Here is a 230,686-nt window from a genome sequence, read left to right on the forward strand (position 1 = left end):
GTTATTAAAAACTGATGCTAGTCCATCTAAATCTGCAATTGTTGCCTCATATATTCTCATTTTACTCCATTCCCCTTCCAATACTGTCTCATTATATCCGTTGCCCATTTAGGCTGTACAATTTCTTCTCTCGGCATAAACTCTTTCATTATTGGCTTTATATCCAATATAGGGGTGCCATCAATAGCATCTAACCCCTCAACAATAATTGATTTACCTTCTCTTTTCATTACCTTTACAATTGTTGCTCCTATACGATTCGGACGATTTTTCCCACGCTGTGCAAAAATCCCTACTTTAGGATAATCATGATTATTTCTAGGATGTCTAGCAACATATTGAATTTGTTCATCAGTTACTTTGTGAAAATAAAAAACTACTTCAATATGAGAAAAATCTTCAATCCCTTGTATACTGTTTTCTGTATACATTTCCGTTAAAGTAATATAGGATTTTACTTCTCCCCACTCATCGTCTTTTATTTCCTTTCTTTCATTATGTACAAATGCGATTGGTTGAACTGAAAACATACGCATTCCCCCTTACATGTAACCACTTACATTATAAAATATTTTCTGAATGTTTTCCACATATACATATTAGGTTACATAATATAATTATAATCTATTTCCTACGGCGAAATTAACTGCTTCAACTGCATGTATATAAGTCGTATCGAATATTGGAATGGATACGTCTTCCTGCTTTATTAATAATCCTATTTCTGTACATCCTAAAATGATACCCTGTGCGCCTTTTTGCACTAAATCTTCTATAACTGTTTTATAATACTCTTTGGATTGAGATATGATTTTTCCTAAACATAATTCTGTATATATGACTTCGTTTATTTTTTCTCTATTTTTTTCTAATGGCACTATGACTTTTATATCATTCTCTTTAATACGTGATTTATAGAAATCTTGTTCCATTGTATATTTTGTTCCAAGTAAACCAACAGTTTGAATACCTTTTCTTTTCATTTCTTTCGCAGTTGCATCTGCGATATGTAAAACTGGAATATGAATATTCTCCTTTATTTTCTCAATTACTTTATGCATTGTATTTGTGCAAATAATAATAAAGTCTGCGCCTCCCATTTGTAATGAATATGCTGCATTCCCTAGAATTTCTCCTGCACTATCCCAATCGCCGCTAGACTGGAATCCTTCAATCTCTTCAAAGTCTACACTATTAATTAAACATTTAGCTGAATGTAAACCACCTAATCTACTTTTTATTTCTTCATTTATGATTCGATAATATTCAGCAGTTGATTCCCAACTCATACCACCAATAAGACCTATCGTTTTCATTAAACCCCACACCCACCTCATACTATTTATTCAAGATAATCACGACATTTTATTATGTATATTATACATAATAAAACAAGACTTTACGTTTGAAATATAAAGTCTTGCTTTAACTATTTCCAAGTAAATTTTATAAGAATATTCTGAAATTAATCACCTAATGTTTTTATAGAATCTTCATATCGATAATGAAAACATTCTCGATACAACTGTTTAATTTCATCATATGATGGCACACGTGGGTTATTTGCTGGACTTCCACTTTCAATTGCATCTGACGCCATTTTAGAAATAGCTTTTTCAAATTCAACTTCACCAATTCCGTATTCTTTTAAATTTGGAATACGAAGATCAAAACAAAGTTTTTTTATTTCCATCAGCGTGTAGTCGGCTACTTCTTCATCACAATAAGAATACATATCTTTATTTAAACAGCGGCCAATTTCCGCTAATCTTTTTACCGCACTACCTTTTGTATATTCTAAAACTGTAGGTAATAGTATTGCATTTGATATACCATGTGGTACATGAAATAACGCTCCTACTGGTCTTGACATTCCATGAACTAATGTAACAGATGCGTTTGAAAATGCAATTCCAGCTTGTAAGGAAGCAATCATCATCGCTTCTCTTGCCTCCATATTCTCTCCATCTTCATATGCAATACGTAAATATTTCATAATACTTTCAATAGCGGAAAGAGCGAGTACATCTGTAAGTGATTGTGAAACTTTAGAAATATATGCTTCGACTGCATGACATAATGCATCTATCCCTGTTGCTGCTGTAATATGAGGTGGTACAGAACGTGTTAAAATCGGATCAATAATCGCTACTTGCGGGGTAAAACTCGGATGCTTCATCATCATTTTTACATCTGTTCGTTTATTCGTAATTACTGCTACACTTGTTACTTCTGACCCAGTACCCGAAGTTGTTGGAATTGCAATGAGCGGTAGCGGATTATTGTCTATTTCCATATCCTTTTGGACATAATCTTCTACTTCTCCACCATTTGTATATAACACCGCAACTGCTTTTGCTGCATCAATACAACTTCCACCACCAAGACCAATAATAAAATCACACTTTTCTTCTTTACAAATAGTTAACGCCTCTAACACGTGTATATTTGTAGGCTCAGCATTTACTTTATTATATGTAATAACGGTAATACCTTTTGTATTTAATTGTTGTATACAACTCTCAACATATCCTAAATTCTCCATAATTGTATCAGTTACTATAAAAGCTCTTTTTCCAAACTTCTTGGATTGTTCCCCCAGTTTTTCAAGCGAATTTCTTCCATATAATACAGACTTCGGCATACGAAATTCAGCAACTTCTTGCAAGTACTCCACCTCTTCTTTCCCTAATTAATATTTTCGTCTATAAAATATCTATTTAATAAATTCCTGTTAAAGTATAGAACGCGATAACTAAAAATACAGCAAGCGTTTTCAAAACTGTAATAGCAAATATATCTTTATAAGATTGTTTATGTGTTAACCCAGTGACTGTAAGAATAGTAATGATAGCTCCGTTATGTGGTAATGTATCCATTCCTCCTGATGCCATTGATACGATACGATGCATTACTTCTAACGGAATATCAAATTGATTAGCTGTTGCAATAAACTTATCACCCATTGCACTTAAAACGATTCCCATTCCCCCTGATGCAGAACCTGTAATGCCAGCTAAAATATTCGTCGTGACTGCTCCGTTCACTAGCGGATTTGTAAACGTGGCAGAAATGCCATCTCTCATAATCGCAAAACCTGGAAGTGCTGCGATAACACCACCGAATCCAAACTCAGCTCCTGTATTCATTGTTGCAAGTAGCGCTCCACCAATACTTGTATTCAATCCAGCTTGGAATCCTGTTACTACTCGTTTCCAATATAATAATAACGTTGTTACTATACCTATGATAAGTGCTAATTCTACTGACCAGATTCCAACTACTGCACTTAATTCTACTTTTCCAAATGCTTTCATACCAATTGCAGAAAAATCAAAACCATTCGGATACCACTTCGGTATCATAATAGTAAAAACTTTATTCATTACACCTACTAAAATAAGTGGTATAAAAGCAATTACTTGCTGCGCTCTTGTAATTTCAATATTTTTAACCAGCTGCATATCTTTTTGTTCTGCTTGTAAAGAAGCTGCCATTTCCGTATTCCCATCGTTAAAACCAAAATATCCCTCTCCAGCTGCTTTCGCCTTCTTACGTCTACTCTCTAAATATAGTAAACCTAACGTAAGTACAAAAATTGCCCCTACAATACCAAGTATCGGCGCAGCATAAATGTCTGTTTTAAAAAACGTTGTAGGTATTACGTTTTGAATTTGTGGTGATCCAGGTAGCGCATCCATCGTAAACGTGACCGCTCCAAGAACAATCGTTCCAGGAATTAAACGTTTTGGAATATTCGCTTGTCGAAACAACTTAGCTGCGAACGGATATACAGCAAACACTACTACATACACACTAACACCACTATACGTTAAAATAGCACCCATTAATACAATTGCTAATATTGTACGTTTTTCACCAACTAACTCTATAATTGTCTTTGCAATTGAGTCCGCAATCCCTGACATTTCTACTACTTTCCCAAATATTGCCCCGAGTAAAAATACAGGAAAATATAGTTTAATAAAACCTACCATTTTCTCCATAAAAATATTCGAAAAGAAAGGTAATACAAAACTAGGCTCTGTCAAAAATACCGCAAATAATGCAAATATCGGTGCAAATAAAATAACAGAAAATCCTTTATACGCTACAAACATAAGTAAACTAAGTGCTAATAATATAATAACTAGCTCCAATTATACCCCTCCTTTAAACTGAAAATTCTAACTTTTATTGATAAATTTCTATTAACCCTTTAATTCTGACATCACTCCTCTTATTCATACAAATTTTTCATGCTAAAAATGTCTAATTATACATATTCGATTACATATAAAAAATCCCTTTAAACAAAAACGATTTCATCATCATACGTTATAAAGGGATTATTAGTCTCTATATTTACTTCTTTATCAAACTATTTTCTAAACAAAAATGATGTAATTCTTTTACATCATTTATGATATGAGTCGCACCAACTTCAGTCAATTCTGTTTCACTACCATAACCGTATAAAACACCAATTGAAGCAATCTCATTATAATTCGCACCGATTATATCATGCTTTCTATCTCCAATCATGACAATTCCTTCTTTATTAAGTTCTTCATTTGTTTGTAAAATATGAGCAATGATCTCTTCTTTCTTTATTCTTGTACCATCTAAATTACTTCCAACGATATCTTCAAAATAATCCGTTAGTTGAAAATGATCTAGTACTTGTTTTGCAAATACAGTAGGTTTTGAAGTAGCTATAAACAAACGATTGCCTGTATCTTTTAATTGTTGTAAAAGATTTGGAATACCCTCGTAAACATTATTCTCCAACAATCCTCGTTGCTTTACATACTCTCTGAAATAAAAAACAGCTCGTTCAACTTCTCCTTCATTCATATTATATCTCTCTACGAATGATTGCTGTATGGGTGGACCAATAAATGAATCTAACTCGCTTATATGTAATTCTTCAATGCCAACCTTTTTTTATGCATACAATACTGAATTTACAATACCTTCTTTCGGATCCGTCAAGGTTCCATCTAAATCAAATACATATGTTGTGTACATGTTTCAATCCCCCACTCGCTTTACTTTATAAGTAATCTATAACAGATTTCCCCTCTTTCCCTTCTATTATAATACTATCACTATCTTTTTTCTGAAGAATTACTTTTCCTATGTCACATACTTTCAGTTACAAAATGTAATAGATATGATAAAGTAAAAAAGTTACAATTATTTTAATAGAAACTGGTGAAACAAATGGCAATTACATTAATTTTTATAATGGCTTTCACGATTGTAATCCACGCAGTTGAAACAAGCTCTTATAGTATTCGATTAGCAGGCGTTCGTTTAAAGAAGATTGCTGTTGCATTATCTGTCGTAGGAATCGTATTACTCATTTCAAGAACGTCAAACTTACTACAAGCCTTTTTACTGGGCGGGATTGTCGATGAAGCAAAACTAGATTCTTCTATTGATTTAGAGAATATTATGCGACTCGTTCTATTATCGGCTTCTGTTGGTACGTTGCTTGCGATTATACTATATCCAACTTTGACAAAACTATTTGGATACGTCATTCAAAACTTTGAAACAGACGGTTCTTTCATTCGAATGATGAAAACAAATAACATTCAAAAATTAAAGTACACAAAAAAATATGTACGGTTTCCAAAGTTCGAAATGATTCATAGGCTGCGTATCGGTGGTATTCCAAAACGTATTATGCTTATTAACATGTTTTCTACTGCTATTTATACAGCGGGGGTTCTTTCCGCATTATATGCTTCTTATTTAATTCCAGCTTTCGCAACAAAAGCCACTACAGCTTCTGGTCTTATTAATGGTTTTGCTACTATTTTATTAACAGTGCTATTAGATCCACGTATTGCTCTTTTAACAGAGCGCGCTCTTCAATCAGAAGAAGGTGCTGAAGCAATGAGTAAAATGTATGCTTGGCTAATGATTTCTAGACTTTTTGGTACATTACTAGCTCAACTGTTATTCATACCAGGTGCTTACTGGATTACATGGATTATAAAGCTTATGAATTAATGCACTCTCTAAAAAAGAAGGTGAGATAACAAATGAAAATACAAACAGAGCAAGATATAGTCCGCTTAATAGAAAACGACGAATGGATGATAAACGTATTACAATTAGCAAAATCACTAGAACTACCTGATTGGTGGATTTGCGCCGGCTTTGTTCGTTCTAAAATTTGGGATACTTTACATAACTACGAAATAAGAACAACTACACCAGACGTTGATGTCATTTATTTTGATCCTTTTCGTAAAGATGAGATATACGAACAATTATTAGAAAAGAAACTGATAAATTTGGATGCCTCTATCCCTTGGTCAGTAAAAAATCAAGCCCGTATGCATGTAGTAAATAATATGCTACCATACTCTTCTTCTGTTGATGCTATTTCTAAATTTCCTGAAACAGCAACGGCGTTAGGAGTTACATTAGACGAAAAAAACAAAGTTATATTAACAGCTCCGTGTGGTATTGAAGATGTTCTTTCCTTACAAGTGAGACCAACAGCTCATTTTCTGGAATCGAAAGAGCGTATACATATGTACAAAAATAGAGTTATTAAAAAGAATTGGCAAAGTAATTGGCCCAACATTACAATCACATATCCATAAATAAAAAAAGGGTGCTTCTCATTTATAGAAGCACCCTTTTCTTCATTTCAAAAAATGTATGACTGTTTCTGCAAACCTATCTGCTTCCTCATAATGAGGTGAATGACCGCTCTCTTCAAATACGATATACTTGCCGTTTCGGGCATCTTTATTAAATATTTCAATTTGTTTTTCACACGTTACAACATCATGTTTTCCTACAATTAATAACATTGGATTTTGTACATCTTTTATTTTTCGTAATAATGAAGTATGAAATGCTCCTTCTAATTTTAATCTATCAAAGTGGATCTTGGAGCGATTTGAAAATACTTCCCACTCTTCATCACTATATAAACTCTCGTCTGTCACATCTTCCTTGTAATTGTAAATCTCCATTCTATTTTCTTCTAGTTCGTCACTTAGTCTTATATAAGCGTCTAACAACTCTTCTGAACTAGCATTGCTAGATGAATAAGCAAGAGACTCTTCTGCTACTTCTACTTTTTCATACTTTTTTAATAAATGCCCTGTCTTTTGTAACAAGGCCTTACTTGTTAACGCGAAATCGAAAGTTGGTCCTTCAAATATTATTTTCTCTATTGAACTTGGATATATCGATGCATATAACAATGCTACATATCCACCGAAGGAATGTCCAATTATAGACCACTTTTCAATTTGTAATGATTTTCTTAATTCCTCACAGTCTTCAATCAAATCATTTAATCCAAAAGCTTCGTCTTCAGTAATTTCTTCTGAGCGACAAACACCCCTTTGATCTATCATAATTACATATAAAGAATTTTTTAAACGTTCTGCTTGATGAAATGAAAAATCATAACAACTTTCTCCTGGTCCACCATGCAAGTATAGAACTGGTTTATTTTTAGGATTCCCATGCGTTTCAACGTATAGCTTTTTCCCTCTAATATTTATATATTCCCCCGTTTCTATCAAATTCGCCATAAACATCATCACCTTCTTTTTTACTGAATATTATAACATTTATTATTAAATAATCCCTATTACATTTAAAAAGACGATGATGATTGCAAGTGGCGCTACAAATCGAAGTAAAAATGCCCAACAAGTAAATACTTTATTTCCATAATTTCCACCTACAAAAAATTCTGCTTCTAGCACCTTCTTCTCCATTTTGAATGAAACGAAAATACTAATAAATAGTGCTCCAAGCGGCATTAATATATTACTAGATAAAAAGTCTACTGCATCAAAAATATTCTTTCCAAAAATCGTAATATCACTCCATATTCCAAATGATAACGCTGATGGTATACCTACTAAGAAAATGCCGAAACCGATCATCCATGATAATTTCGTTCTCTTTTCTTGTTCCCCATTTGCTAATGCTGAAACAACTGTCTCTAGTAAAGAAAATGCCGATGTTAATGTCGCAAATGTAAATAGTGCAAGGAATACTGTTAAGAAAAACCCACCGAACGGAATTTGACTAAATACAGATGGTAATACGATAAATAGTAATCCAGGCCCTTCTGTTGGCTCCATTCCTAATGAAAATACGGCCGGAAAAATTGCAAGTCCTGCAAATAATGAAACAAATAAATTCAATCCAACAATTGTTATTGCTGATTTTGGTAAACTTTCTTTTTTATTTAAATAGGAACTATACGTGACCATAATCGAAATCCCGATACTAATCGCAAAGAATGATTGGCCCATTGCGAACAAAATACTTTCTGAAGTAATCTTTGAAAAATCTGGTTGTAAGAAAAACTTCACACCTTTCATTGCATTATCAAGTGTTAATGAACGAATAATAAGAGCGACAAATAAAACGAACAACGCTGGCAACATATATTTACTTGCTTTTTCAATTCCGTTTTGTACACCTTTTGATACGACCCAAATCGTAATGAACATAAAAGCGAAATGTCCCATAATTGCCCAAGCCGGATTTCCAATTGTTTCAGTAAATAATGCACCGTAATTTTGTCCTGGAGTAATAAGTTGTCCCGTTACTCCTCTGAATAAATAAATTAACACCCATCCACCTACAACACTATAAAACGAAAGTAATATAAAACACGTTCCAACACCAAGGCGTCCAATCCAGTGCCATCCTGTATTTGGTGCAATACTTTTAAATGCGCCAACTGCTTGTTTCTGCGTACTGCGTCCAATCATAAATTCAGCTATAAGTAGCGGTAACCCTATTAATACAGTGAATAATATAAAGATTAAAAAGAATGCTCCTCCCCCGCTTTTCCCAGCGATATAAGGAAACTTCCATATTGCGCCAAGTCCAATTGCCGATCCTGCTGCTGCCATTATAAAACCTAATTTCGAAGTCCATTGCTCCGTTTGTTTCATTTCATTTTCCTCCTAATTAAATCTTTTTATATAAATAAACAAATTTTATAGACCAATTCAAATAAACCCTCCATTTCTATTTCTATAAAATAAAAAATGGCCCAACGTCTCTATATAAAGAGACGCTAAGCCATTTGCTTAACGCGGTACCACTCTTATTGATTCCATTATGAATCCACCTTAGTAGTAATCGTTTGATTACAAACCTAATATCGAAGGTTAACCGTTAAGATTTACTAAGAATGTGATTCCGTTCCACCTTACTGCTCCTAGGCGAGTTCAGGATGTCATTTGACTATGTCACACCAACCCATAGCTCTCTGTACAAATACACGACCTTACTACTCCTATTCAACACATTTAAATATTTAGAATATATTTTCTTTTGAAATTAATATGAAGTATATCGGTTATATTTGTAACTGTCAAGGGATATATTAAAATTTGTTGAGAAACCTTTTTATTATTCTTCGTCATCACCACCACTATCAGCAGTACCTTCTTCTGGATCATCGTTATCTTGTTGTTGCGATGACTCTTTTTGTTGAATAGTATTATTTACCGCTGTAGTAGACGACTCCACCTGTTATTGGATGTACTCTTACATCATCCGTTAAAACGTACTTTACGATGATTTCAAAAAATAACACAAGCTTTTATTTTCCCCTCTACTATCGTCATACACTGTTCACAGCCATTACAATCTATAAAATTTTAACACTTAGCGCACTTATAAAATTATAATGTGTCTACTCATTTCTATCCTAAAACGCAAAAAAGCACTTGTTGCCTTTCATAGACAATCAAGTGCTTTAAGTTCATATGTTTTTAAATAGCATAAATTTGTAAGTTTTGTAGTAACAGTATGACACCTTTTGTATATCATGACAACTACTACGTTAAAACTTACGAGTTTGTACGAGTTCGTTAGTTTAATGTCCAGTTTATATTTATCGCCCGGTAAAATGTCATCTCGCCTAAGCTCGTACTTTGTTTTCTATTCTATCATTGCACATTGTACTCCATGATGGTACTACCTTCATGGGCTCTGAATTTCAGCATATCATCATTCATGTTGTCCAAAGCATAAATATCTCATAAAAAGCACCTGATGCCCTAAAAGGAAATCAAGTGCTTTTTAGTTAATTACATCATCAATTCATAATTTAAAAATATTCTTGTTCAATTTCGCAAATAACTACTCGGAATAAGGGTTATAATCTATCTCAACCTTACTAAGACCATCTAATACTTTCTCTATCCTATTAGTCAAGTCTACTATTTCTTCATGTGTCAGTTCGTTTGTAACATCTAAATCTTTAAACATACTTAATCTCTTTGTTATCCCTTCAACATATCCAATAAAGACCTTATTTTTGGATAACAATATTTCACCTACAGCAGTATCAACAATAAAGTCTTCTACCTTTCCAAGATTTATATATTCATTAACAGTTCTTGCTATTGCATATTCATGTCCCCTATTTAATTTTAAATAATCATTATAGTCTTCGTTAATCGCCTCAAATATTTCATTATATTCCCAGTCTTCCATGATATCACTCCTCTTTTATGGTTTAAGTCTTTCACCGTTATTGTGAATAACTTCCAATTCAATATTCTTATATTTATTAGCAAATTCAGCTATTACTTTGCTACAACTATCACACGTATCTAGTTCTGTGAATAACTTAATTTTACCAGTAGCATTTACATCATCACCCAGTTTTAAAGCAATTTCATTCAAAATCTTATACTCAGTGTCAGAATCTCGCATATAAGGTTTTCCATCTTTACCAGGTGCTAGAGATGCCTCAAAAATTGGCTCATTTGGTTTTAATGAAATTTCAGGAACTTTTTCTTCTAAATTCCCTTTAAATTCATCTATTTTACTTGAAGCATAAAACTCCTTTTTGTTTAAACTATTAACATCCACCTCTGCAAGGGCAAAATTACCAGCTTTTTTATATTTACTTGATAAATTCCCTCTTAGCTCTTTCACTCTATCAATTATATGTGCTTCCGCTACTAAATCTATTTGTCTCGTTGGATACACTTTTCCCGTACCCTATGTTGTAATCTTAAACCCTCACAATAAAAAAGCAAACCATGTAAACCTTATTAAACTACTTCTTTTTCTTCCACTACCGGCAATTCATAAGCTGTTTTATATTTCATCATGCCATATACAATGTTTACAAGCCTTCTCATAATACATACCAATGCTTGTCCTTTTGTTTTTCCTTCTTTTAGTTTCTTTTGATAGTATGCATGAAACACTGGGTTTCTAGGTAACTTACTTCCTTTTGCTACTTGCACTTGCTGTACTGCTAAATTATAAAATAAAGCGTGTAGCGCCCTGTTTCCTTGTTTGCTTTTATGTACTTTACCTTTCCCACCAGAACCAAAGTAAACAGGCGCAATCCCCGCAAATCGTGCTAATTTGTTGGCATTTGGAAATCGCCTTACATCCCCAATTTCTGCAATTAACGCTGATGCCGTCACAAGTTCTATTCCCGGCATCGTCTCTAATTGATAATCTAGTAGATTTACTAGCTGTTTTAATTCTCTTTCGATGTATTTCATTTCCTTCTTTTTAAACTCAATCTCCCGTACAATACTTCTTACTAAAAAGTTTCGCATTTCTTGATACTCTTTCATTGTTTGTCCATCTTCTTTTACAAGTTTTAATATGTCGCTTGCTTTCTTTACTGAACATGTATTGTTGCTAACATCTAATAAAAAAGCTGTTAATTGCTTTATATTCGCCCCCTCTAAACAAGAGGGTGACGGATATTGCTGCCAAAATGCTAATGCTGTTTTTCCATCTAACTCTGAGAAAAACTTTTTATAACTTGGATAATGGTGGTTTAATTGAATATGTAATTGGTTCTTTAACGCACTTTGTGCTTTTACTAATGCATTCCTTCTTGAAACTAGTTGTTGTATCGACCAAAATAAATCGTTTGGCTTTGCATCTGGTAATTGATTTAACTTATTTATTAGTATACGGGCTACGCATTCCGCATCCCAACTATCACTTTTTTGTGTCGTCACATGGTTTTTTCGCTCTAAAAATGATAAAGCTGGATTTACTTCTTTCACTACTTGTTCATGATCTACTAAATATTTCGCTAACGCTCTTCCATAACCACCAACATCCTCTAAACCAAATACAACTGATACCCCAGCACTCACATATGTCTCTACTTCTAATAAAAACTTCGAAAATGCAGATGGTTTATTCTCAAATTGTATTTCTCCTAGTTTCTCTTGCCAACAATTAATAATAACAGCCGTATGATGCTCCTTATGTAAATCTACTCCTACATACAAATAGTTCTGTCTATTATGCATAACTCATCCCTCTATTCAATGATTTAGTCATATATAAAAATGTCGGCAACCTTAGTTCGAGCGTTCATCTTCCGATGCGCATAGGTACGCAAGCCTATCCATTTTTCATAACTCTAGTAGTATATATAGTAAAATGAGCTAATTTTTTAAGGGAGTTTATAAAATAATTGCTGCATGTTGTCCTTTTGTTTGTATTTTCCCGTATTTATACATGCCACGATAAAAATTCTCTCTATCTAACATGCGTTTTACTTGTACTTTCGTAAATTGTTTACCTTTCGCTGTGCAGTAGCCTTCTACATTCAATTGTTCTGCTAATTGGTTAAGTGACCAATGTTTAAAAATTTGTCTTAACTCAAATAGTCTACGTACAACTACTGCTTTCCTAGCATCTACTTCTAACACCTTTTGTCCTTTTTTGGCCTTGTAGCCAAAAAGTACGCCACCACCTGCATATCCACCTCGTTCAGCCTTCATCTTTCTACCTCTACTTAACTTCAATGCAATTTCAAGTCGTTGATATTGATCTAATAGTTCTAACATGCCATTCACCAAAAAGTCATTTGGATCATGTGTGTAAATACTATAGCTTGATTGTTCAATTGCCTTCACATCTACTTTATGTTTCTTTAGTTCTCGTTGTATTAATACTTTCGCCATATCAGAGCGCCACAATCGTGATGTATTCAAAACAACAACATAGCTTACTTGTTTATACGCCATATCGGACAATAGCTCTTGTAGTCCATCACGTTCAACTGTTAATCCCTCTTCATCAACAGTCGCTCCGCTTAACCCTCTATCTTCATACATACGAAGTAATTCTAAATTATTTTCGTTACAGTAACGTTCAATCTCTTCTACTTGATACGCTAAACTATACCCATCACGTACTTGTCCTTCCGTTGAAACTCGTACGTAACCAACTACTTTCTTTCCCATCATAAATTCCCTCCCGTTACAGTAACTTGAGTCCCTGTAACGTTTACTCGTTTTTTGCGGATAACGTGTTCGTAACGTAAATCCGTTAAAACGTACTTTACGATGACTTCAAAACATAATACAACCCTTAATTTTTCACAATAGTTTTTTCTCTAGTAATGTCGTACACTGTACAAAGCCACTACAATCTATAAAATTTAACACTTAATACACTTATAAAATTATACGTTTACCAACTTATTTCTACGCTAAAATGCAAAAAAGCACTTGTTGCCATAATTGACAATCAAGTGCTTTAAGTTCATATGTTTTTAAGTAGCATTAATTTTGTAAGTTTTGTAGCACAAGTATGACACCTTTTACATATCGCGACAAGTGTTACGTTAAAATTTACGAGTTTGTACGAGTTCGTTAGTTTAATGTACATTCCATGTGTTTATATTCATCGCCATGTAAAATGTCATCTCGCCTAAGCTCGTACTTCGTTTTCTATTCTATCATTGCACACAGTACTCCATGATGGTACAACCATCATGGAGTATCTATTTTCAAACACCCTATTATTTTTTCTATCCACTTCACATAAACTTTATTTTTCATTCATCATTATATTTTTTAATCGTGTAATTTACTTAAAAAATCAGTAAATGTATCTGCAATGTAAAATACATTCTCTCTTGCTAGTTCTTCTACTTGTGCTTCTGTTAAACTTTCTTGAAGCATTAACATTTCTTTTTCGCCAGCATTCTCATGTTCCCAAAATACCACAACAGGGTTATTTTTTTCATTTTTATAGTCAAAACATATTAAATTTCCTGCTGAGTCAAAAGCAAAAGGAACTAACTCTTTAGGTATAGTAGGGGCATAAGTACGATATACTTTAACAATATATTCGCTACTATCCGTATCATAAGAGAGCAATGTCCCAAACACTCTTGTTACTCCATCCACCTCAAACTTATATGGTAATACCGCTGAACCATTATTAGTAGTAGCACACTCTACATAATCACTTGGAAATATAAAATCCATTTGCTTCCCCACTTCATATATATATTCTGCTGAAACAGGCTCATCTGGTACTGGCCATGTTAAATCCTTTCGCATCTAATTACGGCCTCCCCATACGATTAAAAAAGCACTCGTTGCCTTTAGTAAACAATCAAGTGCTTTAAGTTCATATGTTTTTTAAGTAACATAAATTTTGTAGGTCTTAGCTTAATTTTATATTACATCTTTCTATAAAAAACTGCAGTCCAATTGCATCTAACACTTGGGCTACACTTCATATCAGGCATTTTTTCATATAAATGTTCTTAGTATATTATTTTTGTAATTTTAAACTAGCAATTAACTCATCTAAACTATCCGAAATCTCTTCAAACGAACCACGTTCAAAATCCTCTAATTCAACCTTACCACTTACATTATCTAAAACAACTATCAAACCGTTCCCCTCTATACCTATTGGAGTCTTATCAACCTTATTATGATTGTTTTTATACCCTTCTAAATTACTTTCGAAGGAATCCAATTCAATATTTGGTAATACAGGCTCTAGCCTAATATAATGATTACCAATAAATCCATCTAAATCAGCAAACCAATAAGAATTAAAATAATCATCAATTGAAGTGTGCAGTTTAATTTCAAATCTTTCCTCAATCGTCGTTAAATCATCCTTATTATTTTTTTCAATAGGTTTCCATGAAATTTCTTCTTCATCATCCATTTCACCCTGATATATAAATGAATCAACTTCTTCGTTATATGGCGTTTTAAATAAAAAATCTAACCCTTTATCAAAATATTCTTTTCTTAAATTAAAATATTTGCTCATAGCATCCTTCATTACCAAAATAATCACCCTTACTTTTCTAAGAATTTTTCTAATAGTTCAGCATATTTTTGGTCATTTCCCCAAACTCCTGCGCTTTTCTCAGCATTATGAATCCCTCCTAAACCTGGATGTAGCTTTGAGGGTACAGCCACAGCTTGACCTCCACCACCAATGTGATGATGTATTAAAGTGTCATTATATAATTCTTTTAAAGAATATTGGGGAAAGTGTTTTCTAAACGTTGGATTGTTTATAGGTGCGAATCCTAATTCTATTTTTTGTCTATTTGACCTATTAAACGCTTCTGGGTACTTCTCTAACATCTCTTTCCAATAAAAATCTTTATCGCGTAACCAGCCCTCTGCATTGGTGTTTTTTTCCCCTTTACCAACATAGGGCATCTCAACAGTTAACCGAGGATCCGCAGTATATTTAGCCTCTAGCTTACCTAAATCAGCACCACGATATGTTCTAATAGGATCATTAATATCACCTATCTTCTTAACCGTTTCACCCGTACCCTTAACAACCTTACTCTCCATATACTGATAAGCCTCTTTCAGAGAATACTGTCCTCCCTCTGAGACCCTTCCTACTCCAGGCATGACATAGGCTTTCCCTACACCTGGGATCCATTTGTACTCCATTAATGTTTTTACTGCGTGCTGGATCTTTTCATTCCCTTGCAAGAAGGTTGTTTTTACGGTTGTGGCACCTTTGTTCCATAGACTTCCGATTTTATCGGCAAATCCTTTTGCTGTGGAGGCTACAAAGTTTACACCTTCTGTTACTTTGTGGCTGGCTGTTTTTATGCCATCGACAGCTGCTTTTCCAGCTTTTCCGGCTACCATTGTTACGCCTTCACCTAGTCTTTTTCCTGCTTTTACAATTGTCTTCCCAAAGCTAGAAGCGACATACTTTATTCCTTTTCCAGCAAGACTTGCCACTTTTCCAACAGGAACAAAGTTTAGGAGTGTCCAACCTGCGGCGATGAGTCTTTCTTTTGTTGATAATTCTTTTCCTGTAATAGGGTCTTTACCGGTAACTGCACGAATTGCATCATTTACTCCAATGAATTCAGCTGCTCCTTCTATTCCCTTTTCCCACCATGATTTTTCATTTTTCTTTTCTTTTTTATGGGCTTCTTTCAATTTTTCATTTTGTTTCTTTTGATATTCTTCATCAGCTTGACGAAACTTTTGAGCGATACGCCGTAATTCTTTTTCTGTAACTTGTAAGTTACGTATGTAAGATTCCATGAGTCTCATTGATCTCATATATTCCCCATAAAAATGCTGACTCGTTGCTCCTTGCCATTGCATTTGAATACTAAACATAGATTGATTGAGATTTTGTTGTATGTTCTGGCTGTGTGTTTGCATCTCTGATATGTTTTTGGCAATTTGTTCGAGTTGTTCAGGTTTGACCTTAATTTCCAAACCTTCTCCCACCTTCCTCTATTTTATACCAAAAAGAAATAGAACTGCATCAATTTTTACTTATTCCCTTTAGAAAAAATATCAAAGATACTGTTATCACAAATCGCTTCAATTTCTTCCTTTACAAATAATTTTTGAAATTTTGTTCCTGGGTTTAATATTACATTTGCCTCTAAATCTATCGTCTTTAATAATTCAACTGCATTCATAGAGACATACGGACATTCTTCTGGAATAACCATTTCTAAATGTTTCAAATCAGAATATAGTGGTAACATTAATCCTTCTTCCATTTCAAAATAATGAATTTGCAATTGTGTATTTTCAGTTGAAATCAAATTCCCTTCTTCATCTACAGTTGTATCTCCCTCTACAGAAGCAACAACGTACAAATTTGATTTCTGTAATATCTCATAAAAACGAACTCTTTTTTCTTCATTCTGTAAAGCCTCCACTAACGCCTCATCTAATGGACAAATTTCTAGTAAACTCATTGAACTTCACTCCTTATGTGAAATAAATTCGCCATCTTACTCAAGGTAAGATGGCGAATGTTATAGCAAATTATTTTTTAACGTTCATAGATTTAATTGTATCTACATTCTCTTTTGCTTGTTTCGTTATTTCTCCATTAATAGCATTTGCATATTTATCACGACTTAAAAATTCAAAACATTTATATGCATTATTCGTGTCAGTTGCGGACATATATCCTGCACCTTTATTCAACATTTTTAGAGCTACCGTATTCATCCATTCTTTTGCATCTGCTTCTGGATATCCTAGTTTCATAGAGTGGTAAGTTAATTCAATTGCTGAAGCTAAATCTTCAATCGTATCTTTATTTCCACTTACCTTTGCAGCTTCAAATGTACTCAAATACTCAATTGCCGCTTTTACCCCATCTTTAATTCCTAATTCTTCGATACCTGGTGTTTTATATAAAATTTGATAGTTGTTTAACGCTGATTTATATTGCGTTTTTTCTAACTGTTTTGCTTCTTTAATTACAAGACTAGCAACATTAGAAAATCCTGTTTTGTCAACAACACCGCGTGAAGCTGCTTGACCATAATAATGTAAAGCATTATAAAGGCTCGTTTGTCCTTCTTTATTTGCTTCATCACCTGCTAATTGCACAAGCTGAATTCCCTCCATTTTTTTGGATGCATTATCAATCATATTCATACCACTAATTTGACCAATCGTTTTATCAATATCTTTTAACTGTGCAAGTAATGTGTATGATGGTAATAATGTTTTACCTACTTCACTTTGCCATCCTGTCGTTCCATTTATTTTATTCCATTCATTTTCTGTATCTATCCATAATTTATTCGCATAATTAACCATTTCTTCTCTTGAACGTTCCAATGGGTGCTTTGTACGAATTGCATTTGCAATATTTAATACCGCTGTATAATATTCTCCATTATTTGCAGCATCGTTTGCTTTTCTTTCAAACATTAGCGGCATTAATAATTTATGAGATTCATCTTGAACAGATTTTTCTACTCTTGCCGTATTTGCTAATAAATTCGCTTTATTTATAGCATCTTCGACTTTGAAATTAGAATCTTTAATTTGTCCACGAAGTCCCTCTACAGCCGCACTAAATTGCTGTTCTAATTTTTCTTTTTGTTCTCCTGTTGCACCGTCAATATACTTATTTGCTAATAGTAAAGCATTTTCATATTGTGGATTCGCTGGATTTAAATAGGTTTCTATTTGCTCGATTTCTTGACTAAATGGTTCAGATTTCACTTGTGCTTTTTGAGTACTTGAATCGATATTACTTGTTTTCTCGTTATTTTTGGCACCTTCAGTCTTTGCATCTTTTTGGTTTTTCTCAGCTAGTGTACTTGTTGCCTCATTTTCTTCTGTAACTACTTTTTCTTCATTACTACTAGTATTTTCTTTTACCGGTCTTGCATTTTCTTTTGTTTCAGTTGTAGACTGCACTACTGAGGTTTGGATATTAAGTTTCTGTAATTCTTCTTGTAATAGCTTGTTGAAAATCTCTTCTACATCTTGATTCGCTTTTTCTACTAATGCAGGATCTACACTTTCAAATACTGATGTAACTAAATAAAATTTACTTAATGCTTGTTCTAAAGATGCTACATCCCCTGTATTTGACCACTCTCTTTTTTCTTCTATTGCTGTTTGATAAACTTTTTCTGCTACAGATTTAATATAATCCTTCTTATTTTCACTTAAATATCTTTGTAGCTCTTCTTGAGTGGTAACCGATTCATTTAGTACGTTCATTTGATTACGTAAATAGAATAGCGCTCTCTCATTTGAATATTCACCACTTGTAAGAATTTGTTCTACATTATCTAATGCTAACTTATGTTCAGCTATTGATTTTGATTTTGATGGTGTATTCAATTGGCTAACGAGCGTCCAGTCTTCTTTTTTGCTATAGTAGTTTGTTAAATTATTTAATGCATTTTCATCCAGTTCTTTTTGACTCGTATAAAAATCATTAAAGAAAACAGATGAGTAGTATTTTCCATTTCCAGCGTACCACTCAACTAAAATATCTCCCGTTTTTGGTGATATTGTAATTGTTGGGTGTGTTGGTTTTGGTTCTGGATCTGGCTTTGGTTTTGTATCTGGTTTTGTGTCTGTATCTGGTTTTGTACCTGTGTCTGGTTTTGTACCTGTATCCGGTTTTGTACCTGTATCTGGTTTTGTACCTATGTCTGGTTTTGTGTCTGTATCTGGTTTTGTACCTGTGTCTGGTTTTGTGTCTGTATCTGGTTTTGTACCTGCGTCTGGTTTTGTGTCTGTATCTGGTTTTATACCTGCGTCTGGTTTTGTACCTGTATCTGGTTTTTGTCCGTCTCCTTCTTGTACAGTTGGTTGCGGTTTATTATCATTCGCTTTTCCCGGCTCTGCCACAGGTCCAACCACATTAGTTGGTAAATCTAGTTTTTGTGGAGTTGGTGCATCCGATAATTTGATTTGTGGATCTTTCTTTTCCACCGATACTTCATCTGGTTTATACGTTACCGGTGTAATTGGTGATTTATTATTTCCAATTAAGTCCGCTAAATTAATAGTTGGTTTTTCTCCCGGTTTTTCATCTTTTTTTGCAGGATCAGCGACTAAATTTGGGAACATAGACTGTAAATCGCCCCCTGTAATACGATCATCTTTTTTCTCTTCTGTATTACTTGCTAGTTTTACTGGTTCTTTTCCTGCTGTTTTAAAGCCTTTGTCATACACAAGATATCCTGATGTTCCTAGTAATGCTACCGACATTACTGATATAGCGACTTTTTTCCCTAAGTTATTATTGTTTTCCTCCATGTCCTTTTCCCCTTTTCCTATCTTTATTGAATCCAACCGTTTGTTTTCATTTCTGTTAGCTTTTCTTGCGCGGCTTTTACTTCAGATTCATTTTCATTTGCTTGCACTGTTTTTCTTAAGAAACGACTTGCTTCCTCGTATTTTTTCTGTTTAATTTTAAACATCCCGAATGCAAAATTCACATGCGGATTTTCATCGTTTTGTGCGTATGCTTCTGTGAAAAGCTTCTCTGCTTCATTCCCTTGTCCCACTTTATCGTATAAAATCCCTATATTTACAAGCGTATTTATGTCGCGTGTTCCACTGCTGACAACTCTATTGTAAGCTTCTAACGCTTGCTTATATGCAGCAGTACTCTTTGCACCATCTCGCGTTTCATAAAATTGACCCGCTTCGTAATACACAATTCCAAGTTGATTTAACAACTCAATATTTTTCATATCTTTTTGAATTGCTACTTGTAAAATGTGAGATGCTTGTTGATAATTCATTTCTTTCTTCGCACTATCAATTAAGTTTGTTTTATTCCAAAGCACATATAAATTTGAAAGTTCAATTGTATATATGGCATTCTTTGAATCTTGCATAATCGCTTCTTTAAAGAAAGATTCTGCTTTGTCTAACTGTACTGTTGCAGTTGATAGTTGACCTTTTAAATACGAAACAATTGCCTTATCCTCATTTGTTTTTGTACTCATTTTGACAATAACATCTTCCGCTTTTTCAAATTCTTTCATTTTCATATGACTTACAGCTAAATCTCGCATTGCATCTTTTTTGTATGGTTCAATTCCCTTTGCATTATTCGCTAACGCTTGTTCAAAATTTTGCACTGCTTCTTGATATTTCCCAATTCGGAAATTCGCTGAGGCTAATAAATAAGCAGCTTCATTATTTTCTTTATCTATTTCTCTATCTTTTATTAGCTTTGTAATATAATCGATTGCAATTTTATTTTTTCCTTCAGCAACGTAAATCGTTGCTAATTGGAGATAAGCCTCGTCTTTACCCTTCACAGCAATTGCCTGTCCAACAGCTTCTTCTGCTTTTGTATATTTTTTATCATCATAAGCTTGTCGTGCTTGTTCCATAAACTTTTGATATTTCGCGTTTGTTGTGTAGAAATAAAACAACGTCGAACCACCTATTACAACAACTACAGTTGAGCTAATAATCAAAATCCGTTTTTTATTCTTTTTCCACCATGTAGAAAAAGCCGATGGTTCACTTTGTTCATGCGCTATTGTAAGTGGTTGATTTGATGCTTTTGCATTTAAAATCTCATCATCTATATCATATTCCACTTGTTTTTTCGTTTGTTTCCGGCTCTGTAGAATGCTATTTGGAACTGTAATTGTAGCTGCCACTTCTTGCTGCGACTCTGTTCCTTCGCCTTCTTTTATCTCTTCAATAATGCTTTCAATTTCCTGTTTTAACGCCTGATCAATGTTTGGAAATTGTACGATTCGTGAATAGACGAAACAAGCAAATGCTGCATTGTTTTCTCGTTCCAATTCAGTAGCTAATTCCAAATAATGTTGTAGGACCATTTTATTATTTATTTCAGGCTCTTGACTCTCCATAGTTTGAATGATATATGCGAGTTCTTTTTGCAGAGCTGTTGATGGATTGAGTGAATTGAAAATTATTTTATATTCATATAATGCCGCTTGTTTAAATCCTCTCTCTTCTAATAATCTTGCAATTTCCAAACATTTTGATACAAAAAGAGAGTGTTCTTCTGCTGACTGCCTTTCCGCATCAATTTTTATTCTTTCTCTCACGCTATTAAATACATCGTACCACTGTGCAAAGCTTGGGCATTCTGCGAAAGAATTACTACTCCATGCCTGCTTAAATAATTTTGCAATTTCCCCGTTCCATTGATTATGTAATACTTGCTGAAGTAACGTATATCTTTCACATTCTGTCTGCATTTCTTCCGTTTTAAAGTAACTTGCATCCGTCCATTTTTTATTTCGAACCTCTTCACTACACCAACTTAATATTTCTCCTAATAAAATAGCCCCAGCAAATCGATCGGCTTCTTTTTGCCATACTCCACTTGTCAAATACTTTGGTGCGTAACCCGCTGAACCTGCTGGCAATAATGAAGGTCTTTTCGTTTCTGGGCCATACATTTGCTCAACATCAACAAGTTCTATATTGTGTTGGCCTTCAATTGCATTTTCACTTAAGAAAGGTACAAGTACGTTGCTAGACGATAAATCATTATGAGCAACTTCATTTTCTTCCATCATTTTAAGTGTTGTAAGAAATGCTTCTGCAATAAAGAAACATTGTTCTTTTGATAACATTCGTTGTTCTTGTAAAATATCAGCCCAAGTTGGACCTTCAATCCAAGGCATTACAATACTATTAGCAAGATCTTCTGATTTTTCGATAGCAGATGTATGTTCTTCTTTAGTAACGATATAGCGTGAACATACTTTCAGACCCACTAAGGAAGAAAGTGGTTTCAAAAATGCTAGTTGATGTTTTTCCTCACGATAGCGTTCCTTAAAAACTTTTAATGCAATTCGTTCTACACCATTTTCCTGTTGTAATTGATAAACTGTTCCTTGTCTTCCCTCTTGACCATAGGGCATCTCAATACCAATTACAGCTGGGTGTTTCTCAAAACGATAAACATCTTTATTAAGATTAATTTTTTCTCCTACTTCTGGTCGGAATCCCATTTTATCCCCTTACTCTCGTATAACAATTTTTCAAAAAAAGACCAGGAACAATAGCTCCTGGTCTTTTGCAATTGTTCTATTCTTAGTATGTGTTATCTGTACTACGGAATTTCTCAGCAATACGTTTTAGGTCTCTCGAAATTCCTTCTAAAATAGGAATGTATTGTTGCATTTTTTGTTTAGAATTTTCAAATTCCCCTCTGAATTTCGCTTGTGTTGACCCAGCCCATTGACCATCTAAACTTTTAATATCGCCTTCAAGTCTATTAACTTGACTTTGCGCTTCCGCAGCTGCGTTATTAAAGTTATTAGCAATTCTTTCAAGGTCTTCTGGTCTAATTTTAATTTCTGTCATTGTATTAATTTCCCCTTTCAAATCATAAATGATACAACAATTAGATTATAAACTATATTCATACAATTTTAAAAGAGTTAAATTGCAAAAAAATTCTATTTTATAGTAATTTAACCCTATTTTAATATTATTTCACTTTTAATTCAGACCATTTCACACTAATTTTGTCTGTCATCGTGCGAAGTAAATGTAACGGTGTATATGCACATTTTATTTTTATTGGCTTTCTACGTATGCAATATCCATCCCCACTTAATAATTCTTGATCCATTTCAGCATGTGGAAGTTTCATATTAAAGAAATACACATCGTTATTGTGAGTCGTTCCTAATAAATAACCAATACTTCTCTTTCTAATTTCCGCAAACCATTTTTCATGTGAAAAGTTATTTACACTAGATGTTGTAGCCGCCGTTAAAAAATGAATCCCTTTATTCTTACAATTTTGAACTATTAGTTCCATTTTATTTTTCGCCTCATAATCAATAGATAATACAGTTAACATTTGATCAATATCATCAATTGCAATGATTATTTTCTTATATGGAAACTCCACTGTTATGTTTGGATCTATAGAAGGTACTACTGCTTCTCTATTATTTATTAGCTCTAACAATTCATCTAACATTTCTTTTAATTGCATATCATTTGTAACTTTCTTCTTCACATGAGGTAAATCTCCAAGAGCTAATATGCCAGTAGGTCTTTCACCAAGGTCTACTAAGTATAGCTCAACCTTTTCTGGAGAGTATTGGTATGTAGTAGTGAAAAGAAGTGTTTGTAATAATGATGTTTTTCCACCTTCTATTCTTCCACCGATAAATATATGATTCATTTCGTCCAATGAAAAATTTTGCAAACGGATATCATCTGTTTCAACTCCTGCAGAAATTTGAGTTGGTTCTAATTGCTCAACTAAATCTTCTACAAATATTTCTTTAGGAACCATTGGAATCTCTTTTGCTTTTTCACCATTCCATTCACTGCCCATTTTTTGAATAATCGTTTTTAATTGCTGTGAGTATTCTAATTCACTTTCACCTATAAACGGTAGTGCTGCTTGGAACAATTCAGGTGGTTGACCTTTCATTAACCCACGGCCAGTAGGAACTTCAATTAACGGGAAATTTGGTCTACCAACTAAACTAGGATATTCAGCTCTATCTTGCAATTCAAATGTAATTGCCATCGGTATATTATTACGAACACGATCAAACATATCAATTGTTTGATTAAGTGAGAAATAGAAGTACACGCCATATGTGCTTGATTCGCGTAATAACATTTCTAATACTTCATTCTCTTTTTCAAATTCATTTTTAAATCTTATATAACCATCTACCATTACAACGATAGCAGGAATTTTCTTTCCAACCATTCGATTATACATAGAGAATGACTTTGCACCTATATTAGAAAAACTCTCTTTTCTATGCGTGATTTCCTTCTTTAAAAATCCGAATAGACGTTTCATTTTTTCATTTTCGTCCTCTTGTACAACCCCGCCTACATGAGGTAAATCTCTAAAATCTAAGAACATACGACCAAAATCAATAATATAAAAATTCACTTCTTCTGGTGTATGAGATACTGCTAAGGACATAATAATTGTTTGTAACATCGTTGTTTTTCCTGTTCCTGGCATACCATAAATATTTAAATGTCCTTCTTGTAAATCTAACTTCAACGGAAATTGCGCTTGATTTGCAACATCATCAATTAATCCTATTGTTACTTGTAAATATTCTTTCGGTTTATTCCACTCACCAATTGTCCAATTTTCCATAGCATAAAATTCTTTTAACAATAATTTTTCCGGTAATGGATCCAGCCACGGTCCTGGTAATGCTTTAATATTTTCTTTTTCTGATACGCTCTGTACATATTGAATAAAAGCTTGTAATTGCTTTGGACTATTTGTCATTGGTTTTGGACGCTTTTTCACTTTTATTCTTTCACCGGAAAGCTTCACTTCTGTAAAGTCAACAATATCAAGAACTTTCTCTTCATCTGGGTTATAAGGTGCTCCGCTCCATGCAGATTGGAATAATTCCAATACTTCATTGCTACCAACTTGGAGATATCCTCGTCCTGGTACATTGATTTTAGATGCATCTGGAATCTTTAACATTTCACGACTATCCGCATCATCTTGGACACGTAAACAAATTCGAAAACGCGAGTTACTCCAAATCTTATCATTTACAACCCCTGAAGGTTTTTGAGTTGCTAATAATAAGTGAACTCCTAATGTCCTTCCTATTGCAGCGACACTAATTAGCTCGTCCATAAATTCTGGTTGTTCCTTTTTCATTTGAGCAAACTCATCAATAACAATAAATAAATGTGGTAAAGGTTCTTTTTCACGCCAGCTTGTTTCATAATATTCATCTAGATGCTGAACATTTCCAGCTTGAATGAATAATTTTTGTCTCCGTTCTAATTCTGCCTTTAATGAGATTCTGGCACGCTCAATTAAGTTCGGGTCCTCTAAGTTCGTAATAGATGCAATAATATGCGGTAATCCCGCAAATGTGTTTGACATCCCACCACCTTTATAATCGATAAGCATAAATGCCATCTCATGAGGGTGATAGGTTGCTGCTAACGCTGCTATTATAGACTGAATTACTTCACTTTTTCCTGATCCTGTTGTACCAGCCATTAGACCGTGTGGACCATGCCCTTTTTTCTCTATTTTATCGTGAATATTTAGAAAAACAGGTTTACTTCCTTCTCTTACACCAATTGGAACCGGTAATGAAGTCGGATATCGATTTTCTTTCCATCTCTCTAGCACTTGTAACTCTTCCATATTTTTAGCTTGAAACAAGTCTAAAAATGTTAATACTTTCGGAATGTTGGCTGCTGTAGAACTTTTCATTCGAATTGGAGCAATGCTTCGCGCTCCTAGTTCACATCGCTCGAATGAAAGTCGATCCACTTTAAAACTAGCACGCGTTGTTCCACTATTTTCAGCTGAGCTTGAAAACGTTTCTACTAACTCACCATTTTCTCCATTTAAGCTTATTACAAGATCACATTCCATCGGTAAACGTTCCTTTTGTTCCGCAAAAATAAATGTAGAAGCTCCTACACTTTCCCCTTCTCTAAGTAACATTGGAGTTAAAGGATCATCTTCTAAAAATTCTCTCGCTGATAAGAAAAATACATACATCGGAATTAAAGGAACTTTTGCATCTGCTTGCGCAGAAGAATTATAGATTCTACGCATATTAAGTGGGGTAAATAGTACTTCAGCTAGTTTCTGTGCATCTTGTTGATTTTCAGATAAAAAGCGCATACTTCTCTGTTCATCCCATACGTGAGGAAGCCACCTCATCCAATCCCACTGCTTTTTCTCCTTCTCATGATAAAATGCTGCTATTTTCACTTCATTTGGTGCATGATGCGTCATAATTTGCGTCGTTACAATTCGAATAAAGTTTAGTCTATCTTCTTTATTTCCTACTACACCAATTACATCATTTTTTTTCAAAGAAATTGAAATATGGCCATTCGGTATCGTATTGAAATCCCTTTTCACATTTTGTGCTTCTGTAACTAATGGGTCTTCTTCATAACCTTTCTGCTCAGGCACCTTCAATTCTACAAGGAATGGTCTTTCTCCAGTTCCAATACGAATATCTAAAAAGTCCGGACTTTCAGGTGTTCTCTCCCATAAATTACTTTCCCGATTTTCAATTCTTTGTACACTTTTTAATGGGCTTGGATTTTGTGTAATTAAATATTTTGCTTGTTCAACCTTTAACGTATCTAATTCCACTCGATGCTTTTGAATTTGCTCTAAATATCTTGTTTGTAATTGTTCAACCATTTGACGATGTTCTTTCTTTTTACGGAAATGCCCCATCGTTGTAATTATATATGATCCCAACATCGGAATACTTGAAACCATCATTAATGGCATATAACTTGCATTCATCTTCATAAATTTCATCATTACAAAATATAATACTAATGTTAAAACCGTCATCATTGCAGGCATTAACATTGTTTCAATTGAAAACTTCGGCTCCTCCGGTATATTCGGTGGATCATGAATAATAACATCCCCTGTTGGTATATCTACTTTCACACGCGGAGAGCGTTGAAAATACGGTGATTTTTGCACAAAACATTTCTCCTTCCCCATCCAAAAACTATTACTCAATGATTTTCCATACATAATCTTCTTCACTAGAAGACATATCTTGTTTAACAGGTTCATTATAAACTTCTTCTGCTGGCATCATTTCAAAAGAAGGGATAATTGCTCCTTTTTTATGTAGCATTACATATTGTCCATCCCACACATCATTATCGCGCAACGTTTCATCATTTCGAATGGAATGCCATTCTTCTTTATCTTTTGTCACTCTAATTTCATACATACCGCTCAATGTTTCATCTATTTTTTCATGATGTAAAATTGCTTCAATAATTTGTACCGCTTTTACGTCATTTGGAATTGCAATATCAATTTCTTCATTTGACTGTTTTATGTATGTCACAATAATCTCTTCCACGTTTATTCACCTTTTTTCCATCGTGTTTATTACCAAGAAACATCTAAAAATGAAATATCATCGCTTGTCGGAGAGTTCTGTGCCCTCTCAATTTCTTTTAACACTTCCTCAACGTTATACTGCTTAAGCAGCGTAAGTCCATCTGAGTGAATAACTATCCGATTCGCTTCTTGTCTAGATAATGTCTTTGAAAAAACCGCCAATTCCCCACCAATAATGCCTCGCCGTGTAGACCATCTTTTCTCTATATTTCTCTCAAACTTCATTACATTCGAACAATTCTCTTTATCTTGAAACAATTGTACAAATGAATCGCCATGTGTAACTATCGTTATTTGTACTTTATCTTCATTTGGAATAAGTTCTATTTTCCCACCAATAAACATAGCTTCACTACCTTGTTTTCGCTTTTCCTCCAAGACATCGCGAAGTAACCACGGTGTTTGTTCTGGCAATCGAAATGCATTCACTTCCTCTGAAGCTTCTTCTATCCAATTATTTAACTGTTCATTTAATAATGTAGTAATATTCAGTCCACTGCCTTGACATGTATCAAACAAGTTTACTAACTTCATACCAAGAAATTCTGCAGCAATTTCACCATGAAAAGACAGCCCTACACCATCACATAACGCAAATATGAAACTAGTTCCATTATCTTGAAATGCTAGGAAGTCTTGTCCACCCTCATTTAAATCCTGCGTTTCCTTTGCTCTTACATAGCTATATCGATATGTAAAATGTTTCATTTTCTTTTCTTGCAATACCGTTTCTTTCTTTTGCGAGAGGATATATTTCAACATACTCCCCCCTCCTATCGAACCGGCGTTGCGGCAGACATTTGAAATCCAAGTGATACTAAGTCCGCATTTGTCCCTGGAAACATCATCACAGCACCATCTGCAATATGAAACCCATGCTCCGTCATCATCTCACGATAGCTTTGAGGTATAGGCGATGAAAGTCTTTGCAACTTTGCACCATATTCATCTGTAATCTCTGTATTTGGCATAATCCCTTCCCACTTCTTTATATTAGAAATTTGCTCTTGCATAATTTCATCTGAAATAAAAATATTTTCAATTAGTACGTTTCCATCAGGTACAGACATATTCATAATTCTTCGTACAATTAATTCTGGATCTTCACCAGTTGAAGCCCCATCTGTCATATGACAAACAACAGGTGCTGGTCCATCTTGTAAATTTGGTAATTCCTTTTGCAATAACTTCTCCACTACAGAGAAAGCTTTTGCTGTATCAGTTAAACGATGCGTTTGAATTTTTTCTAATGGGCGCAGTCTTGCTACCTCATCTATTGTTTTCACACCACCCAATAAATCAAAAACATGATCGCTATAGGCTAAAATAGATAACTTATACCTTGGAAGCAGGCGACTACCTTTTGTTGAACGAAATACCATTTGGCGAATCGCTAAAGAAAGAGCATCCGTTACAATATCAATTCTTCTTTTCTCTTCTCCGCCTGCATCCATCATTTGGTTCATTGATGCGCTTACATCAAGAAGATAAATTATATAAGCTGGTGTTTGTTGTGTTGCTTGAGTTTGATATAACATGTTTCATACCCTTCCATACATTATTATATGAACTTTTTTTATATTCATATTTCATTATAACTTATGAATTTTCTTTTTCTCAATTCATTATAAAATGTTCTTAATATAATTTACATATTTTCACACAAAAAATATTATTATTCTCTTCCACTTTTATTAAAATGCAAAGTACCCTTCTATACTATAGAAGGGTACTCATGTTATGGTATAAGACGCGTACAAACTCTTGGAAAAGCACTCGCTTCTCTCACATTCGATAATTCTAAAAATTTATATACAACTCTCTCTAATCCAATTCCAAAACCACCGTGCGGGGGACAACCGTATCGGAATGTATTTAAATAAGATTGAAATTTATCTGGATGTAATCCTTTTTCTTTAAAAGAAGTTAGTAACATTTCATAATTATGAATTCGCTGTGCCCCTGATGTTATTTCTAATCCTTTATATAGTAAGTCGAACGAATCAGTAATAGATGGATTCTCGTTATTCGGCATCGTATACATCGGTCTCGCTTCTTTCGGATAATGTGTAATGAAAACAAATTCACTCTTATATGTTTCCTTCACATATTTCCCTAGTAACTTCTCACCTTCTGTATCTAAATCCCCAATTGGCGATTCTTTCCGATACTTACTTTTCAAAATTTCTTGTGCTTGTAACAATGTAATTTTCGGTATTTCTGTAATAACAGGTACTTCTATTTGTAATAGTTGTAGTTCTTTCTCACAGTTTTTTGCTACTTGTTGAAACATATATCGTAATACATCCGTTTCTAATTGCATCACTTCATGAAAATCATTTATAAAGCCAATCTCTACGTCTAACGATATATATTCATTTAAATGACGGGAAGAATTGTGATGTTCCGCTCTATATACAGGTGCAATTTCAAACACACGTTCTAATCCTCCCGCTACCATCATTTGCTTATAAAACTGTGGTGATTGAGCTAAATACGCTTCTTTTTGGAAGTATGGCAACTTAAAAACATTTGCTCCTCCTTCTGCCCCTTGCGAAACAATTTTTGGAGTAAATATACGTGTGAAATCGTTCTCTATAAGGAATTCACTAAAGCTCTGGACGAGCGTAGATTTCACTTTAAATATAGCCGCGGTTCGCTCATGTCTTAATGATAATACCCGTTCATTCAGTAGTTGATCTAAGCCAACTTGTAACTTCTTTTTATTTATTTCAAATGGAAGTGGTTCTGCGCCATTTAATATTTTCACTTCGTGAGCAAGCACTTCAATCCCTAATTCTGTTTTCGAAGTCTCTACTATTTGGCCTACGACTTGAACAACACTCTCCACATCTACTTTAAATCCAGTTAGCTCGTTTTCTAATACGCATTGCATAACCCCTGATCGATCCCTTATTAATAAAAAACTAACATTACCTAGATGACGAATCTTTTTTACCCATCCTTGAAGTAATACAACTTTTCCGCTTTGCTTTGTACATTCTTTTGTGAGTGAACGCTTCATTACATTTCCCTCCAGTAAATTTATATTTATTTACGTTATTGTTATCATCGTCATCATCCACGGTCACTCACCTCCCTTCAAAGAATACAAAAATCCGCCCCTATAAATAGGGACGGATTTTTCCGCGGTACCACCCAAATTGTCATAATGACCATCTTAGCCCTGATAACGGTAGGTACCGTTTGCTTTTACTAATTATCACGTTCAAAGCAACACTCACAGGTGTCTTTCCATCATGCGGTGTCGCAATCTTCTCAGCAACCGATTGCTCTCTGTAGACCTTTGCACCATGTACTTTTCCTGATCATCACTTTTTATATTTACAGAGTATTCTATCTCTTCGTTTTATAAATTGCAAGTAATTTTTAAATATATTTTGATTTTTCAAATCCACTTTTGTACAATCTCCTCTAAAGCCATTCCACGTGAGCCTTTTAATAATACAACATCATTTTGCGTTATAATTTTTAATACTTCCTCTGCTATCTCGGCTTTATTATCAAATGATTGTACTTTTCCTGCATGATAGTTCTTTCTTGCTTCTTCCGCTACAATTTTGGCTAACTCTCCATACGTAAATACATATTGAATGCTCTCCTCATTTAACATTTTACCAATTTCTCTATGATATGTTTCACCTTTCTTCCCTAACTCCAACATATCCCCAATCACTATCATTTTTTTCTTATAGGCATTTAACTTCTGTTACGTTTCAATTGCAGCCTTCATGGAGGAAGGACTGGCATTCCATGCATCGTTAATAATTGTAAAACCTGTTTTAGCGGTTAAAAACTGAAAGCGCATTTGTGTAATATTTATTTGTTGCAATGCTTCTTGTATTTTTTCTGTAGAGACTTTGTAAAATTGCCCTACAGCGATTCCGACAATCGTATTTAAAATATTATGTTTTCCATGTAAGGGAACATCGTACTGTATTTTTGTATTATTTAATTTAAAATGAACACCATATTCATCTAATTGTACGTTCGTTGGAAACAAATCATTTGTATACTTTCCACCAAATGACTTACTTTCTATACCTAGCATATTAATATGTTGAGAAAGTAATGGCTCATCACCATTATATAGGAACAGTCCATCGTCATTTAATCCGTCTATAATTTCAAATTTAGCCTTCGCAATCTCTTCTCTTGATCCAAGCGTCTCTAGATGTGACTGTCCAATCATTGTAATGATCGCTACATCTGGCTGTGCGATTCGTGATAAATTTCGAATTTGTCCTTTTTCACTCATTCCCATTTCAAGTATTAAGAACTCTGTATTTCGTTTCATTTCTAAAATTGTTAACGGCAAACCGATTTGACTATTAAAATTACCTTTTGTTTTATGCACTCTATAAGTTGAACTTAAAATGCCTCCTATTATATCTTTTACCGTAGTTTTGCCATTACTACCTGTAATTCCAATTACTTTTACATTTATCTCTCTTCGATAAAATTGTGCCAATTGTTGCAAGGCAAACAAAGTGTCATCTACAAATATAATTGGAAACCCTTTTGGCGGGGTACCGTAAGACTTTTTCCATAAGGAAGCGACAGCTCCATTATCCATTGCTTCTTTCACATAATCATGCCCATCTTTCACCCTAATGATTGGAACAAATAAATTTCCTTCTTTCATGTTTTTGGAATCTATGCAGACACCATGTATTTCTAAATGATGAAACGATTCGTATAACCCTTCTCCATCTATTACCTCTTCAAGTTTTTTCAAATTCATTCGAATCAAAGCACTAATCACCTTCCATTTAATTACATATTTTCCGTTTTATTTACGCATATTAATAAAAATTTTATAATGAGGTGTTAATATGAAAAAAGCGATTAGTTTCTTTCTTCTTTTGTTATGCCTAATTGTAGTGAATGAAACGTACGCATACTCCCCAAAATCTTTACCTATCTCTCAAAACTCTGATCAATGGCAAGTGAATATTGCTGAACCGAAAAAAGTAAACAAAAAAAAGCTTCAAGCTAAAAAAGATGAATTCCAAACTTATCAATTTTCAGTAAAAAATGTTGGAAACAGTGAAGTATATAACGTACAAGTCGAAGTATTCCGCAACGAGCCAAAAACAAAAACGAAATATGAAATCTTTTCCCTAAAGGAAAGTCGTTTAGCAAGTGGAAAAACTGGATTTGAACATGCTAATTTTCCAGTTTCTACAAAAGCGGATGAAGTTGATGTAATGATTACTTGGCAAGAACACCCTTTCCGCTCCATGAGAAATGGTCAAAAAGTAGAGTCTAGAAAATTTAAAGAGCATTTTGTTTTTAAAGACGAAAAAAACAAATGAAATGCGAATAAATTCACATTATCATTCATATAGCTTACTTTACTAGTACCAGTTCTTAAGCAAATTAAAAAGTCGTGGCTTATACATGCCACGACTTTTTATATTAATTCGTACTAATTCCTCTCGCTGCCCAAATCCGATCGATATCCGCAGCATGTTGTCCGCCATATAAAAGAGCATCCGCTTGCTTAATCGCTTTCGCTCCATCACTGAATTTAGAGTTTGGTGTTAACGACCAGTGCGATTGTAAAATAATTTTAGTTGCTACATCACGACCAAATGCTTGCGCCATCTCATATTGTCCTTGAGCCCAAATTTCTCCATCATCATGTACTTCATTCGTAATATCTTTCGGATACACTTTATTATTATCTAATCGGCGTAAGCACGTCGGATCTGAACTAGAATAAGCAGTCGCATCCCATTCTCCAACACATGCTTTTCCGTAGCCTGTTGTCGATACTGCATCTTCATACGTAGCACCTAAGAAATCACCAAACCCTTCTCCCATCGCTCCACCTTCTGCAGAACTACCGAAGCCAGGAACTTGGTTATCTTGAATTGAATGTCCATATTCATGTGCGATAATACCAGCATCTTCTGCATCATCTACTCCACCAGTACCAAATGTTAAAGCTTTCGTTGTCGGAGAATAAAACGAGTTGTCCGCCGTCGTTCCATTTACATTCACTTTAATAGAGCGATTATTAATATTTTTAAAACCTAGACTTTGAATGTAACGTTGTAAAGTATCGATATGATAATACGACATGACATCTTCAAAGCTATCATTTGCACGTGTATAGTTAAATTGTAAGTTTGTAGATTTCGTTTTTGCTTTTGAAGAAATCGTTACATACTCTCCAATTAAAAATCCTGTCCCATCTAAACCTTTTAACGTAACAGTCTTTAATTGGTTCGTTAATGCTGTTGAATCTGCATCATTGTTATCTTTTAAACCTACTTTACTACCGCTAGATACGACTGGGTTAGGTAAAAATACTTTTCCTGATCCTTCTGCTTTACGGTTTATATCAACCTTTTTAATTAACTTTCCATTTTCTGCATCAACAAATGTTTCCCATGCACCAAATGGATTATTAGAATGGACTACAACTTTATATACTGGACGAGCAATTCCTTCTTCAACAATATATCCAAATTCTTTCTCTGTAGGAGCCCATAAGTTTTGTTCACTTACTTCTCCAACATACGCCATTGATTTTTGTATTGCATCTTTTTCACTAATTTTTGTTGTAACTTCCTTCACACCTTTAACAGATTGATAATCAGAAACAGCAAGTACTCCTTTTCCCTCACCGTTAAGAGTAACTGTAATTTGTTTTGAAAATACAGGCGCACCATTCACAACTTGTTGGAACCTAACATATGAAGCTACTGACGTTTCTGTTGTAGAAATATATTGCAAGTCTGAAAGGTCTGCTTTTAATCCATACTGCGCAGCATTTTCTTTTAAATATTCTGTTGCTTTTTTCTGCGGCGAATAAGCTTCTAGCTTTACTTGCTGTTGTTTTTCCAATGCCGAAACTGTAGTAATCGTCCCCATTACTAACGGCACAGTCATTGCCATTGCCACCATTTTTTTATTAAACATAGAACCACTCCCCCTAATAAAGTAGCTCAACCTTATCCCATTACCACTAGGCAATCATTCCCCATAAAATGGGGGGAATAAAAATTGAATCTACGAGTAATTCTCTATGAACAATTCTATTACCTTTCCATTAAGGAGGCGTGAAAATTTCTCAATATTTATGTGTAAAGCGAAAACAATACTTTAGAAAGAAATTTTCTTGAGGTCCTATCGAATCGATTATGAAAAAAATTAGCCGGATAAATATCTATCATACAAAAAAGGAAGTTGGAATGATTCCAACTTCCTTTTCTTTACTTAGTCGCGCTTAATTTAATACGAACTTTCGTCTCACCTAAAGATAGTTCATCATCTTCATTCGTTAAGTGACCAAATGTAAATTGTTTAACGAGTAAGTTTTCTTCCAACAACTCTTTATGATTCGTTAACGTTTGCTGTAGTTCTTCCTCTGTATCAAGAATTACATCTACTCGTAAATTAACAGGTAAATTCAACTGCTTACGATATTCTTGAACGGTGCGAATGAATTCACGTGCTACCCCTTCTTGTAGCAATTCTTCCGTCACATTCGTATCTAACATTACTGTATATTGTCCGTTAGTTGTATTAGAGAATCCAGGTTTCGCAACTTTCTCTACTAATACATCTTCAGTCGTTACAACTATTTCTTCTCCTGATGCTACTTCGTAAACCGCTCTTTCTGTAGAAACAAAGTTTTGTACCTCGGCTTGTGGTAATTGTTTTAGCCAACCATTTACTGCATTTACATTTTTACCGAACTTCGGCCCAGCCGTTTTAAAGTTCAGCTTTAATTGATAGGACATATATTTCGTTTCATCGAGTTCAACATGGAACGCTTTTACATTTAACTCATCCATGACGATATCACGATAAGATTCCCAATCCATATCATTTTCATTATGCTCAAGTAATACAAGTTCCGCTAATGGCTGTTTTACTTTTAAAGAATGTTGATTACGGTTACTTCTTCCAAGTTCAACAACTTGTAAAACTGCATCCATTTCCGCTTCTAATTTCGGCTGAAGTAGTAATTCATTTACAACTGGATAATCCTCTAAATGAACGCTACTTTCAGTTAAATTCAAATGAATATCTTCAGCGACAAACGGTGTAAACGGTGCAATTAATTTACTAATTGTCACAAGCACTTCGTGAAGTGTCTCATACGCAGCTGCTTTTTCAGCATTCATACCAGATTCCCAGAAACGATTACGTGATCGTCTTACGTACCAGTTACTTACTTCATCTACAAGCGCCGCGATTTCACGAGCTGCATTCGTAAATTGATAATCATCAAGTGCAGTTCTCACTTTTTTCGTTGTACTATGCAATCTTGATAATACCCATTCATCCAATTTCGTCCGCTTTACTTCATATGTTTCATGCGGATTATACTCATCTAAATTTGCATATAAAACGTAGAAGCTATACACATTGACTAAAGTATCTACAAATTTAGATTTTGCTTCCAGTACTGTTCTTTCAGAAAAACGTTTCGCATTCCACGGAGCACTGTCAACGAGTAAAGCCCATCTTAAAGCATCTGCACCAAACTGATTTACTAAATCAACTGGATCTAGTGCATTCCCTTTACTTTTAGACATTTTCTGTCCTTCTTCATCTAATACATGCCCTAGTGATAACACTCGTTTATAAGGCACTTTTCCTGTATATAGTGCCGATACTGCTAATAAACTATAAAACCAGCCGCGTGTTTGATCAATGCCTTCTGCAATTACATCTGCTGGAAACTGTTCTTCAAATAACTCTTTATTTTCAAATGGATAATGATATTGCGCAAATGGCATCGAACCACTATCAAACCAAACATCAATTACTTCTGGTGTACGATTCATCGCACTTCCGCATTTTTCGCAGTTAACTTGCACTTCATCTACATACGGCTTATGCAATTCTAAATCTTCAGGTGTTTCTTTCGTACTATGCTTTCTTAAATCAGCAATACTTTTCGGTGCGAATTGATGATCGCAACTTTCACATTCCCATACGTTTAATGGTGTTCCCCAATATCTATTTCGGCTAATATTCCAGTCCACCATATTTTCTAAAAACTTACCAAAGCGTCCATGTTTCATATGGTCTGGATACCAAGTAACAGAATCGTTATTTTGTAAAAATGTATCCTTAATTGCAGTTGTTCGGATTAACCAACTCTCTCCTGCATAATAAAGAAGTGGTGAATCACAGCGCCAGCAATGTGGGTAGCTATGTTCATACTTTTCTTTATGGTATAGTAAGCCTTCCTTTGCTAAATAACGAACGATATCCACGTCACAATCTTTTACAAATTTCCCTTTCAAAAATGGTACTGCTTCTGTATACTCACCTTTCTCATCTACAACATGCAAGAATGACAACCCTGCACTTTGAACGACCCTATAATCGTCCTCCCCATATGCTGGAGCGATATGAACGAGTCCTGTACCACTATCTGCCGTAACAAAATCTGCTGCGATAACGTGGTAGCCATTTGTAACTTCGTTCATTGGAAATGGCGGCATATAAGATGTGCTTACTAATTCTTCACCTTTATGGACAGATAGTACTTCATAGTCTTCTTTTAATACATCTTGTACACGTTCTTTTGCAACAATGTATACATGACCTTCTTGTTTCGCTTTCACGTATTCCATATTTGGATGTACAGCGAGCGCGACATTTGCTGGAAGTGTCCAAGGTGTCGTTGTCCACCCTAGGAAATACTCATTTTCACTATCTGTCACTTTAAACTTAACTGTTGCACTTAAATCTTTTACTGTTTTATACCCTTGCGCAACCTCATGTGAACTTAGTGAAGTTTGACAGCTTGGGCAATATGGTGAAACTCTATGTCCCTTATACAATAAGCCTTTTTCATGAATCGTCCCTAAAATATGCCATACACTTTCGATATATGGATTCTCTAACGTAACGTATGGATCATCCATATCGACCCAATAACCGATGCTTTCAGTGAATTCACGCCACTGCTTCTCATATGTGAATACACTCTCTTTACACCTCTGAATAAAAGGCTCAATTCCATACTCTTCGATTTCATGTTTACCAGAAATACCAAGTTGTTTCTCAACACCTAATTCTACAGGTAAACCGTGTGTATCCCATCCCGCTTTTCTTAACACTTTATAACCAGACATCGTTTTATATCTTGCTACTACATCTTTTATTGTTCGTCCAAGCGCATGACCTACATGCGGTAGTCCGTTCGCCGTTGGTGGTCCTTCATAAAACACAAAAGATTGTGCGCCTTCTCGATTCTGAATTGATTGTTCGAAAATACTTTGCTCGTTCCACTGTTTACGAATACGTGTTTCTCTCCCTACAGCTGACTCTTTTACATCTACTTTCTTCATCTACAATCACTCCTTTTGAATGTTTTAAAGCACACAAAAAACCCATCCCTATAAAATAGGGACGGGTTTACCCGCGATACCACCCTAATTCTATTAGCTCTTCACTAATAGCACTTAGCAACGTACTATCATACGTGTTCTTTGTAACGGTAGACATCCGTCCGAGCTTACTCATTTTCAGCCTCGGCTCCTCGGAGATGATTTTCAAATAACGTCTGCACACCGGCTTTCAGCAACATACCGGCTCTCTGGGGAACAGTACACTATTTTACTCTTTCTCGTCTTCAGATTTGTATACTTTGTTAAAAGCTATTTTATGCCATTTGGTAACCAATTGTCAACTAATTCGAAATATATATTTAATTATGCCCTTTTTTCACTATTCTTATACAATTACTTTTCAAATTCTCGCAGTGCTGCTAAATTTTCATCATCCTCGATAAGTTCAGCGAAAAATCCCGACTCATCCTCACGAAGTACAATTTCAAGCTCTTCCTTCGCCTCTTCATTCCTGTTTAACTGTGCTAAATAACAAGCACGATCATATCTTGCTAACAAATCACTCGCATCCATTGTTAATACTTCATTTGTTATTTTTTCTGCCTTTATCGTTTGGCCAGCACCATGATATGAAGATGCTAAAGAAAGAAGAATTGCTGTTTCATTCGGATGATGGATAGAGGCATTTTCTAATACATGAATTGCCTCTTCAAACCTCTCTTGACTTTGATATATTTCTCCTAAAGCAAGAAATGCTCTACTTACAAATGGTGTTTGCTCCGTTAATTGTAAGGTAATCTTTTCTGCTTTTCTTTCTTCTCCTGCTTTAAAGAATACTTGTGCCTGAAGAAGAAGAGTATCGTAATCATCTGGTAACTCTCGAACCATTTGTTTCGTTAATTCCATAGCATCTCTTAACATACCTTCTTCCTCGCACTCAACGAAAAGATTTACAAGTTGCTTCGCTACTTCATAATCCCATTTATTTTCTAGTGACGTGTGCAGAATCTCTATTGCTTCTCTATTCATCTCTACATTCTCATAAAATAGCGCAAATCGCTGCGCTGCCATACTATTTTTCGGATTTAACTGTAACGAAATTTCATATAAATCAATGATTGTAGTAATAATCGAAATTTCTTTCGCACGGTTTTTCATACGATAAAGAGCTCTCGTAAATATGGATTTCTTCGGCTGTTCATTTTGTTGACGTTCAATCCATCTTTCTGTAACTGCAGATGCAGCATACATAAACGCCATACTTCTTTCTGCCTTTTTTACTTTTAATATGTGAAGAAAATCTCGTATGTTAGACCATTTCTTATGTTGTTCTATCGCTTTTACATATACATCAAATATACGTTCATTATTTACATCTTTTTGTATAACCTTCATTGCAATTTCAATTGCTTTTGCATTTTTATTTTCCAATAATACTTTTGCATAATGATATAAAACTTCTGTATGCTCACTATCTAATTGTAGTGCCTCTTCAATCTGTGCTTGTTCTTTATCTATTTCATCCATTGCTCCATACACATATGCAATCGCATCTAATCGCCATATTTCAGGCACTTCGTCCGCTAATTGTTCTAGTTCAGTCAGCAATTCTTCCTGAAGATTCATTTCTACTGAAAGCTGCGCCAAATATTCCATATTAATATGCAGCGGCTCTTCTTTCATCGCCTGAACCATATGACTTTGTTCTTTAGAACGATTTTCTTCTTTTTCATATATTTCCGCAAGCTGTAAATGTACACCGACGAAATTCCCATCAAGCTCTAAACATGTTTCATATGCCTGTTTTGCTTCCGGCAATTGCCCTAATGCCATAAGTGTTTCACCAATTCGGTAATACGGTAATGCCGTTTCCTTTTGTTCTATCGCCTTATTATATCTTTTCATCGCTTGGCCATACTGTCCGATAGATTCATATAAAATACCTGTATAACAACCGTATTCACTTACTTCATTTCTTTCTTTGTGTAACGTTCTTAAGAATGCTATACCTCGCTGCACAAATACCGTTCCTTTAATTCGATTCACATATTCATCTAACGCGCTTGCTACATTATATTCGCTCTGCTTTATACCACTCTCTAACTTAGACAATGCTACTTTAAACCCTTCTTCACTTCCACCAAGTTCAACTTCAGCATCCCATAAAACCATTCCTGCATTCATAAGAAAATCTTGGCTCTTTTCAATTTGTTTTTCAATACCGAGAATATATTCTTTTGCTTCCTTATATTGTTCTCTTCCCATATAAACTTGCGTAAGTCCGAAGTGAGAGTATACATCATCATGATTTTCTTCCAAAGCACGAGTATACAATGTTTCTGCTTCTTCCAGACTATCCTTTTGAAAATGGTAGTCACCGAGTTTTACGTATAGAGGTGTCTTATCATCACAATTCTCAATACCTTTTAATAAAACTTCTTTCGTACTTTCTTCATCCTTCAAATCAGATTCGTATATTTCTGCAAGTTTCGTATAAATGTATGGTGCATTACTATCCAAATGAATTGCTATTTTAAGCCCTTTTATCGCTAAATATAATTTCCCTAAATGATGCGCACATCTCGCTCGCTCATACCATACATGTGCTTCATTTTTATATTCTTTTAACAAATCATTAAAGATTTCATACGCTTCTTCATATCTTTCTAAATCTATTAATATTAACCCGTGATTCGTTAAAGTAAATCGCTCAGGGCTACGTTCCAAGGCGACTCGAGAAAACTGCAACGCCTTTTCAGATTGATCGATATACATATATGATAAAGCGAGAAAACTCCAAGCAATCGGCTGATCCGCGTCTAATTGTAACGAGGAACGAAAACTTGAAATTGCTTCTAAATAACTTTCCTGCTCAAAAGCATACCTTCCGTTTATGAAATGATATAAGGCACGACTATTTTTCTTCTCAACACTCGCAAGCATGTGCCCAGCTTTTTCTAACTCTTCCAGGCGAATAAAGCACTGTGCACCATGTAATTTAACAAAATCTGAGTTAGGAAATTTCTCCATTAACTTTTCTATACAATATAAAATAAATTCTTTATCTACTTCAACATCTAAATGCTTAACCGTATATAACCACGTATTCGGATTATCACTTGTCTCTTTTAAAAACTGTACTAACTTATGAATCCCCTCTTTATCTTGTTCATCCAAATGATCTGTTAAAGAAAAAATAGATTTAAAATAATGATGTTCTTCTTCATTTAAAAATGATAGTAGTTCCTTCTTTTCTTGCGGAACAAACGTAATTGCTAAACAACCTGTATAACGATATTTTTCTTGTAACTTACTATATTCCACAATAACTGGCTCTATAAAGTTCGGATCTTGAACATAAAAGGCTTGTAACGTATCATCATATCCAGCTAGTACTTGTACATGTGAAGCATGCTCAATATCTATACTTAATAATACGGGAATTCCCTGATCTAGCAGTCTCTTATAATTTTCTACATTCCCTTTAAAATAACGATATTCATAACCTAATTCGTCTAAATAAGAAACAGTATCTGAAAACTTCGAGCCTGTCATATCAAAAATAAACTCTGCTATCTGATCTTGTGTACGTTTGTCTCCCCATAACTGCAACATCATTTCTAAACTTGTCGGTACACAATAATTATCCTTTTGTACAATGGGAACGATCGGCAGGTGAACCTTTTTTCCATCTTGATTTTTTTCTAAATTATGATATAACGACCCTTTTAAACTTTTTTCTTCTTTTAATAACTGTTGTAAATCTACAAGTTTATTCATTTTGTACAGTGCTTCTGCTCGTAAATGTACGAAATAAGCTTTATACGCATGATAAGGAAGCTGTTTATTTATGTTATCTATTACTGATAACATATCTTCATACTTCCCTAAATCTAATACATATTTTATCTTTTCAAAATGAAAATATGGTACTTGTGGGAACTTTACAATTGCATCATCAATTAGCTGCAATGCACGTTTTTGTTCTCCTTTATTCGCATATAACTGTGATAATAAATAGGTAGATAACTCTTCACAATCTTTATGCTGCATACCAGCTATAAATTGTTCTTCTGCTTTCTCCCATTCACCTGTATGCATATAGACGTATCCCCATTTATCAAACACGGCACGTTCACTGTACTCCTCTGCTTTTTGCATATAGATTAGTGCTTCTTCATTTCGTTTCATTTCTAAAAGACATCTTACTAACGTAAAATATGTTTTCGCTAAAAAATCGGCATCTATTTCTTCTTTATTGCTCTCTTCTAAAGCGTCTTTTAGCAACTGTTCTGCTTCAAGAATTTTCCGCTCATCAATTAACTCATCACAATATAAAGAGAGCGTTCTCATATTTGGGAATTTTTTATAAGCGTAGCGAATGAGGAATGAACTGTATTGGTGCATAAGCCCTTCATCAGTAAGGCGAATTAATATATCAAACTCCTTATGTGAAGGAATATTAGCAAGCCAATTCTTCACATAAGATAAAGTATTCTTTTCTTTTATATATGAAATTTCATTATTTATTTCCTGTAATCCCTCTATAAATCTCTTGTCTTTCAAACAAGCATCTAACTGCTTAAAATCTAGCATGTATTCACCTCGAATATTTATTTATACTGCTACTTGCTTAGATTTTACACATCATATTGTATGTATTCAACTAAAATCTCCTATAATGGATAGTATTATTTAATATTATTCAAATTTATAACAAAATATAGTAAAAATGATTGTTTTTCTCTGTATTTTGTTTGATTAAATGGAATAACGTAACATGCGGATCTTATTTTTATATAGCTGTAATCAGTACATGAAATTATATCGGCGATAATTCAAATATATCAGCGATTATATGTCGAATATCGACTTATCGACATTCAGCGACATGTTTCATCGTATTACTACCTATTAACATACTATTTCACCAAATGTAATTTTCATATTCGGAGCGTACACTAATGAAGAATGTATATGAAATGCTTTAAAAAATCGTAGTTCAGCTTCATATTGAGCTAGCGCATCATCATATGTTAATCCTCTGTCTATTAAACGTCCTATAAATTGCTGTTTATCACCTGGATTCCCCGCAATCCCCTCTTCTTTTAATGAATGATACAACTTCGCTTTACCATGATGGTGCATATTAGAATCTAAAAAGTTCACTTTATCACTTACTCTACATTCAATATTTTCCACGCCTAATTCACTTAAATATATCGGTATTTTCATACCAATATTTCCATCTTTTCCGCTTCTCTGTGTGTCACTTTCAAATAACTTCTGCAAAGTGCCTAACCTAATAAATTCCGATTGATTCTCCCCATCTAAAAAGTATGAAGACATATTTGATATCCAATGTGGTTCAAAACAGATTATTTTTCCGCCCTTTTTAACTGAATGTATCATTTTTTGTAGCATTGTTTCTGGAGTAGTCATATGTAATAAGAAAGTATGACAGATTGCTATATCGTATTTATCGTTCAGTTCAATTTCTGTAGCATCTCCTTCAAGAAATTCTGAATCATATGGAAGTAAACGAAACAACTCTCTCGCTTCCGCTATTAATGTTCCCCCGCTATCAATGCCTGTATACTTTGATCCTTTCGGAAGTAATGGCATTAATATTAAGCCTAAATAACCATATCCACAACCGTAATCAACGATATGTACTGGCTTAGTGATTCTCCAAACTGTATTTACTAAAAAGCTTACATAATCGTCATTGTAATATAGATCTCTCGTATTCTTTAAATACGCTAGTTTACTGTTCCAATCGTACGTTTCCAAGTTTAACGCCTCCTTATATACACCTATTACAATTCTCCATTTAATAAACACATTCCTATGCTTTAAACAATCCTTCAAATATAGTTTTGATAATGTGAAAATACTGCTTACACCGTTCCTATACAAAATAAAAAAGGCATACATATCTGTAATGATATATACACCTTTTTATGTTACATCTCCTCAGGAGCCTCCACCCCAAGTAAACGTAACCCTTCTTTTAATACAACCGTCACAGCATACACTAATGCCAGTCTACTGTCTTTTTCGGCGTTTCCATCTAATATACGCACATTTCCATAATATTTATTAAACGATTGTGCCACATCTAATACGTATTTCGAAATAACCGATGGCTCATTTTTGTTACATGCTGCTTCAATTACTTTTGGGAATTTGTTTAGTAATTTTACGATATTCCAACTATGATCATCTTTTAAGGTAAACGTACACGTTTCAAATTCTACATTTTCTTTTCTTAAAATAGAGCAAGCACGTGCATGTGTGTATTGTACATATGGACCTGTTTCCCCTTCAAATTTCAGCATATTTTCTAATGAGAATTCAATATTATGCATACGCTCATTTTTTAAATCGTGGAAGATAACTGCGCCTACACCGACTTGCTTTGCTACTTCTTCTTTTTGTTTTAAGTTTGGATTTTTCTCTTCAATGTTTTGTTTTGCAAGTTCGATTGCTTCCTCAAGTACTTCTTCGAGTAAAATAATTCTTCCTTTACGTGTCGACATTTTCTTACCATCTTTTAAAATGAACCCAAACGGTACATGTTCCATGCCGTCAACCCAAGTGTAGCCCAGCTTTTTTAATACAGTGAAAAATTGATTGAAGTGTAAACTTTGTTCTGGACCAACTACGTATAACGCTTTATCAAAATTAAATGTGTTTTGACGATATAGTGCTGCCGTTAAGTCACGTGTTGCATAAATTGTTGCACCATCTGATTTTCTAATTAAGCAAGGCGGCATGCCCTCTTCTTCTAAATTAACGACTAATGCACCTTCTGACTCTTCAAGTAAATCATGTTCCTCTAAAATCCCAATAAAGTCTTCCATTAAGTTATTATAAAAAGCTTCTCCTTGAAAATTAGTAAATTCCACACCGAGAAGTTCATAAATACGAGAAAATTCTTTTAAAGACTCGTGACGGAACCAATTCCAAAGCTCAACCGCTTCTTCATCACCTTCTTCTAATTTCTTAAACCAAGCGCGTCCATCTTCTTCTAATTCTTCATCATCTTTTACCTCTTCATGGAATTGCACATATAACTTAAATAATTCACGGATTGGATCCTCTTTCACTACTGCTTCATTGCCCCATTTTTTATAAGCGGTAATTAACTTTCCAAACTGTGTTCCCCAGTCTCCAATATAATTAATCCCTACAACTTCATAGCCACATTTTTCAGCGATATGTTTCAGTGAATTTCCAATCATTGTAGAACGTAAATGCCCCATTGAAAAAGGTTTCGCAATATTAGGAGACGAATAATCGATAACTACAGTCTTTTCACATCCAAAATGATTTTGACCGTACTCTTCTTTCTCCGCTAAAATCGTTTTTAATACTTCATCACTTACCGTTTCACGATTAAAAAAGACATTTACGTAAGGACCAACAGCCTCTACTTTCGCAAAAAACGGATCACTTAATTTCTCTGCAACTTCCTTTGCGATAATAGCTGGTGATTTTTTATATTGCTTCGCAAGTGAAAAACATGGAAATGCAGCATCTCCGAATTCATCTTGTTTCGGTGTTTCAATTAAATCTAAAATTTGCTTTTGCGTTAATTCATTCGTGAAAATATTAGATAAACTTTCCGCAAACTGCATTTTATAATCCATAATTTAACCTCCTTATTTTTTAAAACACAAAAAACTCGTCTCTAAAAAAGAGACGAGTTTGAACCCGTGGTACCACCCTTGTTGTTCATTACGAACCACTTTCCCGTTTATAACGAGGACAGGGGGCCTCGGCTTACTCTACTATTTGTTCAAGAAGCATCTCCGAAGTGCGCTTCATCTTTTTCTTCCGCACTAGGCTCACACCATCCCTAGCTCGCTTTCCTTCTAAAAAAGACTACTTTCTTCATCACAGACAATATATTTAATTAATTATTGCTTATTATACATCTTTTCAAACAATTAGCAAGGGTCAATTACACCAAAGTGAAACTTAGCACTTTTTCTTTTGTATACGTGAAAATTGTGTTTTTCAAATCTAGAACTACGAAAATGATCTTTTAAAACGACACGCTTTCTCGCCACTCGTTTTGCCTCCGCAATTGTTTCGTCAGTAATATCATGATACAAAGCAAAGTGTTTTAATCCTTTAATTCCATCTGATTCTATAACAGTTTCTTCAAACATTGGATCAAGATACACAACATCATAGCTATTGTCTCCACATTGTTTTAAAAACGCATAATGCTCTGTTTGCTTCACATCGATTCGTTGCATTGCTTTATCAATTTCAGAAACGGATGAAGACCATGTTTTTAAACCATTTCCCATGATATAGGCCATATATTCATTACCTTCAAGTCCGGTTACTTTTCCACTTTCACCAACAATATAGCTCGCTACAATACTATCTGATGCCATACCGAGCGTACAATCTAATATTGTCATTCCGCTTTCTAATTTAGCAGCTTGTACGAACGGATCGTGTTCTCCGCGCATTAATCTTTTCACACGAAACATCGCTGAGTTTGGATGGAAGAAAAACGACTCCTCTGTTCCTTTTGGATAAATAGCTAATCTGTTTTTGCCTACGACAAGTACATCTTGTTCATACTGCTCATGCAGTTTATGTACTGGTATGTCATTACGTTTAACGAAAGAAGTATTTAATTCTGCTGCTACCCTGTTTGCATAATCTGTCATTTCTTTATTCGTTCTTCCTGCGGTTGTTACTATCATTGTTTCACCTCTATATAAAGAAAAGAGGGAGATTTACTCTCCCCCTTCTTTAGCAATTCTTTTCGAAAGCTTGTTCTAAGTTCGTAATAATTTCGTCCATAGTTGCACCTTCAATTTCATGACGGTGAATGAAGTGAACAACTTCTTTTCCTTTTAACAATGCCATAGATGGTGAAGATGGAGGAATTTCTCCGAAGTATTCACGCATTTTTGCAGTAGCATCTTTATCTTGACCTGCAAATACAGTTACAAGATGATCAGGTTGTTTTTCAGCACGAACAACCGCTTGACCTGCTGATGGACGTGCTAAACCAGCTGCACAACCACAAACAGAGTTTACAACTACTAAAGTTGTACCTGTTACGTTTTCCATAAATTCTGTTACAGCTTCTTCTGTAGTTAACTCTTCAAACCCAGAGCGCACTAATTCTTGACGCATTGGGATTACCATTTGGCGCATGTATTCTTCATAAGCATTTGACATCTTGTAATCTCTCCTTCAACTTTCATTCCAAATTCATCATATCACGCTCTATTAATAGGTGCAAAAGAAAGATAACGATGATTTTATTTTTTTGTAGGGATTTCACAAATCCCTTCGCGGCAATGTCCAACTGGGACAAGTTTTCTATTGTTAGCGATATAATCATATACTTTACTTCCAAATCCAAGTACGATAGATAACTTTATAAAAGGCACCGCAAACCAATAAGATGGAATGGACTTTGCTAATACATGTATGCTATGAATGCCGTCACACCACTTATTATTTTTAAAAATATACAATCTTTGTTCCATCTTACTTTGTAGTTCTTGAGAAAGTTCATACTTCTCAACTACATCTTCATCTCGAAATGAAACAAATTTCACCTTACCCTTTTTATCTAATTTCTTCGTACGTTCTGCAACCGCCGTACACATCGGACACCAACTATCATAGAAAACAATCATACATTATTCCCCTTTACGAGACTCCGTCATTTGTTTCCATACAGAACCTTTTGCTTCCTCTCCGCCTTCAATACGCTCTAACGCTAGACGTGCTTGCATTGCTACTTCAAACTCTGGATCATCTTGCGCTGCTTTTAATGCTGGAATTGCACTTTCATCTCCAAGTTCAAATAAGAACATCGCTGCACGCCAGCGTACTAATTTACTTGGATCTTTCAGAGATTTAATCATAACGAACATCGCCGCCGGATCACCTACATCTGATAAACAATCTCCTGCAGTACGACGAACACTTACAGAGCGATCTAATAAGGCTTTATATAATAACGGTAATACTTCATCACCTTTTACCATACCTAAATATGCTGTTGCTAAACGGCGAATCGAAACTTTTTCATCATCTAACGCCATCTTCAACACTGGAATATCTTCTTCAGTAGGATCCATTTGTTCTAAAGCTGCAAAACGTTTTTTCCAGTCAGCATCTTTCATCATCTCTTCTGTTACTTTATATGGCTCACGCTTTTGAATCGTTACTTCAACAGCACCTGCCTGATTTAATAATTCTTTAACCGTTTCATTTACACGTTCTTCCGGATAAGCAGCAACAATCTCTTCTACTACTTCTTTCCCAATTTCTTCAAAATTACCGTAACGTGTACTTTGTTCCACCCATTTACGTTCTTTTACAACGTTTGGTGCAGACATTTGCACTTTCATAATTGATTCTTTAAAACGGTCAGGTAAACCAACACGTTCTTCCGTCGTTCCATCTGTTAACTTTACTTGCATTGGGATAGTAAAGAACATTTGAACAAATACTTTCACTTCTCCAAAATGAGCAAGTTGTTGTTCTTCACTTTCTTCTACTACTTCTTCGCCAAAAACAGCACGAACTTGCTGTAATAAAACTTTCCAGTCATACTTTGCATTTCGCTCCACTGCTAAAAAGTCAGCTACATGATATACACCTTTAATGCCTTCAATTTTCAAAATTTCTTGCACTTGCATTGGCGCTTGTTCTTTATTTTCATTTGTATAATTATTACGTGCTCCTGATGGTAATACTTCATTCAAAATAACTTTCATTGTATTTGGACTTGGCGTCGGTTCAATTGCTTTAATCTTCACGTAAAAAACTCTCCTTTATTGCGTGTTCTTAGGTGTATTGTAACATGTTATCACTCTATACTCCTACTCGGATGCTTAATTTTACTACTTTCTTCCCGCTACCATACTATTTTATTCTATTTACATTTCAAATTAGGAATTAGGTTTTAAAAGCTTTCGTTTCCGATGATTTTTATTATTTATCCATTAAGTTTATTAAAATACTTTCCACAATTTTTTCCGAAGCTATTACTTAAAATCACCTTTTATTACGAGGCCCCCTCCCGCCTTCTCTCCAAAAAGGTAATACTCTCAATCACAACTTCCGTTCTATATACTCTCTTGCCTTGCTCATCATCGTAGTTACTCGTCTGAATACGCCCTGTAATCCCAACAAGAGAGCCCTTCGTACAATATTCAGTTACATTCTCAGCCGATTTTCGCCAAACGACACAATTAATAAAATCTACTTGCGGCTCACCTAAGCTATTTCGAAAACCTCTATTCACCGCAACACATACTCGTGCATACGCGACGCCTTGCTTTGTGTAGTATAATTCTGGCTCCTTTGTCAATCTACCGATTAATACAACTCGATTCATCATAAGTTATACCACCTCACATATTTTTCTTCATTGTAAATAAAAATGTATGAAGGGTAAAAATTGTAAAATAATATATTTTAAAGTAAAAAAGATTATTTTTTATGCTATAAAAGAAAAAAAGAAACCTTACATGTTTTAAACATGTAAGGTTTCAAAAATTATACTTCACTGCATGAAATGTAATATCCTCCACGGGCCATCTTTATTTCCGCACGATACAATACTTCTTCTAAGTAAAAAGTTATCGGTTTTACTTTACTCTCAAATTTAAGTTGTTCATTACATTCAGCCGCATAACTTTCAATAGCTGAAGTAATAACTTCTCCCGATGGATACGTTAAAGCATCATCTAGTTCTATGAAAAAACTTTTAGAAAATAGTTTTTTCATAATCCCTTTCTTCTCTTTCATCATATTCCATCCCCTTCAATTTAAAGTTACTAACATCCATATTATACCACATCATCAATTTATCTTTGAAAAACAAAAAATCCTGCATGAAAAATGCAGGATTTTTTATTAGTCATTTTTCGTAAAGTAAGAAACGAAACGAAGAATTTCTAAGTATAACCAAACTAATGTAAGCATTAGTCCCATTGCAGTGTACCACTCCATATATTTCGGAGCTTGACTACGTACACCATTTTCGATTAAATCGAAATCTAGTAATAAGTTTAATGCAGCAACTACGATAACAACTGCACTAATAATAATACCGATTGTACCGCCTTGGTGAATGTACGGAACCGTTACACCAAACATGTTTAGTAGAAATACGACTAAGTACATAACCATAATTCCAAGTGTTGCTGCCATCACGCCTGTACGGAATTTATCCGTTACTTTTACTACACGTGTTGCATATAACACTAACATTGCAAATAGAATTGAGATTGTTAGTAAAACAGCATTTAAAACGATAGAATCGCCAAATTTCATTGTATAAACCGCTGAAATACTACCTAATACAATCCCTTCTACTGCTGCATAGATTGGTGCACCAAAAGGTGAAATACGTGGGAAGAACATAGACGCAAATGCGATGATTGCCGCAACGATTAAAGCGCCAATTAATACTGGCATCTTCATCGTACCCTCTATCATCTGTATGTATGAATAGACAGACGTTGCAAGTAGCAAGATAAGCATAATAAACGTTTTGCCTACTGTTCCGCCAATAGTCATCGCAGAAGCACTTGCTCCTTCTTTACGGAATGCCTCTTTTTTCAACATTGGATTAGATGTTCTCATTTTTTCCCTCCTAAAATAGGTTCTACCAATAGTGTAAAGTTTTTCTCTTTACTTTTCAATATATGCAGCTTGTTTTTATTTTAATCCTTCAACAATGTCCGATAGTTCACTCCATCTTTCCATCGTTTTTTCTAGCTCTTCTTCTGTTTTTTGCTGTGCTTCAGACAATTCTTGCGCTTTCGTAAAATCAGAACCAACATTCGCAAGCTCTTCTCCAATTGATTCTAGCTTTTCTTCAAGTTCCGCAATTGTATCTTCAATTGTTTCCCATTCGCGCTGCTCATTATATGAAAGTTTACGCTTACGTTGTTGTTTCGGTGCTTCTTCTACTACTTTTTTCTCTTTCTGCACTTCCGCTTTCTCAATAAGTTCTCTCGTTTTTTCCATTTCTAAGTAATCCGTATAACTACCTAGAAATTCGCGCACTTCTCCTTCACCCGTAAAAATGAACAATTCATCTACTACTTTATCTAAGAAATAACGGTCATGCGACACAGTTAAAACGACACCTGGGAAATCTTCTAAATAATCTTCTAACACCGTTAATGTTTGTGTATCTAAATCATTCGTAGGCTCATCCAGTAATAGTACGTTCGGTTCTCCCATTAATATACGTAATAAATATAAACGTCTTCTTTCACCGCCAGATAATTTGCCAAGCGGTGTACCATGTGAATGTGGTGGGAATAAGAAACGTTCTAACATTTGAGACGCACCAATTACTTTTCCGTCTGTCGTATGAATGACTTCCGCGATTTCTTTAATGTATTCAATCATACGTTGATTTAAATTCATCTCTTCATTTTCTTGCGTATAGTAAGCGATTTTTACTGTTTGCCCAACTTCAATTTCACCACTATCAGGAGATATTTTACCTGCAAGCATATTTAATAGCGAAGATTTCCCGCTTCCATTCGCTCCAATAATTCCGATACGATCGCCTGGTTTCACGATATGATTGAAGTTGTTTAATACTGTTTTATCGTCAAATTTTTTCGTTACATCTTTTAACTCAAGTACTTTTTTTCCAAGGCGACTACCGCTAAGCGCAATATCAACTGACTGTTTTGCAGCTGGACCTTCTTGACCTTTTAACTCTTCAAATCGTTGAATACGTGCCTTTTGCTTTGTCGAACGAGCTTTTGCACCACGGCGAATCCACGCTAGTTCACGGCGATATAAGTTTTGACGTTTTGATTCTTGTGCAAGTTCTTGTTCTTCACGAAGTGCTTTCGCTTCTAAAAACGTACTGTAATTCCCTTCATAACTATACAATTTTCCATTATCTAATTCGAAAATACGATTCGTCACACGATCTAAGAAATAACGATCATGGGTTACAAGTAATACCGCACCTGTGTACCTTGCTAAATATTCCTCTAACCACTCAACTGTCTCATGGTCAAGATGGTTCGTAGGCTCATCTAAAATTAATAGATCCGGTGTTTCAATAAAACACTGCGCCATCGCAATACGTTTTTTCTGCCCACCAGATAAATTTCCAACAGTTGCTGTGAAATCCGTAATTCCTAGTTTCGTTAATAACGATTTTGCATTCGCATTTGCTTCCCACGCACTCATTGCGTCCATACGTTGTTGCACTGCAAATAATTGTTCCTGTACCTTTTCATTACTTGGATCTTTTTCGATATGTAATAGCGCCTTTTCATAATCACGAAGAAGACGAATTAAAGGTGTATCACCATGGAAGACTTGTTCTAATACTGTTAATTGTTCATCAAACTCTGGTTGCTGTGATAAATAACTAATTGTATACCCACGTGAATGAGTCATATCACCTGTGTCAGGAATTTCTGCCCCTGCAATAATTTTTAATAAAGTTGATTTACCAGTACCGTTTACACCGATAATTCCGGCACGTTGTCCTTCTGCAATACTAAATGATAATCCATCAAATAACGGTTTCTCTCCATATGATTTTGATAAGTTTTCCACAGTTAACATTTTCATATTTGTGCATTCCACTCTTTCATAAATTGTTCAATAAACTGTTCCATATAACGATGACGAACTTCAGCCTCTTGTTTTGCTGCATTCGTATTCATTAAGTCTTTTAGTTTTAAAAGTTTTTCATAAAAATGATTTAAAGATGGGTCATTATTTTTTCTATATTCATCTTTCGTCATCACTTCACGAGGAGGAATAGTTGGATCATACATTAGTCTCCCTTTCGCCCCGCCATACGCAAATGTGCGAGCTATTCCAATTGCACCAAGAGCGTCTAAGCGATCTGCATCTTGAACAATCTTCCCTTCAATTGACTCCACTTTACCGCCATGACCACCTTTATAAGACATATTGGCGATAATATGAAGAACATGCTTACTTTCCTCTTCTTCAACATGTAACTCTTCTAACCAATCAGAAACTTTTTTCATTCCTGCTTCTTCACTTTCATTTAACTTCTCATCTGCCACATCGTGAAGTAATGCTGCCATTTCAATTATAAAACGATTTCCTCCTTCTTGCTCGGATAAAGAAATCGCCAGTTTATGTACACGCTCAATATGATACCAATCATGTCCACTGGCATCTTTTTCTAAAATATGTTTTACAAAAGTAATTGTTTTTTCTATCTTTTCTTGTTTTGTCATTTTATCTTCACCCAGTTACTTATTGTAACACGCCCGCATTTTTTCATCACATATTTTCTTGTCCGCCCATACACTAGGTGGTAGGCATCATCATGAAGGAGGAATAGATATGTTCTATAATAATCAACCGCCTTACCCACAACAACCATTTTACCCTCAGCAACAAGAACAAAGATATACAGAACAATATGAAGAACAAGAGTTACAACAGCAAGAGCAACAATATGAACAAAATCCATACGCAACAACGCAATATCAAGCAGCTGATTATCCACAAAATCCATATACAGCGCCGCAAAATCAAGAGCAACAATTTCAACAAAACCCATATGTAACACCACAAACTCAGCCACAACAACCTCAATACCAACAACAAATGTATCAACCAAACTACGACGCACGTGTCTCACCACCTAAACCACCAACATTAGATATTACACAACCACAAATTTTGCCGCCTGGACCAACATTAGATATTACACAGCCACAAATCTTACCACCTGGACCAATTACAGAACCAACGCAACAACAAATTCAACAAGTTGTCGGTACACAGTTCTTACCTTTAAAGAAACCTGTACTAGATTTCGTAAAACCTTGGGTAGATTACGGTTTAAATGAAGCAAAACATACATCATATAAACACGCTTTAACAGAAGTTGCTGCCATTATGTTTTTAGTTGGGAAAGGATTCAACCCGACGATTGCACATTATATTGTGGAATCTTGGGAGAAGAATGAACAGTTTTAGGGTTGTTTATTTTTTATTAAATAAAACTATAAAAGCGTCACAAGTGCCTGTTATACAAGCATTTGTGACGCTTTTTATTTGTTATATTGTATTCTACTTCAAAAGGTTATTTCATATTTTTTCACATGTTTTTAGATGGTAATGGTAAAATTATTTCTGTATTTCCAAGACAAGGTCGATAATTTAATTTTTAAGGGAGAAAATAATATGGATTACAAATTTGAGTTACTTAGTACAGGTAGTTTAGTTATTAGACTACCAAAGGAATTCGATATTTTAGAAGCTTTTTTAAATGTAGAGGTATCTGAATTCGGTGATTGGGTAGCAGAAACTGTAGATAAAATTTTAAATGAAAAAAGTGATTATGAAAAAATAAGTGCGAATATTTTTGGGGCAGATGTTCGAAGAGATAAAACTGTTATATGTAATAAGTATGATGAAGATGAAATCCCTCTTGAAATAGAAACTGTTACATTAAGAAATCTAATAGATATTTGGTTAAATGAATACACAAAATTGAAAACCGAAAAAAATAACAATTAAATGATGTTACATACAACACGAAAAAGGCCGCCTATAATAAGAGGCCCTTTTCGTTAAATTAACGCACATTCACATACGTATCAATAGCCGTAATATAGAAAACTTGCCCATGACTATTATGCACTTTATATTGATACGAATCATTTACACTTATCTTCGCATCAATTATAAATCCTAATCCTGCATCTACAGAACCAGCCACATCTTTATCCTTCCAAGATGGAGTATCGTAGAAACGTAGATTGTTAACTTTTGAAACAACACGTTTTCCAACAATAGAAGAATCTACTGTGCTTTTCTTACTAAACTTCACATAAGATGGATCGTTTTTAATCCATTACTCACCGCCAAGATTTAACCAACCATCCATTTTACCCCACACCATCTGTTACAGCTGTTGGCACTTCTTCTGGTTTAGGTCGCTTTTTAGGAACTGAAACTTCTACATTAGAATTTATTGTATGCATATTGCACATCAACACGAAATTGAGCTTCTGAAACACCTTGACTACGCAAGTAATCAAGTGGATTTTCATGATCTGTTCCATCAAGGTATTTTGTTACATCGTAGTGAGTTCACGTGTTTTAAATGTCATAAAATCACTCCTTTATGCAAAATAAAAAGATCAGCGCTTGCTGCTCCCTCGGCTTTAACTAATTAATTTTTCTAATGCTTCGATACATTTATTCATACTTTACAAACTCGAACTTTAACTTGGTTAGACGCTTTAGTTGTTGGAGCAACTTTCTCAACTAAGTTAAATTGTAAGAGAGTAAACGTAATATCTTGTGGAACGAAATAAGTCTCAGAAACTTTCCAGAAATTAGAGAACTCATTTATTGCGCAAACACTTCGAATGGTGAAGCTATTTACTGTTAGATGCTACGAAGCGATATTCGCAGCTATCTTTACGGTAAGCAACTTTACTAATATCTAAATGGCTCATTCTCATTTGTGGTTTTCCTGTACAAAATGAAATTTTTATAGAAATTTTATTTTAAACCAAAACAATAGAACCTTTCGCCTCTGAATATATATATATTCATTTATAGCTCCTGTCTACTGCTTTAATAAGCTCCCAATCATCTCTCAACCTCTTTTTCTTTGTTTCAATTTCATTCACAGAGTGATTTAGTTCTTTTCGTAAATACTCCAAATCCTCAATCGCTTTCTTTCCAGCTCCATTTTGCGACCAACCTGCTTGTATAAGATTATAAATATCATTTACTCTCTCTTGATTTTTATTTATATCTATAATCAAATTCGTTAAACGCCCTAATGCTGCTTCTATATGTTCCTCATTAAAATACATTTGTCTCATTTTTTTAACCACTCAAATCCTTGAAAATTTTCGTCTGCTGCCTTATATTCATCAGCTTTTCTCTTAATAAAAGCTGATACTTCCCCGGCTTTTGTCGCATATACTCTACTGGTTTGATCTAAGCAATGATATAATTCTTCGATCCTTCTCTCCAGACGTTGACTCTTAGTTGAACTAAGATGCTGCATTACTTCTGAAACTACTCGTGGTATCTGATTTTGAAATTCTTCCGCACTTTGTTGCATTTTTTTTGCCGATTCTTCTAAGTATTCCATTAGTACCCTAACTTCTCCAACACCTCCAATTGAAAATCTAGGTGATCTATATATTTTTTCACCTGTATTAGCATCTACTAGCATAGAATTATCTATATTTCCAAACGCATCAACGTGGTAATTCTTTATCCCATGAAAATCCTTTGCTCCTATTGAATCTAAAAACCTATCAATTTGATGCATCCCATAGTCATTATTTGCTGTTTTAAAATCAGAGTTTACCATATAGGTATCCCCAATATGTGTTTTATCTTCTCTAAGAGCGCCACCAGAAATTGTATCTTTCGGATTAATATAATTAATTATTTGCCCTTTATATTCTCCTGCATCTACTTTTTTCTGTATGTCCTTTGGAAGCATATCATAAACACCAGGAGCACTGTAAGTAACAGCGGGCACATCGCATATTGCACTAGCAAATTGAGCATTGGCGCCACCTAAAGAATGACCTGTAGTTGAAATCTTCTGATTAGGATATTCTTTTTTTACTATTTCTAAAAGTGATACTGATTGCGTAAACTGGTTAGCCGCTATTACTTGACTTTTATCATACGGATCTATTTTCTCTCCATCTTGTATCGGATTCTGCCCCATTAAAATATATCTTGCATCAGTTATAAAATCAGGTACTGATCTATCTAATGATTCTCCCCCTTCCGTTCCTCTATAAGCAACAACAATATCACCAGTCACTGTATTTTGATATACTGTCGCATCAAAACCAGTTTCCTTATCATGGAGTTTTGCTCCTTTAGGGTGTATTGGTTCCCACACTTCGCTTCCTCTTTTATTATTAATTTCTTTCCTTTCGTCACTTTTATATGCTCCATTGGCTAATTCTCGATATGCTTGATCTGAAATCTCATTTGCCATAACATTCCCTCTTTTCCAACTGTTGTTACATCTATTATAATATCAATAGAGGTGATAAGAAATGAAAAAAATCCTTTTAATAACATTATTGGTTGTTTTAGGTTTAGGCTCGTGCACTATATATCAAATTTATAAGGCTACCCACCCTTATAGTGAAAAAGAACAAAATGAAATGAAAGAAAAAGCATCACAATCCGCTATCGAGTATTTTAAAAAGGAGAAAAATTGGGATATTACAGTGACAAAAGTAGAATTTTCTACAGATATCTCTCGTAGTAGGCTTGAGGTATCTGGCTATATATCTGGTGACAAACAGAAGAAGGTTTCTGCAAGTATAGATTACAGTAATGATTATACAGTTGGTAGTATAAGTTATTAACATTACAAATTGACTTTTTTCTCTAATAGCATTTTCACCCTCTATAATATCAAATACATAGACAAAACCCAGATAAAGATTATAGTTAAACTTTGTCTGGGCCTTGTGTTTCATACTATCTCTTTGAATCTTGGAAGAAGAATGAGCCGTTTTAAGGTTATTCATTTCCTTTAAAATAAATAAAGTGTCACAAACGCCTGATTTATAGCATTTGTGACACTTTTTTTATTTTAAATGTCATTTCAATAGTAAATTACTGCAGTTACCTTTTCTTCCTAGGACCTATAATCAATTTAATCGCCGTTCTTTCTTGATCATTAATAGTAACCTCTTGAAATGCTGGAACAAAGGCTAAGTCAATACCACCTGGAGCAACAAATCCTCTTGCGATTGCAATTGCTTTAATCGCTTGGTTTAATGAACCCGCTCCAATCGCTTGAATTTCTACATTTCCACTTGTTCTTAGTACACCTGCTATTGCACCTGCGACCGAATTGGGGCTTGATTTTGAAGATACCTTTAATATATTTTCCATGTAAGTTGCTCCCTCTATTATTTAATTACTCTTTTGTTACCGTATAAAATATTTCAACGTATCTTTAACTACTATTCACACCAAAAGCAAACAATACTACATATGTACATTCATTCGATACTTTTTCTCTTCTTCCTGCCGTGCTACGTAAATAAAGGTCAACGACTCCAAACCTTATATATACAAATATTCAAAAGACATAAATTCACTTAAATAATCACATCATTGTAACTGAAGATACTCGTTTTACTTTTGCAGGTGCAATTACAATATAAAAAGCATTCCTGCTACATTTCAAGAATTCTCTACCAAATACTTAACCTTTGTGCCTTCAAAAATTCCCTTTGTACCTTTTTGTTAATCTAATAAACATGAAAAAGCACCGAACTTTACTACTACAAAAGTTCGGTACTTTTTTTCTCATTCTTTCTTATTTCTCCACATAAACCGACTTAACGATTGTACGATTATATGGTTGTCCTTCTTTATTCATCCCTTTTATATCCATCGTAACGTTATATACTCCTGGTTGCTTTATGTCCTTCAAAGCACCAGTAAATGTATTGTTATTCACATTTTGTAATTCATTATATTCAGAGACTAGTTTCCCTTCTTTATTCACGACTCTTACTGTTATGGAAAGATTTCCTTTCATTTCAGGTGCCACAGGTGATTTTTTCAGTTTATACTCAGATTTATTTGCTTTTACTTTTGTAGGCATTTGAAGAACAAATGGTGCGCCAGTCTTGTAATCGCTTACAACTAAATATGCATCTTTCGACTGCTTCGCCTTCATTTTAACTTTCCATTCTCCTACATCCATTTTATCAAATTTAAATGTTTTAATTGTCGCGCCACCAAAGAAAGATTCATCTTCACCAGTAGTTATAACACTATCTTTATTTGTATACACTTTTCCTTTTGGTGATATCATTTGTACTTCTACATCCGACGAAGCAGTTAATATAGAAACAATTCCTTCTGCCTTTTTATCAACCGCAACAGTTTGCTCTATCCACTGATTTTGTGGCAATTCTCCGCCTAAAATGTTTTGGTTTGAAGTTGTATTTAATGGTTCTATGTTTTCATTTGAACTAGTGCTGGATGCTACTAAAGCTGGTACGGCTACATTTGACGTACGTAAATATGGTTCAATTCGTGAGAACACAGCAGATCCTTTTCGTATATTATCATGATCAAATCTAGAATCTGTAAATAAATGCGTTCCATACGGCAGCTTAGCACTCCACTCATTTACTAGTCCATCATTTGAACCGTATGATGACAAATATAATCCACCCATTGATAACGCCGAAAATACAGGGCCCCAGCTAGTCCCAGTAACTGTATAATAACGGTTTAATTTAGCTGCTGGATTATTATCAATCGTTGAACGAAATTTTGCCATTTCGCCCATTTGTAATGAATACGTACCATCATCTTTTTGACCTAATATAGAAGCAAGCCATCCTGCCCACCAACTATATGATAAATCCGCTAAGTTTGATCCATGATGTGGCGTCGCAAGTGTAATAACATTTCCGACAAATCGATTTGCCCCATATTCTACTAATGCAGCTTGTGTATCGATACCACCTTTACTATGTGCTACAATATTAACTTTTTTACCGAAATGATTATATATTTCTTCTAATTTTTGTGCTAACAATTTTCCGTTATCCCACTGACTAGCTGACCCTTTCCCAGCAGCATCATATAATTGTATAAATACTGTTTGATAGCCTGCTTTCAAAGCATAGTCATACATATCATTCATATCGTGATATACTGTCTTTCCATACCAACTATCAGCATTCCCATTCCTTCCTTGCACAAAGAGAATTGGAGGCTTACTTTCATCATAATTAGCAGGTTTTTGACCTAAAAACCATTCTCCGGGTGTAAAGACTTCTTGATCTGGAAAGCCTGTTTTAAGCTCTTTTACAACTTCTGCTCGCACATTTGTGCTAATCATTGGAACCATGATAAAAAATACAATTAGTAAGGCAACACATCTTCTCATCAATCGCATGTTACTCCCCCCACATTTTTTGAAAGAAGGTGCTCGTTGTAATATTTTTTATCTTCTCTCTTAATACTAGATAATCTTTGTACTTAAACAAGACCCTGTCCCTATTCTTAAGAGATTACTAGTCCCCCTTCTTCCTTAACACACGTTATTCTCTTTGTTTCTATCTCTTCCTTTTGAGTGAATGCTACAAAAAAGTTTCTCAACAATTGTTAACTTTACTGAATCTAATATCCCCCAATTATTATTGTTTATATAAAGCATACAAATCTTGAAAAAACTTTAGTAAAAAAACACTTTATTACCAGCCAATTATAAAAAAAGGTAATGAAGATATGTGCTTTTATTTAATTAAATACAAACTAAACAAAATAGACGCTTATCTTATAAGACTTTCCTACCATTAAATATTAAACTGAAATTTCTGAATATAAAATAACATTTCCAGAAACATATATTATGATAATTTTCGCAGATTTGAATTAAACTTTTAGAAGTACTAACCTATCGGTGAGCAGAAGAAAATTCTGTAAAAAGAAAGGAGAATGCTTTATGATGACCGATTTACAAAAGGAGTTTTTTAAACGATTAAAAATTCCTGCAAAAGAAATAACATTTGATGATTTAGATGAAATTCTCTTAAAAATGGGATTGATTCTCCCCTATGAAAATCTCGATATTATGGCTGGTACTATTAAAAACATCTCAAAAAATAACTTAATAGAAAAGTTACTTATTCAAAAGCGAGGCGGTCTTTGTTATGAATTAAACTCCTTATTGTATTACTTTTTAATGGATTGTGGATTTCAAGTATATAAAGTAGCTGGTACTGTTTATGACCTTTATGATGATAAATGGAAACCCGATGATGGTCATGTCATTATCATATTACATCATAATAATAAAGATTATGTTATAGACGCCGGTTTTGCCTCTCATCTACCTTTACATCCAGTCCCTTTTAACGAAGAAGTCATCTCTTCTCAAACGGGTGAATATCGAATTCGCAAACGAATTACCCGAAAAGGTACACACATTTTAGAAATGAGAAAAGGAGCTAACGGGGAATCTACAAATTTCTTGCAATCTGAACCTTCAGATGAATGGAAAATAGGCTATGCCTTCACTTTAGATCCAATAGATGAGAAAAAGGTGAATAACATTCAGAAAGTCATTGTAGAACATAAAGAATCTCCTTTTAATAAAGGGGCTATCACTTGTAAATTAACTGATTATGGTCACGTATCATTAACAAATAAAAATTATACAGAAACCTTTAAAGGCACCAAAAACAAACGACCAATAGAATCAAAAGATTATGCTCGCATTCTTCGTGAATCTTTTGGAATAACGCAAGTAAAATATGTAGGAAAAACACTCGAAAGAGGATAGTTGATTAGAAGTATTTCATAATAAAGCAGATTCCATATTTAGAATCTGCTTTATTTTATATTTTGTTATAAAGAAATTTGTTTTGCTCTTATCCTTTAAGTTTCAATGATATACTCATCATCATATTTATCGTATTGGAGCCCTGACCCTATTTTTGATTCCGTAACTTGATCTCTTAAAAACGGTGCAGCTTCCATTTTGCTAGTTGCAATTTCAATTCCATATTTCTTCGTTAAATGGGCTAATTCTATTAAAAACCACTCTCTTCGCAATGTAACTGGAATATCAAATGTCCTTCTTTTCATATATAATAGCACCTCTTTAATTTTCATAACTTAAAAATATCACTGCATGCACGTATGAAAACTAGTTTTCATCACTAACAGCCAATGAAACATTATAGTATATGCATGTCCATTTTAAACGTGCTATTAAAAAAAGAATACTTCAGTTTACATAAAATAATTATGTATTAGTAGAAAGAGGCTTGTCCTCCTCTTTCTACTGTAGAGATTTAAATTAAGAACATCTTGGTACACCTAAAGCTAAGAATAAACCTGCTACTCCCGCAGTAATCGGTACTTTTAACGTAATAACATCGTCTACTTTCGTTACTAAAAAGAACGCATTACCTTCTTGTAATATACAAGTCACCAACAATTGGAATTCCATTCAAATCCCCTCCTTTCAATCTATATATTATACTTTATGGATTTTATTTAAAAATGTAATAGGAAATACATCCATTTTCCCCTATATTCAAATAAATGTTTATCAGTCTATTAAAACTACTAATTTTATATAAATCGTGTAATACCCCATAAATTCCTATATAATTAGCAATGAAAATCTTACAAATGGAGGTATAAAAATGGCGATTTTGAGTAATATTGGTGCAGCTTTATTTTTAATTGCTTTTATTCTTTTAATCTTATGTATTATTTCATTTTTCAAGAAAAACGGAAAAGCAACACAGTATGGTCGTCCTACTGTTATTCTTTTTATGATTTCGATTATATTGATGGTAACTGGCTCAACAAATTCAGAACATCCAGTCATCGAATTTTTTACTATTTTAAGTTTCATTTTATTTATTTTCTTCCTTGTTCTAGCAATCTTATCCGTAATTAAAAAGACAGGTGTAGCAAAAAAACAATTTATTATCACAGCTATTTTATTTGTTATTTTTGGTGCGTTATCAAGTATTTCAAATCCTACTTCTGAAAAAACGACAGCAACTAGTAAAAAAGTTGCTTCTAACACTACAGAACAAAAAGATAGCGACAAAAAAGAACTAGAAAAAAAAGAAGCAGACGAAAAAGCTCAAAAGCAAGAAGATGAGAAGCGTCAAGCCGAGGAACAAGCTCGTAAGCAAGAGGATGAAAAACGCCAGGCTGATGAACAAGCTCGTAAACAACAAGAAGAACAAAAACGTCTTGCTGATGAACAAACTCGTAAACAACAAGAGGAACAAAAACGCCAAGCTGATGAACAAGCTCGTAAACAGCAAGAAGAACAAAAGCTCCTCGCTGATGAGCAAGCTCGTAAACAACAAGAGGAGCAAAAACGCCAAGCTGATGAACAAGCTCGTAAACAACAAGAAGAACAAAAACGCCAAGCTGATGAACAAGCTCGCAAACAACAAGAAGAGCAAAAACGCCAGGCTAATGAACAAGCTCGTAAACAACAAGAGGAACAGAAAAAAGCACAGCAAGCTCAAACACAACCTGCTGCTGGAAATACTAGTAATGCATACTACAAAAATTGTGCTGCAGTTAGAGCTGCTGGGAAAGCTCCCCTATATAAAGGACAACCAGGTTATGCCTCACATCTTGATCGTGATGGCGATGGAGTCGCATGTGAAAAATAGCAATAAAAAAGAAGCTTCTAGTAAGCTTCTTTTTTATTATTACGTATAAGATCTAATTACTCTTCCATTCTTTTAAGCCCTATATCAATTCAAAATGACATCTTATTTTTTAAATACTTGTACTATTAACCATTAACTGGAGCAATACTCCAATTAATGATTTCAATATTTTTCACCTCCACTTTCCCTTTGACAAGAACATGTGGAATTAAGTGAAACATCCCAAATCTTCTACCCTTTTCATATTCCTCCCTGTAATATTCTTTTGTGCAGATATTTAATTGCTTTAATTCTCTATATTCATTAAAGTTGATGATTTCTATTTCGCATTCTTTTAATTCGCTATTTGGTCCACCCCAATTATGCTTTATGTACTTGTATATTGCCATACACTGACCCTTCAGTGCGCTAATAGGAATTTTATAAAACAATTTATTTGTATGAATGTTTACTCCTATTTCCAATAATACTTTATAAATCTCATAAGGATGCAGTGGTAAAAAATGCACGACATCATTCCATAAACATTCTAGTTTTGGTATTTTACGTGTTAATAAGTTCTCTCTTTGAGTATGATCTTTATATTTTTGGATATACTCACGATATAAATTTGGATATACCCTTTTCAATTCATTTAATGGGATTAAATATTCTCCTTTTAGTTCTTCTGGTACCATATGATAAACATATTCCATAAAAACCTCCTATAAAAGATATACTTCCTATCCCAAAATTCTTCGCCATCTTTTCTATAATGTCCTCTGTTGAAGAATAATCCTATTATTCTCAAATCAGACACATAATAAGTGATTTCAATCACCATGTTGTTTTTCATTTATCGCTATTCTTAATTTAGATATTACATTTAAACTTTATGGAGGCATTCATATGGAACATACATTTACTGAAACTTCTATTGTCGGTGAGATTGTTACACAGTTTCCGAAAGCTAGTGATCTTTTTAAATCCTATAGAATAGATTTTTGTTGTGGCGGTAATAAGCCACTTATTGATGCAATTCATGAAAGAAATTTATCAGCTACTGAAGTAATTACAGAGTTAAATACGCTTTATCATAATACGAAACGATTAAATGAATCTGAAATTGATTGGAAAAATGCTTCTTATCGTGAATTGATTGATTATGTAATTCATAAGCATCATCGTTATTTAAATGAAGAGTTACCACAGTTAAGTCCTTATGTGACGAAAGTATTACGTGTTCATGGAGCAAATCAGCCGCATTTAGCTAAAATTCATAAGCTATTTCATGAACTTAAAATGGAATTAGAACAGCATTTAATTAAAGAAGAAACCGAAGATTTCCCATTAATTTTAGAATTTGAAAAAAATCCAACTGATGAAAACTATGCAAAGTTACGTAAAGTAGTAGATGAACTAGAAAATGAACATAACCACGCTGGCAACATTATTAAAGAGCTTCGTAAAGTTACACATGACTTTACTCCTCCAGAAGGAGCTTGCGGCACTTATCGACTCGTTTACAATCGCCTTGAAGCGTTAGAGTCTGATTTATTTGAGCACATTCATGTAGAAAATAATATTTTATTTCCACGTGCCATTACGAGAGCGTAAATAAAGTGCAGGACATGAGTATACATACTGATGTCCTGCTTTTTCATTTTGCGAAATCTATCCACATCACCCTCACATAAATCGAATTTTAACAATTTGTGAATCATTATAAAAATGTGATAAATATCACATCTCCCCCTTTCTTGATTTTCTATAATAAAAATATAATCCTTTGTTCAATATTTCACATAAAAAGGGGAAACGAAAATGAAAAAACGTTTAGTTATGATCGGAAATGGTATGGCTGGCATACGTTGTATGGAAGAAATATTAAAACATGATAGTGATTCATATGAGATTACTATTTTTGGAGATGAACCACACCCAAACTATAATCGCATTATGCTCTCTCATGTTTTACAAGGTAAAACAAATATACAAGATATCATTATGAATGAATACAGTTGGTATGAAGAAAACGAAATAACTTTGTATACAAATGAAAAAGTTCAAAGTATTAACCGAGAAGAAAAAATTATTATGACAGAAAAGAATCGTACTCTTACATATGACAAGCTTATTATTGCAACAGGTTCTAGTGCTTTTATTTTACCTGTTGAAGGTTCCACTCTTCCTGGTGTAACAGGATTTCGAACTATTGAAGATACACAGTTTATGATGGATACTGCTAAAGAAAAGAAAAAGGCCGTTGTCATTGGTGGTGGATTACTTGGTTTAGAAGCCGCAAGAGGTCTTATTGACTTAGGAATGGACGTACATGTTGTTCATTTAATGCCTCGCTTAATGGAGCAACAACTAGATACGAAAGCAGCTTCTCTACTGCGTGAAGATTTAGAAGCACAAGGCATGAAGTTTCTAATGGAAAAGAAAACTGTAAAAATTCTTGGTACAAACCATGTTGAGGGCATTCAATTTGAAGATGGTGAAGTTGTAGATTGTGATTTAATCGTAATGGCTGTCGGAATCCGACCAAATACGCAAATAGCAAGAGATGCTGGTTTAATTGTCAATCGCGGCATTGTAGTCAATGACTATATGCTAACAAATGATGAGTCCATTTATGCAGTTGGCGAATGTGCAGAACATGACGGTATCGCATATGGACTTGTTGCCCCTCTTTATGAACAAGGTGCAATATTAGCCAAACATATATCGAATTTACAAACTGATGGATATTTGGGCAGTATCGTCGGTACGCAATTAAAAGTTGCTGGTTGTGATTTATTCTCTGCAGGCCAAATTTATGAAGATGATCAAACGAAAGCAATATCCATCTTTAATGAATGCAAACGTTCCTATAAAAAAGTATTAATTCGTGACAATAAAGTCGTTGGTATCGTTTTATATGGTGACACAGCTGATGGTACACGCCTCTTTAGCATGTTAAAGAAAGAAGAAGATATACAAGAATATACACCAGCGTCCATTCTTCACAAAGCTGGTGAAGAAAGTGAACTTGATGTTGCTACAATGAGTGCGGATGACACAATTTGTGGATGTAATGGTGTTACGAAAGGAACAATCGTTCATGCCATTTTAGAACAAGAGTTAACGACTTTTGAAGAAGTTAAAGGCTGTACGAAAGCCGCAGGGTCTTGTGGTAAATGTCGTCCGCTTGTAGAACAAGTTTTATCTCATACACTCGGAGATGCTTTTGATGCCTCAGCCCAGTCTGCTGGTATGTGCGGATGTACACCTTTATCACGTGATGAAGTCGTAGCGGCAATTCATGAAAAAGGCTTAAAATCACCAAAAGAAGTACGAAATGTTCTTGGTTTTGTACATGAAGATGGCTGTTCGAAATGTCGTCCTGCTTTGAACTACTATTTACGTATGGCGATTCCAGAAGAATATGAAGATGATAAAGCCTCCCGTTTCGTTAATGAAAGAATGAATGGTAACATCCAGCACGATGGTACATTCTCTGTTATTCCACGTATGTACGGAGGCGTTACAACAGCAGATGATTTAATGAAAATTGCTGAAGTTGCGAAAAAGTATAATGTTCCACTTGTGAAAATTACCGGTGCAAGTCGAATTGGCTTATACGGTGTTAAGAAACAAGATTTACCTAACGTATGGGCTGACTTAAATATGACTTCTGGATATGCGTATTCAAAATCTCTTCGTAATGTAAAATCATGTGTTGGCTCTCGTTTCTGCCGTTTCGGTACGAAAGATTCATTAGGACTTGGTATGCTCCTTGAACAATCATTAGAAATGGTAGATACACCTCATAAAATGAAGATGGGTGTAACGGGCTGTCCACGTAACTGTGCGGAAGTACTTACGAAAGATTTTGGCGTTGTTTGTGTCGAAAATGGATACCAACTTTATATTGGTGGAAATGGTGGTACAGAAGTACGTGAAGCTGATTTTGTAATGATTGTCCCTACTGAAGATGATGTTCTTCGCATCGCTACAGCTTACATGCAATATTATCGTGAAACTGGTATTTACGGAGAGCGTACTGCCTACTGGACAGAACGATTAGGCTTCGATCACATAAAGGAAATACTGCAAGATGCAAATATCGTCACTAAGTTAAATGAACGTTTCCAAAAAGCTCGTGGCACATATAAAGAAGCATGGGGACAAGCACTAGAAACGAAATCATTAAAAGCGATGTATGAAGTAGAAACTGTGAAATAAGGAGCTGTGATCTATATGATACAAACGAAAGAAAAAATAAAAGTTATGCGTGCAGAAGACCTTCCTATTCAAATCGGTAAAGAGGTACAAATGAAAGGGATGTCTATCGCCCTATTCCACCTTTCAAATGGTGATATTCGAGCTGTAGAAAATCGTTGTCCTCATAAAAACGGACCGTTAGCAGAAGGAATTGTATCTGGTGAATTCGTCTTTTGTCCACTGCATGATTGGAAGATTTCATTACTAACAGGTGAAGTTCAAAAACCTGATGACGGTTGTATTCAAACGTACGAAGTAGAAGTCATTGATGGTGACATTTATATATATATGTAATTTACAAAAGGAAGCCTCCCCCCTGGCTTCCTTTTAAATAAAACTAGATGAGGTGCAATTATATGAACGGATATGTATATTTAGTTGGTGCAGGACCAGGTGATGAAGGGCTTATTACAAAAAAAGCGATAGAGTGTTTAAAACGTGCAGATATTGTTTTATATGACCGTTTACTAAACCCTTTCTTTCTTAACTATACAAAACAAACATGTGAATTTATGTATTGCGGAAAAATGCCAAAGAATCATATTATGCGACAAGAAATGATTAACGCCCACCTCCTTCAATTTGCGAGAGAAGGAAAAATCGTTGTCCGCTTAAAGGGCGGAGATCCATCTATTTTCGGCCGTGTTGGTGAAGAGGCAGAAACTTTAGCAGCAGCGAACATTCCATATGAAATTGTACCAGGTATTACATCTAGCATCGCCGCTAGTAGCTATGCAGGTATCCCCCTCACCCACCGTAACTACAGTAATAGCGTTACTTTACTAACCGGACATGCAAAAGGTCCTTTAACCGATCATGGAAAATATAATTCATCTCACAATAGCAATACGATTGCCTACTACATGGGTATAAAAAACTTACCTACAATTTGTGAAAACTTACGACAAGCAGGAAAAAAAGAAGATACGCCAGTAGCAGTCATTGAATGGGGTACAACTGGTAAACAGCGCGTTGTTACAGGGACACTATCTACCATTGTTTCTATCGTCAAAAACGTAAATATTTCTAATCCTTCTATGACAATTGTTGGTGATGTCGTTTCCTTACGTAATCAAATCGCTTGGAAAGAACGTAAACCATTACATGGTAAAAAAGTTTTATTTACATCCGCAACAAATAAAACAAGTGTAATGAAGCAAAGGTTACAAAAAGCTGGTGCAGAAATATATCAAATTCCAACTTTCAAAAAGGAAGAATATACATTAACACTTGAACAAATCAATGAAATTTTTAACGTTGATCGCCTTGTTTTTTGTTCAGCTGAAAGTGTAGAAATTTTGATGCAATCATGTAGTAAATACCAGAAAGATATTCGTTCCTTACAGGCAGAGCTGCAACACATGAACGTTGCCACTCAAGAAAAACTTATGCAATATGGCCTACTAAGTAAAGAAGCAAAATTCTCTTCCGATACAACTGTTTATTTAGGCAGAAATATTAATCGGATTGCTTTTATTCAAGAAAAAATTGGTGCTGGCTCCTATATGATGACTCATAAGTATACAATTGATCATCGTTTCGATGAAGTCCATTCTCGTATGCTTTCAGAATTTTTATGGGATAGCATTGTATTTGAAGGACGCGCTTCTATTGATACGTTTCTAGCAGAAGTAAAACGTCTTGGCTTTATCGATATTGTTACTCTCCCATTCTCGTATACCGACGTTCCAACTTTACACTATGCAAATAAAGTCGGGTTTCATAACGTAGATCATCAATTACAAGAAACTCTTATGAAGAAAGACATGGTAAGACAATGAAAGGAATTGTATATGTTGGACACGGGAGCCGGTTACAAGAAGGTAACGAACAATTCATTCACTTTATTCAATCTGTTATGAAAGAACGTAACGAAAGAATTCAAAAAATAGCTTTTCTAGAACTAACGACACCTACCATTTCGGATGCAGTTACAGAAACGATACTAGAGGGAGCAACTGAAATAATGATTGTACCTGTTTTATTATTTGCAGCAGCTCACTATAAATGTGATATTCCTTTTGAGATAGAACAAATGCAAAAGCAATATCCACATATAACATTTTCAGTTGTACCACCTTTTAGTACGCATCCGCATATGGTTGAACTTGTAGTGAAAAGAATACGTGAAACTATGCCAATGCAAAATAGTAGTATTTTACTCGTAGGAAGAGGTAGTAGTGACCCCCAGCCCATACATGAGTTACAGCAAATTGGAGTAGCTGTCGAACAAAAACTCAGTATACCAGTATCGTGCTCCTTTTTAACGAAAGGAACGCCCTCTTTTACTGCTGAGCTAAAGACAATAACATCAACGGCATCCCATGTATATGTCATGCCCTACCTTCTCTTTACCGGATTATTGCTTCAAAAAATTAAGTTGTATACAAAAAAATACGATCACGTGACGACTTGTAATTGCCTACAGTTTGATACATATATGAAATTAACATTGTTAGAACGAATGGAGGAATGCATATATGTATAACATGTACCCCCTTATGTTTAATCTGCAAAATAAAGTGGTCGTTATCATTGGTGGAGGTAAAATTGCATATCGAAAAGCGGCTGGATTAAAAAATACAGGCGCTTTCGTCACCGTTATTAGCCCCGAGATTTGCGAGGAAATGAAAGAACTTCCTTATATCACTTGGAAGCAAAAAACTTTTAGTAATGATGATATTAAAGATGCTCATCTTATTTATGCAGCTACAAATCAACATGCTGTAAATATGATGGTTAAACAGACTGCCCACGATTTCCAGTGGGTTAACGTTGTAAGTGATGGTACAGAATCATCTTTTCACACACCGGGCGTTATAAGAAATGCTGAATATGTTGTCACTATTTCAACTTCTGGTAAAGATCCATCATTTACGAAGCGTTTGAAGCAAGAACTAACATCAATATTGCCTAAACTTATAAAAAAGATTGCTCGTACACATAAATTGTAATCTATTTCTTAGTTAAAATCGTAATTACCTTTGGACAAACGTTTGTTAGGGGACGTTTGTCTTTTTTGTTGTAGTTCCGTTCTTTTATTCCACAGGCAATCTACGAAGAAAATGAATGGTGTTTGCAACTTGTAAGCAAGTAAATTTCATGACAAGTGCAACATTACGAGTAACTCTTTCTATTCAGTTTTTATATTGGATATTCATTCAACCAATTTAGCGCTTGTTCATAATCGTCAAAAAACTCCACGGATTCTTTTGTATTGGATTGTTGCAAATACTTCAGTATCTCTCCTTCTTCAAGAAGAAATGCAATTGCCTTGCTATGATTCAAAATAGTTTCATTGAAGAACTTCTCTTTCCATACTTTTTGAACAGAAAAATGATTTGGCGTGTATCCTTTTCTATCCACCAACAATTTGTATTTCCGCCCCTCAGAAATAAATTGCTGACAAACCTGCTCAAAGCCATTAAACCATTCATACACATCCTCTGTTTTAATCTGGCCAATTAGATGGGTAACAATCAAATCTCCTGAAACTATTGTGCTGATATTCTGTTTACTCAACTTTTAATCATCTCCCTTAGTGGCAATTATGCATAAAATTCTTACTTGACACTCCCACCCCATCGCTATCATCCTAAGCTCATGTAACCTTACTTATAAGCGAGATTGCGTCTTTTTTCGCAAGTCTATATGTAGATGCTTTAAAGATTTCCATACGAAATAAACCCTAATAAGTTTCCTTTTTTTGAATTAAGTCCCTAGATTATGAAACATGGTACCATTGTAAACGACACCCAATATATGAAAGACTGTTTTCTTCTCATATCTATAACCGCTTCAAATCTATTCATTTTTGCACGTATATTCAAAACAAAATATATGACAAATAAATAACGACAGTTACTGTAACAATACTAAAAAGTGTTGAAAATAAAACGATTTGCGCATGTAGTTCAGGCTCTATTTGATACTCCATAGCAATGGTTGCTGTATTTCTTGAAGTAGGAAAAGAACTTGCAATAAATAATGATTGTGCAACAATACCATCAATCTTTAGTAGGTAGATCATGGTAAGTGCTACTAATGGTCCCATCAGTAACCTTCCAATTAAAGCCCATGTTATGACTCGATGGAAAAATTTAAGCTTAATGTTGGATAATTGCGCCCCTAGCAATATGAGTGCTATTGCAACAAAACCATTCGCAAGCTGATTAAGAGGTAGAAAGATAGAATTAGGTATTCGAATTGCAAAAGATTGAAAAAGAATCCCTAATACGAGCGCATGAAATACAGGCAGTCTTAGAAATGATTGGATAATACCTCCGATTGTTTTTGTTGCTGATAGTAAGTTATATATTCCATATGAATACGTTAAAAGATTCTGGAAAATAACAATGAAAATCTGAATGGAAACCCCCACTGGATTGTGACTGAAAATCAATTGACTTACTGGTAATCCATAATTACCGGAATTCATTAACGAAATGCTATTTTTCAGAGCTGCACTTTCTCCTTTTTCTAACTTTAATATTTTTGAAATGAGATGACTTACTATAATCAGACTCAGACTATAAAGCATTAGATAGTATATTATCTGGAGCAACAAATCTATTTCTATACGAATATCATATATATTCACAAATACAGCCGCAGGCATCAAGCAATAAGTAATAAGTGTAGATAGTTGCTTTAAGTCAAATTGAAACTTTCTTTGTAAGATTGCACCAATTAACATCAATATTAATATCGGTAATATTACGTCTAATATAATAAAAACAAACATGTAAAACCTCATTCCCAATATATTATAGTTGGATTAAACGCTTTACTACATATGGATCACATTTAATTCATCGGAAAACACCATTAGTTCTCAATAATCAGAAAAACATGCTTATTTTATTTCCCTCCACTCTCTTTTCTTTAACATAACAAATATGAGCCATAAAGAAAATTATGGATTATTTATAGAAATTTATAATTTTATCTTATCGAACTGAACTGTATTCTTTAGTTTAAGTATACTTTTTCACAATACCCATTAGCCTTATCAAAAAGCTGGTTCTAATAAAATATGAAGTTTTTTCTTGTTATAGATACCGTCATATGTTTTTTAAAATTCCGAGGAATTTCAATTTTTTATATTTATTTATATAGATTTATATATTCTTTAGAAAGGAGTGACTATTAATCGATTCATTAGCGATCAATAGTCATATCGTTTAATTCAAAAGTTATTGTTTTCATTCTCGATATATTCCGAATGTTTTATGAGGATGTTTCGTTTATTCATTTCAGTCTTATAACCATCGTACTGTTTCTTTTACTTTGGAAACTTTCAATAGACAAAAAACTGAGTTCTCGATTGTAGAATTAGATTTAAGGTCATACATTTATCCCTTAATTTCTTTATCTGTAGGCAAAACAATTGCAGCTATTATATAAATTAACACTGTAAATCCGCTAGTAAAAAAGGCTGATAATGCAGTTACTATGCGAAGGATACTAACATCAATTCCATACTTGTCACTTAAGCCACCTAACACACCTGATACTTGTTTATCTTGAGTGGACTTATATAACTTTTTCATCTAAACACCCCAATCCAATTAAATATTTGCTTTCTAAAAATTAGTTTAATCTTTATGCTTGAACTAACCTGCCCTTTAATTGAATAACATCTGATATCTATATTTTAACATAAAATCCCATTACTCTTCTGTTTTTCATTTTAAAACCACATTATTTTAGAAAACAAACGTTCGTTAAGATATCAATAGAAAACATGTTGAAGCCTATTACTAAAAGAACCATCCCAAAATACTTTGGGACGGTTCTTTTTCCTTATTAATGATTCTTTAACATCACTAACAGCTTCTCCTGGCTATACATCCATACTGTAATAATTAAACAAGCAAGTGCGACTTCTGATAACGCCATAAATCCTATTGCATAATGACCTGTTAGTTGGAATAGTAATGTTAAAATTAGGGGCGGGAAGAACCCTCCTAGTCCGCCTAAAGCTGAAACGAGTCCGTTTACAATACCAGCTTGTTCAGAGAAGTACATTGGAACGAGTTTGAAGATTGTACCATTACCAATCCCCGCGCAAAATGCAACTAATAAGCAACCAAATGTATACACATTCATACTAGGCATAAATGATAAAATAATACCTGAAAGTGTTAAACCGATAAATACAAAGATTAATATTTTAAATGGATTAAATTTGTCACCGAGCCATCCGCCAACCGGACGCATAATTGTTGCGAGTACAATAAACCCAGCTGTCCGCATACCTGCATCCACTTTTTCTAATCCGAAGTGAGATACTAAAAAGTTTGGTAAGTACACTGTAAATGCGACGAATGATCCGAAAGTTAAAAAGTAAAAGATACATAAAAACCAAAGTTTCTCATTTTTATATACACCTTTTATTTGTTCCATTAATGGTGTATTCACCTTTTTCTCCTTACGATCGCCTAATAAAAAGTTCATAAGTGCAAACGCTGCAAGTAAAACTAAATAACATTGTACTGTCGTTCTCCAGCCAACTGAAGTTGCGATAACAGGCGCTAAAAATGAAGTAATTGCTGTTCCAGCGTTACCGACACCGTAAATACCATTTACAAAACCGTGACTCTCTTTTGGAAAGTATTTTGGTAAAGAAGTTACTCCTACAGAGAATACAGCACCACCGATTCCTACAAATAATCCACCAATAATTAAATCCATCATAGAATTGGCAACACTAATATAAAAAACAGGAAATAATAATAGAATAAAACTAATAAAGAATAATTTTCTTGCTCCGAAACGATTTGTCCAATAGCCAATTGGAATGCGAAGAACAGAACCTAAAATAACGGGTACTGCTGTTACCATAGAAATTTGTCCCGCAGTTAATGGGATATCCACTTTAATATAGGGCATTAATGATGATAAAATAACCCATACCATAAAACCGATAATTAGATTAGAAGTTTGTAAACTTAATTGAAAATTAGGATTTTTCATCCTGTTCCCTCCTATGTATACGTAGTTATATTCATTCCCTCCATCCTAATCACGTTCTTACATGATTAGGATGAAAAGAATCAACCACCACTTACTGGCGGAATCATTGCTACGACATCGCCAGTTTGAATGATGTCATCCTCATTTGCGTATTCTTCATTTATAGCAACCATAATCTCATTTGAAATCGCTACGTTGTATTCCTTAATAAGTACCTTCTTTAGTTCAGCAACTGTAATATTTTCACAATCGATGTGTAATGTTGGTTTGCTTACTTCTTCTTGTAAATGTGCAAATAATAGTACTTCAATCATATTTTCATCTCCTTTCCAGGTTCGCCATTCTCATATGCTAACTTCTCTAACTGATCACCAATCCAACATTCACCATCTTCCCAAAACTCTTTCTTCCAAATTGGAACGATTTGTTTTATACGCTCCATAATATATTCGTTCGCCTCATAAGCTGCTTTCCGATGTGGTGTAGAAACAGCAACGACAACAGCAAAATCCGAAATTTGTAACGTACCAATGCGATGTGTAATTGCCACATATGTTCCAGGCCATTTCTCCCCTACTTCGGTACCAATTCTCTCAAGCTGTTTCTCCGCCATTGTTTTATAAGCTACATACTCTAAATAAAGCGTACGTCGGCCTTTCGTAAATTCTCTAACAGTGCCAATAAAAGTAGTAACCGCACCACACTCACGACGAATTACTTTGTTTGTAACTTCTTCAATTGAAATAGGTGTATCAATTACTTCATAATACGTATGTGTCATTTCGCACCTCTTATCTTTGTATAAATTAGCAACCTATTTTTCTATTATTTGTATGAACGAAGCAATTCTTTCCATGGCCATTCACTTCCGTTGGTTGATTCTAATAACAGTACCGAAACAGTAATTCCAGCTTTAAATCCTCTCGTTCCCCCTGGCAAAACGATAAATGCATTCGCTTCTGCAAGTGAAGAAATTGCGCTAGATTTATCTAAACCGACTGGTGTAACTTGTAATTGACCATCTACAAATTCCACTCTCCCTCTTACAAATCGAGTAAACGGATTTGCTTTCGGAAAGTCTTTTTGTAAAATTGCCTCTGCACGAAATACGTGCGAATCTTTTCTATGCAAGTATGTTCCAATGACTGGTCTAACATATAATTCACAACCGACATAACAAGCTGAAGGATTACCAGATAAACCAAATAGTAGTTTTCCTTCTACCTCAGCTACAGTTGTCACACTTCCTGGTCGCATCGCTATTTTGTTAAAAAGTACATTAGCTTGTAATCTCTCATAGATGGCAGGTAAATAGTCATAGTCTCCTACCGAAACGCCACCAGTTGTAATTAAAATATCGACTTCTTTTATCGCTTTTTCCACAGTGTTATAACACGTCTCAAAATCGTCAGCGAATTGTCCATAATACCGTACAACTCCGCCTGCTCGTTCAACTTGCGCAGCTATCATATAGGAGTTACTATTTCGAATCTTCCCTGTCTTTAATTGTTCATGTACTTCAAGCAGTTCACTTCCTGTCGTTACAATTCCAATAACCGGCTGTTTTACAACGCGTACGGTACTATAACCAAACGTAGCAAGAAGTGCTGCTACTCCAGGATTAATAACAGTCCCTTTTTTCACCAGAATGCTATTTTGTTTTACATCTTCTCCTTTAAAAGAAATGTTATCCCCAGCAACAAAGGAGCGTTTCAATTTCATATAAGTCTTTTCGTTTTCTTCAAATTCTTCCGTTAGCTCCAACATGACTACTGCATTACACCCCGCAGGAATTGCCGCACCTGTCATAATACGGACAGCTTGAAATGGTTCCACACCTTCTGTAAAAACAAAACCTGCTCCAATTTCGCCAATCACTTCAAACTGAATGGGATTACTGTTACTAGCTTCTTTTGTGTCTTCCGCTCGAATCGCAAATCCGTCGTACGGAGAGCGATCAAAATGCGGAACATCATGACTTGCAATAACATCTTCTCCAAGCGTTCTACCGTAGCTTTCTATAAGAGAAACCTTTTCTATTTCACCTTGGTAGGCATATTTCATTACACGCTTAACCGCTTCTGCTACTGGAATTGATATACGTTTATCTAACATTCTTTTTCACCTCGTTTTAATAAGGAGAAACGCTCTCTGTTCATCCTATATATTTTGCGTATAATCGTTTTGCTATTTTCACATCATTTGTCCCATGAATAAATGCCCTACCGTCTGTAAATAAAACGAAACGATATTCATCAATTTGAAATGATAGTAAGTACGGCGTTTTTTGGACATGTACAATTTTTTGTAATCTTTTTTGGATTTCGTTTAAAATTAGAACTTTCTTTATTCCTGGACGGATTTGAACTGTATTCCGTCCGCATAGCACCTCCGTTTTCACCTGTGATTCAAATGTTAAACTTGGGTACGTACGAGTATTTCCACACGATGGACATGTATTTTTCTTCTGTCTATTTACTTTTAACGAGAGATATTGATTGTTCCAAATATCAAATGATAACATTGTTCCACGTAGCGTCTCGAAATCATCCACCAATATTTTCATCGCTTCTGTCACTTGGTGAGCAACAACCATCTGTACAGTTGGCTGAATAATTCCCGCTGTATCACATGTGGCACCGCCCATCGGATGATCCATTAAGCAGCGAAAACATGGTGTTTTTCCTGGAAGAATTGTGTACGTTACACCGTAACTTCCAATGCATCCACCGTATATCCAAGGTATATTTTCTTTTTGTGAAATATCATTTATAAGTAGACGCGTATCGAAGTTGTCAGTCGCATCTAATATGAGATCCACTTCTTTCGTTAACTCTTCCATTTCTTTCATTGTGACATCCATTACAACTGGTACAATTTCCACCTCTGAATTAATCTTTCTTACATGTTCTGCCGCTGCAATTGCTTTTGGTTTGTATTGTTTTGCATCTTCTTCTGTATATAACTGTTGCCGCTGTAAATTACTCCATTCGACGTAGTCACGATCGGCAATTGTCAATTTCCCAATTCCCATCCTAGCGAGTGCTTCTGCATTCGCAGCCCCTAGTGCACCTGCACCAATTAAGAGCACATGTTTCTTTCTTATTTTCCTTTGTCCCATTTCACCAATTCTAGAAAACAACACTTGCCTTGAATATCGCTCTTGCATAAGGAATCCTCCTTTCACTATCCGCCAATGTATGACATTTCAACTTTTTGACGTTTATTTGTACTTTCCGCCGTTCTTTCATCTGAATATCGATCTGTTCTATATCGCCATGTATGTTGTAAAATTTTTAATAGCGATGCATCAGAAATATTTTCTCGAAGAAGCGTTCGCAAATCCGTTCCTTTCGTTCCAAATAGACACGTAAAAAACTTACCGTCTGCCGAAATACGAGCTCTCGTACAAGAAGAACAAAATGACTCAGATACTGAAGTAATAAATCCAACTTCTGCATCGCTCCCTACATATCGATACAATTTCGCAACTTCTCCAAAATAACGAGGCGTAACAGGTTCAATCGGATATACGCGATTAATCTTCTCTATTAATTGTTCCTTCGTAATCACTTGTTCAAAATTCCATCCGTTCGTACTGCCCACATCCATAAACTCAATGAAACGAAGCTGAATTTCTTGTTCTTTAAAATAACGAGCCATATGAAGAATTTGACTATCATTCATTCCTTTTTTTACAACCATATTTACCTTTACTTCTAATCCAATAGCCTTTGCTGCTTCTATTCCTTTCAGTACAGGTTTTGTACTTACATTTCTTCCGTTAATTGTTTGGAAGACATAATCCTCTATCGCATCTAAACTAATATTTACACGTTTTAATCCTGCGTCTTTTAGCGTCTTAGCTTGTTTTGCTAAATGAATTCCGTTTGTTGTGAGCCCAATGTCTTTTAAGCCTTCTAGTTTTGTAAGCCTTGCGATTAACTGGGATAAGTCTTTACGCAATAACGGTTCACCGCCAGTAAGCCTAATTTTTTCAACTCCCATACTTATAAATAACCTAGCTAGTCTCTCTATTTCATCAAAAGATAATAAAAACTCTTCCTGTAAAAAAGCGTAATCAGGTCCGAACACTTCAGCAGGCATACAGTATGTGCACCTAAAATTACAACGATCAATAACTGAAATGCGTAAATCTTGAAGTGGCCGTTCTAAAGAATCTTTCATTTTCTCGTGCATCTATATCCCTTCTTTTCTGCTGCAATGCTTAGTAAGCTTTCGTTTTTTTATTTGCCTTCATTATAAAAAAGAAGCGACATATTCAATGTGACTTTTCTCACATTACTTTCCCCATTCAAAAATTCTTCACAAATCCGTTCGCATTTTGTTCACATCTTCAGTCCCTACTCCTTACGGTCATTGAAATTTTACATCAATTTTGAAATAGCTCTTGCATTTTCAGCATATTTACACTCAAAATAGGAAATGTATTGCTTATAAGAAGAAAGGTGATTGCTGTGACAAACAGTATGAAATTATCTCAAGATTTAAAGGAATTACTTGCATCTGTTGAATATAAAATGCAGATAAAAAAAGGTAGTTTTATTTTTCAAGAAGGTATGGAGGCAACCGAACTCTATATTATCCATTCAGGAAAAGTACAAATTAGTAAACTTAGTGCTGACGGACAAGAATTAACACTTCGAATTTGTTCGGAATATGACATTATTGGAGAATTAACATTGTTCACGGATAATGCAAAATATTTATTAAACTCAAAATGTCTTGAAGATGTTGAAGTAGGTGTAATAAAGCGTGAAGCGTTAGAAAAAGCATTACTTCAAAAACCCGCTCTTGTATTTGAATTTATGAAATGGATTAGTGAACATTTAAGAAGAATGCAAACGAAGTTCCGAGATTTAGTGTTACACGGCAAAAAAGGTGCCTTATATTCTACTCTCATTCGAATGACAAATAGTTACGGTGTATTAAAAGAAAATGGCATTCTCATCGATTTACCGTTAACGAATCAAGAACTAGCTAATTTCTGTGCAACTTCACGTGAAAGCGTAAATCGAATGTTAAATGAATTAAAAAAGCAAGGTACAATTTCTATTCATAAAGGAAAGATTACCATTCACGATTTACAATTTTTAAAATGTGAAATTGCTTGTGAAGATTGCTCTGCTTCTGTTTGTAGTATTGATTAGCGTCTTATTTAGGTACTTATACTTATAAAGAAAGCCGAGGTCTCCAATTAGATCTCGGCTTTCCTTATAAATTACGAAACATATAAAACTAAATTATTTTTTCAATTCATTTGGAATACGTCTTCTGTAAATTACATAACTACGGCTTATATATTTAATTGGGGCACTAAATACATGTACCAGTCTAGTGAATGGCCATACTGCGAAAAGCCCCATTCCTGAAATTATATGAATTTTAAACCATACTGGCACTTCCGTCATATACTCAACTTTCGGTTGGAAAATAAAGAGACTTCGGAACCAAGGACCGATCGTTGTACGATAATCAAACCCTTTTGAATCGATATTTAAAAATGTTGAAGAAAGTCCTGCTAGCATTACGATCAGTAATAATATAAGCGCGATATAATCTCCCTTCGTACTCGTTGCAATGATACGTTTTACTGTTACGCGGCGATACGTTAATATAATTAAACCGATGATAGAAGCAACACCTGCCGGAAGTCCGAAACTAATTGCCATTACGTGATACGTATGCTCAGAAATACCTATTGAACGGTATACAGCTTCTGGAATTAAAATTCCCATAACATGACCGCCAATTACGAACATGATCCCAAAGTGGAATAATAGACTTCCGATTCGGAGCATTTTCTTTTCCAATAGTTCACTAGATTTTGATGTCCATCCAAATTGATCATAGTTGTATCTAAAAATATGTCCACCGATAAAGATTGCAAAAATGATATAGGGAAACAACACCCATAGAAATTGATCCATCATTTTGACAACTCTCCTTTCTAATTTGTCTGTACACCCCATGTATCAATAGCGAGTAGAACAGCCGCAAGAATTGGTTCATACATACTATCAGCTTCTTTTAACTGAACGTGTAATGCTTGGATGTTCTCTTTGTATTTACTCATAATTGGTTCACTGTCTTGCTCATTTGCATTTGCAAAAAACTCTAGTAATAGCGGTAAATAATCAGGTAGTTCTTTATCTGTTACTTCAAAACCAGATTTTTTATAATGCTGTTTTAACTCTAGTAATTCAATACCTCTTTCCCTTTGTTCACCGGTGTTCATATACGTTAAATACATATTTGTCTTCTTACCGAAATCAAATGTATATACGTAACTATCAATGAGTTGATCGTTCGTTTTATCCAGTGCTTGTTTTATAAATGCTGTAAGTGAAGTTTTAACTTCTTCCTGTTCAATCGCTTCAATCTCTTCTTGCAATTCAGCTAAAGCTTCTCTCCACCCGAGTTCCGGGTAGGAGAGAAGGAATGAAGAACAAGAAAAAGTAATTTGTAGACTTTGTTTCATATTTTTCCGCCCCCATTATTTAAGAAATTGTCATGCAAGAGCCTGGACCACCTGCAAATGATAAACCACAGCTTCCTTGTTCATTGTATAAATCTGCAACTTGTTCGCGGTGGGACGTCGGGATAACAAAACGATCTTTATATTTTGCGATAGCAAGCAGACGATACATGTCTTCTACATCTTGTTTTGTTAAACCGAGTTCTTTTAATACCGCTTCATTTGGTTCTTTATTAATTTGAATTGCTCTCATATGTGTTCGCATAACAGCCATTTTTTTCAATGTAAGACGAATATGTGATTCATCTCCTGCAGTGAGTAGATTCGCTAAATATTGAATTGGAATACGCATATTATCGATAGCAGGGAAAATCTCTTCTGCTTGCCAGTTACTACCTTTCCCTTCCACCATATTCATAATTGGGCTAAGCGGTGGGATATACCAAACCATTGGCATTGTACGATACTCCGGATGAAGAGGTAGAGCAATTTTCCAATCGATAATCATTTTATAGATTGGTGACTGTTGTGCCGCTTTAATCCACTCTTCAGGAATGCCTTGTTTTATCGCTTCAGCTGCTACTTCTGGATCATTTGGATCTAAGAAAACAGTAAGCTGAGATTCATATAAATCTTTTTCATCTTCTACAGATGCCGCTTCTTTTATTTTATCAGCGTCATATAACATTACCCCAATATATCTGATACGTCCTACACATGTTTCCGAACAAATTGTTGGCATACCAGCTTCAATACGCGGGAAACACATTGTACATTTTTCCGCTTTATTCGTTTGCCAGTTAAAATACACTTTTTTATATGGGCAAGATGATACGCAGAATCTCCATGCACGACATGCATTTTGATCTACAAGAACAATCCCATCTTCTTCCCGTTTATACATCGCACCAGATGGACAAGACGATACGCAAGATGGATTCATACAATGTTCGCATATGCGTGGTAAATACATCATAAAGACATTTTCAAAATCGGTTTTAATTTCTTCTTCCATTCTCTTTACGTTCGGATCTTGCAATCCTGTTATATGTCCACCAGCTAAATCATCTTCCCAGTTTGGACCCCATTCAATTTTGTCGATAAATTCGCCTGTAATTGCTGATTTCGGACGAGCAACTGGCTGATGTTTACGCTGCGGACTATTTGTTAACGTTTCATAATCATAGTTCCACGGTTCAAAGTAATCATCAATTGTTGGTTGATCTGGATTGTGGAAAATATTCATAAGACGCTTCATTTTCGAACCGGATTTCAGCTGAATTTCACCATTTTTCAATTCCCAACCGCCTTTATATTTCTCCTGATCTTCCCATTGCTTCGGATAACCAATGCCAGGTTTCGTTTCTACGTTATTGAAATACATATATTCAGCACCTGGACGATTTGTCCAGGTGTTTTTGCACGTTACGCTACAAGTATGGCAGCCGATGCATTTATCTAGGTTCATTACCATTCCGACTTGTGCTTTAATCTTCAAGCCAATCTACCTCCTTCAGTTTGCGAATTACAACGTTTAAATCGCGCTGGTTCCCAGTTGGACCATAATAGTTAAATCCATAACTTAATTGACCGTATCCACCAATCATATGTGTTGGTTTCACGTGAATACGAGTTGGACTATTATGCGTTCCCCCGCGGTTACTTGTTAATTTCGTACCAGGTACGTTAATGTGGCGATCTTGTGCATGGTGCATAAACGCCATTCCTCTCGGTATACGGTGCGTTACAACTGCACGCGCTACAACAACACCGTTACGGTTAAAGCACTCAATCCAATCATTATCTGCAACACCTGCTTCAGCAGCATCTTCTTTATTCATCCAAACGGTTGGACCACCTCTAAATAGCGTTAACATCGGTAATGAATCAAAGTACATACTATGAATGGACCACTTATTATGGGGTGTTAAATAGTTTAGTGTAATCTCTTTCCCTTCTACTTCAGGTCGTGATTTACGGAACGGTTTATGTTGCAGAATTGGTTTAAATGTCGCCATCGTTTCACCAAATTCTTTCATCATGTCATGATCTAAATAGAAAGATTGTCGTCCAGTGATTGTTCTCCAAGGGATGAGACGTTCCACATTTGTTGTAAACGGTGAGTAACGACGTCCACCTTTTTCTGAACCTGTAAAGGCCGGAGAAGTAATTACTGTTTTTGGTTGTGCTGTAATTTGTTCAAATGTGAAGCATTCTTCTTCACGTTCTTCTGCTAAATCACGTAGTTTTAAATCCGTTTGTTTTTCAAGTGCTTCCCATGCTTTTACAGCCATATGACCGTTTGTTGTAGAAGAAAGCGTTAATACCGCTTCAGCAGCATTGATTGCTTCTTTTATGTCTGGACAACCTTTCGCAATAGAATCTGTTTGAACAACTCCTAATCGGCTCTTTAATTGCTCATACTCTTTTTCTGCCGACCAAGAAATTCCTTTCGTACCAATCGGTTGTTTCCCGGCATTTGGTCCAAGTGCCGTCATTTTGTCATAAATCGTTTTATAATCCCTTTCGACAACATGAATTTGCGGCATCGTTTTACCTGGTATTGGTTCACACTCACCTTTGCTCCAATCTTTAATTTTGCCAAGTGGTTGTGCTAATTCTTGCGGTGTATCATGAAGAAGTGGTGTTGCAACAACTTCTTTCATTGGTTCAAGATCAATTTTCTCTGCTAGATCTGACACAGCTTTAGAAAGTGAAGTGAAAATATCCCAGTCAGAACGTGCTTCCCATGGTGAACCGATTGCCGGATTAAATGGATGTACAAATGGATGCATATCTGTACTGCTTAAATCGTGTTTTTCATACCAAGTTGAAGCCGGTAAGACGATATCAGAATAAAGTGCTGTTCCAGCCATACGGAAATCTAAATTAATGAGCAAATCAAGCTTCCCTTCTGGCGCTTCTTCATGCCATTTAATTTCTTCTGGTCGTAATGAATCACTATCATCATTCATTAATCCGTTCGTTGTACCTAATAAATGTTTTAAGAAATATTCGTGTCCTTTACCAGAACTTGAAATTAAGTTTGCACGCCAAACAAATAAGTTGCGCGGGAAGTTATTTTTATTATCTGGATCTTCAATCGCAAATTTTAGTTCTTTTTCTTTTAGTTTTTGTGCAACGTATTTTCCGATTTCTTCTTGCGTTGTTGCACCAGCAGTAACAGCTTCTTTATATAGTTCAATTCCATTTTTCTCAAATGTCGGATACGAAGGTAACCAGCCAAGTCGTGCCGCTAATACGTTGTAATCACCGTGATGTTGATAACGAGAGTTGCCTTCGACTGGTGATGCTAAATGTCCAACTGGTGTATCTTCATAACGCCATTGATCTGTTACGAAATAGAAGAAAGATGTACCGTTTTGTAATTTTGGTGGCCCTTGCCAATCTTTTGCCATTGCGATTGTTTGCCATCCTTCTGCTGGTCGTAATTTTTCTTGCCCAACGTAATGCGCCCAGCCACCGCCGTTTACACCTTGTGCTCCGACGAGAAGTACAAGATTTAAAACGGCACGATAAATCGTATCAGAGTTAAACCAATGGTTAATACCAGCTCCGACAATAATCATTGAGCGACCGTTCGTATCAACAGCATTTTGTGCGAACTCACGAGCGATTTGAATGATTAGATCTCGTTTCACTCCCGTCATTTTCTCTTGCCATGCAGGTGTAAACGGCACATCATCATTGAAGTCTTTCGGCTCTTGTCCACCAAGCCCTCGGTTCACACCGTAATTTGCTAACGTTAAGTCATATACAGTAGTAACGAACACTTCGCCCTCTTCTGTCATAACCTTTTTCACTGGAATTGTACGTTCTAATACTTTGTTTCCATTATCAGAGAAGTACGGGATTTGTACAGTTCCAACATGATCTTCCATTCCAAGTACAGAAAGACGTGGATCAATCTTTTCGCTTGTTTCTTCATCTTCTAAACGTAAATTCCATTTCTTTTCGTTATCCCAACGTGACCCCATTGTGCCATGAGGTGTTGCAAAATCATTCGTGTTCTCGTTCCAAAGTACAGGTTTCCATTCTCCTAACTTTGTTTCGCGTCCAATATCAGAAGCATTTAAGAATCGATCCGCAACGAATTGGTCTCCTTTTTGTTTCAATGTAACGAAGAAAGGAAAATCAGTATATTGCTTCGCATACTTTGTGAAGTACTCCACTTGATTATCTACGTAAAATTCTTGTAAGATTACGTGCCCCATTGCCATCGCAAGTGCACCGTCTGTACCTTGTTTCACACTAATCCAATCATCTGCAAACTTTGTTGACTCAGCGAAATCAGGACTGACAGAAACGACTTTCGTTCCTTTATATCGAACCTCTGCTAAAAAGTGAGCATCTGGTGTTCTTGTCATCGGTACATTTGAACCCCATGTCATAATGTAACCAGAGTTATACCAGTCACTACTTTCTGGTACATCTGTTTGATCACCCCAAATTTGCGGAGAAGCTGGTGGTAAATCTGCGTACCAATCATAGAAACTAAGCATCGGTCCACCCATAAGTTGCATAAAGCGGCTGCCTGCAGCATGACTTAACATCGACATAGCTGGAATTGGTGAAAAACCAACATTTCGGTCTGGACCGTATTTCATTACTGTGTATAATAATGAAGCAGAAACGAGTTGTAACACTTCATCCCAATTTGCACGAACGAATCCCCCTTTACCACGTGCCTGCTTATACTTGCGTGCTTTTTCAGGGTTTTCCACAATACTTTTCCAAGCATCTAATGGTGACTCATTATTTTGTAATTCCTCTTGCCACATACTCCAAAGAACACCACGTACATACGGATATTTCACACGAAGTGGACTATAAATGTACCAAGAAAAACTCGCTCCACGTGGACATCCTCGTGGTTCAAAGTCAGGCATATCTGGACCTGTTGTTGGATAGTTAAGCTCCTGTCCTTCCCAAGTTACAATTCCATCTTTCACATAAATGTTCCAACTACATGAACCAGTACAGTTCACGCCATGTGTAGAACGAATTACTTTATCATGCTGCCAACGCTTTCTGTACACATTTTCCCATTCACGATCTTCATATGTTTCTTGTGTATGATTATCGTTATAACGATCTATTGGTGAAAAATATTTTAAACGTCTCATTAGTGCTGAAGGTTTCTTCTTCATACTGTTCACTCCTTTAATACGTCTCTCTTACATACCCTTACTATAAGAGAGGTTGTAAAATACAGATGTGACATTTCGCACAGTTCAAGAGATTGTCAAAAATTCCGGAAAAAATATAAAAAAGTGAAAATCTAATCATTGTGGAGGGCCCACATCCTTCACTGACTGTTAAATTACTTCCTTGCTTCTATCAAAATTTAAGATGAAGTACAGATAATAATGAGCTTCCAAAAAATTTCTTATATAATAGAGGAAGTAATTTGGGAGTAGTTAAATTTGGTATACCTAAATCGTTAGATGAGGTAATAAATGAAAATACAATACTTTAAATCCACCATATCAAGGGCAACTATCCTGAAAATAGTTGAACAAAAAACGCCAGAAAATCCATATGAATTGTCAGCAACTTAGATTGAATCCATAGAAGAATACACCAAGAATGGCAGGATTTTAAGATAATAATACAAGGAGTATATTATGAAATTAGAACCGCTTTATGCAGAAAACATTATCGTAGCCGTCATATATAAAAATGAGTTTAGATGGTATGTAACAGATAAAGAACTATGGTTTTTAGATTATAATAAATTAGATAATGCATATAAAAATTTAGGTATAAGCATTGAAGATAATGACGAAGCGGAAGAAAGAAATGGAATAAAAGTATTAGATCATGAAAATGTAGAAGTATTTTTAGTAAGGATTAATCAATATAAAACAACTAAAGAAGAATTAAATTATTTACTACTTGAAAATATTAAAAGGAAAAATGCAGGAGAAGATCTATTAGATTTTAGTCCAATCTTATTAATTAACTTTGATAATAAAATACTATATTCAATGTTTCCAGAACCGGCATCATACGAAAACTATGTACCAAAAGATTGGAGTGGTACATATGAAGATTTCACTGAATTCATACCTACATCAGAGAAATATTGGATAGATAAGTTTAATAATAATCTACTTTTACTATAATTTAAGTAGGAAAATAGTGATGATAGTATAAGAATTTATTACCTTAATAGAGCTTATGAGATTAATAGAGAAGTAAAAGGAGGAAAATAGTCATGAAATATCCATATAGTTTTGAAGTGCTTAACAGTGGCGATGTAGTTATGAGACTTCCTAAAGAAATTAAACTTATTGAAACTTTTTTAGGAATTGAAGTTGCAGCTTTTGGAAATTGGATTTTAGAAGAAATACATAGTATTTTAAACGGAGAAAAAAATTATGTGGTAGTAAATGGCAACATTTGCGGTTTAGAAATTCAGAACGACACAACTACTATATTAGACAATTTAGCCGAAGATGGTAAAGGAGAATATTGTGAGATTGAAACAATGGAATTGGTAGAATTAATTCATATTTGGTTAAATAAACGAAAAGAATATAAGAAAGATACAAAATAAAGGAGTGTAATAATTTAAATAGCTGGTCTCTTCATGTGAAGTCGACTTTATTTTTTATTCACAAGGGGTATTAATATATGTTCTAAACTATACGCGTAGGGTTTCCTACGCTATTTATTTTGCTCATTGAGGTCAATCTTTCCTTCCCCTCTTCTACTTTTACCGACGATACTATTCTATATCAAGACATATTTCACATAAAAAGAGAAATCATTATTTACCATATTGCCCTTAGTTACTGAAACAATTATACTAGATGTAATCAGAATAAATAATCTGAATATTCTCAGAATTAAAGGTAAGAGTTTTATACTCGCACATAGAGAGGTACGTTCTATTTTCCACTAAATAGATTAGAAAACGATAATAAAATTAGGAGGATTACGATGCACCAACTTGATTCATTACATCCCATTATAGAAAAAATAATTAACAATATTGAAAAATTAATGGTCGGAAAAAGAAAAGAAACGATTTTAGCTTTGACAGCTCTCTTAGCTGAAGGTCATGTACTATTAGAAGATGTTCCTGGCGTTGGGAAAACAATGTTAGTACGCGCTCTTTCTAAATCTATTGATGCTGATTACAAGCGAATTCAATTCACACCTGATTTACTACCGTCAGATGTAACAGGTGTTTCTATTTACAATCCGAAAGAGCTCCAATTCGAGTTCAAGCCTGGACCAATCATGGGGAATTTTATACTTGCTGATGAAATTAATCGTACATCTCCCAAAACACAATCTGCCTTACTTGAAAGTATGGAAGAAGGCAATATTACAATAGATGGTATGACAAGACCGTTACCAAAACCATTCTTTGTAATGGCTACACAAAATCCAGTCGAATATGAGGGAACATATCCTTTACCAGAAGCCCAGCTCGATCGTTTCTTATTGAAGCTAAAAATGGGATATCCTTCACCAGAAGAAGAATTTGAAGTTTTAAACCGGATGGAAAAAACAAATCCCCTCTCCCTTTTACAAGCTATTACTACAATAGAAGAATTACTTTATTTGCAACAAAGCGCACGGGAAATAAGCATGGACAAAGCAATCAAGCATTACATTGTAAAGCTTGTTAGTCAAACTCGCTCTTATAGTTCTATACAACTAGGTGCAAGTCCACGTGGCTCGATTGCTTTAATGAAAGCTTCACAAGCTTATGCATTCATCCATGGCAGAAATTATGTTATTCCAGACGATGTAAAATTTTTAGCTCCTTACGTGTTAGCTCACAGACTCATTCTAAAAATGGAAGCAAAATTTGAAGGAATAACAGGGGAACAAGTTATTTCAAAAATCGTTGCGCGAACTACCGTGCCGACTCAAAGGAAGATGAACCTTTGATGAAACGCATGCTACGAGCACTATATCACGTTATGAAGTTATTACTAATCCCTTTATGCCTAGTGTTAACATTTGTGTACGCTATGCTTCAAGGAGGATTTGTAAGTTGGTTTTTATTTTACAGTATGGTTCCTATTGGCCTTTATTCACTATTATTCCCCTTCTACGCTTTACGGGGTGCTGAAGTAAAAAGAATAACAAATCAAAACGATTATGTAGCAGGAGAACGATTTGTAAGCACGATTACAATAAAAAGAAAATTTCCTTTCCCCTTACTTTATTTAGTTATAGAAGATGAACTGCCACCACACCTTACAAGTTGTAGACAAACAAAGATGAATAAAGTAATACTCTTTCCAGGATTGAAACGAAATATTTCGTTTCAATATGCAATTGACACAATCCCTAGAGGAGAACACACTTTTTCAAGCGTACGTGTCAAAACTGGTGATCTATTCGGTATGATGGAGAAAGAAGTAACTTTTTCAGTTCCAGATACATTTTTAGTCTATCCCCAGTATGTAGATATAACGTATCAGCAATTGGAAAACCATTTCGAACAAGGAGCGCTCTCAGCAAATATAAATTTAGCAAAAGACTCTACCATTTCTGTCGGTGTGAGAGACTATAAACCTGGTGACCACTTTTCATGGATTGATTGGAAAGCAACTGCACGAACAAACAACATTATGACGAAAGAGTTTGAACAACAGCGCAGCCATAATATTATGATATTCATAGACAGAACTGAGTCCCCTCTATTCGAATCAGTCGTCACATTTACTGCCTCTATTGTCAGGGCTGTATTGAAGCAAAATTCACCAGCGTCATTTGTGTCTGTCGGAAAAGAACGAACTTTTTTCCCTTTAGACAATGGAGATAGTCAGTTGCAGCAAATCTTTTGTCATTTAGCGAAAGTACAAGCGGACAGTGTATTCCCGCTCTCCCGGAGTGTAGAAATGGAATTAAGAAAAGTTTATGAGCCCATAACAATTATACTCGTGACAAGCGATCTTTCTCCCGATATTCAAAAGGCAGCTGACTATGCCGCTATACAAAATAGAAAATTACTAGTTTTGTCGTGAAAGAAAAACCGAATCAGCTCTCACATCGAGAACTAAATATATTAGAAACTCTACAAAAACGAAAAATATTTGTAAATGTAGTTTATGGAAACCAGTATACAAACGTGTTTTTTGAGGTGAGCAAATGATAACATTACAGGCAAAAAAACAATGGGATATGAATAGATTTTTCATGCATGCATGCGCATTTCTACTTTTACTAGAATGGATACGACCCCTTATAGGTATTACAAACGTAGGTAGATTAGATATTTTTGTAATATTTATAGGAATTTGCTTCACACTCTCTTTTTTTCAAACAAAGTGGCAGATTCCGATAAAGATCGTGACAATTTTATTCATCATTCATCTCCTATATTATAAAAATATTTTTATAAATCCATCTTGGCTAACGAAATTTTTTACTGATATTTCTCGAAATTCCTCCCTGTTATTCCAGGGGAATTTGCTAGATATTTCTCCAGTTTTTCCAACCGTTTTATTTTTTCTATCATTTTGGTTTTTGAGTGCTTTCATCTCTTTTTGGTTGATTCATAAAAAGCGTGGATTGTTATTTCTTATATTGACTATTATTTATATCACAATTTTTCATAACTTACATTTATACAATGCAAACTACGCTATTATTCGTACTGTTGTCATCGGCTTTTTTATGCTTAGTCTTCTTCGCATAGAACGAATAAAAGAGAGTGAACACTTACAAAATTATGCTAGAGAAATCTCAAAATTACTTAGACCTATTACAATATTTATTGTATTGTCAGCAACCATCGCATACTTCGCTCCAAAATTTGGTCCTCAATGGCCAAACCCAATGGATTTTTTAAAATTCAACACATCCGAATCAAGTAAAAAACAAGAAGTTTCTAAAATTGGATATGGTCTAGATGACTCAAAATTAGGCGGTCCTTTTACGGCAGATCCTACAATTGTTTTCACAGCACAAACGCAAAACAAACAATATTGGAGAGTAGAAACGAAAGATTTTTATACAGGAAAAGGCTGGGAAGTTTCTGAAAAGCAAAAAAAGGTTACTTTTAAAAAATAATAACGACGTCGTAAGTTGGTACGAACAAAATACAAAAACAGAGACAACGAAGGCAACAATCACCATGCAAAAAAGGTATCCTCACCTTACCTATCCAGCAGGATTAATATCAGTTGAGGCTTCTTCTGATATATCATACAGCGTTGACCCATTTTCAGAAAAAATCTATACGATGGACGGAGACTCTTCCACTACTTTACATTCATATAAAGTAACATATGAGGTCCCGGAGTTTTCCATAGAAAACTTGAAAGCTGTAAAAACGAATGAAGGTCAAGAAACAAATCCTTATTTCATGACAAAGTACACGCAACTTCCCAAATCATTACCGCAGCGAGTAAGAGACTTAGCTGTAAGTCTAACAAAGGATAAAGACACCCGATACGATAAAGTATTAGCTATTGAAAACTATTTCACCGACCATTCTTTTATATATGAAACAACGAATGTCTCATTCCCTGCCCAAAACCAAGATTATGTAGATCAATTTCTTTTCGATACAAAAAGTGGCTACTGTAATAATTTCTCGACATCTATGATCGTGTTACTTCGTTCTGCTGGAATTCCCGCTCGCTGGGTAAAAGGTTATACAGAAGGAACTCTTGATAATACGCTTGTGGGTGCTGAAGGTGAGGATGTTTATAAAATCGCGAACGATAACGCACACTCTTGGGTCGAAGTATACTTCCCTGGATACGGATGGATTCCATTTGAACCGACAAAAGGATTTACGAATCCCTATAATTTTATAAATAATACTCCTGCTCCTACTTTACAAAATAACGAAGTATATAATTCTAATAACGAACCAATACAACAACGAAACAATGAAGCAAAGCTCAAAAGTTTAATAGAAGATACAGAAGAAGCTTCTACTAAAAAGATTCCAAATTCTAAAAATGGATTTTCTTGGTGGTACGTATTCCTCTCTACAATACCGATTAGTATTATAGGATACATTCTATTCATCACTAGAATGAAATGGATTACATTTTTTATCATTCATTTCTATAAATATCGAAAAGATGATGCCGTTTATACAAAAGCTTACGATTCTCTCCTAAAACAATTTGCGCGAATTGGTATACGACGAGATGAGAGTCAAACATTCCGAGAATATGCTCTCCATGTTGATACACTTTACAACTCGGCCGATATGCAACAACTTACTTTCAGTTATGAGAATGCTATGTATCAAAAAGGACAAGCCGCAGCAGAATGGAAAAAATCCGTACACTTATGGGAAGTGCTTATGAAAAAAGCTGCTTCTCCACCTAAATCAAATGACTTCCATTCAGCGATTTAATATTGACAATGTGAATGTAAATAAAATGCCTCAAAGAACAAAATAGTTCTTTGAGGCATTTTTTAATAAAGTGAAACTCCTAGTTATTCGCCAAGTACCTTCTCAATCTCAACCTCTAAATCCACCGGCTTCGTTTGCGGTGCAAAACGCCCTACTACTTTTCCGTCTTTTCCAATTAGAAATTTTGTAAAGTTCCATTTTACTGCTTTCATACCGAGTAAACCTGGTGCTTGTTCTGTCATGTATGTATACAGAGGATGAGCCTTATCACCTTTTACATCAATTTTTGCAAACATTGGGAAGTTTACGCCGTAGTTTAATTCACAAAAGCTTGTAATATCTGCTTCTGTACCTGGTTCTTGTCCTCCGAATTGGTTACATGGGAAACCGAGTATTTCTAGCCCTTGTTCTTTATATTTATCATATACTTCTTGTAATCCTTTATATTGCGGTGTAAACCCGCATTTACTAGCTACATTTACAATAAGAAGTACTTTTCCTTCGTAATCTTTTAACGATTTATCTTCTCCTGTTATCGTTTTAGCTGAAAAATCATAAACTGTCATTGTCCTTACCCCTCTCTTCACTATCATTCCATGTTTATACTATACTACATTCGTGAATATACAGCTCTTATTATGTATTTCTCCCTACAATTGAAAGCGTTTTATTTTTGTTCGAAAATTCGACACAAATTACTAGACTTTTATGATGGAAAGTTTTACAATTAAATTGTGAACAAAATGTGACAGTTTATATTCTATTATTATAGAAAAGGATGGTGTTCAATATGAAAACTGCACAACATGAAACGATTTCAAATCGCGAGTTTTATTTCGTACTATATATGATGTTATTGTATGTGATTGGCTGGGTAATCGATGTAAATGGTTTATTTTTAAGCTCCTACTTTAATTTAGCGGGAGAGATTATGCTTCCATTAGTTGGCGGCATTGTTGGACTATTCGTTATGTCTATTAATAAACACCAAAGACAATAAGAACATTACAAAAAGGCAGAAGACGAAACTTTCGTTTTCTGCCTTTTTGTATTTTTGGCGTATAATAGTTACATACCGTATATAAGGAGTGGTAAAGATGAAAAAAGTAGAACAATTATCTTCTCACCTATATCTGATTGATGATTTTGATTTACAACATAATGAACGAACTGGTACGTACGTTTTATTAGGTGATGATATTACTTTAATTGAAACTTGTGCAGCCCCTTCACTTCCGTATATTTTAGACGGCTTACAACAATTACATATTGATTTAAACGAAGTTAAAAACATTATCGTTACACATGTTCATTTAGATCACGCCGGTGCTGCTGGTTTAATGATGGAAAAATGCCCAAATGCTACTTTATATGTGCATTCTCGCGGTGCTCGTCATATGATTGACCCAACAAAACTCATTTTAGGTGCAAAAGCTGTGTACAAAGAAGATTTCGATAAACTTTTTGATCCAATTCTTCCAATTGAAGAAGAACGTGTTCATATTGTACAACATGGTGATACGTTACAAATTGCAGAAGACCGCATCCTTACATTTTATGATACACCGGGACATGCAAAGCACCATATTAGCATTCACGATTCATTAACAAACGGCATTTTTACTGGCGATACAATTGGCATTTATTATAGAGAACTCGCAGACGTTGGTGTAGAACTATACCTTCCTTCAACGTCCCCTTCACAATTCCAACCAGATGCGATGATTGCTTCTAAAAATCATATTCAAAGTATGAATGTAGATACTATTTATTTCGGCCATTACGGCGCATCATCCAATGTTACAGAAGTATATAAGCAACTAGAACATTGGTTACCTATTTTCGTTCATACTGGTAAAGAGGTCTTTGAAAAATATTATGATTTCGATGAGGCTACTAAAGCTTTGCAAACTGTATTAATGGATAAGGTCTCTTCTCACCTTACAAAGTTAAACGTTCCATCAGATCATTCCGTTTATAACATTTTACATCTAGATATAGAAATTAGTGCGATGGGCATTATAGATTATTTCACGAAGCAAGAAAAAGCAAACTCCACTACTAAATAACCATATAAGAAGAGACATACAACAGTAGTTATTGTATATCTCTTCTTTTTTTGAATATATTTTGAGTAAAGGATGGTGGAATATAATGCAAAAAGTGATGCTATACCTCTGCTTTACATTATTTATCGTCTTATTATTATTTGTCGGAGTGAAAATTCAATTTTATTTAGATACAGACGCACAAGTAAACTTTAACGTTTATCCAAGATTATTCTACTTTACACTCTTCCCTCTTATAGTCGGCATTTTATTACGATTCCTTCAATCTATTAATCGTGAAACAAGTAAACAAAACTGGCGCTTTCAACCGGATAAATTTATCGCCATTACTGTGCCTACACTATTCATTTCCTTTTCTCCAGCTCTACTCTTTTCACCAGTTGGTGCGTACCTACCTTATTTAGCTAATATTATTCTTATAAATACAACTTTTGTTACGATAATTAGTTTAGTAGCTGGTTATTCCCTTTTAGATTGTTTTATAAAAAAAGACATTGCAAATATGAAAAAATATTATTGATAACCAATACTTAAATGTCATTGGTTTCGGCGGTTTATTTATAAATGCAATATTACTTGTAATAGTCGCTACACATGAAAAAAGGAAATTTATGTTAAACTAAAAGAAATCACGTACTAAGTCAAATTACATTTCAATCAAGGGAGAATTATTATGTATAGATTTTTTGGATTCTCGTGTCTAATGTTTCTCGCAAGCATATTTTCTTTCTTTATTCTAAGAGGGCCTAATGCAAATTTAACTTTAATTATTTCGATACTGGGTATTCTCTCATTACTCGGCATTATTTTTGCGATAGCTTCAAAGAATTGGTTATTCGGAATAGTTGGTACAGCATTAAATGGAATAATACTAGTAGTTGCATATTTCCTATTGCTAGCAAAAGGCATAGGTGGTTAATATATTTACGTTTCAATAAGAAAAGCTTAGAGCTTAGACTCTGAGCTTTTTTACTTATCTCACCTTTTCGTCTACATACTCCATAATCTGCTCTGCTTTCATAAATCTTTCTTTATATGCCTCAGGTACTTCTTCTAGTTTTATTGCACCGGTTGATTTTATCTTCACTCGTACGATTTCATGTGTCATTAAAGCTTCCATATAGCGATCAAACTCTTCTTGCGTTAATACTTCTCTACTTGATTTATGACCATTTAATTTATCAAAGTATGGTTGAAGGCCCATACTTACCTTTTTCATTTCTTCTCTTTTTGCTGGCGATAATGCATCATAATCAATATTGCCGTTCGAATCTCCGTACGCAAGCTTTGCATTTGTTAATTTCTTTAGTTCTTTTGTAAACACTTCATATTCTTTTGTACCCATTTCATCTTTCGCTTCTGATAACTTTGCACTAAAACGCATGTACGCTTCTAATGTCATTGTTCCAGCGTGTTTTTTTAGGTTTTCAAAAGACCCGTATATACCATCTGCCATAATAGATTGATATGCAAAACCAGTTGTCGGGATTAAAAACGCTGCTGCAAGTACTCCTGCGATAAGGCGCTTCTTCCTCTTACTTCCACCGCGCTTCATTTTTATTTGGACGATTACTTTTTCTTTCAACTCCGGCGGCGCAACAATCCCCTTCGCTTCTTCTTGTATAGATTCTCGAACTCTACAATCTAAACTCATTTCACATTCCCTACCTCTCCTAAAAAGATTTCTTCTACTTGCTCTTTTTGACGTAGTTTCTTTAAGGCCGAATGAATTCTAGATTTCACAGTACCAATTGGAATATGTAATATTTGTGCTACTTCTTCTTGAGAGTAGTCGTGTAAGTATCTTAAGATAATAACTTGTTTCAATTTATACGGTAATTTATGAATAAGTTCGATTAGTTTTTGATTTGATATTTTACTTACAACATCGTTAGAAAAATCAATTTGTACTGGTTTTCTCTGCTCTTCTGCTTTTTTTATAATTCGTAGTCGCATCCACCTCTTTCTTCTATAAGAGTGAATTTGTTTAATCGCAAGTCCAATTAACCAAGGACGAAATGGCTTCTCGCTATCATACTTACGAAGCGATTCATATAGTTGGATGTATATTTCTTGAACGACATCATCTACATCCGTTTTATCTTCAATCAAAAAATGTACTGTTTTATATATTTCTTGAATCGTCACATCATACAACTCGCTATACGCTTCTTTATTTCCTGATAAAGTTAATTGAATTAAATGTACGTAATCTATTTCACTCTTCATATACCAGCCCTCCTTTGTCTTACACAATATATTGGCAAGTAATTTATATTTCGTTCGATTTTTCTAGAAAATTTTATATAAATTAATATAATGATTCAATGTGTTCATAAGCTTCACTTATAACCTTGCATAACAATTATATAATTTTCCAATTTCTAATGAACATTTAAAATGATTTATATAGTCAAATTTAGGGGGATAAATAATGAAAGCTATCATTTTAACGTCGTTCGGTGGTCCTGAAGTAATGAAATATACAGATGTGGATATACCGGCTATTTCAGAAAATCAAGTTTTAATTCGTGTTGTTGCTACGAGTGTAAATTTCGCTGATATTAAATCACGTTATGGCAAAAAAGGAAATAAAGCACTACCTTTTATTCCAGGGATAGATGCCGCTGGTATTGTAGAACGTGTCGGTTCTCGTGTGAAAAATATTTATCCTGGACAACGTGTCATTGCTTTTCCTCAAAATGGATCTTACGCTGAATATGTTGTTGCAAATGAAAATCTTACTTTCGTATTACCTGATGAAGTCGATTTTCAAACTGCAGCAGCATGCCCTATCGTATCTTTCACAAGCTATAATTTACTCGCAAATGTAGCAAGGATTCAACAAGGTGAATCTGTACTCATTCATGCGGCGGCTGGTGGAATTGGCACTACTGCTATTCAACTTGCAAAACTATTAGGGGCGGGAACAGTTATAGGTACTGTCGGAAGTGAAGCAAAAAAAGAAATTGCTTTAGATGCCGGTGCTGATTATGTATTTTGTCATCAAGATGAAGATTTTGTAGAGAAAGTCAATGAGCTAACATATGGAGAAGGAGTGAATATCATTTTGGACTCTATTTCTGGATCTGTTTCGGAAAGAAGTTTAAAATGTCTTACTTATTACGGCCGCCTCATTCATTTCGGTAATGCAAGTGGTGAAATTGGCAATTTCCAAACGAAAGATTTACATGCAAGTTGCCGCTCTATACTCGGTTTTAGCTTTGGAACTACACGAAAAAAACGTCCTGAACTACTCCAAGAAACTGCAAATGAAGTTTTCCGTTATTTGCGTGACGGACGTTTGCAAATCAAGGCTACGAAATCTTTTCCACTTCAAGATGCAGGGAAAGCACATGAATGGGTCGAAAGTAGAAAAAGTACAGGGAAAGTAATACTAACTGTTCAGTCCTCCTCCTGAAATGAATACTTGAAACCGAGGTGTCATTCATGGGATCACGAATTATGCATGCTATTATCGCTAACGGTATTGCCGAAAAACTATGTATTCAAGATAGAACTTCTTTCATACTTGGAGGTGTAGCACCTGATGCGGTTCATTCAGCAGAAGAAAAAGGAACTTCACACTTTTACGCTGGCACGACGAAAAATTATACGAGAAGGATAGCTTTTAATTCTTTTTTTCAAAAATATAAAGCTCAAATGGATTCCCCTTTTCTCTTAGGCTATTACACTCACCTCATTGCTGATGATAATTGGCTAAGCGGCTTTTTCTTCCTTGGTTAAAAAATAGAATAGAAAATGATGAAACGATCGCACCTATGTACTATAACGATTTTAAATTGTTAAATGCAAAGTTGCTTCATCATTACGATAAAGAACAACAGCTCTTCTCGCTTCTCAATCAAGATGCTCACATTGTCGATATTGAAGAGGTTTCTAAAGAAAATGTTTTAGAATTTCGAAAATATCTTTTTGAAGATATGTTGTATCCAGAGCAACATTTGCATGAAGACTTACAGGTGTTTACGTTTAATCAAATTGTCGGTTATATGGAAACCGCTATTGAAAAAGGAACATTTTTTATTAAACAACTCTCTCATGATAAATTCATTTCAAAGATTTAATCCCCCTCAATATGTTTGAGGGGGATTTTCACATAACAATATTATTATTGGTTCTTTTCCATAACCGCAAAATAATTCCCTTCACTATCAGCAAAGTTAAATACTTTACCAGAAGGCATAGTTACCATTTCTCCAACAGTAACATTTTTATTTGTTAAATCTGTATATAATTGATCAAGATTTTCTGAGAAGAACATTAAAGATGGTGTACCAAGATTCAATTCTGGGCTCATCTTAGAGATAACTTCTTTATTATGTAATATAATGCTCGTTTCAGCACTGTTAGTTGGAGCGATTTCAATCCATCTCATTCCTTGTTTGTTATCTTCCTCTGCTACTACATGAAACCCTACCTTTTCCGTCCAAAAATTGACTGCCTCATCTTGATTGTTTACATACAGCATAATTTGTCCGACCTTATGAATCATTTCATTTCCCCCTAATGTTTTTTATATTCTAAGTAGGTTTCTACATGTACTATCATTATTCCTTTTGAGTTGGTATGTACTTCTTTGCAAAATTTATCGACTGACTCATCCCATCCACTTCATCAAAATAATCATTTCTTTCAATCATGTTATATCCTTCGAATCCAATTTTATCTAATACTTTGAAGAATATATCGAAATCTACTTCACCATTCCCTGCTGCGACTTCAATATACTTACTTGAACTATCGCTTTTCACTTTTGTACAATCTTTAATATGAGTTTGTACTATATAATCTTTTAATAGCAATAAACCTTCTACCGGATTTTCATTTACATCACTAATTAAATTTGCTGGGTCAAAGTTAACCGCTAATCCTTTTGAATTTATATTTTCTAAAAACCGCTTTAACACTATCGCTTTTTCAGATCCCGTCTCAATGGCGAAGAATCCTCCAAATCTGAACGCTAAGTCCCCTATTTCATTACAAACACGTAGCATTTTATCATAGTGCTCACTATTTTCATCATCAGGGATTTTTCCAATATGGGCTGTTACTATGTTAGCTCCTAACCTTAACCCTTTATCAGTAATATATTTAAAACTCTCTATTGCACATTCAGCTTCAGTTCCTATCATTCCATTTTCTCCGAAGCTAATTGCTAATGACGGGACTTGAATCTCATTAAAAGATAAGTTTTCTTTTAATGTGTTCCATTGTACCTTTGAAATGTTAGCTAAGTTGAAAGTCGAATTCATAGCATATAATTGAATATATTCTAACCCCCATTCTCTCGCCTTCTTTATTCCTTCGTTTACTTCAATATGTTTCGTATTTAAAACATTCCTAATTTCCTATCCATATGTGTACCTTCTTTTTATTATTTCGTATCAGTTTAATATTCGACTTTTTTTATATTATTTCCTCGTATAAACGAAATAAATAAACTACCTTTTTTTCGATACTCCCAGTAAAAGCATATATATGATAGGCACATAAAAAACACTAATACAATTCCCATTATCACTTGATTACAAATAAAAAAGACGTAACTACAAATAGTTACGCCTTCCTCATCATTTATCTAGGCTTTTTCTTCCCAGTAAATGCTGGTTTCTTTTTCTTTGGTGCTTTCGGTTTTGTTTCTACAAATGATCCTTTGAACATTTCTTGCTTCGTAAATACGATGCCTAGTTTTTTCGCAAATTGTAGTAATTTACGCTCTTCTTGCGGTGTTACAAGAGATACAACAGTTCCTTCTTTACCCATACGTCCAGTACGTCCAGAGCGGTGAATATATTGGTCTACTGTGTCTGGTAATTCTAAGTGAATTACATGTGTTAAATCGTCAATATCGATACCGCGTGCTGCAATATCAGTAGCAAGTAAAATTTCTAATTTCCCGCCGCGGAATGCACGCATTGTTGCTTCACGCTCTTGTTTACTTGCTTCTGCATGAAGAGCTGCTGCTTTCATTTTACGGAATTTCAATTTCTCAGTAATTTCATCTAAACGGAATGGGTCGTTTAAGAAAGCAACTGCTTTTACATCGCCCATATGCATAATTCTTCTTACGTAATCATTTTTTTCGCGTCGCTCACAAATGATATACGTATGCTCAACTAAGCTTTTTGACTCTGCACGTGTTACACGTACTAATTGTGGTTCAACTGCTAAATCACGTGCCGCATCTTCTGCAGCTTTTGTCATTGTAGCCGAGAAGAATACTAATTGACGATCGCGCATCGTAGATTTAATTACATCTTGTACAGCGCCCATCATCTTTTGTTTTACAATTTGATCAAACTCATCAAATACAATTGTTTTCACTTCATGCATTTTTAGCTTTTTCATACGAATTAATTCTAAAATACGTCCTGGTGAACCGACAATCACTCTTGGGTGTTTCTTTAATTTTTCAACTTGGCGCTTAATATCTGCACCACCAATTAAAGATGCACCTGAAATCTCAGTTCCTGCTGTAAACTTTTGAACCTCTTCATGAATTTGCATGACAAGTTCACGTGTTGGTGCTAAAACAACAACTTGTGGCTGTTTTACTTCAGGATTAATTTTATGTAAAAGGGGTAATAAGTACGCTAATGTTTTTCCTGTTCCAGTTGGAGATTCAGCTATAACGTCTTGTCCGTCTAAAATAGTTGGAATCGCTTGTTTTTGAATTTCAGTTAACTCTTTAAAACCAGCCTTCTCCCAAGCTTGTTGTAAAAATGGTTGCATATCTTTTATCATTTGTTTTTCTCCTTTATCTCTATTTTTGAAGAAAATGTTGTATTGTTCGCACCGTTTCTATCATGTGTGAAATAACAGCTATTAAATCATCAACATGGTCTTCTGTAATCGCTTTTTGAAATAGAACCTCTACCTTATTATGATATGAAATCGCTTGCTTATTATATTCGTATGAAAGTTTTTGCGTAATCATTCTTTCTTTTCCCCATATAGAATGCATGAAAGTTTCAATTTCTTCGCACATTACTTCTGGTTTCTCTATCGGGAAAGAAAATGCTAATTTCATTTCACAACCTGGTGTAAATTGTGGTACTTCTAATATTTCACCAGACAAGTTCTTTGCATCTACAGATAGTGAAAATGTTGCTTCTACTAACGGTTCGAATGGTTCTGTTAATTGAAATGAAATATGATATATACGACTTAATGAAGCAAGGTCCATCATATCTTTTCGATCAGTTACAAGAATATCTCCATGTAAATCAAAATCATAAACAGCGCCTTCTACGATTACTTTTAAATTATCAAAAGCAGTTGGATCAAACATAATTTCCTCCAAAAAACAGGCGCCTTTCGATGGAAAGGCGCCACTTGATGTATATATAGTTTACAGATAAACGAGATGAATTACAACCTTTTAGAATAAACCTACTGCTTTTCCATCTTCATTTACATCCATTTGTAGTGCTGCTGGTTGTTTTGGAAGGCCTGGCATTGTTAACATTGTTCCTGTTAACGCAACGATAAAGCCTGCACCGATAGATGGTTTTAGCTCACGAATTGTAACGATAAAGTCAGATGGGCGACCTAATTTCGTTGCATCGTCAGAAAGAGAGTATTGTGTTTTCGCCATACAAACTGGCAGGTTACTCCAACCTTCGCCTTCATATTGAGCTAATTGCTTACGTGCTTTCGGAGCAAATTCAATATCTTTTGCGCCGTACACTTTTTGAGCAATTGTACGAATTTTCTCTTCTAATGGTAATTCTAATTCATAAAGTGGTGCGTAGTTGTTTTCACCTTTTTCAATTTCTTTTAACACTTTTTCAGCAAGGTCAACTCCGCCTTGGCCACCTTTCTCCCAAACTTCCGTTAACGATACTGCATAGCCACGCTCATTACACCATTCTTGTAAGTATGCAACTTCTGCATCTGTATCTGTAATGAATTTATTAATTGCAATTACGAAAGGCACACCGAAGCTTTGAATTGTTTCAACATGCTTCTGTAAGTTTTCCATACCTTTTGCTAATGCATCTACATTTTCTTCTTTTAATTGATCTTTTGCTACGCCGCCATGCATTTTAAGCGCACGGATTGTCGCAACAATAACAACTGCTTCTGGTTTAATACCAGCTGCACGAGCTTTAATATCTAAAAACTTCTCAGCGCCTAAATCCGCACCGAATCCAGCTTCTGTAATAACATAATCACCTAATTTTGCTGCCATTGTAGTAGCGATAACACTGTTACAACCGTGAGCGATATTCGCAAATGGTCCGCCGTGAATGATAGCTGGTGTATTTTCTAACGTTTGTACTAAGTTTGGTTTTAATGCGTCTTTTAGTAGTAATGTTAACGCACCTTCTACCCCTAAATCTTTAACCGTTACAGGTTGATTTGCAAAGTTATAAGCAACTACGATGCGAGATAGACGCGCTTTTAAATCTTGAATATCTGTTGCAAGGCAGAATACGGCCATAATTTCAGATGCTACTGTAATATCAAAACCATCTTCACGTGGTACACCTTGAACCGGTCCACCAAGACCAATTACTACGTTACGTAGGGCACGATCATTTAAGTCAACACATCGTTTCCAAACGATTTTACGCGTATCAATTCCAAGTGTATTTCCTTGTTGGATATGATTATCAATAAACGCCGCTAACGCGTTATTAGCAGTTGTGATCGCATGGATATCTCCAGTAAAGTGAAGGTTAATGTCTTCCATTGGTACAACCTGTGAAAAACCACCACCTGCTGCTCCGCCTTTTAGCCCCATCGTTGGTCCAAGAGATGGTTCGCGAAGTGCAATTACTGTTTTCTTACCAATTTTATTAAAAGCTTGACCTAAACCAACTGTTACTGTTGATTTACCTTCTCCAGCTGGAGTTGGGTTAATCGCTGTTACTAAAACAACTTTACCGTCTTTCTCATTCTGTAAGCGCTTAAAAATATCAAGAGATAACTTACCTTTATAATGCCCGTATGGCTCTAATTCATCTTCTAAAATATTTAATTCAGCTGCAATTTCTTGAATCTTCTTCATACTTGCTTCTTGTGCGATTTCAATGTCGGATTTAACTGTTGTAGTAGTTGTCATATACCCTAGTCCCCCTTTAATTGGTTCTGATGATATTGTATCAGTTTTTTGTATTTTCTGCACTTATTTACCTCCTAAAAATTCTTTCATTTCTTTATACGTTTTTTAACATAAATACCCATAAGAATGTTAACGATTGTTGTAACTCTATAGGAAGTTGACCTAACATCTTCTCATTTACTCCGCGCTTATATACACCGATTCCATCTACAACTTCAAAACCTTGTTCTTTCGCTAACTGTTCAAATTCCCAAGGCATCATCGTATTACAAACAACGTCTTTGCCGTATAAACGAGGATAACTGTTCTCTCGCGGCTTTGCTGTCGGTCCTAAAATTGCAATACATGCATACCCATCGCTTTTTAAAACACGCTTTATCTCATTTAATGCTTGTAATGGCTCCTCGGTCCATTCTAAAGAATTAATTGCCATAATTGCTTCAAATTGTTCATTTTCGAACGGTAAGGAAGAAAGATCTCCTTTTATAAAGGATAAATCCGGTCCCTCTCCGCGCTCCTTCCCTTTTTGAATCATCACTTCTGATAAATCTACTCCAACTGCTTTATAGCCCGCGCGACTTAATTTATATGTACCGTATCCATCTCCACAACCAACGTCAAGCACCTTGGCTTCTTTCTTCACGTATTGTTCAAAAAATGGAATAATCGTACTCCTACTCCCACTATCCCACATCTCCTGACTATTTTGATTCCAAAACTCTGCACTACTATCCCATTTCTTCTCTGCTGATTCATGCCAATTAAATTTCGTCATGTATTCCCCTACCTTCATGGTTTATCACTCATTTCATTCTACACCATTTTCCAAAATTCCTGTTTATCTTCATTAGGGGATGTACATGCGAACGATGGGATCTTTATTCTCCAATTTTTGCTTTACTTGGGTTTAACTCATACTCATGTTCTTCTCTTTATGAAAGATACTATAGGTACACCCAATTGAAAGAGAGGGATGTACATGCGAAGAAAGAGAAATCATCATTTTAAAAGTGGTGAAAAAAACGAAGAGTATGCAGCTGAAATATCACCAGCTGGCATTCCAATTAGACATAAGCGTAAAGAAATTGCAAATGAAATAGAAGGTACAAATACCGGTGCAATGATAGGCTATGTCGCTTTATTTCTTTCGCTTTTCTCCATTGCATTTTATCCAGTTACACTCGGTTCTCTTGCGATTTTAGTCGGCTTATTAGCTGTCAATTTTGGAGCAAGAACACTTGGATATACCGCAATTGGTTTTGGTAGTTTTTCTGTTTTATTTACTTTACTTTATCCGCTTGCTTTGTCAGCGTTTTAAAAAAACACACCAAGTTATACTTGGTGTGTTCATTCGTGATACAACATGATATGACCGCATCCACAACAATGTTTCGCTGTAATTTCTTGAAACACTGGATAATTTTCTTCATCCCGATGCTCAATAAACACCTTTTCAAATCGATACATATTTGGTGCATATGCCCAATCTTGTTTCGTACGTGCGTATAATGTAGAAGAGAAAAACTCCTCACCGCCACAAACAATACATTCCTTTTTCATCAATACCCCTCCTATGCTTGTCTTACTTCATCTATATGAACATAAGCATAAGAAAAAGACCTTCTATTACTAGAAAGTCTTCTCTGAAACAAAAAGAAATGTACCAAACATTCCTACCCCGCTATATTCTTTTGTGACATCCGCTTCTGTTTTAAATGTTTGCTTTACAGTCATAAAGAATACACCATTTCGTGCATCTGTACTTTCAAATTTTAGTTTTTCTTTTTTACCATCTACATTTTGTGTGCATTCAAAACTACCCTCGTCACATTTCAATGCATACTTATCTTCTAGATACAATTTAAAATCTGATTCTTTCGGACAAGTGATAAGTAAAATTGCCACAAGAATAATACTTACAATACCCACAATTGTATAATATTTCTTCATTTGTACTCCTTTCAAAAGACAAGAAAACTTGACTGCATGCGCCAAGTTTTCTTAGTCCACAACCCATTGCCACTCTTGTTCTTTCTTATCAAAAATAAGCCAACCAGTCTCTGTTGCTTCTTCTTTCAATTCATCGATATTATCTAGTACCTCATCCGTACTTTCATACGAACCTACTACATATACCGGAATTTCAAGACCCCTTCTTGACTCAATTTTCCCTGCCAGATCAATATAAAGACCATCTTCCATTAATGGAATAAGCCCCATAATCACTTCTTTTGAAATTGCTGGGAAAATTTTTGATTTTTGGAAGAAAGAAAAACGTTTCTTACCGAAAGCACCAAGTTTATAAGGAATGACTTTACTTAACATTCCTACAAAATCAGCAATTCTACGATAATACACTTTGTTGTACCATCCATCATCATGTGAAAAATAAACAAATCTATTTTTCAATAACGGAAAGAACGTTCTTGCAAGTGGTTCTTTTTTGTGAGCCAAATATAAAAGCTCTGCAATTTCTTTTGGCTCTAGTTCATCTAAATCGCTTGCATCATCAAAATCTACCCAACAAAATTCATCAAATTCATCAATCTCTGCTTGAATTAACTTATGTATATTTTCTTCCTCAACATATTCAAATAAAGTATGATAATGAAAATCTGTCCATTCAAAGTTATGCTTCAAAAGCAACACTTGATGAAGCGGTGAAGGGATGTTACTTGCAAACTCTTTAAACGTAATTCCTGATGTAATAAAACAATGACCCCGACGATTACCATTAATATATATCATATTCTTTACTTGGTCAGATCCTCCAGACAAAGCACCTAGCCACCTTCGTTTTATATGTTTCAATTCTATAGCATATTTTAACATGAAAAATTTTAGAAACATAGAAAAAACTTCAAAAACTATTTACAATTTCATGTGTTTTATTACATAGTGATTACAAGAAAAAACACCTGCTTGTAAGCAGGCGTTATTAAAGGATTTCATCTGGGTTTTGAGGATGATGATTTCCCTCTTTCTTTTCATCTTTTTGGAACATCGATTGAATTTTATCAATTGTTTGTGGAGCTAATTCAATCATTTTCTCTGCTAAATGTGTCGCATTTTGCAAATGAAGAATATTTACTCCATCTTTATTCACCACAAGAAATGCTACTGGTGTAATAGAAACACCACCCGCACTACCGCCACCAAATGCAGGGTTACCGTTCGCTCTTTGTCCATCATTCGTTTGGAAATCAGAACCTCCTGCTCCAAAACCGAACGCTACTTTAGAAACCGTTAACACTACACCACCGTCAGCCGTTTGAACAGGCTCTCCAACAATCGTATTTACATCGACCATTTCTTTTAAATTTTCCATTGCTGCTTTCATTAACCCTTGTATTGGATGATCCACCGTTCATAACCTCCTTTGTCATATCTTTCCTAGTTTTTCCGAAAGTTTGTGAACTAAACATAAAATTTTATATTACTTTCAAAAAACTTAAGTTGTAAAATTCAGAAAAATTAAAAATATCCCATTTTATGATGAGACGAAAATTAAGAAAGATCATGAACAAGTATCCGCTTACCCAAAAGAAGAAGCAGCCCATAACTGATTTATTATTGGAGATATAGAGTCTTTCGGTTATAAAACAGACTTTCAAGATCTGTGGGGAGTCTTTCAAGAGAATGGAACATTAAAATCAATTTTACTCGGCTTCCATGATTCATTTATACCATGTAGTAAAGAAGAATTTGTTACCTCTCATTATGAAGCACTTCTTTCCGCATATAAGCTGATAAAACTCTCTGGAAAGTCAACTATTGTTGAACGATTTAAAACTGTTTCAAATATACAGCTCGGCGCTAAAAATGAAATATATTTTATAAATGTCTAGATGCCGACAACTTACCTAGTACGCCTGGCCAAGAAACAATTAAACTTGCCACACTAGATGTTGTAGAGCGAATTATACAATTGCGAAGTAACATCATTGAATTTCCTACAAGATCAAACTGCTGAGGAATACACACTATTAGGGGAGCGCCAGTATATTGGAAAAATCCACGTTAAGAGCATGCAAGATTTCATACAGGTTTTTGGCTAATTCAGTAACATACGAGAACCCTAAAACCTACGCTAGGATAGGGATACATATAAAGTTGCATAAAATTATATAAAAAGAAAAAGGCAGATTCCTTTTGAGGGTAGGATTTCTCCATGTGCTTGCTACCAATCAGGAGACGTTATGTTAATTGAGGATGAACACAATATATAATAAAAATCCCTCGTTTTTTCTTCTTATCACATGATAAGATGATTATAAGTGATAAATTTCGAAATCATTAGAGAATACAAAAGGATTGATTACATGAAAAAAGGATTAGGATTACTTGTAACTATAATGATTGAAGCTGGAATTGTATATAAATCATCTAAGATCTTAAAATGGAGTTTTGTTGATTTAACTTTCTTCGCTGGAATATGTTTTGTCATTATTACATATTACTTTAGCAGTAAAGGCGGATTTTCTAGCAACAGTGTTCGCCTTCAAGCTCAAGCTAGATTGGGTATTAAAGTAGAGGAAGAAAAATTTGAATTAAGTGTAAATCCTATCTTAATAGGATCTATTGTTTATACAGTATTATCTTTAATACTTGTAGTAATAAGTTATTGGGGTTACTTTATCAAATAATTTCACTTCGAATAACGAGAATTATGTAAATGAGCTGTCCAAACGGATGGCTTATTTTATTTTTTACCTATCTTCCAATTATCATAATTAGGTGTTCTATATCCTCTATTTTAATAACTGTTCCAATTGGAACGGTTTCATAGTTATTTATTCTCTTTTTTCATTGATTTTTTCCATGAGATTTTGAACAACTATATTCCACAATAAAGAAAGTGCAGTGACAAACAGTACTGCTAAAGAAAAATAAATTTTATCCTTCCATGTATCATATACAATCATACCTAGCATAATCATTATTAACGCACCAATACATATCATTATTTTCGAAAACTTTCGCATTTTATAATCACTCTTCTTTCTCAAATTTAAACGAAAAACCTCCACCATAACCATAAGAGACTATTCCCTACTTACTAATTATAGTAAGACTCTCTCCAACTCTTATGGAAAATTTATTATTAACATTTCTCAATCAATAAAAAATTCCTAGGTGTTTATTCACCTCTATTTGTAATTTTTTTAGCTAAACGATTAAATAATACTGAACTTCCATATGCCAACATCCCAATATTAATCAAACCAATACTGAAAAATAGTTTCTGCCATAAATTAAATGGGGAAAACCACCCTGCAATAACAAGTACCATTGTGCCAATAATAATCATAAATTTGCCTTGCTTAAGCATATCGTTGCTCCTTTTTTCTTTTTCAGATAAAACTAAAACTATAACGTTAAAAGAGGCAACTGGTAGGTCACCTCCCAATTAAAACTATTAATCATACATGTTACATATTTTCAGCTGTGATTCCATACAATCTATCTCTATTTTTCTCTCTTCTTTTTTCGATTTTTAAACATAATCTCTAACACTACCACTGTGGTGAATCCTACAGTTAGTTGTAACCCTATAAACAGCAGTTTATCATTTAAAGGAACATCAGGTGCACTCCACAGTAGTACCGGAGGGATAAGTATACCTATGATTACAAGGGGTCTCATTATCTTTCCCATTTTGTTTCCCCTTTCTTATTTTTAAAATCTATATGTATTTTCCAACCACTTTACAATTCTACTAATTCACTCTCAGTCATATATCCTCTATGTATTTCCTCTACACTCTTATCATGATTAAAACATAATACTTTTTCATCACCTAAATAGCCCACTGAATAAGGAACACCTACATAATCAAAATCATGTTTATCTGCTGAAATGATCATTCTTCCAATAACCATAACAGGTTGGTTTAATTCTTTTAGCTTTACAACTAAACCAATCGGGAAAAGCTTCATCGTCATTCTCTATTCTTTTTAGATATATTCTTCGACTTGTTACTCAAAATTTCTAATAGACAGGAAATCCCAATACCTATTCCACCAATAATTAATGCTGCAATAGCTGTTAAAAACCTTTTTCCCATTGGCTGTGGAAAAAAGAATGAAGAAAAAAATAGCACCACGGTAAAAATATACATCAAAATACGTCCTTGTTTAAACATGTGTGCTTACTCCTTTTTTCAGGTTCCAAGAAAAAACCTCCTCCGAAACCTTTATGGGTTATCCCTCTCGAAATTGCTCTTAATAGATATTATTATCATGATGATTTCCCCCTATTGTATTTGCCTTATTTATGTTTAAATTTACTATGCGTTTGTTCATAAAATTTATTAGTCCCAAGTGCACATGCTCCTAAAATAAGAACACCTATAATAAAACCAACCTTTTTAGGTAATTCATAAGGAGACATTATAGCGACTACAAGCAATATAGCAATTGCAACATATGTAATATATTTCCCAGCCTTAAATGGTTGCATATTCATACGCTCCTCTCTTAATCTCCAATTCCAATAGTACCACCTATCCCATAACTATCTCTAACGTATAATCCCGTTTCTTTTCCTAATTAATATCGGATTGTCCCTATCCTTTTTCAAACTTTATTATTCTTTAAATTTGTTATATATTCGTCCTACTACTTTATTCGCCCCCAAGGAAATGGCTCCTAAAATTAAAACAAAAATAATAAGAGCAATCTTTTTAGGTAGGCTATATGGCAATAACATAGAAAATATAAGAAGTATCACAACTGCAACATATGTAATATATTTCCCCGCTTTAATTGGATCCATCTTAACTTTCCTCCTTTGTTTTTTCGACTTTTATAAATCCTCCAAGTCCAAATGCTTCTCCAAAGTACGCACCTGTCTCTGCACCTAATTGCACTTTAAAACCAGCTGTACCTAGTCCTACTTCTCCCTTTGCTATCACATCATGGTCTCCTATAAATGAAATGAAATCTGGAATATGTAAAATATTCACTTCCGCTTCATACTTGTTAGTCGTAGCTTCTGTTGCAAGATTCCATACAGAATGAAAAATCCCCCCTCAAAAAAATCTCTCATTTCACTAGATCCATCAAATCCCCCTATATAAGAGTCATTAGGAGTTAAATCCCATATACAAAATGCTTGTATAGTCGTTGGCATATGTGCATACCCAGATTATCGCGGAGCAGATATACTTCGTTTATATTACATAAAATGATTCGGGACTTTACAAATGACGGCCGAACACTTCGCTTATTTTATAAGAACCCAGCTGCTGGACGAATTTATAAACGATTCGGGTTTAAAGGTATTTGGATGTAAACGATGTATCGATAATTAAAAGCCGATTTAAAATCGGCTTTTATACATATTGTGCTATTCCAGCTTCAAAAGCTTTCTTATCATTATTTAGTACGCCAAATAATGCCTCTTGAAGTGCAAATGTACTCTTATAAAAATACATTCGCTCCTTTACTGCTTCTAAATTAGGATAATAGGCTTCAAATAGTTGTAAAAACTCTTCTGCATAACTAGCTAATATGCCAGCAAAATCATAAGCTGGATCTCCAATGCTCGCCCCACCAAAATCTATGACCCCTGAAATATTCTTTTTTGTTGCACTATATAAAATGTTTGTCATGCCAAAGTCCCCATGAACAAGACTAGGAGTAAAGTTAAAATGACTACTTTCATTTAAATATAACTCAAACGATGTTGAGACCTCTTTTCTCGCTACATTTCTCATGAATGGATAAACATGTTCTTTTAATTGGCTATATAAACTATTTATTTCTGAATACATATCAGTACTATCACATTGCATAATACCTTCGAATGTAGATAACGGAATTTCATGCAACTCTTTTAAAAATCTCGCCAATGTGTACGCAAGTTTCTGTAATTGCTTTTCATCATTTATTTCTGTAAAAACATTTTCCCAAAACGGGTCTCCTTCAATCTTCTCATAACCTGCAAATACTTTCCCTGGTACTTCATTTTGAAACCCTTGATAACTTGGATTGGGAATTTGAAGCGTAATGAAGGGTCTTATTTTCTCTAGTAACTGTGTTTCTATTCGAAGTTTCTGAATACCTTTTTCATATTTCGGAAACCGGAATACTATATTATCATTTACAATTAACACATCATTATTTTGACCTATTTCATTTATATAAACAGAATTTATTTGCAATTCAGGATACAACCTTTGTAAATACGCAACATACTCATTTTCTTTTCTCATTCTTTCTCTTCTCCCGTTCAAACTATTATTCTCACTTCAAAGTCATAATGACCTGCCTTTCAACAAAACCAAACTCTTCGTACAGCTCTTTCGCAAAATTTCCAGCAAATACATTCAAACGAATTTCTGAATAATTCTTTTGTAATTCCTTAATACCAGCCTCCATTAACTTTCTTGACAATCCTTTCCCGCGGTACTCTGGAAAAACATATAATTCGTATATAAACCCTAGTTTTTCATGAGAAAAATAGTCCGTATTTTCCCCTATTAATATCCAACCCATTACAACGTTTTCTTCTTTAACGACTAAATAATACGCTCCCTTTTCTACAATCGGCCTTGTAATTTCAATCGCTTTCTCTGTATTTAAACGACAATTTCCCCTCGTACCTTCAAAAAGCGATTGAGCTGCATATTGTATTATTTCGTCCGTTTCTTCCCGATTTGCCTTTTCTATCATTTTTCACAACTCTCCTCTTTAATAGGCATTAATATCGCTCGTTCAAGATCCTCCGCTTCCATAACAATTGCCATTAATCCATGTTCTGTACTTGTCTCATGAAGCTCCCCCTTTTCCCAAAACACAGCTTGTCCCGCTTCCACCTTCACTTTTTCTTTATTTGCCCCGCATACATATCCTTCACCGTCCACAATAAGAAGCAGTTGCGATACAACTGCTTCATGATATCCAATTATTCCATTCTCTTTTAAATGCATAGCACCGATATGTATATTCCCTTGATGGTTTACTATTTTCGACATTATGAAATTAGATTGAAATGCTGTAATTTGCTTTCCTACTTTTTCACTAAAATCAAAGATTTTCACTTCTAGTCCTCCTTATATGTATAAAACCATCCTTACTGTCTGCATCATATGTCCTTCAAAATCTTCTTCAAATTCTTCTAATTGTGCAAAACCTTTCGCTTCATAAAAACGTTTTCCTTTTTCATTCGCTGCTTCTACATGAATGTATAGTTTCCGAATTCCTTTTAATACTGTTAACCCTTTTTGTAATAAAGCACTTCCTATCCCTTTCCCTTGTTGATCTGGTAACAAATAAATTGCTCCTAATTCTGCTTCGTTTTGCAGTCTAACAGGTGAAAAATTTGCAAAGCCAATGACTTCTCCCTCTTCTTCTGCAACGAATAAATGTGTATTCTCAAGACGATATTTCATTTTTTCATCAGAATAAGCCTCGTCTAAAAAACTGTCTTGAATCTCTCTCGGAATAATGCCTTCGTATGTATCATGCCAAGCTATTTTCGCTACTGATTGTACAGCATAAATATCTTCCTGCTTCATTTCTCTAATTACATATGTCATCTCGATGTCTCCATTCTCTTTAAATTATATTCTGCTAATATACGAGAAGAAATGGCAGAACCATTTTCATAATTCACCTTTATTAATTTTAATTTCTCAATTGAAGCTGTTGCAAAATCAAATTTTTCATAAATATATTCCATTACGCTTAAAAACTGATTTGTATGTAATCTATTTGCAATCGTACAATGCGGAACCCACTTTCCCGGTACGTAATATGAATTTGGGTTGTCATGAAAATTGTTAAAATAATCATGATAAGAATGATGAAATTTTAACAATGCATCAGTAACAGTCGGTGCTAGAAAGACTGTTCCGTTAGTAGGAAAAACTCCAACAGAAGGAAAAGTTACTGGGTTCGTATTTTCTTGCATAACTACAAACTCCCCTAATTTCTCCTTATACAAATGAACATTTAACTCATTATAATCAGCTAACGTAATATGAGGTTCTGCTCCGGCTAATTGATTTGTGCCAATGATATTTGTTAATTCATTTTGCAATTCTGTAATTTTATTAGTAAATACACGATCAAATGTAGCAATAATAGCGTACATATCCCTTCACCCCTTTGTTACATATAGCGCTTCCCATTCTTCACGAATCATTCCCATTCGAATAGAGTCATAGTACGTTCCGTTATAATAACGGCATTTTCGCATTCTACCTTCTAAGCTCATTCCTATTTTCTCCGCCACTTTCATCATTCGTTCATTACCAGACCAAGTCGTGAGCCCTACTCTACCAATCTCCATCTTTTCAAATAGTAAATCCCGATATAACGTTAACGCTTCTGTACCGTAGCCGCCATTCCAGTAAGCCGGATTATAAATGACAATTCCCATCTCCAACCAACGCGTCGGTTTATACTCCCAATAAAATCCGACCGTCCCTATAACTTGACCGTTATTTTCTATAATTAAATTGGATAGCGGTTCTTCTTTTAAACGAGTTTGCATCTTTTCCTTATAGGCTGAGTATTCTTGCATCGAAAACGGAAAATACGGTGCATCCCATTTTTTCCATTCTGGATTTTCTTCTTTAAACACGAGATTCCATAATGTTTTTATATCTGATTCTTCAATTGTACGAATTGCTACTCTATCCCCTTTTATGATTACGCTTTTCATAATTTCCTCCTACACTCCTCTTTATTTCATATATAATTATAATGTTTTTTCTGAAAAATCAAAACAGATATCGTTTATTATATTGTATAATTTTGTTATAAGATACCAATTATTCATGTAGAAAGCTGGTGATTCAATGAATAATCGATTTAGTATTGCTTTATTTCTTACTATTATTATGACAAATATTATTCTCTATTTCTTCTTACCATTCAGTATTGTTACGAAATGGGACTTCAATGGAACGCCTACATCAACAATGGATAAAGCTACTTTTGTTATCGTAAATATAATTCTATGTTCCTTCGTATTCTTTTTATTTTTAGCTTTATCTAAAGCAGCGAGTAACCAGAAATTTCTCCATTTAATCGGCAACACAATGTTACTATTCTTATTTTTTGTTGATATTGTCATTGCCCTTATCGCTCTTGGCTTTTCACTTCCTCTTGATCATTTCATATTTTTAGCATTAGGGCTTTTATTTATACTAATAGGCTATTTCAGTTCCAAAATTGATACGAGTAAATCAACCGTTTCATTGGAATGGAATGATAAGCACCTTGAAAAAAGAGCTTCAAATATTTGTAGTATTTCAATGATGATAGCAGGTATTTTACTAGCGGGGGCTCCCATTTATCGTTTCTGCTCCATATAGAGGTTATGCTATACTAACAATTATTTTAGGAATGACGCTTGTCATTTTACCGAGTACAATTTATTTACTTATGAAAGATAGCAAGCAATCTACTTCTTAAAAAAAATAGGAGGTTACATCCCTCCTATTTCAGCTAAATATTTTCTTTTTCGTCTTTTCTATCTCAACTAAAATCCCTTTCTCTATCCAGCCTTCTACTCCATCTTTTTTAATTAAATCATATCCTGAGCAGCTACCATCAATGAGAGAAACAATATCCCCTTTTTTTACGCTTATTTGCGCACAAGATATATCCGTTTTCACAGTGTATTCACCTGAATCTAGTTGCTTAATGTATTCATCTTTCACAGAAAGTAATGTATTCGTTTCCTTTTGCCTGCATATTGTGTAATCTTGCTTCTTCTCAATAGGCTCTATGTAATAATGTGGATAGGTAACCCCGCCCTGCATTGTTGCATCGGCATGAAAATCTACTATTACTTTATATTCTGGAAAATAGTCTACATATGTGTAAGAAAACTTATCACCTGTTGGTTTCCTCTGAATGATAAATGCATTTAATTGCCCTGCCTCTTTAATCGTATTTCCACCGTCAATTGCTATAATCTTTTTTTCCTTATCAATAACTGGATTGTTAGATGGTGCCTTCTCTGAATAGTTTACAACAGGCCAATGACCGACTACTACATACTTATTTGCTTTATGTGATTGATTGAAAAATTCCGGCATTGCTATCGCATTTTTTCGTTCTGTCTCTTTCCAATCCTCTCTATCTTCAAGGCCAGCATGTACAAATATATAATCCTCCGTTTCAATCGCTGTTGGTAATTCTGTTAGCCACTTTATTTCTTTTGAGAAATGGCTCATTAATTTTGTTTTCAATTCACGGATATCACTTTCTTTATGAACGTTAATATTCAATTGCGCTAGCCATTCATTAAAAATTGTATTTTTTCGCGTACACAAATAATTTATTAAAGCAGGATTTTCATTTACAAGTGCTTCAACTACAACTTCACAATTCCCTTCTATTACATACACATTTGGCTTACTAACTACTAGATCCATCACATAGTTTACGACGCCAATACTATTTCTTCCTTTCTCACAAAGATCGCCATTAATAATTAAATAATCTTCATCTTGAAAATTAACTTTATGTAGTAGTTCCTTAAAAAGATCTAATTCTCCATGAATATCAGAAATAATGATGACTCTTACATCATTTGGTATAGATAATTTCTTTATTTTTTCCAAGTATAAACACCCCTAACATTCTCTAAATTCAAGATTCCATTTTAAATTTCTAATATTCGACAAATCATATCGCTAGACCTGTCCCTAGCTCAAATCTGAAAAAGAAAATAGGTTCCATATATTTTTACACACGGAACCTACTTAGTATTATAACTCTTTATAAAAAGAATAGCTTACCTTATTAAAGCCCTCTCTTTCATAAAAACGATGTGCATCAATTCTTGGAAATGCAGATGTAAGTACGATAGAACTGCACCCTTCTTCTTTCCCCCATTTTTCTACATATGACAGCAGAACATTACCATACCCTTTTGATCTGTGAGCTTCCGCGGTTACAAGGTCATACACAAAAACATGTTTCTCATTATAAAAATTCGTACAAATCGCTACACCAGCTAGACTAACAACTTCATTCTCTTCGTTACGCAGCGAAAATAGTTTATAATTTTCTTCTTTCATTTTTTGAAATAAAGAACTAGCTTCTTCTCTTGAAAGTTTTGTTCGCAATTGCTGTAATACAGGAAATACATCGTGTAAATCAGCTTCTGTTACTACTGCTTTAATATTCATTATGATTCTCCCCTTACTATTTATAAAATTTTCTAAATGTTATATCATCATTATAGAAAGTAACTGCCCTTAACTTAAGTGACAGTTCTATTCTTTTTTATAAGGCCAGTATAAAAAGGAGCGTCTACAAATGGATCTGACTATCCCATTAGTGTTACAAAATAAAACACCTATTTACTTACAAATTTATGAATATATGAAACGAGAAATCTCTCAAGGATCACTACGTGCTGGTACACGCCTTCCTTCTCACAGAAATTTAGCTATGCAACTTAATGTAAGCCGTATTACAGTTGAATCCGCTTATCAACAATTACTAGCTGAAGGTTATGTAGAAAGCAAACCGAAACGCGGAATTTTTGTTGCGGAAGTTGATATTGATGTCATTCAAAAGAAACAACAAATTGCGTCAAACAGTGCTAACAATAAAGAAAAAGAACAATATGATTATGACTGTAGTCAAGGACTTATTGATCAAAAAGCTTTTCCCATAACAAACTGGAAAAGAGCATTACACGAAACTTTATTTCAGTATGAAAATGAATTATTTGCTAAAGAGGATCCACAAGGTGAGCTCGTTCTACGAGAACATATTTCAAAATATTTATATCATGCTCGCGGGGTACATTCTTCACCTGATCAAATTATTATTGGAGCAGGTACGCAGCCTCTTCTTTGGCTACTCCTTCAACTACTTGGTTCAAAAAAAGAATACGGAATCGAAAATCCTGGATTTCACCGTATACCTGCAATGATTCAAAGTTGTGGTCTTCCTGTTCACCCGATTCCTTTAGACGATAAAGGGATTCATATTTCCGCTTTACGTGAATCGGGGGCCAATGTTGCATATGTCACTCCATCTCACCAATTCCCACTCGGAATCATTATGCCGTTATCTAGAAGACTCGAGTTATTAAAATGGGCAAATGATTGTAAGGGGTATATTATTGAAGATGATTACGACGGAGAATTTCGCTATATAGGAAAACCGATTCCTTCTTTACAAGGGCTAGATTCAAATGAACGTGTTATTTATATGGGAACTTTCTCGAAATCTTTTTTGCCTTCTTTACGAATGGGATATATCGTTTTACCACCTCATCTGCTAAAAACCTATAAAGAACTCGGTGGTATGTATAAACAAACGGTTTCTACCATGCAACAACTTACCTTTGCTACCTTTATTCAAAGCGGTGATTGGGAACGTCATATTAACCGAAGTCGTACGTTATATAAAAGAAAACATATTTCTTTAATTAAATCTATTACAAACGAAATGGGAAATAACGTGCATATACTCGGTGAACAATCTGGACTTCATATTGTACTTCACGTTCATAACGGGATGAATGAACAAGAACTTATTCATGCAGCTGCAAAAGAACGTATTAAATTATACCCTCTCTCCACATACGATTCTGTACATAATGTGAGGGAGGAGTCATATGTATTGCTCGGTTTTGGCAGTATTCCAGAGGATTGTATCAAAACTGTTGTCAAATTACTGAAAAAAGCGTGGTTCCCTAAATAAGAATAACTCCACGTAAGTTATACTTACGTGGAGCTATTTTTATGCACTATTTTTCTGATCTCATTGCCCTTCCCGGACGTTTGACACCAGTTGTTTCTGTTGAATAAGACGCTTCAATTATAGCAGTTGGATCTACAGAGAGAACGAGATCTTTCATTTTCGGATAAATGAAACGGTTTGTAATACAATAAATGATTCTCTTATGTTCTCCTAAAAAACCACCTTCTCCATGTAGATACGTAACGGATAATTGCAATTCTTTCATAAGTAGATCGCCTATTTCTTTATTTTTACCAGAAATAATCATAACGCTCTTTCCTTGATTAATGCCATCTAATATGAAATCAATCATCTTCGTAACAATATAGAAAATTGCTAATGAGAACATCGCTTGTTCAATTGAAAACAAAATGGCAACAAAGATGAAAATAACCGCATTTACAGCAAGTAAAAATGTACTAATAGGCACTTTAAAATGTTTATTCATCCAAACAGCTAACATTTCTGATCCATCAATTGCTCCGCCCATTTTTACTACAATCCCTACACCAACACCAAATAGAACTCCTCCATAAAGAACAATTAACAATTCAGAAGTTGTAATTGCTGGAAATGGTTTCAAATAAATCAATCCGAGTGTTGTCACAACATTTGCATAGGACGTACGGATAAAGAATTTCTTTCCCATTACTTTTGCAGTAAATAATAAAATCGGGATATTAATCCCCAAGAACACTCCATAAAGCGGCAATCCTGCAACTTTATTCGCCATAATAGCAATGGCTGTTACCCCGCCATCTACTAATCCATTAGGCGCTAAAATAAGCTCTAATGAACCTGCTACAATAATTGAGCCAATTGTTAATAATACGTATTCAAATACTTTCTTCATTCATTACCCCCAAAACTTATATATTTTCTTAGTATTATTTTAACGTAATTTCTCTACTAATACAAAGATATCAGTTTATATACACAAAAGTTTCACCTTTATAGTGATTTTTATGTAATTTTTTATTGAAGCACACTTACCCATTGTAGTAAGTGTGCCTCAAATATTTATTTAAGTTTCAAGTACGAATTCATTTTCATTTTAAATATTTCATCAACTGCCCTTTTATATCCACCAGCCTTTCGAAGTGACTCTCCAACTTTACGACTATTTTCCTTAAACGTTACATCATTCATCACTTTCTTTACAGACTCACGTAACAATTCAGAAGTGAGTTCTTTACGATTTAGCCTTATTCCAGCCCCTACTTCATTTACTCGTTTCGCAACTAAAGGCTGATCTCCTGTTACCGGAATTACAACTAACGGGACACCGTAATATAGTGCTTCACTCGAACTATTCATACCGCCGTGTGTCACGAATACATCAGCATACTGTAATAGTTCTAATTGTGGCACATAATTATACACCTTAAAGTTATCAGGAATGTTTTCAAATTGACTTATATTTATCTTCTTACCAACAACTAATACGACTGTCGCTTCTACATCTTTAAAAGCTTCAAAACATTTTTCATATAGCTCAGGTTGTTCATTAAAAACTGTTCCCATAGAAATGAAAATCAATTTTTTATCTTTTAAATCTTCCATAGGAAATCGCCCTACTTCTTTACGCGTAGCAATTGATGGACCAACAAACTTATACGATTCATCAAATACATCTGAACGCGGCTGATATTCTTTTGAAGTATACACAATCGTAATATCACCTGGATGGTTCATAATATCATACATACTATTACATTTCATTCCATACTGTTTGTTCCATTTTTCCATTCCCGCTAAACAAGATTGATACAATGGATTCATTTCATCTACTTCTCTTGATTCATGTTCATCGTTAAAAGTAATGTACTGATTAAAAGCAAACGTTGTACAAGAAGAGACACTAGGTAATTTTAAAACATTGGCTATAATACGTCCTACTGGAAAATGATTATCATATATCAAATAATCGTACTTTTCCCCTTTTGTTTCTTCTACAATTTGAGTAACAATACGTTCTGATGCTTCCATCATATGAGACAGCATCGTCAAAGGACTCCCACCTTCATTTACTCGCTCCATAATATTAATTTGAGAGAGGAAATTCTCAAACTCTCGGAATTGTGCACCTGTTGCTTCAATCTTCTTTCTATAATCTTCAATACAATACGAAACAACTGTCTCCCCTCGCCGAATTAACTCACTTACAATAGCTAAAGTCGGATTTATATGACCTTCTCCAGGGAAATTTATTACGAGTACGTTTGCCATCATATCCTCTCCTATCTAATATTATTAATAATTAATTATATTAATTAATTTAAAACTATTATAAAGGAATCTATTCTATTTCTTCACATTTTTCTCTTCATTTTATTATTGAGAAATATTTTTCATAACCTACTTTATACCCCTATTGAAAGTGTGCTTAGTTCTTCATTTACTGAAAAATATGAGATTTATATTTTGTATTTTTACAGATTTATCATTTAAAAAATTATTTTGATGATTCATACAAATGTAGAAAAATATAATTTTCACACTGATTTCTCACCGTAAATTTATTTAAGTTCTATGTTGTCCCTATCATTATCCAATTCGTACACATTCTGTTATATAATGAATTTATCGAATTTACAGAAAAAGGAGCGATTTCATGCTACAACAACTATTCGCTTCACCTATTTTATCTATTCAAACTTTACACCCAGGTTATGAAGAACATGCAAGCGATGTGTTTCTTGTTAAAACAGCATTTGAAGAAGTTATTGTTCGTTCCTCAAAAATGACTGAAGAACCAAACAATGATTTTTGGTGGGGATGTAAAAACCTTTTTGGGATCGATCCAAGGAACGTACATCATTTAGAGCATATACACGAATTATTGAAAAAGCATACTAACTTGCCCATCCCCACTATTTTGCAAAAACACGTTTTAAATGGCCGGAAGTATGTTAGTGTCGAAAAACTAACAGGAAGTACGCTGCAATCCTTTGTCGGACAATCTGATTCAATTTTATTCAGCCTTGGAAAAGGACTAGCAGAAATTCATTCGTTTCAAGCAAAGTTTATAGGAAATCCATCAGGTACTTTCCAAGTTCCACTAGAAGAATGTAAGTCTCACATATTAAAAGTCAGTAAAGAACTTGTAAATAGGTTTTATTCCGATAATGCGAGCATCCGTAACGCATTTCCTACTTTTGAACAACAACTTTCTTCCTTACCGGTACCAAAGGAAGCAACGCTCGTTTTAATTGATATGGACCCTACTCAGTTTTTATCAGATGGTACAACTATTACAGGTTTAGTAGATACAGAAGCTTATGCAGTTGCTCCCCGAGAATTTGATTTTATCGGCTTAGAATATGTATTTACAGAAAAGGAAGCTCATGCTTTTAAACAAGGTTATGAAACCATCATGCCTATTCCTAATCTTGTAGAATGTAGACGTCCTTATCGATATTTGTACCGTTTATTATCTGTTCAGGGCAGTGTGGAATTAGAAAAGTGGCTAAGTCATCCATCCTATTTTTAAATGCGAAGGTGAGGGATTGTGAAATGAATATTGAACGAAAGAAATCTTTAACAGTAAACGAAATTCAGCAAATGAAAGATTTAGCTCATATTTGCGGGCAACACGATCAAATTGATTACTCTTCAGATTTACATGTAAACTTTTTAACTGCTCGTAATAAAGAAGAGATACATGACTTTTTACTCTATGACGATACTCAATTAGTCGGTGCATTAAGTATGTATGACTTTGAAAGACCTACCAAACTTGAGTTATTAGGCTTTGTTCATCCGAACTATAGGAAACAACATATAGGTACTACTCTTTTACAAACCGCAATGAAAGAAATACGATTAAGAGAGGCAGACGAAGCACTTCTTATTATGAATGGGGAGTCTGCTTCTGGGAAAGCATTTGCAATACATATGAAGCTGCCTTATTTATATAGTGAATATAGTATGGAGTTCAAAGCAAATGAAGCGCAAAAAAGAACGAAGAATGCTATACAACTTACTCTTGCATCTTCCAAATCACTGCTTGATCTGATTGAAATTTCTAGTAAAGCGTTTGGAGATTCAGTAGAAAACACCGCTACATGGTTACAAAAGATGATGGATTCATCTTCCCATCAAGTTTACAGTGCTCTTATCGATGAAAAAGTGATAGGAACAATTACAGTTTCTAAACAAGAGCAATCTACTATACTATCAGGATTCGCCGTTCATCCTTTCTATCAAGGTAAAGGATACGGAAAAGGTATTCTTATGTCCATGGTACATGCCCTTATTACAAAAGGAGCTTCAACAATTGAATTAGACGTCGAAACGAAAAATAACCATGCTTTAAAATTGTATACACAATGTGGTTTTGAAATGAAAACGAAGTATGATTATTATAATGTAATGAATTTCGAGGTGAATGCATGTGTCTAAAAAACTAATTTATTCTGATTATGATATTTTCGCATCCATTTATAATAAACATTGGGGGCATTATGCTGAACACTCCTATCTACTTTTGGAAAAACTCGTTATACAATATGCACCACCACATTCTCATATTTTAGATCTTTGCTGTGGGACTGGTCACCTTACTAAGAAATTAATTGAGAATCATTTTGTAGTAACTGGTATAGATGGTTCTGCTCAAATGATTGAATACGCACGTCAAAACGCTCCAGACGCAGCCTTTATCGTCGATGATGCTCGCTATTTCAATATAAATGAGCAATTTCAATATGTTATCTCTACTGGCGATAGCTTAAACCATATTTTAAAATTAGATGAATTAAAAAGTGTTTTTCGTAATGTCTACTCCGTATTGCATAGCGAAGGTACATTCGTATTTGATATGAATATGGAAAAAGGATTTCTTGAAAATTGGAGTGCTTCATTTCATATTACAGCGGATGAATATGTTTGTACGATTGATTCTACATATGATGATGAAAATAAAAAAGCAGTCATGAACTTTATACTATTTCAACATGACATAGATAATAATTGGACAAGAAGTGACTTTTCATTTGAAGAAGCTTGTTATTCAAATGAAGAAATAATTTATTTGCTAGAATCCGTAGGTTTTAAGGACATTCAATCACACGGTACAAATAGAACATTTTTCATTTGTCAAAAATAAAAAAACTGAATCATAACGATTCAGTTTTTTCTTAGTATATTTACAATAGCAGTCGTTTCATTATTTTCTTTATATACACGTGGAATTCTTCTGTCTAACATACATGTAACTTCATAGTTAATTGTACCTAACATATCCGCTATTTCTTCTACTGCAATGTTTTCTTCGCCTTGTTTACCGTAGAATACTACTTCGTCTCCCACTTGTACTGGCATTGCTTTTGAAACGTCTAACATGAGCTGATCCATACAAACACGACCAATAACAGGTACTCGAACTCCATTTATTAATGCATGCCCTTTATTAGATAACTGACGGTTATAGCCATCAGCATAACCAATCGGTATAGTGGCAATCCATTCTTCACCAGTCGTTACATACGTATTCCCATAACTTACACCGCGATTTTTCTTTGCATGCTTAATATGAGCTACTTTTGATTTTAACGACAACGCAGGCTGCAGAGAAACAACTGAATGATCTACCTCTTTTGAAGGATACATTCCATAAATTCCAATACCGACACGAACCATATTTTGAAATGTATTGCTAAGCTCCATTGATCCTGCACTATTTGAACTATGAATATATGGGATATGAATTCCTAATTCTTTTGCTGTATTGACAGCTTTTTCAAATAAACTTGTTTGCATATTCGTATATGATTTATCAATTTCATCTGCCGTAGAGTAATGTGTAAACATTCCTACTACCTCTACATACTCCATACGGTTTAATTCTTCTAAAAATGGTTTAACCTCTTCTTCTTGTAAACCGATACGACTCATTCCTGTATCAATTTTCACCTGAATTTGCGCTTTCTTTTGAAGACGGTTTGCGATTTCATTTATACCTTGTAAATCTTCACTTCTATAAACAGTCATCATAACGTCATATTGAATTGCTTCTTCCGCAGCTGCTACTGACGTATAGCCTAAAATTAAAATCGGCACGTTAATTCCTGCTTCTCTTAACTCTATCGCTTCATCTACAAACGCAACTGCAAGCTGATTTATTCCTGCTTCAATAGCAGCTTTCGCAACTTCAACTGCCCCATGACCATACCCATTCGCTTTTACAGCAGCCATCATTGCAATATTTTCATCATTCACTCGTTTTTTAAATTCTTTTACATTATGTTTTACTGCATTTAAGTCAACTTCAACAATTGTATCTCTTCCATATTTCAAACTCATTGGTCTAACTCCTAACTCAATAATTGCATTCCATTCTATTTCACGTTTCATATGACCTTTTACAATATAATACTTTTCAATATGCTAGTCAAACTACTAGAATTTTCGGAATTTTGAGCACGATATAATACCCTCAAGAAACTATTATATACGTAGAAGAGGAGAATTACAATGTTTGTACAATCTGCATTACACCAACTACAAGTTGCTGTTGATACTTCTATTCAAATGCTTAACCAATATAAAGAAGACGAATTAAAAATACAACCAATTCACTCGAAGCGATCATTATTTGAAATGTTTGCACATCTTTCTCTTATTTGCCATGCTGATTTACTCATTTTAAATGGTATTACAGAAAAAGAGCTACATACTTTCTATAAAGAACAAACACCCGAAACAATTATGCAAATACAACAAACGATGATACAGGGCTACGATTTACTTTCTAAAACTTTTTTATCTTATTCCAATGAACAATTAGCAGAAATTAAGACTGCTTATTGGGGTATTTCTTATTCACGCTTTGAATGGTTGCTGGAAATTGTTACACACTTTTATCATCATCGTGGACAAGTTCATATTTTACTATGTGAGCATATAAAAGATCCTAACATACCTTTATTTCAATAAAGGTATGTTAGACGATATGAAACTTCTCTAAGGCAAATAAAATACCACCTTCACTCGCCTTCTTTGTAACGAAATCAGCTCTTGTTTTTAACTCTTCTCCAGCATTCCCCATCGCAATACCTAATTCTACATACTGCAACATCTCAATATCATTTCTACCGTCGCCGAGAGCAATGGCTTCTGATTTGCAAATGTTTAGGTGTTCTAATACCTTTTGAATTGCAGTTACCTTTGATACTTTATTATCTTCCAACACATTCATAACGTAACCGTGAAAACGTTCAAACGTAAGTGCTGGATATCTTTCAAGAAATTTTTGAGCTTCTATTTCATCTGCATACAGACATAAACAATAGATTTCTTCTGACAAATCTCTGCTTTTTTCTGGATACTTCTCTAAATTCAACGTCTCGCTAAGCGCTTGCATTACACGCTCATTATCCGAGGCTATTCCGTTCATTTCAAAATCCTCGGTAAAATAAGAAATACCGTGACCATGTAATTCTGCAAACTCTGAGATATCATGTACGATTTCACTTGAAAGTACTGATTTATGTATAACTGATTCCCCACACTTGATATGTGCACCATTTGCAGAAATAAACGTATTTATGCCTAGTTTCTTAAATTGCGAACATAAGCTATATGGTCTCCCTGTTGTAACAACTACGTGAATCCCTTTTTCTATTAATCTTTGTATTGCTTCTTTTGTGCTCTCATGCATACTTCTATCAATTTCGCTTAAAAGCGTACCGTCAACATCAAAAAATACTACTTTGTACATAGATCTTTACATCCCGTCCAAATGATTCGTATCATTAATGAAATGTACCGTTTTTTGTTCGCCATCCATTTCAATTAAGCTTATTCCCGTATCTCCCATTTTAAAATAATAGTCCATTGAAATGGGCATTTTGAAAAAAGCACGTAATAGACTATTTATTACACCACCATGTGCAACGATTGCAATTCGGTCATATGTATTCTCTGTCACGATTTTAGAAAAGATTCCTTCTATTCTCATTCTAAATTCAATAAATGATTCCCCGTTTTCAAAACGATCATGAAGGAACTTTGGCTCTGGGTATTTCTTTGCTTCTTCAAACGAAAGACCTGCTTGCACTCCATTATTAAACTCCATTAATTCCTCTTCTAATTGAATTGGGCATCCAATTCCTTCTGCTAACATTTCACCTGTTTCGCGAGCCCGTTTTAATGTACTTGCCCAAATGAAATCTGGCGGGAAATCTGCTTTCACTTTCTGTACAAGCCTTTGCACTTGCTGTCTTCCCTTTTCTGTCAATTCAAAATCAGCTCGTCCTTCATGTACGTTTAAGATATCAGCTTCTGATTCTCCGTGGCGTATTAGTAGTATTTGCATGTTTCTTCACTCCCCTTTTCTCCTTAAAACCAAGAATAAATTTTAACATATTATTAAAAATTTTCAAAACAACAAAAGCAACCCCCATTCATAAGAGAATGAAAATTGCTTTTATTACTAACTAAATTGCTTTTATTACTAACTAAATTTCTTTGAAACACTCTTTAGACTTTCCTCCTACTCCCCAATGCGAACTTGGGATTTCATTCACTAAAACACGGACTCGTCCAACATCTACATCCAAATTTTTCGCGACTACTTCTGTAACATCAAATATTAGATTTTGAATTTGCTCTCGCTTTCTACCTTCTATTATTTGAATTTGTATAATGGGCATTTTTATCTCTCGCTTTACTATTTATTCACAAAACATCGCTACACTTCCCAAATCATCAAATTGTGCAATGATAGAATCTCCAGATTTAAATGCAATCGCTTCAGATAATGCTCCACTTAATACAATATCACCTTTTTTTAATCCTTCATTTTGTAAACCAAGTTTATTTACCGCCCAAGCGATTGCCTCTGCTGGATGTCCCAGCACAGCTGCTCCTGTCCCAGTCGTAGCATTCTTACCGTTCTTTGACATAACCATTCCTACATTTGCTAAATCTATATTCTTAACATCAATCCATTTGCTTCCTAACAAAAATTTTGAAGAGGAACAATTATCTGCTATTACATCAGGTAATGTAAATTTAAAATTCAAATATCTACTATCAATCACCTCTAAAGCTGGCGCAACATATTTTGTTGCCTTTAATACATCATCAGCTGTCACATTCGTTCCCTGTAAATCCTCACCTATTAAAAAAGCAATCTCTGGCTCTACTTTCGGATGAATCAACGTTTCATATTGCAATGGCTCCCATTCGAATGCAAGCATATCGTGCAACAAATATCCGTAAATCGCTTCATCAATCCCCATCATTTGTTGTTTTGCCTTACTCGTTAATCCAAGTTTCACACCAACTCTTTTAGAACCTTCGCTCATTTTTTGTTCAATTAAACGTTTTTGCAGTTTATAAGCATCCTCTACTGTTAAATCAGGATGCTTATCCGTTACTTTTACTACTTCTTTTCTTTCCTTTTCAGCTTGAAGTAAATAGTCAATAATTTCTAAATCTGCCCCTTTCACTAAAGCCATATGTTACACCTCCATTTTTATCTTTGCTAATTCTGCAGCTACATCTAAAATCATATCCTCTTGTCCTCCAACTACTTTTCTTTTCCCCAGTTCTATTAAAATATCACGTGTGTCTACCTTAAAGCGTTGTGCCGCCCTTTCAGCATGTAATAAAAAGCTAGAGTATACCCCTGCATATCCCATTACTAGACTACTTTTTTGAATTTCTTGTGGTACTGGTAATAAAGGGGCAACTATCTCCTCTGCGACATCCATCATCTTATATAAATCTATATCTAGCTTATATCCCATACGATCCAAAACAGCGAGCAATACTTCTGTTTGGGCATTTCCAGCTCCTGCGCCAAGACATCGTACACTTCCATCAATACGTGTCGCTCCTTCTTCAATTGCAGTAATTGTATTTGCTACTGCAACCGAAAGATTATTATGACCATGGAAACCAATTTCAATATTTAAAGATTGACGCAAAGCACGGATACGTTCACGTACTTCATGAGGCAATAAAGCTCCTGCAGAATCTGTTACATAAACTGCTTCTGCACCATAACTTTCCATAAGCTTTGCTTGTTCTACTAACTTTTCAACCGATGCAGAATGTGCCATCATTAAAAAACCGCACACTTCCATACCTAACTCACGCGCAAATTGAATATGCTGAGCGGAAACATCCGCTTCTGTTACATGTGTTGCTACACGAACTAGTTTCGCACCAATATTTGCAGCTTGCTTTAATTCATGAATCGTTCCAATACCAGGAATTAACAAGACAGCTATTTGAGCTTGCTTACACTCATCTACCGCAGCTTCAATGAGCTTCATTTCATTAACTAATGACTTCCCATATTGTAAAGTAGAGCCACCTAAACCATCTCCATGGCTCACTTCGATATAATGCATACCTGCCTCATCTAATGCCCTTGTTACAGATCGAACTTGCTCTTCTGTAAATTGATGTTTCATTACATGACTTCCATCACGTAAACAAACTTCCGTTATTCTCACTGGTCTTTCACTATTTCGCCTCATTCATTACACCTCTTTTCTTCTCTGAAATGATTTGCGTTGCAAATTCTTCACCTACTTTTAATGCTGCAGCTGTCATAATATCTAAATTACCGGCATAAGGAGGAAAATAATCTCCAGCTCCTTCAACTTCTAAAAATACAGTTACACGATTCCCATCAAACATTGGTTCTTGTTTCAAAGAGTAAGCAGGAACATACGTCCTAACCCGTTCTACCATTTTATGAATTGCTTCATAGATAGAAACCTCATCCATATCCTTAACTTCACAATAAATCGTATCTCTCATTAATATAGGTGGCTCTGCAGGGTTTAATATAATTATCGCCTTCCCCTTATCAGCCCCACCAACTTCTTCAATTCCACGCTTTGTCGTAATTGTAAATTCATCAATATTTGCTCTTGTACCTGGACCTGCACTTAAACTGGAAATTGTAGCAACGATTTCTGCATATGTAACATTCGCCACCTCATTAATAGCATGAACAATCGGGATTGTTGCTTGTCCCCCACACGTAATCATATTAACGTTTTTCTTATCTAAAAAATTATTATTTCGAATAGCAGGACAAACAAATGGCCCATATGCAGCCGGTGTTAAATCAATTACTATTTTTTCAAGCTCTTCTAACGTTTTCGCATGATACCTATGTGCTTTAGCTGAAGTTGCATCAAATACAATATCAGCTAAACTGGGATTATCAATAATCGCCTGTATTCCATTATCAAAAACCTCGTATCCGGCTTCTTTCGCCCTCTTTAAACCATCCGATTCTACATCTATTCCAATCATGGCATTGAGGTCTATGACTTCACTTTTTCTTAATTTATACATTAAATCCGTACCAATATTACCTGATCCAATTATGGCCGCCTTTACTTTCTGCACATCTATCCCACCTTTTCATAACATTTTAACCTATATGAATGTAACTGAAACCGATCCTAGTGAACCGAAGTCAGCTTGAATGCTATCTTTACTATTCACTGAGACTGCACCAGATAACGCCCCTGGTAAAATTAACTCTCCTGCTTTTAATTCAATATTAAATTCATGTAGTTTATTAGCTAGCCAAGCAATAGCTTGTGCAGGATGCCCTAATGCAGCAGCACCAGCCCCCGTGGCAATTAAACTATTATTTTTATAAAGTGTCATTCCAGTTGTACGTAAATCTACTTTATCGATGCTAGAAAATCTGTTCCCAATTACAACTTTTGCTGACGAGCCATTATCCGCTACTGTATCGACCAATTTTATTTTCCAATCGGAAATACGACTATCAATTATTTCAAGTGTAGGTACAACATACTTCGTTGCCATCAGTACATCAATATATGTAATATTAGGCCCTTTTAAATCTTTCTCTAAAACAAATCCTATTTCTGCTTCTATTTTCGGAGCTACAAAAGAACTTATTGAGACTGTACTTCCATTTTCTATTTTCATGTCATCTAACAAATGTCCATAATCTGGTTCATTTACCCCAAGCATCTGCTGCATCGCAACACTCGTAAGTCCAACTTTCTTTCCGATTACATAACGCCCTTTCTCCAACTTTCTTTCTACTACTTCAAGTTGAATATTATATGCATCCTCAATAGATAAATTAGCATATCTCTCAGTAAAAGGAGGTATTCCTACACGTGAATCTTCAGCCTGTAATAGTTCATTAGCTAATTCTTTAATTAACAATTGCTCTCACCTCATTTTTAAAAATTTATATATATGTCCAATCCACTACATTGTAACTAGCCCCCACCCATCGACTTATTTTCATAAACATTAAATGAGGGCTCTTTGTAATTAAGTTAAAATATTATCCTTATAATTTCATCGTTACCGTTTTAGCTTCCGTATAAAATTCGAAACTATGACGTCCACCTTCTCTACCAATTCCACTTGCCTTCGAACCGCCAAATGGCGTACGTAAATCTCGGACATACCAGCAATTAATCCATAGTAAACCTGAATCAATTTGTGAAACCACTCGTTGTGCTCGTCTAAGATTATTTGTCCAAACAACTCCAGCTAGTCCATAAATGGAATCATTCGCAATGCGAATTGCATCCTCCTCCGTTTTAAATGGAATAACAACTAGAACTGGACCAAATATCTCTTCCTGCGCTACACGCATACTGTTATCAACATCATATAGAATAGTAGGTTCATAAAAGTTTCCTTCTACTAGACTCTCTACTCTTTTTCCACCATAGGCTAATTTTGCCCCTTCTGAAGTTCCTATTTCTACATAACGATTAACTGTTTCTAAATGAGATTTTGATACAAGCGCTCCCATATCTGTCTCTTCAGAAAGAGGATCTCCAACTTTTATTCTTTTTACAGCCTCTACAAATTTCTCTAAAAACTGTTCATATACACTTTCTTGCACTAGTAATCTTGAACCAGCTAAACAAATTTCTCCTTGATTCCGATAAATAGCTTCAATTGAGCCTTGTACTGCTTCATCTAAATCCGCATCTTCAAATACGATATTCGCTGATTTACCTCCTAGTTCTAATGAAACAGGTATTAAGTTCTCTGATGCATTACGCATAATTGTCTTGCCTGTATTACTTTCTCCAACAAATGAAATTCTTCTAACAGCTGGATGTGTTGTCATTTTTGTCCCAACAGTATTTCCCGGACCTGTAATAATATTAAGTACACCTGGTGGTAGTCCTGCATCATTTGCAATTTCACCAAGCATAACTGCACTTAATGGAGTATAAGAGGCCGGTTTGACAACAACAGTATTACCAGAAGCAAGTGCCGCTGATGCTTTCCATGTCATTTGCATAAATGGCAAATTCCAAGGAATGATTAAACTTGTCACTCCCGCAGGAGCATACTTTGCATATGACATAAAATTATGTTTGTCATAGTGCTCGTGCACCATATATTTAGCCATTTCAGCAAAGAAGCGAAAATTATGAGCCGAACGTGGTATATCGAATCCTTTACTTTCTTTAATTGGCTTTCCCACATCCAGAGTTTCTATATAAGCTAGCTCATCCACTCTTTCCATAATCAAATCCGACATTTTGCATAAAATATTTGATCGCTCTTCCACAGGCATTTTACTCCAAATGCCGCTTTTAAATGTACGTTCTGCCACATCAATTGCTCTTTTGGTGTCCTCTTCATTTGCCTTTGCAATAGATGCAAGCTTTCTATTCGTTGCTGGATTGAACGTATCAAACGTTTCACCACATACAGAATCCACATACTGTCCATCAATAAACAATTTCGCATCTTTCACTTTCAGTTTGTCCGCTAATAATTCTTTGTTCACCTTCTTTACCTCCTACTCCTCAATTTCTAAAACCATCTCAATTTCAATTGTTGTATTATTAGGTAACTGAGCCATACCGACTGCTGAGCGAGCATGTTTCCCCTTTTCTCCAAATATATCTACTAATACATCCGATGCACCGTTCATTACTTTTGGCTGATTAATAAAGTCTTCCGTACTATTTACAAAACCAAGTATTTTTACAATTCGTTTTACCTTATTTAAATCACCTAGTTCATTTCTCACAACACTTAACAAATTCAACATCGATTGCCTTGCCGCTTTATACCCTTCATCAATTGAAATATCTTTTCCTAATTTCCCGTGATACTCATCTACACCTTGTCCAGCAGTAAATAATAAGTTACCTACTCTTACACAACTAACATAATTTCCAACTGCCGGGCGAATAGCTGGTAGTGTAATTCCCAACTCACTTAGTTTATCCTCAGGTGTTTGTACTCTCTGCATATGCTACACCTCGTTTTTTTATATCAATATTTAAAAATTCCGCAGCATTTCCCCCAAGCATTGCTGCTTTTTGTTCCTCTGATAAACTGGCTGTTTCATCAATCACTTTACCCGGATCAACTTCTCGCAATAAAAATGGATAATCTGAACCCATGAAAATCTTTTCATGCCCAAACCTTTCAATCATATATTTCAAATTAATAGGATCATAATTTAAAGAATCAAAATAAAATTTCTTTGCATAATAACTAGGAGGATGCGTAGTCAATCGTAAATGCGGCCATACTTTCCAGCCTTGATCTAACCTTGGCAAAATATATGGGAAAGAGCCGCCGCCATGCGCAAAACAAACCTTTAGCAGTGGAAACTTCTCCATTATTCCACTCCATACTAATGTAGCTGCCGCAAGTGCCGTTTCACTCGGCATCCCAACTGTATACATAAAATTATGATGTGGCATTCTATCACGCCCTAATGTTTCCCATGGATGAATAAAAATCGGAACTTGCCATTTTTCAGCCATTCGAAAAAATTCAATAAACGATGGGTCATCTAAATTTTTTCCATTTACGTTTGTACCAATTTCAATACCATGTAAATTTAATTCCGTTATACAACGCTCCATTTCACGAATCGCAGTTTCTCCATCTTGCATCGGAACCGTTCCTAACCCTACAAAACGATCTGGATATGCTAAAACTGTTTCTGCAATAAAATCATTTTGAATACGTGCCATACTTTCGGCTTCCTCTGGTTTTGCCCAATACGAAAATGTAACGGGGATTGGTGATAGAACTTGAATATCAACACCTTCACGATCCATATCTTCAATTCTTTTCTTAGGACACCATACTTGGTCTGTCACGTCTCGAAAATTTTTACCTCCAACCATAATACTTGCACCACATGTACAAGTCCGATTTAATATCGGCCAACGGCCGCCACCAAACTTCTCTTCAAAATCTGGAAAAGTTTCAGGAATAATATGTGTATGAAAATCTATTCGCACTTCCATTCCTCCACTTCCTCTGGCATAATATGACCGCAGTTTTTACACGCTCGAATTTCTTTATTTGAATTAAAACTATGAATTGCTTCTTTTACTTGTTTTTCAATATCACTTAATTGGACGCGTACACGATGCATTTCATGATTACACTCATCACAGAACCAAACGAAATCCTCAAGTTCTCCTTGGCTACGTTTTCTTTCAATTACGAGCCCATATGTGTTAGCAACGCGATGTGGTGAATGCGGTACCATAGCTGGGAGCATAAATACATCCCCTTCTTTTACTGTGACGACTTCCCGCTTCCCTTCTTCTGTAATACACTCCACATAACATTCACCTTTAATTTGATAGAAAAATTCATCTGAAGGATCTACGTGGAAATCACGTCTTCTATTTGGACCACCTAATATCATGGCGATAAACTCTGAATCTTGCCAAATAACTTTGTTATTTACTGGTGGTTTCAATAACTCCTTATTCTCATCAATCCATTTTAGTAAATTAAAAGATTGCAATGTTTTAGACATACTATTTCCTCCTTATAATTCCTTTTTATTTATATCGTTTTAAAAGACCAACCGAGTAAAGAACTAGACTTTTGCAAATCCCCATGATAGACATAATCTCTAATTCTCGTTGAAGATATTCGCTCACCTTCATCACAGCAAACATCTTTCACTATAGAAAGGTTGAATTGTTCTCTTAGTAGCTCAATATTTCCCTCACGATTTTTTCCAAACCTAAAATCTTGACCAATAAAAATTTCTACAGGGCTTAACCTTTTTATATCTTGAATAAAGCAACTCGCACTTTTTGTTATATAAGACTCATCAAACCGAATTACAATCACATGTTCAACACCAAGGTTTTGAATACGTTTCACTTTCTCATCAATAGTCGTTAATACTTGCGCTCCTTGAAAATATGAGCGTGGTGGTGGATCAAATGTGTACACAACATTTGTTATCTTTAATGCTTTTGCCTTCTCAACCGCATTTTTAATTACGGCTTGATGACCTTTATGCACACCATCAAATACTCCAATTGAAACAATAGATTCCGTTAATTCAGGTATACACTGCTCATGTATATAAATGATACTCATCTCTTTTCTTCTAAAGTTAAATTTCCAAATAACCAAATTCCTTTGAAATCAAATTTGCCGTATTCATCACACTTTGAATTATGATTTCACGGTTACTTCCTTGCATATACGATATAGGTCCAACAATATTAAGTGCCGCAATAGTTCTCCCAGTATAAGATCGAATAGGAGCTGCAATTCCATACAGTCCATGCTCATTTTCGTTATCACTAATTGAATAACCTTGCTTACGAATTTTCTGTAACTCTGTTTGGAATTGTTTGACACATGTAATGGTATTGGGTGCTCGTCGTAAAAGCCCTTTTTCTGAAGTATATTCTAAGGGTGATGAATGAAATGAAAGCAGCACTTTCCCTGTGCTTGTACAATATGCAGGTTCTCTTGATCCAACATGTGTTGAAATTTGAACGGACTCCTTCGATGAAACTTTCAATATAAATACAACATCACCACGGTCAAACATACCGATATGCACAGTACCACTAAAATTTCTTACTAGCTCTTCAACAAGCGGAATCGCTCCACTATATATCTCTTGCTGAAACATGACTTGATTTCCCCACTCTAACAATTTCCAACCTAATCTATATTTTCTTTGCTCATCTTGTATGAGCATTCCTTCTGCACACAACGTACGAACAAGATGGTGAACCGTACTTGCATTCATATTTAGCTTTTCCGCTATTTCCGAATTACCTAGCACAGGCTCATCACTTGTGAAGCAATTTAGAATTTTGCAAATTTTACTGATAGAAGCGATCAAATCATATACCTCCCCTATTCCAGTTACAGTTCTCACGTTCTAGATATTGTTAAAAATATAAGAAGAATTACATCCTAACAGTAAAATTCTTTCTATCATCTATTGCTCCTTCCTTTTCCAAACAAAAATGTAAGCGCAAACATTTTTTGTTTAACTTAAGGCCCCTTCAGATGAACTCGATTGCAACGCATTGTTCACAAGTGAAAAAGTTTGTTGTTTTTTGTACGCATTATAAAACATTCCCATTTTACGCACCGGATCTCCAGAATAATAACGCTCATATTGTAATAACCGTTGTCCAAAAGCCTCACCACATAAGTCCCATGCTAATTTAAACAAACGAACCCGTTCCTCAGAGGATACTCCTTCACGCCCGATATAATACTTTTGCATATCATCATAAATCTCGGGGTTCATAAAATCAGCACCTGTCGGTGACATTAATAATCCACCCGCACCTATAGTTTGAATAATCTCAATAGCCCGCGGATACATCTTAGGTAATAAACTGCGTATCGTATCAAGCGGTAACCTCGCAGGAATAACTTCTCCATATGAATTCGTTTCATACTCATATTCAGCTACTTGCAGGAGAGCACGTATCGTTTCGACATCTTGCATAAGCTCTGCTAACTGGTTTTGTACATTTAAAAAACCATCTACTCCAATCGAATCTGCTAATTTCATAGCTACTTCAGCTGCAAAAGATAGTTTTACTAACCCTCTTACCCCAGATTGATGTGCTGGTTGATGACCAATTCCGGTTTTAGGATACAATTGATTCCCAGCTTCCACACTTTGATAAATAAATACTTTATCCCACGGGATAAACACATTATGAAATACTAGTAATGCATCCATTTCCTCAAACCTTGATGCGAGTGGATGATCAAATAAAGATCGTTTTCCATCTTGCATTGGCTCACGACATAGAATTCTTAGACCTGGTGCGTCAATTGGAACTGCAAAAGAAATTGCATGACGTTCATCACCTGGCTTAAAACTTGGATAGGAATATATTATTACCTCATCCGTAATCGGCGCCAGTGTCGCTAACATTTTAGCACCACTAACATACATTCCTTCCGCTGTTTCACTTACTACCCCTAAATGCATTGTTTCATCTTCTTGTTGATGGGAGGCCTTACTCCGATCATTTTGCGGATTAATAATTGCGTGTGTTAAAAACAAATCATTATCCCTTATATGTTTATAATAATTTTTTATATTCGCTCCCCATTCTGGATTAAACTTCTCAAAAAACCACGAATTACTTGCCATTGAAGTAACCGTTACATTTAAAAAATCAGGTGTTCTACCCATTAAACCATAAGTGGCTTTTGCCCACGCTTCAAATAATTCGCGGCGTACTTTTAAATCCTCATAATTTCTCGGTACTAAAAATGCATTTGATACCCTTTCTCCTGTCTCTTCGCATATATGAGTAATCTTATCTTGATATTCTGGATTGTGCTGCATATCATATAAGTTCGCAATTTGTATAATTGGTTCACGAAAAACATCTTCATTTACTACATCCGTTACTTTTCTTCCTCCAATCCAAATTTCAGGATTTCTTTTTCGCAACCCTTCAATATACTGTTCCCCTGTTCTAATTGCCATTCTTTCCCCTCCATTTTCCAATAATAATATACTAAAAAGTTTAGAAATTTTACCAGATGTCTGAATTTCCAATCATTATATCAATTCTATTTCTTACAGATTCTCCTTTATTTCATATTATGAAATCTTAAAATTTTTTTAGTGAATATGAAAAAGTAACGGTTTCCCGTTCCTCACCTATTTAATATATAAATTAAATAGGTGAGGAAAATAAAAAAGAGAAATGGCATCCCATTTCTCTTTTTCACTCTTATTGTTCTTTTTCTGTATTATTTAAAGGCAGTTTCTTCGCCTGTTTTTCTTTAAAAATTTCACCAATTGCCCCGAGAGTACCAAGTGTTTCAATTGCATTAGATGGAATAAAGACTTTATTTGCTGGCCCTTTCGCAACTTCAGCTAATGATTCAAATGATTTGTAAGCAAGTATACGTTCATCTAAATTCGCCTCGCGAAGTAATTCAATTCGATTTTGTTCTGCTTTTGCAATTTCCTCAATCGCTCTTGCTTCCCCTTGCGCTTCTAATTCTTTTGCTTCTTTAATACCTTCTGCTTCTCGAATACGTGCTTCTTTATCCCCTTCAGCCATTAAGATTTTACTTTGCTTTTCCCCTTCAGCACGAAGGACTTTATCTTGTTTTGCAGCTTCAGCTTCTAATATGATCGCACGTTTATTACGCTCTGCTTTCATTTGTTTTTCCATTGATGCTTGCACATCTTTCGGCGGATTAATATCGACAACTTCAACACGTTCAATGCGAACGCCCCATTTTTCTGTAGCTTCATCAAGTGCTAAGCGAATTTCTGTTGAAATTTTTTCACGACCAGATAACGTTTCATCCAGTTCCATTTTACCAATGATTTGACGCATCGTTGCTGAAGTAATGTTACGTACACCGTATTCATAGTTCGAAATACCATATGTCGCAAGTTCCGGTTCAACGACTTGATAGAAAATAATTGTATCAATTTCCACTTGTACATTATCTTTCGTAATTACCTTCTGCGGTGGTACATTCGTTTGTTGAATACGCAAGTCGTGATATACGCGAACGCGATCCACAATCGGAATTAATAAATTTAATCCCGGCTGCATAACCCGCTGAAACTTACCAAATCTTTCAACGACTCCAACTTTTTGCTGTGGAATAATTTTAATTGTTAATGCGATAAATGTAACAACAATTAGTGCAAAAATAATCGTTAACGTTAATGCTACCATATTTATTCACTCTCCTTTTTTACTTGTAATATAGTACTATGCCTCTTTATAACAATAACTTTTTCTCCGGCATCAATTGGATCATCTGCAATAGCTGTCCAAGTATCTCCATCCACTTTCACAATGCCGTTCACCTCATTTGTAATCGCTTGCATAACAATCCCTTTTTTACCTGCAAGCATATCTACTGTATCAGTAAAACCTTTTGCTTCCCGAAAGTTTTTTGATATTCTTTTCGTAAAGAAAGTCAATGTTAAACTTACAATCGCACCAACAAAAACTTGTAACAGTAGTGCTTCAGGAACAAACAAAGCAATAAGACCTCCGACAACAGCTCCAATTCCAAGCCAAAGCATGTAAAATGTAATCGACAGCATTTCCGCAATAAATAAAATACCAGCTATTATAAACCAAATTACCCAAGCAGCCATTTGCAACCCTCACTTTCTTTCTCATTTTCTATATGTATATGAAGAAAAGAATGGTTTATCCGCCCTTTCTCATACATGGGCGCTTACTACAAGCTATTGTACATTTTCACTGTTACAATGAGTATTATTAAAATACTATATTAATATATTCTTCATTATACATGAAAATCCCTTTCAAAAAGTGACAAAAAATTTAATTCTTTCAAAATTTATTTTTCAAATTATAATTATTATAACTACTGTCATATTTTCCCCAGAAAGGGTGTGTACTTATTGCAAAAACGTTCATTGACTTACTATTTAGGATCGAAAATATGCATTACTCTCGCTGACATCGTATACGTAATGATTATTACAACTCATATGTATATCACAACGAAATCAGCTACATTAACTGCTCTTTTTCCATTATTACAAGTCATAACTAATCTTATAGCAAATACATCTGCACCACTTATAATGAATCGTTTTCCATCTTATTCATTACTGTTTACACTACAATGGATAAAAACTGCTCTATTATTTTTATTAATGATATTATTCCCGGTCCTTTCCACAAACATTGTAGTACTATTCATTTTCATTTTTTTCATTTCATTATGTAGTGGCTGGAGCGCTCCATTACTATACGGTATTCTTCCGCGCCTTACACCGAAAGAAAAATTAGTAAAAGTAAATAGTATTTTTTCCTTTTCCACACAAATTGCACAAGCCGCTGCTTATTCATTTACAAGTGTTATTGTGCTTCTTATCGGTGCTTCTTCTACACTCATGATGAATAATATTTTGATGATTTTCGGATGTGTTGCACTACACTTTTCATTACGATCCATACATACTGAACGAGTAATAGAGCCTTCTTCTTCAAAAGGTTATACTTTATTGGAAGGTTGGAAGCTCTTATTTCAAAACCCTTCTCTCCGTACTGTTACATGTATGGACTTAATTGAAACTTTTGCAGGAACGATATGGATCGGTGCTATTACGATGGCTTATGTAACAACTGTCCTTCATAAAGGAGAAGAATGGTGGGGATTTATTAATACAAGTTATTATGTTGGGACGTTAATTGGCGGTCTATTAGCGTGGAAAATGAGTACATACATTCAAAACAATTTAATACGCTCTATGGCGATAGGCTCTCTTCTGTTTAGTATTCTTACATTTTTATATGGTATAACAAGTAGCGGATTTATTGCGCTGTTCCTATGCATTCTAATGGGCCCATGTTACCAAATTAGAGATATTTCTCAAGCAACTGTTTTACAATCCAGCGTCGCTCCATCTTTATTATCAAAGATGTATACAGCTCACGGCGCTCTTCTCTCAACAGCTTCTGGCCTTTCTATGCTGAGTGTTGGCATTATTACCGATTTGTTCGGTGTTCGTACGATCTATATTCTCGCTTCAATCCTTATATTGTGCTCTGCTTGTTTATCATTTAACTTATTAAAATATGATAAGACAAAGCAAAAAAACATGTCACTTTAATGAACAAAATAAATAGGACAGGATTTCCTGCCCTATTTATTTATTTATGATAAGTTAGGAGATTTCCGATGCTTTGTCGCTTGTTCAAAAGCGTATGCGAGTTTAATTAAAGTCCCCTCACGAAAAGCAGTGCTTGCAAGCGTAATTCCAAATGGTCTCCCGTTATCCATATATCCCGCAGGTATTGCTATAGACGGATAACCTGCTTTCGCACATATAGTGGAGCCTATATAAGAAGGGAACAGAATCGCATCAAGATTATATTTTTCCAGTGCAAAATCAATGCCTTGTTCTTGTGAAAAATATATATCTTCTAATCTTGCATTTAAATATTGTGGATTTCTTAACGTATTAGGAAAATCTTTTCTTCTTTCTAACTTAGTTTGTCCATATCTCAGAGCTCTTTCTGCTATGTTTTCATTAAACTCCATTAACTCTGAAATAGAATGGACTGGTATAGTAGAAGGCAATTTCGAAAGATAGTTATCTAAACTATGCTTTAATTCATAAAGCGATACACCCCAACTCCATTCTCTATGAAAAGACGGAATATTAATATCCTCTACTACTGTCGCACCCTTACTACGTAATACTTCAGTTGTTTCCTTAAACAAATTCTCATCATACTCACCAGATTTATAATAATCTTTTGGTGCGTTGTTATATACACCAATCTTTGTTCCATTTAAACCGTTAACATCCAAATACTTTGTATAATCATGTTCTGCTATCCCTTCACTTTTACGAGTAGCTACATCTTTCTCATCTATCCCTGTTAAACTCCCTAGCAAAATAGCAGCATCTGTTACTGTTCTAGCAAATGGCCCCGCTGTATCTTGCGAATACGTAAATGGAATAATACCTCTACGACTAATTAAACCAACAGTCGGTTTAATACCGACTACAGAGTTTTGAACAGCTGGACTCAAAATAGAACCATCCGTTTCTGTTCCAACCGATACTACTGTAAAGTTAGCAGCAACTGCTATGGCAGATCCTGTACTTGAGCCACCAACAAACATATCATCCTCACCCGTACCGTAAGGGTTTATTGTTTGTCCACCTCTTGCACTATATCCAGCCCACATGTCAAATGACATTGCATTTGCTAATTCTGTCATATTTGTTTTCCCTATTATCACTGCTCCTGCTTCTCGCAGCTTCGTAACGAGAAATGCATCTTCACTACTTATATGTTGTTCTAGCGCAATTGTACCTGCACTTGTATGCATAGAGTCATTCGTTTCAATATTATCCTTAAGTAAAACCGGTATACCATGTAATGGACCTCTTTTACCTTTAATCTTTCTTTCATAATCTAACGCTTCAGCAATAAAGATGGCGTCTGGATTGATTTCTAAAATAGAATTAATTTCCGGTCCATCTTGATCATACTTTGCGATTCTATGAAGGTAATACATAACTAGTTCTTTTGAAGTTAACTTTCCATCTTCCATCGCTCTTTGTATATCATGAATTGTTAATTCTTTTTGTAGTAGTGTATTGAACTGAATCTCCATTTTCATTCTCCTTCTATAAACCTTTATTGATAGCATATCTCTATTACTTTTTCATTTTCTCCGCTCCTCACATATACAACTACAATCCCTCTATAAGAATTCAACTTACCGATGTAAAAACCTTTTATTTCCTGAAAAATAAAAAAAGTCCGAAACGATTTCACCTTCGCCTCAGACCCTATTATTACTGCACGTATACCTCATCTAACAAATGTAAAAACTCACCTTGTTTCCCCGCTAATTCAGGGCATTTTGCAATATCAATCCATTCATAGCAAAATACTAAGCCTTCATCTTCCTCACCGGCACTTACAATATGTTCCCAACGATTTTTTACATCTGTTAGTAATGTTACGTGAAAGAAATGGCGTTTTTCATATTCCTTTTTTTCTCTCACATGTATGATGTAATCAGCTAGGAATCGTTCTATGCATAAATGACGTAACCCAGACTCTTCTTGTACTTCACGTAAAATCGCTGCTTCTAGCGTTTCCCCTTCGTCAACTGTTCCCCCTGGCACTTGTATACCAGCTTCAGGTGTATCACGATGTTTAAAAACAAGCAGTTGCATAGCTCCTTCTTTTTCTCTTGTCACATATGCGTGTACTTTCTTCTTATATAACACCGTCATAATCCTTCTCTCCCCTCAATTGTTCACTGCGCTACTTCTTCAAGTGTCAGTTGATTTTCATATAAATATGTAGCTTGTGGATTTCCCACATACCTCACGTGCCATGGTTCAAATCGATAGCCCGTAATCGATTCTTTCTCTTTTGTATATCGAATGACAAAACCAAATTTATGGGCATTTTCAGAAAGCCACTGCCCTTCTTTCGTTTCACCAAAAATTGTCTCTAACTGAAACTTAGCAGATTGTGATGTGATATCCATAGCTAGTCCTGTTTGATGTTCACTCGTTCCAGGAACTGCACTCGACATTGCCGTTTTGGCTTCTCCATCTTGTTTTTTATACATTGTATTTAACGCTTTTTGCCGATCAAAAGATCTAAATCCAGAGACTGCAAATAAGAAAACACGCTCCTTATCCGCTTGCTGAAACATTTCCTCAAGCGCACCGGCCGCCTCTTTCCTCATTTTTTTCTTTTCTTGATCACCTTCACTAGAATAGCGCACTTTCGGAATAACTAAATCTGGCGGTCTATACCCGTCTGGTAAACGCCTACTTTTATTCACAAGCACAAGCATTGAATTCGGATTACTAATTACCGCAATATCTCCATCCATATTCGCAATCGTTTCTTTCGCTTTCGGAAATATGTTATTTACATTCACCTCGCGCGCTTGCTTATCCTTATACATTTTATAATTGATTCCCGCTACTCCAACAATGAGTATCGCCGCTACGATACCAAGTAGTATCCATCTTTTTTTCATATAACGACCTCTTATTTTAATAATTTGGCCATTTCATACTCATCGATGTTCTCTCCATCGATAATAAGAGCAGCTCTTTTGACACCTTCTTTCTCAAATCCAGCTTTTTTATATAGTGCCTGAGCTCTTGTATTGTGGGCCATTACCGTTAATTCAAAACGCCATACATCATGTAATCTTGCCCACTTCTCGACCTCTTTAAACAATCTAGTCCCAATACCTCGCCCACTATACTCTTGCAAAATCCCAATTACAATACTTGCTACATGTCTCTTTCTTTGAATATGATTTCCATTCACTAAAATAAACCCTACTATTCTCTCTTCTTCAACTGCTACCAATATTGTTGCATATTTATTTTCTACAAAGCGCTGAATCATTTGCTCTTGTTGCTCGGCTGTGAATTTCCTTTCTCCTGGTTCATACAACATAAATTTTGTTTCTTCATCTAATTGCTTACTTAATTGCAAAAATGATGCTGCATCTTCTACTTTGATTTCCCTAATCACTTCAATCACCCTACCAATTTCATAATAAAAAGCTTTCCTTGTAAAAAGATTTTCTCTACTTTCCCGAAAATCCCTTTGTAAATCTCCCAGTATAATTTGACAAATTTCGATCTTACTATAACATCGACAAATTATGTCTATTCTGTGACGCATCATTAATTACAAAAAAACGCAAGCTTTACACTCATGTTTTTTCAGACTCTCGCATTCATTTCTGTTTCACTTTATCCATTCACTTTTTCTGCCTGCCAGAAATATTCACCAAACGCTTTAGCTAGCGCATCAATCGATCGATTTAGTTCTTCCTCTGTATTATCTACGCCACCAACTTCAATTAATATCGCTTGTCCTGACAAATCTTGATTGTAGACACCATTTCCTGTTTGGAATCCTTTTTGAATGACACCACGACTAACGCCTGGATATTTCTTACTAATCGTCTCATGTAATGCCGTTGCTAATTGCAAGTTTTTTTCATAGTTTTTGTTACCTTTCCCTACTACAAACGCAAGCTTCGCATATGATTTATCACCGATTATTTTTGTCGTGACATTTTTCCGAGCACTATCACGATGTAAATCAAAGAAGTATTGTAATTCTTTATTGCCGGCCATTGCTTCTTGTACAATTTCTCGTGACATTTTATAAGAACTATTACTATTTAACCCTTTACTAATCAACTTTTGACCAACATCAGTCTTGTCGTTAGTTGCTCCGATTCCTTCATTTGCTAATTGTTCACGAAATCGGTCGCCGACTATTGAAATATTCGTTACGGAACTTGTGGCTTTATTCGGATTTGGATCATTTGTTAAATTCAATAATGGCAAATAAGATTCCCAGCTATGCGAATGATAAATAAATGCAACTTGTCGTTTTCCTGTCGTTTGAGCTGGTTGCTTTTTCTCTTTATTCGTATCCGGCTTTTGAGCCTGTCCACCTTCTCCAGTCCGTTCTTTTACTACTTCTTCAAGTGGAACGCTCGACTCTATAGGCAAGTTAGAATAATTTGTTCCTTCACCCGCAATAACAATTTCTGTATCGTACTTACCGAAACCAGGTAGCTCTTTACCGACAAAACTGCGTACATCGTTAAAACGAATATTCGTTGCCATAGAAAAGAGAAACGAAGATATTGAAAAATCTTGATTTAAATTTCGATATTCCTGTGTAAAATAATGATTCTCTTTCCCAAGAACGTACATGTAACCATTCATTGATAACTCATTTAACCAATTATATAAATACGTTGACTTTGTCCCTTTCATAGAGGTTACCATCATACTAATAAGAAAAAAAGTCGCTAGTACTGTAGCAATAATAAATAATACTAACTTACGTACACTCGTGAATTTCACATAAAAAAAGCCTCGATTCATACTATCACCTCTCTATTTCAAGTTATGTACAAGCTCTAGAGAATAGACCGTCTAAATTCAGGCTATATTGTTAATGAGGTGAAATGAATTGAAACTACTAATAGGAACACTACCCGTTGTACTATCATTTATTTTTTATTGGCTTGCTAAGCATCCTACCATCCGTGTTGCGTTACATATTTCAGCATATCTAGCACTTTATGTACTCGGTACAATCATTTCTATTCATATATATGATGTTTTAATACAAGACTTAGTTTTTATGACAAGTATTCATGGGATTTTACTAAATCCATTTTTTCTTATATCAGGAGCGTATATAGGGATATACACTTTGTACCTACTTTTGTCCTACATTATTACAAATATAGAAAATGGAGCGCAATGAAATGCAACCACCGTTCATCTGTCATACATGCAAAAAAAGAATTACGCGAAAGAAAGATCTTATTACTACCACATGGTACTTCCGCTTTTATGTATTTCATAGTGATTGTTTTAAACGACAGCAAGTTTTTATCTCACGATTTATCCCTGTGAATACACTTATTAATTTCTTTCTTATTATATATGGGCTGATTGTTGGTAGCATTCTTATGACTGTAGAGCCCTCTATCATTTGGCTTGTTTTCTTACTTCCAATTTTATATCGGTTTCTTTCCTATTATTATGTTGAACGTTTTTTCTCTAAATGAAAGTTAGACTTTCCTCTAGGAATACTTAAACATTCCCACTCATTTTCTTTTAACATTTTACCAATGTAAATCATTTGTCCAATGTGCAAAGCATAATGAGAAATTTGTCTTTCAATTGCTTGCATGACAGTATGTGCTTCACCGCGAATATATACCGTCTGCAATAAATGTTCTGACGTTAGTGCATTCATCGTTTTAAAAACATATTCCCAACCTTCATTCCATGCTGCGAGTACCTCTTTCTTAGAAGAATAATCACCTTCAAATTCAGCATCTCGGTTACGATCTATTTTTTCACCGTCAGATGTTAAAAAATCCGTCCATCTAGAACGCATATTACCGTGCAGATGCTTAATTATAATTGCTATGCTATTTGTTACTTCATGAGAAGACCATTCAATCTGTTCATATGATAATTGTGAAAGCACCCGTTCCCCTTGTTTCTTTGTTGCTTCAAAATTCGAAATGGCACACTGTACGTATTCGCGTCCAATATCCATGTTCCCCCGCCTTTACATTAACTAATTTTTGTTCCATTTGGTAATTCCATATTAGGCTGCAGTAATACAACATCACCCGCTTCAGGTACTCCTCCTAAAACAAGTACTTCTGATTTAAATCCCGCTACACGCTTTGGCGGAAAATTTACAACAGCAACGATTTGCTGACCGATTAAATCTTCTGGGTTATATCTCTTCGTAATTTGAGCACTTGACTGCTTCATTCCAAGCTCTCCAAAATCAATTTCTAGTTTAATCGCTGGAACTCTCGCTTCTTTAAATTCCTCTGCATGTGTTACAGTCCCAATCCGTAAATCCAAAGTTAAAAAATCTTCAAAATTAGCCATTTTATCACTCCTTTCATTTATTACTTAGACAAAACAAAAAAATCCCCTTTAAAAAAAGAAAGGCGCCTAAGCACCTTTCTTTTGTAATTCACTTGATTCATTTGATTTATAGAAGAAGAAACCGAGGATCCCGCCAATACATGATGGGATTAACCATCCTATTCCTTCTTTATATAATGGTAACATTTGTAGTACGTTAGAAATCGCGTCAATTTTAATATTCGCACTTTCTAAACCGTTAAAGAAACTAATTAACAACGCACCTAAAATAGCTCCAATATAAATGGTATTACGCTTCCCAATCCATTTATGGAAGTAAGAAAGTACAATTAATACGATTGCAACTGGATAAATGATCATTAACACTGGTAAAGTAACTGCGATTAATTGTGTTAAACCTAGGTTAGATACAATTAAACTAAATACACATACCATTGTTACAATCGTTTTATGCGAAAGTTTTGGGAATAAGTTTGTAAAGAAGCCAGCACAGGCTGATGTTAATCCAACAGAAGTTGTTAAACAAGCAAGTACAATAACAAGTCCTAATAAAATTTTACCACTTGTTCCATATAACTCATTTACAACATTCGTTAAAATAAGTCCACCATTCTCTGATACCCCAAGTGATGTACTTGTTGAACCAAGATAAGCAAGTGATAAATAGATTAACGTTAAACCAAGTACAGCGATAATACCTGATACTACTGTTATTTTTGCAATTTGATTACTCTCTTTTATTCCTTTAGAGCGGATAACTTGTACAACTACAATTCCAAATACAAGCGCACTAATTGCATCCATCGTTAAATATCCTTGAATAAATCCACCAAAGAAAGCATTTTCCTTGTATGCCTCTAGCGGTGCAGCTGGTTCTCCAATCGGATCAACAATTGCCTTTCCGACAATTACAGCAACAATTAATACTAACAATGGTGTGAGAAATTTCCCGAACCAATCCACTAATTTTGATGGATTTAAAGATAAATACCAAGTTATTCCGAAGAAAATTATAGTGAAAAGAAATAGCATGTACCATTCGGAAACTAATGCCTCTGATAAAAATGGCTTCATACCCATTTCAAATGAAACGGCTCCCGTACGCGGAATCGCGAAAAAAGGTCCAATCGCTAAATAACTAATTAATGGGAAAACAAACGCAAATATAGGGTGAACTCTAGAAGATAGCGCTTTCAAGTCCCCCTCTACAAACGCGACAGCTGTTACAGCTAATAGGGGTAATCCGACTCCCGTTACAAGGAATCCAATTGTAGCAACCCAAACATTCTCTCCAGCTTGTTGCCCTAAAACTGGTGGAAAAATTAAATTTCCTGCTCCTAAAAATAGTGCAAATAACATTAAACCAATTGCTACCGTATCACCTGGCCTTAAACGTCCCTTCATGCTTTTCATTTGCATAGCACTTTTTCATTGTTTATCTCTATTTTCACAATATGCTATGCATCCTCCTCTCTGTTCAAGCTGATAAAATATGCCCCTTACAAAGCAGTGTCTTTCTCCATAATTTCTCCAGTCCCCTTATTTTTACTCTAATTATTAATTTTTGATTTTTTTGAATTTTTAAATCATTAGAGTGGTATTGCGTGGAGTATAGTTGTCAGACCTCTTTGTTTTTATCACACATATAGTAACATATTTAGTTGAAAAATAAAAACATATTTTCAAATTGACTTTTTTGAAAATCAAAATTATCTACATTTTTTATTCTTTTGCACAAATATTGTTTCAGACTCACTTATTATCCTATCGTTATTTTCAAATAATTTTATACACGTAACATAACAAAAGCCATCCAACATAATTAGACGGCTTTTGCATATTATTCTATCGTTTCAACTTCACGTGGGTTTTTCATCTCTTCCACATACACCACTCTAAATCCGTGATCTTCTAAATCTTTCAATAACGTCTCTAATTCACCATCGTTAAACTCTTCTCCTAATGTAAACATAATTCTACGAACTAATAAAGCATCATTATCAAAAGTCATTAAACTTTGGATACCTGTATATTTTTTTAATACTGTCGATAATTTTTGAATAGCCCCATTATAATCTTGTGTCCCAATCATGACAGAATATTTACTAGAATGAACGCCCCAAGCGTCTTCTAATAGCTCAAAAACTTTTTTATGCGTTAAAATCCCAAGAAAGACTCCTTTTTCATCAACTACTGATAAATAAGGTAATTTTTTTATTGTAAAAAATACTTTAAAGAACGAAGAATCTTCTCTGACATATCCTTCTTTATCGTTTAATAGTTGTAATACACTTTCTTCCAGTGAACCTTTATATTCTAAAATATCTACTTTATATATATTCCCTAAATATTTCTCTTTTTTTTCATCTAAAACTGGTACACAACGATAACCAGTTTTATTTAAATGCTCTAGCGCTTCCCCTACTGTAATTGAACTTGAGCAAAATAAAACTTCCCTTTTCGGCACATAATTCCCTTTAATCCTCATAAACAGCCTCCTTATGTTAAAATACTTTCTGTGCCATAACTATATTATATTTTCAGAAAAAAATAAATGATTTATTTTATTTTTCTGAAAATTATTCATTTTCTTGTCATAATTTATTCACGTTTCATTCAATTCTATCCACTACAATACTAAACTTCTTTAAGAAAAATATATTGTAACTTGCTCCGAAAAAAGCTAAAATAAGAATAAGAATTTTCTGAATATTCAAAGAGTAGGTGATTACATGTCTTTATTGCGCTCACATATATATAAATTTATCGTTGGTGTTCTCATTATATTTATCATTAGTCCTATTCCAACTTTATTCATTACACATAAATACTCATACATCACCGGCTTTATAAGCATTTTCCATAACTTCGCACAACTTTCTTCGATGACAATTCCAAAGATTGATTGGATGCACGAATCTATCTTTTTCTCAGCAAATCAGATGGTACATACTGCTAATCAATCAACACCGTTATTCCCTTACATGTGGGAAATATATTTTTTATCGATTGTTCGTTTTACCTTTACTCTTGCAATCGGATTCTTCATCAGCTTAGGGATTGGCCATTTATTTTTTAAAGCACCTCAATCGGTTAAAAAGTTCGCTTCTTTATTAAGATGGATTCCTTATTCTTTATGCACTGTATTATTACAATGCGCCGTCTTATTACTACTCCTATACATCACAAAATTTATAAAGATTCCTTACTACTCATCTTTTATTATCGTTTGTAGTACTTCCATGATTATTGTTATGCAAGCAATAAAAAAATGGCTTCCCTTCTTAAGTAATACAAATGAATATGAAATAAAACAATCTTCTTTCCTTGTAGATACATTGTTTTTAGCGCTTACTTCGAATCATAAATCTATTTTAGGTTCCATCATTCTTTCATTCGTTTTTATGGAATGCGTTTTTCACGCAAGTGGACTATTGCAATTTATCGTTCAATTCGGCGGAAATGCCCCTATTATTGTTACAATTAGCTTATTGCTTTTATATATCCCGTATTGCATACTCTCATTCCTTCAAACACTATGGACGACAAACTACTTTAAACAACAATCATACGCTTTAACGAGAAGTATTCCAAAACCTTAATTTGAAATAACCCTCTAGAATCTGAAAGTAGGGGGTTATTCCTTTTGTATAGCGGACAAAATAACAACAAATTCAAAAACCATTGCAGAAACATACCAATATTTACCCTTTTTCTTTGACTATTCTTTTCATTTGGATTTATTATAAAAGTATAACATAATTGCAGGAGGTGACATCTTTATTCCAAACGATGGGATAGAGAATACACTTGGACATATTAAATATTTTTCTCATCTTTATACTTATCCTTATTTCCGGCTTTTTCGTTGCATCAGAATTCGCTGTTGTAAAAGTACGAAAAAGTCGAATTGATCAGCTTGCAAATGAAGGAAATAAACAAGCCTTAGCTGCAAGAAGTGTCATATCCAATTTAGACGTTTATTTATCAGCTTGTCAGCTCGGGATTACAATTACTTCTTTAGGGCTTGGTTGGCTTGGTGAACCGACTGTGGAACATTTACTACGACCGCTCTTTGAAAAGATTAATATTACTGGAACAATGGCAAATACTTTATCCTTTATTATTGCTTTTAGTGTGATTACATTTTTCCATGTTGTATTAGGTGAATTAGTTCCAAAGTCTTTTGCAATTCAAAAAGCAGAAGCAATCACACTTAAGTTTGCACGACCACTTATTTTATTTGATAAAATTATGTACCCGTTCATTTGGTTACTTAATAGTACTGCTATCTTTTTCACAAAACTACTCGGTTTAGAACCTGCTAAAGAAAATGAACTTGCCCATTCTGAAGAGGAACTACGACTCATTTTAGGTGAAAGTTTCAAAAGCGGCGAAATAAATCAAACCGAATATAAATATGTAAATAACATTTTTGAATTTGACGACCGAGTTGCGAAAGAAATTATGGTCCCTCGTACAGAAATGATTTGCTTATCTACTGAAAATACGTTAGAAGAAAATATGGATATCGTCGCAACTGAAAAGTATACACGCTACCCTATCATCGAAAAAGATAAAGATGATATTATCGGTATGATCAATACGAAAGAAGTATTTCATGATCAAACAAAAGGCATTCATAAGCCACTTGAATCTTACATACATCCAGTACTAACTGTATTTGAAACTGTTCCAATTCGTAAAACACTGGTACATCTACAAAAGAATCGCGTTCAGATGGCAATCGTTATGGATGAATATGGTGGTACTGCTGGACTTTTAACAATGGAAGATATTCTTGAAGAAATCATTGGAGAAATTCAAGATGAGTTTGATGCAGATGAATCACCTATGATTGAAAAACGTACGCCTAAACTTACTGTTCTAGATGGAAAAGTACTTATTTCTGAAGTAAATGATATGTTTGGCTTACATATTGATGAGAGCGACTTAGATACAATTGGAGGCTGGCTATTATCGCAAGCAGTTGACGTAAATATTGAAGCTGGCTACTCCATCGAATATGCCGGTTTTCAATTTAAGGCATTAGAACTTGATGGACATCAAGTCAAAAAAATTGCTGTACATAAATTAGATATACAAAAGGAGTTATAAAGTGACTGTTTTCTTAACAATCTGTATCATTGCCTGTTTCATTATTTCATTTCTAGCTTTTATTTATCCTATTATCCCGGGCATCCTAGCTGTCTGGGCTGGATATTTCATTTACCATTTTGGTATAAATGGCGGTGAACTAACGATTTCTTTTTGGATTATTCAAGCTATTTTCACACTATTCATTTTCGTTGCTGATTTTATTGCAAATGGATATTTCTTAAAAAAATATGGAAGTTCTAAATGGGGAGAACGTGTCGGTATGATTTCTATCATTGTCGGATCTTTCTTCTTCCCACCATTCGGTTTAATTATCATACCGTTCTTATCTGTATTTATTACAGAACTCATGCATAAAAAAGCGCCAAAAGACGCCTTTCTAGTAGGAGTTGCTACTGTAGTTGGTTTTTTAAGCAGTACAGTAGCGAAAGCCATTCTCCAAATCATTATGATTATCATATTTGTATGTTATATCGTCTTTTAACCATCCCAATTTCGGGATGGTTTTTTAATAGGAAATACCTACCCGGCTATTCTCATATTGGTTTTCACTACACAGATTCCACGTAAATTGCGCTGTATCACCAACTGTTATTTTTGCTCCTCCTTCTGGTAATACATCTTTTTCAGTTCGATATATACCTGTCACATCACCGTCAATTAAATGCGTCGGACAAACGACCGTCCAGCATAAATTACTACTACTTAGTATCTTATATGCAGCTAAATGATCTTCTGCTGCTGTTGTCGACTTTCTCTTTGATTCCGTTGATTGAAAACGATATAAATTTAGATTTGTTCTTGCTTGTAAAATACCGGCTGTTCCTATTGTAATGATTTTACGAACTCCTTCTTCTTCCATTTTCTTTATAATTTGTGGCATACTCTTCGCTAACGTCCCATTTTGATCCGTTCCAAGTGCACTAATTACTATATCGCTTCCTTCTATCGCTTTCTTTATATCATTTTCATTTAATACATTACCTTCTATAACTCGTAATCTCTCATGATTTATTTCTACTCTACTTGAATCACGCGCTAATGCCGTCACTTCTGCTGAATCTTTTAATGCTAATTTAACTATGTTTGAACCTACTCGCCCTGTTGCTCCCAATATACATACTTTCATTTGTTTTCCCCCTCTTTCATTCTTTCTCTATTTTTCAATAATCTCAATCAATTTACAACAAAAAAGCTTCCTCACATAAAAGAGGAAGCTTTATTATTACATTATTTCTTTTCTTTAGAATCCGTAGACTTCTCAGTTCCACTTGTTTCTTTATCCTTTTTATCCTCTTGTTGTGTTGTTGTATCGTCTTCTTTCTTCTTGTCCTCACCTTTACTACAACCTACCATTAATAAAGAACTTGCAAGTGCCATAGCAGTTAATGATTTAACCCATTTGTTCATTTGCGTTTCCTCCTTTTGATAGAATATGTACAATCCCATATTACTCTCTATTTTTAAAGGAAAGATTGAAAAATAGTAAATAAACGGTAAATATTTGTAAATTTTCTGATAATAAATATGTACATATAATCATTTTTCTCCACGAAAAGTAAAAAACTAAGGCGCCTATCTTTCCGCCTTAGTCTCTTATGCAAATTTCTCATTTTCATATACATGTTTAATCTTATACTCTTTCTTCACGACATATTGCCATACACTATAGGCATAACGATTCATTTTCAGGAAGCAGTTTTCTAAAAACGAGCGAAATTCTGGATTTGCAACTTCAACTGCCACTTGAGCAAACTTTAACGCTAACCGTTTCAAATGCGAAATATAACAAGTTGCAATATAAATATCACCTGTATATTTACTATCAGTTTCCTTTTCCATTTCATGAAAATGAAATGAAATTGATTCACAAGTTATATGCTGTACATTCTCTCCTTCTTGAAAATTCACTTGTTCATTATATGCTTGCAACATATATGGTAAATGATGCTGTAATAGCTCCTTTAATTCTTCGTCTCTTACCTGTCCTGTATACTCCCCAACCTTATATATAAGCATATAACTATACCTCATCAATTCTTTCATACAATCCATGAAAGTGCCTCCCTACTTTTTGTCTATATGCTATAAATATGATGCTATAACATTTGCTATTCTTGCTAAAAACCAATCCCATTTACTAATTTTCTCAAAATCTTCTTCCGAAAATCTTTTTGATTTATGGAAGTCTTCTTTTAGTCGATCCCATACGTCAGCAACAACTGTTTTATCATATACGACACAATTAGATTCACAATTTAAATAAAAACTTCTATTATCAAAATTCGCTGTACCTATATCAACAATTTCTCCATCAATGATTGTTACTTTCCCGTGAAAAAAACCATTCCGATATTGATAGATCTCCGCTCCAGCATGGTTCATCTCTCTCAAATACGGATAGGCAGCTTGTTTTAACAATACTGCATCACTTTTAAATGGTACGAGAATTTTCACATTGACACCGCGGTTTAATGCACCTTTTAACTCTTTCATCATTTCTTTACTTGGTACAAAATATGGTGTAGCAATAATTAAAGACTTTTTAGCCTGCTTTAAAAACGCTCCATATTTTTCCCATAACCCTTTTCCATCTGAAAATAAATATTGATATTTTACATTCCCAATTGCAGGTAGACTTTCATGTACAGGCATTTTTTCTCCCGTATCTTCTTTCCAGTCAGCAGCAAATTTTCTTTCCATATCCGTGGCACCATTCCCCTTAACTCGCACATGATAATCACGCCACTGGCCAAATTTCGGATCTTGTCCAAGGTATTCCTTTCCGATGTTAAAGCCGCCGATATATGATACTTTTCCGTCTATCGTAACAATTCGTCTATGATTTCGCTGATGCAACGAATAGAATAAATGTTTCAATTTAGGTTTTTTACTAAACGTAAACTGGACACCATTGCTTTGTAGTTGACGAATTACCTTTTTCTTCAGCTTATATCCACCTATTCGATCGACTGACAATTTCACTTCTACTCCGCTAGATGCCTTTTTCTCGAGCAACTGCAAAAACTCTTTGCTTATTTCATCTTTACCTACAATATAAAAATGGATATATATGTACTTCTCCGCATTACGTATATCCTCAAATAAATTCGTATATAACTCTTCACCGTTCGTATACAGTTGAAATTCACCTAATCTAACTTGTCCTACTTCATATTCACTAGCCATTTTTTTCCCCATTTCCACATCGATGTTCATCCAAATGAATACACCTATTACACAAAGGATTACAACGAAAAAGTGTTTCATGGATATTTTCCTTTCTCCACTTACTGTTATTTCTATATCTTCCCTTTTTTAATACAATATCATTCAAGAAAATATGTCATTGCATGATATATGTCCATATCAAACGATAGCTCATTTGCATATTGTATGTTGTATCTTAAAATAAAAGGAGGAAATAACAATGGGCTTCGCACATGGTAATGGATTCGCGCTATTAGTCGTATTATTTATCCTCTTAATCATCGTCGGTGCTGCTTGCTTCTGCTAAGTAGTTATTGTCACATGATATGCGGATAGAAAAACTATAAAAGCGGACACCTATTTTTAGGTGTCCGCTTTTCATATGAAGAACATTTCGCTCTGTTATAATACCTTTAACAACTAAATATTCAATTCAAAAAGTTAGTAATGTAGCTACTTTCTTACTCTCTGCCTTACGTATATGACGTTGTTCTGCACGTAACACTGCAATGCGATGCAATTCTTTCTCTTCTTCTGTTTCAGGGATTACTCGCGTCACAGGAACTGGATTATTTTCCTTACTCAGTGCAACAAAAGTAACAAAAGACGTTGCTGCGATACGCTTCTCACCTGAAATTAAATCTTCCGCTACTACCTTCACAAATACTTCCATAGAAGTTCTACCCGTCCAAATTACGAAGGATTCATAACTAACACAATCTGAAGAGCGAACTGGATGTAAAAAATCAACCCAATCCATAGAGGCTGTTACACATTCTTTTCTTGCATGCCTCGTTGCTGAAATAGAAGCAACCATATCCATCTCGGCTAATATCTTTCCACCAAATAACGTGTTATGATCATTTAAATCTGTTGGAAATACTCGGCTCGTTTTGAACACCCTTGATTCATTGGCTGTTTTCCCCTTTACTTCTGTCATTGTTATCACCCCTTTAATGATGTATCCCTAATATCTCAATAATCACTATACTAAATGAACTACACGTTTAATATTAACAACATTCAGAACTTTTAGTCCACAAAAAAGAACCGATCTTATCAATCGGCTCCTCTAAATACATATTGTTCTTTCGGCTGTTCAACTTTATTCCATTTCGTTACTTCTAAAACAGGGATATTCGCATGGAATGGTTGATAAAATTCAGTAGAAATTTCTCCCTCTATTTGAATCCAATCATCGTTTTTCCATTCTACACCTTCTGGCTTTTTCACTAACATACCATATACACCAGAATCCGCTACACAGTGTATAATACCGAAACGGAATAAGAAATATTGTTCTTTTTTAGAAGAATCATCTTTGAAAACAAACCCTTTAAAAGATAATTTTTTCCCAGTAAACTCGCCAGGATAATTATAAATTGTTTCCATCCCTTTTAAGAAATCTTCATCTTTTAAAGCGATATTATCTTTCGTAACAAACTCTTTCTTCCCTTTTTCCATTACACCACGATATCCTTCTTTTCCATAATAAATACTCGTGTCTGGTCTTAGGAATTGCCTTGTCATAAATGGATCTTTACTTTCCGCCTGCGCTACTGGAAAATGAAATCCCTTTGCTTTTACAATATCTGAATCTAGTGTCGCAATCGGGAAAAATAATCCTGAAACAATTGGGAAACAGAACAAAGTATAAGAAAATGTTCGTTTCCACCATGTATTTTCATCTTTTGAATGGTCGTGTCCACAATGACTATGATCACATCCGCAATTGTGCTGTTCTTTTTCTTTTTCTTTTTCTTTTTGGTGCTCTTTTTGGAAAACGATAATAATTTGTACAATCGTTAAGAAACCTAAAATAATAGCTGCTGTTGTTGATAAATAGGCATACTTCATATTGATATACTTCGTAATATTACCGGAAATATGAAGCTGCGCAATTAAGATTGTAAAACCTAATAATATATATGCTCGAAACATAACCTACCACCCCATCGCATAAATGAGTAGTGAGCTTGCATAAACAACAAGTGTAACTGTAACTGTAACGACAATTACAAATTTCGTTTTAAACGTCGCAAGCATCATAAACATATTTTTAATATCCACCATCGGTCCATATACGAGGAACGCGACAAGTGATGCTGTTGAAAAAGTACTTTGGAATGATGAAGCAATAAACGCATCCGCTTCTGAACAGAGTGATAAAATGTAAGCAAGTCCCATCATAACAGCTGGTGAAGAGAACGGCCCTTGCCCTATAGCAAGTAGTGTTGAAGTTTGTACGAACGTTTGAACTGCCGCTGCAATTAACGCACCTAATACTAAATATTTTCCCATCGAGAAAAATTCCTCAACAGCATGCGTACATACATCCCACATTTTTTTACGTAATGGACGCTTATGATTCACTTCTGGGAAGTGATCATCTCGTAATTGATGTTCTTTAAACATAAATGATAATATAATTCCAACAATAATTGCTACGATAATCGCTACAATAGAACGATACCATACCATGTGCATACTACTTCCAAATGCAACGTATGTTGCAAATAATACGACTGGATTAATGATCGGCCCAGTTAACATAAATGCAATCCCGGCATATGGCGGAACCCCTTTTCCGATTAATCGTCTTACAATCGGAACGATTCCACATTCACAGCCCGGAAACATCATCCCTAAAAAAGTAGCCATTAAAACAGACAGAAATCGGTTTTTCGGCATCCATTTTGCTACCATATCTTCTGTAACAAACATTTGAATGAATCCTGAAATAAATACACCAATGAGCACAAAAGGAAGTGCTTCGATCAATATGGAGATAAAGATTGTATTCATTTGCAGGAATGCTTTCGGTAATTGAAACAATTCCATGATGTATTTCCTCCAACTTTTCATTAACAATATGTAATTTTAACCCTATTTCATTAATTGAACAAGACTTATGCGAAATTCCCCTCTATCATATACATTACATTTTATAAGATATATTCTATTCAAAACTTTCGATTTCATAGCAAAAAAGCTGCTCTAGCGCAGTTATATAACTATGCTAGAGCAGCTTTCTTATCGTTAAAAGTAACGTTTCTTCCAAAAAACAAATGCTAATGTGAAAGATAGTGTTACACATATTATAAGTACAATTACAAAGCCATGTGCTTCTCCTTCAAACGGTACTTTTACGTTCATTCCAAAGAAACTAGAAACCATCGTTGGTAACGATAAAATGATTGTAATAGATGTTAACAGTTTCATAACACTATTTAAATTATTTGATATAACGGAACTAAAAGTATTCATCATTCCACTTAAAATGTGACTATATATTTCCGCCATTTCAATAGCCTGTTTATTTTCAATTAATACATCTTCTAATAAATCTTGATCGTCTTCATACATTTTTAAAAATGTACTGTTACGCATTAACTTTTGAATTACGATTTTATTCGCCTTTAATGATGTTGTAAAGTAAACTAAACTTTTTTCAAGACCTAGCAATGTGAAAATCTCTTTATTTTTCATCGACTGATTTAATTGATGCTCTAAATCAATTGTTTTTCTGTTAATTTGCTTTAAGTATCTTAAATAATAAGTAGAAATTGTATATAAGAGCTGAAGTGCAAATCGTGTCTTTTTAAACGTATAAAATTCTTTAATACGTTGATTAATAAAACGTTCAAATATTGGGTTTTCCTCTAAACAAATTGTCACAAAACAATCTGGCATAACAATCATACCTATTGGAATCGTGTCATAAATCGAATTTCCTTCTTCATCATGTCTAACTGTTGGAATATCCACGATTATTAAAGTATTATTGTCTTCCTTTTCAATACGAGAGCGTTCTTCATCATCTAAAGGGTCTTTAATGAAATCTAAGTCCACATTTAAAGTTTGTACTAGATATTGAATTTCTTCTTCCGTTGGATGAAGTACATTAATCCAGCAACCCTTTTGCATTTCCTCAACCTCTTGTAGTTTTCCGTTTCGGTCTGTTAAATAAATATTTAACATACTATCACCCCGATTCTTTTTACATGTAGGAATCTACCTCTCTTACATAACAGTTTTTGAACCGCCATTCTCAGCATATGAAACATACGTTTAAATTTCAATAGAAAAATTATTTTGAAAACGTTTTTATAAGAAAAATATTATAAAGTGAAACTTTAATCAGTGGGGGGCTTCATCCCCCCACTGATTTTCAGCCCTCACCAATCGGGCTTTTACGGGCAGCCCGCCCCCAACCAAACTTCTTTTCTTTCGCTGAATTTTAAGGTGAGGATCTTACTGCCCGTTAAAGCGGGATAAACAAAGAAAAAGACAGAGTGCTCTCTGCCTTAAAAAGCTTATGTTGCCTTTATAACATATTTAGAAAGCATCCACAAGTTAAAGCCAACTGAAATCGTATAACCAGCGTATGTTGAAATAATAAAACTTACATAATCAAAATACGGAAGCAATACAATATTTAAAACTATCTTCACAATAATGCCAATCACTAACCCTAACACTGTTTTCTGTTGTTGATTAATTCCTTGCAACATTGCAGCCGTTACTGTAAAAAGCGAAAATAGTATACAAGCAGGAGCGTAATACTGTAAAATAACGCTTCCCATCTCCGGATCATTTCCAGCACCAAATAAAAGAGTATACACTGGTTTTGCTAACACCATCATTCCAATTGCCGCGGGTACCGTAATACCTACTACTAATAGATTCGTCCTCGTAAAATGTTTGTACAGTAACTTCACATTTCCTGCTGTATAAGCTTTTGTCATCTCAGGTACAAGTGACATACTAAAAGCAGTCGCAACGGAAACTGGGATAAGTACAACCATCTGAACAAGTCCAATTATTGCATTAATTTTCTCCGCTTCCCCTTGCATATATCCTATTTGTATAAGTAGTTTATTAATTGTAAATGTATCAATAGTCTGATACAACGGAATCGCTAAACCAACCACAACAAATGGTATTGAATATGTAAAGAGCTCCTTATATAGCGAAAAAAAAGATTTCGTTGTTTGCGGTATACTTACCATTTCTTTTTTCTTTAAGTGCTTTCTCCTCCTTATGTAATACGCACTTAAAACAGTTAGTCCACCTATCGCTCCCATAAAAGCACCGAACGTTGAAATACCAACAGCTAGAGAGACAGAAGCTTTTAAAATATATAAAACGACAAAACTTCCTATCAAAATGGTTAAGACTCGAAAAAATTGCTCTACAACTACACTTAGAGCAGAAGGCCCCATCGATTGAAACCCTTGAAAAAAGCCCCTTAATAAACTCATTACTGGTACAAGTATTAACGCAAAACTGACAATTTGAATATTAGTAGTGACTGCCGCTACACTATTCCCCGTTTGATCATTTCCATCGATTACAAGTTTAGCCAAATGCGGAGCTAGCATATATAACGTAAAACACGAAATAACTCCCATTATAAACATAAACACCATTCCACTTTTCAGCACTCTCTTAACCGTATGATAATCATTTAGTTGATCATATTTTGATACCATCTTTGAAACCGCAAGTGGTAATCCCATCGTCGCAATGCTGAGCATAATTGTATATGGACGATAAGCATACGTGTATAAAACATACCCACTCGTACCGACCATAGCTGTAAACGGTATAACATATATAAACCCTAACATTTTAGATATCATCGTTGCCATTGTTAAAAATATCGTTCCACGTATAAACGGTGACCCTTTCATCACATTCCCCCGCTACACTTTATTATTACACATTATGGACAACTCTTTTTTTTTAGAACCGAAACAAGTAAAAAAAGCCAATGAAAAATCATTGACTTTAACGCGTTGCTTTTTTCTTTTTGAAATACTTTAAACCGAAGTATAGAGCAATAAAGAGAATCGCTCCTATAATTATGTAATGTGTGTAATCAGATGCATACTCTTTAATATGTCGCCAATTTCCACCAAGCTTTTCACCTAAATATATAAATAGTATTGACCACGGAATAATCGCAACTACTGTATACAGTGTGAATAGTTTTAATGGCATCTTAGCTAATCCTGCTGGAATAGAAATTGCATGACGTACGACTGGGATAAAACGTGCCGAAAAGATTACTCCTGCTCCGTAACGCTTAAACCAATTTTCTGCTATGTCTAAATGGTGTTTATTAATAAGCAGATATTTCCCATATTTCTCTACAACTGGACGTCCTCCGTAGTATCCAAGCCAGTATAAAAAGATTTGGGCTAAAGTACCACCGATTGTTCCAGCAATAACTGCACCGACAAAGCTAATTTTACCATCTGCGACTAAAAAGCCAGCATACGAAAGTACAATTTCACTCGGGATAATTTCAATCATTAAAGCTAGCGCTACTCCAAAGTAACCTAAACTTGCAAAAAATTGCAATAACTGATCTATTATGCTTGCTAACATCTTATTTTCTATCTCCTTTTTTCTTCACATACCATCTCATTATTACATAAAGGTTGCATTCTGCCAATATCTTCATGCCGACAATATCACAGGCATACGCATTATTAATCTATTACTATTTCTTTCTGAGGTTCTTTTATGTAGGCAAACATTTGTTTAATTTGCTCTTCTGTATTTCTAGCAATCGATAAATTAGGCAATTCATTTTCACCAAAAAACTCCACATCATCTGTTTCAATACTAGTTTTCTTTTCACCACCAATAATTTTACAGCCAATAAAAATTTTATATACATGCGTTGCTGAAGGCGATGGTTGATGTTTTTCTTTATCAAATATAGCGAGTAGCTTAAAATCATCTACTTCAAACCCTGTCTCCTCTAAAACCTCTTTTGCTGCTACTTCTGTCGGCGTATAACCGATATCAGCCCATCCACCTGGCAATGCCCATTTCCCATCACTTTTTTCTTTCACAAATAATAACTTTTCATTTTGAAAAACGACTGCTCTTATATCAACTTTAGGTGTTTGATAGCCTGTCTCGCTTGCAAATAACTTCTCTACAACTTCCCAATCTGTCTTAGTGTAATGTGACATCATCGAAATGGAAATATCCCGTAATTGTTGGAAACGTTCTATATCATACACATCCTTAGAATACGTTAAACCCGCTTGAGCTATAGATTGTATTTGTTTTGCCCACTCAATCCATTTTACTGTCATGTTTCCACATCCCCATTCTTTATTAAGTACATATTACGTCAATTCTACCAATACATCTTTATTATACAAAAAAAGAGATTGATAATGTTCCAATCTCTTTAAAAATTAATCCAATTCATGTAAATGATCTTGTATATACTTTCTTCTTTTATTTATATATTCCTCAATCATATCAGCTTCTTGATCAAATGTTTCTAATTTTTCTTTCATATATGGATCTTGTAGTAAATAAGGACGAATCGACTCACACAAACTTTCTACTTTCGGCATCATAAATGAAACGGTAAATTGTTCTTCTAATATTTCTTCCAAAATACCTCGGTATTGCTTTCTAAATATAGGTATATCTAACAATCTTGCACTTAACGTGTTATAACCTTGAATACGAATATACTCATGATTAAGTGGTCTCCCTTGTACATCTCGCCCCCAAGTCGCATCATAATCCCACGGTATCACTTCAAATAAGTTCGTTTCATCGTTATGATATAGTGCATAGTTATGAACAAAACCATCAAAGTTTTGCGTAAAAATGACGCCAGCTAACCACCTTAAATATTTGTCTACATGCAAAAACTTTCCAATTTCTTTTTCATAAGCTTCCCTTGACAAAGCGTTCGCCTGAAATACAAATTCACTCAGCTGTTCTTCACTATTTTCATTCGAGTATTTAAATTCATAACCCGCAAAGAGCTCGGTCTTAACATCTTTATCTCTCTCACTCATTAAAGAAAAATTCGCATCATCATCTATCGCATAATAAATAGAACCACTCGGTAATCCTCTATTTTTCAAAAAGTTTTCGTCAACTGATTCTAACTGTAAATATACACCTTGAATTTGACCATTAATTTTTATAAACACATGTTGTGATTTCGGTGAAAGTACACCAATATCATGAAAAAAGTCTAAAGATAATTTATTTCGTATGAGAGACGGATCCATAAACTCAGAATTTAAATGAATCTCTTTCGCACCTTGAAATTTTTTAGGCTTATAAAACATAACATGATAAGATTTCTTCTCAAATTCACGAATATGAGCACCCCGATATACGATATCAATATCATACTTCTTTTTTCCATAAGTTAATTTTGCTGGTACTGGACTGTCTGACCAAATGTCTTTTTTCAATTCCACTAAGTACATTGGATGAATAAAAAAATCATATGAAGGTAGCATGTTTTCTCATCCCTTCTCAGTTCTCTTCATTCAATGTATGCAACTCGCCTTGTCCATACATCCGCTATCATCTATTTATATAAAATTACACTCTTGTCCTGTTCAGAAAGATACCTACATACATATCCTGTTAAGGAAAAAGAATACCTTTTCACCTGAATACATGATAAGGAGGATTTCTATGAAACGTGATATTAGAAAAGCGGTTGAAGAAATCAAAAGTGCTGGGATGGAGGATTTCTTACACCAAGATCCAAGTACTTTTGAATGCGATGATGATAAATTCACTCATCATACTTGTACAACTGGATGTAAATGTACAACTGGGGGTAAATGTCCAAGAACAAGATGTACTCGCGTGAAACATTGTACGTTCGTCACAAAATGTACGCATGTGAAAAAATGGACATTTGTTACAAAATGTACTCGTGTACGCGTTCAAAAATGGACGTTCGTTACGAAAGTGACGCGTAGAAAAGAATGCGTTTTAGTTACAAAACGTACTCGCAGAAAGCATTGTACATTCATTACAAAATGCATACGCTTTGAAAAGAAATTTTTCTGGACGAAACGAAGTTTCTGTAAAAAGTGCGAATTCTTCCCGCATAGACACGGCGGCTCTTGCGATGATTCATGCGATCATGGTAAAGACTGTCACGATGATGGACACAAATGGAATGATTGCAAAGGCGGACATAAATTCCCATCTTGCAAACACAAGAAATTTGATCACTTCTGGTATAAAAAACGTAATTGTTAGTTTTTATGCCTACAAAAAAAGGCCGTTTTGCGGCCTTTTTTACGTTTATCCCGCTTTATTGAAAATGACTTATATCTGCAAATTGCTTCACTTCACCTTTACCATCTTCAAATTCTATTATACTGAGACTAGCACTATGCATAAATGGATCATTCCACACATTTTCTATTTCAATACCTGCAAAATGTCCTACAAGTAATTTTGCTGCTGCCGCATGGGAGACAATTAATATACTTTCTCCTTTATGCTTTTCCAAAAGAAGCTGCATCCCCTCAATTACCCTTTTATGAACAGCCTCAAAATTTTCTCCTGATGTTGACTGAAAAAGATGTGGTTCATACCAAAATAACTGTATGTCGTCTGGGTATTGCCTTTCTATATCATCAATTGTCTGTCCTTCCCATATAACCATGCTAATTTCATAGAAATGCTCATCCGCGATTATCGGTATATCACGTTCTCCCTTTATTAACTCTGCAGTATGAAGGGTTCTTTCACTCGGACTACTATAAATCGCATGAATAGATAAATCTTTCATTCGCTCTCCTAATTGCTTAGCTTGCAGTATACCATTTTCAGTTAAAGCAGAATTTTTCCGTCCTTGCATTCGCTTCGCTACATTCCATTCCGTTTCACCATGCCTTGTTACATATACCGTTGTCTTCACTTCAATTCCCCCTTACCATGTTGGCCGCAATTCCCACGGTTCTACTCGTCCTACAATCCATTCATTACATTTACTTTCAATTCCTTTTATTACCCCATCCGATATTTCTTCATGAGTAAGCCATCTTGCGTATGTATCTTCTAATATAAAACCTAAAATTATTCTATGATAGCTACATCGCGTACCGCCTATTTTTTGTGAGGCTATTCTCGACGCTTTACTGCCTAAAATATAAAAAACTTCGTATGTTTCAGACGATAAGTCTAATTCTCTACAAATAAGTGATAACGCATCTTTTACACTTGAGTGTATCCATGCGACAACTAATGTTATTGGGCCATTCCTCTCAATTGTGCTTTTAATAGCTACCTTTACATCGTCATCATTATGATAATCTAACGGAAGGCATGTGATATTTTCTGGTATAGCACTCTCTCGTTTAACATTTTCTAATTTCACTTCATCTCTTCCAATAATAGAAACATGAAACCCTTGCTCACAAAGCCACATAGACACCCGCTTTAACATTCCTGTTCCACCAATTACTAGCGCATGCAACTTCTTTTCCTCCTTAGTAAAATGTCATATGAGGTTTATCTTCCCTATAATAATTAAGTCTGTCTTGCAATGTCCCTGAATGAAATTCAAACTTATGCCCGTCTGGGTCAACAAAATAGATAGATTCACAATCCCTTACATCACGTTCTCTTCCTTGTAAAATATGAACATCATTTTCTTCTAATCGCTGCAGTAGACGTTCAAAGTCTTTCTGTTCAACAGAAAACGCAATATGTGTATAAGATTGATGGATCTCGTTTCTTGGAATATGTATTTCTTCATTAAGCGCTATCCATACTCCACATATATTAAAATATGCAAGTTTTCTTCCTCTAACTAATAATTCTCCTTCCAATACTTTTTCGTAAAATGTAATAGAATCTTCTAAATTAGATACTGAAAAACAAAGATGATTGATTCCTTTTAACAACTCTAATTCCTCCTATACAAATAAAAGATGAGCGAAAATTCACTCATCTTTTATTATACTATTTTTTTGTAATATATGCCCATTTATAACTGAAGTCCCCACCAAACGTATGATTTGCAATACCTTTTACGTATGGTTTCTCTAAGTATGCGGTACTTTGTTGGTACGTAGGAGAAATGGCAGCATCTTGACCAATTAAGATTTTTTCCGCTTCTGCAAGTGCATTCCAGCGTGCTTTATCATCTTTTAATAGTTCTCCTTTTGATTTCGCTACTAACTCATCATACTTTGGATTAGAATAATCCATTTCATTAAATGAGCTTCCAGTAACAAACATATCAATATAAGTCATTGGATCTGGATAATCTGGACTCCATGCAGATAACGAGAATTCATATTCAAATTTCTTTTCTAAATCCAACTTCTGCTTATATGGCTGTTGTTTTAAATTCACTTTAATACCAGGTAAATTTTTCTCTAACTCTTCTTTAATAAAGTCTCCTACTTTTTTACGACTACCGTTATCATCATTTAGTAATTCGACTGTAATTGTATCTTGGCCAAGTTCTTTCTTTGCTTCTTCCCATAATTTTTTCGCTTTTGCTGCATTATCTTTACTGTCACGGAAATTTTTATTTACAGTACGGAAATCTTTCCCATCTGGTCCTGTCGTAAATTTTTCAGGTACTAAGAAATATGCTGGCAGTGATCCGTCATTTAAAATAACATTTGCAATTCCTTTTTTATCATATGCTAGGTCAATTGCTTCACGAACCTTTTGATTTTTAAACGTTGCATTTTTTTGGTTAAATCTTAAGAAATACATACGTGGATCTAACTTCGTTTTAAATTCATCTGTCTTATTCTTTTTATATTTATCAACAAATTCAGAAGTTAAAATAACACGGTCCGCTTGATCACTATCATATAAATTTACTCCTGTGCTTGTTTCCTTCACAATATTCACATTAATTTCTTCTAACTTCACAGTATCTTTATCCCAATAATTAGGGTTTTTCTTTAACTGATAACTTCTTTCATGTTTCCATTCACTCATCGTAAACGGTCCATTATATAATAATTTATCTGCTTCTAATCCGTATTTATCTCCTTGTTCTTTCACATATTTTTCATTTAAAGGGAAGAATGTTGGGAATGAAGTAAGCTCAAGGAAATATGGTGCTGGTTGTTCTAATTCTACTACTAACGTTTTATCATCCTTCGCTTTCACTCCTAATTGATCTAACGGTAACTCTCCTTTATTTACTTTCTGTGCATTTTTCACATCAAATAAAATAAATGCATACTCAGCTGCCATTGCTTTATCTAATGTACGTTGCCATGCATATACAAAATCTTGCGCTCGAACTGGATCACCATTTGACCATTTTGCATCACGTAATTCAAATGTATATGTCTTTTTATCTTCACTAATTTTCACGTCTTTTGCCATACCTGGAGTTGGTTTATTATCCTTATCCAAACGATATAATCCTTCCATTGCATTTACAAAGGCACGGAATGATACAGAGTCTGTTGATTTTGACGTATCCATTGAAGGAATTTCAGCTGTTTCTAGTAAGTTTAATACTTGCTTATCTGCTGCCCCCTTACCTGTTTCTTTCTTCGTTGTAGATGCCTTCTCCCCATTTCCGCAACCTGCAACTAATACACTAGTCGATAATGCAACTGCAGCAATCGTTGTTACCTTTCTCTTCATTCTTCCTTCCCCCAATCTATATGTATAAATGAAAGCCAGTATAATATATATTATTATACAAAAGATTCAGATTATTTCAAATATTATTTTCATATATACAAAAAAAGAAGCGGATAGAGAGCTCTACTATCCACTTCTTTTTCTTTTTCTATTTCTTTTACTTGTAATCCATCCTCTATGTCAAATGGATTTTGAACTTTAAATATTTCATCCATTATCTTTAAAAATTCTTCCTCATTTTTAGATTCGCCATTAATCATAAGTGAGTATGGCTCAATCTCACCCAATTTATAATCAACAACAAATTGGATCGTAACCTTTTTCTTCGACATATCCGGACTATCCCCTTGGAACTCTACCAATTCTAATCCTTCAGTGCCACGATAATATGCCCAACCCGGATTTCTAAAATAATTTTCAAACGATTCACCAATTGAAAAGAATGGATATTCATATAGAGAGCTTGTACGAACTTTTTGAATAATATCTCGATCAGTCGGGAAAAAGAAATGGCTGATAAAAATACTAGCAACCGCTAAAATCGTAACAATTGTTGCTCCCATTTTACTCGTTCCACCACTATCACGAATGAGGTACTTTTCAACCGATCCATCTTGAATTTCTCTTGCTTTTATTCGATATATACGCCTTTCTGCAAATTGATAATATAATCCATTCGCAAAAATCGCCATTCCAAATAAAATAAAAACGAGTAATAGAAACGTAAGAGGCACCATATTAATGATCGGCAATGCTACGTTGAAGCCCATATAATAAGAAAACGCATCACACGCTAATAATAACACTACAAATAAAGCTGCAGGTAAATAATACTTACGATATCCGAGCCAACCTACATTGAAAATAGCTGCCCAACCATTCCAGCTCCACCTAGCAATCCGCTTTTCCTCAAGCTCCCATTTCCTTTTGTAATACGGATATTGTCTCCCTACATATACTTCTAATTCCTTGTCTATTAGCGAACTTCCTTCACTCTGTTCAGTATGCAAAGTCCGCTGGCAACTTTCACAATTTAACTGATTTCCCTCGCAAAGTTGCCCACAATTTATACATTTCAAAACAATCCCTCTTCCCATCCGTACGTCATTTCAAAATACCTTCGTGTTTTAATAACCACTCTTTCCTCCATAAACCGCCCGCATACCCAACAAGTTTCCCGCTCTTTCCTATTACACGATGACACGGAACGATTATTGAAATCGGATTGCGACTATTTGCTCCTCCTATTGCTCGTACAGCTTTCGTATTTCCGACTTTCTCTGCAATATCTAAATATGAAGCACTTACGCCATAAGGAATCGTATAGAGCGCATCCCATACATTTTTTTGAAATGCTGTTCCCTCAGGAGACAACGGGACTGTGAACTCTTTTCTATTCCCCTTAAAATATTCATCGAGCTCATTTATACATTGATCTATCATTTCATTTGTATGTTCTTCTTGTCTCTCATCAACAAATATAACAGACGTAATTCCTTTATCGTTCGCTGTAATTTCTAGCAAGCCTAATTCACTTTCATAATAAGCTTGGTACATATGTCATCCTCCAATTCAATTCATATTCATTATTGTAACACGAATAGACAAAATTTTTCGTATAAGCGTTTTATTCGAGAAACAAAAACGAGAATGATACAATGTAAGAAAATTCAATCTAGGAGGCTATTGGATGAATTACAAACTTTTTTCACCTTATACAATTAAAGACGTTACATTAAAAAACCGGATTGTTATGTCACCTATGTGCATGTATTCATCGAAAAACGAGGATGGCCAAGTAACGAATTTCCATCTTATTCATTATGGAACAAGAGCTGCTGGTCAAGTTGGTTTAGTTATGATTGAAGCAACAGCCGTGTTACCTGAAGGTCGAATTTCAAATAAAGACTTAGGCATTTGGGATGACAGTTTAATTGAAGGCTTACATAAAGCGACAACTTTTATACACGATAATGGTGCAAAAGCTGCCATTCAACTCGCTCATGCTGGAAGAAAAGCAGAATTAGAAACAGATGCGTTAGCTCCTTCAGCCATTCCATTTAATGAAACAATGAAAATGCCAATAGAAATGAGCAAACACCAAATTAAAGATACTGTATTAGCTTTCCAGCAAGCTGCAGTACGATCCAAACAAGCTGGATTTGACGTTATTGAAATACACGGTGCTCACGGTTATCTTATTAATGAATTTCTTTCTCCACTTACCAATAAGCGGACTGATGAATATGGTGGTTCACCTGAAAATCGATATCGTTTCTTACGCGAAATCATTGAATCGATAAATGAAGTTTGGAACGGACCGCTATTTGTTCGTATTTCAGCAAATGATTATCATCCTGACGGGTTAACAGTTCAAGATTATGTACAATATACAAAATGGATGAAAGAACAAGGGGTAGATTTAATCGATTGTAGCTCTGGGGCTGTTGTACCTGCGCGCATCGATGTTTACCCTGGGTATCAAGTACAATATGCTAAACATATTAAAGAGCATGCTAACATTGCAACTGGTGCAGTTGGATTGATTACGACCGGGGCACAAGCAGAGCAAATTTTAAATAATAACGAAGCAGATTTAATTTTTATCGGACGTGAGTTACTTCGCAATCCTTACTTCCCAAGAATAGCCGCCAATGAACTTGGCTTTGAATTAGAAGAACCGTATCAATACGAGCGAGCGCCTGGAAAAATCAGTACAAATAAATAAAACCGAGAAGCTTTTCTTCTCGGTTTTATTTATTCTATCGTTGTAATTTCATTCGAATTATAAATGTGGATACCTGATTCTTCTCGCAATGCAGTTATATACATCCCTTTTGCCACATCTTTAGCGGAAATTGGTTTATACTTCTTGAAGGCTCCTTTAAATATAAAAGGAATCATACGAGATAATTTTTCCGCCATTCTTTCACCAAAGCGAAATTCTTGTCGATTTCCTACTAATAAAGATGGCCTAAAAATGTGAATACCACCAATTACTAACTTTTGCAATTCCTCTTCCATTCTTCCTTTCACTTGTGAATAAAAGAAAAACGATTTAGGATTCGCTCCCATTGAGGACACAACAAGGAAATTTTGCACCCCTTGTTTTTCAGCTAAACAAGCCGCTCGTAACGTATATTCATAATCTACCTTTTTGAAATTAGCTTTCGTTTTTGCTTTTTTGATTGTTGTTCCTAGACAACTAAATACGTCATCTACAGCAAAGAACTCTTTATATTCCTCTAATGCCAAATAATCTACTTGCTTTTGCTGTAACTTTTCATGTTGCCATTGCATTGGTTCTCTTACAAAAATAGTAACCGAATCGTAGTAATCTGATTCAAGTAATAGACGCGTTATCTCTTGCCCAACTAAACCACTTGCACCAAGTACTAACGCTGTTCGCTTATTCATATATGCATATACCTCTTATTTTACTTTTCTCTCCTTTAGTAACATACAACTTTTAGGAGTTTCCTTCTCTCATTTTACCACAAGTAAAGCACTATGCGTACGCATAGTGCTTTACTCACTCTTTTTTCTCATCTTTCTCTCGTAATTTTGTTACGGTTGATGCATCTCCTAAATTACTTATTAATCTTCTTAAAAAAATTAAGACTACGGCTAATGGTAGTACTACCGCTAATATCAATAAAATTGCTTCCATTAAGTAATTCAAACGCTCATCCCCCTCTACACCCTCCTTTCATATATATGAACACTACGTTGTCACATATGCATGTATCCGCAAAAATAACACATCTATATTTGACAACTTTATAACAAAATCAAATCGGAATGATTATTATTTATTGCAACTTTATAAAAGATGTATTATACTAAGTTCGCAAACTAAAACGTAATTATTCCGTTTTGTATTAAAATGATATTTTTCTTCTATAATTGGGGAAAATATATCCGTAAAAAAAGAAAAGAGGAGAACTTCATGCCTAAAAGATTGACTATACTTTCATTCTTACTTATTTTCACTTTAATTTTTACTGGCTGCTCAAATACAAAAGAAGGTAATGCCAAGAAAGACGGAAAGCTAACTGTTTATACAACTATTTTTCCTCTTGCAGATTTCGCAAAAAAAATTGGTGGCGACTATGTAACTGTTAAAGCAATTTACCCACCTGGTGCAGATTCTCACACATTTGAACCAAGTCAAAAACAAACAGTAAAAGTTGCAAAAGCCGATTTATTCGTTTATAACGGCGCTGAATTAGAACCATTTGCTGAAAAAATGGAAAAATCATTACAAAAAGAAAACGTTAAAATTGTAAATGCTTCAAAAGGTATTGAACTGCGTACTTCTACTGAAGAAGAGCATCATGATCACGGAGACGGTCATAAAGAAGATGAACATCATCACGATAAAGACCCACACATTTGGTTAGACCCTACTCTAGCAATGAAACAAGCTGAAAAAATTAAAAATGCACTTGTAGAATTACAACCTGACCATAAACAAGAGTTCGAAAAAAACTTTGCAGCACTTCAAACAAAATTTACTGATTTAGATGATCAATTTAAAGCAGCTATTGCGAATGCAAAAACGAAAGATATTTTAGTTTCTCATGCGGCTTATGGATACTGGGAACAACGATATGGCCTGAAACAAATCGCTATCGCCGGTATTTCAGCATCTGATGAACCATCTCAAAAACAGCTTGCTGACATTACAAAAACAGTAAAAGAACATAATCTAAAATATATTTTATTTGAAACATTCTCTACTCCAAAAGTAGCATCGGTCATTCAAAAAGAAACGGGCACAAAAATTTTACGCTTAAATCATCTTGCTACTATTTCTGAAGATGACGCGAAGAGTAATAAAGATTACTTCACTTTAATGGAAGAAAACGTAAACACATTGAAAGAAGCTACTAACTAATCAATTTTTTAAGAAGCTGAACGAGTCATTCAGCTTCTTTTTTATTCGTTCTTACTTGACTTGCCCCAAATAACAAGTAAAATTATCCATATTAGCTTTTAAGCTATATCAATTTAGAAGGCGAGTTGGAATTATGACTCTTCACATTTGTGAAGTAACAGAAAAAAATTGGCGTTCGGTAGCTGCTTTAAACGTCGCAAAAGACCAGCAGCAATTTATTGAAAGCAATGCGTTTTCTCTAGCAGAATCATTATATGAGGGAAACGGAACGTCAGTAGGTTTATATGATGGAGAAACACTTGTAGGATATGCAATGTATGGATGGTATTGTGAAAAACGTAAAAGCGTATGGTTAGATCGCTTTATGATTGACCAACAATATCAAGGAAAAGGATACGCAAAACGGTTCCTTCGCTTGCTCATTCAATTCTTACAAAATAAATTTGAATGTAAAACAATTAATTTAAGTTTACATCCAGATAACAAACTTGCAATGGGATTATATGAATCATTTGGATTCCGTTTAAATGGCGATATTGATGATGAAGGCCCTGTTGTAGGTGTTGTAATGGAGTTACTTTTAGATGAATATACAAGCCTGTGAAAACAGGCTTTTTTATTATCCTTCATTTTTTTGCAATCTAGCATTTTTCTACAAAGTGCTTAGTTAATCCAAAAAATAAGCCTGCAATATGCGCAGACTTATTTCACACACTCCTCGAAATGTGCTTGGAACCATTCTTTATTAATATCTTTTCCGATGAAAACAACTTCACTTACTCGATCTTCGCCCTCTTGCCACTCTCTATCATACGAAGCAGCAAATAACGTATGTACGCCTTGGAAAACGATACGTTTATCCACTCCATCAATCGATAAAATCCCTTTGTAGCGATATAAGTATTCTCCTAGTTCTTGCACGACAGCTGACATCCACTCATTTAGTTTTTGTAAATCTAACGGACGCTCTTCACGTAGTACAAACGATTTTACACCTTCTAGATGATTATGCTCTTTATGAGGATAGATTTGTAACGTATCTTTCGTTTTAAACGTTTGAATTTGTAGTAACGATGGAATATCCACATCACAATTAGTCGACTGAATTAACTTTGCAGTCGGATTTATTCCTTGCAATTCATGTAAGAGATGTTCTTTTTCGCTCTCTTCAATTAAATCTAACTTATTCACTAATACAACATCGGCAAATGCAATTTGTTCTTTTGCTTCTAGTCCTTTTTCAAAATGTTTATGTATATGATAACTATCTACTACTGTTACAACACCGTTAATTTGGTATGCAGATTGAATAACAGGATCTAAAAAGAATGTTTGAATAATAGGACCTGGATTTGCAAGACCCGTCGTTTCAATTACTAATCCATCAAAGTCCATTTTCCCTTCTGCTTTTACATCCAGTAATTGTTTTAAAGCAACGAGTAAATCTTCACGTACAGTACAGCACAAACATCCATTCGTCATCTCCATAATCTCTTCTTCGACATTCATAATCAGCTGATTATCAATACCAATTTGCCCTATTTCATTTACAATCACCGCTAATTTCTGACCGTGATTCTCTGATAAAATGCGATTTAATAATGTCGTTTTCCCTGATCCAAGAAAACCAGTTAATATTGTTACTGGAATCATTTTGTACCTCTCCTTATAGCTATATGTTTCTACATTATATCATATAGAAATAATCGTTTTTGTAGCAAAACATATTTATTGTTTGTACGCCCCTCTAACTATATAATAATATATAGTTAGAAAGCCTTTTCAAAAATAATCATTCATCAAGGGGGTACTATAATGGAACGAGTTCAAATGGCCGAAACACTCGAATTTTCTCGTATGATTCAAGGTTTTTGGCGTTTAGCAGAATGGAATATGACAAAACAAGAATTACTTTCTTTCATTGAAGATTGTATGGATATGGGAATTACTACTTTTGATCATGCTGATATTTATGGCGGTTATACGTGTGAAGGACTGTTCGGAGAGGCATTACAACTAAAGCCTTCCTTACGTGAAAACATGCAAATCATCACAAAATGTGGAATCGCTCCCCCATCACCGAAATTTCCAGAGCGTTATGTTGCTCACTACAACACTAGTGCAGAACATATTATTCAAAGTGCAGAAGCTTCACTTAAAAATTTACATACAGATTATATTGACGTATTACTTATCCATCGTCCTGATCCTTTCATGGATCCAAATGAAGTGGCAGAAGCGTTCTCACGCTTAAGACAAGAAGGAAAAGTTCGTCATTTCGGTGTATCTAACTTTTTACCTTCCGAATTCAATATGTTAAGTTCATACTTAGATTTCCCGCTTATTACGAACCAAATTGAAGTATCAGCTCTGCAACTTGAGCATTTTGAAAAGGGAACAATTGATTTATGTCAGGAAAAGCGAATCAATCCAATGATTTGGTCACCTCTTGCTGGCGGAGAAATCTTTACTGGTCAATCAGAACGTGCTGTACGTGTACGTGAAACTGTGCAAAAAGTCGCTACTGAGCTAGGTGTTTCTAGTATCGATACGGTTATGTATGCTTGGTTACTTGCACATCCAGCTAAAATGTTGCCAATCATCGGCTCTGGTAAATTAGATCGTGTTAAAACAGCCGCTCTTGCTACAAAAGTTAACTTAGACCGTCAACAATGGTTTACAATTTTCGAAAGCTCTAACGGACATCCTGTACCATAATGCACAAAAAGAAGAGCCGTTTCTCTACAGCTCTTCTTTTTCATATGTATTTCTAGTCATCGCAAATACACACATATCCCTTAATCCATTTCCATCTACTGCAACACTCGCACTTTCTAAAACACCCTCTAATTTAAAACCTAATTTCTCAGGGATCGCTCTACTTTTCTTATTTAAAGAATCACAACGAATTTCTACGCGGTTTGCTTTCAGTTCAGAAAAAGCATAATCTGTTATCCCCTTTGCAGCCTCGACCATATAGCCCTTTCCACTAAACCTCGAATCAATCCAATACCCGATTTCAAATTGGGGTATATCCCAATTAATGCGATGCAATCCGCTAGATGCGATAAACTCGCCTGTTTCTTTCGAAAATACTAGTAACCTTAAATCCTCACGCTGTAAAAATTGAATATGCGATTTTCTAATGCTCACTTCTACTTCTTCCTCTGTTTGCTCTTTTTGTGCAAAAACCATCCATGGTTGTAATTCTTTCATAGAAGCTTGCATTGCATCGTATACAGCTTTACCATCACCTGGTTTCGGCATTCGAATAAATAGCCTTTCAGTATAAAATTCAGAAGGAAAATCGAATAATAACGGATCCACTTTCAACACTCCTTATAATTCTTTTATATATAATAATATCCATCTCAAACTATACAGTAAAGAAATTTCCGAATTTTACACATTTAATTCATTTACATCTACTGCTACACGAACACCAGATTCAATTGCCCCTTGTATCCATCCGTGATATAACGTTGTATGGTCTCCAGCAAAGAATATTCTTCCCTCTGGTTTGACAATCGCTGGTTGCAACTCTGATTCTTGACCGGCCTGAAATAGAGCAAACCCTCCAAGTGCATATGGATCCAACGTCCAACTTTTTGATATACCAGATAAGAATTCATCATATACTTGACCACCTAATATCGTTGCTAAGTTTTGTAATGTGTAATAAATACGGTCACCCTTTGATAAGCCATCCCATAACAACGCATCATAAGACCATGTATAGCTGCCTAACATTATAGCAGGTCCTTTTTCTCCAATTCCATGACTTGGATAATAGGCGTAACGAATTGGCAAATCTGTTATAATTCTGCCACCTAACTGTCCTTGCTCTTCCCAAAATCGACTTTTAAATTGAATTCCTATTTTTGTCGCTGGCATATAATGCAATTCACGAATTGCTTTCCATTTCTCATGAGATATAGAATCAAATGGATCTACTTCTACAAACCGCATTGTCGAAAACGGAATGGTAACAATAACTAAGTCCCCTGTAATACTACTATATTCAAACGTTTCTTCGTTTCGATAGAAAGCTGTCACACCATTATCATGCTGATGTAGCTTCATTAATTTTTGATTATATATAATATCTTCCTCTAATTGTGGTAAAAAAGATTTTGGCAATCTATCATTACCGCCTATTATTTCACAAAATCCGCTCTCCTCTTGCATAATGTATAAAAAACGTAATGTCTCAACGAATGACCTTTCTAAAAAACCTTCTAAATCCAACAAAACGCCAATCATCTCGATTGTTACTGGTGAAAAGTAAGTATTATATTGATAAGGGTGATATTTTAAAAATTGTCCTGTAGAGTATCTCCCAAAATCCTTTACTACAACATTCCAATTTTTCTCTGGGTTCTTTTTAATAAAATTTATAATAGGCTGTACCGCTAACAATAATAGCTCCTCAGACGTTTTCCCAACTTCATTCATTTCCACAGGATACTTTAATATACTTGGCTCTTTTTCATATTGTTTTAATGTCGTTTTTCGGCCGTTTACGTAAATAATATCAGTCTCATTCCTATTAATAAAAGGGCTTACCTGTAGCCCAAATTTTCTTATATATGCCATCGTTAATGTATGCGAATACGGAATTCTCATCGCCCCTACATCCAAATATAAACCGGTATCTTCCATTCTAACTGTCTCTATGCGGCCACCTACCCGGTTGTTTGCCTCAAAAATCTTCACTTCATGTCCCGCAGCTTTTAATAAAGATGCCGAAACTAATCCAGCCATGCCGGCCCCTACAACAATAATTTGCTTCGGGCTCGTCGTCTTCTTTAATCCTTTATCTATAATTTTTAATGTTTCATCCATCTCCGTGTTATACATTATATCTTTCTGCACAATTCCACCCCTTACTTCATCAAATGGGCATTAGTCGTTTAGTGCATTTTATTCATAAATTTCTATAAACATAACAACAGAGCAAGTTGAATATTCACTAAAAATACATAAGAGATCGCTCTCACATCTCTTTACGCTTCGTATAATATAGCAACAGCAAATAAGGAGTGGTTGAAAATGAAACCAACTTACGACTACAATGCTACAAAGAAGTATTTAGAAGAAAAGAAACAACAGCTATGCAACAAACTTAGTAATATGCATCTATCTAAAAAAGAACGTGAACAACTAAAACTTGAGATTGATAACTACGAATATATTCTAAATGTAGTCGAAATGAATCATTATGAACGAGGATTTTCACGTTAAAAGTGGATATGTAATTTATCCACTTTTTATTTTGAGCATTTCATTACGCATTTTTTGTAAGTAAATATATAATAGGATGTACATTAAGATTGAGAGGTATATTCTATGATCAAATTAAGTGTATTAGACCAATCCCCTATTTCAGATGGTAGTACGGCAGCCAAAGCTTTTTCACATACAGTTACGCTTGCGCAAGAAGCTGAAAAACTCGGATATACACGCTTTTGGGTATCAGAGCATCACAATTCTGTAAGCCTTGCTGGTTCAAGTCCAGAAATACTTATTTCTCATATTGCAGCAAAAACGGAGCGTATGAGAGTTGGTTCGGGTGGTGTTATGTTACCTCACTATAGCCCGTATAAAGTTGCTGAGAATTTCCGTGTTTTAGAAGCGCTTTATCCAAATCGTATTGACCTTGGTGTCGGCAGAGCACCTGGTGGTATGCCCATTGCAACTCGCGCACTTCAAGAAGGAAAAATGGTCTCACTTGATCAATATCCAGAGCAAATTGCAGATGTTGCAATGTACTTACATGATCAAGTACCAGAAAACCATCATTATGCAAATTTAAAGGCTACTCCTGTAATTCCCACATCTCCTGACATGTGGTTGCTTGGCTCTAGCGGAGAGAGTGCAAAAATTGCCGCACAACAAGGTGCTTCTTTTGCATTCGCACAGTTCATAAACGGATACGGTGGACCCGAGGTAATGGAGACCTATCAAAAACAATTCCAACCTTCCTATTTAGGAGATAAACCAAAATCAATCGTAGCTATTTTTGTTATTTGCGGTGAAACAACTGAAGAGGCGGAAATAATTGCTTCTAGTTTAGATTTATCAATCTTATTACTAGAACAAGGAAAGCGTACAACTGGTACACCTTCTATCGAAACTGCTCAAAATTATTCATACAGCGCTTATGATTTATTCCGTATAAAAGAAAATCGTCAACGTATGATTGTCGGTGATCCCTCTTCTGTGAAAGAACAAATCGTAAACTTAAGCAAAGCGTACAATACTGATGAATTTATGATTGTCACAATTACTCATCGATTTGAAGATAAATTGAATTCTTATCGCTTATTGGCAAATGCTTTTAATTTATAATTTTAAAAAGGAGATACATCACATATGATGCATCTCCTTTTCTTACTACTTATTGTTTTCATTCCCTATATATTCAATAGCTTCTTTCAATACCTCTTCAAAGTGAATAGGATAATCATGATTTAAGTTAGGTATAATTTTATACTTATGTTCTATATTCTTATCTCTTAATAATTGTACAAATTGCTGTGCGCATTCGAAACAATCTTCATCTTGATCACCGCAGACTATATATCCCTTTATATGTTTATCCTGTAGTACTCCCAGCAACTCATTCCATTCTTCAACCTCTGGAAGCCACGGTGCCATAAAAATAAACCCATCCACAGCTATATCTTTTTGTAAAATTGTATATAGAGCTACTCTTGCTCCAGCAGAAAAACCGCCAATTATTACATTTTCTACTGTACGGTTCTCTATAAGCTTATCGTAATGCTCTTTTAGTTCTTCTTTCCCTCTATGTAAATCATCCCATACAAACCCATCTGAAAACTGGATTTTCGAAGACTGTGGTAAAGCTAACGTATAATTTTGTGCCAAAACAGATTTCCAATATGGTTCTATTATTCCTATATTTTCTTGATCACCATGCATTGCAATAAATAGTTTTTCTTTTTTCTTACTGTCTATATATTTCACATCTGCTCGTTCTGTTTTCTTTGCTAACTCTTCTCTTTCTTTACATAATTGTACCATTTGATGAAACTCTTCAAATTTATGTAGTGGTTTTAAATCGTCGTCCGAAATTAAATACTCATTTCCATACCAAAAACCTTTTTCTATAATAGCTTCCTTCATTAAATGCAACGCTTCTTCTTCAAGTCCTCCTGCACTCGCTAATGCATATTTAAAATTATATATTTGAGCCTCATTCCCTACTATACCTTTAGCATGCTCCATTATATAAGTATATGCTTCCAAACTTCCTTTACTTGCATAGCAATGTAACGTTTCATTTAATAATTGAATGTAAGTCATACTATTTTTCATGCACCCATCCCCCGTAACCTTTTATAATATCTATTTTTCAAACCTTTATACAATTCTGTAATCTTTGTATAAAACTCATGCTAACAATACTCTATTCTTGGCGTGATACTTAATCGTTACTCCTCTTTATCCAATAAGTTTAGTAAAAAGTTTAATAAACTGAAAAATCAATAATTTAATAACCCCAAAAAAAAGACAACAATATATTTATTGTTGTTTTCACTACATCTACCCACTCTTTTGTTTTTTTCTATCTGGTTTACTTGAAACTAAATAATGTTTTTCTGAAATATATAAGTCTCTTTTTAATATACGATCTAAGTAAGGTCCTAGTTTCATTCCGCATATGAGGCGATCTTCACTACCTTCTACAATTGGAAACATTTCTTTTTCTGTTACATATTGATCTACTGCCTTTTGTACAATATCAATTTCTTTAACTAGGTTTAGATTTTCTTCTGTATGTTCAAATACCTCAAGCGTTTCCTTCGTAATAAGAAAATGGTTTGTTGGAAATGCAGGTAAATACGGCTTTAACAAATCATAATTCACTGTATAATCATCATTTACTAATACTGTATAAACGATATTAGCATTCTTTTCTAGAAACTTGGCCATCGCTTGTTCCAATTCATCTTTCGTAATTTCACGCTCTTCTTTTCCAGTTTTGAAAAAGCGAAACATCGCATCGCCTCCTTTTTACTATATTATAGCATAAAAGAAAACTGAAAAATCACAAAAAAGTCATTGAAAGAATTTTTCAATGACTTTTTTCTTTATATTCTTATATTTATCCCGCTTTAATGGGCAGTAAGCGCCCCCACTGATTAAAGTGTCACTTTATTTTAAGAACGCACTTAGCATCCATACATGTTGTTCTAATGTTGTATGAATTGCTAACAACATGTCCGCTGATGTTTCATCGCCCGCTTCACCAGCAACTTCCATGCCTTCTTTTAATTCTTGAATCAATGCAGAGTAATCATTCACTAATGTTTGCACCATTTCTTCTGCAGATTCCTTGCTTGTCCCTTCATTCACACTAGATGTTGCCAAATATTCTTTCATTGTCGCTAACGGCTTACCTTCCAATGCTAAAATACGTTCTGCTAATTCATCAATATACGTTCCAGCTTCATTGTAAAACTCTTCAAATTTCTCATGTAATGTAAAGAAGTGTGGTCCTGTCACATACCAATGATAATTATGTAGTTTCACATATAACACATTCCAGTTTGCTACCTGCTTGTTTAATACTTCAACAACATTTGTTTTCGTACTCATACAATCCACTCCTCTTATCATTTCATAATGTTTGTCTTTTAAGAACCTAGTTACATATTACCATACTTTTCCTATCCTTTCGAACGATTGGCTCATATGTAACAAAGTTTTAACACCTTTAATACTTCCCTAATATCTTTTCATTCATGTATGTTTTCTAACAGTTCATACGTCTAATTGTCCAAGCTCATACATATGCATAATAGTAAATCAAGCTCATCGTAGTAGAAAGAGGGATAACATGGACAATCAACAATGGCAAGTAGCAAAGAAAGTCGCTGCTACTTATATTGGAACAGTCGTTGGAGCTGGATTTGCTACTGGACGAGAAATTGTTGAATTTTTTACAGTGAACGGATTTTATGGAACTATTGGTATATGTGTAAGTGGATTTTTTTTTATTTGGCTTGGCACAAAGATGATGTTACTCTCCTCGCAAATCGGTGCATTTTCAGCGCAAGAATTTAACAAATACTTATTTGGGGATGTATTTGGAAATGTTGTAAATACACTATTATTACTCGTATTATTTGGTGTAACGAGCGTTATGTTATCAGGCGCTGGAGCGGTATTTGAAGAGCAACTTCGTTTACCAAGACAACTCGGTATTTTCATTACAGTAATCGCCTGTCTCATTATAGGTAGTCGCGGATTACAAGGGGTTTTTGAAGTTAATACACTTGTCGTACCTATTATGATGATTTTCATTATCGGACTTGCTATTACAACGTTTTTTCACGGTACAACTCCTATTAGTAACACTATTCCTGCAGAAAGCTGGAATATGAAGTGGATAACTAGTCCTATTACATATGTCGCCTTAAATCTTTCTCTCGCCCAAAGCGTCCTCGTCCCGTTAGCCAGTGAAGTAAAAGATCGAAAGGCCATTTTATGGGGCGGTATTTTAGGTGGGGCAGGACTTTCTTTAATATTATTATGTAGCCATTTAGCTATCTTATCAGTCGACCAATTTTATCAATATAACATTCCAATGGCTGAAGTCATAAGAAAATTCAATGCCACTTTTCACTTTTTCTTTGTTCTTATCATTTTCGGTGAAGTATTCACAACTTTAGTTGGCAATGTGTTCGGAATGACAAAACAAATGCAATCCATCACTGGCTGGAAAAATAACAATATTATTTTCTTCATTTTACTAATAAGCTATTGCTTTAGTTACGTCGGTTACAGTGAATTACTCCACATTCTATATCCTATAATCGGGTGGGTCAGCATCGTTTTACTTCCGATTATTGCTTTTAAACAACTTCAAAAAACATAAAAGAAGCATCCATGTTATTGGATGCTTCTTTTATATGTTCATTCACAATCATCACACACTTCCCAGTACGGCCCCATTTCGAGTGCTAAATACGGCTTTAATTGCAACCGAATCATCCGACTAGGCATACGTTCTAAAACGAATTGAATCCCTTCTTCTTCTTCATCTAATTCAACTTTTGAAATCGCAATTCTTTGCATCGTCGAAATAGGCATTCCATCTTTATATAAAGTGATTTTCACCTCATCATATTCATTAAAATACAATTCAACACTCATTTGATTTTTCAACATTTCATTAACAATTTCATATTTATCATTTCGTTCCTGGATTATATATTTCCAGCCGCCTCTACCTTCTTCTTTCGGAGCTGCTTGAAACAATGTCATCAAATCCTCGTATAGCATAAGATAACCCCTCTCTTACTAAAAAACGATGAGTATTTTATATACCCTTTATCTCTATCAATATCCATATGTATTGTACCATATATCGCCGTTTTTACCGTATTCATTTGCTTCATACTGCATATAAAACAGCTGATTCTATTCATTGCTATATAAATTGTCTCTCATTGTATTTCTTAATATACTTCTAAATATTTCCAATCCCACCAAACATAAGTAAATGCACTCTTCCCCTCCGCTTAGCATTTCCTTACAATAACAAAAAAAGAAGAGTGACTTACATCACTCTCCTTAAAAGAACTTTCCAGTAGCTGCTAATGCTAATACTAGTATTAAAATTGTAAATACTAATGATACAATGAAACTAAAAATAGGTAATGCTTTCTTTTCATTCTTCTTAAAGAGTAACTTTAAACTAAGAAAGATGTTTACTGGTACAAATATAAAATAAAAGTATTTAACAATTTGCACCGAACTATTTGAAAGTGCTTTTAAAATAAACACTTCAATGAGAAAAACAATGAAAAACGAAATACTTAACCAAAATGAGACATAACTAAGCCAAGAATGTCTTTTGGTCCCCCAGTACACTCCCATATTAATAATCTCCTTTATTTGCATTCTATATGATTATAATTATACATAAAGTTAACAAATACCTCTATTTTTCGACAAATATTATACATGATATACCTTGAAATATCATAAACATACTCTCTATCACATTTCATGTTACATAGTAAAAACAGACTACCCCAAAATCGCATACTGCTATTTTGGGGTAGTCTGTCCTTTATTATACTTTAAATCTTTCAATTAACCCTTGTAATTCTTCAGCCATTTGAGATAATGTACCCGCCGCAGAACTAATTTCCTCAATGGACGCTAATTGTTCTTCTGCTGATGCTGCAACGTTTTGAGTACTCGTCGCATTATTCTGCGCTGTCATTGCAATTTGTCCTACCGAAATAGACACTTCATTTGCACCTTTTGACATCCCGTTAGCCGTTTCAACCATCGTTTTAATTTGATCGGCAATTTCGTTTGTAGATTGTAAAATCTCAGTAAAGTTTTGCTTCGTTTCATTTGCAATAACAAGTCCAGATTGAACTTCTTCATTTACATGACCCATAGACTTTACCGTCTTACTCATGTCATCTTGTATTTCACATATTAATTTACTTATTTCACTAGAAGATACGCTAGACTTCTCCGCCAATTTACGTACTTCATCTGCAACAATTGCAAATCCTCTTCCGTGTTCTCCCGCTCTTGCAGCTTCAATTGCCGCATTCAAAGCTAGAAGATTTGTTTGATCTGCAATATTTTGAATTACTTCTAATATGTCACCAATTTGCTTTGATTTATTATTTAGTAACTGAATAACCTCATCTGATTGTGAAACAGATTCTGCAATTGACTGCATTTGATTTACTGTTTTTCCGACTAGTTTCCCACCATTTTCTGCTTTTTCACGAGTATGAGCAGAAGCCGTACTAATTGATGATGAACTATTTGCTACATGCTGAATGCCTTCTGTTACATCAAATAGTAACATTGCACCATTTTCTACACTTGTCGTTTGCGTTGTTGCCCCGCTTGATATTTCGTCCATTGCCATCGTAATTTGCTCAGTTGCTTCACTCGCCTGTCTTACACTTGCTGTTAGCTCTTCTGATGCTGCTGCAACATGTCCAACCGAAGTATTAATTCTTCCGATTAATGTTCGCAATGCATCTGTCATCTCATTAAATCCTTTTGCAAGTTGACCGATTTCATCATTAGAATGAATATCAATTGTTTGTGTTAAATCTCCCTCACTTATTTCTTTAGAAGTGACAACTAATCTTTTTAATGGCTTCGTTATAGAAAGTGTCACAAAATAAATAAGTGCCCCACCTATAACTAATGAAATGAACATAACAATTAACATATTATAAAATACAGGCTGCGCAGCTTCAATTACTTCATTTGAGTACATAGTCCCGCCAATTTTCCAACCTGTTTTTACATTTGTAGCAAATACCATTTGTTTTTCGCTACCGTCATACGTATAAGAAAAAGCACCATGATTATCTTCATAAATTTTCTTCGCCCAAGAATCGGCTGCTTTTTCTCCTGATTTTTCTTGAGGGTGTGCAATTATTTTTTGTTTCCCATCTAAGATGAAAGCATATCCCTTTTTACCAATATTAATTAACTTCGTTGTTTTTAATAAATTATCTAAACTTAAATCTACCGCTACAACACCGTTTTTATCTTCTGCTTGTTTTGCAATCGTTACGACAATATGTCCATTTCCTTTTGCCTTATACGGCTCAGTAATTACAATACCACCTTGTTTTGCTACCGCATCTTTATACCAAGAACGTTCTGTTGGATCATAGTCTGCTGCCATTTGTATATTTGGTTCTTGTACAAATTTTTTATCATTGCCCGCAACATATACTTGTTCCACATCTTTATTCAAGTTGATATATTGAGATAGCATTTTTCTTAATTCATCCTGATTATCCCCTTGATACATATTACCTTGAATCACTCGCGCAAAATTATTTACATCATTAAATTTCGCCTCAATCATTTGATTAATTAAATTATCTAATATTTTTATATTGTCGTGAGCACTACTCGTAATTTGTGATTCAAAATTCTTTTTAGCTGTTTGATAAGACATGCCTCCGATAATAGAGACAGCCGCAATTAAAATGACGAAAAATGAAATTAGTAGTTTTTTTGCTACTTTCATATCACGAAACGAATTTAATAGTCTACCCATTACAAACCTCCTGCTTTTCAATTTCAAAAGTTAAATTTAGTGAACTATAAATATTTCCCATTCCCTAATTATTATTTTCATAACCTACTATGATGAATAATTTGTAAAGTTTAAACAATTAAATTCCCTTTGTCTATATATATGAATAATATTATTATAAAATTTACAAATGTAAAAAGCCAAAGGGAATCACCCTTTGACTTTTCATATTTTTTTATGCTGTTTAGAAATCTTTTTCCATTTATCACGCTCTGCTCTTGCAAGAATAGCATCTTGTTTTCTCATGAAATACGCTAGTTCTCTTTGTAATTTTTTATAGCTTTGCAAACGATTTATCGTAATCATTCCGTTATCAATTGCACTATGCACTGCGCACCCTGGCTCATTTTCATGCTTACAGTCCCTAAAACGGCACGTTTTTGCTAGTTCTTCAATATCAGAAAATGTTGTTTGAATTGCATCGCTTCCTTCCCAAAGCTGCAACTCCCTCATACCAGGAGTATCAATAACTAAACTACCACTCGGTAATCGGAACAATTCACGATGAGTTGTCGTATGCCTTCCTTTACTATCTTCCTCACGAATATCACCCGTTTTTGCTACTTCAATTCCTATAAGTGCATTTAGCAAAGTGGATTTTCCAACCCCTGATGACCCGACTAAAGCAATTGTTTTTCCTGAAGTAACGAATTGCTGCAACGATTCAATACCGGTATGCTCTACACTATCAACGACGAAGATTGGAACACCAATTGCCACAGCTTCCGTTTCAACAATTCTCTGCTCTATGTCCTCACATAAGCTACTCTTTGTTAAAACAATTACAGGCATTGCACCGCTTTCATACGCTAATAGTAAATAACGTTCCATTCTTCTTACATTAAAATCATGATTAAGTGCATTCACTAAAAATAGATAATCTACATTTGCTGCTATTACTTGTTCTTCCGTTCGAGTACCAGCCTCTTGCCTAGAAAAAGAGCTTCTTCTCGGCAAAATACGATGAATAATTGCCTTCTTCTCATTCTCTATTTTCTTTATATACACCCAATCACCAACCGCTGGATAATCACCTTTCGTTACTGCTTCATGCCGAAACTTACCAGACAGCTCTGCCATATATTCACCATCATTACAAATAATTCGATATATATGCTTATGCTCAAGTAAAATACGCCCTACTTCAAAGTTCTCTACAGCTTGTTCCTCAAAGAAAGAATCCCAGCCGAACGATTCTAAAATATTTTGATTCAAATTGATATCCTCCCTAGTTTAAGCTAAGCGGAAGGATCGTGCGCTCCCTTATATAGTCTCGCCCTTTCCATCCACCTTTGTATTTGGTTTATTATTCCTATAAGTTATTTTCGCCATAATACATCACCCCGTTCTCATTTTAATTACTCTCATTATATGGAATATCCATACAAAAAGCTACCTTATTTAACTTAATTTTCAAACATTTTATTTTTCATCATTCTAATTTGCCCACGGTGACTAATCTCATCTTCTAGCACGTGAAACTACAAATAGTACTGGTTATGCCGCTACACCATTAGGCCACTTTCTTTCTGACATAAGCCATTCATCACCTTGTTCACTCAAATACTTCAGTGATTCTTCTCGAACACTTTGTAGAAGCTGTACATAATACTTTATTTCATGACCACGAATCGTTTTCCCCGATTCTCCTAAATAGAGTGCGTCTTTCCATATTTCTAATTCTTCCTTTGTAAAGTCACACTCTTGAAATGAAATAAGCTGATGTGCTTTTTCAATAGCTGCTATATGCTTTAGTAACGCTCCAATGGAATTCCCTCCACTCGGTATCATTAAATCTAATTGCTCAACCGATAGATCTCTTATTTCCAGGAATGTTACAGCCCTTGTATGCTCCAGCATGCTTACTAATTCCCCTATATTTTTTGTATAACCATCCACACTTCTTATTCGGTAATCTATATTCATATCACGCAACCCTTTTTACATTCATATTAAGGAATAACTGCTTCGTATAATAGACTCCTATATATCAGATTTTTCTCATATAATTAAATTGAATATAGAACAAAAACCAAACAAACTTTCTCAATATGCTTCTATGAAATATTAAAAGGAATCAATATAAAATAATCGAATCTTATTCACTAAAAGGAGTGGATTCGATGGAAATGTATCAATGGCTAACTGCTATACTCGTTGGTGGCATCACCGGTTTCGTTTCCCATCTAATCAATAACCAAGGTAAGTTATTGCTTCCACGCCGTTTGAAAACTTTTTTTCACTTTGGGTTTTTGACTGATATTTTCACTGGTAGTCTAGCTGCACTTCTTGGACTCGTTTTATTTGATGTCACCTTAATAAAAGAAATTATTAAAGTATCCATTGTGACTGCTATTTCCGGTCAGACTTTTTTACTACATCAAGCTCTTGGTGGCGAACAGGCTAAAAATACGCAAATCGGGAAAGCTGATGAGAAGATTCAAGAAATTGACAAATTATTGCGACGTTAGTCTATACTTTTTTTGAAAATTATTGATATAATAAACAATAAATATTTTCTATTGCGTCGTTTGTCAGAAGAAAGGGTGTTTCGTATGACAAAAAAGAAAATAGAAGATTTCTTAACAGACACTGAAAAAGAGGAACTGCTAGAAAACTATAAATGTTTACGAGAAGCCCGCACAAAAAGCGAAGCTAACTATTTTGGAGAAGCAGTAAACCATCTATTAAATAAAGCTAAACAACGAATTATTAAAGATGCAGGCATACATGATGAAAATGCAGCAACTGTTCAATCAAAGAGAAAAGCACTGTTTTAGTTCATTAGCTAAAACAGTGCTTTTTATTATGTTATTTTTCACATTACTTTCACATCTATTTCACAATTATAAGTAGTCCTATATGTTATACTCAGTATATCCTTTTCCAAGGAGCTATATGCCGATATATGAATCCCTATCTCTATAGGGATTTTTATTTTTGGGCTCTTTTTTATTTGTAAAGACTTTATGACGCAATTCCTGTTTCACGATTCTCAGTTAGTCTTTCACTTTTTCTAAACAGAAATAAAGCTAAAATATATAATAACGCAGTAAAACTACCTACAAATATAAAATTGTGAGACGCTGCAAATAACATTCCTGCCATTGCCGCTCCAATCATTTGACCAATATACATAGAAGCATTCGCTAGAGCCGCTCCTGTTCCTCTTGCTACGATAGATATGTTTTGTAAGTGCCTCATCATTAATACAAACAAAATTCCTGTCACAAAAAACAAAACAAAGAATAAAAACTCCACAATTATAATGTTGTTTACATGAGGAAGTAATGTATATAGAACTGCTGTAAATATAATTCCACCATAGAATGAAAGGTTATAACCAATTTTATTTACGATTCTAGGCCCAAAAATATTACCAGTTAAATTTCCTAATCCTAATACGAGCATAGCTGTTCCTATTTCATGAATTTGCAAGCCAAATTGAATAGACAGCCACACACCGAAGAATGAAAATGCAGCAAAATTACCAGTTTGAAAAACAAAATATGCAAAATAAGAAAGTGAAACCTTAGAATCTGAAAGTAATTGTTTATAGCGCTTTAAGATATTTGTTTTCTTTTCTCTTATATGAACCGGTTGTATTTCTGGTAATACTCCATAAATAACAATAACAAGTAGCGCTGATAATATACCAATGATAAAGAATGGTGTTGTATAGTGTATCATTGCTAAATATGATCCAACTGGCAGTCCTAAAATTTGAGAGAGTGACAATCCTGCTGTTGCAATCCCAATTGCCTTTACAATTTGTTCCTTCTCTATAAGCTGCGGAATAGATGCCCACACTTGTGGAGATACAAAGGCTGCACTTACACCTGCTAAAAATCTAAATGCTAGCATCCATCGAAAACTCGGTGCAATTCCACATAAAAACGTACTTAACGCAAAAAAACTCATTCCTATTACCATCACTTTTTTCTGTTTAAACTATCTGATATAGGACCAGCGATAAGTGCAAATGCAGCATATCCTAAAGCATATGAACTCACCATCCACCCTGACAACTCAGTTGAAACATGATACACCTGTTGTAATGTCGGTAAAAGTGGTGAAATTAAGAAAGTATCTGTACCAATCATAAACATGATTGTAAAGAATACAGCTAGTACTCTTTTCATTTAAACCTTCTCCTTTTATATAAAAGGAGGGAATTATCCCTCCTTTCAACTAGTCTTCTAAAATAGATTCAATCTCTTTCATGACATTTTCATTCAATGAAACTTCCACCGCTCTTACACTTTCTCTTATTTGCTCCGCTCGTTTCCCACCAGGAATAACCGTATCAATTCCTTTTTGGTTTAATAACCACGCTAAAGCTAAATGCGATAATTCGAGATCCTTTTCTTTAGCTAAGTCTTTTAACTTTTCAACTTTCTTAAAATTACTCTTATATGTATTCTCTTCAAATAGATTTACACTTTGACGCCAATCTCCTTTATTCAATTTGAAATCTTCTGTATACTTACCACCTAGTATCCCAAAAGCAAGAGGCCCGTAAGGAATAAATGAAATACCTGATTCTATACAATATGGCAAAAGTTCTTGCCCAGCAGTACGATCTAACATATTATACGGTGATTGTACAACATCTATGTGCCCGTGCTGATTCGCTTCTTTTAATTGCTCTACGTTTACGTTAGATATTCCAATTGAACGAATTTTCCCTTCTTCTTTTAGGCGAGTAAGTTCTCCAATTGAATCTATGTAACTTGTTTCTGGATTTGTAAAATGTAAATAATATAAATCAATATAATCAGTTTGCAATCTTCTTAAGCTATTTTCCACAGCATTTCTTAAATAGCTTGGTTCATTATTCATATAAACCTCTCCATTTAATAACGGCTGTATTCCACCTTTGGTAGCAAGTACAACTTCATGGCGTTTTCCTTTCAATACTTCCCCTACCAATTCTTCTGATCTGCCGAAACCGTATGAATCTGCTGTATCAAAAAATGTAATCCCTTGCTCCATAGCTTCTTCTATTAATTGTTTTCCTTCTCCCTCATTCACATCAGCATATAAATTATGTCCCCCTACAGCGTTTGTTCCTAACCCCAACTTTGAAATATGTAGTCCTGCCTTTTGCAATTTTGTATACTTCATTTTTTCTCCCCCTATATTTCTATTGTTCGAATATATTCGAACAATAGAAATATACCACTTTATATGTTATAGTGCAAATATATTAACTTATACAAGCAGGTGAAAAAATGCGTACTCTCTATCATCCAAATCGAGAAGAAATTCAATTCTCTTCTGTTCTATATGCACTTAGCGATCAAATTCGTTTACAAATTGTAACTATGCTACTAGAAAAAAACGAACAATCTTGTGGCGCGTTAAACATTCCAATCGCGAAATCAACTTTATCACACCATTTCAAAGTTTTACGTGAATCCGGTATTATGTATACACGCCTTGAAGGAACTCAACGTTTCATTTCAATTCGTGAAGATGACTTAAATGCTAGATTTCCCGGTTTATTAGATGTCATAATACATGCGACAGAACCATACTAAACAACATCTCATAGGAATATGAGATGTTGTTTAGTATTTTCTATTCTTTTAATAAATCTAATAAACCATTCCCTTCAGATGTACGTTCATATCCTAAAGGTACAGTTCTTTTAATAAGTTGTGCATATATTTCTGGTTCTGATAACTTTCTACCATATTCCCTTTCACACTGCTTTATGAGCAATGCCAGCGCTCCAGCGACATGCGGTGTGGCCATAGAAGTTCCACTTAATACCGCATATTTCCCTTCAGGATACGTAGATAATATTCCATCGCCTGGTGCCACTAAATCAATTTCTTGATTTGAATTACTAAAACACGCGATTTTCCGCTCTAAATTGACGGCACCGACTTCAATTACTTCTGAGTATGCACCTGGGAAATCTAGTTCCTCCGTATTATCATTACAATCTCCATTATTCCCAGCAGCACATACGACGAGAACATCTTGCTTTACCGCATTTTGAATTGCTTCATGTAATTCTGGAACATCTTGCGGGCCACCAAGTGACATGGAAATGACTCTAACTCTTTCTTTATTAGGCCCTCTCCAATTTACAGCATAATGTATCGCCTCAATAATTTGCTCATAACTTCCAGAACCATCTCCTGCTAAAACCTTTAACACTAACATTTTAGCAAGTGGTGCGACTCCTAAAACACCAACTCCATTTTCAGTCGCTGCAATTGTCCCAGCTACATGAGTACCATGTCCGTTATTATCAAGATAAATATTTGGATCTCCTTCGTAATCTTTCGTGAAATTTCTTCCGCCGATAATACGATCCTTTAAATCTATATGATTCATATCACACCCTGTATCTAATACGGCAACAACAATATCTTTACCTTTTGCACTCTTCTCCCATACTTGTGGAGCATGAATGAGTTGTACACCTGGTGGAATTTCATTTACTTGTTCAACTACCTTATCTACTGTAAAAGGAATCAATTGTATACCTTTTTGTTTATTCGCTGTACTACTGTTCATCGTAATCCCTCCTGAAAATATATTATTTTCATTTCAGACCACTTTTGAAAATGCTTACATGTAACATTCGTTTTAGTTGTTTCGTTTTCCTTCCTTAAAAATATTTCTCAATAAGGCTTACGAAATTTATACTACTCTTTTATTTATCTCGTAATTTGTAGACATCAAAAATCCGATTGGTACAACCAATAACCAAAATAAAAGGACCACTAAATTGGTCCTTTTATTGTCTTTCAAGAATGATATAAAATTTTTAAAATAATATAAATTAAGACTAAGCCTCACTCTTGTTTAAAAACTTCTCTATTTCTTTTATTAAATATTTCGCTCCATCTATACTAACAGTAATGTTTCCATTTGCTAATGATATGTTTTGATTTGAAACATCACCTGTTATTTGACAAGCATTGTAAGGTTGATATTTTTGTAAAATGACTTTGTCTTCTTCTACGAAAATTTCAAGCGGTGATTTAATTTGTATTCCCAATACATCACGTAATTCTTTAGGAATTACAATTCGTCCTAATTCGTCTACTTTTCGAATAACTCCTGTTGCTTTCATATTACTTCCTCCCTTACTATTTATTAATTTTTTCACCTCGCTTTTTCCATTTTATCACTTTTTGGTAATACCTGCCTCTTTTTAGAAAATTTTGTACTCAAGTTAAAAAAACACATTTAACGAATACGTAATCTCTCTTTCAATTGTTTTAAATAACGAAATCGAATCAGTAAAAAATATACAACTTGAATTCCTACGAAAATACTTAATACAATCGCATTTTCTTTAAATAGTGAGTACTCAAACATCTGTCCGAGTGCAGTTAACGCTACTGCCCCGTGTAATGTTGCAACACCTATTGGAACAAAGAATAAAAGCGCCAATCGAATTGTAACTACTTTCGATAATTCTCTACTCGTTAAACCTACTTTTCGAATCATTTCAAACAAACGAGTATCATCCTCCAAATCAGAAAACAAACGGAAATAAAGGAAGCTTCCTGCACATACGAAAAATACAATACCGATAAAGAAACCTACAAATAGAATTGGTCCTGCAATTTGTAAACTTTGGTTTTGTGCGTACTCTTCTGCACTAAACGTTGCATGTTCTTCATAAGGTTTCATCTGATGCGTTAGTTCTTTCCCAACCTCAATTTCATCTTTCGTTCCCTCTGTTTTGTATATATAATTTTTTTCCTCTTTAAATCCATCTTGTAATGCATCATACTGCTTGTTAGAGATTACATAAACGTTACCTCTTATTATTTTACTTAATGAAGACGTATTAATTTTTTTCACTTTTAAAGGTTCATTCAAATGCGGCAACGTAATTTCTTTTCTTTCTTTCATCGGTGGTCCTGGTATATCAACTGCCAAAAATAAAACTTCTTTTTTTGATACCGCATGAAAGGGTTCTCCTGTTAACTTCGCATATTCCTTATAGTCTGATTCCTTTATAAACGTGGCGCTTCTTAACGACTGCTCCTCCGTTTTCTTCGTTGAAATATTAGTTTTTGAAGCTGCTATACTATGTTTCTTTAACCCTTCGTCAATCATCTTCAAATGCTGTGATTCATTACTATTTCCTTGCTTAGAATGATAGTGAAACGCAATTGGTCTCTCCATAATCGCCTTTGTCATTGATGTAAACCCAACTAATGTACCTATTGCTGAAAATGCTACAGTTGAAATTATCGTTACAATAAAGAACATTCTTGCGTTATCTCTCATACGGTAAGCTAAATCTGACAACGTAATAATATTTGTCTGTGTCCAATAAAAACGTTTACTTTTTTTACATAGTCTAATAATAAAAACACTCAACTGCTTGTACAGCAAATACGTACCAATAATGACTACCGTTGTAACAGGAATCATCATGATAAATACCATTGCACCGTGTGACATAAGCGCTCCTGCATATCCGGCACTAAGCAATATAACTGCTAATATAGAAGAAATAATGGATGCTTTCGGTTCCGGCTTCGCTTCTGCCGATCCTCTAAACAATTTCATAATTTTATTTTTTCGAATCATTCCTGCACTAAACAATGAAATGATCATAAATAATACGAAAAACATAATACTCGTTACAACAATGGCTTTCATTGGAATGTAATAGGGTAAGGAAATATCTAACTTTAATATCATTGGAGCTATAAATATTAATATTCCGGAAAATAGCATTCCAGCAAGTATCCCAAAAATAATTGCCCCTATTCCAATCATAATATTTTCAAAAAAGATAAGACGCTTTAATTGATATTTCGTCATACCTAACATCATTAAAATTCCTAGTTCACGCTTTCTCGTTTTTAAAAACATTCCCATCGAATATAAAATAAAGAAAAATGTAAATAAGTAAATAATGGACTGTGCAAAAGACATACTTACGAACACATATCGTCCCAATTCTCCAGCACTTAATGCCGGATGAAACGCAAAAAACGAATAAACAAAAAAGGCCATAATAGCAAATGCACTACTTAAAAAATATGCTGAATATGTTCGTCTATTTCGCGTCACATTCCGATATGCGAGTTCTCTAATATTCATATTACTTCTCCGCCCTTCTACTAACTATGTTCTTATATTAGTAAAGTACGGAAATCCCTTCCATCGATTCAAATGACAAAAACCTTACATTATTGAAAGGTTTCAAAAAAATTGCTTAAACGATGCAGTTTCATTATAATGACTACATTCATATTCATACACACATCCTATTGTATATTCGTTAATTTTGCGAAATAATAAAGGATAGAAGTATGTACCAATATACATATAAACTTATTTACCGCTTTAATACGAATAGGAGGAAAACATAATGACATTGCAAGAACAGATTATGAAAGCATTACACGTTCAACCTGTAATTGATCCGAAAGCAGAAATCCGTAAACGTGTTGATTTCTTAAAAGATTATGTAAAAAAAACAGGTGCGAAAGGATTTGTACTTGGAATTAGTGGCGGACAAGACTCTACATTAGCTGGACGTTTAGCTCAGCTTGCAGTGGAGGAAATTCGTAATGAAGGTGGTAATGCAACGTTTATCGCCGTGCGCCTTCCTTATAAAGTGCAAAAAGATGAAGATGATGCGCAATTAGCATTACAATTTATTCAAGCTGATCAATCTGTTGCATTTGATATCGCTTCAACTGTTGATGCTTTCTCAAATCAATACGAAAACTTATTAGATGAATCGTTAACAGATTTCAATAAAGGTAACGTAAAAGCACGTATCCGCATGGTTACACAATATGCAATCGGTGGACAAAAAGGGCTCCTTGTTATCGGAACAGATCACGCTGCAGAAGCTGTAACAGGATTCTTTACAAAATTCGGAGATGGTGGTGCAGACCTATTACCATTAACGGGATTAACGAAACGCCAAGGACGCGCTCTATTACAAGAATTAGGTGCGGACGAGCGACTTTACTTAAAAATGCCAACAGCTGATTTATTAGATGAAAAGCCAGGTCAAGCTGATGAAACAGAGTTAGGTATTACGTATGATCAACTTGATGACTATTTAGAAGGTAAAACAGTTCCAGCTGACGTTGCAGAAAAGATTGAAAAACGTTACACAGTGAGTGAGCATAAAAGACAAGTACCAGCATCAATGTTTGATGATTGGTGGAAATAAATAAAACATAAAAAAGAAGCTAATCTCATTTAGCTTCTTTTTTATATGTTAACGATATACCCCTACCCTTTTCTCCAATAAATCTTGCAGGCAATCTTCATGCTGTTTACAAAATAACGGTGGCATGTCGTCTAACGGGAAAAACTTCAAATCCAACGTTTCATCACCATCTACTTTTTTGTCGCCTCCAACTATTGAGCATGAAAAACACATCACAATTGACTGCGCCTTGTCTCCATTTGGATATGATTGAAAATATTTTGTATACACTCCAATAAGTTCATTTATTTCTACATCATACCCGGTTTCTTCTTTTATTTCTCGAATTGCAGTTTCCGCAGCCGATTCTCCTATCTCCATTGCCCCCCCTGGAAAGCCCCAAGCGTTAAAGTCGCCTCTTTTTTGCAGTAATACTTCTCCTTCTTTATTAAATACAAAACCACCGGCAAAGTTTAAGAAAACATAATCATGCCCTACTTTTTCGCGTAATTCTTTTATATAATTGGCCATTCTCTTTCCCCTTTTCATACTTCTTTTATCGTTATTCCTTATCTTTTTCAAGCAATTCAATAATTCGATCTAGCTTCTGATTCATATGCATCACTTATTGTTTTTTTGCAGCACTGCTTTGCAATACTCTTTTAATGAACAAAGTAAATGATAGGAAAAACAAAACGATAAGTCCGATTACTAAACAAGTATATATCAATGTAAAAATATCACTCTCGAACAAATTCATTTAGATTCCACATCCTTCCTCCTTTCATTTTATCATATAATTCTGATTTTTGTAGTAATACATAAGGAAAAGAGCATCCTTTACAGATGCTCTCTTTCACCGATTAATACGTAAATGTAATTGTCGCTAATGAATAATCTGCCATCGCACTATAAGGTGCTACTTGATAAGACACACGCTTTGCACCTTTTGGCCAATTTATTTCATTTAATACTTTCTTTATATCTTGCATCGTCCCATCCATAGACTGCTTATATCGTACTTCTACCTTTTCTGGCTTAGAAGCAAATTGTTGCTGTAATTTCTTCTTAAAATCACTATAATTCTCTGCTCCGTATTGTGTAGACATATATTTTAAATTTGTTTCTTTTAACATTTGTTCATACGCCGCAGTCTTTGAACTACCCGCTTTTATTTTGTTTGTTAATTCATTAAAGTAGCTTGTAGTTGCTGCTGGATATTTGCTACGATCCCATTCGTGATCTTTACTTAACTGCTCGTCAGACATATTAAAATATGAATATGTTACACGTCCAGCTTTATCTGGTACTGGATCATCAAATGTAGTATCTAGGTGATACCATTTGTTTTCAATGTTCACTAAATTCCATGCGTGAGCTTGTCCATTCCCTGTACCTGTTACAATATGGTTTTGGATACCTGCTTCTTTTAGCAATTCATATGTTAATAACGTATATCCTTGGCAAACAGCAGAGCGATTCGCTAACGCTTCATATGCTGTATATGCTTGATACGACGTGTCATACGATACATATTTTACAACGTAATCATGAATAGCTTTTACTTTCTCATGATCATCCATCCCTGGTTTTACAATCGAGCCGATAATCGCTTTTGCCTGAGATTTTACATATTGTGTTTGCTCCTTCGATTCACGGTACTTCACTTGCAGTGTAAACGTATAGTTTCCTGGTAACCCTTTAATGGAATATCTAGTAGACGCTACATTATATTTTACATACTCATCTGCATCTACAATCTTATTAAACTCGCCATACAATTCATCCATAATACTTCTAGCATTTCTATCTTTTGTTTTATATGTGATTGTAATATTTTCTTCTCGATTATCAATCTGTTTTTTTAATTCTTTTTTGAAATCATTTAACAACTTTGTATCTGATTGCGATGTCGCTACAGTTTGATTTGTAGCTGCATAAGATACAGATGACGCGTGTAAGCCCCCCATTACTATCGTTGAACAAAGTGCGGCAGCTGTCACATACTTACTTGTCTTTCCCATCTCGTCACTCCTTACATTCTATAACTATACGAAAAAGTATCGTATAGTTTCAGAGTATACAATACTTTTTCGTATAGGTCATATGAGATTATGCATATTTAACATTGTAAAAGGGTTGTTCTTTTTACAAGAACAACCCTTTTCATTAACAAGTTTGTAATATACAACATACATTTTCAAAACGTCGATTTTTCAAGTCTTCATTTCCAATGCAGAAATACAGCATCCCTAAATCTCCCCACATCATATTACAATTTTTAGTATCTGAGTCAATTTGGAATAAAAGCGTCATTTGCTGCGGGTCTATTTCCATATACTGTCCAGTTTCGTACAATACCTCATCTTGTACAGAAAATGGCTCACCAAATATTTGATGGTTATCGTAGTTATCTGGGATTAGCTCTTCAAGTAATTGTAAGAAACGATCTGAATCATTCTCATCTTCAATGAAAAGCTCTGGCAATTTATATGTCAGTTCAAAAGTAGTTGCACACTGGTTATAATTCGTTTGCAATTCATCCGCTCTCCGTAATTGCTCAACAGGAACATCATAATAAAGTACACGTCCCGCTTCGGTTGGATTCACATCTGCTTCAAAGTAATTTTCAACGCTAAAGAAATATAACATTCCTGTCTTAGGAAGATTATGATCCATACCAACATTTTGTAAATCCTTTAAATTAAATTGTGCAATAAACTGTAACGTATTTCCTTTATGCGTTGGATATTCAAATGTAAATGGCAAGTCAGGAACCCCTCCCATTTTCGAACTACCTATCGCTACTGTTTCCTCCTGCTTTGGCACAACTTTTATACAAGGAAATACAGTATTCATAAGTTCCTCTTTTAAATGCGTCAGCCCATATTTATCAATTAATACTTCAATTTGTTTATTCATACATTCTCCTTATATTTACATACTTATTTGTATCATCGCACAAAAATTATACTCCATTCTTTATAAAAACAACAAGCCTCCAAAAAACGGGCTCTTCCTTCATACGCGAACAAGTTTAAAAAAGCATAGTATACATTGTTCCTACAAACACGATAGTTCATTATTTCTTCCAGTACATTTTCCCCTCGTTCATTTTTATTTTTAATTTAAGGAGGAATTCCACATGGGTTACGGATATAGTTGCGGCGGTTACGGTTACGGCGGTTACGGCGGTAGTTGTGGTGGATGTGGTTATGGAGGCTTCGCTTTATTAATCGTTTTATTTATCCTTCTAATCATCATCGGAGCTAGCTGTTGGGGCGGCTTTGTAGGCTGCTAGTAAATTTAAAAACTATTGTAAAAAAGCACGTATAATACGTGCTTTTTTGCCATTTTCAAATATTTTATGTGAAAGGAAGTATGACTTTATGAAGATTGATGGTGTTTTTGAAGGAGGCGGTGTACGCGGAATTGCGCATGTAGGGGCAATTTGCGCGTTAGCTGAAAAAGGCTATGAATGGGAACGTGTAGCTGGAACATCAGCTGGTTCGATTATCGCTGCGCTCCTAGCAGCAGGATACTCTTGCTCAGAGCTAAAAACGATTATAACAAATATTGATTATGATAAATTTACGAAGAGAACCTTTATTGACAGAATCCCGTTTATTGGAAAAGGATTAAGCGCATGGACTACTCTTGGTATTTACTCTAATATTTTTATCGAAGAATGGATTGAAGAATTACTTCGAAAAAAAGGAGTTCACTTATTTACAGATTTACCTGATTTAAATAAGCTTAAAATTATCGCTTCTGATATAAGCAATGGTAAAATGGTTATCTTTCCTGATGACTTACCGAACTATGGATTTTTGAATTATCGCTTCTCTATTGCGAAGGCTGTAAGAATGAGTAGTACAATCCCCTTCTTTTTTGAACCGGTAAAATGGCGAACCCCAAAATGGAAACAACCTTGTTATATGGTTGATGGAGGGATTTTAAGCAATTATCCAATTTGGATTTTCGATTCACCTACCTCTCCTCGCTGGCCAACTTTTGGATTTCATTTCGTAAAAGATGATATCCAAGCTGACCCTGCTCACTATAACGAGCCTATTTCCATGTTTAAAGGACTATTTAAAACAATGATGCAAGCCCATGATTTACGTCATTTAGACAAAGAATCAAAAGCAAGAACAATTACAATTCCAACAGGGTCCATTACTAGTACAAACTTTGAGTTAACAATAGAAGAAAAAGAGTGGCTATACAAGTCTGGTTATAACGCCGCAAATAAGTTTTTACAATCATGGAATTTCAGACAATATATTGATGAATATAGAAACGGAAATCAGGACCGAAAATCAAATCGTTATTTCCGTCAACTTGACTCATAATATTATTATCTTTTATACGAGAACACGTAACGCTTTCAAAAAAATAAGCCTAGTAATATAATATATTACTAAGCTTATTTACTTTCTGCATCATTATTATACGTTGTTTAAGGATAAGTTAACCCTTCTGCTTCCTCTGCAGTAATAACGGTGTATCGATTTCCCGTTCGTAATCCTAACAATTCTGCTTTTTCAATTGCTTCCTGCTTCGTCTCCGCATAAGCAGCTAAATATTTTTCTCCATTGATAATTTGGCAAATTACATATTGTTTCATTACTTTCTCCTCTTACTTTTTCATTAGTTGTGCAAGTTTTTTTATACCTATTTCAATTTCTTCTAATGTTGCGTATGAATATGATAAGCGCAAAAATTGATTTGCACTTCTATCATACAAAGTACCTAGATTTAATAAAATCTTTTCTTTCAAAGCTTTGTCAAATAAGCTACGGTTTGAAACGGGTACATTCATATGTAACCAAATATAAAAACCACCTACTGGTTCATACCAAGTTGCTATATCACAACAATATTCCTCTAACATTTTTAACATAAAATCTCTACGTTTTTTCAACTGAGTTCTTACAAACAGTAAATGTTCATCATACAATCCATTTGTAAACCATTCCGCTGCAATTTGCTGGGAGATTGAACTCGAGCCATAATCCGTTTGCATTTTTATATCCGCCAATCTTTGAATGACTGGCTCTGATCCAACAATCCATCCGATTCTTAATCCTGGACTAATGACTTTAGACATACTCCCAATATGTAGTACAATTCCGTTTTTATCATATGCCTTTAAAGGCTTTGAAATAGGCTTATCAAACCATAAGTCTTGATATACCGCGTCCTCTATAATAGGCAATCCAATTTCATTACATATTTCCATTACTTCTATCCGTTTCTTCGCATTCATACTAAAGTTCGTCGGATTATGAAAAGACGGGATTGTATATAAAATAGATGCATTAAATTGCTTCTTATATTTTGGAATATATGATGCATGTAAACCGTTTTCATCCATCGGTATACCAATTAATCGCATTCCTGCTGATTGAAAAACATTAAGAGAATATAAATAAGATGGTTTTTCTAATAAGATAGATGCCCCTTTTGGTAGAAGCCCCATAGAAATAAGTTGCAACGCTTGAATTGCCCCTGAAACAATTAATATAGAATCAGGAGTTACATATACACCATGTCCTTTTAAATAGTCCGCAATTTTCTTCCTTAAATAAAAATTCCCTTTCGGTTCTTCATATCCAAGTATCATGTTCGACTTTAAAAGCTTATTCATAATATCTTTCATCTTTTTTTCAGGTAAAAGACTTGGCGCGAGTTCACCTGTTCCTAAACGAATTACATGCGGATAAAATTCAGCTTGATTAATTTCTTGAATAGCAGGCAGATTTGGATAATGAAGTCCTTTTTCTACATAAGACTGCCAATTAGGCGGGGGTGCGTATATTGAAGCATTCTCATTATTATTTACAACAATTGTTCCTTTTCTGCCATTCCCTTCAATATACCCCTTTGCCGCTAGTTCATCGAAAGCCATTACAATTGTACTCCGGTTCACACCAAATATATGTGCCAAATCTCTTTGCGAAGGTAATTTCGTTCCAACAGTCCATTCACCATTAACGATTCTTTCCTTAATATACGTTTCTATTTGTTTATATAGAGGAGTCGCTAGAGACATATTCGGTTTCCAAACGAATCTTTCCATCATATCACCTTATATTCTTTTTGGTTGGTAACCTCCCCAACCATATGGATGGATACAAATTTTCATTTCTTCTATACAATATACACTATCATAATAAATTTAAATAGGAGGAAATATGATGAATGAAGCAATTATTCATGGAATCATTCTTGCATTTGGTCTTATCATTCCATTAGGTGTTCAAAATGTTTTCGTCTTTAACCAAGGTGCGAGCCAACCAAACATTTGGAGGGCAGCCCCTGTCGTATTAACTGCCTCTATATGTGATACGTTACTCATATTGATAGCGGTACAAGGCGTTTCCCTTGTACTCCTTACTTTTTCTTGGCTAACTAACTCGTTATATATAATTGGATTTTTCTTTCTCCTATACATGGGCTTTGTTATTTGGAGAAGTAACCCTTCCAACGATGTAAAACAAGAAAAAAGTATGCCAGTAAAAAAACAAATACTTTTCGCTGCATCGGTTTCATTATTAAATCCACATGCAATTTTAGATACGATCGGTGTAATTGGAACAAATTCGATTCAATACATAGGAAGTGAAAAATGGGCTTTCACACTTGCAACTGTTATCGTTTCTTGGATTTGGTTTATTTGCTTAGCTTTAGCAGGGAAATTTTTAAAAAGGCTAGACTCAACCGGAAAGACAATCGTATTGTTAAATAAATTCTCCGGTCTCATCATATGGGGTGTCGCACTTTATATGTTAAAACAAGTTATTTATCCCTAATGAACGAAAGAGAATTGCATGTTACTGAAAACATCATGCAATTCTCTTTCAAATTATGAAGTAGGTTCTGGTTTCTTTTTTACGTTCTTTGCATCTTTTGCTGGTTTGATCCAAATGATTGCTATAGCAGCACCGATCCCAGCGAAAATACTTGTTACATAAAACACTTCATGGTCAGCACCTTTCATGAAAAAAGAGTATAGAGGTGGTCCAGCTGCTACACCGATAAATCGCATAGAACTATAAAATGACGTAACCGTCCCCCTTTGCTCCTTTTCAATTCCTTGTGTAATGAGAGCATCTAAACATGGGAGTGCCATACCAATTCCTACCCCCATAATAACGAGACAAAGAAGTAGTAAATAAATTCCTTTTATAAATAAAGGAATGATGACTGATGCAGCAGCCATTAAAAAACCAATGTAAATACACTTCTTCATCACATTTTGGTTATCTCCAATTTTTTTGCCAGCCATATATGAACTAAGTGACAGTACAAGTAACGGGATTGCAAGTACACACCCTTTCCAAATACCATGAATGTCATACTTTGATTCCAATATAGTTGACAAATAAAAGAGAATTCCGAATAAAATAAGCATAATAATTGCACCTAATGCAAAAATGGCAATTAACCATCTTCCTTTTTCTCGAAACGTAGCAAGAATTGATTTTATAAACTCTTTAAGCGGTGGTACTTCTCCTTCTTGTTTCTTTGCCTTTACTAGAACAAGTAATAAAACAATTGATACTACGCATAAAACTGGAATCGCCCAAAACGGCAAGAACCATACAATGGCAGCCAGAGCAGACCCTAAAATAGGGCTCAACACTTTCCCAAATGTATTGGATGTTTCGATGATTCCTAAACCTGTACTAACTTGTTTTTCATCTTTGTATAAATCACCAACACACGGTATAACAACTGGCATTGCACCAGCAGCACCAATACCTTGAATCGCTCTACCGATCAATATCCAAGTGTAGGGATTATCAACTTTCCAAGATACCCAACCAGTTATCGCTCCTCCTATAGCCGCAATCAGCAAACTCGGAACCATTACCATCTTTCGTCCCCATCTATCTGATAAATAACCAGCAATCGGTATAAGTAGAATCGCTACGATAGAATAAATGGTAATAATCATGGATACTTGAAACGATGAAATATGTAATTTCTTTTCAATAGTCGGCAGAATTGGAATGAGCATTGAATTCCCTAATGTCATAACAAGTGGAACTGGTGCAAGCGCAATCAAACAACAGTTTTCTTTTTTTAACATGTTGGCTTCGAAACCTTTCATCATATATTTCTTACCATATAATAGCCCTGCTGGAACGTAACTTTTCATTCCACCAGGGCTATTACATTTTTACTACTTCCCATTCACAACAAAAGAAATTGGGGAAAATATAGTATTATTCCTATTCTTTGAATCCAGTTCACAATATATCCATACCAATTAATTGAAAAAAAAAGAAAGGAAGAATCCTTCCTTTCTCCTATAACCTTCTACAATTAGCGAGTATATCCGCCACCAAGTTGTTGTTCTGCCATCGCTACAAGGCGTTTTGTAATTTCACCGCCTACAGAACCGTTTGCACGTGAAGAAGTATCAGCGCCAAGTTGTACACCAAACTCTTGTGCAATTTCATATTTCATTTGATCTAAAGCCGCTTGTGCTCCATGTGATGCTAATTGATTAGAATTACGATTTCTAGCCATTACCAATCACCTCCTTATTTATATATAAATTGTGTTAAATTTTAATTTAAATACATGGTAATTTTTGGTTATTTGTATTTTTAAAAAAGAGTCTCTACAATGAGAGACTCTTACATCATTTTATACTAAGAAGTTACTACTTCTAAATTTCTATTTGTTAGTACTTTCATTTCTTCTTTTCATATATCTTTCGCATTATGTCCAAACCATTCGAGTGAAACAAAAGAGGTATACTTTAATTGGTATACCTCTTTCAAACATACACTTTACATAATAATATTATTAATATCTTTCCAATAATACGCTGTCTCTTCCACCTGTAATCTTTCTAAAAATTTCGTATCAATTTTTTCTGGATTAAATTTTTCATAAAACTTCTTAGAAGGATTATTCGTAACAACCCATACTAAAAGTGATTGCATATTATTGTTTGTACATTCAGATAGTAAAGCTTGAAATAACTTTTGTCCTATTTTCATGCCTTGATACTCTTGTAAAAGGTAAATCGCATATAATTCTCCATCACAATTATATGTACCAGTTCTTTCTGCTCCTCCATCGATGAATCCAACTATTTCTCCATTTAACGTCTCTGCTACAAATCTAAATTGATGATTACATTCTTTTTGAAAAATATTTTCCCATTGTCTTTCCCGTTGCTCATATGTTATATTTTCTAAAATCTCGTTAGGGAATATGCCTTTATATGTCGTTTTCCAACTATCAGCGTGGACCTTTGCTATACATGGTATATCATCTTTTATCGCTCTTCTAATATGTATTTCCATCATTTCTCCCCCCTTGCTTACTCATCATTATATCAATTTACTTCCTTAAAAATCCAAACAAAAAAAGAGTGAATTTTCACTTCACTCTTTTTTCTTACAATTATCTACTTTCCACTTCAACTGAAACAACACGATCTATCTCTTTTAGTGAACTATATAGCTCAGTTGTATATAAATCTTCTGGAGCTAAAATAACCATCTCTAATTGCTGAAATGCTCCACTATCTATATCTTTAATCTTCACGCGTTTTACATGCATACCTAAATTTTTAATTTGCTTAAATATACCATCCAACTCATGATGCTCTTTTACAGTAATTTTTATAGATAAATCCTTTTGTCTTAATGAATACGGTCCTGCAATTTTCACAAGTTGCGGAAGTACATTAATTGCTAAAATAATTAAAATCATAGCAACCGTCGCTTGTAAATAAAATCCTGCTCCAATCGCAATACCTAAAGCTGAAGCAGCCCACACCATAGAGGCGGTCGTTAATCCAGAAATAACGTCATTACTTCTTCGTAAAATAACACCTGCTCCAAGAAAACCAATTCCGCTCACAATTTGAGCAGCTAAACGCATGGGATCCATATTTGTATGCCCTGGAACAGAATATACATGTACAGATTCAATTGAAACCATCGTAATTAAACAACTTGCTACAGAAATAACCATACTTGTTTTCACACCAAGTGGTTTATTCTTTAGCTGCCTATCTATCCCGATGAATAATCCTAAAAAGAGTGCTAAACCTAATTTGAGTAAAAATTCATATGACATATTTCCAGTCTCCTTACTTTACAATGTTTCCCTTGGAATAATTCACTATAACTCTTTTATGATATCAATTCCAGTCTTTTCTATTCATTTAACGTAAAAAACCGAAAAAACATTTGTGACGATGTTTCTCCGGCTTTTTATTACTCTTAAAACTCTTCTTTATTTCTTATCTTTAATCTTAATCTCTGCATCTTTGTAGAATGCTAATTTACTGTCATTATACTCTTTTGTAAAATTGTTAAATTGCTCTTTTGATTTTTGTGCTTCCATAGTTAATTCATTAACAGCTTTAACTTTTTCACCAATCTCTTTTAATTTCGTTTCTTTTACTTTTAATTTTTCATACAATTCTTTTTCGGTCGCTAACGCCTTCGTATAATTTTCATTCATCTTTTGGAATGCATCATAACGATTTTTATACGACTCTTCTACTGCTTTCGCTTGTTTTTGTAATTTTTTATCTTCAAGCTTCTCTATATTTCCTTGAACAGATTTCGTTTCTTTCTGAGCTTTTTCTAGCATTTCTTTCTCATTTTTCAAAGCTTTTTCACGATCATCTACATTGGCAGTAGCCTGCTCTATTTTCTTCATAACAGCGTCATTATGATCTTTACCTTCTTGTAAAATTTGAGAATATAGTTCTTGGCCTTCCTTCTCTAACTTCTCTAATTTTTTCGCTTCATCAACTAATGATTTCTCTTGTGTCGCCGCTGTTTCAAAAGCTGTATATAGGTTTTCTTCTGGTTTTTCACCGAAACAACCTGTTAATAGTCCTACTGATAGTGCTCCAACTACTGCTACTTTTCCATACTTCAACGTTCATTCCTCCATTACATACGGTTATCATGCCAGAAATTCACTGGGAAGTGACTCTCTTCATGATAAGCTTCAAACTCATAACCCTTTTCTTTTAACCCTTTTAAAATTGCTGGCACAGCAGCAACTGATTGCGGATGAATATCATGCATTAAAATGACTTCTTGTGGTTTTGTTGCATTTGTTAATACATTTTGAGCAATTTGTGCTGCAGCTGCATCAACTTGCATTTTATTATATTTCCAATCTAATGAATCAATTGTCCAATCCCACACTTTAAAGCCGCCCTCTACCACTTTATTTCGAAGACTTTCATTTAATCCAGGCATTGAACCGTATGGTGGACGTGTTAATTTAGGTGATTTCCCAATAATATTGGCGATTAAGCTTTGATCTTCTTTCATCTCATTTACATACTCGCCATTTTTATATAACTTTGCAAAATTATGCGTCATACTATGCATTCCTACATAATGACCTTCTGCATTTTCTCGTTTCACTAAATCTGGAAACTCTTTTACATTCGCTCCAATTAAAAAGAATGTCGCCTTCGCATCATGTTGTTTTAACGTATTTAATAATTCAGCCGTATATTTCCCCGGGCCATCATCAAATGTAAGATAAGCAACTTTTCTTTCCTTACCATTAAAACGACTTGGTGCCGTTTTATTCATTTCTACTTTCGGTTGTTCACTTGCGAGTTGTACTACATTTTCTTGTTTTGCAACAGCCTTTGCTGGTGAAGTAATGGATTGAAACATGAAATACCCAATAGCTACTGCTGCAATCGCTATTAAAACGAATACTACTCGTTTAATTTTAAAAACTTTTTCCATTCTATCGAATTCCTCTCCCTATTAATCTTATATATAAATCACCCAATATAATTATACATCTATTTATTTTATTACACTATATAAACAGATTTTATATGTATTATAATGGGAGTTTTATCAAAATGGTCATTCCTATTCCTTCTTTACTTATAATATTTATTGTACCTCCATGAAGCTCCACCATTTTTTTTACGATGGCTAAACCAAGACCCGCACCTGTAGCATAATTATTAATCTGGTAAAATGACTGTTCTATATACGGTAAATGCTCTTTAGCAATTCCAATCCCTTCGTCTTTCACCTTTATCACTGCTTGTCCTTTATTTTTAGTCACTTCAATATATACTTTACCATTTTTATGTGAATATTTAATGGCATTTTGAACAATATTCAAGAAAATTTACTTTAGTCTATTTCGATCTCCTATCAATTCGATTCGTTCTATAGTTTTGATGAATTGCATTTGCTTCTCTTCAGCATTAGGAGTTAATTGCCAAATCTTCTCCTCTAGTATATCGTATAATTGCACCTTTTGTTTATATAAATTGAAATGATTTAAGTATAAAAAATCGTTACAGAAAAGTTACAAATCCATCTCGATAAAAAAAGATTGGCAAAGGCCAACCTTTTTTTATTATTCATTTCGAACTGGCTTTGGTGTTACACCTAAATGTTCATTTAATTTTTTCGAAATATCTTTCACATTTTTTTCATTTGGAATGTAATAATAAATGCCTCCGATACGTTTATCCGTACCTTCCACTTGCATTTTTTCCATTTCCAAATTAGATCCTGCCATATTTTTCGTAATAGCAAGCATATCATCGAAAGTTAAGTTCGTTTTCATATTTTTATCAACCGCATCAAGTAAAGAGCCCATTTTGCTAATAGATTGAACAGACATCGCTTTTTTAGCAATTGCTTCAATTACAAGTTGTTGTCTTTGACCACGCATTGCATCACTGTCAATTTTACGCGTTCTTGCAAGCGCAAGTGCTTGTTCTCCATTTAAATGTTGGTAGCCTTTCTCTAAATGAATCATACCTGCTTGGTCTTTACTATCTTGTTCAGTGAAAGTAACTGGTACATCAATATCAATACCACCAAGTGAATCGACAATTTGTACGAATGATTCAAAGTTAAACTTCACATAATAATCAACAGGAACATTTAAAAATCTTTCCACTGTATCGCGTGTACTTTCAACACCACCAAATACGTGTGCATGTGTAATTTTATCTAATTTCTTTCTAGATGGAATATATACACGTGAATCACGCGGAATACTTACTAATTTAACTGATTTATCATCTTTATTAATTGTTGCTAATAAAAGTGCATCTGTTCGAACAGCTTCTCCGTATTGACTTTTTCTCATTTCACTACCATCAACACCCATGATTAGAATTGAAATGTTATCCTTTAAAGGTTCAACTTCTTTATCACGCTTCGATGATTTATCAATTTGTGCATATGCATCACTTACTACTGCTTTTGCTTTATTATATATTAACGATCCATATCCTACTCCACCAAAAATAAGTAGGAAAAACGGAATTAAAATGAACCATTTTATTGACTTTCTTTTAGAACGGTTTTTACTGCTTCTCGTATTCTGTTCTAATTCAGAGCTCATATCCATTCGCCTCTCTTTCTCTTTCCCAATTATAATGCAAGTCTATTAACCTTCATATTGAATTTCCTTTCAATTACCTTACAATTTTGTAAGGTTACTGCGCAAATCCAATATGTACTCCATTTCACATTATACTCTCGTGCTTATTTTTGGCAAGTCACTATTTATATAAAATTATTTTTAAATTCATATATTATAATTTTATTAGTTTGGTGTATACATAGTTTGCTTTCCATTATTAATAATGAAAGCTGATTTTGCTTTTATTTTCGTCTTTTGTGTTTCTATCTCTTCATTTGAGAAATTCACAATAATTTCAATGTTTTTTCCATACGAAGCTGATTGTACTAACTTATCTTCTGACAAATATGCAAAGTTCGTCATTTCTTCTTTTACTGCCTTTTCATGAACTTCATTCCAAACTTTCAGGTGCTGCGTAATTTCTTGTTTATGCTTATTCCACTCTACTTCATCTAAATGGTACAACGGAGGAACGTTATACAATAATTCGTATAGCATACGGTTTCCGACCTCATCTTTTACTTTCAAGCTTCCCCATTCCCAGTGATGCGTTGTAATTATAGAATCATTGTATACTAATTTATATAACGGTACTGAATATACAGGATTTAAATACACTTGTTTATACTCTTCTTTTAACGGTACTTGTTTTGCATATTTTTCTGGAACATTTTGATTCGGTGACCAATATCCACCTACATAATACGGACTTGTTTTGTTTTTCCTCATATCTTCATCGTCCCATTTAATTACAGGCGTTTCAATACCATGAGCAAATGCAATCGTACTACTAGCAAAATCATTTCCGCCTTCAGAACCAACGACCATACCCTTTTCTTGCGCAATGTAGTCCATTCGTTTTAAACGTGCTTTTAAATCTTGCTCTTGTGTCGTTATATGTTTCGCTGAATAGTCATCGTAAATTTCACCTGTCGCATCACAATCAATAAACCATGAATTATATTTAGGACCATTTTGTAATATATCATTCATGCGTTCTTTTACACTAGGCAGAGATAAAGTTGGATTTAATTTTCGCCCTCTACCTAAAAACCCTTGCACCTTTTCTCCATTTTTCTTCGTTACAGTAGCCTCTTCGTATAATGATGGGTCATTAAAGGATGCTGTGTTCCAATTTTTATCACTTTTTTCGTGAATGGAATGATATGAGTCATACGGACCAACTAAATACCCCATTTCCTTAGCTTCTGTCACGAAATTAGGTTGCATAAATCCTTGTTCCCAGTTTGGCAGACCAATCCACGCTTTTTCTATTCCTGCCTCTTTCATTTCCTTTAGTATGTCCGTTCCATCTGCATTACCCCATTTACTTACCTCTTCAACCGCATCACCGAGTAGCGACTTTAATAAATGCTTATTTAAGCTATACAATTCTGTATTCGTTAAGTGACCTACACCTTTCTTTAATAGCACACTAGCTTCCTGATTAACGTTTTGAAAAATATCATCTTTATAAAATTCTTTCATTGATAACACTTCGTTTATATAACGTAAAATAACATTTTTTTGATACTTATCAATGAAATCTTGTTTACTTACTTGATCTAATACATTCAATTCCCCAGGCTCTGAACTATATTTTTGAATAAGCTCTTTTATATGGCTAAACAAAGGGCTATTTATTTTCTCTCTTAGCTTTGGCCAATTTACATTACTTTCTGATAAGCCATTTTGATTCCAAAAATAAAAATGAGCTGCACCGTAAAGCTTTTCTATCTCTTTATTTTTTCTAGCCTTTTCTTTTAATGTTTTAAATTCACCTTTTCGAGCGATATTGTCTTTATACAGTTTAGCAATACTTACTACATCATTATTTGTCACATATACTTGAAATCCATATGTTTTATTTTTATTTATACGCGGAAATTCATGTATAAAATCAAACCCGATTTTCGGATCCGAATGAAATTTCACCTCATTATTAAACATATTGTTCGCGATATATACAATTGAATATTTCAAACCATTTAATGCGAAAAACTTCATAGAAAATGATTCAGCAAATGAATATGCATCATCCTTTAAAAACTTCTTCCAATTTTCATCATTACTCGAAATTTGCTTCCCTTCCCATAACGGAAGTGTATAATTTTCAGCTTGTACTTTCGGCCAAGTAAAGCTTTCTGCACCAGTCGATTCTACTTCAATATTTAAGTGATCTTTTTTCTTCTCTAGGCTCACTTTTACTTTTTGATCTGGATATTCCCAAGATGTACGATCCTTTTCTTTTTTTACATTCGACACCTTCATTTTCGGCAAGGGCTGTGATGCCAGTTCCTTTACGCCATCATGTTCTACAATTAACGTGAAAGTCTCTGGATTGACATCATAAGTAAATTCTTTATACGTTGCTTTCTTTATTTTAGACTCTTGAACAGTATTGCTACCTTTTACATCACACCCGACTAAAGTCGAAAATGACATCGTTGTAAGAAGACATATTGCTATCATTTTTTTCATCTTCTGCACCTCCACCACTGAATATACAGAGGCTTTGTTACAGGAATGTGGCAAAAAAATAGAACCAGCATAATGCTAGCTCTATTTTTGGGATTAAAAATAAATATATATGGACAACTATAATCTGCTTAATATATATAGTACAATAACCGTGTTTTTCATCCTCACTAATTATAAAAGCAAATCATTCAAAGCTTTAACATGCATTTCTTAACTAAAAAAATAAGTGTATATAATATACGCTAAAACTAGCACTAAAATTACTAGCGCTGTACCTTTCCAATTCATACCACCCGCCATATCAACTGGACTACCCGTTTCAGCTCTGTTGAGCCCATCATGTAAAGAACCGGTAGAATTGTTTTTCAATTCACTTTGCCTTATACGTTCTCTTTTTTCTTCCGGTAACTCTTTCTTCATATGATCCGTTCACCTCCAAGTTAATATACTCTTTACTAAATTATACATTCATATTTTTCTTTTATATGCAAACATATTTACAACATAAAGAAAGCTAGCGATACTAGCTTTCTTTATAATCCAATATGTTCTTCTTTATTTACAGTAATCCCTCTATGATCAATTTCTAGCTCACACACTTTCATAGACGTAAATACTCTCGCTAATTGCTCAGCAATTTCTTGACGTTTCTCATAAGGCGTTAATATAAAAATAGATGGTCCTGCACCGCTAAGCGCTGTACCGTATGCACCGAATTCTTTTGCACATTTACGAATAGATGGTAATAACGGTACAAGTTCTAAACGATACGGCTCGTGAAAATGATCTCTTTCCATCATTTCCCCTACAACTTCCCACTTCTTTTGACATAAAGCAGCTACTAATACATTACTTATTGCACTAGCTTTAACAGCTTCATGAAACGGAAATACATCTGGTAATACAGATCGGCTTTCATCTGTATTTAGCTCTTCATTTGGAATAAGTGAAATTACGCCTAATTCCTTACTTTCAATTCTTACAACCGATACATTCTTTCCATCAAGTGCTCCGATTACAGTTCCTCCTAATATAGAAGCAGCAACATTATCAGGATGACCTTCAAAATTTGTAGCAATTTGAACTTTTTGATCAGTCGTTAAGCTCAATTTGCCTAGTTGATTCGCAAGCTCTATCCCAGCTACAATTGCTGATGCACTACTTCCTAGACCTCTTGTTAGCGGGATGTTACTAGTAACTTCTATTATATGGGGTGATAAAGAAGGACATACTTTACATGCCGTGCTAACAATTAAATTTTTATCGTCTGTCGGAATTGAATCTTCAAAGGAATGGATTACTTGCCATTTATCAGCTTTTTCTTTAACTACTACATGTAAATATAATGACAAAGCTATTCCTACTGAATCGAATCCAGGTCCAACATTCGCTGTACTAGCAGGAACACGAATACTTAATGGTATCACGACATAATCACCCCTTTAATATGCTCTTTAATTTGTTCTATATTATTTGAAACACTTGCAATATCTAATGTATTAGAAGAGATTGCGATATCAGGATCTTTCAAGCCGTTTCCAGTTAAAACTGCAACAACTGTTTCTCCTTTTTTGATTTTTCCAGATTGAACATGTTTCATTACGCCAGCTAATGAAGCATTTGATCCTGGCTCAGCGAAAACCCCTTCCGATTTTGCTAATAATCTATACGCATGTAAAATTTCTTCATCTGATACCATATCTATTTCACCGTGAGATTGCTCAGCAGCCTCTACTGCATATGACCAACTTGCTGGGTTACCGATGCGAATCGCTGTTGCAATTGTTTCTGGCTCGTCAATTACATGCCCTTTTACAATAGCAGCTGCTCCTTCCGCTTCAAATCCATGAATTCTTGGCTTCTTATATCCTTTTTCTTTCTCATATTCACAGAAACCCTTCCAGTACGCTGTAATATTCCCAGCATTCCCAACAGGAATCGCTAAAACATCTGGTGCACTTTGCAATTGGTCACAAATTTCAAATGCTGCTGTTTTTTGCCCTTCAATTCGATAAGGATTTACCGAGTTAACTAATGTGATTGGCTCTTCTGCAGCAATATTTCTTACAGCCTTTAGTGCATCATCAAAATTTCCTTCTATTGAAATAATTTCAGCACCATAGGCAACTGCTTGTGCTAATTTTCCATGTGCAATTTTCCCTTCTGGGATTACGATAATACATTTCATTCCAAGACGTGCCGCGTATGCTGCGGCCGATGCTGATGTATTACCTGTTGACGCACAAATAATGGCCTCTGAACCTTCTTCTTTCGCCTTCGCAACTGCCATTACCATACCGCGATCTTTAAAAGAACCTGTCGGATTCGCTCCTTCATACTTACCGTATAACTGAATTCCTAATTGTTTTGATATATTTAATAACGGGATAAGCGGTGTATTCCCTTCCATTAAGCTCACATCAGGTGTATTTTCATTCACTGGTAAATAAGAAGCATACTGTTTTAATAATCCTTTATACATATTGTTTTTCCTCCTCAATAATGTAATAACTGTTTATTTCACTTGCGACATCTTCTATCGCTCCTAAAACTCGTTCAAATTGATACTTTGAAGTTTGGTGTGTTACAACAACGACTTCTGCAAGTTCACGATTTAAGGGTAACTGAATCACTTCTTTTAAACTTACGGAATAATTAACGAAACATTCTGTTATTTTTCGCAACATCCCTGGTTCGTCTCGTAATGAAATACGCAAGAAATATTTCGAAACGACTTCTTCATCTCCCTGTAATTCGTACGGCTCTGGTTCTTTTAACGCACTTTTATTTTTCTGAACTTGATTCATATTTTTAACGATTGAAATAATATCACTTACTACAGCAGAACCAGTCGGTAACTTCCCAGCTCCAGGTCCGTAAAACATTACTTCCCCTACTGCTTGACCGTGAACATATACTGCATTAAATTCATTATTTACATTCGATAATGGATGATGACTAGGTAAAAGAGTCGGTTCTACACTTAAATGAATGGCTGATCCTTGTTTCTCTGCTTTACCAATTAATTTCATTGTAAACCCTAACTTTTCAGCCATTTGTAAATCTTCTTTTTCGACCTTTCGAATCCCTCTTACTTGCACATCATCTAAAGAAACATTCATCGAAAAACCTAAGTTTGCAAGAATCGCTACCTTTCTCGCCGCATCTAGCCCATCTACATCCGCTGTCGGATCTGATTCTGCGAAACCTAATTTTTGTGCTTCCTGTAAAGCCTCTTCATACGACCATCCATTTTGACTCATCTTTGTTAACATGTAATTTGTTGTACCATTTACAATCCCCATTATTTTTTCAATTTGATCTGATGCTAATCCGTCTGTTAACCCTCTTAACACCGGAATACCGCCCGCTACACTTGCCTCATAACATAAATCACAATCATTATCGTTCGCCAGTTGGAGAAGTTCTGCACCGTATACAGCCATTAAATCTTTATTTGCTGTTACGACATGTTTCTTATTTCGTAAAGCCTTAACAATATGCTGCTTCGCTTCTTCAATTCCGCCCATTACCTCTACTACAATATCAATATTTGAATCATTTAGAACTTCATCAACATGACTTGTTACTACGATTCCATCAATACAAACATCACGTTCTTTTTCTAAATCACGTACAGCGACTGTCTTCACTTTCACTTCATACCCTGTATCAAGTGAAATTTTTTTATAATGTTCTTTCAAAATATGGACAACACCACTTCCGACCGTACCTAATCCTAACACCCCTACATTAACAACATTATTCATCTTCTAATCTCCTCCTACAATTTTATTTTTTATCTTTATCAATCACCTTACTCTGCTTTTCAATCATGCAGGTGGTGGTTATTTCCGTACGTACAAATCGTTTCATGTTACAGCACCTCCTTTCAAAGTAATAAAAAAACACACTCATCCCTAGGAAAGGGACGAATGTGTTTTCGTGGTTCCACCCTTGTTCCAACCTAGACGTATTTCTCTCTAGATTGCTCAAGTTCAGATAACGGCTGATTCCGTCAATAATTACTAGATTACTCGTTCACTATTGAAGTTCAAAGGTGGTAAAATCATTTCTCGTGTTAGGAAGCTCACACCCTTGACTTCCCTCTCTGTAAACCGTAAAAATGATTTCATGTCCTTATCGTTACTTTTCGTTCATGTTTATTTGTTAACTCATTATACTCGCATAAAAAACAAAATCAATACTATTTTTTAATTATTTTTAATTTTCAATCTCTAGAACTATAAAAAAACACACTCATCCCTAGGAAAGGGACGAATGTGTTTTCGTGGTTCCACCCTTGTTCCAACCTAGACATATTTCTCTCTAGATTGCTCAAGTTCAGATAACGGCTGATTCCGTCAATAATTACTAGATTACTCGTTCACTATTAAAGTTCAAAGGTGGTAAAATCATTTCTCGTGTTAGGAAGCTCACACCCTTGACTTCCCTCTCTGTAAACCGTAAAAATGATTTCGTGTCCTTATCGTTACTTTTTCGTTCATGTCTATTTGTTAATTTATTATAGTTATCAACTTTTTAAAAAGCAAGCCTATTTTTACTAACTATTTTCAAAAACTCCTTTTATTATATTTTACAATAGCGTTATTCATTTACAGATCGATTTACCTATTTATAATTTTCTCTACTTATAAATTAAGAGTTTATATATAAATATCCCATTTTAAAACACATAGATACTCACCAAAAAATATATTGATATAATTTTGTCAATACAATCTTTTCGTATAACTTTCTTCTAAAGAACGTGCAACATCTTCTTCTGAAGCATTCACTTTCGCATGCTCCAGCAACATTTTTGCTGCTGAAGGTAACTCTTTTTTATTTAACCAAGATTCTGGATCCCACATTTTTGAACGAATAAAAGCTTTTGCACAATGGATATAGCATTCCTCTACCTCAACCACAATTCCAAGTAACGGATTGCGTCCATTTGCCTGCATTTCTTGCAAAATTTCTCCGTCGTTTGTTATATACGCTCGGCCATTTATTCTGAGTGTCTCCCCAAGGCCTGGGATAAAAAAGATTAATCCTACACGTGGATTGGAAATAATATTCAAAATGGAGTCTATACGACGATTGCCTGGTCTTTCTGGAATGATAATTTTATTATTATTAAATACGAATACAAATCCAGGTGCATCTCCTCTCGGCGAAGCGTCACACTCTCCTAATTTATTTGCAGTAGATAGTACTAGAAAAGGAGATTTAGACAGAAAATCTACGCAATGGTGGTCTAATGATGAAATAACCTTTTTCAAAGCTCGCTCACTTGGTTCCCCTAATATTTTCCGTAATTCTACCTCAGTTGAAATAATCGATTTTATTTCCTTACTCTCTATTCCCACTAATACCGACCTCTCTTTTCTTTATTTTCCCAAAATTCAATACAAATATTGTATAATAAAGTTTGCAGAAAGGGGAATTAAAATGACAGAGTGGTTAACGATATTTGATTCTGAAAGAAATACACTAGGGAAGAAATTACGTGATGAAGTGCACCGTGACGGTGATTGGCACGAAACATTTCATTGTTGGTTTGTAGAAAAAGATGATGAAGATATGTTCTTATATTTCCAATTACGCTCTAAAAATAAAAAAGAAGCCCCATGTATATGGGATATTACTTCAGCTGGACATATTATGCATGATGAAGATGTACAAATTGGTGGCCTTCGTGAAATTGAGGAAGAATTAGGGCTTTCCTTTCAAACTACTGATCTAGCATATACAGGAATCTTTACAATAGATTATGAAATTTCAAATCTTACGGATCGCGAGTTTTGCCATATGTATTTTCACAATGTCATCGATCCACTTCCATTCGCACCAGGTGAAGAAGTAGATGATGTGATGAAAGTACATGCAACTTCTTTTCTACAACTATTAAAAAGAGAGATTTCATCTTTTACAGCTATTTCTGTTTTAAACAATAAGCCGATAACGATAACATTTGAAGATATTTATCCATATGATATTGCATACTATGAATTTGTTATAGAGCAAGGAAAAGAATTACTAAAAAATAATGATTTGTAAATAGAATAGGACTCCCTACTAATATCGGTCGGGAGTCCTATTTTTCATTATTGCTCAAGTGTCTTCAACTTTTTCTCTACTCGTATGAATAAGCGAATGATTAGTACTAGCATAAAGATCATTATCGCTAACGTTGTATGGGGATATTTAAACAGTATACTAATAAAACTTCCTATCAACATCATAATGAATCCATTTTGTTTCATCACTTCTGCGCTATACCTATTCCCCGCATCCCATAGTCTCTTATTTTTCATAGATCGTTTCGTACGGTAACCATATGCTGCGTTAATATCCGTTGGTGGATTTTTTCGAAGAATAAGTGCAGCAAGTATAAATATAACACCAATCAATATGCTCATTCCTATGTTGACTAATGCATAGCTCAATTATATCCCCCCCTAACTTACACTCTTATTATACGATACGACCCTATTTTTTCCAATTCATAACACATTCACTTTCTTTCTTTCGATGTCTGAAACATGCTTGGAAGTGTTACAAAACGTGCTCCTTTCGTTTTTAACTGCGGAATCATTTTGTCTAGCGCCTCTACAGATCCTTGCAAATGTCCACCTGGAGTTGAATGTTGAAGTATGATACTACCAGGGAATGAGTTCCCTAACACATTATTTGTAATCGTATCAGCACTTACCCCTTTCCAATCAACCGTATCAACACTCCACTGTACAATCATAAAATTTTGCTCAGTTGCCCACTTCAATTGATTTTCAAGTATTTCACCATACGGCGGGCGTATAAATTTAGGAGCATAGCCGGCTATACGTTTTAATATTTCTTCCGTTTTTATAATTTGATTACGGTACTCATCCTCATTTACTTTCGCTAAATTAGGATGGCTATACGTATGATTACCAATTACATGCCCTTCATTCGCAATACGCTTTACTACATTTGGAAACTTTTCAGCATTTTCACCAAGCAGGAAAAAAGTCGCTTTTACATTATGTTGTTTTAACTTATCTAATATTTTTGGCGTGAATTCTAAATCCGGTCCATCATCAAATGTAAGAGCAACTTCCGCTTTATTGTACGGTCCTGAAAATGCGTACGCATATTTTTCAACCCAAGAAAATGGCGTCCACGATCCACGCTCATCTGCTTTCATTTGTACTTCATAATTTTGAGGGATATATGCGTATGGCAATGAGTTTATATAGTCTCCATAGTAAAATGAATTATATGGCATATAAGCATACGAAACATCTCGTTCTAGTCCCCATTGATATGGAGCAAACATTTGTGGCGAATAAAAATAATACATGATAAAAACCTCCCTAAAATTTCATATGTGATTCCTCTACACTTTGTTAGAGAAATTGTTATTCATAAACAAAAATAAGACTGTCCGTAATTTGGACAGTCTTACTGCTTACTATTATTAATAAATTGATGTACTACCTTTCGGCAAAGCTTTCACGTGTTTTAAATAGTTCGTCACTTTATCATCATCATCTTGCGGATATCGATACCCATATGTGTTAGCAATTTCATTCGCCACTTCCCTAAATAAATCACCCATGACAAAGAATGATTCCCATATGTTTTCATATTCTGCATTAGAAAATGTCTGTTTAAATTGCTCCCACATATCTCCTTCGAAATATTGCTCAAAATGCTTTCCAAACTTCCCTGCATTAACTGTAAAGTCTGTTTTCATACCAATATGCCATTCTAGCATTACTATGAACATATCTCGTACTGGTCCTTCAAGCATTCCTTTTGCATAAGAAAGCTCTTCTCTCCATAATCCTTTTGCCACATTCGTACTACACCACCAAAATTCATTACAGCAACCTAAAAACTCTTTTTCTGTAGGCTTTTTTATTAAGTAATCTTTATCGCTTGCTGGCGGGAATTCTTCTATACAATTATCTTTATCGAGAAGTAATTTACTTAAACTATCTTGTCCAACGAACTTTTTTATTAAATCAACCGGAACTAATGTTAAATCAATCCGATTTCCATCCATGAACTGCATTAAATACGGAAACTTCCCGTCTCCATCTGGTGGAACTAATGACATTTCTTCCGGCATTTGTACAATCATTATTTCTCCAAATCTATGAATCCAATTATGATTAGACGTAAAAGAGCGTATATCTTTTACAACATATATAATATCGTAGTCTTGAAAACAATCTCTTTTCACATTTGGATTTACACGCGATCCATTCATAATAACAGCTCGAATTCTTTCATCCTCTTTTGCTGTATTTATAATTAAGTCCAGCATTTCTTTTTCAGTTCTCATCTATTCCTAACCTCCAATTTTTAATATAAACTTATATTTTGAAGTATGTTGGAGGTCCACGAGCTAACTGCGTTGTATACGATACATGTTATAACTTTTCAAATATCTTTTTCATTCTATTTATCTCCTTTCGTTATTCTTTTACGACTGCCATTATAAATCCATCGTACCCTTTACTTCCGACTGTTTGAAGCGCTGTAGCACTTACACGTGGCTCAGCAGCTATTAGCTCATAGAAGCGACGTATCCCTTGTACGCGAGGGTCATTACTCGTATTGTCAATAACTTCTCCTTCACGTACTACGTTATCCCCAATAATTACAGTACCAGGGCGTGATAGTTTCAGTGCCCATTCAAAATAAGCAGGGTTATTTTGTTTATCAGCGTCTATAAAGATAAAATCAAATGGTTCATACTTCTCATTTTCTATTTGCTGTAAAGAATCTAAAGCTAATCCTACTCGTATTTCAATTTTATCAGTCAAATTAGCACGTTCAATATTGCTACGTGCAATTTCAGCATGTTTTTCACTCGCTTCCAATGTAACAATCCGACCTCCATATGGCAATGCCCTTGCAAGCCATATGGTGCTATATCCACCTAGAGTACCAATCTCTAAAATATTTCGAGCTCCTTGAATTTGCACCAATAATTGTAAAAACTTACCTTGCGTCGGTGATACGTCATGTGCCGGTAAATTAGCTGCAGCATTTTCTTGAAGAACTTCTTCTAATGTAGAATCTTTCGGTATTAATACATCACTCATATATTGATCAACAGCCGTCCACTTCTCAATCATACTCATGGAAATACCATCCCCTTCAATTTCTCAATGCTTTTCTACCATTCACTTTTGATTATACCGAAAATTCTGTTTTATACACAAATATAAAGAAGGGATATCTACTCCTTACAGAATAGATATCCCTTCTTTTAAATATAAATTTAATTCCTATGGATTAGTAGACCAAAGTCCAGCTGATTTAATAAATGTACGTTTATTTAATTTCAGCTGCGCTACGATAAACTCTGCAATATCTTCTGCTTGCATTACTTTATCAGGATTTCCGTCAGTTAATCCTAAATCTACAGCCATATCTGTTGCTACTGTACTTGGAGTTAAAGCAGTTACGCGAATGTTATGTTTACGAACTTCCATCGCTAACGATTCTGTTAAGCCAAGAACACCAAATTTAGAAGCACTATATGCACTTGTTACAGGTGCACCTTTTTGTCCCGCTGTAGATGAAATGTTAATGATATCACCAGATTGTTGTTCAATCATGCTTGGTAAAGCTGCACGAGTTGCATAGTATACACCCATTAAGTTTACTTGAATGATTTTTTCCCAATCAGCAACGTCTAGTTCTAAAAACTTACCGAACTTAGAAATACCAGCGTTATTAATTAAAATATCGATAGATCCTAAACCGTTTTTTAACGTCTCAATTGCAGTAGTCACTTCTTCATATGAAGAAACATCAGCAGTCGCAATAACAGCTTTTACGCCTTCTGCTTCTACTTCTTTCGCTACAGCTTTTAAGTTTTCTTCTGAGCGAGCTAAAAGACCTACATTTACGCCCTCTTTCGCTAATGCGATCGCTACAGCGCGACCAATCCCTCTACCTGCTCCTGTAATTAAAGCATTTTTGCCTTGTAATAATTCTGCCAAGTATAACACTCCTTAATCATCTCTGTTATGTATTATATTAAAATTGTATCTATGTTTATGTAAAAAGGCAATGATGCACTTTCATGTGCGTAGGTTACTTGTAGGTAACTATAAAAAGTTTTTATTATAACCCTCATGCTCTTTCCATAATTAATTTAAAATAGAAATAAATTCCACACAGGAGAGTGTTTATGTATGGAAAAAAATAGTACTTACTACTAACTGCAGTCGGACTATGTATCATATTTTTTGCTATGTACTTTATCAATTTAGCCAAGAAGACTCCTTCCTCAAGGAGCGTGAAGGGCGTAGCCCAGCGAGTAGGTGGGAGATGAATTGGCTAAATTGATAAAATTCCTAAATCGAAATATATAACAGAAATCGTACCAATAAAATTCGAAATATAATACTACACTACACTTCAAGAAAGTGAAGGAATTTTATATCTCAATCACTCTATACAAGAAAAACTGTTAAGAATCCAGATTAACTTTAAATTTAACTTTCTTATACTAAAAAATGGCCTTTTTAATTAATTCGTGTAACTAAACAAAGAAAATTTAAAGGCAGTACGATATATAAAATTCCCACATACTATTCCTCTTCATAATTCGGAATACACACAATAAATTCCGTACCACTGCCTTCCTCACTCTCGACTTTTATTTCTCCTTGATGAAGGTCGAGTACTTTTTTTACGATAGCCAAACCTAAGCCACTCCCTCCATAAGCACGATTTCGTGAAGAATCCGCTTTATAAAAGCGCTCAAAAATATGTTGCTTCTGTTCTTTTGATATACCAATTCCTGAATCGCGAATACGTACTTCCACTACTTTCTCATATTCTTTTAACTGGATTGTAATTGTGCCACCACTTGGAGTAAATTTAATACTATTATGAATTAAATTAATCCAAACTTGACTCATACTTTCTTGGTCAGCAGTTATATGCACTTTTTCTAAATCAAGGTCCAATTCAATTTCTTTTTCAGCCCAGAGCGGTTCACTATTTAACACAATTTGCTTTAACTGTTGATCTAATCGATAAGTTACTCTTTCTGGTGTATATTCTTCCGACTCTAAAAGGGTAAGCTTCAGTAAATTTTGACTTAGTTTAGATAATCTCGTCGTTTCCGTTTCAATAATGGTAAGGTAATGCTCTCTCTTTTCCTCTGAAAGATTGTTATCTTGTAGCGCTCTAGCAAATCCTTTTATAGAAGTTAATGGTGACTGTATTTCATGAGAAACATTCGATACAAATTCCTGGCGCATTTTCTCCATCGCATTTAGTTCATCTGTCATATCATTTATACTTTTTACGAGCACACCAATTTCTCCATCATATTTCTCTTCATTTCGTATTTTTACGGAGAAGTCCCCTTTTGCAATTTTTTGTATCGGTTCAATAATAGTCCAAATCATCGCCTCTCGCTTCGGTCTCATTAATACTGCAATTAATATCCAAAGAAGAATCATAAATATAAAACTGAGTATGTCACTAATGAGGTAGGTAACAAAAGGAGATAAATGTATTGCAAGGGCATCCAATATACTAGATGATACATAAAATGCTGTAGACCAAATAATAGTAAGAAAAGAAAAGAGTGCTATTATCGCTCCCGTTACTTTCAGCATCTTGAATTTACTCATTCTTTCTCTTTTTCTCATTTACTTACCTCTAAGCGATATCCTAAACCCCTTATTGTTTTAATACTAAATTTCGACTTCTCTTCTTGAAACTTCTCACGTAACCGATTTATATGAACGTCTAGTGTGCGTTCATTCCCTTCAAAATCATATCCCCATACATCTTCAATTAATTGCTCTCTCGAACAAGTTCTCCCCGCTTTAGAGCCTAAAGTAAAGAGCAATTCGAATTCTTTTAACGGTAACGTAACCGTTTGTTCTCCAATTGTAACTTCAAATGTTTTACGATTTAACAGTACAGTTCCAACTTGAATTGATTGCGACACTGTAATTTGGTAACGTTTCAATAACGCCTTAACCCTCACTACTAGTTCTATCGGATCAAATGGTTTTACAAGATAATCATCCGTACCAAGATGAAACCCTTTTACTTTTTGAGATGTTTCTCCTTTAGCAGTTAGCATCAAAATAGGGATATCATAGTATTTTCTTAATTCAAAACATACATCAAATCCATCCATATTCGGCATCATGATATCAAGAATAACCATATCAACTTTCACTTCATCTATTTTTTGAAGTGCATCTAGACCATCAATTGCTTCATATGTTTGAAATCCTTCCCGCTCTAAAAATACAGAAACAAGTTCTCTAATATGTGGATCGTCATCTACTATTAAAATTTTTGGTAGCAAAGAAAACCTCTCCTTTCTACGTAGCATCTTTTATATAACTTTTAAAAATGAATCATCAGCGGAGTATAAGCCCCACTGATGATTCATTTTATAATACGCCCTCTTTAATTTTCAATTGTTGCGTTGCAAATTCACGATACATGTCATGTGTGCGTAACAATTCATCATGTGTACCACTACCTGTAAGATTCCCTTTTTCTATAAAGATAATTTTATCTGCATCTACTACAGTAGAAAGTCTATGTGCAATAACTAACGTTGTTCTGCCTTTCATTAAGTTATTTAATGCCTTTTGAACGACAGACTCTGATTTACTATCTAAACTAGAAGTTGCTTCATCTAACATAAGAATTTGTGGATTTCGAAGTAACGCTCGGGCAATGGCAATTCGCTGTCTTTGTCCTCCAGAAAGTTTCACACCACGTTCTCCAACTTCTGTTTCATATCCATTTGGCAAGTCATGAATAAATGCATCCACATATGCCATCGCTGCTACTTTTTCAATTTCTTCATCTGTCACTTCTCCCTTAACACCGTAGCAAATGTTATCCCGAATCGTTCCATCAATTAACGGACTATCTTGTGAAACGTAACCAATTTGACGTCGCCATGATTGTAATGAATAGTTCGTAATTGCATCTTTCCCTAATTTAATGGCACCGCTAGTTGGCTCATAAAAACGTTCTAATAGTGAAAATAATGTCGTTTTCCCGCTACCACTTGGCCCTACGATCGCTGTTACTTTTCCTGATTCAATTGTGAAATCAATATTCTTTAACACTTGCTCTTCTTCGTTATACTCGAAATGTACATTTTCAAGAACAATTGGTTGCTTAGCATTTATGACTTTCACACCAGTTTCATGGTCTTCTACTTCATATTCTAAGATAGTATTAATTCTTTCCGTTGCACCAATTGCCTTTTGGAATTGTGTAAAGAACATAGATAATTGACTCATCGGCATTATAATTTGAACTAAATATAAAATAAACGCTACTAGTTCCCCAGTTGTTAATGCACCGCTAGAAACTCGCATCCCGCCATATCCTACGATAATAACAAGCAATGCCATTAAAACAAACGACATAACTGGTGAAATTAACGCTTGCACTTTTCCCTCTTTCAAACCAAATTGCAATAACTTATCGATACCTTTATTTCCAGTTTCATATTCTCTTTTTTCTGTGTTCGAAGATTTCACTAAACGAATTTCTGATAATACTTGCGTTAGCACACTTGTAAAAGAAGCTGTTTCATCTTGAAGTGCTTTTGAAATCTTATACATTTTTCGTCCTAGTGGAACTAAGATCAGTACTGATAATGGAATAACCGTTAAAAGTAAAAGTGTCATTTTCCAATCTAAAACAAATAATACGATTAATGATCCGACAATTGAAATACCGCCTGTTAATAAATTTGACAAATGCTCAGAAATTAATGTCTTTACAACACCTGTATCATTTGTCATTCGGCTAATTGTATCGCCTGTTCTATTTTGATCATAATAAGATACTGGCAATATAAGTACCTTTTTCCACAAACGTTCTCTCAGTCCGGCTACAATCTTCTGCCCGATATAATTTAGTAAATATATAGATAATCCTGCAGCTATAGTTTGCATAATAAAGAATGCAACTAGCCCAACAATTTGTCCTGTACTAATTGACGAAAGTGAAAAATTATCTACTAATCCTTTTGTTAACATCGGAATAAATAAACTCGCTCCCGTAGAAAGCAAACTCATGAATAACGCAAAAACAAGAATCCTTTTCGGAGGATTTGTATCTTGAATAAGGCGTAAAAACTGCCTCCAACTCCCTTTTTTCTTTATTTCATTTCTAACTTCCATTTCTGTCATCTCCTCGTGTTAAACAAAACTGTTCTTTCTAAAAATAGAATACAATACAAATGTAAACTGAATGTAAACACACTTTTTCTGTTTTTACAAAATATACATAAAAACTCATCTTTACAACAGATATAAACATCTGATATTATTACCTGGTACTTAATATTGTTCTATGTGAATGATAGATAACTAATTTACAATACTATATACATCTCCAGTTATTGAAAGGAGTATCCTTTTTGCAAACAAATATACATTCTAAAAAGGAAACAATTATTTTTATTCATGGTTTAGTCGGCAATCGTCGTGCTTTCAAAAAAGAGCATAAACGATTTTCCGCCGCTTACAACATTATCACTTATGACTTATTAGGTCACGGCGATGATAAAGGAGAAGCTATCGAATTTTCATTACAGCGTCTCGTTGATCAATTATTGAATTTATACGAAAAAGAAGGCATTCAAAAAGCTCATATTTGCGCTTTAAGCTACGGCTGTTATATCTCTACCATTTTTGCACAAATGCATCCAGAAAAAGTTTTGAGCATTTGTCATATTGGTGGACATTATAATAACCCTTCCCTTTTATATAACGTATTTCAAAAGTTTTGGGAGAGGCGAGGAGACGATTACTCTAAATGGCTCTCTCAATACGCAAATACCATTTTTCCAAGTGGCATACTAAAGGCAAATCCGTTCGCAGTCATTTCAAGAAATATTTATTATCGGTTCGGATTGCAATTACATTCATCAATTATTGCTCAATCATTACGTCATCGGTTAGAATTCGATTTGAAATCTAAATTAAAATCACTTCCCCACCCTATTCTATGGGTAATGGGCGAACATGATCATCTCTATAAATCTTGTCTTTTTGATTTAAAGTCCATTCTTCCTAACGTTTTATATAAAGAAATACCGTTAGCAGGACATGCAGCAAACTTATTCCGCCCCAACTACTTTCATGATCTATACGCTCGATTTTTAAACGGGAAGTTACAGTAAAAACTATTACATCCCAATTTATTAAACTATAAAAAGGCTTCCCAAGTTTCCCTGGAAAGCCTTTTCTCTATACGAAAAGTATATAATCTACTTTTTCTTAGTATGCTTTTGTGTAACCTAATAGGTGCTTGCTCCAGTAAGAGTTACTTACAGAACTAATACGTACACCAGTTGCATCAGTTTCTGCACTAATGAACTGACCGTTTCCTAAGTAAACACCCATGTGAGAAGGACCTGATTTATAAGTGTTTTGGAAGTATACTAAATCACCTGGTTGTGGATTGCTAGTTTTTGTTTTAGAGCTCCAGTATCCAGCAACTGTTTGACGAGCGCCTTTATGACCAGTTTGATTTAATACGTAGTGAATGAATCCACTGCAATCAAAACCAGCAGGTGTTGTACCAGCTGTTCTGTATGGTGAACCATTTAATGATCTAGCGAATCCAGCGATTGAAGATGTATCTCCACCAGTTGTTGGTTTTTGTACATCTTTACCTGGTTGTTGAACGTTATTTGTAACGTTATTGTTATTTGTAACGTTGTTTACTCCGCCTTTTACAAACTTAACGAAGTCTGCACTTACGTAACCTGTGCGGCCGTTATGGTTAATTTTGTACCAACCATTTTCAGCGCCAGTAACGTTTAATACTGTACCGTTTGTTACACCACCGATTACAGCGTTGTATGTAGCTGGGCCTGTACGTACTTTTAAAGCACCAGTGTTAACAACATAAGAACCACCAGTTTGAACTGTAGTAGTATTGTTGTTTGTAGTTGGTTGTTGTGTTTCGTTAGATACAGCAGAACCACCTTTTGTTACGAAGTCTTTGCTTACGTATCCAGTTCCACCATTGAAGTTGATTTTAAACCAATCTTGTACTTCACCAACAACTTGTACTGTTTTACCTTTATTTACAGAGCCTAATACTGTATGAGATGTACTTGGGCCTGTACGTACGTTAAGTGAAGAAACGTTTACTGTGTAAGTACCAGTTCCTTGTTGAACAGTAGTTCCTGTTTTACCACCAGTCGTTACGAAGTCACCACTTACATAACCAGTTTGACCGTTTACAGATACTTTGAACCAACCGTTTTCTTGTCCAATTACTTGTAGTACTTGACCTTGTTTTACTTTAGAAATAACGCTATGTCCTGTACCAGCACCTGAACGAACATTTAATACATCAGCAGTTACTGTGTATTTTAAGTCGGATTTTGTTTCTACAGTTTTTGTTTCAGTTACAGTCGTTTGTGTTTGAGTTTGTCCATTAATTTCTTTTAGCGCTTCGTTTGAAACTTGTGCATGAGCAGAATCCATACCTGGAACTGCAACACCTGCTACTGAAGCTGCTGCTAAACCTGCAATTACTTTTTTCATAAGTTGTCTTTACTTCCTTTCCCTACTATCCTCTTAAAAAAACTTATAAACTTAATACTTTACAATATTATCAAAGTAAAATATTCATTAAGTTCCATTTTTTAACAAGAGTTTTATTTTTCACACAGAGTTCATTTTAAACGAGCGAAGTGAAATCCGTGTGAACTTCATGTGAACTTTACCATTAAACTTACTGTTTTTGCAATGCTTTTTTCATATTTCTTATGTATTTCATTGAAAATTCGACACACCATTCATTATCTTAGTATATATTTTTCTATCCACTCGAAAAATTCTATTCATCTAACACAATGCAAAGAATGTATTTCTTAGTATAGTTCCTCCCATGAAGTATACTCTTATCATGACAAAAAACACTTTTTTTATCAATAGTATAATATTTTTAGAAAACTATTTTTGATACTATCTATCACTTTTAAAAGATTTGACGATTTGTAAGATTTAACTTCAAAAATTCTGTTCTAATTTGACGAAAGTACACATTCCGCTACCCATTTTTAACTGTCTATGGAATTTATAGGGTATTTATATTATCATATATATAGTAGCGTTTTAAGCTATACACATTTTATTTACCCTACACGGAAAGCAATTGAATTTTAAGATGAGCGTTTTATTGCTTGCAAATAGTGGAATCAAAAGGGAGGTATATTTATGAAAAACATAATAGATGATCCTATAAATAAAAATATAGAACTGTACTATGCTTTTTTTCAATTCGTTTCAATTATTACCTTACAAAAAATATCAACTATTGAAACACGTAAAAACGAATTAAAAAATCAGATGAAAAATTCCTATCAAAAAAATCCTTACTACTTATAAAAAGGTGAACAGGTTGTATCCCTGTTCACCTTTTTATAAGTAGCAAAACCCCGATTGGTTCAAATAATAATTAGTGGGGGATAAACAATTCCCCCACTAATTATTTATAAATCTTCACACGGTTTTCTAAAGGCTGGTATTCTTTTTCACCTGCAGGTACAACCGGTTTACCAAACGGCATTTGCGCAATAAGCTTCCAATTTTCTGGAACTCCCCATTCTTTTCTCACTTCTTCATCAATTAATGGATTGTAATGTTGCAATGTAGCACCAAACCCTTCAATTTCCAAAGCTGTCCAAATTGCAAATTGTAACATTCCAGAGGATTGCTGAGACCAAATTGGAAAGTTCTCTTTGTATAATGCAAATTTTTCTTGCAGTTCTTCCACCACTTCACTATCTTCGAAGTATAGAACTGTTCCATAACCACTTTTAAATGCATTCATTTTTTCTTCCGTAGAAGCGAAGTTATTTTCAGGTACAATTTTTCGTAACGTTTCTTTCGTAATATCCCATAACTTATCGTGTTGTTCTCCAAGCAAGACGACAACGCGAGCACTCTGAGAGTTAAAAGCTGAAGGTGTATGTTTTACAGCATGATAAATCACTTCTTGAATTTTTTCATCAGAAACTACTTGTTCTTTACTAATTGCGTAAATAGATCTTCTGTCTTCAATCGCTGAGTAAAAATCTTTTGCCATCATAATTCCCTCCAATTTTCATTTGAGGCTTTTTCCTATGTACACATCATATGCCCCTCAAAACTTATCATTAATAAGTTTCTAACTTTATAATATAAACAAACAATAATAAACTCAAATAATAACACTCACATTTTTTACCTTTTTACTTTATTAGTGCTAAAAAATAAAAGGCAATTTGTTGTTACCGATAATACGTAACAACAAATTGCCTTTCTTATATGATGATCCAACTCAGTATTTCACTTAATTAACTAAGCCAAATGCATAAGACATTAGCTTATTCGTCTCTGTAAAACGCTTTGTTTTACCTTTTGTTCCCATAACAACTGTAATAATACGAGTATCACCTTGTTTTGCTGTACCCGTAAAACAATACCCTGCGCTATCTGTAAATCCTGTTTTTAATCCGTCTATTCCTTCTATATATAAAGCTTTATTATTTTTGTTTAACATATCATTTGTACTTATAACATTAATATTATTAAATGCTAACTGACTTTGACGTAAGTGAGTCACTTCTAATATTTCTGGGTAATCTTTTATAAGATGATACGCCAAGTTTGCTACATCACCAGCCGTCATTTTTGTTTCACTTCCATCGGGCTCTTGTAATCCAGAAGCATTTGCAAATTTAGCATGTTCCGACATTTTTAACTGTTTCGCTTTTGCATTCATAAGCTGAACGAAATCTTTCTCCGATTTTGCCATATGTTCTGCTAAAGCCACAGCTGAATTATTAGCTGACTCAATCATTAATGCATGATATAAATCTTTAACAGTTAATGTGTCATTAACTTGTACTGGGATTCTCGCTCCCTCTGTTTGTGCCGCTTTCGCACTCATTTTCACCGGATCTTCCCAGCGAACTTTCCCATTATGTACATTTTCTAATAGAAGATATGCTGTCATCATCTTAGACATACTTGCTGGCGCAAAAGCCTCATTTTCATTATGTTGATAAATAATATCTCCATTACTCGCATCAATAATCATAGCTGCTTTTGCATCAATTTCCGGTGGTATGTACTTTGGTGGGACTACTTTTTCAACTAATCCTGTTTTAGGTAGTTCTGCCACTTGTAAAGGTTGTCCCTCTATACTTGTTGCACTCTTTTGAGTTCCTTGGAATAAGAACCAACATATCCCTAAAACAATGACTAATAGGACTATCAGCCTTCCCCATTTTAACCGCTTCATTTCAAAACTCCTTTAACAAACCTTTTATACACTCACATTTAACCATAACAACTTTCCCTTTATATCGTCAAGGTAAAAAGCATATTTATTCATCTACAGCAATTATTATTTCAATGCATGTATGTTACAATAACAATACCGAAATATAAGAATATTCAATGACAAATCCTTATGAATAAAACTATTAATAGAAGGGATTCAT

Annotated in this window: 233 protein-coding genes, 14 pseudogenes and 6 other annotated features (1 of these 253 running past the window's edge); of the genes and pseudogenes, 61 read left to right on the plus strand and 186 right to left on the minus strand. The window is 34.6% G+C overall.

What is annotated here, in order from left to right; all coding sequences use genetic code 11:
* The 6 genes and pseudogenes from QCI73_RS16245 to QCI73_RS16270 all read right to left on the minus strand — a co-directional run.
* Positions 1-60: the 5' portion of a GNAT family N-acetyltransferase gene (locus QCI73_RS16245; protein WP_001223874.1), read on the minus strand. It extends 381 nt beyond the left edge of the window; 60 of the gene's 441 nt are visible here — the first part of the coding sequence; the start codon lies at positions 58-60; its stop codon lies off the left edge, out of view.
* Positions 57-530: a tRNA (N6-threonylcarbamoyladenosine(37)-N6)-methyltransferase TrmO gene (gene tsaA / locus QCI73_RS16250; RefSeq protein WP_327924576.1), complete on the minus strand. Its 474-nt coding sequence runs from the start codon at positions 528-530 to the stop codon at positions 57-59. Before tsaA ends, QCI73_RS16245 begins: the two co-directional genes overlap by 4 nt.
* 87 nt (positions 531-617) lie before the next feature.
* Positions 618-1,316 (minus strand): aspartate/glutamate racemase family protein, encoded by a 699-nt coding sequence (locus tag QCI73_RS16255; RefSeq protein WP_353823341.1) that lies wholly within the window; start codon positions 1,314-1,316, stop codon positions 618-620.
* A gap of 149 nt (positions 1,317-1,465) precedes the next feature.
* A complete protein-coding gene (eutG, locus tag QCI73_RS16260; RefSeq protein WP_353824115.1) occupies positions 1,466-2,668 on the minus strand; it encodes an alcohol dehydrogenase EutG in 1,203 nt (400 codons plus the stop codon).
* A gap of 52 nt (positions 2,669-2,720) precedes the next feature.
* Positions 2,721-4,160: a GntP family permease gene (locus tag QCI73_RS16265; protein WP_353823342.1), complete on the minus strand. Its 1,440-nt coding sequence runs from the start codon at positions 4,158-4,160 to the stop codon at positions 2,721-2,723.
* Positions 4,161-4,365: 205 nt separating this feature from the next.
* Positions 4,366-5,031, minus strand: a pseudogene (locus QCI73_RS16270) (HAD family hydrolase).
* Between the two features lie 195 nt (positions 5,032-5,226).
* On the opposite strand from QCI73_RS16270, the gene QCI73_RS16275 reads away from it, so the two are divergent.
* Both QCI73_RS16275 and QCI73_RS16280 read left to right on the plus strand, forming a co-directional pair.
* Positions 5,227-6,024, plus strand: coding sequence for a lipid II flippase Amj family protein (locus QCI73_RS16275; protein ID WP_087952387.1), 798 nt, complete (start codon positions 5,227-5,229; stop codon positions 6,022-6,024).
* A gap of 32 nt (positions 6,025-6,056) precedes the next feature.
* Positions 6,057-6,626, plus strand: a complete 570-nt coding sequence (locus QCI73_RS16280; RefSeq protein WP_262725721.1) for a nucleotidyltransferase family protein — start codon at positions 6,057-6,059, stop codon at positions 6,624-6,626.
* A gap of 42 nt (positions 6,627-6,668) precedes the next feature.
* On the opposite strand, the gene QCI73_RS16285 is transcribed toward QCI73_RS16280, so the two are convergent.
* The 20 genes and pseudogenes from QCI73_RS16285 to QCI73_RS16375 all read right to left on the minus strand — a co-directional run bounded on the left by QCI73_RS16285 (position 6,669) and on the right by QCI73_RS16375 (position 32,257).
* The gene (locus tag QCI73_RS16285; RefSeq protein WP_353823343.1) at positions 6,669-7,574 is read right to left on the minus strand and encodes an alpha/beta fold hydrolase; all 906 of its coding nucleotides are present in this window, start codon (positions 7,572-7,574) and stop codon (positions 6,669-6,671) included.
* 45 nt (positions 7,575-7,619) lie between these two features.
* Entirely contained in the window at positions 7,620-8,960 is a 1,341-nt protein-coding gene (locus QCI73_RS16290) for a sodium-dependent transporter (RefSeq protein WP_353823344.1), read from the minus strand.
* Positions 8,961-9,075: 115 nt separating this feature from the next.
* Positions 9,076-9,324 (minus strand) — a binding site (T-box leader).
* 99 nt (positions 9,325-9,423) lie between these two features.
* Positions 9,424-9,595 (minus strand): annotated as a pseudogene (locus tag QCI73_RS30865) (PepSY domain-containing protein); the annotation flags it as partial.
* 563 nt (positions 9,596-10,158) lie between these two features.
* Positions 10,159-10,515, minus strand: coding sequence for an Imm3 family immunity protein (locus tag QCI73_RS16295; protein WP_000390489.1), 357 nt, complete (start codon positions 10,513-10,515; stop codon positions 10,159-10,161).
* A gap of 15 nt (positions 10,516-10,530) precedes the next feature.
* Positions 10,531-11,016 (minus strand): deaminase domain-containing protein, encoded by a 486-nt coding sequence (locus QCI73_RS16300; protein WP_098991954.1) that lies wholly within the window; start codon positions 11,014-11,016, stop codon positions 10,531-10,533.
* Positions 11,017-11,081: 65 nt separating this feature from the next.
* The gene (locus tag QCI73_RS16305; RefSeq protein WP_353823345.1) at positions 11,082-12,317 is read right to left on the minus strand and encodes an IS110 family RNA-guided transposase; all 1,236 of its coding nucleotides are present in this window, start codon (positions 12,315-12,317) and stop codon (positions 11,082-11,084) included.
* A gap of 156 nt (positions 12,318-12,473) precedes the next feature.
* The gene (locus QCI73_RS16310) at positions 12,474-13,259 is read right to left on the minus strand and encodes a recombinase family protein (RefSeq protein WP_353823346.1); all 786 of its coding nucleotides are present in this window, start codon (positions 13,257-13,259) and stop codon (positions 12,474-12,476) included.
* Positions 13,260-13,874: 615 nt separating this feature from the next.
* Positions 13,875-14,366, minus strand: coding sequence for an SMI1/KNR4 family protein (locus QCI73_RS16315; RefSeq protein WP_100634036.1), 492 nt, complete (start codon positions 14,364-14,366; stop codon positions 13,875-13,877).
* 217 nt (positions 14,367-14,583) lie between these two features.
* Positions 14,584-15,099, minus strand: a complete 516-nt coding sequence (locus tag QCI73_RS16320; RefSeq protein WP_193438299.1) for a SecY-interacting protein Syd — start codon at positions 15,097-15,099, stop codon at positions 14,584-14,586.
* Positions 15,100-15,128: 29 nt separating this feature from the next.
* Complete coding sequence (locus QCI73_RS16325) at positions 15,129-16,538, minus strand: WXG100 family type VII secretion target (protein WP_353823347.1); 1,410 nt, start codon at positions 16,536-16,538, stop codon at positions 15,129-15,131.
* A gap of 56 nt (positions 16,539-16,594) precedes the next feature.
* Positions 16,595-17,032: an SseB family protein gene (locus QCI73_RS16330; protein ID WP_061402737.1), complete on the minus strand. Its 438-nt coding sequence runs from the start codon at positions 17,030-17,032 to the stop codon at positions 16,595-16,597.
* Positions 17,033-17,102: 70 nt separating this feature from the next.
* The gene (locus QCI73_RS16335; protein WP_353823348.1) at positions 17,103-19,859 is read right to left on the minus strand and encodes a hypothetical protein; all 2,757 of its coding nucleotides are present in this window, start codon (positions 19,857-19,859) and stop codon (positions 17,103-17,105) included.
* A gap of 23 nt (positions 19,860-19,882) precedes the next feature.
* Entirely contained in the window at positions 19,883-22,558 is a 2,676-nt protein-coding gene (locus tag QCI73_RS16340) for a tetratricopeptide repeat protein (RefSeq protein WP_353823349.1), read from the minus strand.
* Between the two features lie 82 nt (positions 22,559-22,640).
* Positions 22,641-22,913: a WXG100 family type VII secretion target gene (locus tag QCI73_RS16345; RefSeq protein ID WP_000136046.1), complete on the minus strand. Its 273-nt coding sequence runs from the start codon at positions 22,911-22,913 to the stop codon at positions 22,641-22,643.
* A 127-nt stretch (positions 22,914-23,040) separates the two neighbouring features.
* Positions 23,041-27,048 carry a type VII secretion protein EssC gene (gene essC / locus QCI73_RS16350; RefSeq protein ID WP_327924564.1) on the minus strand — a complete coding sequence of 1,336 codons (4,008 nt, stop codon included), beginning with the start codon at positions 27,046-27,048 and terminating at the stop codon, positions 23,041-23,043.
* Positions 27,049-27,079: 31 nt separating this feature from the next.
* A complete protein-coding gene (locus QCI73_RS16355) occupies positions 27,080-27,442 on the minus strand; it encodes a ubiquitin family protein (protein WP_000391133.1) in 363 nt (120 codons plus the stop codon).
* Between the two features lie 29 nt (positions 27,443-27,471).
* On the minus strand, positions 27,472-28,245 hold the full coding sequence (locus QCI73_RS16360; protein WP_353823350.1) for a PP2C family serine/threonine-protein phosphatase: 774 nt from the start codon (positions 28,243-28,245) through the stop codon (positions 27,472-27,474).
* Positions 28,246-28,256: 11 nt separating this feature from the next.
* On the minus strand, positions 28,257-29,021 hold the full coding sequence (locus tag QCI73_RS16365; protein ID WP_044792564.1) for a vWA domain-containing protein: 765 nt from the start codon (positions 29,019-29,021) through the stop codon (positions 28,257-28,259).
* A 200-nt stretch (positions 29,022-29,221) separates the two neighbouring features.
* Positions 29,222-30,508 carry an aspartate--tRNA(Asn) ligase gene (aspS, locus tag QCI73_RS16370; protein ID WP_353823351.1) on the minus strand — a complete coding sequence of 429 codons (1,287 nt, stop codon included), beginning with the start codon at positions 30,506-30,508 and terminating at the stop codon, positions 29,222-29,224.
* A 105-nt stretch (positions 30,509-30,613) separates the two neighbouring features.
* Positions 30,614-30,825: a binding site (T-box leader), on the minus strand.
* Between the two features lie 67 nt (positions 30,826-30,892).
* A pseudogene (locus QCI73_RS16375) lies at positions 30,893-32,257 on the minus strand (UDP-N-acetylmuramoyl-tripeptide--D-alanyl-D-alanine ligase).
* 82 nt (positions 32,258-32,339) lie between these two features.
* Here QCI73_RS16375 and QCI73_RS16380 point away from each other — a divergent pair.
* On the plus strand, positions 32,340-32,822 hold the full coding sequence (locus QCI73_RS16380) for a hypothetical protein (protein WP_327924557.1): 483 nt from the start codon (positions 32,340-32,342) through the stop codon (positions 32,820-32,822).
* A 103-nt stretch (positions 32,823-32,925) separates the two neighbouring features.
* Here the strand turns inward: QCI73_RS16380 and QCI73_RS16385 are convergent, their stop codons facing one another.
* The 14 genes from QCI73_RS16385 to QCI73_RS16450 all read right to left on the minus strand — a co-directional run bounded on the left by QCI73_RS16385 (position 32,926) and on the right by QCI73_RS16450 (position 53,095).
* Entirely contained in the window at positions 32,926-34,437 is a 1,512-nt protein-coding gene (locus QCI73_RS16385; protein ID WP_000482291.1) for a M36 family metallopeptidase, read from the minus strand.
* 293 nt (positions 34,438-34,730) lie between these two features.
* Positions 34,731-37,832, minus strand: a complete 3,102-nt coding sequence (gene ileS, locus QCI73_RS16390; protein ID WP_353823352.1) for an isoleucine--tRNA ligase — start codon at positions 37,830-37,832, stop codon at positions 34,731-34,733.
* A 54-nt stretch (positions 37,833-37,886) separates the two neighbouring features.
* Positions 37,887-38,126 (minus strand) — a binding site (T-box leader).
* 99 nt (positions 38,127-38,225) lie between these two features.
* The gene (locus QCI73_RS16395) at positions 38,226-42,428 is read right to left on the minus strand and encodes a bacteriocin-processing peptidase family protein (RefSeq protein WP_353823353.1); all 4,203 of its coding nucleotides are present in this window, start codon (positions 42,426-42,428) and stop codon (positions 38,226-38,228) included.
* 318 nt (positions 42,429-42,746) lie between these two features.
* Positions 42,747-43,625: a class I SAM-dependent methyltransferase gene (locus tag QCI73_RS16400; RefSeq protein ID WP_070805896.1), complete on the minus strand. Its 879-nt coding sequence runs from the start codon at positions 43,623-43,625 to the stop codon at positions 42,747-42,749.
* A gap of 173 nt (positions 43,626-43,798) precedes the next feature.
* Positions 43,799-45,487 carry an arginine--tRNA ligase gene (gene argS, locus QCI73_RS16405; protein WP_353823354.1) on the minus strand — a complete coding sequence of 563 codons (1,689 nt, stop codon included), beginning with the start codon at positions 45,485-45,487 and terminating at the stop codon, positions 43,799-43,801.
* A gap of 45 nt (positions 45,488-45,532) precedes the next feature.
* Positions 45,533-45,747 (minus strand) — a binding site (T-box leader).
* Between the two features lie 40 nt (positions 45,748-45,787).
* The gene (locus QCI73_RS16410; RefSeq protein ID WP_353823355.1) at positions 45,788-46,564 is read right to left on the minus strand and encodes a class I SAM-dependent methyltransferase; all 777 of its coding nucleotides are present in this window, start codon (positions 46,562-46,564) and stop codon (positions 45,788-45,790) included.
* A 49-nt stretch (positions 46,565-46,613) separates the two neighbouring features.
* On the minus strand, positions 46,614-47,048 hold the full coding sequence (locus QCI73_RS16415; protein WP_000063713.1) for a BrxA/BrxB family bacilliredoxin: 435 nt from the start codon (positions 47,046-47,048) through the stop codon (positions 46,614-46,616).
* A gap of 83 nt (positions 47,049-47,131) precedes the next feature.
* Positions 47,132-47,515, minus strand: coding sequence for a thiol-disulfide oxidoreductase DCC family protein (locus QCI73_RS16420; protein WP_262726088.1), 384 nt, complete (start codon positions 47,513-47,515; stop codon positions 47,132-47,134).
* A gap of 3 nt (positions 47,516-47,518) precedes the next feature.
* Positions 47,519-48,646, minus strand: a complete 1,128-nt coding sequence (locus QCI73_RS16425; protein ID WP_000692572.1) for a conserved virulence factor C family protein — start codon at positions 48,644-48,646, stop codon at positions 47,519-47,521.
* Positions 48,647-48,894: 248 nt separating this feature from the next.
* Positions 48,895-49,230: a single-stranded DNA-binding protein gene (locus QCI73_RS16430; protein WP_327924549.1), complete on the minus strand. Its 336-nt coding sequence runs from the start codon at positions 49,228-49,230 to the stop codon at positions 48,895-48,897.
* Positions 49,231-49,388: 158 nt separating this feature from the next.
* On the minus strand, positions 49,389-49,643 hold the full coding sequence (locus tag QCI73_RS16435) for a DUF4318 domain-containing protein (RefSeq protein WP_000975123.1): 255 nt from the start codon (positions 49,641-49,643) through the stop codon (positions 49,389-49,391).
* A gap of 105 nt (positions 49,644-49,748) precedes the next feature.
* The gene (locus QCI73_RS16440) at positions 49,749-50,480 is read right to left on the minus strand and encodes a Bax inhibitor-1/YccA family protein (RefSeq protein ID WP_001260641.1); all 732 of its coding nucleotides are present in this window, start codon (positions 50,478-50,480) and stop codon (positions 49,749-49,751) included.
* A gap of 75 nt (positions 50,481-50,555) precedes the next feature.
* Complete coding sequence (locus QCI73_RS16445; RefSeq protein WP_197225501.1) at positions 50,556-52,451, minus strand: ABC-F family ATP-binding cassette domain-containing protein; 1,896 nt, start codon at positions 52,449-52,451, stop codon at positions 50,556-50,558.
* Positions 52,448-53,095, minus strand: coding sequence for an HD domain-containing protein (locus QCI73_RS16450; RefSeq protein WP_000165940.1), 648 nt, complete (start codon positions 53,093-53,095; stop codon positions 52,448-52,450). Before QCI73_RS16450 ends, QCI73_RS16445 begins: the two co-directional genes overlap by 4 nt.
* 109 nt (positions 53,096-53,204) lie before the next feature.
* On the opposite strand from QCI73_RS16450, the gene QCI73_RS16455 reads away from it, so the two are divergent.
* Complete coding sequence (locus QCI73_RS16455; protein WP_327924547.1) at positions 53,205-53,846, plus strand: hypothetical protein; 642 nt, start codon at positions 53,205-53,207, stop codon at positions 53,844-53,846.
* 207 nt (positions 53,847-54,053) lie between these two features.
* Positions 54,054-54,389 (plus strand): hypothetical protein, encoded by a 336-nt coding sequence (locus QCI73_RS16460; protein WP_353823356.1) that lies wholly within the window; start codon positions 54,054-54,056, stop codon positions 54,387-54,389.
* A gap of 58 nt (positions 54,390-54,447) precedes the next feature.
* On the opposite strand, the gene QCI73_RS16465 is transcribed toward QCI73_RS16460, so the two are convergent.
* From QCI73_RS16465 to QCI73_RS16480, 4 genes are all read right to left on the minus strand, one after another.
* Entirely contained in the window at positions 54,448-54,723 is a 276-nt protein-coding gene (locus QCI73_RS16465; RefSeq protein ID WP_307832946.1) for an N-acetylmuramoyl-L-alanine amidase, read from the minus strand.
* 37 nt (positions 54,724-54,760) lie between these two features.
* Positions 54,761-54,856: an N-acetylmuramoyl-L-alanine amidase gene (locus tag QCI73_RS16470; RefSeq protein WP_313895055.1), complete on the minus strand. Its 96-nt coding sequence runs from the start codon at positions 54,854-54,856 to the stop codon at positions 54,761-54,763.
* A 576-nt stretch (positions 54,857-55,432) separates the two neighbouring features.
* Positions 55,433-55,711 (minus strand): hypothetical protein, encoded by a 279-nt coding sequence (locus QCI73_RS16475; protein ID WP_042516336.1) that lies wholly within the window; start codon positions 55,709-55,711, stop codon positions 55,433-55,435.
* A complete protein-coding gene (locus tag QCI73_RS16480; RefSeq protein WP_048552275.1) occupies positions 55,708-56,859 on the minus strand; it encodes a Tle-like phospholipase domain-containing protein in 1,152 nt (383 codons plus the stop codon). Before QCI73_RS16480 ends, QCI73_RS16475 begins: the two co-directional genes overlap by 4 nt.
* Positions 56,860-56,920: 61 nt before the next feature.
* Between QCI73_RS16480 and QCI73_RS16485 the strand changes: the two genes are divergently transcribed.
* The gene (locus QCI73_RS16485) at positions 56,921-57,238 is read left to right on the plus strand and encodes a hypothetical protein (RefSeq protein ID WP_000722281.1); all 318 of its coding nucleotides are present in this window, start codon (positions 56,921-56,923) and stop codon (positions 57,236-57,238) included.
* Between the two features lie 262 nt (positions 57,239-57,500).
* On the opposite strand, the gene spoVS is transcribed toward QCI73_RS16485, so the two are convergent.
* Together spoVS and QCI73_RS16495 are read right to left on the minus strand one after the other, a co-directional pair.
* Positions 57,501-57,773 carry a stage V sporulation protein SpoVS gene (gene spoVS / locus QCI73_RS16490; RefSeq protein WP_000427803.1) on the minus strand — a complete coding sequence of 91 codons (273 nt, stop codon included), beginning with the start codon at positions 57,771-57,773 and terminating at the stop codon, positions 57,501-57,503.
* A 430-nt stretch (positions 57,774-58,203) separates the two neighbouring features.
* Positions 58,204-59,805 (minus strand): lipase family alpha/beta hydrolase, encoded by a 1,602-nt coding sequence (locus QCI73_RS16495; protein WP_353823357.1) that lies wholly within the window; start codon positions 59,803-59,805, stop codon positions 58,204-58,206.
* A gap of 549 nt (positions 59,806-60,354) precedes the next feature.
* Between QCI73_RS16495 and QCI73_RS16500 the strand changes: the two genes are divergently transcribed.
* Entirely contained in the window at positions 60,355-61,194 is an 840-nt protein-coding gene (locus QCI73_RS16500; protein ID WP_353823358.1) for an arylamine N-acetyltransferase family protein, read from the plus strand.
* 95 nt (positions 61,195-61,289) lie between these two features.
* On the opposite strand, the gene QCI73_RS16505 is transcribed toward QCI73_RS16500, so the two are convergent.
* Both QCI73_RS16505 and exsG read right to left on the minus strand, forming a co-directional pair.
* The gene (locus QCI73_RS16505; protein WP_353823359.1) at positions 61,290-61,499 is read right to left on the minus strand and encodes a hypothetical protein; all 210 of its coding nucleotides are present in this window, start codon (positions 61,497-61,499) and stop codon (positions 61,290-61,292) included.
* Positions 61,500-61,713: 214 nt separating this feature from the next.
* Complete coding sequence (gene exsG, locus QCI73_RS16510) at positions 61,714-61,866, minus strand: exosporium protein ExsG (protein WP_000395678.1); 153 nt, start codon at positions 61,864-61,866, stop codon at positions 61,714-61,716.
* A 199-nt stretch (positions 61,867-62,065) separates the two neighbouring features.
* Here exsG and QCI73_RS16515 point away from each other — a divergent pair, with 199 nt between their 5' ends.
* Complete coding sequence (locus QCI73_RS16515) at positions 62,066-63,064, plus strand: excalibur calcium-binding domain-containing protein (RefSeq protein ID WP_353823361.1); 999 nt, start codon at positions 62,066-62,068, stop codon at positions 63,062-63,064.
* A gap of 125 nt (positions 63,065-63,189) precedes the next feature.
* Here QCI73_RS16515 and QCI73_RS16520 read toward each other — a convergent pair whose 3' ends face one another.
* Positions 63,190-63,759: a group-specific protein gene (locus QCI73_RS16520; RefSeq protein WP_353823362.1), complete on the minus strand. Its 570-nt coding sequence runs from the start codon at positions 63,757-63,759 to the stop codon at positions 63,190-63,192.
* Between the two features lie 193 nt (positions 63,760-63,952).
* On the opposite strand from QCI73_RS16520, the gene ric reads away from it, so the two are divergent.
* From ric to QCI73_RS16550, 6 genes are all read left to right on the plus strand, one after another.
* On the plus strand, positions 63,953-64,660 hold the full coding sequence (gene ric, locus QCI73_RS16525) for an iron-sulfur cluster repair di-iron protein (RefSeq protein ID WP_000401354.1): 708 nt from the start codon (positions 63,953-63,955) through the stop codon (positions 64,658-64,660).
* Positions 64,661-64,867: 207 nt separating this feature from the next.
* On the plus strand, positions 64,868-67,273 hold the full coding sequence (nirB, locus tag QCI73_RS16530; RefSeq protein ID WP_353823363.1) for an NADPH-nitrite reductase large subunit: 2,406 nt from the start codon (positions 64,868-64,870) through the stop codon (positions 67,271-67,273).
* 15 nt (positions 67,274-67,288) lie between these two features.
* On the plus strand, positions 67,289-67,606 hold the full coding sequence (nirD, locus tag QCI73_RS16535) for a nitrite reductase small subunit NirD (RefSeq protein WP_074565324.1): 318 nt from the start codon (positions 67,289-67,291) through the stop codon (positions 67,604-67,606).
* 62 nt (positions 67,607-67,668) lie between these two features.
* Complete coding sequence (locus QCI73_RS16540) at positions 67,669-69,093, plus strand: uroporphyrin-III C-methyltransferase (RefSeq protein ID WP_353823364.1); 1,425 nt, start codon at positions 67,669-67,671, stop codon at positions 69,091-69,093.
* Positions 69,090-69,800 (plus strand): sirohydrochlorin chelatase, encoded by a 711-nt coding sequence (locus tag QCI73_RS16545; protein ID WP_327924536.1) that lies wholly within the window; start codon positions 69,090-69,092, stop codon positions 69,798-69,800. Before QCI73_RS16540 ends, QCI73_RS16545 begins: the two co-directional genes overlap by 4 nt.
* Complete coding sequence (locus QCI73_RS16550; protein WP_353823365.1) at positions 69,793-70,266, plus strand: precorrin-2 dehydrogenase; 474 nt, start codon at positions 69,793-69,795, stop codon at positions 70,264-70,266. Before QCI73_RS16545 ends, QCI73_RS16550 begins: the two co-directional genes overlap by 8 nt.
* Before the next feature lie 190 nt (positions 70,267-70,456).
* Here QCI73_RS16550 and QCI73_RS16555 read toward each other — a convergent pair whose 3' ends face one another.
* The 9 genes from QCI73_RS16555 to moaA form a co-directional block, all read right to left on the minus strand.
* Positions 70,457-70,834, minus strand: coding sequence for a SpoIIAA family protein (locus QCI73_RS16555; protein ID WP_014893794.1), 378 nt, complete (start codon positions 70,832-70,834; stop codon positions 70,457-70,459).
* Between the two features lie 304 nt (positions 70,835-71,138).
* The gene (locus QCI73_RS16560; protein ID WP_098229124.1) at positions 71,139-72,056 is read right to left on the minus strand and encodes an AEC family transporter; all 918 of its coding nucleotides are present in this window, start codon (positions 72,054-72,056) and stop codon (positions 71,139-71,141) included.
* Positions 72,057-72,666: 610 nt separating this feature from the next.
* Positions 72,667-72,864 carry a PspC domain-containing protein gene (locus QCI73_RS16565; protein WP_000737852.1) on the minus strand — a complete coding sequence of 66 codons (198 nt, stop codon included), beginning with the start codon at positions 72,862-72,864 and terminating at the stop codon, positions 72,667-72,669.
* 256 nt (positions 72,865-73,120) lie between these two features.
* Positions 73,121-74,290 (minus strand): nitrate transporter NarK, encoded by a 1,170-nt coding sequence (gene narK, locus QCI73_RS16570; protein WP_000795401.1) that lies wholly within the window; start codon positions 74,288-74,290, stop codon positions 73,121-73,123.
* A gap of 80 nt (positions 74,291-74,370) precedes the next feature.
* Entirely contained in the window at positions 74,371-74,604 is a 234-nt protein-coding gene (gene moaD / locus QCI73_RS16575) for a molybdopterin converting factor subunit 1 (RefSeq protein WP_000573684.1), read from the minus strand.
* Positions 74,601-75,071 carry a molybdenum cofactor biosynthesis protein MoaE gene (locus QCI73_RS16580; protein ID WP_327924533.1) on the minus strand — a complete coding sequence of 157 codons (471 nt, stop codon included), beginning with the start codon at positions 75,069-75,071 and terminating at the stop codon, positions 74,601-74,603. Before QCI73_RS16580 ends, moaD begins: the two co-directional genes overlap by 4 nt.
* Before the next feature lie 44 nt (positions 75,072-75,115).
* Positions 75,116-76,405, minus strand: coding sequence for a molybdopterin molybdotransferase MoeA (locus QCI73_RS16585; RefSeq protein ID WP_353823366.1), 1,290 nt, complete (start codon positions 76,403-76,405; stop codon positions 75,116-75,118).
* Between the two features lie 40 nt (positions 76,406-76,445).
* A complete protein-coding gene (locus QCI73_RS16590; RefSeq protein ID WP_353823367.1) occupies positions 76,446-77,459 on the minus strand; it encodes a molybdopterin-synthase adenylyltransferase MoeB in 1,014 nt (337 codons plus the stop codon).
* 17 nt (positions 77,460-77,476) lie between these two features.
* The gene (gene moaA / locus QCI73_RS16595) at positions 77,477-78,490 is read right to left on the minus strand and encodes a GTP 3',8-cyclase MoaA (protein ID WP_327924529.1); all 1,014 of its coding nucleotides are present in this window, start codon (positions 78,488-78,490) and stop codon (positions 77,477-77,479) included.
* Between the two features lie 278 nt (positions 78,491-78,768).
* Between moaA and QCI73_RS16600 the strand changes: the two genes are divergently transcribed.
* Positions 78,769-79,461, plus strand: a complete 693-nt coding sequence (locus tag QCI73_RS16600) for a Crp/Fnr family transcriptional regulator (RefSeq protein ID WP_000185188.1) — start codon at positions 78,769-78,771, stop codon at positions 79,459-79,461.
* Between the two features lie 93 nt (positions 79,462-79,554).
* Here the strand turns inward: QCI73_RS16600 and narI are convergent, their stop codons facing one another.
* The 4 genes from narI to QCI73_RS16620 are packed head-to-tail and all read right to left on the minus strand — an operon-like array spanning position 79,555 to position 85,960.
* Entirely contained in the window at positions 79,555-80,244 is a 690-nt protein-coding gene (narI, locus tag QCI73_RS16605) for a respiratory nitrate reductase subunit gamma (RefSeq protein ID WP_097852801.1), read from the minus strand.
* Positions 80,245-80,261: 17 nt separating this feature from the next.
* The gene (gene narJ / locus QCI73_RS16610; protein ID WP_097852802.1) at positions 80,262-80,792 is read right to left on the minus strand and encodes a nitrate reductase molybdenum cofactor assembly chaperone; all 531 of its coding nucleotides are present in this window, start codon (positions 80,790-80,792) and stop codon (positions 80,262-80,264) included.
* A 19-nt stretch (positions 80,793-80,811) separates the two neighbouring features.
* On the minus strand, positions 80,812-82,287 hold the full coding sequence (gene narH, locus QCI73_RS16615; RefSeq protein ID WP_353823368.1) for a nitrate reductase subunit beta: 1,476 nt from the start codon (positions 82,285-82,287) through the stop codon (positions 80,812-80,814).
* Positions 82,277-85,960: a nitrate reductase subunit alpha gene (locus QCI73_RS16620; RefSeq protein WP_327924526.1), complete on the minus strand. Its 3,684-nt coding sequence runs from the start codon at positions 85,958-85,960 to the stop codon at positions 82,277-82,279. Before QCI73_RS16620 ends, narH begins: the two co-directional genes overlap by 11 nt.
* 477 nt (positions 85,961-86,437) lie before the next feature.
* Here QCI73_RS16620 and QCI73_RS16625 point away from each other — a divergent pair, with 477 nt between their 5' ends.
* From QCI73_RS16625 to QCI73_RS16645, 5 genes and pseudogenes are all read left to right on the plus strand, one after another.
* A complete protein-coding gene (locus QCI73_RS16625) occupies positions 86,438-86,938 on the plus strand; it encodes a hypothetical protein (protein WP_000764321.1) in 501 nt (166 codons plus the stop codon).
* 92 nt (positions 86,939-87,030) lie between these two features.
* On the plus strand, positions 87,031-87,372 hold the full coding sequence (locus tag QCI73_RS16630) for a hypothetical protein (RefSeq protein ID WP_353823369.1): 342 nt from the start codon (positions 87,031-87,033) through the stop codon (positions 87,370-87,372).
* 386 nt (positions 87,373-87,758) lie between these two features.
* Positions 87,759-88,721: an AAA family ATPase gene (locus tag QCI73_RS16635; RefSeq protein WP_074606033.1), complete on the plus strand. Its 963-nt coding sequence runs from the start codon at positions 87,759-87,761 to the stop codon at positions 88,719-88,721.
* Positions 88,721-89,934: pseudogene (locus tag QCI73_RS16640) on the plus strand (DUF58 domain-containing protein). The gene QCI73_RS16635 and the pseudogene QCI73_RS16640 overlap by 1 nt, the downstream one beginning before the upstream one ends.
* Positions 89,931-92,160: pseudogene (locus tag QCI73_RS16645) on the plus strand (transglutaminase TgpA family protein). Before QCI73_RS16640 ends, QCI73_RS16645 begins: the two co-directional pseudogenes overlap by 4 nt.
* A gap of 83 nt (positions 92,161-92,243) precedes the next feature.
* Here QCI73_RS16645 and bsaA read toward each other — a convergent pair.
* Positions 92,244-92,726, minus strand: a complete 483-nt coding sequence (gene bsaA, locus QCI73_RS16650) for a glutathione peroxidase (protein WP_047956477.1) — start codon at positions 92,724-92,726, stop codon at positions 92,244-92,246.
* Between the two features lie 224 nt (positions 92,727-92,950).
* On the opposite strand from bsaA, the gene QCI73_RS16655 reads away from it, so the two are divergent.
* The 4 genes from QCI73_RS16655 (at position 92,951) to QCI73_RS16670 (ending at position 95,148) form a co-directional block, all read left to right on the plus strand.
* Positions 92,951-93,160: a DUF3925 family protein gene (locus QCI73_RS16655; protein ID WP_353823370.1), complete on the plus strand. Its 210-nt coding sequence runs from the start codon at positions 92,951-92,953 to the stop codon at positions 93,158-93,160.
* A gap of 97 nt (positions 93,161-93,257) precedes the next feature.
* Complete coding sequence (locus QCI73_RS16660; RefSeq protein WP_262725050.1) at positions 93,258-94,229, plus strand: MBL fold metallo-hydrolase; 972 nt, start codon at positions 93,258-93,260, stop codon at positions 94,227-94,229.
* An 85-nt stretch (positions 94,230-94,314) separates the two neighbouring features.
* Complete coding sequence (locus QCI73_RS16665) at positions 94,315-94,749, plus strand: hypothetical protein (RefSeq protein ID WP_262725049.1); 435 nt, start codon at positions 94,315-94,317, stop codon at positions 94,747-94,749.
* A gap of 153 nt (positions 94,750-94,902) precedes the next feature.
* The gene (locus QCI73_RS16670; protein WP_000285541.1) at positions 94,903-95,148 is read left to right on the plus strand and encodes a hypothetical protein; all 246 of its coding nucleotides are present in this window, start codon (positions 94,903-94,905) and stop codon (positions 95,146-95,148) included.
* Positions 95,149-95,202: 54 nt separating this feature from the next.
* On the opposite strand, the gene QCI73_RS16675 is transcribed toward QCI73_RS16670, so the two are convergent.
* On the minus strand, positions 95,203-95,883 hold the full coding sequence (locus QCI73_RS16675; RefSeq protein ID WP_353823371.1) for a DUF3600 domain-containing protein: 681 nt from the start codon (positions 95,881-95,883) through the stop codon (positions 95,203-95,205).
* The gene (locus QCI73_RS16680; protein ID WP_353823372.1) at positions 95,880-96,458 is read right to left on the minus strand and encodes a sigma-70 family RNA polymerase sigma factor; all 579 of its coding nucleotides are present in this window, start codon (positions 96,456-96,458) and stop codon (positions 95,880-95,882) included. Before QCI73_RS16680 ends, QCI73_RS16675 begins: the two co-directional genes overlap by 4 nt.
* A 205-nt stretch (positions 96,459-96,663) precedes the next feature.
* Between QCI73_RS16680 and QCI73_RS16685 the strand changes: the two genes are divergently transcribed.
* Together QCI73_RS16685 and QCI73_RS16690 are read left to right on the plus strand one after the other, a co-directional pair.
* The gene (locus QCI73_RS16685) at positions 96,664-97,650 is read left to right on the plus strand and encodes a quinone oxidoreductase family protein (RefSeq protein ID WP_353823373.1); all 987 of its coding nucleotides are present in this window, start codon (positions 96,664-96,666) and stop codon (positions 97,648-97,650) included.
* Between the two features lie 29 nt (positions 97,651-97,679).
* A pseudogene (locus QCI73_RS16690) lies at positions 97,680-98,317 on the plus strand (hydrolase).
* A 44-nt stretch (positions 98,318-98,361) separates the two neighbouring features.
* On the opposite strand, the gene QCI73_RS16695 reads toward QCI73_RS16690, so the two are convergent.
* The 6 genes and pseudogenes from QCI73_RS16695 to QCI73_RS16720 all read right to left on the minus strand — a co-directional run bounded on the left by QCI73_RS16695 (position 98,362) and on the right by QCI73_RS16720 (position 104,116).
* On the minus strand, positions 98,362-98,745 hold the full coding sequence (locus QCI73_RS16695; protein WP_353823374.1) for a VOC family protein: 384 nt from the start codon (positions 98,743-98,745) through the stop codon (positions 98,362-98,364).
* Between the two features lie 55 nt (positions 98,746-98,800).
* Positions 98,801-99,609, minus strand: a pseudogene (locus tag QCI73_RS16700) (sugar phosphate isomerase/epimerase family protein).
* Between the two features lie 218 nt (positions 99,610-99,827).
* Positions 99,828-100,997: a DEAD/DEAH box helicase gene (locus QCI73_RS16705; protein WP_353823375.1), complete on the minus strand. Its 1,170-nt coding sequence runs from the start codon at positions 100,995-100,997 to the stop codon at positions 99,828-99,830.
* A gap of 19 nt (positions 100,998-101,016) precedes the next feature.
* Positions 101,017-101,544 carry a hypothetical protein gene (locus QCI73_RS16710; protein WP_000460208.1) on the minus strand — a complete coding sequence of 176 codons (528 nt, stop codon included), beginning with the start codon at positions 101,542-101,544 and terminating at the stop codon, positions 101,017-101,019.
* Between the two features lie 90 nt (positions 101,545-101,634).
* Positions 101,635-103,323, minus strand: a complete 1,689-nt coding sequence (locus QCI73_RS16715; protein ID WP_044792612.1) for a formate--tetrahydrofolate ligase — start codon at positions 103,321-103,323, stop codon at positions 101,635-101,637.
* Between the two features lie 94 nt (positions 103,324-103,417).
* Complete coding sequence (locus tag QCI73_RS16720; protein ID WP_327924514.1) at positions 103,418-104,116, minus strand: class I SAM-dependent methyltransferase; 699 nt, start codon at positions 104,114-104,116, stop codon at positions 103,418-103,420.
* A 186-nt stretch (positions 104,117-104,302) separates the two neighbouring features.
* Here QCI73_RS16720 and QCI73_RS16725 point away from each other — a divergent pair, with 186 nt between their 5' ends.
* Complete coding sequence (locus QCI73_RS16725; RefSeq protein WP_001253199.1) at positions 104,303-104,641, plus strand: hypothetical protein; 339 nt, start codon at positions 104,303-104,305, stop codon at positions 104,639-104,641.
* Positions 104,642-104,670: 29 nt separating this feature from the next.
* Here QCI73_RS16725 and QCI73_RS16730 read toward each other — a convergent pair whose 3' ends face one another.
* The 4 genes from QCI73_RS16730 to ytfJ form a co-directional block, all read right to left on the minus strand.
* Positions 104,671-104,883, minus strand: coding sequence for a hypothetical protein (locus QCI73_RS16730; RefSeq protein WP_000711202.1), 213 nt, complete (start codon positions 104,881-104,883; stop codon positions 104,671-104,673).
* A gap of 69 nt (positions 104,884-104,952) precedes the next feature.
* Positions 104,953-105,273, minus strand: coding sequence for a hypothetical protein (locus QCI73_RS16735; RefSeq protein WP_000761177.1), 321 nt, complete (start codon positions 105,271-105,273; stop codon positions 104,953-104,955).
* A 51-nt stretch (positions 105,274-105,324) separates the two neighbouring features.
* Entirely contained in the window at positions 105,325-106,101 is a 777-nt protein-coding gene (locus tag QCI73_RS16740; protein ID WP_000014090.1) for an oxalate:formate antiporter, read from the minus strand.
* 160 nt (positions 106,102-106,261) lie between these two features.
* The gene (gene ytfJ, locus QCI73_RS16745) at positions 106,262-106,687 is read right to left on the minus strand and encodes a GerW family sporulation protein (protein WP_000349987.1); all 426 of its coding nucleotides are present in this window, start codon (positions 106,685-106,687) and stop codon (positions 106,262-106,264) included.
* Between the two features lie 205 nt (positions 106,688-106,892).
* Here ytfJ and QCI73_RS16750 point away from each other — a divergent pair.
* A pseudogene (locus QCI73_RS16750) lies at positions 106,893-107,281 on the plus strand (GNAT family N-acetyltransferase); the annotation flags it as partial.
* Between the two features lie 364 nt (positions 107,282-107,645).
* Positions 107,646-107,969, plus strand: coding sequence for a hypothetical protein (locus tag QCI73_RS16755; protein ID WP_000715533.1), 324 nt, complete (start codon positions 107,646-107,648; stop codon positions 107,967-107,969).
* A gap of 147 nt (positions 107,970-108,116) precedes the next feature.
* On the opposite strand, the gene QCI73_RS16760 is transcribed toward QCI73_RS16755, so the two are convergent.
* From QCI73_RS16760 to QCI73_RS16795, 8 genes are all read right to left on the minus strand, one after another.
* Positions 108,117-108,362 (minus strand): hypothetical protein, encoded by a 246-nt coding sequence (locus QCI73_RS16760; RefSeq protein WP_353823376.1) that lies wholly within the window; start codon positions 108,360-108,362, stop codon positions 108,117-108,119.
* Positions 108,363-108,463: 101 nt separating this feature from the next.
* Entirely contained in the window at positions 108,464-108,655 is a 192-nt protein-coding gene (locus QCI73_RS16765) for a hypothetical protein (RefSeq protein ID WP_327924625.1), read from the minus strand.
* A gap of 137 nt (positions 108,656-108,792) precedes the next feature.
* Entirely contained in the window at positions 108,793-108,981 is a 189-nt protein-coding gene (locus QCI73_RS16770) for a hypothetical protein (RefSeq protein WP_097852814.1), read from the minus strand.
* Positions 108,982-109,031: 50 nt separating this feature from the next.
* Complete coding sequence (locus QCI73_RS16775) at positions 109,032-109,262, minus strand: DUF4176 domain-containing protein (RefSeq protein WP_327924623.1); 231 nt, start codon at positions 109,260-109,262, stop codon at positions 109,032-109,034.
* Between the two features lie 2 nt (positions 109,263-109,264).
* Positions 109,265-109,468, minus strand: coding sequence for a hypothetical protein (locus tag QCI73_RS16780; RefSeq protein WP_262725039.1), 204 nt, complete (start codon positions 109,466-109,468; stop codon positions 109,265-109,267).
* Between the two features lie 125 nt (positions 109,469-109,593).
* Positions 109,594-109,785 carry a hypothetical protein gene (locus QCI73_RS16785; RefSeq protein ID WP_327924511.1) on the minus strand — a complete coding sequence of 64 codons (192 nt, stop codon included), beginning with the start codon at positions 109,783-109,785 and terminating at the stop codon, positions 109,594-109,596.
* A gap of 126 nt (positions 109,786-109,911) precedes the next feature.
* Positions 109,912-110,100, minus strand: coding sequence for a hypothetical protein (locus tag QCI73_RS16790; RefSeq protein WP_327924510.1), 189 nt, complete (start codon positions 110,098-110,100; stop codon positions 109,912-109,914).
* A 1-nt stretch (position 110,101) separates the two neighbouring features.
* Positions 110,102-110,239, minus strand: coding sequence for a hypothetical protein (locus QCI73_RS16795; protein ID WP_353823377.1), 138 nt, complete (start codon positions 110,237-110,239; stop codon positions 110,102-110,104).
* 198 nt (positions 110,240-110,437) lie between these two features.
* Here QCI73_RS16795 and QCI73_RS16800 point away from each other — a divergent pair.
* Positions 110,438-110,619 (plus strand): annotated as a pseudogene (locus QCI73_RS16800) (GNAT family N-acetyltransferase); the annotation flags it as partial.
* Between the two features lie 40 nt (positions 110,620-110,659).
* Here QCI73_RS16800 and QCI73_RS16805 read toward each other — a convergent pair.
* The 6 genes from QCI73_RS16805 to QCI73_RS16830 are packed head-to-tail and all read right to left on the minus strand — an operon-like array spanning position 110,660 to position 113,997.
* A complete protein-coding gene (locus tag QCI73_RS16805) occupies positions 110,660-111,541 on the minus strand; it encodes a phosphotransferase family protein (RefSeq protein WP_353823378.1) in 882 nt (293 codons plus the stop codon).
* 31 nt (positions 111,542-111,572) lie between these two features.
* A complete protein-coding gene (locus QCI73_RS16810) occupies positions 111,573-112,001 on the minus strand; it encodes a GNAT family N-acetyltransferase (RefSeq protein ID WP_000570287.1) in 429 nt (142 codons plus the stop codon).
* A complete protein-coding gene (locus QCI73_RS16815) occupies positions 111,998-112,369 on the minus strand; it encodes a cupin domain-containing protein (protein ID WP_270699817.1) in 372 nt (123 codons plus the stop codon). The genes QCI73_RS16810 and QCI73_RS16815 overlap by 4 nt, the downstream gene beginning before the upstream one ends.
* Positions 112,370-112,381: 12 nt before the next feature.
* Positions 112,382-112,867, minus strand: a complete 486-nt coding sequence (locus QCI73_RS16820) for a GNAT family N-acetyltransferase (protein ID WP_262725034.1) — start codon at positions 112,865-112,867, stop codon at positions 112,382-112,384.
* The gene (locus QCI73_RS16825; RefSeq protein WP_353823379.1) at positions 112,864-113,424 is read right to left on the minus strand and encodes a 2'-5' RNA ligase family protein; all 561 of its coding nucleotides are present in this window, start codon (positions 113,422-113,424) and stop codon (positions 112,864-112,866) included. Before QCI73_RS16825 ends, QCI73_RS16820 begins: the two co-directional genes overlap by 4 nt.
* A 6-nt stretch (positions 113,425-113,430) precedes the next feature.
* Complete coding sequence (locus QCI73_RS16830; RefSeq protein ID WP_353823380.1) at positions 113,431-113,997, minus strand: GNAT family N-acetyltransferase; 567 nt, start codon at positions 113,995-113,997, stop codon at positions 113,431-113,433.
* A gap of 136 nt (positions 113,998-114,133) precedes the next feature.
* On the opposite strand from QCI73_RS16830, the pseudogene QCI73_RS16835 reads away from it, so the two are divergent.
* Positions 114,134-114,752, plus strand: a pseudogene (locus tag QCI73_RS16835) (DUF1648 domain-containing protein).
* A gap of 29 nt (positions 114,753-114,781) precedes the next feature.
* Here the strand turns inward: QCI73_RS16835 and QCI73_RS16840 are convergent.
* Complete coding sequence (locus QCI73_RS16840) at positions 114,782-115,909, minus strand: metallophosphoesterase (protein ID WP_262725031.1); 1,128 nt, start codon at positions 115,907-115,909, stop codon at positions 114,782-114,784.
* Positions 115,910-116,056: 147 nt separating this feature from the next.
* Positions 116,057-116,479 carry a GNAT family N-acetyltransferase gene (locus tag QCI73_RS16845; protein WP_074541266.1) on the minus strand — a complete coding sequence of 141 codons (423 nt, stop codon included), beginning with the start codon at positions 116,477-116,479 and terminating at the stop codon, positions 116,057-116,059.
* Between the two features lie 130 nt (positions 116,480-116,609).
* Between QCI73_RS16845 and pdxR the strand changes: the two genes are divergently transcribed.
* Positions 116,610-118,010: a MocR-like pyridoxine biosynthesis transcription factor PdxR gene (gene pdxR / locus QCI73_RS16850; protein WP_353823382.1), complete on the plus strand. Its 1,401-nt coding sequence runs from the start codon at positions 116,610-116,612 to the stop codon at positions 118,008-118,010.
* A gap of 46 nt (positions 118,011-118,056) precedes the next feature.
* Here pdxR and QCI73_RS16855 read toward each other — a convergent pair whose 3' ends face one another.
* On the minus strand, positions 118,057-118,902 hold the full coding sequence (locus QCI73_RS16855; RefSeq protein WP_000755132.1) for a YitT family protein: 846 nt from the start codon (positions 118,900-118,902) through the stop codon (positions 118,057-118,059).
* Positions 118,903-119,069: 167 nt separating this feature from the next.
* Positions 119,070-120,278 (minus strand): macrolide family glycosyltransferase, encoded by a 1,209-nt coding sequence (locus tag QCI73_RS16860; protein WP_353823383.1) that lies wholly within the window; start codon positions 120,276-120,278, stop codon positions 119,070-119,072.
* 385 nt (positions 120,279-120,663) lie between these two features.
* Between QCI73_RS16860 and QCI73_RS16865 the strand changes: the two genes are divergently transcribed.
* Genes QCI73_RS16865 through QCI73_RS16875 form a run of 3 tightly spaced genes read left to right on the plus strand, consistent with a single transcriptional unit; the run spans position 120,664 to position 123,159 of the window.
* Positions 120,664-121,542, plus strand: a complete 879-nt coding sequence (locus QCI73_RS16865; RefSeq protein WP_353823384.1) for a nitrate reductase — start codon at positions 120,664-120,666, stop codon at positions 121,540-121,542.
* Between the two features lie 23 nt (positions 121,543-121,565).
* Complete coding sequence (locus tag QCI73_RS16870) at positions 121,566-122,453, plus strand: GNAT family N-acetyltransferase (protein WP_353823385.1); 888 nt, start codon at positions 121,566-121,568, stop codon at positions 122,451-122,453.
* Positions 122,446-123,159: a class I SAM-dependent methyltransferase gene (locus tag QCI73_RS16875; RefSeq protein ID WP_353823386.1), complete on the plus strand. Its 714-nt coding sequence runs from the start codon at positions 122,446-122,448 to the stop codon at positions 123,157-123,159. Before QCI73_RS16870 ends, QCI73_RS16875 begins: the two co-directional genes overlap by 8 nt.
* 20 nt (positions 123,160-123,179) lie before the next feature.
* Here the strand turns inward: QCI73_RS16875 and alr are convergent, their stop codons facing one another.
* Positions 123,180-124,355, minus strand: coding sequence for an alanine racemase (gene alr, locus QCI73_RS16880; RefSeq protein ID WP_042515957.1), 1,176 nt, complete (start codon positions 124,353-124,355; stop codon positions 123,180-123,182).
* Positions 124,356-124,526: 171 nt separating this feature from the next.
* Here alr and QCI73_RS16885 point away from each other — a divergent pair, with 171 nt between their 5' ends.
* Positions 124,527-124,988 carry a DinB family protein gene (locus QCI73_RS16885; protein WP_353823387.1) on the plus strand — a complete coding sequence of 154 codons (462 nt, stop codon included), beginning with the start codon at positions 124,527-124,529 and terminating at the stop codon, positions 124,986-124,988.
* Positions 124,989-124,995: 7 nt separating this feature from the next.
* On the opposite strand, the gene QCI73_RS16890 is transcribed toward QCI73_RS16885, so the two are convergent.
* The 16 genes from QCI73_RS16890 to QCI73_RS16965 all read right to left on the minus strand — a co-directional run bounded on the left by QCI73_RS16890 (position 124,996) and on the right by QCI73_RS16965 (position 138,459).
* Positions 124,996-125,772, minus strand: coding sequence for a Cof-type HAD-IIB family hydrolase (locus QCI73_RS16890; RefSeq protein WP_353823388.1), 777 nt, complete (start codon positions 125,770-125,772; stop codon positions 124,996-124,998).
* Positions 125,773-125,778: 6 nt separating this feature from the next.
* On the minus strand, positions 125,779-126,369 hold the full coding sequence (locus QCI73_RS16895; protein WP_001166461.1) for a histidine phosphatase family protein: 591 nt from the start codon (positions 126,367-126,369) through the stop codon (positions 125,779-125,781).
* Positions 126,370-126,511: 142 nt separating this feature from the next.
* Positions 126,512-126,706 carry a 4-oxalocrotonate tautomerase gene (locus QCI73_RS16900; protein WP_483299566.1) on the minus strand — a complete coding sequence of 65 codons (195 nt, stop codon included), beginning with the start codon at positions 126,704-126,706 and terminating at the stop codon, positions 126,512-126,514.
* A 21-nt stretch (positions 126,707-126,727) separates the two neighbouring features.
* Complete coding sequence (locus QCI73_RS16905) at positions 126,728-127,516, minus strand: 2-keto-4-pentenoate hydratase (protein ID WP_353823389.1); 789 nt, start codon at positions 127,514-127,516, stop codon at positions 126,728-126,730.
* Between the two features lie 3 nt (positions 127,517-127,519).
* Positions 127,520-128,545: a 4-hydroxy-2-oxovalerate aldolase gene (gene dmpG / locus QCI73_RS16910; protein ID WP_042874946.1), complete on the minus strand. Its 1,026-nt coding sequence runs from the start codon at positions 128,543-128,545 to the stop codon at positions 127,520-127,522.
* Positions 128,532-129,431 (minus strand): acetaldehyde dehydrogenase (acetylating), encoded by a 900-nt coding sequence (locus tag QCI73_RS16915; RefSeq protein WP_071742469.1) that lies wholly within the window; start codon positions 129,429-129,431, stop codon positions 128,532-128,534. Before QCI73_RS16915 ends, dmpG begins: the two co-directional genes overlap by 14 nt.
* Positions 129,432-129,461: 30 nt before the next feature.
* Positions 129,462-130,235, minus strand: coding sequence for a 2-keto-4-pentenoate hydratase (locus QCI73_RS16920; RefSeq protein WP_353823390.1), 774 nt, complete (start codon positions 130,233-130,235; stop codon positions 129,462-129,464).
* A gap of 130 nt (positions 130,236-130,365) precedes the next feature.
* A complete protein-coding gene (locus tag QCI73_RS16925) occupies positions 130,366-131,835 on the minus strand; it encodes an aldehyde dehydrogenase (RefSeq protein ID WP_001031170.1) in 1,470 nt (489 codons plus the stop codon).
* Between the two features lie 12 nt (positions 131,836-131,847).
* On the minus strand, positions 131,848-132,306 hold the full coding sequence (locus tag QCI73_RS16930) for a RidA family protein (protein ID WP_001190048.1): 459 nt from the start codon (positions 132,304-132,306) through the stop codon (positions 131,848-131,850).
* The gene (locus QCI73_RS16935) at positions 132,284-133,321 is read right to left on the minus strand and encodes an amidohydrolase family protein (RefSeq protein ID WP_000453804.1); all 1,038 of its coding nucleotides are present in this window, start codon (positions 133,319-133,321) and stop codon (positions 132,284-132,286) included. The genes QCI73_RS16930 and QCI73_RS16935 overlap by 23 nt, the downstream gene beginning before the upstream one ends.
* Entirely contained in the window at positions 133,306-133,845 is a 540-nt protein-coding gene (gene nbaC / locus QCI73_RS16940; protein WP_000047733.1) for a 3-hydroxyanthranilate 3,4-dioxygenase, read from the minus strand. The genes QCI73_RS16935 and nbaC overlap by 16 nt, the downstream gene beginning before the upstream one ends.
* Positions 133,846-133,874: 29 nt before the next feature.
* Positions 133,875-134,423 (minus strand): FAD synthetase family protein, encoded by a 549-nt coding sequence (locus tag QCI73_RS16945; RefSeq protein WP_353823391.1) that lies wholly within the window; start codon positions 134,421-134,423, stop codon positions 133,875-133,877.
* 16 nt (positions 134,424-134,439) lie between these two features.
* Positions 134,440-135,186, minus strand: a complete 747-nt coding sequence (locus QCI73_RS16950; RefSeq protein WP_000561976.1) for an IclR family transcriptional regulator — start codon at positions 135,184-135,186, stop codon at positions 134,440-134,442.
* 150 nt (positions 135,187-135,336) lie between these two features.
* A complete protein-coding gene (locus QCI73_RS16955; RefSeq protein ID WP_327924486.1) occupies positions 135,337-136,809 on the minus strand; it encodes a 4-hydroxyphenylacetate 3-hydroxylase family protein in 1,473 nt (490 codons plus the stop codon).
* Positions 136,810-137,059: 250 nt separating this feature from the next.
* Positions 137,060-138,028 (minus strand): SPFH domain-containing protein, encoded by a 969-nt coding sequence (locus QCI73_RS16960; RefSeq protein WP_000226261.1) that lies wholly within the window; start codon positions 138,026-138,028, stop codon positions 137,060-137,062.
* Between the two features lie 2 nt (positions 138,029-138,030).
* Positions 138,031-138,459, minus strand: coding sequence for an NfeD family protein (locus tag QCI73_RS16965; RefSeq protein ID WP_353823392.1), 429 nt, complete (start codon positions 138,457-138,459; stop codon positions 138,031-138,033).
* A 273-nt stretch (positions 138,460-138,732) separates the two neighbouring features.
* On the opposite strand from QCI73_RS16965, the gene QCI73_RS16970 reads away from it, so the two are divergent.
* Positions 138,733-139,950, plus strand: coding sequence for an MFS transporter (locus tag QCI73_RS16970; protein WP_353823393.1), 1,218 nt, complete (start codon positions 138,733-138,735; stop codon positions 139,948-139,950).
* A gap of 44 nt (positions 139,951-139,994) precedes the next feature.
* On the opposite strand, the gene QCI73_RS16975 is transcribed toward QCI73_RS16970, so the two are convergent.
* The 5 genes from QCI73_RS16975 to spoIIP all read right to left on the minus strand — a co-directional run bounded on the left by QCI73_RS16975 (position 139,995) and on the right by spoIIP (position 144,753).
* Positions 139,995-141,470 carry an amidase family protein gene (locus tag QCI73_RS16975; protein ID WP_353823394.1) on the minus strand — a complete coding sequence of 492 codons (1,476 nt, stop codon included), beginning with the start codon at positions 141,468-141,470 and terminating at the stop codon, positions 139,995-139,997.
* 184 nt (positions 141,471-141,654) lie between these two features.
* Positions 141,655-142,101 (minus strand): NUDIX hydrolase, encoded by a 447-nt coding sequence (locus QCI73_RS16980; protein ID WP_262725020.1) that lies wholly within the window; start codon positions 142,099-142,101, stop codon positions 141,655-141,657.
* Positions 142,102-142,124: 23 nt separating this feature from the next.
* Positions 142,125-142,865 (minus strand): M15 family metallopeptidase, encoded by a 741-nt coding sequence (locus tag QCI73_RS16985; RefSeq protein WP_000747655.1) that lies wholly within the window; start codon positions 142,863-142,865, stop codon positions 142,125-142,127.
* A gap of 11 nt (positions 142,866-142,876) precedes the next feature.
* Positions 142,877-143,374 carry a GNAT family N-acetyltransferase gene (locus tag QCI73_RS16990; protein ID WP_353823395.1) on the minus strand — a complete coding sequence of 166 codons (498 nt, stop codon included), beginning with the start codon at positions 143,372-143,374 and terminating at the stop codon, positions 142,877-142,879.
* 224 nt (positions 143,375-143,598) lie between these two features.
* Positions 143,599-144,753, minus strand: coding sequence for a stage II sporulation protein SpoIIP (spoIIP, locus tag QCI73_RS16995; RefSeq protein WP_353823396.1), 1,155 nt, complete (start codon positions 144,751-144,753; stop codon positions 143,599-143,601).
* Between the two features lie 88 nt (positions 144,754-144,841).
* Between spoIIP and QCI73_RS17000 the strand changes: the two genes are divergently transcribed.
* Together QCI73_RS17000 and QCI73_RS17005 are read left to right on the plus strand one after the other, a co-directional pair.
* On the plus strand, positions 144,842-145,141 hold the full coding sequence (locus tag QCI73_RS17000; RefSeq protein WP_262725018.1) for a hypothetical protein: 300 nt from the start codon (positions 144,842-144,844) through the stop codon (positions 145,139-145,141).
* Position 145,142: 1 nt separating this feature from the next.
* Entirely contained in the window at positions 145,143-145,448 is a 306-nt protein-coding gene (locus tag QCI73_RS17005) for a hypothetical protein (protein ID WP_002091944.1), read from the plus strand.
* Here QCI73_RS17005 and QCI73_RS17010 read toward each other — a convergent pair.
* The 4 genes from QCI73_RS17010 to cbpA form a co-directional block, all read right to left on the minus strand.
* The gene (locus tag QCI73_RS17010) at positions 145,421-145,948 is read right to left on the minus strand and encodes a DUF1572 domain-containing protein (protein ID WP_353823397.1); all 528 of its coding nucleotides are present in this window, start codon (positions 145,946-145,948) and stop codon (positions 145,421-145,423) included. The two genes, QCI73_RS17005 and QCI73_RS17010, sit on opposite strands and share 28 nt — an antisense overlap.
* 17 nt (positions 145,949-145,965) lie before the next feature.
* Positions 145,966-146,295: a chaperone CsaA gene (csaA, locus tag QCI73_RS17015; protein WP_001263033.1), complete on the minus strand. Its 330-nt coding sequence runs from the start codon at positions 146,293-146,295 to the stop codon at positions 145,966-145,968.
* 66 nt (positions 146,296-146,361) lie between these two features.
* The gene (gene brnQ4, locus QCI73_RS17020; protein ID WP_014297788.1) at positions 146,362-147,699 is read right to left on the minus strand and encodes a branched-chain amino acid transport system II carrier protein BrnQ4; all 1,338 of its coding nucleotides are present in this window, start codon (positions 147,697-147,699) and stop codon (positions 146,362-146,364) included.
* Positions 147,700-148,135: 436 nt separating this feature from the next.
* Positions 148,136-148,783 carry a cyclic di-AMP binding protein CbpA gene (gene cbpA / locus QCI73_RS17025; RefSeq protein WP_001220514.1) on the minus strand — a complete coding sequence of 216 codons (648 nt, stop codon included), beginning with the start codon at positions 148,781-148,783 and terminating at the stop codon, positions 148,136-148,138.
* A 244-nt stretch (positions 148,784-149,027) separates the two neighbouring features.
* On the opposite strand from cbpA, the gene QCI73_RS17030 reads away from it, so the two are divergent.
* The 3 genes from QCI73_RS17030 (at position 149,028) to QCI73_RS17040 (ending at position 151,897) form a co-directional block, all read left to right on the plus strand.
* Complete coding sequence (locus QCI73_RS17030; RefSeq protein WP_327924482.1) at positions 149,028-149,897, plus strand: hypothetical protein; 870 nt, start codon at positions 149,028-149,030, stop codon at positions 149,895-149,897.
* A 208-nt stretch (positions 149,898-150,105) separates the two neighbouring features.
* On the plus strand, positions 150,106-151,413 hold the full coding sequence (locus QCI73_RS17035) for a hemolysin family protein (protein WP_327924481.1): 1,308 nt from the start codon (positions 150,106-150,108) through the stop codon (positions 151,411-151,413).
* 1 nt (position 151,414) lies between these two features.
* On the plus strand, positions 151,415-151,897 hold the full coding sequence (locus tag QCI73_RS17040) for a DUF456 domain-containing protein (protein WP_000215662.1): 483 nt from the start codon (positions 151,415-151,417) through the stop codon (positions 151,895-151,897).
* A 24-nt stretch (positions 151,898-151,921) separates the two neighbouring features.
* Here QCI73_RS17040 and QCI73_RS17045 read toward each other — a convergent pair whose 3' ends face one another.
* The 4 genes from QCI73_RS17045 to cls form a co-directional block, all read right to left on the minus strand.
* Positions 151,922-152,542, minus strand: a complete 621-nt coding sequence (locus tag QCI73_RS17045) for an NAD(P)-dependent oxidoreductase (protein WP_262725781.1) — start codon at positions 152,540-152,542, stop codon at positions 151,922-151,924.
* A gap of 101 nt (positions 152,543-152,643) precedes the next feature.
* Positions 152,644-152,823: a hypothetical protein gene (locus QCI73_RS17050; RefSeq protein WP_001045960.1), complete on the minus strand. Its 180-nt coding sequence runs from the start codon at positions 152,821-152,823 to the stop codon at positions 152,644-152,646.
* Between the two features lie 186 nt (positions 152,824-153,009).
* Positions 153,010-153,468 (minus strand): spore coat protein, encoded by a 459-nt coding sequence (locus QCI73_RS17055; protein ID WP_327924479.1) that lies wholly within the window; start codon positions 153,466-153,468, stop codon positions 153,010-153,012.
* A 30-nt stretch (positions 153,469-153,498) separates the two neighbouring features.
* Complete coding sequence (cls, locus tag QCI73_RS17060; protein WP_000680142.1) at positions 153,499-154,683, minus strand: cardiolipin synthase; 1,185 nt, start codon at positions 154,681-154,683, stop codon at positions 153,499-153,501.
* 160 nt (positions 154,684-154,843) lie between these two features.
* On the opposite strand from cls, the gene QCI73_RS17065 reads away from it, so the two are divergent.
* Entirely contained in the window at positions 154,844-154,930 is an 87-nt protein-coding gene (locus QCI73_RS17065) for a YjcZ family sporulation protein (protein WP_000505094.1), read from the plus strand.
* Between the two features lie 126 nt (positions 154,931-155,056).
* On the opposite strand, the gene QCI73_RS17070 is transcribed toward QCI73_RS17065, so the two are convergent.
* The 8 genes from QCI73_RS17070 to cotH form a co-directional block, all read right to left on the minus strand.
* A complete protein-coding gene (locus QCI73_RS17070) occupies positions 155,057-155,563 on the minus strand; it encodes an acyl-CoA thioesterase (protein ID WP_353823398.1) in 507 nt (168 codons plus the stop codon).
* A gap of 119 nt (positions 155,564-155,682) precedes the next feature.
* Positions 155,683-156,564 carry a TIGR03943 family putative permease subunit gene (locus tag QCI73_RS17075; protein WP_098313162.1) on the minus strand — a complete coding sequence of 294 codons (882 nt, stop codon included), beginning with the start codon at positions 156,562-156,564 and terminating at the stop codon, positions 155,683-155,685.
* Between the two features lie 3 nt (positions 156,565-156,567).
* A complete protein-coding gene (locus QCI73_RS17080) occupies positions 156,568-157,464 on the minus strand; it encodes a permease (RefSeq protein WP_000418724.1) in 897 nt (298 codons plus the stop codon).
* 198 nt (positions 157,465-157,662) lie between these two features.
* Positions 157,663-158,604, minus strand: a complete 942-nt coding sequence (locus tag QCI73_RS17085; protein WP_000932395.1) for a magnesium transporter CorA family protein — start codon at positions 158,602-158,604, stop codon at positions 157,663-157,665.
* A gap of 335 nt (positions 158,605-158,939) precedes the next feature.
* Entirely contained in the window at positions 158,940-160,319 is a 1,380-nt protein-coding gene (locus tag QCI73_RS17090; RefSeq protein WP_353823399.1) for a putative polysaccharide biosynthesis protein, read from the minus strand.
* A gap of 97 nt (positions 160,320-160,416) precedes the next feature.
* On the minus strand, positions 160,417-161,019 hold the full coding sequence (gene uptA / locus QCI73_RS17095; RefSeq protein ID WP_074615293.1) for an undecaprenyl phosphate transporter UptA: 603 nt from the start codon (positions 161,017-161,019) through the stop codon (positions 160,417-160,419).
* A gap of 104 nt (positions 161,020-161,123) precedes the next feature.
* The gene (locus QCI73_RS17100) at positions 161,124-161,741 is read right to left on the minus strand and encodes an NUDIX hydrolase N-terminal domain-containing protein (RefSeq protein WP_229137919.1); all 618 of its coding nucleotides are present in this window, start codon (positions 161,739-161,741) and stop codon (positions 161,124-161,126) included.
* 105 nt (positions 161,742-161,846) lie between these two features.
* Complete coding sequence (gene cotH / locus QCI73_RS17105; RefSeq protein WP_353823400.1) at positions 161,847-162,923, minus strand: spore coat protein CotH; 1,077 nt, start codon at positions 162,921-162,923, stop codon at positions 161,847-161,849.
* A 181-nt stretch (positions 162,924-163,104) separates the two neighbouring features.
* Here cotH and exsB point away from each other — a divergent pair, with 181 nt between their 5' ends.
* The gene (gene exsB / locus QCI73_RS17110; protein WP_000817501.1) at positions 163,105-163,683 is read left to right on the plus strand and encodes an exosporium protein ExsB; all 579 of its coding nucleotides are present in this window, start codon (positions 163,105-163,107) and stop codon (positions 163,681-163,683) included.
* A gap of 55 nt (positions 163,684-163,738) precedes the next feature.
* Here exsB and QCI73_RS17115 read toward each other — a convergent pair whose 3' ends face one another.
* From QCI73_RS17115 to QCI73_RS17140, 6 genes are all read right to left on the minus strand, one after another.
* On the minus strand, positions 163,739-164,350 hold the full coding sequence (locus QCI73_RS17115; protein WP_353823401.1) for a phosphoserine phosphatase 1: 612 nt from the start codon (positions 164,348-164,350) through the stop codon (positions 163,739-163,741).
* 12 nt (positions 164,351-164,362) lie between these two features.
* The gene (locus QCI73_RS17120; RefSeq protein WP_353823402.1) at positions 164,363-164,908 is read right to left on the minus strand and encodes a short-chain dehydrogenase; all 546 of its coding nucleotides are present in this window, start codon (positions 164,906-164,908) and stop codon (positions 164,363-164,365) included.
* Between the two features lie 13 nt (positions 164,909-164,921).
* The gene (gene fosB / locus QCI73_RS17125) at positions 164,922-165,338 is read right to left on the minus strand and encodes a FosBx1 family fosfomycin resistance bacillithiol transferase (protein ID WP_000911692.1); all 417 of its coding nucleotides are present in this window, start codon (positions 165,336-165,338) and stop codon (positions 164,922-164,924) included.
* A 58-nt stretch (positions 165,339-165,396) separates the two neighbouring features.
* The gene (locus QCI73_RS17130; RefSeq protein WP_353823403.1) at positions 165,397-167,058 is read right to left on the minus strand and encodes a peptide ABC transporter substrate-binding protein; all 1,662 of its coding nucleotides are present in this window, start codon (positions 167,056-167,058) and stop codon (positions 165,397-165,399) included.
* A gap of 89 nt (positions 167,059-167,147) precedes the next feature.
* On the minus strand, positions 167,148-168,137 hold the full coding sequence (locus QCI73_RS17135) for a DUF2628 domain-containing protein (RefSeq protein WP_327924470.1): 990 nt from the start codon (positions 168,135-168,137) through the stop codon (positions 167,148-167,150).
* Positions 168,138-168,162: 25 nt separating this feature from the next.
* The gene (locus QCI73_RS17140; protein ID WP_000283894.1) at positions 168,163-168,615 is read right to left on the minus strand and encodes a methylated-DNA--[protein]-cysteine S-methyltransferase; all 453 of its coding nucleotides are present in this window, start codon (positions 168,613-168,615) and stop codon (positions 168,163-168,165) included.
* 133 nt (positions 168,616-168,748) lie between these two features.
* On the opposite strand from QCI73_RS17140, the gene namA reads away from it, so the two are divergent.
* Entirely contained in the window at positions 168,749-169,786 is a 1,038-nt protein-coding gene (namA, locus tag QCI73_RS17145) for an NADPH dehydrogenase NamA (RefSeq protein ID WP_087931646.1), read from the plus strand.
* A gap of 29 nt (positions 169,787-169,815) precedes the next feature.
* Here namA and QCI73_RS17150 read toward each other — a convergent pair whose 3' ends face one another.
* A complete protein-coding gene (locus tag QCI73_RS17150; protein WP_001042754.1) occupies positions 169,816-170,475 on the minus strand; it encodes an oxidoreductase in 660 nt (219 codons plus the stop codon).
* A gap of 115 nt (positions 170,476-170,590) precedes the next feature.
* Positions 170,591-170,740 carry a hypothetical protein gene (locus tag QCI73_RS17155; protein ID WP_242303597.1) on the minus strand — a complete coding sequence of 50 codons (150 nt, stop codon included), beginning with the start codon at positions 170,738-170,740 and terminating at the stop codon, positions 170,591-170,593.
* A 267-nt stretch (positions 170,741-171,007) separates the two neighbouring features.
* Between QCI73_RS17155 and QCI73_RS17160 the strand changes: the two genes are divergently transcribed.
* Positions 171,008-171,958, plus strand: coding sequence for a metal ABC transporter substrate-binding protein (locus tag QCI73_RS17160; RefSeq protein ID WP_353823404.1), 951 nt, complete (start codon positions 171,008-171,010; stop codon positions 171,956-171,958).
* A gap of 133 nt (positions 171,959-172,091) precedes the next feature.
* Entirely contained in the window at positions 172,092-172,562 is a 471-nt protein-coding gene (locus tag QCI73_RS17165) for a GNAT family N-acetyltransferase (RefSeq protein ID WP_262725793.1), read from the plus strand.
* 98 nt (positions 172,563-172,660) lie between these two features.
* Here the strand turns inward: QCI73_RS17165 and QCI73_RS17170 are convergent, their stop codons facing one another.
* A complete protein-coding gene (locus QCI73_RS17170; protein ID WP_262725794.1) occupies positions 172,661-173,611 on the minus strand; it encodes a CobW family GTP-binding protein in 951 nt (316 codons plus the stop codon).
* Positions 173,612-173,773: 162 nt separating this feature from the next.
* On the opposite strand from QCI73_RS17170, the gene QCI73_RS17175 reads away from it, so the two are divergent.
* Positions 173,774-174,676: an aldo/keto reductase gene (locus QCI73_RS17175; protein WP_262725795.1), complete on the plus strand. Its 903-nt coding sequence runs from the start codon at positions 173,774-173,776 to the stop codon at positions 174,674-174,676.
* Positions 174,677-174,700: 24 nt separating this feature from the next.
* Here the strand turns inward: QCI73_RS17175 and QCI73_RS17180 are convergent, their stop codons facing one another.
* Together QCI73_RS17180 and QCI73_RS17185 are read right to left on the minus strand one after the other, a co-directional pair.
* Positions 174,701-175,285: a GNAT family N-acetyltransferase gene (locus QCI73_RS17180; protein ID WP_353823405.1), complete on the minus strand. Its 585-nt coding sequence runs from the start codon at positions 175,283-175,285 to the stop codon at positions 174,701-174,703.
* 75 nt (positions 175,286-175,360) lie between these two features.
* Positions 175,361-176,833: a flavin monoamine oxidase family protein gene (locus QCI73_RS17185; RefSeq protein WP_327924465.1), complete on the minus strand. Its 1,473-nt coding sequence runs from the start codon at positions 176,831-176,833 to the stop codon at positions 175,361-175,363.
* A gap of 177 nt (positions 176,834-177,010) precedes the next feature.
* On the opposite strand from QCI73_RS17185, the gene QCI73_RS17190 reads away from it, so the two are divergent.
* Positions 177,011-177,202: a DUF3896 domain-containing protein gene (locus tag QCI73_RS17190; RefSeq protein WP_000805517.1), complete on the plus strand. Its 192-nt coding sequence runs from the start codon at positions 177,011-177,013 to the stop codon at positions 177,200-177,202.
* Between the two features lie 105 nt (positions 177,203-177,307).
* A complete protein-coding gene (locus tag QCI73_RS17195) occupies positions 177,308-178,309 on the plus strand; it encodes an LLM class flavin-dependent oxidoreductase (RefSeq protein ID WP_353823406.1) in 1,002 nt (333 codons plus the stop codon).
* 45 nt (positions 178,310-178,354) lie between these two features.
* Here QCI73_RS17195 and QCI73_RS17200 read toward each other — a convergent pair whose 3' ends face one another.
* The 3 genes from QCI73_RS17200 to QCI73_RS17210 all read right to left on the minus strand — a co-directional run bounded on the left by QCI73_RS17200 (position 178,355) and on the right by QCI73_RS17210 (position 180,583).
* Positions 178,355-179,299: an alpha/beta hydrolase gene (locus QCI73_RS17200; RefSeq protein ID WP_353823407.1), complete on the minus strand. Its 945-nt coding sequence runs from the start codon at positions 179,297-179,299 to the stop codon at positions 178,355-178,357.
* Between the two features lie 228 nt (positions 179,300-179,527).
* Positions 179,528-179,983: a DUF3939 domain-containing protein gene (locus QCI73_RS17205; RefSeq protein WP_000488187.1), complete on the minus strand. Its 456-nt coding sequence runs from the start codon at positions 179,981-179,983 to the stop codon at positions 179,528-179,530.
* 156 nt (positions 179,984-180,139) lie between these two features.
* Positions 180,140-180,583, minus strand: coding sequence for a Dps family protein (locus QCI73_RS17210; RefSeq protein ID WP_000105198.1), 444 nt, complete (start codon positions 180,581-180,583; stop codon positions 180,140-180,142).
* 241 nt (positions 180,584-180,824) lie between these two features.
* On the opposite strand from QCI73_RS17210, the gene QCI73_RS17215 reads away from it, so the two are divergent.
* Complete coding sequence (locus QCI73_RS17215) at positions 180,825-181,865, plus strand: YkvI family membrane protein (protein WP_048552123.1); 1,041 nt, start codon at positions 180,825-180,827, stop codon at positions 181,863-181,865.
* A 38-nt stretch (positions 181,866-181,903) separates the two neighbouring features.
* On the opposite strand, the gene QCI73_RS17220 is transcribed toward QCI73_RS17215, so the two are convergent.
* The 5 genes and pseudogenes from QCI73_RS17220 to QCI73_RS17240 all read right to left on the minus strand — a co-directional run bounded on the left by QCI73_RS17220 (position 181,904) and on the right by QCI73_RS17240 (position 187,016).
* Positions 181,904-182,272, minus strand: a complete 369-nt coding sequence (locus QCI73_RS17220; RefSeq protein WP_000965086.1) for a DUF3979 family protein — start codon at positions 182,270-182,272, stop codon at positions 181,904-181,906.
* A 291-nt stretch (positions 182,273-182,563) separates the two neighbouring features.
* Positions 182,564-182,869, minus strand: a complete 306-nt coding sequence (locus QCI73_RS17225; RefSeq protein ID WP_000539567.1) for a hypothetical protein — start codon at positions 182,867-182,869, stop codon at positions 182,564-182,566.
* Positions 182,870-183,068: 199 nt separating this feature from the next.
* Positions 183,069-185,051: a HAMP domain-containing methyl-accepting chemotaxis protein gene (locus QCI73_RS17230; protein ID WP_353823408.1), complete on the minus strand. Its 1,983-nt coding sequence runs from the start codon at positions 185,049-185,051 to the stop codon at positions 183,069-183,071.
* A 204-nt stretch (positions 185,052-185,255) separates the two neighbouring features.
* On the minus strand, positions 185,256-186,305 hold the full coding sequence (rsgA, locus tag QCI73_RS17235) for a ribosome small subunit-dependent GTPase A (protein ID WP_327924461.1): 1,050 nt from the start codon (positions 186,303-186,305) through the stop codon (positions 185,256-185,258).
* A 191-nt stretch (positions 186,306-186,496) separates the two neighbouring features.
* Positions 186,497-187,016: pseudogene (locus tag QCI73_RS17240) on the minus strand (DinB family protein).
* Positions 187,017-187,213: 197 nt separating this feature from the next.
* On the opposite strand from QCI73_RS17240, the gene QCI73_RS17245 reads away from it, so the two are divergent.
* Positions 187,214-187,561 (plus strand): DUF4257 domain-containing protein, encoded by a 348-nt coding sequence (locus tag QCI73_RS17245; RefSeq protein WP_000426313.1) that lies wholly within the window; start codon positions 187,214-187,216, stop codon positions 187,559-187,561.
* An 84-nt stretch (positions 187,562-187,645) separates the two neighbouring features.
* The gene (locus QCI73_RS17250) at positions 187,646-187,870 is read left to right on the plus strand and encodes a hypothetical protein (RefSeq protein ID WP_000162601.1); all 225 of its coding nucleotides are present in this window, start codon (positions 187,646-187,648) and stop codon (positions 187,868-187,870) included.
* Between the two features lie 187 nt (positions 187,871-188,057).
* Here QCI73_RS17250 and QCI73_RS17255 read toward each other — a convergent pair.
* Positions 188,058-189,232, minus strand: a pseudogene (locus QCI73_RS17255) (MFS transporter).
* 49 nt (positions 189,233-189,281) lie between these two features.
* Complete coding sequence (locus tag QCI73_RS17260; RefSeq protein WP_327924458.1) at positions 189,282-190,217, minus strand: aldo/keto reductase; 936 nt, start codon at positions 190,215-190,217, stop codon at positions 189,282-189,284.
* A gap of 107 nt (positions 190,218-190,324) precedes the next feature.
* Between QCI73_RS17260 and QCI73_RS17265 the strand changes: the two genes are divergently transcribed.
* On the plus strand, positions 190,325-190,633 hold the full coding sequence (locus QCI73_RS17265) for an ArsR/SmtB family transcription factor (RefSeq protein WP_327924457.1): 309 nt from the start codon (positions 190,325-190,327) through the stop codon (positions 190,631-190,633).
* A 40-nt stretch (positions 190,634-190,673) separates the two neighbouring features.
* Here QCI73_RS17265 and QCI73_RS17270 read toward each other — a convergent pair whose 3' ends face one another.
* From QCI73_RS17270 to QCI73_RS17280, 3 genes are all read right to left on the minus strand, one after another.
* Entirely contained in the window at positions 190,674-191,624 is a 951-nt protein-coding gene (locus tag QCI73_RS17270) for a serine protease (RefSeq protein WP_001089039.1), read from the minus strand.
* 274 nt (positions 191,625-191,898) lie between these two features.
* A complete protein-coding gene (locus QCI73_RS17275; RefSeq protein WP_000648330.1) occupies positions 191,899-192,186 on the minus strand; it encodes an AbrB/MazE/SpoVT family DNA-binding domain-containing protein in 288 nt (95 codons plus the stop codon).
* Positions 192,187-192,302: 116 nt separating this feature from the next.
* Entirely contained in the window at positions 192,303-194,183 is a 1,881-nt protein-coding gene (locus tag QCI73_RS17280; protein ID WP_353823409.1) for an FtsX-like permease family protein, read from the minus strand.
* A gap of 271 nt (positions 194,184-194,454) precedes the next feature.
* Between QCI73_RS17280 and nadE the strand changes: the two genes are divergently transcribed.
* Positions 194,455-195,273 (plus strand): ammonia-dependent NAD(+) synthetase, encoded by an 819-nt coding sequence (gene nadE, locus QCI73_RS17285; RefSeq protein ID WP_000174879.1) that lies wholly within the window; start codon positions 194,455-194,457, stop codon positions 195,271-195,273.
* Between the two features lie 48 nt (positions 195,274-195,321).
* On the opposite strand, the gene QCI73_RS17290 is transcribed toward nadE, so the two are convergent.
* The 4 genes and pseudogenes from QCI73_RS17290 to QCI73_RS17305 all read right to left on the minus strand — a co-directional run bounded on the left by QCI73_RS17290 (position 195,322) and on the right by QCI73_RS17305 (position 198,174).
* Positions 195,322-195,783, minus strand: coding sequence for an NUDIX hydrolase (locus tag QCI73_RS17290; protein ID WP_000035005.1), 462 nt, complete (start codon positions 195,781-195,783; stop codon positions 195,322-195,324).
* Between the two features lie 31 nt (positions 195,784-195,814).
* Positions 195,815-196,012, minus strand: a pseudogene (locus tag QCI73_RS17295) (DUF4083 domain-containing protein).
* A gap of 103 nt (positions 196,013-196,115) precedes the next feature.
* Complete coding sequence (locus QCI73_RS17300; RefSeq protein WP_353823410.1) at positions 196,116-197,276, minus strand: transglutaminase domain-containing protein; 1,161 nt, start codon at positions 197,274-197,276, stop codon at positions 196,116-196,118.
* Between the two features lie 145 nt (positions 197,277-197,421).
* Positions 197,422-198,174 carry a YwqG family protein gene (locus tag QCI73_RS17305; RefSeq protein WP_327924453.1) on the minus strand — a complete coding sequence of 251 codons (753 nt, stop codon included), beginning with the start codon at positions 198,172-198,174 and terminating at the stop codon, positions 197,422-197,424.
* 223 nt (positions 198,175-198,397) lie between these two features.
* Here QCI73_RS17305 and QCI73_RS17310 point away from each other — a divergent pair, with 223 nt between their 5' ends.
* Together QCI73_RS17310 and QCI73_RS17315 are read left to right on the plus strand one after the other, a co-directional pair.
* Positions 198,398-198,553, plus strand: coding sequence for a YjcZ family sporulation protein (locus QCI73_RS17310; RefSeq protein WP_000540426.1), 156 nt, complete (start codon positions 198,398-198,400; stop codon positions 198,551-198,553).
* Between the two features lie 88 nt (positions 198,554-198,641).
* Complete coding sequence (locus QCI73_RS17315) at positions 198,642-199,607, plus strand: patatin-like phospholipase family protein (protein ID WP_353823411.1); 966 nt, start codon at positions 198,642-198,644, stop codon at positions 199,605-199,607.
* Positions 199,608-199,714: 107 nt separating this feature from the next.
* Here QCI73_RS17315 and QCI73_RS17320 read toward each other — a convergent pair whose 3' ends face one another.
* Together QCI73_RS17320 and QCI73_RS17325 are read right to left on the minus strand one after the other, a co-directional pair.
* Positions 199,715-199,882 (minus strand): DUF3933 family protein, encoded by a 168-nt coding sequence (locus tag QCI73_RS17320; RefSeq protein WP_000816383.1) that lies wholly within the window; start codon positions 199,880-199,882, stop codon positions 199,715-199,717.
* Between the two features lie 12 nt (positions 199,883-199,894).
* Complete coding sequence (locus tag QCI73_RS17325; RefSeq protein ID WP_262725450.1) at positions 199,895-201,337, minus strand: aminotransferase-like domain-containing protein; 1,443 nt, start codon at positions 201,335-201,337, stop codon at positions 199,895-199,897.
* Positions 201,338-201,455: 118 nt separating this feature from the next.
* On the opposite strand from QCI73_RS17325, the gene QCI73_RS17330 reads away from it, so the two are divergent.
* A complete protein-coding gene (locus QCI73_RS17330) occupies positions 201,456-202,070 on the plus strand; it encodes a LysE/ArgO family amino acid transporter (protein WP_353823412.1) in 615 nt (204 codons plus the stop codon).
* Between the two features lie 53 nt (positions 202,071-202,123).
* Here the strand turns inward: QCI73_RS17330 and bcbE are convergent, their stop codons facing one another.
* The 14 genes and pseudogenes from bcbE to QCI73_RS17400 form a co-directional block, all read right to left on the minus strand.
* A complete protein-coding gene (gene bcbE / locus QCI73_RS17335; protein WP_353824117.1) occupies positions 202,124-203,353 on the minus strand; it encodes a bacillibactin exporter BcbE in 1,230 nt (409 codons plus the stop codon).
* Between the two features lie 236 nt (positions 203,354-203,589).
* Complete coding sequence (locus QCI73_RS17340; protein ID WP_000113545.1) at positions 203,590-203,796, minus strand: alpha/beta-type small acid-soluble spore protein; 207 nt, start codon at positions 203,794-203,796, stop codon at positions 203,590-203,592.
* 266 nt (positions 203,797-204,062) lie between these two features.
* Complete coding sequence (locus QCI73_RS17345) at positions 204,063-204,587, minus strand: GNAT family N-acetyltransferase (RefSeq protein ID WP_353823413.1); 525 nt, start codon at positions 204,585-204,587, stop codon at positions 204,063-204,065.
* A 97-nt stretch (positions 204,588-204,684) separates the two neighbouring features.
* Complete coding sequence (locus tag QCI73_RS17350; protein ID WP_000119508.1) at positions 204,685-205,365, minus strand: MgtC/SapB family protein; 681 nt, start codon at positions 205,363-205,365, stop codon at positions 204,685-204,687.
* Between the two features lie 159 nt (positions 205,366-205,524).
* Positions 205,525-206,181 carry a YkyA family protein gene (locus tag QCI73_RS17355; protein ID WP_000873552.1) on the minus strand — a complete coding sequence of 219 codons (657 nt, stop codon included), beginning with the start codon at positions 206,179-206,181 and terminating at the stop codon, positions 205,525-205,527.
* Positions 206,182-206,195: 14 nt separating this feature from the next.
* Complete coding sequence (locus QCI73_RS17360) at positions 206,196-207,017, minus strand: peptidoglycan-N-acetylglucosamine deacetylase (protein ID WP_000416558.1); 822 nt, start codon at positions 207,015-207,017, stop codon at positions 206,196-206,198.
* 100 nt (positions 207,018-207,117) lie between these two features.
* Positions 207,118-207,582: pseudogene (locus QCI73_RS17365) on the minus strand (sensor histidine kinase); the annotation flags it as partial.
* Between the two features lie 69 nt (positions 207,583-207,651).
* The gene (locus tag QCI73_RS17370; protein ID WP_327924446.1) at positions 207,652-208,653 is read right to left on the minus strand and encodes an LCP family protein; all 1,002 of its coding nucleotides are present in this window, start codon (positions 208,651-208,653) and stop codon (positions 207,652-207,654) included.
* Positions 208,654-208,857: 204 nt separating this feature from the next.
* The gene (locus QCI73_RS17375; RefSeq protein ID WP_353823414.1) at positions 208,858-211,155 is read right to left on the minus strand and encodes a glycoside hydrolase; all 2,298 of its coding nucleotides are present in this window, start codon (positions 211,153-211,155) and stop codon (positions 208,858-208,860) included.
* Positions 211,156-211,365: 210 nt separating this feature from the next.
* Complete coding sequence (locus QCI73_RS17380; RefSeq protein ID WP_000711909.1) at positions 211,366-211,575, minus strand: DUF6366 family protein; 210 nt, start codon at positions 211,573-211,575, stop codon at positions 211,366-211,368.
* Positions 211,576-211,688: 113 nt separating this feature from the next.
* Positions 211,689-212,582 (minus strand): homoserine kinase, encoded by an 894-nt coding sequence (gene thrB / locus QCI73_RS17385; RefSeq protein ID WP_353823415.1) that lies wholly within the window; start codon positions 212,580-212,582, stop codon positions 211,689-211,691.
* Positions 212,579-213,637, minus strand: a complete 1,059-nt coding sequence (thrC, locus tag QCI73_RS17390; RefSeq protein WP_000276440.1) for a threonine synthase — start codon at positions 213,635-213,637, stop codon at positions 212,579-212,581. The genes thrB and thrC overlap by 4 nt, the downstream gene beginning before the upstream one ends.
* Positions 213,630-214,925 (minus strand): homoserine dehydrogenase, encoded by a 1,296-nt coding sequence (locus QCI73_RS17395; RefSeq protein ID WP_353823416.1) that lies wholly within the window; start codon positions 214,923-214,925, stop codon positions 213,630-213,632. Before QCI73_RS17395 ends, thrC begins: the two co-directional genes overlap by 8 nt.
* Before the next feature lie 154 nt (positions 214,926-215,079).
* Positions 215,080-215,311, minus strand: a binding site (T-box leader).
* A gap of 114 nt (positions 215,312-215,425) precedes the next feature.
* Positions 215,426-215,657, minus strand: a binding site (T-box leader).
* A 231-nt stretch (positions 215,658-215,888) separates the two neighbouring features.
* A complete protein-coding gene (locus QCI73_RS17400) occupies positions 215,889-216,527 on the minus strand; it encodes a pyridoxamine 5'-phosphate oxidase family protein (protein ID WP_353823417.1) in 639 nt (212 codons plus the stop codon).
* 82 nt (positions 216,528-216,609) lie between these two features.
* Here QCI73_RS17400 and QCI73_RS17405 point away from each other — a divergent pair, with 82 nt between their 5' ends.
* Complete coding sequence (locus tag QCI73_RS17405; RefSeq protein WP_353823418.1) at positions 216,610-217,218, plus strand: NUDIX hydrolase; 609 nt, start codon at positions 216,610-216,612, stop codon at positions 217,216-217,218.
* A 47-nt stretch (positions 217,219-217,265) separates the two neighbouring features.
* Here the strand turns inward: QCI73_RS17405 and QCI73_RS17410 are convergent, their stop codons facing one another.
* The 8 genes from QCI73_RS17410 to QCI73_RS17445 all read right to left on the minus strand — a co-directional run bounded on the left by QCI73_RS17410 (position 217,266) and on the right by QCI73_RS17445 (position 225,356).
* Positions 217,266-217,580 (minus strand): SdpI family protein, encoded by a 315-nt coding sequence (locus QCI73_RS17410; RefSeq protein ID WP_353824118.1) that lies wholly within the window; start codon positions 217,578-217,580, stop codon positions 217,266-217,268.
* Between the two features lie 95 nt (positions 217,581-217,675).
* Positions 217,676-218,503: a peptidoglycan-N-acetylglucosamine deacetylase gene (locus QCI73_RS17415; protein WP_353823419.1), complete on the minus strand. Its 828-nt coding sequence runs from the start codon at positions 218,501-218,503 to the stop codon at positions 217,676-217,678.
* A gap of 117 nt (positions 218,504-218,620) precedes the next feature.
* Positions 218,621-219,493, minus strand: coding sequence for an aminoglycoside 6-adenylyltransferase (locus QCI73_RS17420; protein ID WP_353823420.1), 873 nt, complete (start codon positions 219,491-219,493; stop codon positions 218,621-218,623).
* Positions 219,494-219,626: 133 nt separating this feature from the next.
* Positions 219,627-220,298, minus strand: a complete 672-nt coding sequence (locus tag QCI73_RS17425; protein WP_353823421.1) for an O-methyltransferase — start codon at positions 220,296-220,298, stop codon at positions 219,627-219,629.
* A 147-nt stretch (positions 220,299-220,445) separates the two neighbouring features.
* The gene (locus QCI73_RS17430) at positions 220,446-221,165 is read right to left on the minus strand and encodes a 3-ketoacyl-ACP reductase (protein WP_000818985.1); all 720 of its coding nucleotides are present in this window, start codon (positions 221,163-221,165) and stop codon (positions 220,446-220,448) included.
* Positions 221,166-221,759: 594 nt separating this feature from the next.
* The gene (gene hitS, locus QCI73_RS17435) at positions 221,760-222,833 is read right to left on the minus strand and encodes an envelope stress sensor histidine kinase HitS (RefSeq protein ID WP_262725461.1); all 1,074 of its coding nucleotides are present in this window, start codon (positions 222,831-222,833) and stop codon (positions 221,760-221,762) included.
* On the minus strand, positions 222,830-223,507 hold the full coding sequence (hitR, locus tag QCI73_RS17440) for an envelope stress response regulator transcription factor HitR (protein WP_048557535.1): 678 nt from the start codon (positions 223,505-223,507) through the stop codon (positions 222,830-222,832). The genes hitS and hitR overlap by 4 nt, the downstream gene beginning before the upstream one ends.
* Positions 223,508-223,595: 88 nt before the next feature.
* Complete coding sequence (locus tag QCI73_RS17445; protein WP_353823422.1) at positions 223,596-225,356, minus strand: ABC transporter ATP-binding protein; 1,761 nt, start codon at positions 225,354-225,356, stop codon at positions 223,596-223,598.
* A 239-nt stretch (positions 225,357-225,595) separates the two neighbouring features.
* Here QCI73_RS17445 and QCI73_RS17450 point away from each other — a divergent pair, with 239 nt between their 5' ends.
* Positions 225,596-226,360 carry an alpha/beta fold hydrolase gene (locus QCI73_RS17450; RefSeq protein ID WP_353823423.1) on the plus strand — a complete coding sequence of 255 codons (765 nt, stop codon included), beginning with the start codon at positions 225,596-225,598 and terminating at the stop codon, positions 226,358-226,360.
* 97 nt (positions 226,361-226,457) lie between these two features.
* On the opposite strand, the gene entFM is transcribed toward QCI73_RS17450, so the two are convergent.
* Positions 226,458-227,738, minus strand: coding sequence for an enterotoxin EntFM (entFM, locus tag QCI73_RS17455; RefSeq protein WP_353823424.1), 1,281 nt, complete (start codon positions 227,736-227,738; stop codon positions 226,458-226,460).
* A 675-nt stretch (positions 227,739-228,413) separates the two neighbouring features.
* On the opposite strand from entFM, the gene QCI73_RS17460 reads away from it, so the two are divergent.
* Positions 228,414-228,584 carry a hypothetical protein gene (locus QCI73_RS17460; protein WP_011040231.1) on the plus strand — a complete coding sequence of 57 codons (171 nt, stop codon included), beginning with the start codon at positions 228,414-228,416 and terminating at the stop codon, positions 228,582-228,584.
* Positions 228,585-228,684: 100 nt separating this feature from the next.
* Here QCI73_RS17460 and QCI73_RS17465 read toward each other — a convergent pair whose 3' ends face one another.
* Positions 228,685-229,287, minus strand: coding sequence for a nitroreductase family protein (locus tag QCI73_RS17465; RefSeq protein WP_001993708.1), 603 nt, complete (start codon positions 229,285-229,287; stop codon positions 228,685-228,687).
* Positions 229,288-229,530: 243 nt separating this feature from the next.
* The gene (locus QCI73_RS17470; protein ID WP_353823425.1) at positions 229,531-230,484 is read right to left on the minus strand and encodes a D-alanyl-D-alanine carboxypeptidase family protein; all 954 of its coding nucleotides are present in this window, start codon (positions 230,482-230,484) and stop codon (positions 229,531-229,533) included.
* Positions 230,485-230,686: the final 202 nt, after the last annotated feature.

The organism is Bacillus cereus group sp. MG16 (assembly GCF_040459875.1).
Lineage (GTDB): Bacteria > Bacillota > Bacilli > Bacillales > Bacillaceae_G > Bacillus_A > Bacillus_A paranthracis.

Coding starts and splice junctions, on each gene's coding strand:
- tsaA (WP_327924576.1), bottom strand. CDS start 530: ATGTTTTCAGTTCAACCAATCGCATTTGTACATAATGAAAGAAAGGAA.
- QCI73_RS16255 (WP_353823341.1), bottom strand. CDS start 1,316: ATGAAAACGATAGGTCTTATTGGTGGTATGAGTTGGGAATCAACTGCT.
- QCI73_RS16275 (WP_087952387.1), top strand. CDS start 5,227: ATGGCAATTACATTAATTTTTATAATGGCTTTCACGATTGTAATCCAC.
- QCI73_RS16280 (WP_262725721.1), top strand. CDS start 6,057: ATGAAAATACAAACAGAGCAAGATATAGTCCGCTTAATAGAAAACGAC.
- QCI73_RS16285 (WP_353823343.1), bottom strand. CDS start 7,574: ATGGCGAATTTGATAGAAACGGGGGAATATATAAATATTAGAGGGAAA.
- QCI73_RS16290 (WP_353823344.1), bottom strand. CDS start 8,960: ATGAAACAAACGGAGCAATGGACTTCGAAATTAGGTTTTATAATGGCA.
- QCI73_RS16295 (WP_000390489.1), bottom strand. CDS start 10,515: ATGGAAGACTGGGAATATAATGAAATATTTGAGGCGATTAACGAAGAC.
- QCI73_RS16305 (WP_353823345.1), bottom strand. CDS start 12,317: ATGCATAATAGACAGAACTATTTGTATGTAGGAGTAGATTTACATAAG.
- QCI73_RS16310 (WP_353823346.1), bottom strand. CDS start 13,259: ATGGGAAAGAAAGTAGTTGGTTACGTACGAGTTTCAACGGAAGGACAA.
- QCI73_RS16315 (WP_100634036.1), bottom strand. CDS start 14,366: ATGCGAAAGGATTTAACATGGCCAGTACCAGATGAGCCTGTTTCAGCA.
- QCI73_RS16320 (WP_193438299.1), bottom strand. CDS start 15,099: ATGAGCAAATATTTTAATTTAAGAAAAGAATATTTTGATAAAGGGTTA.
- QCI73_RS16330 (WP_061402737.1), bottom strand. CDS start 17,032: ATGAGTTTACTAGAAATTTGTCCATTAGATGAGGCGTTAGTGGAGGCT.
- QCI73_RS16335 (WP_353823348.1), bottom strand. CDS start 19,859: ATGGAGGAAAACAATAATAACTTAGGGAAAAAAGTCGCTATATCAGTA.
- QCI73_RS16340 (WP_353823349.1), bottom strand. CDS start 22,558: ATGGGATTCCGACCAGAAGTAGGAGAAAAAATTAATCTTAATAAAGAT.
- QCI73_RS16345 (WP_000136046.1), bottom strand. CDS start 22,913: ATGACAGAAATTAAAATTAGACCAGAAGACCTTGAAAGAATTGCTAAT.
- QCI73_RS16360 (WP_353823350.1), bottom strand. CDS start 28,245: ATGTTGAAATATATCCTCTCGCAAAAGAAAGAAACGGTATTGCAAGAA.
- QCI73_RS16365 (WP_044792564.1), bottom strand. CDS start 29,021: ATGTTATATCAAACTCAAGCAACACAACAAACACCAGCTTATATAATT.
- aspS (WP_353823351.1), bottom strand. CDS start 30,508: ATGAAGCGTTCACTCACAAAAGAATGTACAAAGCAAAGCGGAAAAGTT.
- QCI73_RS16380 (WP_327924557.1), top strand. CDS start 32,340: ATGAAAAAAGCGATTAGTTTCTTTCTTCTTTTGTTATGCCTAATTGTA.
- QCI73_RS16385 (WP_000482291.1), bottom strand. CDS start 34,437: ATGTTTAATAAAAAAATGGTGGCAATGGCAATGACTGTGCCGTTAGTA.
- ileS (WP_353823352.1), bottom strand. CDS start 37,832: ATGAAGAAAGTAGATGTAAAAGAGTCAGCTGTAGGGAGAGAAACACGT.
- QCI73_RS16395 (WP_353823353.1), bottom strand. CDS start 42,428: ATGCTAGATTTTAAGCAGTTAGATGCTTGTTTGAAAGACAAGAGATTT.
- argS (WP_353823354.1), bottom strand. CDS start 45,487: ATGGATTATAAAATGCAGTTTGCGGAAAGTTTATCTAATATTTTCACG.
- QCI73_RS16410 (WP_353823355.1), bottom strand. CDS start 46,564: ATGATAGTAACAACCGCAGGAAGAACGAATAAAGAAATGACAGATTAT.
- QCI73_RS16415 (WP_000063713.1), bottom strand. CDS start 47,048: ATGTCAAATGCTTATGAAGAATACATGCGCCAAATGGTAATCCCAATG.
- QCI73_RS16420 (WP_262726088.1), bottom strand. CDS start 47,515: ATGATTGTTTTCTATGATAGTTGGTGTCCGATGTGTACGGCGGTTGCA.
- QCI73_RS16430 (WP_327924549.1), bottom strand. CDS start 49,230: ATGATGAATCGAGTTGTATTAATCGGTAGATTGACAAAGGAGCCAGAA.
- QCI73_RS16435 (WP_000975123.1), bottom strand. CDS start 49,643: ATGATGAAAGAGAAGAAAGGGATTATGAAAAAACTATTTTCTAAAAGT.
- QCI73_RS16440 (WP_001260641.1), bottom strand. CDS start 50,480: ATGAGAACATCTAATCCAATGTTGAAAAAAGAGGCATTCCGTAAAGAA.
- QCI73_RS16445 (WP_197225501.1), bottom strand. CDS start 52,451: ATGAAAATGTTAACTGTGGAAAACTTATCAAAATCATATGGAGAGAAA.
- QCI73_RS16450 (WP_000165940.1), bottom strand. CDS start 53,095: ATGACAAAACAAGAAAAGATAGAAAAAACAATTACTTTTGTAAAACAT.
- QCI73_RS16455 (WP_327924547.1), top strand. CDS start 53,205: ATGTTCTATAATAATCAACCGCCTTACCCACAACAACCATTTTACCCT.
- QCI73_RS16460 (WP_353823356.1), top strand. CDS start 54,054: ATGGATTACAAATTTGAGTTACTTAGTACAGGTAGTTTAGTTATTAGA.
- QCI73_RS16470 (WP_313895055.1), bottom strand. CDS start 54,856: ATGCATACAATAAATTCTAATGTAGAAGTTTCAGTTCCTAAAAAGCGA.
- QCI73_RS16475 (WP_042516336.1), bottom strand. CDS start 55,711: ATGAGACAAATGTATTTTAATGAGGAACATATAGAAGCAGCATTAGGG.
- QCI73_RS16480 (WP_048552275.1), bottom strand. CDS start 56,859: ATGGCAAATGAGATTTCAGATCAAGCATATCGAGAATTAGCCAATGGA.
- QCI73_RS16485 (WP_000722281.1), top strand. CDS start 56,921: ATGAAAAAAATCCTTTTAATAACATTATTGGTTGTTTTAGGTTTAGGC.
- spoVS (WP_000427803.1), bottom strand. CDS start 57,773: ATGGAAAATATATTAAAGGTATCTTCAAAATCAAGCCCCAATTCGGTC.
- QCI73_RS16495 (WP_353823357.1), bottom strand. CDS start 59,805: ATGCGATTGATGAGAAGATGTGTTGCCTTACTAATTGTATTTTTTATC.
- QCI73_RS16500 (WP_353823358.1), top strand. CDS start 60,355: ATGATGACCGATTTACAAAAGGAGTTTTTTAAACGATTAAAAATTCCT.
- QCI73_RS16505 (WP_353823359.1), bottom strand. CDS start 61,499: ATGAAAAGAAGGACATTTGATATTCCAGTTACATTGCGAAGAGAGTGG.
- exsG (WP_000395678.1), bottom strand. CDS start 61,866: ATGGAATTCCAATTGTTGGTGACTTGTATATTACAAGAAGGTAATGCG.
- QCI73_RS16515 (WP_353823361.1), top strand. CDS start 62,066: ATGGCGATTTTGAGTAATATTGGTGCAGCTTTATTTTTAATTGCTTTT.
- QCI73_RS16520 (WP_353823362.1), bottom strand. CDS start 63,759: ATGGAATATGTTTATCATATGGTACCAGAAGAACTAAAAGGAGAATAT.
- ric (WP_000401354.1), top strand. CDS start 63,953: ATGGAACATACATTTACTGAAACTTCTATTGTCGGTGAGATTGTTACA.
- nirB (WP_353823363.1), top strand. CDS start 64,868: ATGAAAAAACGTTTAGTTATGATCGGAAATGGTATGGCTGGCATACGT.
- nirD (WP_074565324.1), top strand. CDS start 67,289: ATGATACAAACGAAAGAAAAAATAAAAGTTATGCGTGCAGAAGACCTT.
- QCI73_RS16540 (WP_353823364.1), top strand. CDS start 67,669: ATGAACGGATATGTATATTTAGTTGGTGCAGGACCAGGTGATGAAGGG.
- QCI73_RS16545 (WP_327924536.1), top strand. CDS start 69,090: ATGAAAGGAATTGTATATGTTGGACACGGGAGCCGGTTACAAGAAGGT.
- QCI73_RS16550 (WP_353823365.1), top strand. CDS start 69,793: ATGTATAACATGTACCCCCTTATGTTTAATCTGCAAAATAAAGTGGTC.
- QCI73_RS16560 (WP_098229124.1), bottom strand. CDS start 72,056: ATGTTTGTTTTTATTATATTAGACGTAATATTACCGATATTAATATTG.
- QCI73_RS16565 (WP_000737852.1), bottom strand. CDS start 72,864: ATGAAAAAGTTATATAAGTCCACTCAAGATAAACAAGTATCAGGTGTG.
- narK (WP_000795401.1), bottom strand. CDS start 74,290: ATGAAAAATCCTAATTTTCAATTAAGTTTACAAACTTCTAATCTAATT.
- moaD (WP_000573684.1), bottom strand. CDS start 74,604: ATGATTGAAGTACTATTATTTGCACATTTACAAGAAGAAGTAAGCAAA.
- QCI73_RS16580 (WP_327924533.1), bottom strand. CDS start 75,071: ATGACACATACGTATTATGAAGTAATTGATACACCTATTTCAATTGAA.
- QCI73_RS16585 (WP_353823366.1), bottom strand. CDS start 76,405: ATGTTAGATAAACGTATATCAATTCCAGTAGCAGAAGCGGTTAAGCGT.
- QCI73_RS16590 (WP_353823367.1), bottom strand. CDS start 77,459: ATGCAAGAGCGATATTCAAGGCAAGTGTTGTTTTCTAGAATTGGTGAA.
- moaA (WP_327924529.1), bottom strand. CDS start 78,490: ATGCACGAGAAAATGAAAGATTCTTTAGAACGGCCACTTCAAGATTTA.
- narI (WP_097852801.1), bottom strand. CDS start 80,244: ATGATGGATCAATTTCTATGGGTGTTGTTTCCCTATATCATTTTTGCA.
- narJ (WP_097852802.1), bottom strand. CDS start 80,792: ATGAAACAAAGTCTACAAATTACTTTTTCTTGTTCTTCATTCCTTCTC.
- QCI73_RS16620 (WP_327924526.1), bottom strand. CDS start 85,960: ATGAAGAAGAAACCTTCAGCACTAATGAGACGTTTAAAATATTTTTCA.
- QCI73_RS16625 (WP_000764321.1), top strand. CDS start 86,438: ATGAAATTAGAACCGCTTTATGCAGAAAACATTATCGTAGCCGTCATA.
- QCI73_RS16630 (WP_353823369.1), top strand. CDS start 87,031: ATGAAATATCCATATAGTTTTGAAGTGCTTAACAGTGGCGATGTAGTT.
- QCI73_RS16635 (WP_074606033.1), top strand. CDS start 87,759: ATGCACCAACTTGATTCATTACATCCCATTATAGAAAAAATAATTAAC.
- bsaA (WP_047956477.1), bottom strand. CDS start 92,726: ATGACAGTTTATGATTTTTCAGCTAAAACGATAACAGGAGAAGATAAA.
- QCI73_RS16655 (WP_353823370.1), top strand. CDS start 92,951: ATGAAAACTGCACAACATGAAACGATTTCAAATCGCGAGTTTTATTTC.
- QCI73_RS16660 (WP_262725050.1), top strand. CDS start 93,258: ATGAAAAAAGTAGAACAATTATCTTCTCACCTATATCTGATTGATGAT.
- QCI73_RS16665 (WP_262725049.1), top strand. CDS start 94,315: ATGCAAAAAGTGATGCTATACCTCTGCTTTACATTATTTATCGTCTTA.
- QCI73_RS16670 (WP_000285541.1), top strand. CDS start 94,903: ATGTATAGATTTTTTGGATTCTCGTGTCTAATGTTTCTCGCAAGCATA.
- QCI73_RS16675 (WP_353823371.1), bottom strand. CDS start 95,883: ATGAGTTTAGATTGTAGAGTTCGAGAATCTATACAAGAAGAAGCGAAG.
- QCI73_RS16680 (WP_353823372.1), bottom strand. CDS start 96,458: ATGAAGAGTGAAATAGATTACGTACATTTAATTCAATTAACTTTATCA.
- QCI73_RS16685 (WP_353823373.1), top strand. CDS start 96,664: ATGAAAGCTATCATTTTAACGTCGTTCGGTGGTCCTGAAGTAATGAAA.
- QCI73_RS16695 (WP_353823374.1), bottom strand. CDS start 98,745: ATGATTCATAAGGTCGGACAAATTATGCTGTATGTAAACAATCAAGAT.
- QCI73_RS16705 (WP_353823375.1), bottom strand. CDS start 100,997: ATGATAAAAGATATGCAACCATTTTTACAACAAGCTTGGGAGAAGGCT.
- QCI73_RS16710 (WP_000460208.1), bottom strand. CDS start 101,544: ATGTTTGATCCAACTGCTTTTGATAATTTAAAAGTAATCGTAGAAGGC.
- QCI73_RS16715 (WP_044792612.1), bottom strand. CDS start 103,323: ATGACAACTACTACAACAGTTAAATCCGACATTGAAATCGCACAAGAA.
- QCI73_RS16720 (WP_327924514.1), bottom strand. CDS start 104,116: ATGAAGGTAGGGGAATACATGACGAAATTTAATTGGCATGAATCAGCA.
- QCI73_RS16725 (WP_001253199.1), top strand. CDS start 104,303: ATGCGAAGAAAGAGAAATCATCATTTTAAAAGTGGTGAAAAAAACGAA.
- QCI73_RS16730 (WP_000711202.1), bottom strand. CDS start 104,883: ATGAAAAAGGAATGTATTGTTTGTGGCGGTGAGGAGTTTTTCTCTTCT.
- QCI73_RS16735 (WP_000761177.1), bottom strand. CDS start 105,273: ATGAAGAAATATTATACAATTGTGGGTATTGTAAGTATTATTCTTGTG.
- QCI73_RS16755 (WP_000715533.1), top strand. CDS start 107,646: ATGAAAAAAGGATTAGGATTACTTGTAACTATAATGATTGAAGCTGGA.
- QCI73_RS16760 (WP_353823376.1), bottom strand. CDS start 108,362: ATGGTTATGGTGGAGGTTTTTCGTTTAAATTTGAGAAAGAAGAGTGAT.
- QCI73_RS16765 (WP_327924625.1), bottom strand. CDS start 108,655: ATGCTTAAGCAAGGCAAATTTATGATTATTATTGGCACAATGGTACTT.
- QCI73_RS16770 (WP_097852814.1), bottom strand. CDS start 108,981: ATGGGAAAGATAATGAGACCCCTTGTAATCATAGGTATACTTATCCCT.
- QCI73_RS16775 (WP_327924623.1), bottom strand. CDS start 109,262: ATGAAGCTTTTCCCGATTGGTTTAGTTGTAAAGCTAAAAGAATTAAAC.
- QCI73_RS16780 (WP_262725039.1), bottom strand. CDS start 109,468: ATGTTTAAACAAGGACGTATTTTGATGTATATTTTTACCGTGGTGCTA.
- QCI73_RS16785 (WP_327924511.1), bottom strand. CDS start 109,785: ATGCAACCATTTAAGGCTGGGAAATATATTACATATGTTGCAATTGCT.
- QCI73_RS16790 (WP_327924510.1), bottom strand. CDS start 110,100: ATGGATCCAATTAAAGCGGGGAAATATATTACATATGTTGCAGTTGTG.
- QCI73_RS16805 (WP_353823378.1), bottom strand. CDS start 111,541: ATGAGAAAAGAAAATGAGTATGTTGCGTATTTACAAAGGTTGTATCCT.
- QCI73_RS16810 (WP_000570287.1), bottom strand. CDS start 112,001: ATGATAGAAAAGGCAAATCGGGAAGAAACGGACGAAATAATACAATAT.
- QCI73_RS16820 (WP_262725034.1), bottom strand. CDS start 112,867: ATGACATATGTAATTAGAGAAATGAAGCAGGAAGATATTTATGCTGTA.
- QCI73_RS16825 (WP_353823379.1), bottom strand. CDS start 113,424: ATGTACGCTATTATTGCTACATTTGATCGTGTATTTACTAATAAAATT.
- QCI73_RS16830 (WP_353823380.1), bottom strand. CDS start 113,997: ATGAAAAGCGTAATCATAAAAGGGGATAGAGTAGCAATTCGTACAATT.
- QCI73_RS16845 (WP_074541266.1), bottom strand. CDS start 116,479: ATGAATATTAAAGCAGTAGTAACAGAAGCTGATTTACACGATGTATTT.
- pdxR (WP_353823382.1), top strand. CDS start 116,610: ATGGATCTGACTATCCCATTAGTGTTACAAAATAAAACACCTATTTAC.
- QCI73_RS16855 (WP_000755132.1), bottom strand. CDS start 118,902: ATGAAGAAAGTATTTGAATACGTATTATTAACAATTGGCTCAATTATT.
- QCI73_RS16860 (WP_353823383.1), bottom strand. CDS start 120,278: ATGGCAAACGTACTCGTAATAAATTTCCCTGGAGAAGGTCATATAAAT.
- QCI73_RS16865 (WP_353823384.1), top strand. CDS start 120,664: ATGCTACAACAACTATTCGCTTCACCTATTTTATCTATTCAAACTTTA.
- QCI73_RS16870 (WP_353823385.1), top strand. CDS start 121,566: ATGAATATTGAACGAAAGAAATCTTTAACAGTAAACGAAATTCAGCAA.
- alr (WP_042515957.1), bottom strand. CDS start 124,355: ATGAGTTTGAAATATGGAAGAGATACAATTGTTGAAGTTGACTTAAAT.
- QCI73_RS16885 (WP_353823387.1), top strand. CDS start 124,527: ATGTTTGTACAATCTGCATTACACCAACTACAAGTTGCTGTTGATACT.
- QCI73_RS16890 (WP_353823388.1), bottom strand. CDS start 125,772: ATGTACAAAGTAGTATTTTTTGATGTTGACGGTACGCTTTTAAGCGAA.
- QCI73_RS16895 (WP_001166461.1), bottom strand. CDS start 126,369: ATGCAAATACTACTAATACGCCACGGAGAATCAGAAGCTGATATCTTA.
- QCI73_RS16900 (WP_483299566.1), bottom strand. CDS start 126,706: ATGCCCATTATACAAATTCAAATAATAGAAGGTAGAAAGCGAGAGCAA.
- QCI73_RS16905 (WP_353823389.1), bottom strand. CDS start 127,516: ATGGCTTTAGTGAAAGGGGCAGATTTAGAAATTATTGACTATTTACTT.
- dmpG (WP_042874946.1), bottom strand. CDS start 128,545: ATGAGGCGAAATAGTGAAAGACCAGTGAGAATAACGGAAGTTTGTTTA.
- QCI73_RS16930 (WP_001190048.1), bottom strand. CDS start 132,306: ATGCAGAGAGTACAAACACCTGAGGATAAACTAAGTGAGTTGGGAATT.
- QCI73_RS16935 (WP_000453804.1), bottom strand. CDS start 133,321: ATGGAAGTGCGAATAGATTTTCATACACATATTATTCCTGAAACTTTT.
- nbaC (WP_000047733.1), bottom strand. CDS start 133,845: ATGTCTAAAACATTGCAATCTTTTAATTTACTAAAATGGATTGATGAG.
- QCI73_RS16945 (WP_353823391.1), bottom strand. CDS start 134,423: ATGAGTATCATTTATATACATGAGCAGTGTATACCTGAATTAACGGAA.
- QCI73_RS16955 (WP_327924486.1), bottom strand. CDS start 136,809: ATGGCAATTAGAACAGGGGAACAGTATATTGAAGGGTTGCGAAAAAGA.
- QCI73_RS16960 (WP_000226261.1), bottom strand. CDS start 138,028: ATGGTAGCATTAACGTTAACGATTATTTTTGCACTAATTGTTGTTACA.
- QCI73_RS16965 (WP_353823392.1), bottom strand. CDS start 138,459: ATGGCTGCTTGGGTAATTTGGTTTATAATAGCTGGTATTTTATTTATT.
- QCI73_RS16975 (WP_353823394.1), bottom strand. CDS start 141,470: ATGGAGATTCAGTTCAATACACTACTACAAAAAGAATTAACAATTCAT.
- QCI73_RS16980 (WP_262725020.1), bottom strand. CDS start 142,101: ATGACGGTGTTATATAAGAAGAAAGTACACGCATATGTGACAAGAGAA.
- QCI73_RS16985 (WP_000747655.1), bottom strand. CDS start 142,865: ATGAAAAAAAGATGGATACTACTTGGTATCGTAGCGGCGATACTCATT.
- spoIIP (WP_353823396.1), bottom strand. CDS start 144,753: ATGAATCGAGGCTTTTTTTATGTGAAATTCACGAGTGTACGTAAGTTA.
- QCI73_RS17005 (WP_002091944.1), top strand. CDS start 145,143: ATGCAACCACCGTTCATCTGTCATACATGCAAAAAAAGAATTACGCGA.
- QCI73_RS17010 (WP_353823397.1), bottom strand. CDS start 145,948: ATGGATATTGGACGCGAATACGTACAGTGTGCCATTTCGAATTTTGAA.
- csaA (WP_001263033.1), bottom strand. CDS start 146,295: ATGGCTAATTTTGAAGATTTTTTAACTTTGGATTTACGGATTGGGACT.
- brnQ4 (WP_014297788.1), bottom strand. CDS start 147,699: ATGAAGGGACGTTTAAGGCCAGGTGATACGGTAGCAATTGGTTTAATG.
- cbpA (WP_001220514.1), bottom strand. CDS start 148,783: ATGAGGATTAAAGGGAATTATGTGCCGAAAAGGGAAGTTTTATTTTGC.
- QCI73_RS17030 (WP_327924482.1), top strand. CDS start 149,028: ATGTCTTTATTGCGCTCACATATATATAAATTTATCGTTGGTGTTCTC.
- QCI73_RS17045 (WP_262725781.1), bottom strand. CDS start 152,542: ATGAAAGTATGTATATTGGGAGCAACAGGGCGAGTAGGTTCAAACATA.
- QCI73_RS17050 (WP_001045960.1), bottom strand. CDS start 152,823: ATGAACAAATGGGTTAAATCATTAACTGCTATGGCACTTGCAAGTTCT.
- QCI73_RS17055 (WP_327924479.1), bottom strand. CDS start 153,468: ATGGATTGTATGAAAGAATTGATGAGGTATAGTTATATGCTTATATAT.
- cls (WP_000680142.1), bottom strand. CDS start 154,683: ATGAAACACTTTTTCGTTGTAATCCTTTGTGTAATAGGTGTATTCATT.
- QCI73_RS17065 (WP_000505094.1), top strand. CDS start 154,844: ATGGGCTTCGCACATGGTAATGGATTCGCGCTATTAGTCGTATTATTT.
- QCI73_RS17070 (WP_353823398.1), bottom strand. CDS start 155,563: ATGACAGAAGTAAAGGGGAAAACAGCCAATGAATCAAGGGTGTTCAAA.
- QCI73_RS17075 (WP_098313162.1), bottom strand. CDS start 156,564: ATGTTTCGAGCATATATATTATTAGGTTTTACAATCTTAATTGCGCAG.
- QCI73_RS17080 (WP_000418724.1), bottom strand. CDS start 157,464: ATGGAATTGTTTCAATTACCGAAAGCATTCCTGCAAATGAATACAATC.
- QCI73_RS17085 (WP_000932395.1), bottom strand. CDS start 158,604: ATGTTAAATATTTATTTAACAGACCGAAACGGAAAACTACAAGAGGTT.
- QCI73_RS17090 (WP_353823399.1), bottom strand. CDS start 160,319: ATGAAAGGGTCACCGTTTATACGTGGAACGATATTTTTAACAATGGCA.
- uptA (WP_074615293.1), bottom strand. CDS start 161,019: ATGTTAGCAAGCATAATAGATCAGTTATTGCAATTTTTTGCAAGTTTA.
- QCI73_RS17100 (WP_229137919.1), bottom strand. CDS start 161,741: ATGACAGTAAAATGGATTGAGTGGGCAAAACAAATACAATCTATAGCT.
- cotH (WP_353823400.1), bottom strand. CDS start 162,923: ATGCTACCTTCATATGATTTTTTTATTCATCCAATGTACTTAGTGGAA.
- exsB (WP_000817501.1), top strand. CDS start 163,105: ATGAAACGTGATATTAGAAAAGCGGTTGAAGAAATCAAAAGTGCTGGG.
- QCI73_RS17130 (WP_353823403.1), bottom strand. CDS start 167,058: ATGAAGAGAAAGGTAACAACGATTGCTGCAGTTGCATTATCGACTAGT.
- QCI73_RS17140 (WP_000283894.1), bottom strand. CDS start 168,615: ATGTACCAAGCTTATTATGAAAGTGAATTAGGCTTGCTAGAAATTACA.
- namA (WP_087931646.1), top strand. CDS start 168,749: ATGAATTACAAACTTTTTTCACCTTATACAATTAAAGACGTTACATTA.
- QCI73_RS17150 (WP_001042754.1), bottom strand. CDS start 170,475: ATGAATAAGCGAACAGCGTTAGTACTTGGTGCAAGTGGTTTAGTTGGG.
- QCI73_RS17160 (WP_353823404.1), top strand. CDS start 171,008: ATGCCTAAAAGATTGACTATACTTTCATTCTTACTTATTTTCACTTTA.
- QCI73_RS17165 (WP_262725793.1), top strand. CDS start 172,092: ATGACTCTTCACATTTGTGAAGTAACAGAAAAAAATTGGCGTTCGGTA.
- QCI73_RS17170 (WP_262725794.1), bottom strand. CDS start 173,611: ATGATTCCAGTAACAATATTAACTGGTTTTCTTGGATCAGGGAAAACG.
- QCI73_RS17175 (WP_262725795.1), top strand. CDS start 173,774: ATGGAACGAGTTCAAATGGCCGAAACACTCGAATTTTCTCGTATGATT.
- QCI73_RS17190 (WP_000805517.1), top strand. CDS start 177,011: ATGAAACCAACTTACGACTACAATGCTACAAAGAAGTATTTAGAAGAA.
- QCI73_RS17195 (WP_353823406.1), top strand. CDS start 177,308: ATGATCAAATTAAGTGTATTAGACCAATCCCCTATTTCAGATGGTAGT.
- QCI73_RS17200 (WP_353823407.1), bottom strand. CDS start 179,299: ATGAAAAATAGTATGACTTACATTCAATTATTAAATGAAACGTTACAT.
- QCI73_RS17205 (WP_000488187.1), bottom strand. CDS start 179,983: ATGTTTCGCTTTTTCAAAACTGGAAAAGAAGAGCGTGAAATTACGAAA.
- QCI73_RS17210 (WP_000105198.1), bottom strand. CDS start 180,583: ATGAGTACGAAAACAAATGTTGTTGAAGTATTAAACAAGCAGGTAGCA.
- QCI73_RS17215 (WP_048552123.1), top strand. CDS start 180,825: ATGGACAATCAACAATGGCAAGTAGCAAAGAAAGTCGCTGCTACTTAT.
- QCI73_RS17220 (WP_000965086.1), bottom strand. CDS start 182,272: ATGCTATACGAGGATTTGATGACATTGTTTCAAGCAGCTCCGAAAGAA.
- QCI73_RS17225 (WP_000539567.1), bottom strand. CDS start 182,869: ATGGGAGTGTACTGGGGGACCAAAAGACATTCTTGGCTTAGTTATGTC.
- QCI73_RS17230 (WP_353823408.1), bottom strand. CDS start 185,051: ATGGGTAGACTATTAAATTCGTTTCGTGATATGAAAGTAGCAAAAAAA.
- QCI73_RS17245 (WP_000426313.1), top strand. CDS start 187,214: ATGGAAATGTATCAATGGCTAACTGCTATACTCGTTGGTGGCATCACC.
- QCI73_RS17250 (WP_000162601.1), top strand. CDS start 187,646: ATGACAAAAAAGAAAATAGAAGATTTCTTAACAGACACTGAAAAAGAG.
- QCI73_RS17260 (WP_327924458.1), bottom strand. CDS start 190,217: ATGAAGTATACAAAATTGCAAAAGGCAGGACTACATATTTCAAAGTTG.
- QCI73_RS17265 (WP_327924457.1), top strand. CDS start 190,325: ATGCGTACTCTCTATCATCCAAATCGAGAAGAAATTCAATTCTCTTCT.
- QCI73_RS17270 (WP_001089039.1), bottom strand. CDS start 191,624: ATGAACAGTAGTACAGCGAATAAACAAAAAGGTATACAATTGATTCCT.
- QCI73_RS17275 (WP_000648330.1), bottom strand. CDS start 192,186: ATGAAAGCAACAGGAGTTATTCGAAAAGTAGACGAATTAGGACGAATT.
- QCI73_RS17280 (WP_353823409.1), bottom strand. CDS start 194,183: ATGAATATTAGAGAACTCGCATATCGGAATGTGACGCGAAATAGACGA.
- nadE (WP_000174879.1), top strand. CDS start 194,455: ATGACATTGCAAGAACAGATTATGAAAGCATTACACGTTCAACCTGTA.
- QCI73_RS17290 (WP_000035005.1), bottom strand. CDS start 195,783: ATGGCCAATTATATAAAAGAATTACGCGAAAAAGTAGGGCATGATTAT.
- QCI73_RS17300 (WP_353823410.1), bottom strand. CDS start 197,276: ATGGGAAAGACAAGTAAGTATGTGACAGCTGCCGCACTTTGTTCAACG.
- QCI73_RS17305 (WP_327924453.1), bottom strand. CDS start 198,174: ATGAATAAACAAATTGAAGTATTAATTGATAAATATGGGCTGACGCAT.
- QCI73_RS17310 (WP_000540426.1), top strand. CDS start 198,398: ATGGGTTACGGATATAGTTGCGGCGGTTACGGTTACGGCGGTTACGGC.
- QCI73_RS17315 (WP_353823411.1), top strand. CDS start 198,642: ATGAAGATTGATGGTGTTTTTGAAGGAGGCGGTGTACGCGGAATTGCG.
- QCI73_RS17320 (WP_000816383.1), bottom strand. CDS start 199,882: ATGAAACAATATGTAATTTGCCAAATTATCAATGGAGAAAAATATTTA.
- QCI73_RS17325 (WP_262725450.1), bottom strand. CDS start 201,337: ATGGAAAGATTCGTTTGGAAACCGAATATGTCTCTAGCGACTCCTCTA.
- QCI73_RS17330 (WP_353823412.1), top strand. CDS start 201,456: ATGAATGAAGCAATTATTCATGGAATCATTCTTGCATTTGGTCTTATC.
- bcbE (WP_353824117.1), bottom strand. CDS start 203,353: ATGTTAAAAAAAGAAAACTGTTGTTTGATTGCGCTTGCACCAGTTCCA.
- QCI73_RS17340 (WP_000113545.1), bottom strand. CDS start 203,796: ATGGCTAGAAATCGTAATTCTAATCAATTAGCATCACATGGAGCACAA.
- QCI73_RS17345 (WP_353823413.1), bottom strand. CDS start 204,587: ATGATGGAAATACATATTAGAAGAGCGATAAAAGATGATATACCATGT.
- QCI73_RS17350 (WP_000119508.1), bottom strand. CDS start 205,365: ATGTCATATGAATTTTTACTCAAATTAGGTTTAGCACTCTTTTTAGGA.
- QCI73_RS17360 (WP_000416558.1), bottom strand. CDS start 207,017: ATGGAAAAAGTTTTTAAAATTAAACGAGTAGTATTCGTTTTAATAGCG.
- QCI73_RS17370 (WP_327924446.1), bottom strand. CDS start 208,653: ATGAGCTCTGAATTAGAACAGAATACGAGAAGCAGTAAAAACCGTTCT.
- QCI73_RS17375 (WP_353823414.1), bottom strand. CDS start 211,155: ATGAAAAAAATGATAGCAATATGTCTTCTTACAACGATGTCATTTTCG.
- QCI73_RS17380 (WP_000711909.1), bottom strand. CDS start 211,575: ATGAAGAAAGAGTTACCGGAAGAAAAAAGAGAACGTATAAGGCAAAGT.
- thrC (WP_000276440.1), bottom strand. CDS start 213,637: ATGTATAAAGGATTATTAAAACAGTATGCTTCTTATTTACCAGTGAAT.
- QCI73_RS17395 (WP_353823416.1), bottom strand. CDS start 214,925: ATGAATAATGTTGTTAATGTAGGGGTGTTAGGATTAGGTACGGTCGGA.
- QCI73_RS17405 (WP_353823418.1), top strand. CDS start 216,610: ATGACAGAGTGGTTAACGATATTTGATTCTGAAAGAAATACACTAGGG.
- QCI73_RS17410 (WP_353824118.1), bottom strand. CDS start 217,580: ATGAGCATATTGATTGGTGTTATATTTATACTTGCTGCACTTATTCTT.
- QCI73_RS17415 (WP_353823419.1), bottom strand. CDS start 218,503: ATGTATTATTTTTATTCGCCACAAATGTTTGCTCCATATCAATGGGGA.
- QCI73_RS17420 (WP_353823420.1), bottom strand. CDS start 219,493: ATGAGAACTGAAAAAGAAATGCTGGACTTAATTATAAATACAGCAAAA.
- QCI73_RS17425 (WP_353823421.1), bottom strand. CDS start 220,298: ATGAGTATGATTGAGAAGTGGACGGCTGTTGATCAATATATGAGTGAT.
- hitS (WP_262725461.1), bottom strand. CDS start 222,833: ATGAGAAAAAGAGAAAGAATGAGTAAATTCAAGATGCTGAAAGTAACG.
- QCI73_RS17445 (WP_353823422.1), bottom strand. CDS start 225,356: ATGGAAGTTAGAAATGAAATAAAGAAAAAAGGGAGTTGGAGGCAGTTT.
- entFM (WP_353823424.1), bottom strand. CDS start 227,738: ATGAAAAAAGTAATTGCAGGTTTAGCAGCAGCTTCAGTAGCAGGTGTT.
- QCI73_RS17460 (WP_011040231.1), top strand. CDS start 228,414: ATGAAAAACATAATAGATGATCCTATAAATAAAAATATAGAACTGTAC.
- QCI73_RS17465 (WP_001993708.1), bottom strand. CDS start 229,287: ATGATGGCAAAAGATTTTTACTCAGCGATTGAAGACAGAAGATCTATT.
- QCI73_RS17470 (WP_353823425.1), bottom strand. CDS start 230,484: ATGAAGCGGTTAAAATGGGGAAGGCTGATAGTCCTATTAGTCATTGTT.